General features: G+C 70.1%; 204 protein-coding genes, 3 tRNA genes, 11 pseudogenes and 1 riboswitch (2 of these 219 cut by a window edge). Of the genes and pseudogenes, 101 read left to right on the forward strand and 117 right to left on the reverse strand.

What is annotated here, in order from left to right; genetic code table 11:
* Positions 1 to 200: the final stretch of an LCP family protein gene (locus tag FBY35_RS32415; protein WP_142217484.1), read on the forward strand. 1,006 nt of this gene lie to the left of the window's left edge; 200 of the gene's 1,206 nt are visible here — the last part of the coding sequence; its start codon lies beyond the left edge, outside the window; it ends in the stop codon at positions 198 to 200.
* 138 nt (positions 201 to 338) lie between these two features.
* On the opposite strand, the gene FBY35_RS32420 is transcribed toward FBY35_RS32415, so the two are convergent.
* Complete coding sequence (locus FBY35_RS32420) at positions 339 to 1,496, reverse strand: acyl-CoA dehydrogenase (RefSeq protein ID WP_142217485.1); 1,158 nt, start codon at positions 1,494 to 1,496, stop codon at positions 339 to 341.
* A gap of 189 nt (positions 1,497 to 1,685) precedes the next feature.
* Between FBY35_RS32420 and FBY35_RS32425 the strand changes: the two genes are divergently transcribed.
* Entirely contained in the window at positions 1,686 to 3,029 is a 1,344-nt protein-coding gene (locus tag FBY35_RS32425; RefSeq protein ID WP_142217486.1) for a UDP-glucose/GDP-mannose dehydrogenase family protein, read from the forward strand.
* A gap of 162 nt (positions 3,030 to 3,191) precedes the next feature.
* Here the strand turns inward: FBY35_RS32425 and FBY35_RS32430 are convergent, their stop codons facing one another.
* Entirely contained in the window at positions 3,192 to 3,710 is a 519-nt protein-coding gene (locus tag FBY35_RS32430) for a CGNR zinc finger domain-containing protein (RefSeq protein ID WP_142217487.1), read from the reverse strand.
* Between the two features lie 88 nt (positions 3,711 to 3,798).
* Between FBY35_RS32430 and FBY35_RS32435 the strand changes: the two genes are divergently transcribed.
* The gene (locus FBY35_RS32435; protein ID WP_142217488.1) at positions 3,799 to 4,161 is read left to right on the forward strand and encodes a VOC family protein; all 363 of its coding nucleotides are present in this window, start codon (positions 3,799 to 3,801) and stop codon (positions 4,159 to 4,161) included.
* A 37-nt stretch (positions 4,162 to 4,198) separates the two neighbouring features.
* On the opposite strand, the gene FBY35_RS32440 is transcribed toward FBY35_RS32435, so the two are convergent.
* The 4 genes from FBY35_RS32440 to FBY35_RS32455 all read right to left on the reverse strand — a co-directional run bounded on the left by FBY35_RS32440 (position 4,199) and on the right by FBY35_RS32455 (position 8,307).
* The gene (locus FBY35_RS32440) at positions 4,199 to 5,278 is read right to left on the reverse strand and encodes a dipeptidase (protein ID WP_142217489.1); all 1,080 of its coding nucleotides are present in this window, start codon (positions 5,276 to 5,278) and stop codon (positions 4,199 to 4,201) included.
* 144 nt (positions 5,279 to 5,422) lie between these two features.
* Complete coding sequence (locus FBY35_RS32445) at positions 5,423 to 6,619, reverse strand: dipeptidase (RefSeq protein ID WP_142217490.1); 1,197 nt, start codon at positions 6,617 to 6,619, stop codon at positions 5,423 to 5,425.
* Positions 6,620 to 6,625: 6 nt separating this feature from the next.
* Positions 6,626 to 7,147 carry a 5-(carboxyamino)imidazole ribonucleotide mutase gene (gene purE / locus FBY35_RS32450; RefSeq protein ID WP_142217491.1) on the reverse strand — a complete coding sequence of 174 codons (522 nt, stop codon included), beginning with the start codon at positions 7,145 to 7,147 and terminating at the stop codon, positions 6,626 to 6,628.
* Positions 7,144 to 8,307 (reverse strand): 5-(carboxyamino)imidazole ribonucleotide synthase, encoded by a 1,164-nt coding sequence (locus FBY35_RS32455; RefSeq protein ID WP_142217492.1) that lies wholly within the window; start codon positions 8,305 to 8,307, stop codon positions 7,144 to 7,146. The genes purE and FBY35_RS32455 overlap by 4 nt, the downstream gene beginning before the upstream one ends.
* A gap of 147 nt (positions 8,308 to 8,454) precedes the next feature.
* Between FBY35_RS32455 and FBY35_RS32460 the strand changes: the two genes are divergently transcribed.
* Positions 8,455 to 8,964 (forward strand): GtrA family protein, encoded by a 510-nt coding sequence (locus tag FBY35_RS32460; RefSeq protein ID WP_142217493.1) that lies wholly within the window; start codon positions 8,455 to 8,457, stop codon positions 8,962 to 8,964.
* Between the two features lie 19 nt (positions 8,965 to 8,983).
* Here FBY35_RS32460 and FBY35_RS32465 read toward each other — a convergent pair whose 3' ends face one another.
* Both FBY35_RS32465 and FBY35_RS32470 read right to left on the reverse strand, forming a co-directional pair.
* A complete protein-coding gene (locus FBY35_RS32465) occupies positions 8,984 to 10,249 on the reverse strand; it encodes an ATP-binding protein (RefSeq protein WP_142217494.1) in 1,266 nt (421 codons plus the stop codon).
* A 344-nt stretch (positions 10,250 to 10,593) separates the two neighbouring features.
* On the reverse strand, positions 10,594 to 11,271 hold the full coding sequence (locus FBY35_RS32470) for a response regulator transcription factor (RefSeq protein ID WP_186357118.1): 678 nt from the start codon (positions 11,269 to 11,271) through the stop codon (positions 10,594 to 10,596).
* A 463-nt stretch (positions 11,272 to 11,734) separates the two neighbouring features.
* Here FBY35_RS32470 and FBY35_RS32475 point away from each other — a divergent pair, with 463 nt between their 5' ends.
* Positions 11,735 to 13,246 carry a peptide MFS transporter gene (locus FBY35_RS32475; protein ID WP_142217496.1) on the forward strand — a complete coding sequence of 504 codons (1,512 nt, stop codon included), beginning with the start codon at positions 11,735 to 11,737 and terminating at the stop codon, positions 13,244 to 13,246.
* A 75-nt stretch (positions 13,247 to 13,321) separates the two neighbouring features.
* Here FBY35_RS32475 and FBY35_RS32480 read toward each other — a convergent pair whose 3' ends face one another.
* The 6 genes from FBY35_RS32480 to FBY35_RS32505 all read right to left on the reverse strand — a co-directional run bounded on the left by FBY35_RS32480 (position 13,322) and on the right by FBY35_RS32505 (position 18,543).
* On the reverse strand, positions 13,322 to 14,635 hold the full coding sequence (locus FBY35_RS32480; RefSeq protein ID WP_142218289.1) for a hypothetical protein: 1,314 nt from the start codon (positions 14,633 to 14,635) through the stop codon (positions 13,322 to 13,324).
* 14 nt (positions 14,636 to 14,649) lie between these two features.
* A complete protein-coding gene (locus FBY35_RS32485) occupies positions 14,650 to 15,774 on the reverse strand; it encodes a neocarzinostatin apoprotein domain-containing protein (RefSeq protein WP_142218290.1) in 1,125 nt (374 codons plus the stop codon).
* A 2-nt stretch (positions 15,775 to 15,776) separates the two neighbouring features.
* Positions 15,777 to 16,679: a hypothetical protein gene (locus FBY35_RS32490; protein ID WP_142217497.1), complete on the reverse strand. Its 903-nt coding sequence runs from the start codon at positions 16,677 to 16,679 to the stop codon at positions 15,777 to 15,779.
* A 3-nt stretch (positions 16,680 to 16,682) separates the two neighbouring features.
* Positions 16,683 to 17,348: a peptidase gene (locus tag FBY35_RS32495; RefSeq protein WP_142217498.1), complete on the reverse strand. Its 666-nt coding sequence runs from the start codon at positions 17,346 to 17,348 to the stop codon at positions 16,683 to 16,685.
* A 174-nt stretch (positions 17,349 to 17,522) separates the two neighbouring features.
* Positions 17,523 to 18,017 carry an ATP-binding protein gene (locus tag FBY35_RS32500; RefSeq protein ID WP_142217499.1) on the reverse strand — a complete coding sequence of 165 codons (495 nt, stop codon included), beginning with the start codon at positions 18,015 to 18,017 and terminating at the stop codon, positions 17,523 to 17,525.
* Positions 18,018 to 18,174: 157 nt separating this feature from the next.
* Entirely contained in the window at positions 18,175 to 18,543 is a 369-nt protein-coding gene (locus FBY35_RS32505; RefSeq protein WP_142217500.1) for an STAS domain-containing protein, read from the reverse strand.
* Between the two features lie 329 nt (positions 18,544 to 18,872).
* On the opposite strand from FBY35_RS32505, the gene FBY35_RS32510 reads away from it, so the two are divergent.
* A complete protein-coding gene (locus FBY35_RS32510; protein ID WP_186357171.1) occupies positions 18,873 to 19,769 on the forward strand; it encodes an RNA polymerase sigma factor SigF in 897 nt (298 codons plus the stop codon).
* Between the two features lie 140 nt (positions 19,770 to 19,909).
* Here the strand turns inward: FBY35_RS32510 and FBY35_RS32515 are convergent, their stop codons facing one another.
* The gene (locus FBY35_RS32515; RefSeq protein ID WP_142217502.1) at positions 19,910 to 20,707 is read right to left on the reverse strand and encodes a polysaccharide deacetylase family protein; all 798 of its coding nucleotides are present in this window, start codon (positions 20,705 to 20,707) and stop codon (positions 19,910 to 19,912) included.
* A 64-nt stretch (positions 20,708 to 20,771) separates the two neighbouring features.
* A pseudogene (locus tag FBY35_RS37570) lies at positions 20,772 to 20,962 on the reverse strand (cellulose biosynthesis protein CelD); the annotation flags it as partial.
* 251 nt (positions 20,963 to 21,213) lie between these two features.
* On the opposite strand from FBY35_RS37570, the gene FBY35_RS32525 reads away from it, so the two are divergent.
* Genes FBY35_RS32525 through FBY35_RS32550 form a run of 6 tightly spaced genes read left to right on the forward strand, consistent with a single transcriptional unit; the run spans position 21,214 to position 26,508 of the window.
* Positions 21,214 to 22,551, forward strand: a complete 1,338-nt coding sequence (locus FBY35_RS32525; RefSeq protein WP_142217503.1) for an ATP-binding protein — start codon at positions 21,214 to 21,216, stop codon at positions 22,549 to 22,551.
* A complete protein-coding gene (locus tag FBY35_RS32530) occupies positions 22,548 to 22,994 on the forward strand; it encodes a roadblock/LC7 domain-containing protein (RefSeq protein ID WP_142217504.1) in 447 nt (148 codons plus the stop codon). Before FBY35_RS32525 ends, FBY35_RS32530 begins: the two co-directional genes overlap by 4 nt.
* A complete protein-coding gene (locus FBY35_RS32535; RefSeq protein WP_142217505.1) occupies positions 22,991 to 23,350 on the forward strand; it encodes a DUF742 domain-containing protein in 360 nt (119 codons plus the stop codon). The genes FBY35_RS32530 and FBY35_RS32535 overlap by 4 nt, the downstream gene beginning before the upstream one ends.
* The gene (locus FBY35_RS32540) at positions 23,328 to 23,960 is read left to right on the forward strand and encodes an ATP/GTP-binding protein (protein ID WP_142217506.1); all 633 of its coding nucleotides are present in this window, start codon (positions 23,328 to 23,330) and stop codon (positions 23,958 to 23,960) included. The genes FBY35_RS32535 and FBY35_RS32540 overlap by 23 nt, the downstream gene beginning before the upstream one ends.
* Positions 23,957 to 25,276, forward strand: a complete 1,320-nt coding sequence (locus FBY35_RS32545) for a cytochrome P450 (protein WP_142217507.1) — start codon at positions 23,957 to 23,959, stop codon at positions 25,274 to 25,276. The genes FBY35_RS32540 and FBY35_RS32545 overlap by 4 nt, the downstream gene beginning before the upstream one ends.
* A 26-nt stretch (positions 25,277 to 25,302) precedes the next feature.
* Positions 25,303 to 26,508 carry a cytochrome P450 gene (locus tag FBY35_RS32550; RefSeq protein WP_142218291.1) on the forward strand — a complete coding sequence of 402 codons (1,206 nt, stop codon included), beginning with the start codon at positions 25,303 to 25,305 and terminating at the stop codon, positions 26,506 to 26,508.
* Positions 26,509 to 26,543: 35 nt separating this feature from the next.
* Here the strand turns inward: FBY35_RS32550 and FBY35_RS32555 are convergent, their stop codons facing one another.
* Entirely contained in the window at positions 26,544 to 27,239 is a 696-nt protein-coding gene (locus FBY35_RS32555; RefSeq protein ID WP_142217508.1) for an aspartate/glutamate racemase family protein, read from the reverse strand.
* An 86-nt stretch (positions 27,240 to 27,325) separates the two neighbouring features.
* Between FBY35_RS32555 and FBY35_RS32560 the strand changes: the two genes are divergently transcribed.
* Both FBY35_RS32560 and FBY35_RS32565 read left to right on the forward strand, forming a co-directional pair.
* Positions 27,326 to 28,048 (forward strand): hypothetical protein, encoded by a 723-nt coding sequence (locus FBY35_RS32560; RefSeq protein ID WP_142217509.1) that lies wholly within the window; start codon positions 27,326 to 27,328, stop codon positions 28,046 to 28,048.
* 96 nt (positions 28,049 to 28,144) lie between these two features.
* Positions 28,145 to 29,011 (forward strand): NmrA family NAD(P)-binding protein, encoded by an 867-nt coding sequence (locus FBY35_RS32565; RefSeq protein ID WP_142217510.1) that lies wholly within the window; start codon positions 28,145 to 28,147, stop codon positions 29,009 to 29,011.
* Here FBY35_RS32565 and hutI read toward each other — a convergent pair.
* The 4 genes from hutI to hutU form a co-directional block, all read right to left on the reverse strand.
* On the reverse strand, positions 28,990 to 30,162 hold the full coding sequence (gene hutI / locus FBY35_RS32570; protein WP_142217511.1) for an imidazolonepropionase: 1,173 nt from the start codon (positions 30,160 to 30,162) through the stop codon (positions 28,990 to 28,992). The two genes, FBY35_RS32565 and hutI, sit on opposite strands and share 22 nt — an antisense overlap.
* A gap of 260 nt (positions 30,163 to 30,422) precedes the next feature.
* Positions 30,423 to 31,781 carry a formimidoylglutamate deiminase gene (locus FBY35_RS32575; protein WP_142217512.1) on the reverse strand — a complete coding sequence of 453 codons (1,359 nt, stop codon included), beginning with the start codon at positions 31,779 to 31,781 and terminating at the stop codon, positions 30,423 to 30,425.
* Positions 31,772 to 32,962, reverse strand: coding sequence for an allantoate amidohydrolase (locus FBY35_RS32580; protein WP_142217513.1), 1,191 nt, complete (start codon positions 32,960 to 32,962; stop codon positions 31,772 to 31,774). The genes FBY35_RS32575 and FBY35_RS32580 overlap by 10 nt, the downstream gene beginning before the upstream one ends.
* Positions 32,963 to 33,084: 122 nt before the next feature.
* Positions 33,085 to 34,749: a urocanate hydratase gene (hutU, locus tag FBY35_RS32590; RefSeq protein ID WP_142217515.1), complete on the reverse strand. Its 1,665-nt coding sequence runs from the start codon at positions 34,747 to 34,749 to the stop codon at positions 33,085 to 33,087.
* Between the two features lie 118 nt (positions 34,750 to 34,867).
* Between hutU and FBY35_RS32595 the strand changes: the two genes are divergently transcribed.
* From FBY35_RS32595 to FBY35_RS32615, 5 genes are all read left to right on the forward strand, one after another.
* On the forward strand, positions 34,868 to 36,193 hold the full coding sequence (locus FBY35_RS32595; RefSeq protein WP_142217516.1) for a diaminopimelate decarboxylase: 1,326 nt from the start codon (positions 34,868 to 34,870) through the stop codon (positions 36,191 to 36,193).
* A gap of 161 nt (positions 36,194 to 36,354) precedes the next feature.
* Positions 36,355 to 36,723: a hypothetical protein gene (locus FBY35_RS32600; protein WP_142217517.1), complete on the forward strand. Its 369-nt coding sequence runs from the start codon at positions 36,355 to 36,357 to the stop codon at positions 36,721 to 36,723.
* A 17-nt stretch (positions 36,724 to 36,740) separates the two neighbouring features.
* Positions 36,741 to 37,496, forward strand: coding sequence for a transcriptional regulator (locus FBY35_RS32605; RefSeq protein ID WP_260848977.1), 756 nt, complete (start codon positions 36,741 to 36,743; stop codon positions 37,494 to 37,496).
* A 79-nt stretch (positions 37,497 to 37,575) separates the two neighbouring features.
* On the forward strand, positions 37,576 to 37,962 hold the full coding sequence (locus FBY35_RS32610) for a roadblock/LC7 domain-containing protein (RefSeq protein ID WP_260848888.1): 387 nt from the start codon (positions 37,576 to 37,578) through the stop codon (positions 37,960 to 37,962).
* A gap of 57 nt (positions 37,963 to 38,019) precedes the next feature.
* The gene (locus FBY35_RS32615) at positions 38,020 to 38,394 is read left to right on the forward strand and encodes a hypothetical protein (RefSeq protein ID WP_142217520.1); all 375 of its coding nucleotides are present in this window, start codon (positions 38,020 to 38,022) and stop codon (positions 38,392 to 38,394) included.
* Between the two features lie 50 nt (positions 38,395 to 38,444).
* On the opposite strand, the gene FBY35_RS32620 is transcribed toward FBY35_RS32615, so the two are convergent.
* A complete protein-coding gene (locus FBY35_RS32620) occupies positions 38,445 to 39,281 on the reverse strand; it encodes a MurR/RpiR family transcriptional regulator (RefSeq protein ID WP_142217521.1) in 837 nt (278 codons plus the stop codon).
* A 171-nt stretch (positions 39,282 to 39,452) separates the two neighbouring features.
* On the opposite strand from FBY35_RS32620, the gene FBY35_RS32625 reads away from it, so the two are divergent.
* Complete coding sequence (locus tag FBY35_RS32625; protein WP_142217522.1) at positions 39,453 to 39,875, forward strand: hypothetical protein; 423 nt, start codon at positions 39,453 to 39,455, stop codon at positions 39,873 to 39,875.
* A gap of 299 nt (positions 39,876 to 40,174) precedes the next feature.
* Here the strand turns inward: FBY35_RS32625 and FBY35_RS32630 are convergent, their stop codons facing one another.
* Entirely contained in the window at positions 40,175 to 41,563 is a 1,389-nt protein-coding gene (locus tag FBY35_RS32630) for a cystathionine beta-synthase (protein WP_142217523.1), read from the reverse strand.
* A gap of 140 nt (positions 41,564 to 41,703) precedes the next feature.
* Between FBY35_RS32630 and FBY35_RS32635 the strand changes: the two genes are divergently transcribed.
* From FBY35_RS32635 to FBY35_RS32645, 3 genes are all read left to right on the forward strand, one after another.
* The gene (locus tag FBY35_RS32635; protein WP_142218292.1) at positions 41,704 to 42,699 is read left to right on the forward strand and encodes an SGNH/GDSL hydrolase family protein; all 996 of its coding nucleotides are present in this window, start codon (positions 41,704 to 41,706) and stop codon (positions 42,697 to 42,699) included.
* A gap of 1,054 nt (positions 42,700 to 43,753) precedes the next feature.
* Positions 43,754 to 44,974 carry an acetyl-CoA C-acetyltransferase gene (locus FBY35_RS32640; protein ID WP_142217524.1) on the forward strand — a complete coding sequence of 407 codons (1,221 nt, stop codon included), beginning with the start codon at positions 43,754 to 43,756 and terminating at the stop codon, positions 44,972 to 44,974.
* 240 nt (positions 44,975 to 45,214) lie between these two features.
* The gene (locus FBY35_RS32645; protein WP_186357172.1) at positions 45,215 to 46,033 is read left to right on the forward strand and encodes a hypothetical protein; all 819 of its coding nucleotides are present in this window, start codon (positions 45,215 to 45,217) and stop codon (positions 46,031 to 46,033) included.
* 82 nt (positions 46,034 to 46,115) lie between these two features.
* Here FBY35_RS32645 and FBY35_RS32650 read toward each other — a convergent pair whose 3' ends face one another.
* The gene (locus FBY35_RS32650) at positions 46,116 to 46,442 is read right to left on the reverse strand and encodes a hypothetical protein (RefSeq protein WP_142217526.1); all 327 of its coding nucleotides are present in this window, start codon (positions 46,440 to 46,442) and stop codon (positions 46,116 to 46,118) included.
* Positions 46,443 to 46,541: 99 nt separating this feature from the next.
* Between FBY35_RS32650 and FBY35_RS32655 the strand changes: the two genes are divergently transcribed.
* Positions 46,542 to 46,772, forward strand: a complete 231-nt coding sequence (locus FBY35_RS32655; protein ID WP_142217527.1) for a DUF4287 domain-containing protein — start codon at positions 46,542 to 46,544, stop codon at positions 46,770 to 46,772.
* 65 nt (positions 46,773 to 46,837) lie between these two features.
* Here the strand turns inward: FBY35_RS32655 and FBY35_RS32660 are convergent, their stop codons facing one another.
* Both FBY35_RS32660 and FBY35_RS32665 read right to left on the reverse strand, forming a co-directional pair.
* Positions 46,838 to 47,710 (reverse strand): Bax inhibitor-1/YccA family protein, encoded by an 873-nt coding sequence (locus tag FBY35_RS32660; RefSeq protein ID WP_142217528.1) that lies wholly within the window; start codon positions 47,708 to 47,710, stop codon positions 46,838 to 46,840.
* 153 nt (positions 47,711 to 47,863) lie between these two features.
* A tRNA-Leu gene (locus FBY35_RS32665) sits at positions 47,864 to 47,946 on the reverse strand.
* Between the two features lie 361 nt (positions 47,947 to 48,307).
* Here FBY35_RS32665 and FBY35_RS32670 point away from each other — a divergent pair.
* Together FBY35_RS32670 and FBY35_RS32675 are read left to right on the forward strand one after the other, a co-directional pair.
* On the forward strand, positions 48,308 to 49,078 hold the full coding sequence (locus tag FBY35_RS32670; RefSeq protein ID WP_142217529.1) for an ABC transporter ATP-binding protein: 771 nt from the start codon (positions 48,308 to 48,310) through the stop codon (positions 49,076 to 49,078).
* A gap of 59 nt (positions 49,079 to 49,137) precedes the next feature.
* Positions 49,138 to 51,684, forward strand: a complete 2,547-nt coding sequence (locus FBY35_RS32675; RefSeq protein ID WP_142217530.1) for an ABC transporter permease — start codon at positions 49,138 to 49,140, stop codon at positions 51,682 to 51,684.
* A 56-nt stretch (positions 51,685 to 51,740) separates the two neighbouring features.
* On the opposite strand, the gene FBY35_RS32680 is transcribed toward FBY35_RS32675, so the two are convergent.
* From FBY35_RS32680 to FBY35_RS32740, 13 genes and pseudogenes are all read right to left on the reverse strand, one after another.
* On the reverse strand, positions 51,741 to 53,030 hold the full coding sequence (locus tag FBY35_RS32680) for a class I SAM-dependent methyltransferase (RefSeq protein ID WP_142217531.1): 1,290 nt from the start codon (positions 53,028 to 53,030) through the stop codon (positions 51,741 to 51,743).
* Positions 53,031 to 53,848: 818 nt separating this feature from the next.
* Positions 53,849 to 55,228 (reverse strand): NAD(P)/FAD-dependent oxidoreductase, encoded by a 1,380-nt coding sequence (locus FBY35_RS32685; protein ID WP_142217532.1) that lies wholly within the window; start codon positions 55,226 to 55,228, stop codon positions 53,849 to 53,851.
* A gap of 321 nt (positions 55,229 to 55,549) precedes the next feature.
* Positions 55,550 to 56,479 carry a Ppx/GppA phosphatase family protein gene (locus FBY35_RS32690; RefSeq protein WP_142217533.1) on the reverse strand — a complete coding sequence of 310 codons (930 nt, stop codon included), beginning with the start codon at positions 56,477 to 56,479 and terminating at the stop codon, positions 55,550 to 55,552.
* Entirely contained in the window at positions 56,476 to 57,024 is a 549-nt protein-coding gene (locus tag FBY35_RS32695) for a DUF501 domain-containing protein (RefSeq protein ID WP_142217534.1), read from the reverse strand. The genes FBY35_RS32690 and FBY35_RS32695 overlap by 4 nt, the downstream gene beginning before the upstream one ends.
* 45 nt (positions 57,025 to 57,069) lie before the next feature.
* Entirely contained in the window at positions 57,070 to 57,543 is a 474-nt protein-coding gene (locus tag FBY35_RS32700) for a septum formation initiator family protein (RefSeq protein ID WP_142217535.1), read from the reverse strand.
* 79 nt (positions 57,544 to 57,622) lie between these two features.
* Positions 57,623 to 58,909 carry a phosphopyruvate hydratase gene (gene eno / locus FBY35_RS32705; protein WP_142217536.1) on the reverse strand — a complete coding sequence of 429 codons (1,287 nt, stop codon included), beginning with the start codon at positions 58,907 to 58,909 and terminating at the stop codon, positions 57,623 to 57,625.
* 316 nt (positions 58,910 to 59,225) lie between these two features.
* Positions 59,226 to 59,891, reverse strand: coding sequence for a transglycosylase family protein (locus tag FBY35_RS32710; RefSeq protein ID WP_142217537.1), 666 nt, complete (start codon positions 59,889 to 59,891; stop codon positions 59,226 to 59,228).
* A gap of 3 nt (positions 59,892 to 59,894) precedes the next feature.
* A riboswitch (cyclic di-AMP (ydaO/yuaA leader) is annotated at positions 59,895 to 60,070 on the reverse strand.
* Between the two features lie 259 nt (positions 60,071 to 60,329).
* Positions 60,330 to 61,214 carry a transglycosylase family protein gene (locus FBY35_RS32715; RefSeq protein ID WP_142217538.1) on the reverse strand — a complete coding sequence of 295 codons (885 nt, stop codon included), beginning with the start codon at positions 61,212 to 61,214 and terminating at the stop codon, positions 60,330 to 60,332.
* A 112-nt stretch (positions 61,215 to 61,326) separates the two neighbouring features.
* A complete protein-coding gene (locus tag FBY35_RS32720) occupies positions 61,327 to 62,562 on the reverse strand; it encodes a cytochrome P450 (protein WP_142217539.1) in 1,236 nt (411 codons plus the stop codon).
* A complete protein-coding gene (locus FBY35_RS32725) occupies positions 62,559 to 63,542 on the reverse strand; it encodes a nucleoside triphosphate pyrophosphohydrolase (RefSeq protein ID WP_142217540.1) in 984 nt (327 codons plus the stop codon). Before FBY35_RS32725 ends, FBY35_RS32720 begins: the two co-directional genes overlap by 4 nt.
* 21 nt (positions 63,543 to 63,563) lie before the next feature.
* On the reverse strand, positions 63,564 to 64,214 hold the full coding sequence (locus tag FBY35_RS32730) for a SurA N-terminal domain-containing protein (protein WP_142217541.1): 651 nt from the start codon (positions 64,212 to 64,214) through the stop codon (positions 63,564 to 63,566).
* Positions 64,215 to 64,351: 137 nt separating this feature from the next.
* Positions 64,352 to 64,777 (reverse strand): GtrA family protein, encoded by a 426-nt coding sequence (locus tag FBY35_RS32735; protein ID WP_142217542.1) that lies wholly within the window; start codon positions 64,775 to 64,777, stop codon positions 64,352 to 64,354.
* A pseudogene (locus FBY35_RS32740) lies at positions 64,774 to 65,370 on the reverse strand (glycosyltransferase); the annotation flags it as partial. The pseudogene FBY35_RS32740 and the gene FBY35_RS32735, both read right to left, overlap by 4 nt.
* A gap of 56 nt (positions 65,371 to 65,426) precedes the next feature.
* Between FBY35_RS32740 and FBY35_RS32745 the strand changes: the two are divergent.
* Together FBY35_RS32745 and FBY35_RS32750 are read left to right on the forward strand one after the other, a co-directional pair.
* Entirely contained in the window at positions 65,427 to 65,795 is a 369-nt protein-coding gene (locus tag FBY35_RS32745) for a hypothetical protein (RefSeq protein ID WP_142217543.1), read from the forward strand.
* A 189-nt stretch (positions 65,796 to 65,984) separates the two neighbouring features.
* Entirely contained in the window at positions 65,985 to 66,914 is a 930-nt protein-coding gene (locus FBY35_RS32750; protein ID WP_142217544.1) for a class I SAM-dependent methyltransferase, read from the forward strand.
* 34 nt (positions 66,915 to 66,948) lie between these two features.
* Here the strand turns inward: FBY35_RS32750 and FBY35_RS32755 are convergent, their stop codons facing one another.
* The 3 genes from FBY35_RS32755 to FBY35_RS32765 form a co-directional block, all read right to left on the reverse strand.
* Positions 66,949 to 68,469: a serine/threonine-protein kinase gene (locus FBY35_RS32755; protein WP_142217545.1), complete on the reverse strand. Its 1,521-nt coding sequence runs from the start codon at positions 68,467 to 68,469 to the stop codon at positions 66,949 to 66,951.
* On the reverse strand, positions 68,466 to 69,035 hold the full coding sequence (locus FBY35_RS32760) for a hypothetical protein (RefSeq protein ID WP_142217546.1): 570 nt from the start codon (positions 69,033 to 69,035) through the stop codon (positions 68,466 to 68,468). The genes FBY35_RS32755 and FBY35_RS32760 overlap by 4 nt, the downstream gene beginning before the upstream one ends.
* A 112-nt stretch (positions 69,036 to 69,147) precedes the next feature.
* A complete protein-coding gene (locus tag FBY35_RS32765) occupies positions 69,148 to 71,232 on the reverse strand; it encodes an N-6 DNA methylase (RefSeq protein WP_186357119.1) in 2,085 nt (694 codons plus the stop codon).
* 250 nt (positions 71,233 to 71,482) lie between these two features.
* On the opposite strand from FBY35_RS32765, the gene FBY35_RS32770 reads away from it, so the two are divergent.
* Positions 71,483 to 72,283 (forward strand): hypothetical protein, encoded by an 801-nt coding sequence (locus FBY35_RS32770; RefSeq protein WP_142217547.1) that lies wholly within the window; start codon positions 71,483 to 71,485, stop codon positions 72,281 to 72,283.
* 58 nt (positions 72,284 to 72,341) lie between these two features.
* Here the strand turns inward: FBY35_RS32770 and FBY35_RS32775 are convergent, their stop codons facing one another.
* The gene (locus tag FBY35_RS32775; RefSeq protein WP_142217548.1) at positions 72,342 to 73,073 is read right to left on the reverse strand and encodes a TioE family transcriptional regulator; all 732 of its coding nucleotides are present in this window, start codon (positions 73,071 to 73,073) and stop codon (positions 72,342 to 72,344) included.
* A gap of 58 nt (positions 73,074 to 73,131) precedes the next feature.
* Here FBY35_RS32775 and FBY35_RS32780 point away from each other — a divergent pair, with 58 nt between their 5' ends.
* A complete protein-coding gene (locus FBY35_RS32780; protein WP_142217549.1) occupies positions 73,132 to 74,334 on the forward strand; it encodes an erythromycin esterase family protein in 1,203 nt (400 codons plus the stop codon).
* A 6-nt stretch (positions 74,335 to 74,340) separates the two neighbouring features.
* On the opposite strand, the gene FBY35_RS32785 is transcribed toward FBY35_RS32780, so the two are convergent.
* The 4 genes from FBY35_RS32785 to FBY35_RS32800 all read right to left on the reverse strand — a co-directional run bounded on the left by FBY35_RS32785 (position 74,341) and on the right by FBY35_RS32800 (position 82,782).
* Complete coding sequence (locus tag FBY35_RS32785; RefSeq protein ID WP_260848889.1) at positions 74,341 to 75,123, reverse strand: HNH endonuclease family protein; 783 nt, start codon at positions 75,121 to 75,123, stop codon at positions 74,341 to 74,343.
* 526 nt (positions 75,124 to 75,649) lie between these two features.
* The gene (mfd, locus tag FBY35_RS32790) at positions 75,650 to 79,180 is read right to left on the reverse strand and encodes a transcription-repair coupling factor (RefSeq protein ID WP_142217550.1); all 3,531 of its coding nucleotides are present in this window, start codon (positions 79,178 to 79,180) and stop codon (positions 75,650 to 75,652) included.
* Between the two features lie 246 nt (positions 79,181 to 79,426).
* Complete coding sequence (locus tag FBY35_RS32795) at positions 79,427 to 81,997, reverse strand: ABC transporter permease (RefSeq protein ID WP_142217551.1); 2,571 nt, start codon at positions 81,995 to 81,997, stop codon at positions 79,427 to 79,429.
* Entirely contained in the window at positions 81,994 to 82,782 is a 789-nt protein-coding gene (locus FBY35_RS32800; RefSeq protein ID WP_142217552.1) for an ABC transporter ATP-binding protein, read from the reverse strand. The genes FBY35_RS32795 and FBY35_RS32800 overlap by 4 nt, the downstream gene beginning before the upstream one ends.
* A gap of 400 nt (positions 82,783 to 83,182) precedes the next feature.
* Here FBY35_RS32800 and FBY35_RS32805 point away from each other — a divergent pair, with 400 nt between their 5' ends.
* Positions 83,183 to 84,754 carry an MFS transporter gene (locus FBY35_RS32805; protein WP_142218295.1) on the forward strand — a complete coding sequence of 524 codons (1,572 nt, stop codon included), beginning with the start codon at positions 83,183 to 83,185 and terminating at the stop codon, positions 84,752 to 84,754.
* A gap of 281 nt (positions 84,755 to 85,035) precedes the next feature.
* Here FBY35_RS32805 and FBY35_RS32810 read toward each other — a convergent pair whose 3' ends face one another.
* The 3 genes from FBY35_RS32810 to FBY35_RS32820 all read right to left on the reverse strand — a co-directional run bounded on the left by FBY35_RS32810 (position 85,036) and on the right by FBY35_RS32820 (position 86,997).
* Positions 85,036 to 85,680 carry a helix-turn-helix domain-containing protein gene (locus tag FBY35_RS32810; RefSeq protein WP_260848891.1) on the reverse strand — a complete coding sequence of 215 codons (645 nt, stop codon included), beginning with the start codon at positions 85,678 to 85,680 and terminating at the stop codon, positions 85,036 to 85,038.
* A gap of 277 nt (positions 85,681 to 85,957) precedes the next feature.
* A complete protein-coding gene (locus FBY35_RS32815) occupies positions 85,958 to 86,173 on the reverse strand; it encodes a DUF397 domain-containing protein (protein ID WP_142217553.1) in 216 nt (71 codons plus the stop codon).
* On the reverse strand, positions 86,149 to 86,997 hold the full coding sequence (locus FBY35_RS32820) for a helix-turn-helix transcriptional regulator (RefSeq protein WP_142217554.1): 849 nt from the start codon (positions 86,995 to 86,997) through the stop codon (positions 86,149 to 86,151). The genes FBY35_RS32815 and FBY35_RS32820 overlap by 25 nt, the downstream gene beginning before the upstream one ends.
* Positions 86,998 to 87,111: 114 nt before the next feature.
* Between FBY35_RS32820 and FBY35_RS32825 the strand changes: the two genes are divergently transcribed.
* The 3 genes from FBY35_RS32825 to FBY35_RS32830 are packed head-to-tail and all read left to right on the forward strand — an operon-like array spanning position 87,112 to position 87,663.
* Positions 87,112 to 87,339: a hypothetical protein gene (locus tag FBY35_RS32825; protein ID WP_142217555.1), complete on the forward strand. Its 228-nt coding sequence runs from the start codon at positions 87,112 to 87,114 to the stop codon at positions 87,337 to 87,339.
* Positions 87,336 to 87,461: a hypothetical protein gene (locus tag FBY35_RS37575; protein ID WP_260848892.1), complete on the forward strand. Its 126-nt coding sequence runs from the start codon at positions 87,336 to 87,338 to the stop codon at positions 87,459 to 87,461. The genes FBY35_RS32825 and FBY35_RS37575 overlap by 4 nt, the downstream gene beginning before the upstream one ends.
* 19 nt (positions 87,462 to 87,480) lie before the next feature.
* Positions 87,481 to 87,663: a hypothetical protein gene (locus FBY35_RS32830; protein ID WP_142217556.1), complete on the forward strand. Its 183-nt coding sequence runs from the start codon at positions 87,481 to 87,483 to the stop codon at positions 87,661 to 87,663.
* A gap of 93 nt (positions 87,664 to 87,756) precedes the next feature.
* Here the strand turns inward: FBY35_RS32830 and FBY35_RS36535 are convergent, their stop codons facing one another.
* The 6 genes from FBY35_RS36535 to FBY35_RS32860 all read right to left on the reverse strand — a co-directional run bounded on the left by FBY35_RS36535 (position 87,757) and on the right by FBY35_RS32860 (position 93,652).
* Positions 87,757 to 88,203: a hypothetical protein gene (locus FBY35_RS36535; protein WP_186357120.1), complete on the reverse strand. Its 447-nt coding sequence runs from the start codon at positions 88,201 to 88,203 to the stop codon at positions 87,757 to 87,759.
* Complete coding sequence (locus FBY35_RS32840; RefSeq protein ID WP_142217557.1) at positions 88,200 to 88,640, reverse strand: hypothetical protein; 441 nt, start codon at positions 88,638 to 88,640, stop codon at positions 88,200 to 88,202. The genes FBY35_RS36535 and FBY35_RS32840 overlap by 4 nt, the downstream gene beginning before the upstream one ends.
* Positions 88,641 to 88,877 (reverse strand): hypothetical protein, encoded by a 237-nt coding sequence (locus tag FBY35_RS32845; protein WP_260848893.1) that lies wholly within the window; start codon positions 88,875 to 88,877, stop codon positions 88,641 to 88,643.
* Between the two features lie 137 nt (positions 88,878 to 89,014).
* Positions 89,015 to 89,905, reverse strand: a complete 891-nt coding sequence (locus FBY35_RS32850; RefSeq protein ID WP_142217558.1) for a cellulose-binding protein — start codon at positions 89,903 to 89,905, stop codon at positions 89,015 to 89,017.
* Positions 89,906 to 90,090: 185 nt separating this feature from the next.
* Complete coding sequence (locus tag FBY35_RS32855) at positions 90,091 to 92,661, reverse strand: SUKH-4 family immunity protein (RefSeq protein ID WP_142217559.1); 2,571 nt, start codon at positions 92,659 to 92,661, stop codon at positions 90,091 to 90,093.
* A gap of 7 nt (positions 92,662 to 92,668) precedes the next feature.
* Positions 92,669 to 93,652, reverse strand: a complete 984-nt coding sequence (locus FBY35_RS32860; RefSeq protein WP_142217560.1) for an SMI1/KNR4 family protein — start codon at positions 93,650 to 93,652, stop codon at positions 92,669 to 92,671.
* Positions 93,653 to 93,870: 218 nt separating this feature from the next.
* On the opposite strand from FBY35_RS32860, the gene FBY35_RS32865 reads away from it, so the two are divergent.
* Together FBY35_RS32865 and FBY35_RS32870 are read left to right on the forward strand one after the other, a co-directional pair.
* A complete protein-coding gene (locus FBY35_RS32865) occupies positions 93,871 to 94,377 on the forward strand; it encodes a YwqJ-related putative deaminase (protein ID WP_142217561.1) in 507 nt (168 codons plus the stop codon).
* Between the two features lie 10 nt (positions 94,378 to 94,387).
* On the forward strand, positions 94,388 to 94,879 hold the full coding sequence (locus tag FBY35_RS32870; RefSeq protein ID WP_142217562.1) for an SUKH-3 domain-containing protein: 492 nt from the start codon (positions 94,388 to 94,390) through the stop codon (positions 94,877 to 94,879).
* An 8-nt stretch (positions 94,880 to 94,887) separates the two neighbouring features.
* On the opposite strand, the gene FBY35_RS32875 is transcribed toward FBY35_RS32870, so the two are convergent.
* Positions 94,888 to 96,219, reverse strand: coding sequence for a sensor histidine kinase (locus tag FBY35_RS32875; RefSeq protein ID WP_142217563.1), 1,332 nt, complete (start codon positions 96,217 to 96,219; stop codon positions 94,888 to 94,890).
* Between the two features lie 152 nt (positions 96,220 to 96,371).
* Here FBY35_RS32875 and FBY35_RS32880 point away from each other — a divergent pair.
* The 7 genes from FBY35_RS32880 to FBY35_RS32910 all read left to right on the forward strand — a co-directional run bounded on the left by FBY35_RS32880 (position 96,372) and on the right by FBY35_RS32910 (position 102,206).
* Positions 96,372 to 96,443, forward strand: a tRNA-Gln gene (locus FBY35_RS32880).
* A 108-nt stretch (positions 96,444 to 96,551) separates the two neighbouring features.
* On the forward strand, positions 96,552 to 98,000 hold the full coding sequence (glmU, locus tag FBY35_RS32885; protein ID WP_142217564.1) for a bifunctional UDP-N-acetylglucosamine diphosphorylase/glucosamine-1-phosphate N-acetyltransferase GlmU: 1,449 nt from the start codon (positions 96,552 to 96,554) through the stop codon (positions 97,998 to 98,000).
* 109 nt (positions 98,001 to 98,109) lie between these two features.
* A complete protein-coding gene (locus tag FBY35_RS32890; RefSeq protein ID WP_142217565.1) occupies positions 98,110 to 99,087 on the forward strand; it encodes a ribose-phosphate diphosphokinase in 978 nt (325 codons plus the stop codon).
* Positions 99,088 to 99,307: 220 nt separating this feature from the next.
* Positions 99,308 to 99,901: a 50S ribosomal protein L25/general stress protein Ctc gene (locus FBY35_RS32895; protein WP_142217566.1), complete on the forward strand. Its 594-nt coding sequence runs from the start codon at positions 99,308 to 99,310 to the stop codon at positions 99,899 to 99,901.
* Between the two features lie 294 nt (positions 99,902 to 100,195).
* Complete coding sequence (gene pth, locus FBY35_RS32900; protein ID WP_142217567.1) at positions 100,196 to 100,789, forward strand: aminoacyl-tRNA hydrolase; 594 nt, start codon at positions 100,196 to 100,198, stop codon at positions 100,787 to 100,789.
* A 54-nt stretch (positions 100,790 to 100,843) separates the two neighbouring features.
* Positions 100,844 to 101,335: a hypothetical protein gene (locus tag FBY35_RS32905; protein ID WP_142217568.1), complete on the forward strand. Its 492-nt coding sequence runs from the start codon at positions 100,844 to 100,846 to the stop codon at positions 101,333 to 101,335.
* Positions 101,336 to 101,534: 199 nt separating this feature from the next.
* Positions 101,535 to 102,206, forward strand: a complete 672-nt coding sequence (locus FBY35_RS32910) for a PT domain-containing protein (protein ID WP_142217569.1) — start codon at positions 101,535 to 101,537, stop codon at positions 102,204 to 102,206.
* A 79-nt stretch (positions 102,207 to 102,285) separates the two neighbouring features.
* Here FBY35_RS32910 and ppc read toward each other — a convergent pair whose 3' ends face one another.
* Entirely contained in the window at positions 102,286 to 105,015 is a 2,730-nt protein-coding gene (ppc, locus tag FBY35_RS32915) for a phosphoenolpyruvate carboxylase (protein ID WP_142217570.1), read from the reverse strand.
* Between the two features lie 222 nt (positions 105,016 to 105,237).
* On the opposite strand from ppc, the gene FBY35_RS32920 reads away from it, so the two are divergent.
* Together FBY35_RS32920 and FBY35_RS32925 are read left to right on the forward strand one after the other, a co-directional pair.
* A complete protein-coding gene (locus tag FBY35_RS32920; RefSeq protein WP_186357121.1) occupies positions 105,238 to 106,218 on the forward strand; it encodes a fatty acid desaturase in 981 nt (326 codons plus the stop codon).
* Complete coding sequence (locus FBY35_RS32925) at positions 106,215 to 106,907, forward strand: TetR/AcrR family transcriptional regulator (protein ID WP_142217571.1); 693 nt, start codon at positions 106,215 to 106,217, stop codon at positions 106,905 to 106,907. The genes FBY35_RS32920 and FBY35_RS32925 overlap by 4 nt, the downstream gene beginning before the upstream one ends.
* A gap of 168 nt (positions 106,908 to 107,075) precedes the next feature.
* Here the strand turns inward: FBY35_RS32925 and FBY35_RS32930 are convergent, their stop codons facing one another.
* Complete coding sequence (locus tag FBY35_RS32930; RefSeq protein ID WP_142217572.1) at positions 107,076 to 107,897, reverse strand: trans-aconitate 2-methyltransferase; 822 nt, start codon at positions 107,895 to 107,897, stop codon at positions 107,076 to 107,078.
* Positions 107,898 to 108,030: 133 nt separating this feature from the next.
* On the opposite strand from FBY35_RS32930, the gene tamR reads away from it, so the two are divergent.
* On the forward strand, positions 108,031 to 108,528 hold the full coding sequence (gene tamR, locus FBY35_RS32935; protein WP_142217573.1) for a MarR family transcriptional regulator TamR: 498 nt from the start codon (positions 108,031 to 108,033) through the stop codon (positions 108,526 to 108,528).
* On the opposite strand, the gene FBY35_RS32940 is transcribed toward tamR, so the two are convergent.
* The 8 genes from FBY35_RS32940 to FBY35_RS32975 all read right to left on the reverse strand — a co-directional run bounded on the left by FBY35_RS32940 (position 108,487) and on the right by FBY35_RS32975 (position 119,902).
* A complete protein-coding gene (locus tag FBY35_RS32940) occupies positions 108,487 to 109,263 on the reverse strand; it encodes a response regulator transcription factor (protein ID WP_142218297.1) in 777 nt (258 codons plus the stop codon). The two genes, tamR and FBY35_RS32940, sit on opposite strands and share 42 nt — an antisense overlap.
* Before the next feature lie 304 nt (positions 109,264 to 109,567).
* Positions 109,568 to 110,674, reverse strand: coding sequence for a galactokinase (gene galK, locus FBY35_RS32945; RefSeq protein WP_142217574.1), 1,107 nt, complete (start codon positions 110,672 to 110,674; stop codon positions 109,568 to 109,570).
* On the reverse strand, positions 110,671 to 111,678 hold the full coding sequence (gene galE, locus FBY35_RS32950; protein WP_142218298.1) for a UDP-glucose 4-epimerase GalE: 1,008 nt from the start codon (positions 111,676 to 111,678) through the stop codon (positions 110,671 to 110,673). The genes galK and galE overlap by 4 nt, the downstream gene beginning before the upstream one ends.
* A 5-nt stretch (positions 111,679 to 111,683) precedes the next feature.
* A complete protein-coding gene (galT, locus tag FBY35_RS32955) occupies positions 111,684 to 112,727 on the reverse strand; it encodes a galactose-1-phosphate uridylyltransferase (RefSeq protein WP_142217575.1) in 1,044 nt (347 codons plus the stop codon).
* A gap of 225 nt (positions 112,728 to 112,952) precedes the next feature.
* On the reverse strand, positions 112,953 to 113,654 hold the full coding sequence (locus FBY35_RS32960; protein WP_142217576.1) for a LuxR C-terminal-related transcriptional regulator: 702 nt from the start codon (positions 113,652 to 113,654) through the stop codon (positions 112,953 to 112,955).
* A gap of 206 nt (positions 113,655 to 113,860) precedes the next feature.
* The gene (locus FBY35_RS32965; protein WP_142217577.1) at positions 113,861 to 115,642 is read right to left on the reverse strand and encodes a proline-rich domain-containing protein; all 1,782 of its coding nucleotides are present in this window, start codon (positions 115,640 to 115,642) and stop codon (positions 113,861 to 113,863) included.
* Between the two features lie 61 nt (positions 115,643 to 115,703).
* On the reverse strand, positions 115,704 to 117,488 hold the full coding sequence (locus FBY35_RS32970; protein ID WP_142217578.1) for a PQQ-binding-like beta-propeller repeat protein: 1,785 nt from the start codon (positions 117,486 to 117,488) through the stop codon (positions 115,704 to 115,706).
* A gap of 608 nt (positions 117,489 to 118,096) precedes the next feature.
* The gene (locus tag FBY35_RS32975; protein WP_142217579.1) at positions 118,097 to 119,902 is read right to left on the reverse strand and encodes an ABC-F family ATP-binding cassette domain-containing protein; all 1,806 of its coding nucleotides are present in this window, start codon (positions 119,900 to 119,902) and stop codon (positions 118,097 to 118,099) included.
* Between the two features lie 175 nt (positions 119,903 to 120,077).
* Here FBY35_RS32975 and FBY35_RS32980 point away from each other — a divergent pair, with 175 nt between their 5' ends.
* Positions 120,078 to 121,541: a recombinase family protein gene (locus FBY35_RS32980; protein ID WP_160159360.1), complete on the forward strand. Its 1,464-nt coding sequence runs from the start codon at positions 120,078 to 120,080 to the stop codon at positions 121,539 to 121,541.
* A 6-nt stretch (positions 121,542 to 121,547) separates the two neighbouring features.
* Here the strand turns inward: FBY35_RS32980 and FBY35_RS32985 are convergent, their stop codons facing one another.
* From FBY35_RS32985 to rsmI, 6 genes are all read right to left on the reverse strand, one after another.
* Entirely contained in the window at positions 121,548 to 122,444 is an 897-nt protein-coding gene (locus FBY35_RS32985) for a 4-(cytidine 5'-diphospho)-2-C-methyl-D-erythritol kinase (RefSeq protein WP_142217581.1), read from the reverse strand.
* Complete coding sequence (gene rsmA, locus FBY35_RS32990; protein ID WP_142217582.1) at positions 122,441 to 123,301, reverse strand: 16S rRNA (adenine(1518)-N(6)/adenine(1519)-N(6))-dimethyltransferase RsmA; 861 nt, start codon at positions 123,299 to 123,301, stop codon at positions 122,441 to 122,443. Before rsmA ends, FBY35_RS32985 begins: the two co-directional genes overlap by 4 nt.
* Positions 123,298 to 124,506 carry a resuscitation-promoting factor gene (locus tag FBY35_RS32995; protein WP_142218299.1) on the reverse strand — a complete coding sequence of 403 codons (1,209 nt, stop codon included), beginning with the start codon at positions 124,504 to 124,506 and terminating at the stop codon, positions 123,298 to 123,300. The genes rsmA and FBY35_RS32995 overlap by 4 nt, the downstream gene beginning before the upstream one ends.
* 263 nt (positions 124,507 to 124,769) lie before the next feature.
* Complete coding sequence (locus tag FBY35_RS33000; RefSeq protein ID WP_142217583.1) at positions 124,770 to 125,639, reverse strand: TatD family hydrolase; 870 nt, start codon at positions 125,637 to 125,639, stop codon at positions 124,770 to 124,772.
* A 33-nt stretch (positions 125,640 to 125,672) separates the two neighbouring features.
* Positions 125,673 to 126,158 carry a hypothetical protein gene (locus tag FBY35_RS33005; RefSeq protein ID WP_142217584.1) on the reverse strand — a complete coding sequence of 162 codons (486 nt, stop codon included), beginning with the start codon at positions 126,156 to 126,158 and terminating at the stop codon, positions 125,673 to 125,675.
* 128 nt (positions 126,159 to 126,286) lie between these two features.
* A complete protein-coding gene (rsmI, locus tag FBY35_RS33010) occupies positions 126,287 to 127,174 on the reverse strand; it encodes a 16S rRNA (cytidine(1402)-2'-O)-methyltransferase (RefSeq protein WP_186357122.1) in 888 nt (295 codons plus the stop codon).
* Positions 127,175 to 127,227: 53 nt separating this feature from the next.
* Between rsmI and FBY35_RS33015 the strand changes: the two genes are divergently transcribed.
* Positions 127,228 to 128,949 (forward strand): dolichyl-phosphate-mannose--protein mannosyltransferase, encoded by a 1,722-nt coding sequence (locus FBY35_RS33015; RefSeq protein WP_142217586.1) that lies wholly within the window; start codon positions 127,228 to 127,230, stop codon positions 128,947 to 128,949.
* A 20-nt stretch (positions 128,950 to 128,969) separates the two neighbouring features.
* On the opposite strand, the pseudogene FBY35_RS37580 reads toward FBY35_RS33015, so the two are convergent.
* Positions 128,970 to 129,080 (reverse strand): annotated as a pseudogene (locus FBY35_RS37580) (DNA alkylation repair protein); the annotation flags it as partial.
* A gap of 175 nt (positions 129,081 to 129,255) precedes the next feature.
* On the opposite strand from FBY35_RS37580, the gene FBY35_RS33025 reads away from it, so the two are divergent.
* From FBY35_RS33025 to FBY35_RS33035, 4 genes are read left to right on the forward strand one after another with little or no spacing between them, the layout of a single operon-like run.
* Positions 129,256 to 130,902 (forward strand): penicillin-binding transpeptidase domain-containing protein, encoded by a 1,647-nt coding sequence (locus FBY35_RS33025; protein ID WP_142217587.1) that lies wholly within the window; start codon positions 129,256 to 129,258, stop codon positions 130,900 to 130,902.
* Positions 130,903 to 130,959: 57 nt separating this feature from the next.
* Positions 130,960 to 131,085: a hypothetical protein gene (locus FBY35_RS37585; protein WP_260848894.1), complete on the forward strand. Its 126-nt coding sequence runs from the start codon at positions 130,960 to 130,962 to the stop codon at positions 131,083 to 131,085.
* Positions 131,082 to 131,933, forward strand: coding sequence for a DMT family transporter (locus tag FBY35_RS33030; protein WP_142217588.1), 852 nt, complete (start codon positions 131,082 to 131,084; stop codon positions 131,931 to 131,933). The genes FBY35_RS37585 and FBY35_RS33030 overlap by 4 nt, the downstream gene beginning before the upstream one ends.
* Before the next feature lie 43 nt (positions 131,934 to 131,976).
* Positions 131,977 to 132,753, forward strand: coding sequence for a DUF817 domain-containing protein (locus FBY35_RS33035; RefSeq protein WP_142217589.1), 777 nt, complete (start codon positions 131,977 to 131,979; stop codon positions 132,751 to 132,753).
* On the opposite strand, the gene FBY35_RS37590 is transcribed toward FBY35_RS33035, so the two are convergent.
* Genes FBY35_RS37590 through FBY35_RS33060 form a run of 5 tightly spaced genes read right to left on the reverse strand, consistent with a single transcriptional unit; the run spans position 132,695 to position 136,865 of the window.
* The gene (locus FBY35_RS37590) at positions 132,695 to 132,967 is read right to left on the reverse strand and encodes an SDR family NAD(P)-dependent oxidoreductase (RefSeq protein ID WP_142217590.1); all 273 of its coding nucleotides are present in this window, start codon (positions 132,965 to 132,967) and stop codon (positions 132,695 to 132,697) included. The genes FBY35_RS33035 and FBY35_RS37590 overlap by 59 nt on opposite strands.
* A complete protein-coding gene (locus tag FBY35_RS33045; protein WP_142217591.1) occupies positions 132,964 to 134,157 on the reverse strand; it encodes a serine hydrolase domain-containing protein in 1,194 nt (397 codons plus the stop codon). The genes FBY35_RS37590 and FBY35_RS33045 overlap by 4 nt, the downstream gene beginning before the upstream one ends.
* Positions 134,158 to 134,204: 47 nt before the next feature.
* Entirely contained in the window at positions 134,205 to 134,993 is a 789-nt protein-coding gene (locus FBY35_RS33050) for an energy-coupling factor ABC transporter ATP-binding protein (protein WP_142217592.1), read from the reverse strand.
* A complete protein-coding gene (cbiQ, locus tag FBY35_RS33055) occupies positions 134,990 to 135,751 on the reverse strand; it encodes a cobalt ECF transporter T component CbiQ (RefSeq protein WP_142218300.1) in 762 nt (253 codons plus the stop codon). Before cbiQ ends, FBY35_RS33050 begins: the two co-directional genes overlap by 4 nt.
* 1 nt (position 135,752) lies before the next feature.
* Positions 135,753 to 136,865, reverse strand: a complete 1,113-nt coding sequence (locus FBY35_RS33060) for an energy-coupling factor ABC transporter permease (protein ID WP_142217593.1) — start codon at positions 136,863 to 136,865, stop codon at positions 135,753 to 135,755.
* A gap of 156 nt (positions 136,866 to 137,021) precedes the next feature.
* Here FBY35_RS33060 and FBY35_RS33065 point away from each other — a divergent pair, with 156 nt between their 5' ends.
* Positions 137,022 to 137,369: an SsgA family sporulation/cell division regulator gene (locus FBY35_RS33065; protein ID WP_142217594.1), complete on the forward strand. Its 348-nt coding sequence runs from the start codon at positions 137,022 to 137,024 to the stop codon at positions 137,367 to 137,369.
* 125 nt (positions 137,370 to 137,494) lie between these two features.
* Here FBY35_RS33065 and FBY35_RS33070 read toward each other — a convergent pair whose 3' ends face one another.
* Together FBY35_RS33070 and FBY35_RS33075 are read right to left on the reverse strand one after the other, a co-directional pair.
* Positions 137,495 to 139,660: an MMPL family transporter gene (locus FBY35_RS33070; protein ID WP_142217595.1), complete on the reverse strand. Its 2,166-nt coding sequence runs from the start codon at positions 139,658 to 139,660 to the stop codon at positions 137,495 to 137,497.
* Between the two features lie 107 nt (positions 139,661 to 139,767).
* On the reverse strand, positions 139,768 to 140,343 hold the full coding sequence (locus FBY35_RS33075) for a TetR/AcrR family transcriptional regulator (protein ID WP_142217596.1): 576 nt from the start codon (positions 140,341 to 140,343) through the stop codon (positions 139,768 to 139,770).
* Positions 140,344 to 140,504: 161 nt separating this feature from the next.
* Here FBY35_RS33075 and FBY35_RS33080 point away from each other — a divergent pair, with 161 nt between their 5' ends.
* The gene (locus tag FBY35_RS33080; protein WP_142217597.1) at positions 140,505 to 143,798 is read left to right on the forward strand and encodes a S41 family peptidase; all 3,294 of its coding nucleotides are present in this window, start codon (positions 140,505 to 140,507) and stop codon (positions 143,796 to 143,798) included.
* A 100-nt stretch (positions 143,799 to 143,898) separates the two neighbouring features.
* Here FBY35_RS33080 and FBY35_RS33085 read toward each other — a convergent pair whose 3' ends face one another.
* On the reverse strand, positions 143,899 to 144,513 hold the full coding sequence (locus FBY35_RS33085) for a MerR family transcriptional regulator (protein ID WP_142218301.1): 615 nt from the start codon (positions 144,511 to 144,513) through the stop codon (positions 143,899 to 143,901).
* Positions 144,514 to 144,670: 157 nt separating this feature from the next.
* On the opposite strand from FBY35_RS33085, the gene FBY35_RS33090 reads away from it, so the two are divergent.
* The 4 genes from FBY35_RS33090 (at position 144,671) to FBY35_RS33105 (ending at position 148,273) form a co-directional block, all read left to right on the forward strand.
* Entirely contained in the window at positions 144,671 to 146,203 is a 1,533-nt protein-coding gene (locus FBY35_RS33090; RefSeq protein WP_142217598.1) for an NAD(P)/FAD-dependent oxidoreductase, read from the forward strand.
* Positions 146,200 to 147,069: an alpha/beta fold hydrolase gene (locus FBY35_RS33095; RefSeq protein WP_142217599.1), complete on the forward strand. Its 870-nt coding sequence runs from the start codon at positions 146,200 to 146,202 to the stop codon at positions 147,067 to 147,069. The genes FBY35_RS33090 and FBY35_RS33095 overlap by 4 nt, the downstream gene beginning before the upstream one ends.
* Entirely contained in the window at positions 147,066 to 147,947 is an 882-nt protein-coding gene (locus tag FBY35_RS33100) for an SDR family oxidoreductase (RefSeq protein WP_142217600.1), read from the forward strand. Before FBY35_RS33095 ends, FBY35_RS33100 begins: the two co-directional genes overlap by 4 nt.
* A 131-nt stretch (positions 147,948 to 148,078) precedes the next feature.
* The gene (locus FBY35_RS33105; protein ID WP_142217601.1) at positions 148,079 to 148,273 is read left to right on the forward strand and encodes a hypothetical protein; all 195 of its coding nucleotides are present in this window, start codon (positions 148,079 to 148,081) and stop codon (positions 148,271 to 148,273) included.
* A 79-nt stretch (positions 148,274 to 148,352) separates the two neighbouring features.
* On the opposite strand, the gene FBY35_RS33110 is transcribed toward FBY35_RS33105, so the two are convergent.
* On the reverse strand, positions 148,353 to 149,144 hold the full coding sequence (locus FBY35_RS33110) for an exodeoxyribonuclease III (RefSeq protein ID WP_142217602.1): 792 nt from the start codon (positions 149,142 to 149,144) through the stop codon (positions 148,353 to 148,355).
* Between the two features lie 55 nt (positions 149,145 to 149,199).
* Here FBY35_RS33110 and FBY35_RS33115 point away from each other — a divergent pair, with 55 nt between their 5' ends.
* Both FBY35_RS33115 and FBY35_RS33120 read left to right on the forward strand, forming a co-directional pair.
* Entirely contained in the window at positions 149,200 to 149,688 is a 489-nt protein-coding gene (locus FBY35_RS33115; protein WP_142217603.1) for a GNAT family N-acetyltransferase, read from the forward strand.
* 116 nt (positions 149,689 to 149,804) lie between these two features.
* Positions 149,805 to 150,773 carry a serine protease gene (locus FBY35_RS33120; RefSeq protein ID WP_142217604.1) on the forward strand — a complete coding sequence of 323 codons (969 nt, stop codon included), beginning with the start codon at positions 149,805 to 149,807 and terminating at the stop codon, positions 150,771 to 150,773.
* Between the two features lie 21 nt (positions 150,774 to 150,794).
* On the opposite strand, the gene FBY35_RS33125 is transcribed toward FBY35_RS33120, so the two are convergent.
* The 8 genes from FBY35_RS33125 to galU all read right to left on the reverse strand — a co-directional run bounded on the left by FBY35_RS33125 (position 150,795) and on the right by galU (position 158,545).
* Complete coding sequence (locus FBY35_RS33125) at positions 150,795 to 153,089, reverse strand: MMPL family transporter (RefSeq protein ID WP_142217605.1); 2,295 nt, start codon at positions 153,087 to 153,089, stop codon at positions 150,795 to 150,797.
* Between the two features lie 127 nt (positions 153,090 to 153,216).
* Positions 153,217 to 153,290 (reverse strand) — tRNA-Ala (locus FBY35_RS33130).
* A gap of 80 nt (positions 153,291 to 153,370) precedes the next feature.
* Positions 153,371 to 154,471: a gephyrin-like molybdotransferase receptor GlpR gene (glpR, locus tag FBY35_RS33135; RefSeq protein ID WP_142217606.1), complete on the reverse strand. Its 1,101-nt coding sequence runs from the start codon at positions 154,469 to 154,471 to the stop codon at positions 153,371 to 153,373.
* Positions 154,472 to 154,607: 136 nt separating this feature from the next.
* Entirely contained in the window at positions 154,608 to 155,219 is a 612-nt protein-coding gene (locus tag FBY35_RS33140) for a GNAT family N-acetyltransferase (protein ID WP_142217607.1), read from the reverse strand.
* A gap of 17 nt (positions 155,220 to 155,236) precedes the next feature.
* Entirely contained in the window at positions 155,237 to 155,719 is a 483-nt protein-coding gene (locus FBY35_RS33145) for a molybdenum cofactor biosynthesis protein B (protein ID WP_260848979.1), read from the reverse strand.
* 65 nt (positions 155,720 to 155,784) lie between these two features.
* Positions 155,785 to 156,264, reverse strand: coding sequence for a cyclic pyranopterin monophosphate synthase MoaC (gene moaC, locus FBY35_RS33150; RefSeq protein ID WP_142217609.1), 480 nt, complete (start codon positions 156,262 to 156,264; stop codon positions 155,785 to 155,787).
* Positions 156,265 to 156,336: 72 nt separating this feature from the next.
* Positions 156,337 to 157,638: a gephyrin-like molybdotransferase Glp gene (glp, locus tag FBY35_RS33155; protein WP_142217610.1), complete on the reverse strand. Its 1,302-nt coding sequence runs from the start codon at positions 157,636 to 157,638 to the stop codon at positions 156,337 to 156,339.
* A gap of 4 nt (positions 157,639 to 157,642) precedes the next feature.
* Positions 157,643 to 158,545 (reverse strand): UTP--glucose-1-phosphate uridylyltransferase GalU, encoded by a 903-nt coding sequence (gene galU / locus FBY35_RS33160; RefSeq protein WP_142217611.1) that lies wholly within the window; start codon positions 158,543 to 158,545, stop codon positions 157,643 to 157,645.
* Positions 158,546 to 158,639: 94 nt separating this feature from the next.
* On the opposite strand from galU, the gene FBY35_RS33165 reads away from it, so the two are divergent.
* Entirely contained in the window at positions 158,640 to 159,242 is a 603-nt protein-coding gene (locus tag FBY35_RS33165; protein ID WP_142217612.1) for a 5-formyltetrahydrofolate cyclo-ligase, read from the forward strand.
* Between the two features lie 23 nt (positions 159,243 to 159,265).
* On the opposite strand, the gene FBY35_RS33170 is transcribed toward FBY35_RS33165, so the two are convergent.
* Entirely contained in the window at positions 159,266 to 161,989 is a 2,724-nt protein-coding gene (locus FBY35_RS33170) for a penicillin acylase family protein (protein ID WP_142217613.1), read from the reverse strand.
* Between the two features lie 214 nt (positions 161,990 to 162,203).
* Between FBY35_RS33170 and FBY35_RS33175 the strand changes: the two genes are divergently transcribed.
* The 6 genes from FBY35_RS33175 (at position 162,204) to mscL (ending at position 167,892) form a co-directional block, all read left to right on the forward strand.
* Positions 162,204 to 163,715, forward strand: coding sequence for a potassium/proton antiporter (locus FBY35_RS33175; protein WP_142217614.1), 1,512 nt, complete (start codon positions 162,204 to 162,206; stop codon positions 163,713 to 163,715).
* A 261-nt stretch (positions 163,716 to 163,976) separates the two neighbouring features.
* Positions 163,977 to 165,275 carry an MFS transporter gene (locus FBY35_RS33185; RefSeq protein ID WP_142217615.1) on the forward strand — a complete coding sequence of 433 codons (1,299 nt, stop codon included), beginning with the start codon at positions 163,977 to 163,979 and terminating at the stop codon, positions 165,273 to 165,275.
* A 68-nt stretch (positions 165,276 to 165,343) separates the two neighbouring features.
* Positions 165,344 to 165,676: an FmdB family zinc ribbon protein gene (locus FBY35_RS33190; RefSeq protein WP_142217616.1), complete on the forward strand. Its 333-nt coding sequence runs from the start codon at positions 165,344 to 165,346 to the stop codon at positions 165,674 to 165,676.
* A 120-nt stretch (positions 165,677 to 165,796) separates the two neighbouring features.
* Positions 165,797 to 166,660 (forward strand): S-methyl-5'-thioadenosine phosphorylase, encoded by an 864-nt coding sequence (locus FBY35_RS33195; RefSeq protein WP_142217617.1) that lies wholly within the window; start codon positions 165,797 to 165,799, stop codon positions 166,658 to 166,660.
* 191 nt (positions 166,661 to 166,851) lie between these two features.
* On the forward strand, positions 166,852 to 167,340 hold the full coding sequence (locus FBY35_RS33200) for a hypothetical protein (protein ID WP_399209296.1): 489 nt from the start codon (positions 166,852 to 166,854) through the stop codon (positions 167,338 to 167,340).
* 84 nt (positions 167,341 to 167,424) lie between these two features.
* Positions 167,425 to 167,892, forward strand: a complete 468-nt coding sequence (gene mscL, locus FBY35_RS33205) for a large conductance mechanosensitive channel protein MscL (RefSeq protein WP_142217619.1) — start codon at positions 167,425 to 167,427, stop codon at positions 167,890 to 167,892.
* Between the two features lie 10 nt (positions 167,893 to 167,902).
* Here the strand turns inward: mscL and FBY35_RS33210 are convergent, their stop codons facing one another.
* Positions 167,903 to 168,109, reverse strand: a complete 207-nt coding sequence (locus FBY35_RS33210) for a hypothetical protein (RefSeq protein WP_142217620.1) — start codon at positions 168,107 to 168,109, stop codon at positions 167,903 to 167,905.
* Between the two features lie 105 nt (positions 168,110 to 168,214).
* Here FBY35_RS33210 and FBY35_RS33215 point away from each other — a divergent pair, with 105 nt between their 5' ends.
* The 3 genes from FBY35_RS33215 (at position 168,215) to FBY35_RS33225 (ending at position 171,535) form a co-directional block, all read left to right on the forward strand.
* Positions 168,215 to 169,420 carry a low temperature requirement protein A gene (locus FBY35_RS33215; protein ID WP_142217621.1) on the forward strand — a complete coding sequence of 402 codons (1,206 nt, stop codon included), beginning with the start codon at positions 168,215 to 168,217 and terminating at the stop codon, positions 169,418 to 169,420.
* A gap of 81 nt (positions 169,421 to 169,501) precedes the next feature.
* Positions 169,502 to 170,617 (forward strand): P1 family peptidase, encoded by a 1,116-nt coding sequence (locus tag FBY35_RS33220; protein ID WP_142217622.1) that lies wholly within the window; start codon positions 169,502 to 169,504, stop codon positions 170,615 to 170,617.
* Positions 170,618 to 170,761: 144 nt separating this feature from the next.
* Positions 170,762 to 171,535 carry a DUF6227 family protein gene (locus FBY35_RS33225; RefSeq protein WP_142217623.1) on the forward strand — a complete coding sequence of 258 codons (774 nt, stop codon included), beginning with the start codon at positions 170,762 to 170,764 and terminating at the stop codon, positions 171,533 to 171,535.
* Between the two features lie 245 nt (positions 171,536 to 171,780).
* Here the strand turns inward: FBY35_RS33225 and FBY35_RS33230 are convergent, their stop codons facing one another.
* A complete protein-coding gene (locus FBY35_RS33230) occupies positions 171,781 to 173,289 on the reverse strand; it encodes an MFS transporter (RefSeq protein WP_142217624.1) in 1,509 nt (502 codons plus the stop codon).
* A gap of 62 nt (positions 173,290 to 173,351) precedes the next feature.
* Between FBY35_RS33230 and FBY35_RS33235 the strand changes: the two genes are divergently transcribed.
* Entirely contained in the window at positions 173,352 to 174,329 is a 978-nt protein-coding gene (locus tag FBY35_RS33235; protein WP_142217625.1) for a YafY family protein, read from the forward strand.
* Positions 174,330 to 174,427: 98 nt separating this feature from the next.
* Here FBY35_RS33235 and FBY35_RS33240 read toward each other — a convergent pair whose 3' ends face one another.
* A complete protein-coding gene (locus tag FBY35_RS33240) occupies positions 174,428 to 175,426 on the reverse strand; it encodes an RNA polymerase sigma factor RpoD/SigA (protein ID WP_142217626.1) in 999 nt (332 codons plus the stop codon).
* 147 nt (positions 175,427 to 175,573) lie between these two features.
* On the opposite strand from FBY35_RS33240, the gene FBY35_RS33245 reads away from it, so the two are divergent.
* Complete coding sequence (locus FBY35_RS33245) at positions 175,574 to 176,101, forward strand: GNAT family N-acetyltransferase (protein ID WP_142217627.1); 528 nt, start codon at positions 175,574 to 175,576, stop codon at positions 176,099 to 176,101.
* 67 nt (positions 176,102 to 176,168) lie between these two features.
* Here FBY35_RS33245 and FBY35_RS33250 read toward each other — a convergent pair whose 3' ends face one another.
* Positions 176,169 to 176,951, reverse strand: coding sequence for a dioxygenase (locus FBY35_RS33250; protein WP_260848895.1), 783 nt, complete (start codon positions 176,949 to 176,951; stop codon positions 176,169 to 176,171).
* A 104-nt stretch (positions 176,952 to 177,055) separates the two neighbouring features.
* Between FBY35_RS33250 and FBY35_RS33255 the strand changes: the two genes are divergently transcribed.
* On the forward strand, positions 177,056 to 177,580 hold the full coding sequence (locus tag FBY35_RS33255; protein WP_399209302.1) for a MarR family winged helix-turn-helix transcriptional regulator: 525 nt from the start codon (positions 177,056 to 177,058) through the stop codon (positions 177,578 to 177,580).
* Between the two features lie 153 nt (positions 177,581 to 177,733).
* Here the strand turns inward: FBY35_RS33255 and FBY35_RS33260 are convergent, their stop codons facing one another.
* Together FBY35_RS33260 and FBY35_RS33265 are read right to left on the reverse strand one after the other, a co-directional pair.
* Positions 177,734 to 179,260, reverse strand: a complete 1,527-nt coding sequence (locus FBY35_RS33260) for an MFS transporter (protein WP_142217629.1) — start codon at positions 179,258 to 179,260, stop codon at positions 177,734 to 177,736.
* A gap of 108 nt (positions 179,261 to 179,368) precedes the next feature.
* Positions 179,369 to 180,016, reverse strand: a complete 648-nt coding sequence (locus tag FBY35_RS33265; protein WP_142217630.1) for a TetR/AcrR family transcriptional regulator — start codon at positions 180,014 to 180,016, stop codon at positions 179,369 to 179,371.
* Between the two features lie 260 nt (positions 180,017 to 180,276).
* Here FBY35_RS33265 and FBY35_RS33270 point away from each other — a divergent pair, with 260 nt between their 5' ends.
* On the forward strand, positions 180,277 to 181,533 hold the full coding sequence (locus tag FBY35_RS33270) for a M6 family metalloprotease domain-containing protein (RefSeq protein WP_142217631.1): 1,257 nt from the start codon (positions 180,277 to 180,279) through the stop codon (positions 181,531 to 181,533).
* Here FBY35_RS33270 and FBY35_RS33275 read toward each other — a convergent pair.
* The 5 genes from FBY35_RS33275 to FBY35_RS33295 form a co-directional block, all read right to left on the reverse strand.
* Positions 181,520 to 183,193, reverse strand: coding sequence for a class I adenylate-forming enzyme family protein (locus FBY35_RS33275; RefSeq protein ID WP_142217632.1), 1,674 nt, complete (start codon positions 183,191 to 183,193; stop codon positions 181,520 to 181,522). The genes FBY35_RS33270 and FBY35_RS33275 overlap by 14 nt on opposite strands.
* Positions 183,194 to 183,492: 299 nt before the next feature.
* Positions 183,493 to 183,915 carry an SRPBCC family protein gene (locus FBY35_RS33280; protein WP_142217633.1) on the reverse strand — a complete coding sequence of 141 codons (423 nt, stop codon included), beginning with the start codon at positions 183,913 to 183,915 and terminating at the stop codon, positions 183,493 to 183,495.
* Positions 183,912 to 185,339: a carotenoid oxygenase family protein gene (locus FBY35_RS33285; RefSeq protein WP_142217634.1), complete on the reverse strand. Its 1,428-nt coding sequence runs from the start codon at positions 185,337 to 185,339 to the stop codon at positions 183,912 to 183,914. The genes FBY35_RS33280 and FBY35_RS33285 overlap by 4 nt, the downstream gene beginning before the upstream one ends.
* A complete protein-coding gene (locus FBY35_RS33290; RefSeq protein WP_260848896.1) occupies positions 185,336 to 186,649 on the reverse strand; it encodes an MFS transporter in 1,314 nt (437 codons plus the stop codon). Before FBY35_RS33290 ends, FBY35_RS33285 begins: the two co-directional genes overlap by 4 nt.
* A 94-nt stretch (positions 186,650 to 186,743) precedes the next feature.
* Positions 186,744 to 187,310, reverse strand: a complete 567-nt coding sequence (locus FBY35_RS33295; RefSeq protein ID WP_142217636.1) for a TetR/AcrR family transcriptional regulator — start codon at positions 187,308 to 187,310, stop codon at positions 186,744 to 186,746.
* A gap of 320 nt (positions 187,311 to 187,630) precedes the next feature.
* Here FBY35_RS33295 and FBY35_RS33300 point away from each other — a divergent pair, with 320 nt between their 5' ends.
* Both FBY35_RS33300 and FBY35_RS33305 read left to right on the forward strand, forming a co-directional pair.
* The gene (locus tag FBY35_RS33300; protein WP_142217637.1) at positions 187,631 to 188,143 is read left to right on the forward strand and encodes a hypothetical protein; all 513 of its coding nucleotides are present in this window, start codon (positions 187,631 to 187,633) and stop codon (positions 188,141 to 188,143) included.
* A 21-nt stretch (positions 188,144 to 188,164) separates the two neighbouring features.
* Positions 188,165 to 188,569 carry a hypothetical protein gene (locus FBY35_RS33305; protein ID WP_142217638.1) on the forward strand — a complete coding sequence of 135 codons (405 nt, stop codon included), beginning with the start codon at positions 188,165 to 188,167 and terminating at the stop codon, positions 188,567 to 188,569.
* 70 nt (positions 188,570 to 188,639) lie between these two features.
* On the opposite strand, the pseudogene FBY35_RS37595 reads toward FBY35_RS33305, so the two are convergent.
* Together FBY35_RS37595 and FBY35_RS33315 are read right to left on the reverse strand one after the other, a co-directional pair.
* Positions 188,640 to 188,820 (reverse strand): annotated as a pseudogene (locus tag FBY35_RS37595) (pyridoxal-5'-phosphate-dependent protein subunit beta); the annotation flags it as partial.
* Between the two features lie 123 nt (positions 188,821 to 188,943).
* Positions 188,944 to 191,763, reverse strand: a complete 2,820-nt coding sequence (locus FBY35_RS33315) for a heavy metal translocating P-type ATPase (RefSeq protein WP_142217639.1) — start codon at positions 191,761 to 191,763, stop codon at positions 188,944 to 188,946.
* A gap of 195 nt (positions 191,764 to 191,958) precedes the next feature.
* On the opposite strand from FBY35_RS33315, the gene FBY35_RS33320 reads away from it, so the two are divergent.
* The 12 genes from FBY35_RS33320 to FBY35_RS33375 all read left to right on the forward strand — a co-directional run bounded on the left by FBY35_RS33320 (position 191,959) and on the right by FBY35_RS33375 (position 199,462).
* Positions 191,959 to 192,228 (forward strand): SHOCT domain-containing protein, encoded by a 270-nt coding sequence (locus FBY35_RS33320; RefSeq protein ID WP_186357124.1) that lies wholly within the window; start codon positions 191,959 to 191,961, stop codon positions 192,226 to 192,228.
* A gap of 31 nt (positions 192,229 to 192,259) precedes the next feature.
* A complete protein-coding gene (locus tag FBY35_RS33325; RefSeq protein WP_222123168.1) occupies positions 192,260 to 192,517 on the forward strand; it encodes a DUF2933 domain-containing protein in 258 nt (85 codons plus the stop codon).
* Positions 192,518 to 192,548: 31 nt separating this feature from the next.
* Complete coding sequence (locus FBY35_RS33330) at positions 192,549 to 192,761, forward strand: hypothetical protein (protein ID WP_260848897.1); 213 nt, start codon at positions 192,549 to 192,551, stop codon at positions 192,759 to 192,761.
* A 63-nt stretch (positions 192,762 to 192,824) separates the two neighbouring features.
* The gene (locus tag FBY35_RS33335; RefSeq protein ID WP_142217640.1) at positions 192,825 to 193,517 is read left to right on the forward strand and encodes an isoprenylcysteine carboxylmethyltransferase family protein; all 693 of its coding nucleotides are present in this window, start codon (positions 192,825 to 192,827) and stop codon (positions 193,515 to 193,517) included.
* 5 nt (positions 193,518 to 193,522) lie between these two features.
* Positions 193,523 to 193,804, forward strand: coding sequence for a hypothetical protein (locus FBY35_RS33340; protein ID WP_142217641.1), 282 nt, complete (start codon positions 193,523 to 193,525; stop codon positions 193,802 to 193,804).
* On the forward strand, positions 193,801 to 194,514 hold the full coding sequence (locus tag FBY35_RS33345) for an ABC transporter ATP-binding protein (protein ID WP_186357125.1): 714 nt from the start codon (positions 193,801 to 193,803) through the stop codon (positions 194,512 to 194,514). Before FBY35_RS33340 ends, FBY35_RS33345 begins: the two co-directional genes overlap by 4 nt.
* On the forward strand, positions 194,511 to 196,091 hold the full coding sequence (locus tag FBY35_RS33350; protein WP_222123169.1) for an ABC transporter permease: 1,581 nt from the start codon (positions 194,511 to 194,513) through the stop codon (positions 196,089 to 196,091). Before FBY35_RS33345 ends, FBY35_RS33350 begins: the two co-directional genes overlap by 4 nt.
* A gap of 86 nt (positions 196,092 to 196,177) precedes the next feature.
* A complete protein-coding gene (locus FBY35_RS33355; RefSeq protein WP_142217642.1) occupies positions 196,178 to 196,780 on the forward strand; it encodes a hypothetical protein in 603 nt (200 codons plus the stop codon).
* Entirely contained in the window at positions 196,777 to 197,856 is a 1,080-nt protein-coding gene (locus tag FBY35_RS33360) for a cytochrome b N-terminal domain-containing protein (RefSeq protein WP_142217643.1), read from the forward strand. Before FBY35_RS33355 ends, FBY35_RS33360 begins: the two co-directional genes overlap by 4 nt.
* Positions 197,856 to 198,179, forward strand: a complete 324-nt coding sequence (locus FBY35_RS33365; protein WP_142217644.1) for a hypothetical protein — start codon at positions 197,856 to 197,858, stop codon at positions 198,177 to 198,179. The genes FBY35_RS33360 and FBY35_RS33365 overlap by 1 nt, the downstream gene beginning before the upstream one ends.
* A 66-nt stretch (positions 198,180 to 198,245) precedes the next feature.
* A complete protein-coding gene (locus FBY35_RS33370) occupies positions 198,246 to 198,719 on the forward strand; it encodes a DUF6153 family protein (RefSeq protein WP_142217645.1) in 474 nt (157 codons plus the stop codon).
* Between the two features lie 92 nt (positions 198,720 to 198,811).
* Positions 198,812 to 199,462: a DUF305 domain-containing protein gene (locus FBY35_RS33375; RefSeq protein ID WP_142217646.1), complete on the forward strand. Its 651-nt coding sequence runs from the start codon at positions 198,812 to 198,814 to the stop codon at positions 199,460 to 199,462.
* An 82-nt stretch (positions 199,463 to 199,544) separates the two neighbouring features.
* On the opposite strand, the pseudogene FBY35_RS33380 reads toward FBY35_RS33375, so the two are convergent.
* The 8 genes and pseudogenes from FBY35_RS33380 to FBY35_RS33410 form a co-directional block, all read right to left on the reverse strand.
* A pseudogene (locus FBY35_RS33380) lies at positions 199,545 to 199,875 on the reverse strand (permease); the annotation flags it as partial.
* 173 nt (positions 199,876 to 200,048) lie between these two features.
* Positions 200,049 to 200,786 (reverse strand): hypothetical protein, encoded by a 738-nt coding sequence (locus FBY35_RS33385; protein ID WP_142217647.1) that lies wholly within the window; start codon positions 200,784 to 200,786, stop codon positions 200,049 to 200,051.
* Between the two features lie 105 nt (positions 200,787 to 200,891).
* Positions 200,892 to 201,659, reverse strand: coding sequence for an MBL fold metallo-hydrolase (locus tag FBY35_RS33390; protein WP_142217648.1), 768 nt, complete (start codon positions 201,657 to 201,659; stop codon positions 200,892 to 200,894).
* Positions 201,660 to 201,742: 83 nt separating this feature from the next.
* Positions 201,743 to 202,750, reverse strand: a complete 1,008-nt coding sequence (locus FBY35_RS33395; protein WP_142217649.1) for a GlxA family transcriptional regulator — start codon at positions 202,748 to 202,750, stop codon at positions 201,743 to 201,745.
* A gap of 238 nt (positions 202,751 to 202,988) precedes the next feature.
* The gene (locus FBY35_RS36295; protein ID WP_160159361.1) at positions 202,989 to 203,135 is read right to left on the reverse strand and encodes a hypothetical protein; all 147 of its coding nucleotides are present in this window, start codon (positions 203,133 to 203,135) and stop codon (positions 202,989 to 202,991) included.
* Positions 203,136 to 203,740: 605 nt separating this feature from the next.
* Positions 203,741 to 208,605 (reverse strand): annotated as a pseudogene (locus FBY35_RS33400) (DNA repair ATPase).
* Between the two features lie 83 nt (positions 208,606 to 208,688).
* Positions 208,689 to 210,734, reverse strand: a complete 2,046-nt coding sequence (locus tag FBY35_RS33405; RefSeq protein ID WP_186357126.1) for an SPFH domain-containing protein — start codon at positions 210,732 to 210,734, stop codon at positions 208,689 to 208,691.
* Between the two features lie 38 nt (positions 210,735 to 210,772).
* Positions 210,773 to 211,384: a DUF1449 family protein gene (locus tag FBY35_RS33410; protein ID WP_142217650.1), complete on the reverse strand. Its 612-nt coding sequence runs from the start codon at positions 211,382 to 211,384 to the stop codon at positions 210,773 to 210,775.
* Positions 211,385 to 211,647: 263 nt separating this feature from the next.
* Here FBY35_RS33410 and FBY35_RS33415 point away from each other — a divergent pair, with 263 nt between their 5' ends.
* Positions 211,648 to 212,709, forward strand: coding sequence for a CdaR family transcriptional regulator (locus tag FBY35_RS33415; RefSeq protein WP_142217651.1), 1,062 nt, complete (start codon positions 211,648 to 211,650; stop codon positions 212,707 to 212,709).
* A gap of 617 nt (positions 212,710 to 213,326) precedes the next feature.
* Here FBY35_RS33415 and FBY35_RS33425 read toward each other — a convergent pair.
* Complete coding sequence (locus tag FBY35_RS33425; protein ID WP_142217652.1) at positions 213,327 to 214,835, reverse strand: SulP family inorganic anion transporter; 1,509 nt, start codon at positions 214,833 to 214,835, stop codon at positions 213,327 to 213,329.
* A gap of 422 nt (positions 214,836 to 215,257) precedes the next feature.
* Here FBY35_RS33425 and FBY35_RS33430 point away from each other — a divergent pair, with 422 nt between their 5' ends.
* The 4 genes and pseudogenes from FBY35_RS33430 to FBY35_RS33445 form a co-directional block, all read left to right on the forward strand.
* The gene (locus FBY35_RS33430) at positions 215,258 to 215,662 is read left to right on the forward strand and encodes a MerR family transcriptional regulator (RefSeq protein WP_186357127.1); all 405 of its coding nucleotides are present in this window, start codon (positions 215,258 to 215,260) and stop codon (positions 215,660 to 215,662) included.
* Between the two features lie 387 nt (positions 215,663 to 216,049).
* Complete coding sequence (locus FBY35_RS33435) at positions 216,050 to 217,492, forward strand: YibE/F family protein (RefSeq protein ID WP_142218308.1); 1,443 nt, start codon at positions 216,050 to 216,052, stop codon at positions 217,490 to 217,492.
* Between the two features lie 563 nt (positions 217,493 to 218,055).
* On the forward strand, positions 218,056 to 219,630 hold the full coding sequence (locus FBY35_RS33440; protein ID WP_142217653.1) for a S8 family peptidase: 1,575 nt from the start codon (positions 218,056 to 218,058) through the stop codon (positions 219,628 to 219,630).
* Between the two features lie 116 nt (positions 219,631 to 219,746).
* Positions 219,747 to 220,310 (forward strand): annotated as a pseudogene (locus tag FBY35_RS33445) (DUF6445 family protein); the annotation flags it as partial.
* On the opposite strand, the gene FBY35_RS38155 reads toward FBY35_RS33445, so the two are convergent.
* Positions 220,259 to 220,633 carry a permease gene (locus FBY35_RS38155; protein ID WP_399209526.1) on the reverse strand — a complete coding sequence of 125 codons (375 nt, stop codon included), beginning with the start codon at positions 220,631 to 220,633 and terminating at the stop codon, positions 220,259 to 220,261. The pseudogene FBY35_RS33445 and the gene FBY35_RS38155 overlap by 52 nt on opposite strands.
* Here FBY35_RS38155 and FBY35_RS33455 point away from each other — a divergent pair.
* A pseudogene (locus FBY35_RS33455) lies at positions 220,526 to 220,999 on the forward strand (permease); the annotation flags it as partial. The gene FBY35_RS38155 and the pseudogene FBY35_RS33455 sit on opposite strands and share 108 nt — an antisense overlap.
* Entirely contained in the window at positions 220,996 to 221,730 is a 735-nt protein-coding gene (locus tag FBY35_RS33460; protein ID WP_142217654.1) for a TIGR03943 family putative permease subunit, read from the forward strand. The pseudogene FBY35_RS33455 and the gene FBY35_RS33460, both read left to right, overlap by 4 nt.
* Positions 221,731 to 221,735: 5 nt before the next feature.
* On the opposite strand, the pseudogene FBY35_RS37605 reads toward FBY35_RS33460, so the two are convergent.
* Positions 221,736 to 221,999, reverse strand: a pseudogene (locus FBY35_RS37605) (ABC transporter ATP-binding protein); the annotation flags it as partial.
* Positions 222,000 to 222,124: 125 nt separating this feature from the next.
* On the opposite strand from FBY35_RS37605, the gene rpmF reads away from it, so the two are divergent.
* The 4 genes and pseudogenes from rpmF to FBY35_RS37610 form a co-directional block, all read left to right on the forward strand.
* Complete coding sequence (rpmF, locus tag FBY35_RS33470; protein ID WP_142217655.1) at positions 222,125 to 222,295, forward strand: 50S ribosomal protein L32; 171 nt, start codon at positions 222,125 to 222,127, stop codon at positions 222,293 to 222,295.
* 234 nt (positions 222,296 to 222,529) lie between these two features.
* Positions 222,530 to 223,573, forward strand: coding sequence for a permease (locus FBY35_RS33475; RefSeq protein WP_399209315.1), 1,044 nt, complete (start codon positions 222,530 to 222,532; stop codon positions 223,571 to 223,573).
* A complete protein-coding gene (locus FBY35_RS33480; protein ID WP_142217657.1) occupies positions 223,570 to 224,331 on the forward strand; it encodes a TIGR03943 family putative permease subunit in 762 nt (253 codons plus the stop codon). Before FBY35_RS33475 ends, FBY35_RS33480 begins: the two co-directional genes overlap by 4 nt.
* Before the next feature lie 28 nt (positions 224,332 to 224,359).
* Positions 224,360 to 224,613 (forward strand): annotated as a pseudogene (locus FBY35_RS37610) (cation transporter); the annotation flags it as partial.
* A 191-nt stretch (positions 224,614 to 224,804) separates the two neighbouring features.
* On the opposite strand, the pseudogene rpsN reads toward FBY35_RS37610, so the two are convergent.
* Positions 224,805 to 224,993: pseudogene (gene rpsN, locus FBY35_RS33490) on the reverse strand (30S ribosomal protein S14); the annotation flags it as partial.
* Here rpsN and FBY35_RS33495 point away from each other — a divergent pair.
* On the forward strand, positions 224,944 to 225,186 hold the full coding sequence (locus FBY35_RS33495; protein ID WP_142218309.1) for a type B 50S ribosomal protein L31: 243 nt from the start codon (positions 224,944 to 224,946) through the stop codon (positions 225,184 to 225,186). The pseudogene rpsN and the gene FBY35_RS33495 overlap by 50 nt on opposite strands.
* Positions 225,186 to 225,644: the beginning of a GTP-binding protein gene (locus FBY35_RS37615; RefSeq protein ID WP_260848898.1), read on the forward strand. The gene runs 564 nt beyond the window's last position; the window shows 459 of its 1,023 coding nt (coding positions 1-459); it begins with the start codon at positions 225,186 to 225,188; its stop codon lies beyond the right edge, outside the window. The genes FBY35_RS33495 and FBY35_RS37615 overlap by 1 nt, the downstream gene beginning before the upstream one ends.

Raw genomic sequence — 225,644 nt, forward strand, 5'->3', positions numbered from 1 at the left:
TGGACAAGGACATGTCCCTGTGGTCGCTCGGCCAGATGTTCTTCGCGATGAAGGGCGTCACGGGCGGCGACGGCACGTCGATGAACATGCCGATCTCGGGCAGCCGGGGCGGCAACCTGGTCTGGGACAAGAGCAAGGTGAAGCAGCTCGTCGAGCAGCTGAAGAACGACGACAAGGTCACGGTCACTTCGGACCGCTGACGCCCTGCCCCGGACGCTCCACTCCGATCTCGGACCTCACGAGGCAGCCCTGGGCTGCCTCGTGAAGCGACCGGCGTGCGAACGGCCCCCGGTGTGCGGCGTTTCTAGGGGCCGTGGCGTGCGTCGTGCGAGAGGGCCTTACGGCAGGTTCCTTGCCATCACGATCCGCTGGACCTGATTCGTGCCTTCATAAATCTGGGTGATCTTGGCGTCGCGCATCATGCGCTCCACGGGGTAGTCACGCGTGTAGCCGTAGCCGCCGAGCAGTTGGACCGCGTCCGTCGTGACCTCCATGGCGACGTCGGAGGCGAAGCACTTGGCCGCGGCGCCGAAGAAGGTCAGGTCCCCGTCGACACGCTCCGACTTGGCGGCCGCGGAATAGGTGAGCTGGCGGGCGGCCTCAAGCTTCATGGCCATGTCGGCGAGCATGAACTGCACGCCCTGGAAGTCCGCGATCGGCTTGCCGAACTGCTTGCGCTCCTGGACGTACCCCTTGGCGTAGTCCAGCGCGCCCTGGGCGATGCCGAGCGCCTGGGCCGCGATGGTGATGCGGGTGTGGTCCAGGGTCTTCATCGCGGTGGCGAAGCCGGTGCCCTCCTCGCCGATCATGCGGTCCGCGGGGATACGGACGTTGTCGAGGTAGACCTCGCGGGTCGGGGAGCCCTTGATGCCGAGCTTCTTCTCCGGGGCGCCGAAGGAGACGCCCTCGTCGGACTTCTCGACGACGAAGGCCGAGATGCCCTTGGAGCGCTTCTCGGGGTCGGTGACGGCCATCACCGTGTAGTACTCCGAGACACCGGCGTTGGTGATCCAGCGCTTCACGCCGTTGAGCACCCAGAAGTCGCCGTCACGGACGGCCTTCGTCTTCATGCCCGCCGCATCCGAGCCGGCGTCCGGCTCGGAGAGGCAGTACGAGAACATCGCGTCCCCCTGGGCGAGCGGGCCCAGGTACTTCTTCTTCAGGTCCTCGGAGCCGGAGAGGATCACCGGGAGCGAGCCGAGCTTGTTCACCGCGGGGATGAGGGAGGAGGAGGCGCAGACGCGCGCGACCTCTTCGATGACTATCACGGTGGCCAGCGCGTCGGCGCCCGCGCCGCCGAACTCCTCGGGGACGTGGACCGCGTGCAGGTCGGCGGAGACGAGCGCGTCCAGCGCCTCCTGCGGGAAGCGGGCCTCTTCGTCGACCTCGGCCGCGAACGGAGCGATCTTCGCCTCGGCAAGCGAGCGGATGGCGTCACGGAGCATGTCGTGCTCTTCGGACGGGCGGTACAGGTCGAAATCAGCCGATCCGGCCACTGTCTCTCACTCCCCAGGGAAACGCTAACTACCGTTAAGTAACTCAATTTTAAAGGGCCTGCCGCGCCCAGGCATACGTGACCTTGGCGACAGCGGAAAGCGCTCCCCCTCGGCAGGCCCGGGACCCCGGTGCGGGGCGCGGCTATGCTCGGGCAGGCATTCCCAGCCCGCGATTCACTGGAGCACCGCATGGCCCTCAAGATCACCGTGATCGGCACCGGATATCTCGGCGCCACCCACGCCGCGGCCATGGCTGAACTGGGCTTCGAGGTCCTCGGACTCGATGTCGTGCCCGAGAAGATCGAGATGCTGTCCGCGGGCCGGGTCCCCATGTACGAGCCCGGGCTGGAAGACCTGCTGGCCAGGCATGTCGCCGGGATCGAGGGATCGAGCGGGCGGCTGCGCTTCACGACCTCCTGGGAGGAGATCGGGGAGTTCGGCGACGTCCACTTCGTCTGCGTGAACACCCCGCAGAAGCACGGCGAGTACGCCTGTGACATGTCGTACGTCGACCGTGCCTTCGCCTCGCTCGCGCCCCAGCTGAAGCGGCCCGCCCTGGTCGTCGGCAAGTCGACCGTACCGGTCGGCAGCGCGGCCCGGCTGGCGACGCTGCTCACCGATCTTGCCCCGGTGGGCGCGGACGCCGAGCTGGCATGGAACCCCGAATTCCTGCGGGAGGGTTTCGCCGTACAGGACACGCTGCACCCCGACCGGATCGTGGTGGGCGTGGAGAGCGAGCGTGCGGAGAAGCTGCTGCGCGAGGTGTACGCGACGCCGGTGGGCGAGGGTTCGCCGTTCGTGGTGACGGACTTCCCGACCGCCGAGTTGGTGAAGACCTCCGCGAATTCGTTCCTCGCGACGAAGATTTCCTTCATCAACGCGATGGCGGAGGTGTGCGAGGCGGCGGACGGCGATGTTGCGAAGCTCGCCGAAGCCATCGGATACGACGAGCGCATCGGCTCCAAGTTCCTGCGCGCGGGCATCGGCTTCGGCGGCGGCTGCCTGCCCAAGGACATCCGCGCGTTCATGGCCCGCGCCGGTGAGCTGGGCGCCGACCAGGCGCTGACCTTCCTGCGCGAGGTCGACTCGATCAACATGCGGCGCCGCGGTCACATGGTGGAGCTGGCGCGGGAGGCCGTGGGCGGCGGGTCGTTCCTGGGCAAGCGGGTGGCCGTGCTGGGGGCGACGTTCAAGCCCGACTCGGACGACGTACGGGACTCGCCCGCGCTGAATGTCGCCGGGCAGATCCACCTGCAGGGCGGTCAGGTCACGGTGTACGACCCCAAGGGCATGGACAACGCGCGACGGCTGTTCCCGACCCTCGGGTACGCGGACACGGCGCTGGACACGGTCCGGGGGGCGGACGTGGTACTGCACCTGACCGAGTGGCGCGAGTTCCGCGAGCTGGACCCGGCGGCGCTGGGCCAGGTCACGTCGAGCCGGATCGTGCTGGACGGGCGGAATGCGCTGGACGCGGTGAAGTGGCGCGAGGCGGGCTGGACGTACCGGGCGATGGGCCGCCCGCGGGCGTAGCGGCAACCACACCGCCGGACGGAGTCCGGCACAGCCGCGCGAAGCCCGTGAGGCGCCCCGGCGCCGAACGGTGCGAGCACGGCGTCAAGAATCGGTCGTACCGGGCGATGGGCCGCCCGCCGGCGTAGGCTCGGCCTCGGCGCACAAACCGCGGACGGGCTTTCAGCCCTGGGAAGACGCCCTGCCCCGAGCCCGGTACGTGCGCATCTTGGCGCGGGCGCCGCAGACCGACATCGAGCACCAGCGGCGCCGGCCGCCCGGGCTGCGGTCGTAGTACACCCACCGGCAGTCCTCCGCCTCGCACGCCTTCAGGCGGGCCCATGTCCCGTCGGCGGCCGCGGCGGCGAGCGCATCGGCGATGCGGGAGACAAGCGCGTCCGGGTCCGCCGGGCGAAGTGCGGCGGTGCCGTCGTCTGCGACGGTGACGTACAGCGGCGCCTCGGCCAGGAGTTCGTCGAGCGCGGCCGGCGAACGCTCCGGCCGGTGACCTGCGTGCGCGAGGCAGGCGGCGCGCAGGGCCTCACGCAGCTCGCGCACGGCGGGCACGTCAGGTTCGGCGAGACCGAAGGCGGCGCGGCCGTCCGCCGTGTCGAGGGAATCGGCGCCGGTCTCGACGTCGAGCGTGTTCACCAGGGCCGCGACGAGCGCGAGGCCTCCGGGCGCGGTTTCCCTCTCATTCATGGTTGCGACGTTACCTCCGATGCGGCAGCATGAAGTAACCGTTACCGGTTGAGCCGTTTCAACAGTAACTCCCACTCGAGGAGGAGCCATGGCCGTCGCCACCCTTCAGACCGTCGTGCTGGACTGTCCCGACCCCGTCGCACTCGCCCGTTTCTACGCAAGCGTGCTCGGCGGTGAGATCGAGGAGGACGGCGACGGCTGGGTGTCTCTCGGGGGTGCTGCCGGAACGCCGCTGTCGTTCCAGGTCTCGCCCGGTTTTGTACCGCCGAAGTGGCCCGCGCCGGACGCCTCGCAGCAGTTCCATCTCGACCTGACAGTGGACGACCTGGACACGGCGGAGAAGGAAGTACTGGCGCTGGGCGCGAAGACGCTGGACGCGGATGACCGGGCGCGGTCGTGGCGGGTGTACGCCGACCCGGCCGGGCACCCGTTCTGCCTCTGCGCCTGCTGAGAGGGCACGCACACCACAGCACAGCGCGCCTCGCGGCTCACCCGTCGTGCGGTGTCGGCTTCGCCGTCGACGGGGGCCGCCGTGCCTGGATCGCGCGGGAGACGAATTCCGCGTCTCTGAGCACCCTGGACACGTTCGTCCAGGTCAGGGCCTCGATATCGGCCTGCGGCCAGTCGCGGTCCAGGAGTTCGGCGATCAGACGCGGGAAGCAGGACACGTCCGCCAGGCCGGGCGCGTGCGGGGAGCCCGTGTCGTAGGCGCCGGTCAGGGCCACGGACTGCGGGCCCGCCGTCTCGCGGACATGGTCCAGGCGGTTCGCCGTCTCGCGGATCGAGGCGCCCGTACAGGCGACCATGCACACACCGCGGTTGGCGCGCAGCTGGCGCAGCACGTCGTCCGGGATCTGCTCGGGGTGGTGCGAGATGACGACCGGGGCCTTGGCCACCACGAGCGCCCGGCGCATCGTTTCCAGCGTGCAGCCGGAGAGGTCGACGAGGACGCCGAGACGGTTCATCTCACGGACGACCTCCTGGCCGAAGGGGGTCAGTCCGTCGCGCTGTGTCCAGCGGGTGCCCGCGAGCGTGACGCTGCGAACGCCCAGTGCGTGATACGCGCGCAGCGTGGCGAGCGAGTCGCCGAGGGCCGGGCCCGCCACCGGGCCGAGCAGGGCGGCTATACGGCCGCAGTTGCGTGCGTCGGCCATGTCGCCCGCGCTCAGGGCCAGGCGCAGTCCCTCGGGGCACTCGGCCACCAGGGCGCGGACCAGGTCGATTTGTTCCAGCGTCGCCGTCACCGCACGGTCCCCCGTGGGCTCGCCGCGCACATGCAGGGACCAGAACTGCGCGCCCACCCCGCCGTCCCGCAGCCGCGGTATGTCCGTCTCCAGCAGGCGCTCGCCGTCCTCGATGTCGTACGAGGGGATGTCCCGCAGCGCCAGGCCGAGCCCGCTGCAGCCGTCGGCTATCGGGTGCGCGGCGAGGAGTTCCCGTGCGCGCTCCAGGCTTCCGGCGGCCGGGTCGGCGGGCTCGGACGGCGGCTCTCTGCGCGGCGGCGCCACATCGTCGACGCTCCCGACGGCTACGGTCTCGGCCTGGGGGTCGTTCTGCAGATCTGCCATGGGTGCTCCGAGCGTCGACGGCGGTGCCGTTGGATCAACCGTGGCACGGGAGCGGCGAGGCTTCACGGCAGGTGGTGCGTTCGGGGGTACGGGACCGGGTGCGGGCGAAACCAGCACCCGCCCCGCACCCCCGGCCGGCCCGGGTCAGCCGTCGAGCTGCTCGATCGTCGCGTTCGAGGGACCGCGCTCCGCCTGGAGGCCGCGGGCGACATCCTCCGCCGCACGCAGGGTGCGGACCGCGTTCTGCCAGGTCAGCTTTGCGAGGTCCGAGGCGGACCAGCCCCGGCCGAGCAGTTCCGCTATCAGGTTCGGATAGCCGGCGACATCCTCGAGACCGGCCGGGGTGAAGGCCGTCCCGTCGAAGTCGCCGCCGATGCCGATGTGGTCGACGCCGGCCACCTCGCGCATGTGGTCCAGGTGGTCGGCGACCGTCGCCACGGTCGCCACCGGACGCGGGCTGGCCGCCTCGAACGCGGCGTGGACCTTCATCGCCTCCGGCGAGGTGTCCAGTGGGTGCAGGCCGTGCGCCTCCATGTTCTCGTCCGCGGCGCGGGTCCAGTCGACCGCCTCGGGCAGGATGAACTTGGGCACGAACGTGGCCATCGCGACGCCGCCGTTCGCCGGCATCCGCTCCAGCACGTCGTCCGGGATGTTGCGTACGTGGTCGCAGATCGCCCGGGCCGAGGAGTGCGAGAAGACGACCGGCGCGACCGTGGTGGCGAGCGCGTCGCGCATGGTGGAGGGGGCGACGTGCGAGAGGTCGACGAGCATGCCGATGCGGTTCATCTCCCGCACGACTTCGTGGCCGAAGGCCGACAGGCCGCCCACGCCGACCTCGTCGGTCGCCGAGTCCGCCCAGGCGATGTTGTCGTTGTGGGTGAGGGTCATGTAGCGCACGCCCAGTGCGTACAACGCCCGCAGCGTGCCGAGGGAGTTGTTGATCGAGTGGCCGCCCTCGGCGCCCATGAGGGAGGCGATACGGCCCTCGCCGCGCGCCTTCTCGATGTCGTCCGCGCTCAGCGCGGCGGCGAGGTCTGCCGGATGCCGTTCGAGCAGCTGGCGCACCCCGTCGATCTGCTCCAGGGTCGCGGTGACCGCGTCGTCGCCGTCCATGTCGCTGCGTACGTACACGGACCAGAACTGCGCGCCGACGCCGCCTTTGCGCAGCCGGGGGATGTCGGTGTGCAGCTCGCCGGTCCGGTCACCGGCGATGTCCATGCGGTTCAGGTCGTAGCGGACGCGCTCGCGCAGCGCCCAGGGCAGGTCGTTGTGGCCGTCGACGACCGGGTGGGACGCGAGCAGCTCGCAGGCCTGGCTGAGGTGGTCCGTGGGGGATTCCATTCGCTGTTACTTCCCGAAGCCGAAGGAGTCCGCACCTGCGACCTTGGTGCGCAGCCTCTTGCCCTTCTCGGTCGCCTGGTCGTTCAGCTCCTGCTGGAACTCCCGCATACGGGCGAGGAGTTCATCGTCGTGCGTGGCCAGGATCCGGGCCGCGAGCAGGCCCGCGTTGCGGGCGCCGGCGACCGAGACCGTGGCGACGGGCACACCCGCGGGCATCTGCACGATCGACAGCAGCGAGTCCATGCCGTCGAGGTACTTCAGCGGTACGGGGACGCCGATCACCGGGAGCGGGGTGACGGAGGCGAGCATGCCGGGAAGGTGGGCGGCTCCCCCGGCGCCCGCGATGATCGCCTTGAGGCCGCGGTCGGCTGCCCGCTCTCCGTACGCGATCATTTCGCGCGGCATCCTGTGCGCGGAGACGACGTCGACCTCGTATGCGATCTCGAACTCGTCCAGGGCCTGCGCGGCGGCCTCCATGACGGGCCAGTCGGAGTCGGACCCCATGACAATGCCAACGACAGGGCTCATTCGATGATCGTTCCTCTGAGATAGCCGGCTGCGTGACGGGCGCGCTCGAGCGCGTCGTCCAGATCGTCGCCGTAGGTGTTGACGTGCCCCACCTTGCGGCCGGGCTTGACGTCCTTGCCGTACATGTGGATCTTCAGCTGCGGGTCGCGGGCCATGCAGTGCAGATACGCCTGGTACATGTCCGGGTAGTCGCCGCCGAGGACGTTGGCCATCACCGTCCACCTGGCCCGCGGGCGCGGGTCGCCCAGCGGCAGGTCGAGCACCGCCCGGACATGGTTGGCGAACTGCGAGGTGACCGCGCCGTCCTGGGTCCAGTGGCCGGAGTTGTGCGGGCGCATCGCGAGCTCGTTGACCAGGATGCGGCCGTCGGTCGTCTCGAACAGCTCGACCGCGAGATGGCCGACGACGCCGAGCGCGGCGGCGACGCGCAGGGCGAGCTCCTGAGCCCGGCCCGCGAGCTCAGGGTCCAGGCCGGGCGCGGGTGCGATCACCGTGTCGCAGACGCCGTCGACCTGCCGGGACTCGACCACGGGATAGGCGACGGCCTGGCCGTGCGGGGAGCGGACGATGTTCGCCGCAAGCTCGCGGGTGAAGTCGACCTTCTCCTCGGCGAGGACGGGGACACCCGCCTTGAAGGGGGCCTCGGCGTCGGCCTGCGTACGCACGAACCAGACGCCCTTGCCGTCGTAGCCGCCGCGCACGGTCTTGAGGATGACGGGGAAGCCGTCGCCCTCCTCCGCGAACGCCGTCACATCGGCGGGGTCCGTGACGATGCGGTGGCGCGGGCAGGGCGCGCCGAGCTCGTCGAGCTTCGCGCGCATCACGCCCTTGTCCTGCGCGTGCACCAGGGCGCCGGGTCCGGGACGGACGGGGATGCCGTCCGCCTCCAGGGCCCACAGGTGCTCGATCGGGACATGCTCATGATCGAACGTGAGCACGTCGCACCCCCGCGCGAACTCACGCAGCGTGTCCAGGTCGCGATAGTCGCCGATGACGACATCGCCGACCACCTGGGCCGCGGAATCCTGCGGGGTGTCACTGAGGAGCTTGAATCTGATGCCGAGGGGGATGCCCGCCTCGTGGGTCATACGGGCGAGCTGGCCGCCGCCGACCATGCCGACTACCGGGAACGTCACCCTCCTAGGGTATCCGCCGCCCAGACTCTCCCTGCCGCCCGCGGTGCCCGGCCGGGGTCGGCCGTGTCACAGCCTCGCCACATGGTTGTGGACGTCCAGGGGCGGGGGCGAGGGCGGGTGGTTAGCATGGCTGCGTTGACGCTGCCGAAACGATGGGGCTGAACTCTCACTATGAGTGAACGAGGCGGTGCGCTGCGCGGGCAGCTCGATCAGCTGTTCCGCGAAGTCGCCAAGTTCGGAGCGGTGGGCGGTGCGGGGCTGCTCGTCAACCTCGCGGTCTTCAACCTCGTACGTCACACCACCCAGATCCCCGTGGTGCGGGCGTCGATATTGGCCACCGTCATCGCGATCGCCTTCAACTACGTGGGCTTTCGCTACTTCACCTACCGCGACCGCGACAAGAGCGGGCGCACCAAGGAACTCACGCTCTTTCTGCTGTTCAGCGTGGTCGGCCTGGTGATCGAGAACGGCATTCTGTACGCGGCGACCTACGGCTTCGGCTGGGACAGCCCGCTGCAGAGCAACGTGTTCAAGTTCCTCGGCATCGGCATCGCGACGCTGTTCCGCTTCTGGTCCTACCGCACCTGGGTCTTCCGGGCGCTGCCCGCGCGCGAAGCCGTGCACACGGCGGAATCGTTCCTGGGGCCGCGGCGGCCTGAGCCGGACCGCGTCGGGCGCTGACCCCCCTGCGCCGTCCGCTTCAGCGGACCGTGGGCGGGCTGTCGTTGCGGCGGCGCGCCACCCGGCTCAGGAACAGCGCAAAGACCGGCGGATGCTGCTGGAGCAGCTCCAGCCGGCCACCGTCCGCCTCGGCCAGATCACGGGCCACGGCCAGTCCGATGCCGGTGGAATTGCGGCCGCTGATGGTCCGCTCGAAGATCCGCGCGCCGAGGTCGGCAGGGACACCCGGGCCCTCGTCGGTCACCTCGACCACGGCCTGGTTTCCGGTGACACGGGTCCGTAGCGCGACCGTTCCCCCACCGTGCATGAGCGAGTTCTCGATCAGTGCGGCGAGCACCTGGGCGACCGCGCCCGGGGTGCCGACGGCCCGCATGCCCTGCTTTCCCGAGCAGACGATGGCGCGGCCCGCGCTGCGGTAGGCCGGGCGCCACTCCTCCAGCTGCTGTTTGACCACCTCGTCGAGGTCGAAGACGACGGCGGAGCCGGTACGGGGGTCGCGGGAGTTCGTGAGCAGCCGCTCCACCACGTCGGTGAGCCGCTCCACCTGCGCGAGCGCGATGCTCGCCTCCTCCTTCACCGTGTCCGGGTCGTCGGTGAGGGTGATCTCCTCCAGCCGCATGGAGAGCGCGGTCAGCGGCGTACGGAGCTGATGGGAGGCGTCGGCGGCGAGCCGGCGCTCGGCGGTGAGCATGCGCGCGATGCGCTCGGCGCTGGAGTCGAGGACGTCCGCTACGCGGTCGAGCTCGGGGACGCCGTAGCGCTTGTGGCGGGGGCGCGGGTCGCCGGAGCCGAGACGCTCGGCGGTCTCGGCGAGATCGGTGAGCGGGGAGCCGAGACGGTTCGCCTGGCGTACGGCGAGCAGCACGGCGGCGACGACCGCGAGCAGCGCGACCGCGGCGATGATCAACAGGGTCCGCCCGACCTCGCGCGTCACGGAGGAGCGGGACTCCTCGACGGTGACGCTCTCCTTGCGCTCACCGTGTGCGGTCCCCCGGATGACGCTGCCGGTGGGGCGCTCGCCGATCTCGATCGGCTCGCGGCCGGGGATCTCGATGAGCGCGTACCGCTTGGCGCCGCTCTGCTCGGAGAGAATGTCGGGGTTGACGGGCTCACCGCCGATGAGCCGGCTGTCGACGATGCTGACGAGCCGCAGCGCCTCGGAGTCGACGCTTTCCTGGGCGCTGGAGGAGATGGTGCGGGTCTCGACGAGGACGAGGGAGACACCGAAGACGGCGATGACGACGAGGACGACGGCGAGAGTTGAGGTGATGAGTCGTCGTCTCATGGTCGCCTCCGGCTGCGGTTCTGTTGCGGGTCAGCGGTGCGCGGGCTGAGTCGCGCTTGGGCTGCGGGATTCTCCCTTGCCGCCCGGGCTGCGGTGCGCGGGGGTTCGCCCGCGAGACCCACCACCGGAGAGTAACCACCAACGCCCCCGGCCCACAGCGCCCACGAACCCGGCACAAGCCCCGTCGGGCTCGACTCCTCGGCGTCGGCGGCGAACAGGCCATCCGATTGATCACCCGGTGCTGGCCGCCAATCGCCTGCGGGGACGGCCCTGCACGGCCCCTCCCTGCCGGAACGGTACGGGCTCGGCCCCGCCGGGGTGTGGGAGACAGCCCCACACCTGCTTCAGCTCTTCTCGAAGCGGAAACCCACACCCCGCACCGTCGCGATGTACCTCGGGTTCGCCGCGTCGTCGCCGAGTTTCTTGCGCAGCCAGGAGATGTGCATGTCCAGCGTCTTCGTCGAGGACCACCACGTCGTGTCCCAGACCTCGCGCATCAGCTGATCGCGCGTGACCACCCGGCCCGCGTCCCGGACCAGGACGCGCAGCAGGTCGAACTCCTTTGCCGTGAGCTGCAGTTCCTCGTCGCCCATCCAGGCGCGGTGCGACTCGACGTCGATCCGTACGCCGTGCGTCGCCGGGGCGGGCGAGGGTTCCGAGGCGCCGCGGCGCAGAAGGGCCCGGACCCGGGCGAGCAGTTCGGCGAGGCGGAACGGCTTGGTGACGTAGTCGTCCGCGCCGGCGTCCAGGCCGACGACGGTGTCCACCTCGTCCGCGCGGGCCGTCAGCACGAGGATCGGCACCGTATGGCCTTCGGCGCGCAGGCGTCTCGCGACTTCCAGGCCGTCCATGCCGGGCAGCCCCAGGTCGAGCACGACGAGGTCGACACCGCCCGCAAGTCCGGCGTCCAGCGCGGTCGGGCCGTCCTCGCGGACCTCGACCTCGTAACCCTCCCGGCGCAGGGCGCGGGCCAGCGGCTCCGAGATGGAAGCGTCGTCCTCGGCGAGCAGTACACGGGTCATGGGGTGATGGTAGTCCGCGTGGCGTACGCGTCGTTGCGTGATCGGCAAGGCCTGCGGGTCAATGATGTAATCATGAATACGACCTTCGATTCAGGGCACCTGGTTCCGCGGACGCCTGTGATTCATCTCTCAAGTCCTTCCATATCCGGCACTGTCGTGTCGTATGGTGGCGAGACGCCTGTAGCACGACACGGGACCTTTGGCCTGCACAACCGGCCAAGGGTCTCTTTGCTGCGCGAGGTTGGGTTGCCCGCCTCGATGCAGTGAATGACCTGTGGGCCGGGCCCCGAGCGCGACACAGCGCACGGGCGTGGATCCCGGTGCGGACTGTCCCCCGTCTCCGCCTGCGCGGAGTGAGCCCCGAGGCGTGGGGTGGGACACCTCACCTACCGGTGCCGGCCACCCCCCACCGGGCGCGTACCGCCTACGAAGCAGCGCGTCCCGAGCTAGCAAGGATCGACCCATGGCGTCCAGCCTGACGAAGGACTCGGTTGTCCCCGAGAAGACCTTCCTCGGCCACCCCCGCGGCCTGGCCACACTCTTCATGACCGAGATGTGGGAGCGCTTCTCCTACTACGGAATGCGCGCCCTTCTCGTGCTCTACCTGGTCTCCGGGGGTGCCGACGCGGCAACCGGCAGCCAGGGCGGCGGCCTGGCGATGACCGCGGCCACGGCGTCGGCCATCTACGCCGTCTATGTCTCGATGGTCTACCTCATGGCCATGCCCGGCGGCTGGTTCGGTGACCGCGTCTGGGGCGCTCGCAAGACCGTCACCGTCGCCGGTTTCGTGATCATGGCCGGTCACCTCTCGCTGGCCGTCCCGGGCCAGGCGATGTTCTTCGTCGGCCTGATCCTCGTCGCGGTCGGCTCCGGTCTGCTGAAGGCCAACATCTCCACGATGGTCGGTCACCTCTACGACGGACCGGACGACCCGCGCCGTGACGGTGGCTTCACGATCTTCTACATGGGCATCAACCTCGGTGCGTTCGCGGCACCGCTGGTGATCGGCACCGTCGGCGAGAAGCACAACTGGCACCTCGGCTTCGCGCTCGCCGCGGTCGGCATGGCGCTGGGTCTGGCCCAGTTCCTGATCGGCACCCGGCACCTGAGCGAGAAGAGCAGCGTCGTCCCGAACCCGCTCGACGCCGCGGAGCGCAAGGCCATCCTGCTCAAGGTCGCCTCGGCCGCTGTCGTAATCGCCGGCTTCTACGGCGCCGTGGTCGTGGCGGGCATGTACACCCTGAACTGGGCGCTGGTCCCGCTCACTCTGGCCGGTCTGATCATCCCGATCGCCGTGCTGGTCCGCATCAAGCGTGACAGGAGCCTGAGCACCGTCGAGCAGTCGAAGATGAGCGCCTACATCTGGTTCTTCGTGGCCGCCGCCGTCTTCTGGATGATCTACGACCAGGGCGGCTCCACCCTGTCCCTGTTCGCGGACGGCAAGACCGGTGACAGCCTCTTCGGATTCGACTTCCCGGCCACCTGGTTCCAGTCGCTGAACCCGCTGTTCGTCATGGCGCTGGCCCCGGTCTTCGCCTGGATGTGGCTGTGGCTGGCCCGTAAGAACCAGGAGCCGAGCACCATTGTGAAGTTCGCGATGGCCCTGGTCCTCGTCGGCGGCTCGTTCTTCGTCTTCATCGTGCCGATGGGCATGGCCGGTGACAGCACGAAGGTCAGCCCGATGTGGCTGGTCTCGATCTACATGATCCAGACCATCGCGGAGCTGTGCCTGTCTCCGGTCGGCCTGTCGGTCACCACGAAGATGGCGCCGCAGAAGTACGCGAGCCAGATGATGGGCGTCTGGTTCCTCGCCGTCACGGCCGGTGACTGCGCCACGGGTCTGCTCGCGCTGGCGGGTGTCGACCTGAACGGCACCTCGATCATCGCCATGCAGGCGCTGCTGGCCTCGGCGGCCGGTGTCGCGATCTACATGTACCGCAAGAAGGTCGAGACGCTGATGGGCGACGTCCACTGACGTAGCCCGTACACGTAGGGCAAGGGCCGCCGCACCGGCTTCTTCGGTGCGGCGGCCCTTCGCCGTTTCGATGTCCTAGCGAGTACCGCGCAGCCGGCGCCACGGGGTGAACGTGAAGACCGCGCCGCCCAGCAGGATGACCGTGCCCGCGACCAGGGCCAGGGCACGCAGGGCGCCGTCGTTGTCGGAGCCCGTCTGGGCCAGGCCGCCGCTTGTGCTCGTGCCCCCGTTCGATGCCCCGCCGCCGCCGGTGCCTCCCGACGCGCCGCCGGGCTGGGCCGTTGTGTCGAGTACCAGCGAGGCTTCCGCCGTGCCCTTGACCGTGCACGGGATGCTGATCTTCTGGCCGCCCAGGGTGACGTCGATCGTCAGGGTGCCGGGGCTGAGCGTGGACTTGCCGCCGGCGCCCGGCTTGTAGGTGCCGGTCATGTCGGGCAGGTCTACCGGTTTGCCCTGCTCCAGTGGGTCGGGGTTGGCGGGGCCCGTGACCGGGACGGTGCCCTTGTCGGCGCCGCCGAGAAGGACCGCCATGGAGGGCTTGAGGGCGCCCGCGGGCAGCGCGGCCGGGCTGTTCATGACGCCCTTGGCCGTCTTGACCACGAGGTCGTAACTGCCGCCGTTCTTCTTGGCGTTGATCGTCACCTTGGAGTTGATGCTCGCCGGTCCCGGTGACTTGCACGCGAAGGCGACGGTGACTTCCTTGCCGGGGAAGTCGGTCTGGCCGCCGCCCCCGCCGGAGGTGGAGCCGCCGGAACTCGTCGTGCCGCCGGAGGTCGTTCCGCCGGAAGTGGTCCCGCCGGAAGTGGTCCCGCCCGAGGTGGTTCCTCCCGACGTCGACCCGCCGCTCGTCGTGCCGCCCCCGCCGTCCGTGACCTTGATCGTCGCTGCCGGCTTGACCGTCTCCTTGGGCGTGCACTTGGTGTCGGTCGACATCGGCTTGGAGACGTTGATGTTGTACGCGTCCGGCGTCAGCGTGACCTCGCCCGCCGTGGTCAGCTTGATCTTCCCCTTCATGTCGGACAGCTTCATCGGGCTGTTCTTGGGTATCGGCGGGTTCGAACGCGGCCCCTCCATCGAGATGTTCACGGTCTGCGCCCCGGCCGCCTTCAGCGTGCCGGTCGGCTTCACCGTGTCCTTGTCCAGGTCGAGGATGTCGGGGTTCTTCGAGGCCGCCTCGACGAACTTCCACACCACTTCGACCTCGTCGCCGACCTTCGCCTCCGCGGGCGCGGTGATCTGCACCTTCGTGGTGCCCTGCACGGGTGGCAGCCCCGAGATGGGCGGTGGGATGCACTCCGTCTTGTATGCGACCTCGGCTGCCTGGGCGGGGCTTGCGGCCAGCAGGATCCCCGCACCGCCGAGCATCAGCGCGACTCCGGCCGCGCTCATCCTCCGTTGCGTGCTCACGAATGTCCCTTCGTCGTGGACCGGTTCTCTGACGGTGCGGAGTCAGGTGTGAACCACGGCAGAGCCGCCGTGGTGGTCGTGGTGCTCCTCGGCCCGGGGTTTGGTGGCCTGCGCAGCGATACGGTGCGGTGGCGGCCGCCTCCTCGGGGGCGGGCGCCGGGGCGGACGCGGTCGACGACGGCCATGCCGATACGGAAGACGGCGGCGGGCACGACCACGGCGAGCAGGATCCAGAAGACCGTCACGCCCCAGGGACGGCCGACACCCCACGGCTGTTCGGCGAGCACCTTCGAGCCGTACTTGACCGAGATCTCGTAGTCACCGTGCGCCCCGGCGGAGAGCTGTAGGGGCAGCTTGACCAGGACCTTCTCGCCGGGCGCGATGGTGCCGCGCCACTGCTGCTCCTCCCACTGCGGGGCGAAGACGCCGTGCGCGGTGCCGATCTGGAAGACGGGGTCCTTCACCGGCTCGGACCCCAGGTTGCCGACGGTGAATTCGAGCCTGCGGGACGGCGGGGCTCCGAAGAAGACGAGGATGCCGGAGTCGCCTTCGAGCCGGGTGGCGGCGAGTACCGCGAGCTTTCCGCCGACGGTGGGCTCGGGCAGCGGGGCGGTGGGGTGGCCCGCGACGACGAACGGAGCGTCCACGACGGCCTGTTCACCGGTGACGATGGCCACGTGCACCACGCAGGGGCAGGGTTTGGGCGGCTCGGCGACCGGCATCTTCTTGCTGAAGGCACCCTTGGCGTCGGTGGTGACGGCGCGGCCGTCGGCGTTGGCACAGGCGTTGGTGCCGCCGATGACGCCTTTGCCGGGCGCGGCCTGCCCGCAGATGAGCATCATCAGCAGGGTGTTCGGCCGCCATCCGCTGCCGCTGACGGTGATGTCCCCGCCCTTGCCGGCCTGTGTCTGTGAGAGCTTGACGTCGGGTTTCGCGTCCGCCGCGGCGGCGCGGGGGGCCAGTGGGAGCAGCAGGAAAGGGAGCAGGGCGAGCAGCACGGCCCAGGTCCGCGCGGGGCGGGGCCTGGAGTCTCCCCCACCCCGCCCCTTTCCCGAACCGTGGGCATGCCCCCGGACCCCCGCGGCGTCAGCTTTGTGACGCGGCACGTCGGCTTCGTACATCGTCATGCTCCTGACCTCCCCAAGTGCCGTTCGCTGCCGGTCTGTTCAGGGGCCGGGCCAGGATCCGCAGAGCGTCGGCGGCGCAGAAACCACACCGTGCCGCCCGCCGCCGCGAGCAGCCCGGCCGCGGAGCCCGCCACCGTCCCCCAGGGCACGAACGCCGCCGAGGCCGACCCCTTCGCGTGGGCGTCGCCGGGCGCCGTCGCCTCGATGCGGACCGTCACCGAGTCCAGGGACGGATGATCGCGCCATGTCTCGGTGAGGGTGACGCGCTGGGCGGGGAGGAGTTCCACCGGGAGCGTGCGCGGTGCGCGGCGCAGCACCTCGCCGAAGAGGCCGTCCGCGCGGATCGTCAGGCGCGGGGTCAGGGCGGTGTTGCCGCGGTTGACCAGGGTGTAGTGGATCGCGCCGCCGGAGACCTTCACCTGCTCGACCGTGAGTGCCGCCAGCGTCGGACCGCTGACGCGCAGATGGATCCGTACACCCGCCTCCCGCCCGCCGAAGGCCGCCATGACCGCGCCCGGGTGGTCGCCGGGCAGGGCGCCCGGGGGGACCGTGACCGAGAAGGGGATCTCCGCGCGCGTGCGCGGCGGAACGGTCACGCGCTTCGAGGCCAGCGTGATCCAGGTGCCTGCTCCGTGGGACCCGCGGGCGCCGCGCACGGCGAGCGCCCCGGTCTCGGTGTTGTACGCGTCCGCCGCGCGCAGCCGTACGGTGAGCGGCTTCGTGCCCGGGTTGGTCACGGCCAGCGTGTCCTCCAGCACCGTTCCGGGCACGCCCTCCAGATAGACGTACGGCCGGGCGCCGCCCGGCTGCACCGTCCATGCCGCGTCCGCCGCCCGCGCCGCGGGGGCGCACAGCGCACACAGCAGCGCGGCGAGGCCGACGACGAGGCGCGGCAGCACGGGTCAGCTCGCGGTCCGCTGACCGCGCCTGGTCAGCCAGAGCACTCCCGCGGCCCCGGACAGCAGCACGGTGCCGCCGAGTGTGCCGAGGGCGAGCGCCGAGTCGAGCGGGCCGGTCCTGGGCAGTTCGCCGCCGCCGGACGGTGCGGACTGGGAGCCGGTCGCCGCGGTGACATCGAGGTCCAGGGAGGGCTTCGGGTTGTTCTTGGGTGTGCATGTCGTCGTCGTACCGAGGGCCTTGATGGTCAGCACCCCGGCGGTGAAGGTGACCTTGCCGCTCTTCCTGGGCGTGTAGGTGCCCGACAAGTCACTGATTTTGATGGGGGTGTTGGCGGGGATGGCGGCCGCGTTCGGCGGCCCGGACACCGGGATCGTGCCCGCGTCGGCCCCGCCCAGCTCGATGAGCGCGCTCGGCTTCATCGCGCCCTTGCCGAGTTCCACCGGGCTGGAGGAGACACCCTTCTGGAAGGACATGGTCAGCTGGTAGCCGCTGCCGCCCTTGACGGCCTTGATGTCGATCGGTGAGACCGCGCCTTTCGGCCCGATCGGCGTCTGGCACTGGTAGTCGACGTCCTGGACGCCGGCATGGGCGACGGGGGCGGCCATCAGCACCACCGAGCCCGCCACCGCTGCTGCCAGCGAGAGAGCTGTCCGCTTCTGGTACGACACCTCGAGTTCCCCTCATGCCGGAAGTTACTGCCGGGTGTCGCCGAAGTTACTGACGACACATCAGATCGGGCGCTCAAGGTACGCCTGGGACCTTGGGGAGGGAAGACAAAGAGCACGCCGTATTGACGTGCTCTACAAGAGCTTCAAAACCTGTCGTACACCAACGCGAAAGCGCTACGAAGGAGCGGCGAGGTCCGCCCAGACCGTCTTGCCCGAGGCGCCGGCGACGCGGACAACCCCCCAGTCCAGACAGAGCCGTTGGACGATGAACATCCCGTGTCCGCCCGGCCGGCCCGCCCGGTGGGGGGTGCGCGGCGCGGGCTGGCCCGTGCCGCGGTCCGTGACCTCGAGGCGCAGCACCTTGCCGTCGCAGCCGACCCGCAGTTCCTCCGGGCCCTCAGCGTGCAGGCAGGCGTTGGTGACCAGTTCGGAGACGACGAGCAGCACGTCCTCGGCTGCGGCCCGGCGGTCGGCCGTGGCGGCGGGCAGCCAGCCCCAGTCGTACAGCGCCTGGCGCGTGAAGTCGCGCGCGAGCGGCACTATGCCGCTCGCGCTGCCCAGGGCAAGGATGCGCACCGCATGGCCGGGCACCCCGGAGGAGTCGGCGGCGCCGGCGCCGTTCGGCTCGGGACCGAGGTCGCCCGGCGGTTGCTGCCGGGTGGTGCTCATCAGCGCTTCACCTCACCGATTCACCGATTCGCCATTACTTCAGTACTCAGAGTGCTGGGCCATCAACGTTCTGCGGGGTTCTCCTGCCCTGCCGGATCGTGACAACACCCACGACGCCTGCGCTGTGCGCGTGACGCGGACTACAGGGGGTGGCAACTCAGCCGGAGAGGGCATCTTCGAGCGAGTCGTGCACGGTGAAGACCGCCTCCGCCCCGGTGATCTCGAAAACCCTCGCCACCACGGGCAGCATCCCGGCCAAATGGACCCCTCCCCCGGCCGCTTCCGCCTTCAGCCTGGCACCGAGCAGCACATTGAGTCCGGTGGAATCGCAGAATTCGAGCTGTGAGCAGTCGATGACAAGGCGTGCGCGCCCCTGATCGAGTGCTTCGTCCAAGGGCGCGCGGAGCAAATCGGCGGTGTGGTGATCCAACTCACCCGCCGGTTTCACAACCTCGCTGTGGCCCTCGGTCCGAACCTCGACCTGAAGCCGGCCCCGGTTCGCGCTGCCGACCGTCCCGCGGTCCATGCCCGTCCCTCTTCGCCGTGTCGTTCGCTGCGTCATCACTGCGTTCCCGCCGATGGTGCGCCGGTAAGTCCACCCTGCCGCTCTGTCCGCACAGCACCGTCGAATGACGGCGCCGACGTCGGTCGAACATTACGCCTTCCGTACGTCGCGGGGCCAGCCGAACTCCCTATCAAAACGGGCATATGGCACATATGACACTTGCACCGGTCCACCCGGAGCGGGTAGGGCTAGTAGGGACACAAACAACCACGACCGGCTTTGGAGGCGCCGCTCACCGCAGCGCATGTATTGGCATCGGCAGCCATATGCCGAGAACGATGGAGGAGACCATGTCACCCCGGCTCGACGAAACGCGCATCCCCACCGCGCCGTCGGCACGCCCCACCCCCGCTCCGTCCGCGAGCCCGGACGGCCTCGAACTCGTCGAGGCGCTCCCGGAGATCCCGCCCTACGACGGGATGGGAGCGCTGGACGCGCGAGCCCTGTCCAAGACGCTCTTCGGACGGCTCGAGTCCCTCGAAGAGGGCACCCACGAGCACGCGTACGTGCGCAACACGCTCGTCGAACTCAACCTGGCGCTCGTGAAGTTCGCCGCCTCCCGCTTCCGCTCCCGCAGCGAGCCCATGGAGGACATCATCCAGGTCGGCACGATCGGCCTGATCAAGGCGATCGACCGCTTCGAGCTCAGCCGCGGCGTGGAGTTCCCGACCTTCGCGATGCCGACCATCATCGGTGAGATCAAGCGTTTCTTCCGTGACACCTCGTGGTCGGTGCGGGTACCGCGCCGCCTCCAGGAGCTGCGCCTCGACCTGGCCAAGGCGGGCGACGAGCTCTCCCAGCAGCTCGACCGCTCGCCCACCGTGGGCGAGCTGGCCGAACAGCTGGGCATCAGCGACAGCCAGGTCGTCGAGGGCATGGCGGCGAGCAACGCGTACACCGCGAGCTCGCTCGACGCCCAGCCCGAGGAGGACGACAGTGAGGGCGCGCTGGCCGACCGCATCGGCTACGAGGACCACGGTCTCGAAGGCATCGAGTACGTCGAGTCGCTGAAGCCGTTGATTGCAGGCCTTCCGCCACGGGACCGCAAGATTCTCTCCCTGCGCTTCGTCGCGAACATGACACAGTCGGAGATCGGCGAGGAACTGGGCATCTCACAGATGCATGTGTCCCGGCTGCTGTCGCGCACTCTGGTCAAGCTCAGGGACGCCCTGACGCTGGAGGAGTAGCCGCACGCACCGCCAGGACGCATCGCGGGGACGCTTGCCACAGACGCAGGAAGGGTCCGTTCCCTCGCGGAATGGCCCCTTCCCCGTTATTCACGGGGCAGTCCCGATCGGTAACCGGGCCAGCCCCCTGAACCGGGGCGTCAGCCCGCGAAGACCGGGCCCTTGATGCGGGCGCGGGCGCGCCGGTAGATCCGCCACCCCACCGTCGGCAGCGAGTCGGGGAACGGCGCGACGGGCGCGCCCCGCCCGTCCATCCACGCCTCGATGTCCGCCACCGTGTGGCTGCGGCGCAGGATGAGGCGGGCGATGCGGTAGGACTCGTCGGTCTCGGAGCTCAGCGCATGGCGGACGGCGACCGCGGAGGCGTAGCCCGCGCGGAGGGCGGACCTGCGGACGGCCGGGCTGTTGTAGCCGTGCGGATAGGCGAGATGCGCCACCTCGTGGCCGAGGACGTCCTCGAGCACCGCCTTGGGCTCGCGCAGTTCACGGTGCAGCGCCTTCGCCGGAAGTGTGTCCAGCTGCGGGTGCGTGATGGTGTGGGCGCCGACCTCCATGCCGTACTCCTCCAGGAGCGGTGCCTGGGAAAGCTTCATCATCGGCGCGGGCGGCAGCAGACTGCGCCGCCCCGGAGTGACGGCGCCGGTGGTGAGATACGCGGTCGCGGGCAGGGCGCGGGCGGCCAGCGCCTCGGCAGTGGGGCCCGGCAGATCGGCGAAACCGTCGTCGAAGGTCAGGACCACGGGCCGGTCCGGCAGCGGGGAGCGGCCCGCGAGGTGGTTGGCCAGCGCGCTGATGGCTACGGGCGTGCGGCCGCTGGCCACGACGGCGTCCAGCTGCGTGCCGAAGTCCCGTGGTGTGACGGTGAATTCGGCGATCCAGTCGGGCGGGTCGTCCATCACGGCGTGGTAGAGCAGTACGGGAATCGGGGGCGTCGTCATGTGTCCCCCCGGGGCTTGTGCCGCTGGTCCCACGGCAGCGGTACGCCGCGGACCCGCGGCGTTACTTCCACTCCATGAGCGTACGCAGCGCGGCCGGGTCTCGCTCGTCGAAGACGAACCGCACCTCGCGCGTCCTTCCGCCCCCAGCCTGCGCTCCTTGGCCGGGGTGTTCTCGAGGAACGTGGGCGACCGGGCGCGCAGCAGCTGTTCGTACGCGGCGCACCCCGCGCCGACGTCGATGACCGGGGAGGCGAACCCGTCGTGCCGCCTCCGGCTGGACAACGCCGTTCTTGTGGCGGATCCGTGAAGGAACGGGATTGGGGCGGCATCGGCAAAGTGACGGGAGTTGCACAACTGGCGTTCGGGCATGACCTGTTGCTCATAGGATCTGACTGCTCCCGATCTCCCAGGGGAGTTCTGCGTGTCCGGGTGTCCGGGAAGGGCTCAGTCTCCGTGGTGGTGGTCAAGGTCGTGGTCTGCACACGCGTCGTGTCGAGGTCGTCGTGGTGAGCCGGCAGATACTGGCGGGCGGCTGCGTGGCCGCGGCGGTGCTGCTGCTCGCCTGGGCTCTCCTGCTGCTGCGGCAGCTGCGGGCCGAGCGGGCGCTACGGGTCCGCGAGCAGGCGCTCGCCGCCGCCCGGGGCGCCGAAGTGGCCCATCTCGCGTCCGTACGCTTGCCTGCCATCACCGAACGGGTGCGGGCGGGACAGCGACTCGACGGCGTTCCGGGGCCGCTGGTCCCCGAGGACGACACCGGCCCGGAATTCGCCCGGGCGCTGGCCGCGGTGGTCGTGGCCCTCGGCTCCGACGAGGCGGTACGCCGCGAACGGGCACTGCGGGACTCCGTGCAGGCGGCCTTCGAGTCGGTGGCCCGCACCATGCACGCGATGGCCACGGTGCAGCAGCAGGTCCTCGACCACGTCGAGCGGTCCATCGACGACTCCCGGCTCATGGCCGAGGTGATGAAGGCCGACCACGCGGCCTCGCAGATGACCCGCAAGGCCCAGACCCTGCTGGTGATGTGCGGTATCTGGCCCGCCCGCCGGGAGACCCGTCCGGTCTCCCTCTACGACTGTGTACGCGGCGCCCAGTCCCGGATCGTGGAGTTCGGGCGGATCGAGGTGCACGGCGGGCAGACGCTCTATGTGGTGCCGCCCGCGGTGGAGGGCCTGATGCACGCCATCGCCGAACTGCTGGAGAACGCCACGGTGTTCTCCCCCTCCCGCACACAGGTCGTCGTCACCATCCGGGAGGTGGGCGCGGGCGCGGTCGTCGAGATCGACGACGCGGGTCTGGGCATGCCCCCGGACGTACTCCAGCAGGCGACCGGACAGCTGCGTCAGGAACTGGACCTGGCCAAACTGGGCGCGGTGCCGCGGCTCGGACTCGCCTGCGTCGGGCGCTGGAGCCGGGAGCTCGGCTTCAATGTGGAGCTGACGGGCGCATCGGCGTACGGGGGCACGCGGGCGGTGACGTTCGTGCCGTACCGGCTGCTGACCGAGCCGCTGTCGCACTTCACGGCCTCGCCCCAGGCGCCCGCGGCGACAGCACCCGCGGAGGCGGCCGCCGAGTCCGGCGCCGAGCCCTCCCCCGACGTGCTCACGCCCGGTGCCCTGCCCCGGCGCCGCAGCCGTCGCGGCGCCGCCGTGGAGGCCGCGGCCCAGAGCGCCCTTCAGTCGGCGCCATCGGCCCCGGTTCCCGAACCCGCTTCGCCCTGGACGCCGGAGGCCGCGCGCGCGTCCATCGCCAGCGTGGTGTCCGGCTCCCGCCGCGGGCGCGCCGCCCTGGAGAACGACGAGGACGACACCGACGTATCCCACGAGCACGATGGAGGCCGGCCGTGACCGGGACCATAACCAGACTTCCCGACCTGGGCTGGATGCTGCGCCCGCTGACCGAGATCCCGGGCGTCCGCCATGCCGTCGTCGTCACCGAGGACGGGCTGCGCCTCGGGCACGCCTCGGCCGAGAACCTCTCGGGACCGGTCGCGTCGTTGAGCGTCGCCGAGGCCGAATCGCTCTCCGCGGCCTGTGCCGCGATGACCATGACCGGCCGCTCCACCGCCACGCTCCTGTTCGGCGGCGGCGCCGGGGTGCGCCAGCTGATGCTGGAGTCCGAGCACGGCTTCGTGCTGTTCACGCACGCCGGAGTCGGTGCCCATCTGGGCGTGGCCACCGACACTGAGGCCGATGTGGGCCTGGTCGCCCAGCAGATGCAGCTGCTGGTCGCCAAGATCGGCGCGCACCTGAGCAGTCAGCCACGTGATCCGGTGACTCCTTCGTCATGACGGACCGCCCGGAGGTACGGACCACATCGGCGGTCCGCCCGTATGTCATCACCGGCGGACGCTCGGACACCGGCGGCGAGCCCTTGTCCTGGGAGACGCTGGTGATGGCCACGGACGCCGCCTTTCCCGCGTCCCTCCAGCCGGAACACCACACGATCCTGTCGCACTGTCAGGGTCTGCTGTCGGTCGCCGAGGTGGCCGCCCACCTGGGTCAGCCGCCCTCGGTGGTGCAGGTGCTGCTGTCCGACCTCCTCGACTGGGGCCTGATCGTGACCCGCCCGCCCATACCGCCGGCCGAACGCGCCGATGTGACCATGCTCAGAAAGGTCCTCCATGGCCTCGAAAGCCGCCTCTGACGCCCTCGGCCGGGCATCGGGCGCCGAGACGGGACAGTCGGGAAAGTACGTCATGTCCAGCGTCGCGGGCGCGGCGAAGATCCTGGTCGTCGGCCCGCTCGGAGTCGGCAAGACCACGCTCATCGGAACGGTCTCGGAGATCAAGCCGCTCTCCACCGAGGCGGTGATGACGCAGGCGGGCGCCCGCGTCGACACCGGCGGCGAGCGGTCCAAGAAGACGACCACCGTCGCCCTGGACTTCGGCCGGATGACGCTCGACGGCGATCTGGTGCTCTATCTCTTCGGCACCCCCGGCCAGCAGCGGTTCCTGCCCGCCTGGCGGGATCTGGCCAAGGGGGCGCTGGGGGCGCTGGCCCTGATCGACACCCGCGACCTGTCGGCGTCCTTCGACGCCCTGGGCAATCTGGAGGATCTCGATCTGCCCTTCGCGGTTGCCGTGAACGTCTTCCCGGGCAGCCCCCTGCACCGTGAGGAGGAGCTGCGCACCGCACTCGACCTTCTCCCCAGCACCCCGCTGGTCTCCTGCGACGCGCGCGACGCCCGCTCCTCGGTACGGGCGCTCATCGCCCTCGTCAGCCATCTCATCCACGCAGCCACGGAGTCCTCATGAGCACGGCGCCTGCCGTTCCCCCGCGCCCGCCCGCCGCTCCCCCACACTCGCCCGCGGGCCGATGCCCGGTCGCGACCCCGCTCTACGGACCCGATCTCGACGGCGACGCCATGCCCGCGCTGTACGAGGAACTGCGCCGCGAACACGGCCCGGTGGCCCCCGTGACCATCGCGCCCGGCATCGAGGCATGGCTCGTACTCGGCCACCGCGAACTGCTCCGGCTGACCCGCGAGGAGCAGGACTTCTCGCACGACCCGCGGCGCTGGACCCTGCTGCGCGAGGGCCGGGTCCCCGCCGACTCGCCGATCCTGCCGATGGTCGGCTGGCGGCCCGCGCTGCTGTTCACCGACGGTCAGCAGCACCGCCGTATGCGGGCCGCCGTGTCCGACGCGCTCGCCAGGATCAACGGGCACGAGCTGCGCCGCAGCGTACGAGCCACGGCCGAGCGGCTGATCGCGTCCTTCGCCGGACGGCACGAGGCCGATCTGGTGCCGCACTACGCACGCAAGCTTCCGATGATGGTCATCACCGGGCTGCTCGGTCTGGACGAGCGGACCGGCCAGCAGCTGGTGCAGGCGATCGCGGGCATGGTCGCCGCCAACGCCGACTCGGTCAACGCGGCCCGGCGCATGGGCGTGATCCTCGGGGCGCTGATCGAGGAGAAGCGCCGGACACCGGGCAATGACGTCACATCGGCGCTGCTGCACCATCCGGCAGCGCTCACCGACGAGGAAGTGCTGCACAACCTGGTGGTGATGTTCGTGGCGGGGAACCAGACCACCGTGAACTGGATCGCCACCACCCTGCGGATCCTGCTCTGCGACCCGGCGTTCCGGTCCTCGCTGACCGGCGGGCACCTCAGCGTGGACGACGCGCTCGATCTCGTACTGTGGCGCTTCCCGCCCACGCAGAACTTCCCGGCGCGCTACGCCACCCGCGATCTGACCTTCGCCGGACAGGAGATCCGCGCCGGGGACATGCTGCTCCTGGGCCTGGCGGGGGCCAACCAGGACCCCGGGATCCTGCCCCCGGACGGGGTTCCGGTGACCGGCAACCGCTCGCATCTGGCCTTCGGCGCGGGCCCGCACACCTGCCCGGCGCAGGACCCGGCCCGGCTGATCACCCGTACCGCCGTGGACACCATCCGGCACCGGCTGCCCGATCTGGAACTCGCGGTGCCGGAGAGCGAGCTCGCCTGGGTCAAGTCGCCCTGGAGCAAGGGACTCGCGGCGCTTCCGGTGCGTTTCACGGATCCGCAGCTGCGGCCCGTACCGCCGGGCCCATCGTCCATCTCGCAGTCAGGAGAGCCCAGTTGACCACCTCGAACGAGACCCCGCACCGGATGGACCCGGCCGGCGGCTGCCCGCACGCGGACAATGCCCGCCTCCTCGCCCGGGGCGCGGTCGCGTCCGTCGTGCTCCCCGGTGATGTACCGGGCATGGCGGTGCTCGGCCACGACGCGCTCAAGGAGTTCCTCGCCCACCCCGATGTCGCCAAGGGGGCGGGGCACTTCACCGCGCTGTGCGAGGGCGAGATACCCGACGGCTGGCCGCTGAAGACCTTCGCGACCGTGCAGGGCATGACGACCGCCGACGACGCGGACCACCGGCGGCTGCGTTCGCTGGTGAGCAAGGCGTTCACGGCGCGCCGGGTCGAGGAACTGCGCCCCCGGATCGAGACGGTGACGGCGCAACTTCTCGACGGCCTGGACGAGGCGGCACGGGCGGGTGACGGCGTCGCCGACCTGCGCAGGCACTTCGCGATGCCGCTGCCGATGGGCGTGATCTGCGAACTCCTGGGGGTCGACGCCGAGCACCAGGACCGGCTGCACCATCTGTCGAACCAGGTGGTGAGCACTTCCATCGGGCCCGAGGAGGCGGTGGCCGCGAACCGCGAGCTGGTGGCCGTGCTCGGGACGGTCGCCGCGACCCGTATGCAGAGCCCCGGCGACGATCTGACCAGCGCGCTGATCGCGGCCCGCGACGAGGACGGAGACCGGCTCAGCCAGCACGAGCTCATCGGCACCCTGCTGCTGATGATCATCGCCGGGCACGAGACGACGCTGAACCTCATCACCAACGCGGTGCGCGCCCTGTGCGCGCACCGGGACCAGTTGGAGCTCGTGCAGTCCGGCAAGGCAACCTGGTCGGACGTGGTCGAGGAGACACTGCGCTGGGACAGCCCGGTCAGCTTCTTCCCGTTCCGCTACCCGACACGGGACCTCACGCTGGACGGCACGGTGATCCCCAAGGGCACGCCGGTGCTTGCCGGTTACTCCGCCGCCGGCCGCGACACCTCGGCGCACGGCCCGGACGCGGACCGCTTCGACATCACCAGAAGCGGCGGCGCCCGGCATCTGTCGCTGGGCCACGGGCCGCACTACTGCCTGGGCTCACCGCTGGCGCGGATGGAGGCGACGATCGCGCTGGAGCGGCTGTTCACGCGCTTCCCCGGGCTGGGCCTGGCGGTCCCGGAGCCGGAACTGCCGCGGCACGCGAGCTTTGTGGGCAACAGCGTGCAGGAACTGCCGGTACGCCCGCGGGTTTGACCCGGCTGTTCTGCGACTGTTCTGGGCGGGCAGCGTCAGCGCCCGCCCAGGGCGGCGTCCACCGCCGCCTCGACATGCAGGCGGGTCGTCGGGAAGACCGGCACGGGGCTGTCCTTCTGCCCGATCAGCAACTCGATCTCGGTGCACCCGAGCACGACGCCTTCCGCCCCGGCCGCGACGAGCTGTGCGATGACGTCCTGGTAGGCGGCGCGGGACTCCTCCCGTACGACACCGAGACACAGCTCGTCGTAAATCACCCGGTGCACCAGCGCACGCCCCTCGGCGTCCGGCGTGAGCACATCGAGCCCGTGTGAGGCGAGCCGGTCGCGGTAGAAGTCCTGCTCCATGGTGAACGCGGTCCCGAGCAGCCCCACGCGCCCGATCCCCTGCGCCCGTACGGCATCCGCGGTGGCGTCCGCGAGATGCAGCAGCGGTACGGAGACGGCGGCCTCCACCTGGCCCGCCACCTTGTGCATGGTGTTCGTGCAGATCAGCAGCAGATCCGCGCCGGCGGCCCGGAGCCCGCGGGCGGCTTCCGCGAGGATTTCACCGGCGCGGTCCCAGTCACCCGCGACCTGGAGCTCCTCGATCTCGGCGAAGTCGACGGAATGGAGGACACATTTGGCCGAGTGCAGCCCGCCGAGACGCTCGCGTACGAGCTCATTGAGCAGCCGGTAGTACTCCGCGCTGGATTCCCAGCTCATGCCGCCGATCAGCCCGATGGTCTTCATCGGTCCACTGTGCCACGCCGTGCCGACTCGGCCATGAGTGAGAAAATGAGGCAAATAACCCTTCTCGGGCTCCCCTGGGAGGCAACATGATGGCGTCGTCGCAGATCGCAGAACCCGTCCAGCCCGCCCAGCACAGAGACCTGTGGCCCGGGATCGCCGGTCTGGGGGCGGGAGCCCTGCTGATCGCCGGGTATGTGCTGTGGTCGATGACCCCCGACGTCACGGGGACGGGCGCACTCAGGAGAGTTGTGCTCTGGTATCTGAACGAGGACAACCAGGACCAGTCGGAAGCCCTGGCACTGATCCTGCTCGCGGCAGGCCTGCTGTTCCTGTTCTTCCTGGTCGCGCTGTCGAGGCTGGCCGGGAACCGCTCGCATCTGGTGATGGTGGGCGGCACGGTCTTCACGGCGTTCCTGCTGGTCGGCGCCCTCGCCGGAAATATTTTCGCGATCACGGTGCGCAACACCGACGTGTTCCCCGTGCTGCCGGAGACCTCGCTCATCGCGATCCTGCTCCTGAATACGGCCTACGGCGCGATCATCGCGTCGATGGTGGGTGCGGCGGTGATGCTGTTCGCGGTCTGGCGCGCTGCCCAGGAGACCCACGCGATCCCGGCATGGCTCGGCTGGGCCGGCCTCGTGGTGGCGGTGCTGTCGCTGGCGGGCCCGTGGAGCGCGTGGCTGACACCGATTCTGCTGGCGGCGTGGGTGCTGGCGGCGAGCGTGGTCCTGATCCTCAACGCCCGGGCGGCGAGGGAGGAAGGCGCGGCGCTGAACCCGCAGCCACTGCCGCCGCAGCCCGAGCGTTAGCCTCGGTCCCGGGGACGGATCCCGGGTAACAACCGCGGGCGCGGCGGTATCCACGACTCGGGCCTGCCCGGCCGGGCAGTACGAGAGGACGCTCGCATGCCTCCAGTCATCGCGGTCACCGGCGCCAGCGGCCACCTCGGCAGCCGGGTCGCCCACCGGCTCGCCGAGCAGGGAGCGGCGCCCCGGCTGCTCGTACGGGATCCGGCGCGGGTGCCGCCGATCGTCGGGACCACCGTCGCACCGCACGCCGCGTACGGGGACAGTGAGGCGATGCGGCAGGCCTGCGACGGCTCCCAGACGCTGTTCCTCGTCTCTGCGCGCGAGAGCGCCGACCGCGTGCGGGAGCACACCACCGCCGTCGACGCGGCCGTGGCAGCGGGTGTCGAGCGGATCGTGTACGTGTCCTTCACCGGGGCCGCCGCGGACGCGACGTTCACCTTCGCCCGCGACCACTGGCACACGGAGGAGCACATCCGCGCGACCGGACTCGCGTACACCTTCCTGCGCGACAGCCTCTACTGCGCCGCCCTGCCCGCGCTGGCCGGAGCCGACGGGGTGATCCGCGGACCGGCGGGCAACGGGCAGGTCTCGGCCGTCGCACACGACGACGTCGCGGACGCGGCCGCCGCCGTGCTGCTTGGCCACGGCCACGACGGGGCGACGTACGACATCACCGGGCCCCACGCACTCTCGCTCGACGAGGTCGCCGCCGAGCTGAGCAGATTCAGCGGACGCACGGTCACCTATGTGCCCGAGACGCGCGAGGAGGCCTACGCGTCACGGGCCGGGTACGGCGCCGAGCCGTGGGAAGTGGCGGGCTGGGTCTCCTCCTACGAGGCGATCGCGACGGGCGAGATGTCCGCGGTCTCCAACGCGGTACGGAGGCTGACCGGCCACCCGGCGCGCTCCTTCGCCGACTTCCTCCAGGAGCACCCGGGCACCTACAGGCACCTCTTGCCCTGACGCCACACGTCCGAGACGAGCGGCACGCCCGGCCGGTAGGCCAGATGCACATGGCTCGGCGCGTTCAGGAACACGAGGTCCGCGCGGGCCCCGGGCGTGATGCGGCCGACGTCCGTACGCCGCAGGGCAGCCGCGCCGCCCGCCGTCGCCGACCAGACCGCCTCGTCCGGGGTCATCCCCATGTCCCGTACGGCCAGGGCGATACAGAACGGGACGGAGGAGGTGAAGGACGAGCCCGGGTTGCAGTCCGTCGACAGCGCCACCGTCACACCCGCGTCCAGAAGACGGCGGGCGTCGGGCCACTCGGCGCGCGTCGAGAACTCCGCGCCGGGCAGGAGCGTGGCGACGGTCGCGCTGTTGGCGAGAGCGTCGACGTCCGCGTCCGTGAGGTGGGTGCAGTGGTCGGCGCTGGCGGCGTCCAACTCGACAGCGAGCTGGACACCGGGGCCGTAACCCAGCTGGTTGGCGTGGACGCGCGGGTGCAGGCCCTTCGCCCTGCCCGCCGTGAGGATCGCGCGGGCCTGGTCGCCGTCGAAGGCGCCCTTCTCGCAGAAGACATCGACCCAACGGGCGTACGGGGCACAGGCGTCGAGCATCTCGCCGGTGACCAGGGCGACGTAGGCCGCCGGGTCGTCGGCGTAGTCGGGCGGGACGATATGCGCGCCGAGATAGGTGACCTCGTCGGTGTGCTGCGCGGCGATCCGCAGGGAGCGGGCCTCGTCCTCGACGGTGAGCCCGTAACCGGACTTGGTCTCGAACGTGGTCGTGCCCTGCCGGAGGGCCTCCGCCAGGTACTTCGCGACGTTGGCGCTCAGCTCCTCGTCACTGGCGGCGCGCGTCGCGGCGACGGTGGTACGGATGCCGCCGGCGGAGTAGGCACGGCCGGACATCCGGGCGTTGAACTCCTGGGTCCGGTCACCCGCGAAAACGAGATGCGAGTGCGAGTCGACGAACCCGGGAATCACGGCGCGTCCGTGGGCGTCGACGGCCTGATCGGCGGCGGGCGCGTCCGCGGCGGGCCCCACCCAGGCGATGCGGGTGCCGTCGATGACGAGGGCGGCGTCGGGGAGGAGGCCGAGGGGGGTGTGGTCGCCGATCGCGGGGTCGTTGGTGACGAGGGAGGCGATGTTGGTGACGAGGGTGGTGGTCATGGGGTCACTCCGAGGGGGGCGGGGGCGGTGGGTGCGGGGCGCCTGCGGCGGGCTTCCCCCTACCCGCCCCTTCCCGTAACTGGGGGCAAGCCCCCAGACCCCGTACGGCCTTCGGCCGTGTCCTCAATCGCCGGACGGGCTTGATTTTCCGCCGGTCGGCCTGAACCCTCAGGCCGACCGGCGGAAAATCAGCCCCGCCTGCGTTTGAGGCGCGGGGTCTGGGGCGGAGCCCCAGTTACGGGAAGGGGCGGGGTGGGGGCTCAGCCGCGCAGCGCCGCTATCGACGAAGCCAGGGCCCCCGGGACGTCCGGGACAAGGGCATGCGCGCCGTCCCGGACCACATGACGGCCACCCACAACCGTATGCCTCACATCCGCCGCCGTCCCCGCGAACACCACCGCCTCCGCCGCGAGCCGCGGAACCGGACCCGTCGTGCGGACCGTGTCCAGCGCCACCGTCGTGAAGTCCGCGAGCGCGCCGGGCTCGATGCGGCCCGCGTCCGGGCGGCCGAGCGCGGTGTGGCCGTCCGAGGTGGCCGCGCGGAGCAGGGCCGCCGCCGTCCAGTGGCCGCGGGTCCGCGTGCGCAGGCGTTCGTCGAGTTCCATCGCGCGGGCCTCTTCGAGGAGGTCGATGACCGCGTGGCTGTCGCTGCCCAGCGAGAGCGGCGAACCCGCCCGCTGAAGCGCGGCCGCGGGGCCGATGCCGTCCGCGAGGTCGCGTTCCGTCGTCGGGCACATGCACGTGCCCGTCGTCGTACCGCCGAGGAGCGCGATGTCCTCGTCCGTCAGGTGCGTGTTGTGGACGCCGGTCGTACGCGGGCCCAGTACGCCGTGGTCCGCGAGCAGGCGCGTGGGCGTGCGGCCGTGGGCCGCCCGGCACGCGTCGTTCTCGGCCGTCTGCTCGGAGAGGTGGACGTGAAGGGGCGCGTTCCTGGACGACGCCCATTGCGCGACGGTCGACAGCTGGTCCGCGGGGACGGCCCGTACGGAGTGGATCGCCGCCCCGATCAGCGCGTGTTCGCTGTCCTTGAGGGCTGAGGCACGCTCGGCCCACGCATCCGCCGTGCCGTCACTGAAGCGCAGCTGGTGCTGGTTGGGTGCCTCGCCGAAGCCGGCTGACAGATACGCCGTGTCCAGCAGCGTGATCCGGATGCCCGCGTCCGCCGCCGCCGCGATCAGCGCCTCGCCCATCGCGTTGGGGTCGGCGTACGCGGCTCCCCCGGGCGCGTGGTGCAGGTAGTGGAACTCCCCCACCGCCGTGATCCCCGCCAGCGCCATCTCCGCGTACACGGCTCTGGCGAGCGAGAAGTACGACTCGGGTGTCAGCCGGGACGCCACCTGGTACATGACCTCGCGCCAGGTCCAGAAGGTCCCGGAGCCCACCTGCACGGTCCCCCGCAGGGCCCGGTGGAAGGCGTGCGAGTGCGCGTTCGCCAGGCCGGGGATCGTCAGTCCCCGCAGCACCGTCGCGCCCTGCGGGGGCGCGTCGACGCCCGTACGTACGGCCGCGATCCGGCCGTCCGACCCCGCGGCGGAGCCGCTCACGGACACAGTCAGCGCGACTCCCGGCTCGACACCCGTCTCCAGCCGGGCGTGTTCCGCCCAGTACGTCACCTGCACGCCAGGCCCTCCAGTACGTCGGCGAGTGCGAGCACACCGGCCACGCAGTCGTCCTCGGCGGCGAACTCCGCCGGGGAGTGCGAGACGCCGGTGGGGTTGCGTACGAACAGCATGGCCGTCGGGATCGATCCGGACAAAATACCCGCATCATGGCCCGCGCCGGTGCCGAGCACGGGGATCGCACCGCCGAGGATCTTGTTCATCTCGTCGCGCAGGGCGTGCTCGAACTCGATCACGGGGGTGAAGGACTCCCGTACGACCGTCAGGTCGACGCCGTCCCGCTCGGCCCGTTCCCTTGCGGCCTGTTCGATCACGGCGACGACCGTGTCCAGCGTGGACTGGTCGGCGGCGCGCGAGTCCAGCCAGCCGCGGACGAGGGAGGGGATCGCGTTGACGCCGTTCGGCTCGACCGAGATCTTGCCGAAGGTGGCGACCGCGCCCGCGAGTTCGGCCTCGCGGCGGGCGGCGAGCACGGTCTCCGCGTACGTCAGCATCGGGTCGCGGCGGTCGACGAGGCGCGTCGTCCCGGCATGGTTGGCCTCGCCGTGGAAGTCGAACCGCCAGCGGCCGTGCGGCCAGATCGCGGACGCGATGCCGACCCGGTCGCCGGACAGGTCGAGCGCCCGGCCCTGCTCGACGTGGAGCTCGACGAACGCGCCGATGCGGGAGAGGCGTTCGGGGTCGGGACCGATGGCGGAGGGGTCATAGCCGGCCGCCTCCATGGCCTGCGGCAGGGTGATGCCCTCGCCGTCCCGCAGTCGGTGGGCGGCCTCGGGTGTCAGCTGCCCGGAGGCGAGCCGGGAGCCGACGCAGGCGAGCCCGAAGCGGGCGCCCTCTTCGTCACCGAAGTTCGTGATGGCGAGGGGGCGCGTGAACTCCGCGCCCCTGCCACGCAGTTCGTCGAGCGCGGCGAAGGAGGAGACAACGCCGAGGGGACCGTCGAAGGCGCCGCCGTCGGGAACGGAGTCGAGGTGCGACCCGGTGACGACGGCGTCGCCGGCGGTGGGATCGCCCAGCCAGGCCCACTGGTTGCCGTTGCGGTCGACTTCGTGGGCGAGACCGCGGGATTCGGCCTGCGCCCGGAACCAGGCACGGCAGTCGGTGTCGGCGGCGGTCCAGGCGTAGCGGCGGTAGCCGCGGGTGGTGGCGTCGCGCCCGATGCCCGCGAGGTCGCGCCACATCTCGTGGAACGAGCTTTCCCCCGGCGAAAGGTCCGCCCCCGCCGGGGCGTCGCCGCCCGGCGCGGACGGGCTGTTCGGACCGGGCTTCGGGGCGGAGCCACGGTCACGGGACGTCTCCTCGGTCACGCCGGCCCGCCCTCCCGCATCGGCACGCGGACCCCACGCTCGTCGGCGACGTTCTCCGCGATGTCGTACCCCGCGTCGACATGCCGGATGACACCCATCCCCGGGTCGTTCGTCAGAACCCGGCGGATCTTCTCGCCCGCCAGCTTCGTGCCGTCCGCCACCGAGACCTGGCCCGCGTGGATCGAGCGGCCCATACCGACGCCGCCGCCGTGGTGGATGGAGACCCACGACGCACCGGACGCCACGTTCACCATGGCGTTCAGCAGCGGCCAGTCCGCGATCGCGTCGGATCCGTCCAGCATCGCCTCGGTCTCGCGGTACGGGGACGCCACCGAGCCGCAGTCCAGGTGGTCGCGGCCGATCGCCAGCGGGGCCGCCAGTTCGCCGGACGCCACCATGTCGTTGAAGCGCTCACCGGCGCGGTCCCGCTCGCCGTAGCCGAGCCAGCAGATTCGCGCCGGAAGGCCCTGGAAGTGGACCCTTTCGCCGGCCATCTTGATCCAGCGGTGCAGGGACTCGTTCTCGGGGAACAGCTCCAGCATGGCCTTGTCGGTCTTGTGGATGTCCGAGGCCTCACCCGAGAGCGCCGCCCAGCGGAACGGGCCCTTGCCCTCGCAGAACAGCGGCCGGATGTAGGCGGGCACAAAGCCGGGGAAGGCGAACGCCCGGTCATAACCGGCCAGTTGTGCCTCGCCACGGATCGAGTTCCCGTAGTCGAAGACCTCCGCGCCCGCGTCCATGAAGCCGACCATCGCCTCCACGTGGCGCGCCATCGACTCTCGTGCGCGCTGCGTGAAGTCCGCGGGCTTCTCCGCCGCATAGGAGGCCATGTCGTCGAAGTCGACGCCGACCGGCAGGTACGAGAGCGGGTCGTGGGCCGAGGTCTGGTCGGTCACGATGTCGATCGGCGCGCCTTCGGCGAGCATCCGCGGCAGCAGCTCCGCCGCATTGCCGAGGAGGCCGATGGAGAGCGGCTTGCGGGCGTCACGCGCCTCGACGGCCAGCTGGAGCGCGTGCTCCAGGGAGCCCGCGCGCACGTCCAGGTAGCGGTGCTCGATACGGCGCTCGATCGCGCGCGGGTCGACGTCGATGCAGATCGCGACGCCGTCGTTCATGGTCACGGCGAGCGGCTGCGCGCCGCCCATGCCGCCGAGGCCGGCGGTCAGCGTGATCGTCCCGGCGAGGGTGCCGCCGAACTTCTTCGCGGCGACGGCGGCGAAGGTCTCGTAGGTGCCCTGGAGGATGCCCTGCGTGCCGATGTAGATCCAGGACCCGGCTGTCATCTGGCCGTACATGGTGAGGCCGAGGGCCTCCAGGCGCCGGAACTCCTCCCAGTTCGCCCAGTCGCCGACCAGGTTGGAGTTGGCGATGAGCACGCGCGGCGCCCACTCGTGGGTCTGCATCACGCCGACGGGACGGCCGGACTGGACGAGCATCGTCTCGTCCTGCTTCAGCGTCCGCAGCGTGCGCACCATCGCGTCGAAGGAGCGCCAGTCACGGGCGGCCTTGCCCGTGCCGCCGTAGACGACGAGCTTGTCGGGGTGCTCGGCGACCTCGGGGTCGAGGTTGTTCTGGAGCATGCGGAGGGCGGCTTCCTGCTGCCATCCCAGGGCGCTCAGTTCCGTACCGCGCGGTGCCCGTACGGGGCGGGGTCCTGACATGGCAATGCCTCCTCGCGAGTGCGACCATCACTGTTGGCTATTCTATTCACATCCTGCTGGTCTGAATAGTCTTAGTCAACAGCTGCGGCGCCGCCTCCCGGATGATTGGCTTGCAAACATGGCTTTCGACCGGCGGGATCAGGCCGTACGAGCAGCGGTGGAGCAGGGTCTTCTGTGCGAGGAGCAGCCCGTCGCGGCCCTTCTCGACGTGACCGGCATCCGAGCGTCCGCCACCGCACTGCGGGACGCCTTCGCCGCGGTCACCGATGCGCCCGTGCTGCACGCCTTCGCCGTGAAGGCCGCGCCTCTCGTCCCCGTCCTGGCCCTGCTGCGCGACGAGGGCATCGGCGCGGAGGTCGCGAGCCCGGGCGAGCTGGCGCTGGCCGGGGCGGCAGGCGTACGCCCCGACCGCACCGTCCTCGACTCCCCCGCCAAGACCCCCGCCGAACTGCGCGAGGCGCTGGAGCTGGGCATCGCCGTCAACGCCGACAATCCGCAGGAGCTGGCGCGGATCGACGCCCTCGTCGGGGCATCGCCGACCCGCTCCCCGCTCGGACTGCGGGTGAATCCTCAGATCGGCGGCGGTGCGATCGAGGCCCTGTCCACGGCCACGGCGACCTCGAAATTCGGTGTCGCGCTGCGCGACGAGGGCGCCCGTGACTGGGTCGTGCGTGCGTATCTCGACCGCCCCTGGCTGACCCGGCTGCACACCCACTCCGGCTCGCAGGGCATGCCCACGGCCCTCATGACCCGGGCCATCGGCACGGTGTACGAGCTCGCCGAGGAGATCAACACCGCGGCCGGGCGGCAGCAGATCGACACCGTCGACATCGGCGGCGGCCTGCCCGTCAACTTCGCGTCCGACGAGCAGACGCCGACCTTCGCCGCGTACGCCCGGCTGCTGAAGGAGCAGGTGCCGGGCCTGCTGGACGGCCGCTACGGCCTGGTCACCGAGTTCGGCCGCTCCCTGCTCGCCAAGCACGGCACACTCCTCGCCCGCGTCGAGTACGCCAAGACGGCGGGCGGGCGCCCCATCGCGGTGACCCACGCGGGCGTCCAGGTCGCCACCCGTACCGTCTACGACCCGGCCTCCTGGCCGCTGCGCATCGCCGCGTACGACGCCAAGGGCCGGCCCAAGACCGGTGCCGCCGTCGTGCAGAACATCGCGGGGCCCGCCTGCTTCGCGGGAGACCTGCTCGCCGAGGCCCGTCCGGTGCCGCTGCTGGAGCCGGGCGATGTGATCGCGACGCTGGACACGGGCGCGTACTACTTCTCGAACCACTACGGCTACAACAGCCTCCCGAGGCCCGGGATCTACGGCTTCACCAGCGGCGCGGAGGGCGAGGGGCCGACGCGGTTCGCGACCGTTCGGGCGCCGCAGAGCCCGGCCGAGATCGTCACCGAGTCGGGCGGCGGGCAGCCGGACGCACTGCTCAGCTCCTGAGCCGCAGGCAAGCACGCACCTGAGCACCGGACCCTACCGGGACAGGGGCATGTTCCAACGGATAATGCCCCAACTCCCCTCTGCCGTGGCCACGTTGCGTAGTCTCCCCGTCACCGCCGCACAACAGTGCGCGGAACGCCGTGGCGGGAAAGGGAGTCGGCGTGCCCGGAATCGACGAGTGTCTGCTGGCGGCCATGACAGTGCCGGGCGCGCGCGGAGCGTCCCTCGTGGACTGGATCAGCGGCCTCGCGCTCGGCGCTGTCGGCGAGGCCGCCGGCGACGACCACGAGGCCACCGCCGCGGAGACCGCCGAACTGGCGAGGATGGCCACCGAATACGCCACGGAGCGGGGCCCCTCGGTCGAGGACCTCATCCTCACCACTCAGAGCGCCTACCACCTGGTGCATTTCGTTGAGACCGGCTTCGACGCCACGGTGTTCCTGCATCTGTGGCTCGACCGGGACCAGGGCAATCTCGCCCTGGCCCGCATACGGCTGCGGAATCTGGCCGAGGGGCTGGTGCTCGTATGAGAGCGGCCGTGTCCCCCATGCTCCTCAGACTCGCCGACGAACGCGCCACGGGCGTGCTGGTCCGCGACCACGGCGCCCTCTATCTCTCCGACGGCCAGGTCGTGCACGCCGAGAGTCCCCGGGCGCCCGGACTCGACGTCCTGCTCACCGCGAGCGGCCTGCTGGAGCCCGACAGCTGGGCGGAAGCGGTCGCGCAGGCGGGCGCACGCTGCGAGGTCGCCCGCTTCCTCGTCGACAGCGGCCAGGTGGCCGGGGGCAAGCTGGAGATCTGCCATCTGGGCGCGCTGTTCGACGCGGCCTTCTTCGCGCTCGCGCCGACCGGCGGGCCGACCCGCTTCCGCTACGGGGTCGTCCACTGGATCGGCAGGGTGCGGCCGGTGCCCACCGAGGTCGTGGAACGCGAGGCCAGGCGGCGAAGCCGGCTGCTGGACTCCGTCTGGCCCCACCCCACGGTCGACACCGCTCCGGTGGAGCGCCGCGCGCACCCCACGGCGCGGGCGGTCAGCCCGCTCAGGCAGGCCCTGCTCGAACTCGCCGACGGCGTACGCACCCCGGCCGCCATCGCCAGAGCACTGGGGCGTCCCGCCTTCAACACCCTCATCGAGGTACGGAGGCTGGCCGCCGACGGGCTCATCGAGACGCCCGACAAGTCGGCGCTGCCCAGTCGGCCCGCTGCCACCGCCGCCATCGCCGCCGAGGCCACCGAGTCCCCGTCGGTCCTGGACTCCGCCCTGCTCCGACGGCTGCGCGACGCACTGGAGGCAACCCTGTGAGGCACCGCTCCGTCCACCTGGTCCTTTTCCCACCGTCATGAGGCGCGCGATGAGGCTGCGCGCCGAGAGGAGAGCACTCATGAGGGCCGAGGCCGACCTGCTCGCCGAACTGAAACGCCTGCGTATACGCGTACCGCAGCTCACCGGCGCACTCGCCTCCAGCTCGGAAGGGCTCGTGCTGGCGGCCGACACCGAGGAGGCGGAGAGCGTCGCCTCGCTGACCGCCGCAGCGCTGCGCGCAGCGCTGCGGCTCACCGAGGCGACCGGACAAGGGGCCTTCCGCGAGCTGCTGGTCCAGGGCGAGCGGGGATACGTCGCGACCTATGCGGCGGGTTCCTCGGCCCTCCTCACCCTCCTGGCCGAGCCGCGTATCAACGTCGGCCGGCTCCACCTCGAGGCCCGACGCTCCGGCGCCCGTATCGGCGAGCTGGTGGACGGCGCCCTCGACCGACCGGAGAACACCTGACCCATGACCGACACACCATCGCGATCAACCAGCAGACGGAAAGGAAGTGCGCATCCCATGGCCAACACCGAACGCGCCCTCAAGGAAGCCACCACTGTCATCGAGGGTGCCCTGGGCGCCGCGCTCGTCGACTACACCAGCGGAATGGCCCTCGGCACCATCGGCGGCGGAAAGGATCTGGACCTGTCCGTGGCGGCGGCGGGCAACACCGATGTGGTGCGCGCCAAGGTGCGCACCATGGAACAGCTCGGGCTCAAGGACGGCATCGAGGACATCCTGATCACGCTCGGCACGCAGTACCACCTGATCCGGCTGATGAAGGGCCGGAACGCCAGCGGCCTGTTCCTCTACCTGGCACTCGACAAGGACCGGGCGAATCTCGCCATGGCCCGGCACCAGCTGAAGAAGATCGAGGCCGAACTGGAGGTCTGACCGCTCGCCGGACGGAGGAGCCTCCCCTGAAGCTCCTCCGTCCGGTCCCGCTACTCCACGAACAGGCCTCTCGCCGCCGCCTTCGCGTCGAACTCCTCCAGCCGCGCCTGCGCGTCCGACAGGTCGTCGCACATCGCCTCCAGCAGCACCCTCCCCAGCAGCATCGGCGCGCAGGCCGTGTCGAAGGCCAGGCCCGTGCCGACCGCCGCCGGGATCAGCAGGTCGCTGTGGGCGGCGACCGGCGCGAAGGCCGAGTCGGCGACGGTCACCACCTTCAGGCCCGCCGAGCGCGCGTGCGCCAGCGCATCCACGACCTCCCTCGGGTGGCGTGGCAGCGCGAAGCACAGCAGGGCGCTCGCACCCGCCAGGCGGGCCGCGTCGATGCGGTCCGTGAGCATCGTGCCGCCCTCGTCGAGGAGGCGCACGTCGGGGTGCACCTTGGCCGCGAAGTACGCGAAGCCGCGGGCCTGCGAGGACGCGGCGCGCAGGCCGAGCACCGGCAGCGGACGGGAGGCGGCGAGGAGACGGCCGGCACGTTCGACCGGGGAGAGGTCGGCGAGCAGGTGGGCGAGATGGCGCAGGTTCTCGATCTCTGCCTGCACCGCCTGCTGGTACTCGTTGATCCCGTTCGCGCCCGCCTCGCTCTCCGCCGGCGCGACTTCCCGCAGGTGCTTGCGCAGCGCCGGGTAGCCGTCGAAGCCGAGCGCGACGGCGAAGCGGGTGACGGACGGCTGGCTGACCCCGGCGACCTCGGCGAGTTCCACGCTGGACAGGAAGGGGACGTCGGCGGCCCGGCGCACCATGCTGTGGGCGATCCTGCGCTGGGTGGGGGTGAGCCGGTGGCCTTCGAAGAGCTCCTGCAGCCGTGCGGCAGGGCTGTCGCTCATGCCATCCCCTTCGTCAGGTCGTACATCACGTCCTATTCAGACACCGACAACTCTGCATGACGATATGCAGACCCGGCAAGGTATCGCAGGGATCGCTGGAGGTAGCCCAGGGGAAAACAGTGGGGCTGGCCCCACTGACTCGGCAGTCGGCCGGCCGTAGCGTGAAGGGTTATGGAATCCCGCGACCCTGAACTCAAAAAAGAGCTCGACGCCACCCTGCACGCCCGCCGTGAGCTGGGCGAAGAGTACGACGCCGCGCTCGTGGAATCGTTTCTCGAGAAGGTCGAGAAGCGGCTCGACGGCACGGTGGACAAGCGTGTGCGCCGCCAGCTCGCCGAGCAGCAGATGGTGGTCGCCCGCGGCACCCGCTCGCCGCAGTCCGCGGAGTCGAACTTCGGGGAACGCTTCGGCTTCGCGATCGTCGCGCTGATCCTGGCGATCCCGCTGTCGGCGATCGCCGTGGTCAACGCGGGCCTGGAGGGCCTGATCGTGGCCTGGTTCGGAATCGTCGGCGTGAACGCGGTGCACGCGGCGCGGGGTTGGCCGTGGACGAGGGGGGCGCGCGAGCGCGACAAGTCCGACTGGCAGGACTGAAAAATACAGGTCTGAGAAATGAGCGCGGGGACCGCCGCACCCCCGGCGAACCGGGGGGCGGGACGACGGCGGTCCCCGCGTGGGACGCGGTGCCGGGTCAGGGCCGGTCTCCGCGTCCAGGGCGTCCTGGGAGGTCCGGGAGCCGCTCCGGAAGTCCTTGACGCCGCTGTGGGTGCCGGCCGGGACACCTGCCCGGTCTCCCTTGCCGACATCCACCACTGTGCAGGACGCGCGTTAAGCGGGTGCTGCGCCTACATGTCGCGCGCGTACCGATTGTGCGAAACCGCGTTCGTAGAGTGCTACTTGCCGCTCTTGGCGAGGAATGACAGCAGGTCCTGACGGCTCACCACACCCGTCGGCTTGCCCTCCACCAGCACAATCGCCGCGTCCGCAACACCGAGCACCGACATCAGGTCCCCGACCGGCTCGCCCGACCCGACCTGCGGGAGCGGAGCGCTCATGTGCTTCTCCAGGGGGTCCCCGAGCGAGGCGCGCTGGGTGAACAGCGCGTCCAGGAGCTCGCGTTCGACGACGGAGCCGATGACCTCGGCGGCCATCACGTCCGGGTGACCCGCGCCCGGCTTCACGATCGGCATCTGGGAGACGCCGTACTCGCGAAGCACCTCGATCGCCTCGCCGACCGTCTCCTCCGGGTGCATGTGCACCAGGCTGGGGATCTTGCCGCCCTCCTTGTCGCGCAGCACATCGGCGACGCTCGCGGACGGACCGGAGTCCTCCAGGAAGCCGTAGTCCGCCATCCACTCGTCGTTGAAGATCTTGGAGAGGTAGCCGCGGCCGCTGTCCGGGAGCAGTACGACGACCACGTCGTCGGGGCCGAGCCCCTCGGCCACCCGCAGCGCCGCCACCACGGCCATGCCGCAGGAGCCGCCGACGAGCAGGCCCTCCTCCTTGGCGAGACGGCGCGTCATCTGGAAGGAGTCCTTGTCGGACACGGCGACGATGTCGTCGGTCACGTTGGGGTCGTACGCCGTCGGCCAGAAGTCCTCGCCGACGCCCTCGACGAGGTAGGGACGGCCGGAACCGCCGGAGTACACGGAGCCCTCCGGGTCAGCGCCGATGATCTTGACCTTGCCGCCGCTGACCTCCTTGAGGTACTTGCCGGTCCCAGAGATCGTGCCGCCGGTGCCGACACCCGCGACGAAATGGGTGATCTTCCCGTCCGTCTGCTCCCACAGCTCGGGACCGGTGGTCTCGTAGTGCGAGCGCGGGTTGTTCGGGTTGGAGTACTGGTCGGGCTTCCAGGCGCCGGGCGTCTCGCGCACCAGACGGTCGGAGACGTTGTAGTACGAGTCGGGGTGCTCGGGGTCGACGGCCGTGGGGCACACGACGACCTCGGCACCGTACGCACGGAGCACATTGATCTTGTCCGTGGACACCTTGTCCGGGCAGACGAAGATGCACTTGTAGCCCTTCTGCTGGGCCACGATCGCAAGGCCGACACCGGTGTTGCCGCTGGTCGGTTCCACGATCGTGCCGCCGGGCTGGAGCGCCCCGCTCTCCTCTGCCGCCTCGATCATGCGCAGCGCGATCCGGTCCTTCACCGACCCGCCGGGGTTGAAGTACTCGACCTTGGCCAGGACGGTCGCCTGAATGCCTGCGGTCACGCTGTTCAGCTTCAGCAGCGGGGTATTGCCGACAAGACTGATCATCGAGTGGTGGATACGCACAATATTCTCCGGGATCTCCGTAGTGATGCGGCCAGCGTAAGCGGATCGGCGTGTGATTGGGCGCCGGTGGCCACGGGGCAGTTAGCTGATGACTGAAGCTGAGCTACGAGGAGGTGGCTGGGACTGTGTCGACGGCGAGGGTGGCACGGCGCATCGCGGCGGGCGCGGCCTACGGGGGCGGCAGCATCGGCCTGCTCGGAGCGGCTGCAGTGGGACTTGTGCTGGCGGAGGTCCAGCTGGCGAAGCGCTCCGTGGGCGGGGGCACGGCCCCTCTTCCACCACGCGGCGACGGGCTGTACGGGCTGGCCTTCGGCCGCAGCAATCCGCTGGTCCTCGGCGTACTGGGGGACTCGACTGCGGCGGGGCAGGGCGTACGGCGGGCGGGCCAGACACCGGGGGCCCTGCTGGCCTCCGGGCTCGCGGCGGTGGCCGAGCGCGCGGTGGAGGTCCGCAACGTGGCACTGCCGGGGGCGCAGTCGGACGACCTGGAGCGACAGGTGACGCTGCTGCTCGCGGACCGGAAGCGGACACCGGACGTCTGCGTGATCATGATCGGCGCGAACGACGTCACCCACCGGATGCCGCCCACGCAGTCCGTCCGCCATCTCGCGGCCGCGGTGCGCAGGCTGCGTACGGCGGGCGCGGAGGTGGTGGTCGGCACGTGCCCTGATCTCGGCACGATCGAGCCGGTGTACCAGCCACTGCGGTTTCTGGCGCGAAGGGTCTCACGGCAGCTGGCGGCGGCGCAGACGATCGTGGTCGTCGAACAGGGCGGCCGCACGGTGTCGCTCGGCGACCTGCTGGGCCCGGAGTTCGCGGCGAACCCCCGGGAGATGTTCGGCGCGGACAACTACCACCCGTCGGCGGAGGGCTACGCGACGGCGGCGATGGCGATGCTGCCGACGCTGTGCGCGGTGCTCGGCGTCTGGCCGGAGTCGGACCGCCTGGAGCCGGAGCGCCACGAGGACATGCTCCCGGTGGCGAAGGCGGCGGCGACGGCGGCGAAGGAGGCGGGTACGGAGGTCACGGCGGCGAGGGCGCCCTGGGCCCTGCTGAAGCACCGCCGACGCCGCCGCCTCCCGACCCCGGCGCCGACCCCGGAACCGTCGCCCGCGTCGGAGGCGGGGCGGTCGTAGGCGCCCGGGCAGGGGCGGCGCGGGCGTTCATGGCGCGGTCCGGGGTGCGCCGGTGCCGTGTGACGCAGGCGTTCATGGCGCGGCCCGGGGTCCGCCGGTGCCGCGCGGGGTCCGCCGGTGCCGCGCGGCGCGGGCTCCGGGCCCCTACGGGCTCGACTCCTCGGCGTCGGCGGCGATGAGGGGTTCGTAAGGGCACCCGGTGTTGGCCGCCAATCGCCTGCGGGGACGACCCTTCACGCCCCTCCCCACCCGACCGGCTTGCGGTTCGCCCGCGAAGCCACCCACCGGGCAGCAACCACCAACGGCCCCGACCCACGTTGACCACGGACCCTGGAAACGCGGTGCGCGGAGGTTCGCCCGCGAAGCCATCCACCGGGCAGCAACCCCAACGCCCCCGGCCCACGTTGACCACACGCCCTGGAAACGCGGGGACGACGCTTCAACGGCCCCTGCCCACCACCACGGCGTGGATGGGGACCCAGTCCGGCCGTGCCCACCCGCACGGTTCCAGCTGCCGTGGTGAACCGGCCGCGCCTCCTGGTCCGCCGCGAAACCGCAGGAGCCCCGGGGCCCCGCACCCCGGGGGCGGGGGGAACCCGCCACGTTCTCCTGCTCCACGGCGAAGCCGCAGGAACATGGGGTGTGGGGCGTCGGCCCCACCGCTCGGGGCGGCGCGAAGCTGCCGCAGGCGGGCCTGGGGGCGCCAGCCCCACGGCGCGGGCGGCGCAGAGGGGTGCCGGGAACCGGCCTCGCTCTCTTGCTCCGCGGCGAAGCCGCAGGAACATGGGGGTGTGGGACGCCGGCCCCCGCTCGGGGCGGCGCGAGGCTGCCGCAGCGGGGCCGCCGGGGCCCCTACGATCCGGCCGGGGCCTGGGGGACGCAGGGGATGGGGGCCAGGCCGTAGGGGGAGGGCGGGGGAAACCCCCCGCCACCAACTGAGCGCTCGCTTAGAAAAGAGGCCCGCATCACACGCCCCGCCCCGTGACCACAGCCATACGTACCGGTAACTTCCCAGACAGCGCCCCCTAACCGCCCCGCACACCATGGAGCCGTGATGCCCGAAGCCGTGATCGTCTCTGCCGCCCGCTCCCCCATCGGCCGGGCCTTCAAGGGCTCCCTGAAGGACCTGCGCGCCGACGATCTGACCGCCACCATCATTCAGACCGCCCTCGCCAAGGTCCCCGAGCTCGACCCCCGGGACATCGACGACCTGATGCTCGGCTGCGGCCTGCCCGGTGGCGAGCAGGGGCACAATCTCGGTCGTATCGTCGCCGTGCAGATGGGGATGGACCACCTCCCCGGCTGTACGGTCACGCGCTACTGCTCCTCCTCGCTGCAGACCAGCCGCATGGCGCTGCACGCCATCAAGGCCGGCGAGGGCGACGTCTTCATCTCCGCCGGTGTCGAGATGGTTTCCCGGTTCGTGAAGGGCAACTCCGACAGCCTTCCGGACACGCACAACCCCCTCTTCGCCGAGGCCGAAGCCCGCACCGCCTCCGTCGCCGAGAACGGCGCCGCCGACTGGCACGACCCCCGCGAGGACGGCCTGGTCCCCGACGCGTACATCGCCATGGGCCAGACCGCCGAGAACCTGGCCCGCCTCAAGGGCGTGACCCGCCAGGACATGGACGAGTTCGGCGTACGGTCGCAGAACCTGGCGGAGGAGGCCCTCAAGAACGGCTTCTGGGAGCGCGAGATCACCCCCGTGACGACCCCGGACGGCACGGTCGTCTCCAGGGACGACGGCCCCCGCGCGGGCGTCACCCTGGACGCCGTGCAGGGCCTGAAGCCGGTCTTCCGCCCCGACGGCTTCGTCACCGCCGGCAACTGCTGCCCGCTCAACGACGGCGCCGCCGCCCTGGTGATCATGTCCGACACCAAGGCGCGCGAGCTGGGCCTGACCCCACTCGCCCGGATCGTGTCCACCGGCGTCTCCGGCCTGTCCCCCGAGATCATGGGGTACGGCCCGGTCGAGGCCTCCAAGCAGGCTCTGAAGCGAGCGGGCCTGACGGCCGGCGACATCGACCTGGCCGAGATCAACGAGGCCTTCGCCGCCCAGGTCATCCCCTCGTACCGGGACCTCGGCCTGGACCTGGAGAAGGTCAACGTCAACGGTGGCGCCATCGCCGTCGGCCACCCCTTCGGCATGACGGGCGCGCGGATCACCGGCACGCTGATCAACAGCCTGCAGTTCCACGACAAGCAGTTCGGTCTGGAGACCATGTGCGTCGGTGGCGGCCAGGGCATGGCGATGGTCATCGAGCGGCTGAGCTGAGCGGCCGGGCCGTTTCGGCCCCGCGTGGAACTCAGTTCGTGACTGAATCTCCCCCAGGATGTGACCTATCTCCTGGGGGAGAGTCATTCCCCCAGGTCAGGACGGCTTCGGGCTTAAACGCCGGGCACAAAGTCCTGTCCAATTCGTGACGTAATGCACTGACAGGGGGCGCGGGCTCCCCGCAAGCTGAGGTAGGAAGTCGGGGGATCGATTGAAACCAGGAGTACGTCAGTGAGCGCCATGTCTATTGCCCTGCTGCTGACCACGGCCGCCGCCACCGCCGTGGGCGCCGCTGCCCTGCACGCCGCACATGGGCTCCGCAAGCAGGTCACGGCCCTGCGCACCGAGCTGGCCACAGCGCACGGCACCGGCCGTCTCGCGACCGTGCCGCAGGCCCGCCCCACCCCCGCCGCCGAGATACGCGCCGCGGTCGCCGAGGCGCTGGCCGAGGAGCGCGAGCGCGAGCTGGCCGAGGCGCGCGCCTTCTGGGCCGCGCAGGAGTCGCGCGACGCTGCTGACGCGCCGTCCCTGCTGGGAGGGTCGGCCACGCCGGGCGACGAGCTGCCCCCGTTCTACGTTCCGCGCCAGACCGATTTCGTTGGCCTTGAGGCGATGGACTTCGAGGCGGTCGAGGCTCTGGACGACCTGGCGGATCTGCCCGAGGTGACAGAGTTCGCCGAGGACTCCCCCGAACTCGCCGCGGCCCGCCGCCGCCACCCCTCGCACCCCGACTTCGTCCCGCTCCAGACGCCGGTCGTCACCGACCACGAGCGCACCGTGGCCCGCCTCGAGGAGCTCGCCGAGTCGCGCACGGAACTCACGGACGTACGCCCTGGGCCACTGGGCACGCTGGACGTGTATGTCTTCGCGGACGGCACGACGCTGTGCATGACCCCCGGCCACCGCGAAACCGCCGAGAAGCTCGCCGAGGCACTGCGCGAGGGCGACACCCCGGTGCTGCTGGGCGGCTCCGGCGTCTCGGGCGCGTACGCCCTCACGTTCGCGTGCGGCGAGGAGAGCGTCTACATCCTCGCGGACCGCGTCATCGCCTCGCTGTAACGCCGTCCCTGCCCGCGGCGGCCCATCCCCGCGGGCCGGGCCTCCACCGCCCCTCACAGAGCCCCCCACGGGCCCGTCGGCCCTAGAGCCCCGCCCGGCCCGCCGCCTCGCGCACCAGACTCACGGCCTCGTCAACCTCCGTCATGGAACCGGACGGGGCCATTCTCAGTGCCTCGGCCAAATCTCGCCCGGCCACCATCAGCTGATCCGCAACCGCAAACAGGCCCGCATCCGGCATGATCCTCGGCTCGCTTCCGGGGGCCTCGATGCGCTGTGCACGCACTGCCAACTCCCTGGCCAGCGCCAGCCCTTGGGCCGCCGCACCACGCCGCAGCCGGCTCTGCGGAGCGGCCCTCAAACGGTCGGCGAAGCGGTCGACCGCGGCCGTCAGCTCACTCGTATCAAGCACCCCGCGACCCTATGCGCCGAGACCGCACTGTTGCCAATACGCGAACGCTCAGGCACGGTGGCGTGAAGGAGCACACGCGCAACGCGTCCGGAGGCGCCGATGTCCCAAGTCTTCTCCGAAGAGACCCATCGAAATCTGCTCTCCCGAATCCCTCACTGCACCGGTCGTGAAATCTCCGACTGGCTTCGCACCGTCGAGGAGGGCCCCTCCCTCTTCCGCTTCGAGGAGAAGGTCAGCTGGCTCCGGAGCGAGCACAATCTCGCTTACGGACATGCCAAAGCGATCATCCATGAGTACGACCTGAGGCGCGCCGCGCGCAAACTGCTCTAGGTCTCGAGACGCCGAAGGGCCCGCCCGGCTCACGCCGTACGGGCCCTTCGTCACGCCTGTGACGACTAGTCGTCGCCGCTGAAGATCGCGACCAGCCGCAGCATCTCCAGGTAGATCCAGACGAGCGACATCGTCAGACCGAAGGCCGCCAGCCAGGACTCCTCGCGGGGAGCGCCGTACGCGATGCCGTCCTCGATCTGCTTGAAGTCCAGCGTCAGGAAGAAGCAGCCGATCAGGATCGCGAGGATGCCCACGATCGCGCCGAGCGGGCCGAAGCTGCGCAGACCGCCGTCCCCGGCGACGCCGAAGACCACCAGCAGGAGGTTCACCAGCATCACTGCGACGAAGGCGATCGCGATGGTCATGCCGATACGGGCATAACGGGCGGTGACCCGGATCCAGCGCTGCTTGTACATGAAGAGCGTGGCGCCACTGACCGCCAAGGTGCCCAGCACGGCCTGGAAGGGCGCACCCGACCAGACGCTGTTGTACATCTCGCTGATCACGCCCAGGAAAATGCCCTCGAACGCGGCATAGCCGATGATCAGCGCGGGCGACGGTGTCCGCTTGAAGGACTGGATGATCGCGAGAACGAACGCCACCAGCGCGGCGCCGATGGCAAGCCCGTAGCTGGTGGACGAGACGGGCAGCACGACCCAGGCGAGGATCGCGCCGACGGTGACGGTGCCCAGGGTCATGGCGGTGCGCGAGACGACGTCGTCCATCGTCATGGCGTTGGTGCGCGCGGGCGCCGGGGCGCCGTATCGCGTGTCCGCCGGAGCGTAGGGGTTGGTGGCGTACGGGTTGCCCGCGCCCTGTACGTAGGGGTTGGTTCCTACGGCGGGGCCCCCGGCCTGCGGCTGCTGCGCGTTGAACCCCGCGTAGCCGTTGTCGCGGCTGAACCCCCGTCGCGAGAAGACCGGGTTACTGCTCCTCATCTCACTCCTCCATGGCCACCCTGCGCGGCCTTGGAGTCAGAGTAATGGGGAAGCAAAAGGAACGCCCTAGTGCTCGGGGAGGATCTTTCCGCGATCGAGACCGAACCAAGATCGCTACCAGCGCCGCCCGGGCGGTTCGACCGGGCGGCGAAGTGCCCGGAGCCGGACTTGAACCGGCACGCCCCCGAGGGGCAGCGAGGTTTAAGCTCGCCGTGTCTGCATTCCACCATCCGGGCATGGCGAGCGGTCCGCGTTGGCACCCGAGCCTATCCGGGTAGATCGCCCGGCCAGCGGGCCCGTGGCCCGATGTTGTCTTATTCTATTGGCTTCTGAGGGTGCGTCAGTGCAGGTGACCGGGCGTTCGGACCCGCCCTGCACGGCCTACGACCGCCGTCTCACGTACGCCGGAATGACGGAAAGTCGCCGCCCTTCCCCTCATCGCGTCTCAGGGACGCCGTCATACCAAAGGAGGACGACCGGGCTTCACGGTCCGACCCAAGTGGGCCCCGGGAACGGGCACCGGGACTGACGATCCGGCGCGCGGCAGCGGACACGATGGGGTGGTCCCCATGACGCACCTCGACAGGAGCACTCCTCGTGACCACCACTCCCATCGCTCACCGCGCCACCGCAGTGGCCGCCCGCGCCACGGATCTGTCCAAGGTGTACGGACAGGGCGAGACCCAGGTGGTCGCGCTGGACCGGGTGACCGTCGACTTCCGGCAGGCGGAGTTCACCGCGATCATGGGGCCCTCGGGCTCCGGCAAGTCCACGCTGATGCACTGCGTGGCCGGCCTCGACAGCTTCAGCTCCGGATCGGTACGGATCGGTGAGACCGAGCTCGGCTCGCTCAAGGACAAGCAGCTGACCCAGCTGCGCAGGGACAAAATCGGCTTCATCTTCCAGGCGTTCAACCTGCTGCCGACGCTCAGCGCCCTGGAGAACATCACGCTCCCGATGGACATCGCGGGCCGCAAGCCCAACAAGCAGTGGCTGGAGCAGGTCATCGAGATGGTGGGCCTGCGGGACCGGCTCAGCCACCGCCCCACCGAGCTCTCCGGCGGCCAGCAGCAGCGCGTCGCCGTCGCCCGCGCGCTGGCCTCGCAGCCGGACATCATCTTCGGCGACGAGCCGACCGGAAACCTGGACTCGCGCTCGGGCGCCGAGGTGCTGGGCTTCCTGCGCAACTCGGTACGGGAGCTGGGCCAGACCGTCGTCATGGTCACCCACGACCCGGTGGCCGCCTCCTACGCCGACCGGGTGATCTTCCTGGCGGACGGCCGGATCGTCGACGAGATGCTCAGCCCCACCGCCGACGGCGTTCTCGACCGGATGAAGGAGTTCGACGCCAAGGGCCGGACCAGCTGAACGGCCAGTGCTGCTCCGCTTCGTAGAACTCCGGCTCTCACCTCAGGACTGACACAGACATGTTCCGTACCGCCCTGCGCAATGTGCTCGCGCACAAAGCCAGGCTGCTGATGACCGTCCTCGCCGTGATGCTCGGCGTGGCCTTCGTCTCCGGCACCCTGGTCTTCACCGACACCCTCGGCAACGCCTACCGCAAGCAGTCGGCCAAGAGCTACGACAACGTCGCCGTCGCCGTCACCACGCACGCCGACCAGAGCGACATGGAGAAGAACCCCGGGATCGACACCAGGACGCTGGAGAAGATCCGCGGCCTGGACGGGGTCGCCGGTGCCACCGGGCGGGTCTCCGGCTTCGCCGGGGTCGCCGACCAGGACGGCAAGCTGATCGGCAACGGCTGGTCCAACACCGGCGCGAACTTCGCCCCCGGCAAGGACGGCAAGGATTCCGCGTACACCTTCACCGACGGTTCGGGGCCGGTGCAGAACTCGCAGATCGCCCTCGACGAGGACTCCGCCGACAAGGGCAAGTACCGGGTCGGGGACACCGTGCGGGTGGCGACCAACGGCCCGGCGAAGGACTACACCCTCTCCGGTGTCTTCACCACCGAGGACGGCGCCGTCAACGCGGGCGGCAGCCTCGTCCTGTTCGACACCGCCGTCGCGCAGAAGCTCTATCTGAAGCCCGGCCACTTCAAGGACGTCACGATCGCCGCGGCGGCCGGCGCCTCCGACACGAAGATCCTGGACGCGGTCAAGCCGCTGCTGCCCAAGGACGCCGAGGCGCAGACCGGCGAGAAGCTCGCCGCCGATCAGGCCAGGCAGATCGAGCAGGGCCTGTCCAACCTCAACACGATGCTGCTCGCCTTCGCGGCCATCGCCCTCTTCGTCGGCATCTTCCTGATCGCCAACACCTTCACCATGCTGGTCGCCCAGCGCACCAGGGAGCTGGCGCTGATGCGCGCCGTCGGTGCGTCGCGCCGGCAGGTCAAGCGTTCCGTGATGCTTGAGGCGGTCGTCGTCGGGGCCCTCGCCTCCGCGATCGGCTTCGTCCTCGGGATCGGGCTCGCCACCGGGCTGCGCTCGGCGATGACCTCCTTCGGCGCGAAGGTGCCGGCCGGCCCGCTGGTCATCTCCCCCACCGCGGTCATAGCCGCGCTCACGGTCGGCGTCTTCGTCACCGTGCTCGCCGCGTGGCTGCCGGCCCGCCGGGCCGCGAAGATCCCGCCGGTGGCGGCGATGGGCAGCGCCCACCTGCCCGCGACCACCAAGTCCCTGGTCGTGCGCAACAGCATCGGCAGCGTCATCATGCTCGCCGGCACCGCGGCGATCTTCGCCGGTGCGGCGACGGGCAAGGACGACGGCCGGATGATGATCGGCGGCGGCGCGTTCCTGGCGCTGATCGGCATCATCGTGGTGATCCCGCTGCTGTCCCGTCCGGTCATCGCGCTGGTGCGCCCGCTGCTGCACCGGGTCTTCGGGGTCTCGGGCAAGCTGGCCGGGCAGAACGCGGTCCGCAACCCCCGCCGTACCGGAGCCACCGCATCGGCGCTGTCGATCGGCCTCACCCTGGTCACCGGTCTCACGGTCATCGGCGTCACACTGGGCCAGGCGATCGACAGGACGACCACGGACAACATCCGCGCGGACTACCTGGTCACCATGGCGGGCGGCGGCCGCGGACTCGACAAGTCGGCGCTGACCGCGCTGGAGAAGGCGAACGGCGTCAGCGCGATCTCACCGACCCAGAACACCTCGCTGGAGATCAAGGGCGAATACCAGAGCGCCTCCGCGGTCACGCCCGGGGACGTGGAGAAGGTCTTCAACATGAAGACGGTCTCGGGCTCCATGGCAACCCTCGGCAAGGGCGAGATCGCGGTCGACGAGAAAACCGCCACGTCGAAGGGCTGGAAGGCCGGCGACAAACTACCGGTGAAGTTCGCCATCGACGGCGGCAAGACGGAGACCAAGACCCTGACGGTCGGCGCGCTCTACGAGGACAACGATTTCCTCGAGCCCGTCATGGTGTCGACGTCCCTGGTCGCTGCCTACGAGCCGAAGCCGTACATCCCCGAGGTCTGGGTGAAGATGGACGGCGGCGCGAGCGAGGCGAACGAGAAGGCGCTGGTGGACGCGCTGGGCGACAACCCGGCGATGAGCATCATGGACCGCCAGGACATCCGGAACATGTTCGGCGGCATGATCAACACGATGCTGAACATCATGTACGGACTGCTGGCGATGGCCCTGATCATCGCGGTGCTCGGCGTCATCAACACGCTCGCGATGTCCGTCTTCGAGCGTCAGCAGGAGATCGGCATGCTGCGGGCGATCGGCCTCGAACGCCGCAAGGTCAAGCGCATGATCCGCCTGGAGGCGGTGGTGATCTCGCTGTTCGGCGCGGTGATCGGCATCGGGCTCGGGTCCTTCCTGGCCTGGGCGCTGGGCGAGACGCTCAAGTCGGACATACCCGACTACGCGCTGGTCGTGCCGTGGGACCGGATCGGGATCTTCCTGCTGCTGGCCGGGGTGGTCGGCGTGCTGGCAGCGCTGTGGCCGGCGCGCAGCGCCGCGAAGCTGAACATGCTGACGGCGATCAAGACGGAGTAGCAGTACTGATGTCGAGGCCCCGCGACCGTGCCGGTCGCGGGGCCTCTTGCCTTTCCTCAGTTCCAGGTGCGGGTGCGCAGCGGCAGACCGGAGGCACCGCTCGGGGGCGTCTTCACGGCGAGGATCTGGTTGACGCCGATCTTGTTGCGCTCGAAGGAGATCGCGCAGGCGGCCATGTAGAGCCGCCAGACGCGGGCGCGTCCGGGGGAGCTGTGGCGAACGGCCCGGTGCCAGCCGGCTTCGAGGTTGGCGACCCAGCGGCGCAGGGTGAGGGCGTAGTGCTCGCGGATCGACTCGACGTCGCGCACCTCGAAGCCTGCCGCCTCAATGCTGGTGACGGTACGGCCGAGGGGCGCGAGCTCGCCGTCGGGAAAGACGTAGCGGTCGATGAACTCGTCCACGTGGTAGGCGGATTCGTTCTCCTCCGGGGGGCGGGCGATCTGGTGGTTGAGGAGCCGGCCGCCGGGCTCCAGCAGGGAGAAGAGCTGTTCGGCGTACTGGTGGTAGCGGACCTGGCCGACGTGTTCGGCCATCCCGATCGAGGAAATGGCGTCGTACGGACCGTCCTTGACGTCCCGGTAGTCCTGGACGCGGATCTCGATCCGGTCGGTCAGTCCTTCCTCGGCGATGCGCTTACGGGCGTAGGCGGCCTGCTCGCGGGAGAGGGTGATGCCGGTGACCTGGACGCCGTACTCGCGGGCGGCGTGCACGGCCATGGAGCCCCAGCCGCAGCCGACGTCGAGCAGCCGGTCGCCCTTGGTGAGTGCGAGCTTGCGGCAGACGAGGTCGAGCTTGTCGCGCTGGGCGTCCTCGAGAGTGCCTCCGTCCTGCCAGTACGCGCAGGAGTAGACCATGGACGGCCCGAGGACGAGTTCGTAGAAAGCGTTGCCGACGTCGTAGTGGTGGCTGATGGCCCTCCTGTCGCGACGCTTGGTGTGCAACGGCCCGGCGCGGCGGTGGACCTCCTCGGCGGGCGGGGGCGGGGGCGGCAGTACTCCTCCGATCTTCAGCAGGCCGCGGGCGGCGGCGCGCAGACGGGGGTCGAGCAGGAAGTGGCCGGATGCGGGTCTGTCGTCGCCGCGCTCCCAGATGATCCCGGACAGCAGATCAAGCGCGGCGTACAGATCGCCTTCGACGTCGATCTCCCCGGCCACCCAGGCCCGCGCGAGCCCGAGTTCACCGGGCCGCCACAGCAGCCGGCGCAGGGCACGGCGGTGCCGGACGACGAGTACGGGAGCGCGGGGAGGCCCGGCCTCGCTGCCGTCCCAGGCCCGGACACGAACCGGGAGCGGGGCCCCCAGCAATTCCTCGGCAAGAGTGGTCAGCCGCATCGCGGCGTCGCCCATGGCGCACACCTCCGTGACGATGGATCCCAGAAATGCTCGGCACCGCGCGCCGCGGACCTGGCGACGCTGTGCACTCCTGAGAACAAGTCGACCACCCTGCGTGCTTCCCGGGCACGCGCAATGCCCAAGCAATTTATCTGCACCCCACACCTACCCCCGCTGTCGCGCGCCAGGCGCGTTGCCGGGGGCATGGGGGTGGTCCCGCGCACGGGAGCGAGCCGGGGCCACCCAGCGCAGGCGCCGGGGTACGCGGTACCAAGTCGGGCGCGGGCGGGAAAATACCCGCGGCGCGGGAGCCGCACGCGCGGGGGGCGGGTGCCCCGCATCCCTGCAACTCCAGGGCGGGCGGGACAGCGCCAGCCGCGGGCCAGGCTCCCGCGCGGGCGGGTGCCCGCATCCCGCAACTCCAGGGCGGGCGGGACAGCAAGAGCGAACGACAGCTGCCCCGCAGCCCGTGCCGTGCCCCGGGGGTGCCCAGGGTGCCCCCCACATCCCCCGCGAGCGAACCGAGCGAACCACCGCCGCCCCGCGGCACGAGGCCGCCGCCCTCGCCGGGGCGCAGGGGTACGCAACACCCGCATCCACCGCGCCCGCCGCGCTGCCAGGCACCGCGCCCGCGCGAAGCACCGAAACGCCCACCACCACGGCACGCCACAGCCACCGCGGCGCGAAGCCGCCGCCCCCGCCGGGGCGCGGTGGGACCACGTACCCCCCCCGCCAATCAAGGGCGGGCGGGTGGGGCAAGGTCCCCGGGCACAGCGAAGGGGCCGCCCGCACCACGGATGGCGGGCGGCCCCTCGCTGAAGAAGCGCCGGAGGTTAGGAGGCCTTCGCCTTCTCCGGGGCCGGCACGGACGCCGTCGGCGCCGGCTTGGCCGCCTCGTAGAACTCCTCGCGCGGCGTCTCCATCGCGCCGAGCGAGACCACCTCGCGCTTGAGGAACATCGCCAGCGTCCAGTCCGCGAAGACCCGGATCTTACGGTTCCACGTCGGCATCGCCAGACCGTGGTAGCTGCGGTGCATGTACCACGCGAGACGGCCCTTGAGCTTGATCTTCATCTTGCCCATGACGATCATCGCGACGCCCTTGTGCAGGCCGAGCCCGGCCACCGCACCCTTGTTGGCGTGGCTGTACTCCTTCTGCGGGAAGCCCCGCATGCCGGAGATGACGTTGTCGCCGAGGAGCTTCGCCTGCCGCAGCGCGTGCTGCGCGTTCGGCGGGCACCAGGCGTTCTCGACGCCGGCCTTGCGCGCCGCGACGTCCGGGACCTGCGCGTTGTCGCCCGCGGCCCAGATGTAGTCGGTGCCCTGGACCTGCAGCGTGGTCTGCGTGTCGACGTGGCCGCGCGGGCCGAGCGGCAGGCCGTAGCGGGCCAGCGCCGGGTTCGGCTTGACGCCGGCCGTCCAGACGATGGTGTTGGAGTCGGCCTCCAGGCCGTTCTTCAGCACCACGTGACCGTCCACGCAGGAGTCCATCGAGGTCGACAGGTAGATCTCGATGCCGCGGCCCTCGAGGTGCTCCTTGCCGTACTGGCCCAGCTTCGGGCCCACCTCGGGAAGGATCTTGTCGGCCGCGTCGACCAGGATGAAGCGCATGTCCTCGCGCTTGACGCTGGTGTAGTACTTGGCCGCGTCGCGCGCCAGGTCCTCCACCTCGCCGATGGTCTCCGCACCGGCGAAGCCGCCACCCACGAAGACGAAGGTCAGCGCCTTGCGGCGGACGTCCTCGTCCGTCGTCGAGTCAGCCTTGTCGAGCTGCTCGAGTACGTGGTTGCGCAGCCCGATGGCCTCCTCGATGCCCTTCATGCCGATGCCCTGCTCGGCGAGGCCGGGGATCGGGAAGGTGCGGGAGACCGCGCCGAGCGCGACGACCAGATAGTCGAAGGGCAGCTCGTACGCCTCGCCGACCAGCGGCGAGATCGTCGCGACCTTGCGGTCCTGATCGATGGTGGTGACTCGGCCGGTGAGCACCTCAGCCTTGGGCAGCACGCGTCGCAGCGGGACGACGACATGCCGAGGCGAGATGCTGCCGGCGGCAGCTTCGGGGAGGAACGGCTGGTACGTCATGTACGAGCGCGGGTCGACGACCGTGACGGTCGCCTCGCCGTAGCGCATCTTCTTCAGAATGCGTCGAGCTGCGTACAGGCCTACGTACCCACCGCCTACAACGAGGATCCTGGGACGCTCCGTGGTGCTCATGCCATCGAGTATCCACCCCCCTTGGAGGGGTGGCTCGTGAGCCCCTTCACAAGGTGTGGACCCACCTCTGCTACACTGCGCGGCCCACGTGATCGACGTCATGTCACGGCGGTGGAACCACGCTGCAGGGGCGAACGTCGTTCACCCCTCGTGAGCTGGCCCTGGGCGGCCATTTCCGGGTGGACCACGACCCCCGGCTCACATCCCGGCAATGCGCCCTGCCGCACCGGGAATCCACGGCCCCGCGCCCGTCGGACGGAGCGGAGGGGCCTTTCGACCCCCCCACAGCGCTCATCAGGGGACTTTTCCTTGTGAAGAACTTCACGAAGTTCCTTGGCCGACGAGCGACCAGGCGATCCCGTCCAGGATGTCGTGCTCGCTGACGACCACTTCCCGCGCCCCGATCCGCTCCATGATCGTGAGCAGGACGAGCGCTCCGGCACCGATGACGTCCACCCGCCCGGGGTGCATCACGGGGATCGCCATGCGCTCGTCGTGGGTGGACTCCAGCAGCGACGAAGTGATGTCGCGGACCCGCTCGTAGGAGATCACCGAGTGGTGGATCGCCTCCGACTCGTACGCCTCCAGGCCCAGCGCGATCCCCGCCACCGTGGTGACGGAACCGGCGAGACCGACCAGCGAACGGGCCTCGCGCAGCGGGACGGTCTCTTCCGCCAGGTCGAGCGCCGCCTCGATGTCGGCGCGGACGGCGGCGATCTCTTCCGGCGTTGCCGGGTCGCTCAGCGCGTGCCGCTCGGTCAGCCGTACGCAGCCGATGTCGACCGAGCGCGCCGCGCGCACATGGCGGGCGCCGACGACGAACTCCGTCGAGCCGCCGCCGATGTCCACGACCAGCCGCTCCTCATGGCCGGGAAGGCCGCCGGTGGCGCCGGTGAAGGAGAACTCCGCCTCCTGGTCGCCGGTGATCACCTCGGGCTCCACACCCAGGATGTCGAGCACCCCACGTACGAAGTCGTCACGGTTCTCGGCGTCCCGCGATGCGGACGTGGCCACGAAGCGGATCTTCTCGGCGCCGTACTCCTTGATCAGCGTGGCGTACTCGCGGCACGCGGCGAAGGTGCGCTGCAGCGCATCCGGCGCGAGCCGGCCGGTCCTGTCGACTCCCTGCCCGAGCCGGACGATGATCATCCGCCGGTCCAGGTCGACGAGTTCGCCGGTCCCGGGGTCGAGGTCGGCGACGAGCAGGCGGATGGAGTTGGTACCGCAGTCGATGGCCGCGACCCGGGTCACTGCTTGTCCCCCTCTTGCTTGTCCCCCTCTTCACAAGGGGTGACGCAAGGACCCTTGCGCCACCACTCGGGCAGCATCGCGATCGCCTCGTCGCCGAGCGGATTGACGCCCGGCCCGGCCGCGAGCGAGTGGCCGACCAGCACGTGCAGGCACTTCACCCGGTCCGGCATCCCGCCGGCGCTCGGGAAGCCCTTCAGCTCCTCGATCGCGTCACGGCGCGCGATGTAGTCCTCGTGCGCCGCCCGGTACGCGGCCGCCAGCTCCGGATCGGTCGCCAGGCGCTCGGTCATCTCCTTCATCACGCCGTTGGCCTCCAGCGTGCCGATCGCCGAAGCGGCTCGCGGGCAGGTGAGGTAGTACAGCGTCGGGAAGGGGGTGCCGTCGGGGAGCCGGGGCGCGGTCTCGACGACGTCCGGCTGTCCGCAGGGGCAGCGGTGCGCGATCGCGCGCAGCCCGCGCGGCGGCCGGCCGAGCTGCTCCTTGAACGCGGCGATGTCTGCGTCGGTCGGCTCGGTGGGTGCGGTGGTGGGAGGAGGGGTTTCCATGCCTGCCTTGGCTCTAACAGTTCTACGGTTCTACTTGCGGCGGTTCTACTTGCGGCGGTCGGCGCTGTCGACGCCGTCCCAGACATTGGAGTACCAGGGGCGGTCGGCCGCCCCCTCCTCCGTACGGCGCTGCTCCGCCGCCTCGGGGTCGATCATGGTGTAGCCGGTCTCGCCGGGAAGCACGAGATGCAGGTGCTCGCGGGCCAGGCGCTTGACGTACTGGTCGTCCTGGAGGCGTGCCTTCTCGTCCCGCAGCCGTTCCACCTGCTCGCGGGCGTCCGCCAGCCGGCGCTGCTCCTCGGAGATGTCCGCGCGCTGCGACACGTACTGCCGCATCGGATAGGCGAGCGCGACGACCAGCGAGCAGACCACCAGCGCCAGAAAGGCCGCGCGTCCGGTCAGCCGGGAGCGGCGGGCCTGCCGGCGGCTCTGGGAGCGGTAGACGCGTGCGGCGGTCTGCTCGCCGAGCAGCCGAATCCTGGTCGCGGTGGAGAACCGATCGCGGTCCTTCCCGGCCATGTCCCGCCTCCCCATTACGTACGTACGTCCCCGGACACGGTACGGGACCGCGGCCGGGGACGTACGGACGACGGGCTGGTCAGCCCTTGAAGCGCGGGAACGCCGAGCGGCCCGCGTACACCGCCGCGTCGTCGAGGATCTCCTCGATGCGCAGCAGCTGGTTGTACTTGGCGACGCGCTCGGAACGGGCCGGGGCGCCGGTCTTGATCTGGCCGCAGTTGGTGGCGACGGCCAGGTCGGCGATGGTGACGTCCTCGGTCTCGCCGGAGCGGTGGGACATCATGCACTTGAAGCCGCTGCGCTGGGCGAGCTCCACGGCGTCCAGGGTCTCGGTCAGCGAACCGATCTGGTTGACCTTGACCAGCAGGGCGTTGGCCGCGCCGTCCTCGATGCCGCGGGCCAGGCGCTCCGGGTTGGTGACGAAGAGGTCGTCGCCGACGATCTGGACCTTGGTGCCCAGCTTGTCGGTGAGGACCTTCCAGCCGGCCCAGTCGTCCTCGAACAGCGGGTCCTCGATGGAGACCAGCGGGTAGGAGGCGACGAGCTCCGCGTAGTACTCGGTCATCTCGGCGGCCGAGCGGGACTTGCCCTCGAACTGGTACGTGCCGTCCTTGTAGAACTCGGAGGCGGCGACGTCGAGCGCGAGCGCGATGTCCTTGCCGGGGACGTAACCGGCTTCCTTGATGGCCTCGAGGATCAGGTCCAGCGCGGCGCGGTTCGACTCCAGGTTCGGCGCGAAGCCGCCCTCGTCGCCGAGGCCGGTGGACAGGCCCTTGGTCTTCAGGACCTTCTTCAGCGTGTGGTAGACCTCGGCGCCCCAGCGCAGGGCCTCGGAGAAGGACTCCGCGCCGATCGGGGCGATCATGAACTCCTGGATGTCCACGTTGGAGTCGGCGTGCGAGCCGCCGTTCAGGATGTTCATCATCGGAACGGGCAGCAGGTGCGCGTTCGGGCCGCCGAGGTAACGGAAGAGCGGCAGGTCGGAGGCCTCGGAAGCGGCGTGAGCCACGGCGAGCGAGACACCGAGGATGGCGTTGGCGCCGAGCGACGACTTGTCCGGGGTGGCGTCCAGGTCGAACATCGCCTGGTCGATCAGGCGCTGCTCGGTGGCGTCGTAGCCGACGAGCTCCGGGCCGATCTGCTCGATGACGGCGAGGACGGCCTTCTCGACGCCCTTGCCCTGGTAGCGGTTCTGGTCACCGTCGCGGAGCTCAAGAGCCTCGAACGCACCGGTGGAGGCGCCGGACGGAACAGCAGCACGGCCCGTGCTGCCGTCGTCGAGGCCAACCTCGACCTCGACCGTGGGGTTGCCTCGGGAGTCCAGGATTTCCCGGGCTACGACGACGTCGATGGACGGCACGAGCATCTCCTTCTGGGATGTGACGCTGAAAGTGCAGGGTCTCTTTGGCCTTGCGGCAAGAGCCTAACCGGCGCGGCGGCATCGGTCGGCCGCTGCCCGCCCGCTGGGACGAAAAACGGCATGAAGAGACTCGACGCAGGACAAACAGCGCGTGAACTACCCGGAAGTAACAGCGGTAGCGGCGTGCGGGGCACAGAAAGAACCCCGCTCCGGCGCGCAGGGGGGAATGCGCGCCGGACCGGGGTGGCTGTGGGGGACGGGGCTCCGCAGGTTTCGGTGGTCCGCCGGGCCCACCGAATCCTGGGGCTCCGCCCTGCCCGGGTCAGCTCAGGTGGAGCAGCTGGCCCGGGAAGATGACATCGGCGTCGCTGATGATGTTCTTGTTCAGGTCGAACAGCTTCTTCCAGCCGCCCTTGACCTTCTCGGCCTTCGCGATCTTGCCGAGGGTGTCACCGGCCTTGACCTTGTACTCGCCGTCGCCCTTCTTCACAGCCTTCTTCGGGGCTGCGGGACGCGCGGAGCGGGTGGTGGGGGCCTCGGCGCGCTTCTGGGCCGGCTTCGCGGCGGGCTTCGCCGGCTGCACGGCGGCGGAGCCGCCGTCGTACGGGGCGTTGGACAGGTTCACGCCACAGTTCGGCCAGGCACCCTTGCCCTGGCCCGCGAGGACCTTCTCGGCCACGGTTATCTGCTGGGCCTTGGAGGCCAGGTCGGCGCGGGAGGCGTAGGCGGTGCCGCCGTAGGCGGCCCAGGTGGAGTTGGTGAACTGCAGGCCACCGTAGAAACCGTTGCCCGTGTTGATGGACCAGTTGCCGCCGGACTCGCACTGGGCGACGGCGTCCCACTCGGACGCGGTCGCGGCGGAGGACGAGGTGGCACCCATCAGCGGGAGGGCGACAGCGGCACCGGCGACGCCGGCGAACGTGGCGATACGGGTAGCGCGGTTGAAAGCGGTCGGGCGGCGGTGCTTGGTTTTGCCGGAAAGCAGCATGGAGCTTCTCCTCACCGACGCCTACGAGGTGAGCTGTCGGGTTCGGGCCAAGTGAGTTGCCCGGTCGCACGTCCTTGCATGCGACTTCACCCCAAGCCGGTCTCAGCCGTCGATCTCTCAACAGCCGGGCCCGGCACTTACCTTGGGTCCCCCGCTCCTGCCTTCGGCGCTCTGCGCGACGACTACTCCCCCCGACCGACGGCAGGATTCGGCGTGACGGTCAGTGGTGCCCGCGGTGGCGAGCGGTTCCGACCGTAAACACACGACTCCCCGATGTTCAAAGACGAACATCGGGGAGAAATCGCCCATTCTGCCAAGTGGGACATTTACGTTTCCGCAGGTGACGGGCGGAATGGGTGATTCCGCCGGGTCAGATGCGTCAGTTGGGACAAAGAGACCCTTGTCTCACTTGCGCAGACTCGGACATAGAGGTGCGAACTACCCCTGCCCCAGGTCCAGATCGAGGCTCTGGCCAGGACGGATGAGGTCGGGGTTGTCGCCGACGGTCTCGCGGTTCTTCTCGTAGAGCGCGGTCCAGCCGCCGGAGAGCTTCTCCTTGTCGACGATCGCGGAGAGGCTGTCACCCGGGACGACGGTGTACTCACCCGGAGCCGCGTCCGCACTGTCGGCCTTGTCCGACTCGTCTGCCCCTTCTGTCCCCTCATGCGCCGAACCGTCACCTCGCGAGGCATGACGCCCCGTTTCGCGCTCACTGTCCGCACTGCCCGGCTCGGTCTCCTCGGGGGCCGCCTCGCCGCGGTGCCTGCCATCGCCCTGTGGCGCTTCGGGAGCCGGCGTCGCCGACTTGGTCACATCAGAGGTCGGCTTGGCCGACGGCTCGGCGGAAGGCTCGGCGGACGGGCCGGTCGACTCCTCGGGCGCAGTCGGCGCCGGGGCCTTGATCGCCGGCGAGGGTGCGGTGCCGGGGTCGACGCCGGTCGCCGTGCCGTCGTCCTGCAGCCCCGCGATCGCCGCACAGCTGGACCACGCGGCGGGGCCCTGTGCGTCGAGCACCTTCTCGGCGACCGCGATCTGCTGCGAGCGGCTGGCGAGGTCGGCCGTGGGCGCGTACGCCGCGCCACCGAAGGCCTGCCAGGTCTCCTCGGACATCTGGAGTCCGCCGTAGTACCCGTTGTCGAGATCGGCGCTCCACATGCCCCCGCTCTCGCACTCGGCGACGCGGTCCCACGTGGAGGAATCGGCGGCGGAGGCGGAACCGGCTCCGAGCAGGGGGATCGCGATGGCCGAACCCGTCACCCCTGCCGCGAGAACGATGGCCGGAGCCTGGCGGGGTCGGCGGTGTCGGCCATGGCCGGAGAGCATGCGGTTGCCTTTCGCGTGACTGCTGAGACGGCAGTGAAAGTAACCGCAATCGAGCGCACATCACAAGTCGATGCAGCGGAGATCACGTGAAAGTCACAGTCTTGACGGGCTGTCAGATCTGCCGAGGGGTGAACTCAACGGGCAGAGTGCGCAATCCACGCATAATCAGCCCTCCGCGCCATCGCAAATCGGCTGGATCGCCCGCAAGGCGCAAGTCCGGCATTCTCCTGAGCAGCGTCGCGAGCGCGGTCTGCCCCTCCAGCCGGGCGAGCGGAGCGCCCAGGCAGTAGTGGATGCCGTGCCCGTACCCGAGATGCTGGTTGTCACGCCGGGAGAGATCGAGGGTGTCCGGAGCGTCGAAGCGCTCCGGGTCCCGGTCGGCGGCCGCGAGTACGACGAGTACGGGATCGCCCGCCGCGATCCGCTGCCCGCCGATGGTCAGCGACTCGGTGGCGAACCGCCAGGTCGCGAGCTCCACGGGGCCGTCGTAGCGCAGCAGTTCTTCCACTCCGGTCTCCAGGAGCGCGGTTTCCCCCGCAGCCAGCGAGTGCTGCAGACGCCGGCGCTGTTCCGGGTTGCGCAGCAGCGCGTACACGCCGTTGCCGATGAGATTGACCGTCGTCTCGAAGCCCGCGAAGAGCAGGATGAAGGCCATCGCCGCGGCCTCGTTCTCGGTGAGGTGCTCGCCGTGGTCGCTGGCGCGGATCAGCCCGGAGATCAGGTCCTCGCCGGGTTCTTCCCTTTTACGGTGGATGAGTTCGGCGAGATAGCTCCGCATCTTCTTCACCGAGCGGGCGACTCCGCCGCGTGGCCCGCCGCCGTGACGGATCATCATGCCCGCCCAGTCGCGGAAGTCGTCCTGGTCCTCGCGCGGGACGCCGAGCATGTCGCAGATGGCATAAATGGGCAGCGGGAACGCGAACTCGTGGATCAGGTCCGCCTCCCCCTTCTCCACGAAGCCGTCGATGAGCCGGTCGGTCAACTCCTGTACCCGCGGGGCGAATTCGGCGACGACCCGCGGAGTGAAGGCCTTCGACACCAGCCGCCGCAGCCGGGTGTGGTCCGGCGGGTCGATGTTCAACAGATGCGTCATCAGCTCTGCCTTGCGTTCGCCCGGAATGCCCGTCTTGCCCTTGGCGTGCGCGGGCTCGTCGTGATGCGCGGGATTCTTCGACAACCGCTGGTCGGCCAGGGCCTGACGTGCATCGGCGTACCGCGTCACCAGCCATGCCTCGACGCCACTGGGGAGCCGGGTGCGGTGCACGGGCGCGTGCTCGCGCAGCCAGGCGTAGGCGGGATACGGATCGGTGGCGAACTCCCAGGTGAAGAGTTCGGGCCGGGTGCTCACACCTGGCCCTCGACAGCACGGATCGCGTCCCGGTAGGCGCGGGCGGCGGCGCGAAGCGCGGCCTCCGGGTCGGCGCCCTCGGCCTCCGCGCGGATGGCGAGGGCGAGCAGTTCGTACCCGATGCCGTCGCCCGCGGGCAGCCGCACGTCCAGTCCGGCGGTGCGGACCCGGCTCGCGAGCTTCGCCGCCAGCGCGAGCCCGGGCTGACCCAGCGGAACGCCGTCCGTGACGGAGTCGCGCTGCTTCTCTATCGCCTTCGTGCGCAGCCAGTGCGCCTTGACCTCCTCCGGAGTCTCGGCACTCTCGTCGCCGAAGACATGCGGGTGGCGGTGGATCAGCTTCTCGACGATCGTCGCGGCGACATCGTCGATGGAGAACGGCTCGGCGCCGTCCTCCTCACGGCCTTCCTGCGCGATACGCGCGTGGAAAACCACCTGGAGCAGTACGTCACCGAGCTCCTCGCGCAGCTCGTCGCGGTCGCCGTCCTCGATCGCCTCGACGAGTTCGTACGCCTCCTCGATGCCGTACTTGGCCAGGCCCTTGTGGGTCTGCCGCGAGGACCACGGGCATTCGAGCCGGATCCGGTCCATGACCTGGACGAGATCGAGCAGGCGGGCGCCGGGCAGATCGTACGAGCCGGGGAGCAGCTCCAGATCCGGCATCTGCACCCGGCCCGAACCGGCGAGCCGGGCAAGGCCGTCGGTCAGGGCCTGGTCGCCCTCGCCGGAGGGCAGCACCACGACCGTGCGGGCCCCGGCGCAGGCCTCCACCAGCTCCTGCGCGCTGGGCGCGGCGATCTCGACCCCGATGCCCGCCTCGCGCAGATACGGCAGCTGCGGATGTCCATCATCAGAGCACAGCACCTGGTCAGCGGCGTGCAGCGTCTGCCACGCGGGCCAGGACAGCAGCCCGGGCGCGACGCGGTGGCTCGCTGTGAGAAGGACGATACGGCCGGGAGCGACGGGTGCTTCTGTGGTCACCCGTCGAACCTACCTCTCCGGCTAGGCGCCGGTCGCCACGGTCTCCGGCTCCTTGGTGACCTGGGTGATCCAGGGGGCCTTGTAGGTGCCGAGCTCCAGCTTCTGGTTGTCCCAGGCGCCGAAGCGGGGGTTCACATCGATGTGCAGCGACTTGGCGGCGGCCGTGAATGCCTGGTTCAGCTTCTGCTGGCCCTCGGGGGTGTTGGTCGCGCCGAGGGCGGTGGCCAGCTTGCTGACCAGGATGTCGCGGCGTACGACATCGTCGAGCTGGTCGGGAGCGACACCGCGCTGCTGGAGATACATGGCGGCGAGCTGCTCCTCGCCCCCGGACTGCATCACCAGCTGGGCCCGCCCGTCCTGGATCTCCTTGCGGCTGACCTTGACCCCGGCGTCGTCTGCGGCGCGCTGGACGACCTGGTCGACGATGAGGTCGTAGAGCTTGGCCCGGCTGAGCTGACCGCTGTCCTTGATGAGCTGCGCGGACTGGGGCGAGCGCTGCTGGGCGGCGCGGACGTCCTTCACCTTCTCCTGAACGGTCGCCACCTCGATCCGCTCCCCACCGACGACGGCGGCGGCCCCCGGGTGAGCGTCATTGCCGCAGGCGGCGAGGAGGGGCGCGGCGATCAGAAGCGCGGCGGAGACGGTGAGCGCGGTGCGACGGCGGCGGTGCAAAGGAGCCTCCCGGCGTGATTGTGCTTCGGTGCACAAGACCCTGCGGTGATCGATGGTAGGCAGTCCCAGGGGTCTGGGCCACTGATTCGCCGAACGATTCCCCCGCAGTTGCGGATGCGCGGGCGAAGTAGCCGCACTCATACCTGAGCGACCGGCTCCGGCTCCTTGTGAGCCGGAGCCGGATCCGGAGCCGGATCCGGCCGCAGCATGATCATCCGGGAGACCACGAACGTGATGGGGATCGCCGACGCCTGCGCGATCAGCGGCGAGTAGCGACTGCTGAGGTTCAGCACGTCCACCAGCAGATAGACGCCGCAGGTCGTGACCACGAAGTTCGCGGCGTTGGTGAGCGGGAAGAGGAGGAACTTACGCCAGGTCGGCCGGGTCTTGTACGTGAAGTACGAGGTCAGGAAGAAGGATCCGACCATGCTGAGCAGAAAGGCGACGACATGCGCCGCGACATACGGCAGCCAGGTCAGCAGGGCCAGATAAAGACCGAAGTACGTCCCGGTGTTCACCGCTCCCACCAGGGCGAATCTGACCATCTGGACCTGGACTGTCATCGTCTTACGAGCTCCCCCGTGCGTGTACGCCGCTCTCCTTCCCGCCGCTGCGGAAGGCCGGCGTTGGTGGCCTTCACCAGGAAGTGCGGTCGCCGCTTCACCTCGTAGTAGATACGGCCGACGTACTCGCCGACCACCCCCAGCATCAGCATCTGCACGCCGGCGAGTGCGGTGACCGCCACCAGAAGGGTGACATACCCGGGGGTGTCCACGCCGTTCACCAGGGCGACACCGACAATCCAGGCCGCATACGCCATGGCAATCGTGACCAGGAGAAGGCCCAGATAGACGGCGGCCCGCAGCGGCTTGTTGTTGAAGGAGAGCAGTCCGTCGAGTCCGTAGTTGAGCAGTTTCCCGAAACTCCACTTGGAGCGGCCCTGCTCGCGTACCGCATTCTCGTACTCGAAGGTCGTGGTGCGGAATCCGACCCAGGCGAAGAGGCCTTTGGAGAAGCGGTTGTACTCGGTGAGTTCGAGGATCGCGTCCACGGTACGGCGCGAGAGCAGCCGGAAATCGCCCACACCGTCGACGAGTTCCACGTCGACGAGGCGGTTGATCAGCCAGTAGTAGGCGCGGGCCGTCATCCCTCGGCTGCCTGGACCGGACGAAGCTCACCGCCGCCGTCGAGAAGCTGAAGACGACCGGCGCGGTGTCGATCGAGGTCACGGACAGCGGTGTACGGGCCGAACTGCCGCCCGGCACCAAGGGGACGGCGGTTCTCGCCGCGCCCCGGATCGCGGGCTGGAGCTGCAACGGCAAACCGGCGGGCTCCTACCTCGGGCTCGTCGCCGTGGAGCTGGACGGCACATCGACGACCGTGGACTGTTCCTTCCGCCCGCCCGGCCTGAAGACCGGGGCGGCGATCGGGGGCGCCGGGCTGCTGACGCTGGTCGTGATGGCCCTGCTGCCCCGGATCCGGCGGCGCCCCCGGCGACCTGATGAGCCGGCACCGACGACTGCGGACGCCGACAGCATCGGCATCATGAGCAACTCCCGACCACAGCAAACGCGCCGGTGACCTGCAAAGCACCGGCCCGACGTACACGCTCGGACGGGCGGGCGGATCCGGCCCGTCCGGCGCCTCAAGGGGTACGCGGCATTCCGTCGCGACTCCTTCATGGTTCAGCCGTCGCGCGGACATCAGGACTTCATCTGCAAAGCATCCGGCCTTGGCCCGCGCGGTCGGGTTGCGGCGTAGCGTCCCCGCATGCCCCCTCTCCTTGACAACCGGCTGGCGAAGCGCGTCCTGAGCCCGGCGCTCACCTTGATCGACCGGCGCATCGAGCAGCAGGTGAAACGTGCCACGCACGCTCTGCAGACCGATGTGAACGCGCTCACCGCACAAGTGGCCGCCCTGAAGAGTCCGCAGTACGGACTCGGTCTGCTCGTCGACGGAACGGGGCGAAGCGGCCACCGGATGCCCACCGCCGCCCAGATCTACACCCTCACGCGTCAGATCCAGGGCGTGGCGGACGGCAGCCGGCACGCTCTCCGCAATGTGACCGTCGCCTATCGCACGGTGATCGCCCTGGAGTCACTCGGTGTGGGCAGGCTGGCCGGGTCCACCTCCAACGTGTGCGGAAAGCTCGCCACGGTGCCGCTGCTCTCCCCGCCCAACGGCAATGTCCTCGAAATCGGCACCCTGTACGGCATGTTCGCCGCGGGCCTGATGCGGATGCTGCACCGGTCCGGGGCCGAGCCGCATCTGACGATCGTCGATCCGCTCGCGGGCGCGCAGCTCCAGCCCGGCGCCGCCCCGCAGGGCGCGGATCCGACCGGCACGCCGGTGCGCGAGGACGTCGTCCGGGCCAACCTGGCGCTCGGCGGCGTCGGTTCGGTGATCGACGCGCGGATCCAGCAGGGCTTCTCGGGCGACCCGGATGTGCGGGCCGCCGTCTCCGACCGGGAGTACGGGGTGATCGTGGTGGACGGCGATCACTCGATGGACGGGGTGCGGGCCGATCTGGAATGGGTCGAGCAGATCGTGGCCCCGGGCGGGATCGTGGTGCTCGACGACTACGGCGACAAGGCCTGGCCCGGGGTCCAGGACGCGCTGGACAAGCATCTGGCGAGCGGGACGTCGCGTTTGAAGCTGCTGGGGCGGGTGTCCACCTCGGCGTATCTGCGCGCGAGCTGACCGCCCGGCGGCCCTCCCGGCGACCGTCGCGGGATCACCCCCGGTGGAACTGCCCCTGCCGGTCGAGCGCACGACGCAGTTCCACCGGCAGGGCGTGGTACGGGCCGTACGCACGCTCCGTGTCGTAGAGCAGTGCCTGCAACTGCACCCGCGCCGCCGTGTGGTCGCCCACCGCGAGCAGGAGATTCCCGATGCGGTGGCGCACGTCGTAGGCGCGGGCCGCGTTGGCGCCTCCCGACTGGTGGTTCTCGTAATACGGCAGCACGGCGCGGTACTCCGTGAGGGCGGCTGCCGCATCGCCCAGCTGCTCCAGGCACTGCGCCGCCTCGTGGCGGAACTGCAGCGTCTGCGGATCGGCCGGGCCCGCCTCGGCGGCCCGGTCGTCCGCGAGTCGGCGCAGCTCCGGCAGCGCACGGCGGTACTGGCCGTCGTCCATCAGCGTGCTGGCGTACTGCTTGCGCAGGATCCGGACGACCGGGGAGTGCTCGCCGTGCTCGGCGGCGGCTGCCGGGAGTATCCCGCCGAGGATGTCGACGGCCCGGGTGATGCTGCCCTCGCCGAGCAGCCGCTTGGCCTCGTCGACGGCGGCGGCGACATCCGGCCGGGGCCCCGGCGGCACCGGTGGTGCGGCCGGCGGCGGGGACGCGACGCGGTCGGGCCAGGGGGCGTGCGGGCGCAGAAAGGGGCGGGTCGGATCGAGCGGGCCCTGGGGCGTGCCCCGGCCGGGCAGCAGCGGCATCAGCGCCTCGTACACGTCGTGCGCGCCGGCCGGCCTGTGCTGCGGGTCCTTGGCGAGCAGCCGCAGCACCAGCGCTTCGAGCGGCTCGGGTATCTCGGGGCGGAGCCGGCGGACCGGGAGCGGCGGCTCGTAGAGGTGGCGGTGCAGTACGCCCAGGGCGGTGGAGCCCGCGAACGGGACGTTCCCGCTGAGGAGTTCGTGGAGCAGCACACCGAGGGCATACAGATCGGTGTACGGGCCGACCGCGCCGCCCATCGCCTGCTCGGGCGCCATATAGGCGGGGCTGCCGATGGGCGAACCGGTGTGGGTCAGGCGCGTGGTGTCCATGTCGATGACGGAAGCGACGCCGAGGTCGAGCACGGTGACGGTGCCGTCGGGCTTCACCATCACATTGCGCGGCTTGAGGTCGCGGTGGACGATCGGCACGGCGTGTACGGCGGCGAGCACGGCGCACAGCTGCACGGCGACCGAGACGGCCCAGGGCCAGGGGTAGGGCTCGTGCTCGGCGAGATGGTCGGCGAGGTCCGCGCCCTCGACGTACTGCATGACGAGAAAGAGGTCGTCCTCGTCGCTGCCCGCGTCATGGACTGTCACCAGGCCCGGGTGCGAGACCTGGGCGGTGACACGGCACTCTCGTACGAAGCGCCGGCGCATCTCGTCGGCGGCGGTGGCGGCGGCCATCCTGTCGGGGCGCAGCAGCTTGACGGCGACGCGGCGGTCCAGACGTTGGTCGTACGCCGTCCAGACCTGGCCCATGCCGCCCTGGCCGATGACGATCAAGAGCTCGTAACGGCTCGCGATGACACGTCCGTTCACCGACCGGGCTCCTTGCGGTCCTTACGGAGGTAGTCGCTGAGCTCGTCCAGTTCGGCACGGACCTGGTCGATGCGGTGCGGCTTCGGCTTCGGCTTCGGTACAGGGGTGGGTGCCGGCTGCGGGGCCGCTGGGGGCTGGTAGCCGTAGGCCGGATGCGGCGGGGGGGTCTGCTGCGGGACGGTCTGCTGCGCCGACGGCGGAACCGGCGGCACGTACGGGCCGGGTGTCGACGGGTCCGGCCACCGCCGCTGGTGGTGGCGCAGGTCGAAGACCAGGAAGTACACGGAACTGGCGATGCCGAGGCAGAGCAGGATGAGCAGGGCGACATCGCCCCTGGGGTCCGACGTCGGCAGCGCACCGACCACGGCGAACGCGGTGACAGCCAGCGGGATGCTCAGGGCGCCCAGTGTCCAGTCGAACCGCCGGCGGCTCAGAAAGGCGATCCGGAACAGCGGCAGAAAGGACAGCAGCCCGCACGACACGAATCCGCAGACGGCGAACAGGACGCGCAGGGCGATGACCGTGCCCTCACCGCGGGAGGGCGGCGCGGCGCCGTGGCCGTACATGGCTGCTCCTGAAGACCTGGGGACGAGGCGGGTAGGGGACGAGCGTATACACCGACACGGACATCGGGTCCTGGGTTGTTCGGACCGTTGTGAGGACTCGTTGTCCGATGTGTCACTCCGGTCCCACTGTTCCGTCCGTCAACCCGTCGTACAGCCCCTGGACGAGCTGCTCTCCGAGGCGGCCGGCCGTGCGCAGCGCGTCCTCGAACGCGGCCAGTGCGCGGAAGCGTGCCCCGTAGCGCTGCTGGTCGGCGAGGCGCAGCCGGGGCAGCTGGAGACGGCGGACGTCGAGCCGGGTCGCGGTGGAGGCGAAGCTGCTGGCCTGTCGGTTGTTGGCGGTGCCCCGCAGGAAGCCGGCGAGGAACCACGGGTCGAGCGCGGCCGGATCGGGGTGCAGCAGCTGGAGGTTGCGGCCGAGGGCCGCGCCCGCCGTGGCCCGGTCGACGACGCGCACGACGGTCCCGCCGCCGAGCACGGGCACGACGACATCGCCCTCCTCGACGCGTACGGGCTCCTCGTCGGGACCCTCCGGGAGGGTGCCGGACGGCGCGGTCCCGGCGAGGACGTCGTGTTCGGTGAGCACGGGCACGGGGGCATGGCCCGCCGGAGCGGTGCCGGAGCCCCCCGCGCTCAGGACGAGCGCACCCGCGCGGGCCAGTTCGCCGACGGTGGTGACGGGCCAGGGCGCGGGCTCCGTGGCCGCGGCGGGCGCCGGGGTGAGCTCGCCCGTCAGCCGGAGGGTGTCGGTGAGCCGGTCCCGTACACGCAGCAGCTCTTCCGCGCCGCCGCCCGCGGCCGGGGGCGGCAGATGCCGGGCAGGGGCCAGATCCACGTCGTCGTCGAGGAGTTCGATGACCGGCATCGAGCGGCTGACGCCGGGCTGCTCCTCGGCCGTGCCGCGCCGGTCGAACGGCCCCCAAACCCGAAGCACCGCGCTCTGGAGGGCCTGCCAGTCGAGCTTGTCGCGGCCGCCGCCCGCCCCGGCCGGCTCGGCGGTGTCGACGAACAGCAGCTCCTGCGCGGGGGCCTGGCCCGCGACGGGCTTGCGCAGCACCCACAGGTGGAGCGGGATGCCGTACGGGGGCGCGGCACCCGCGGGCAGCGCGACGACGGCACGCAGGGCGCCGCGGCGCAGCAGCCCGGCGCGGATCCGGCGGCCCGAGCGGCGGGACGCGGCCGCGGGCGGCATCAGCAGGACGGCCGTGCCGCCGGGGCGCAGCCGGGCCAGCGCATGCTGGACCCAGGCCAGTTCGGACTCCGTGCGGGCCGGGAAGCCGTACTCCCAGCGCGGGTCGTAGGCGAGTTCCTCGTGGCCCCAGTTGCGCTCGTTGAAAGGGGGATGGCACAGCACCGCTTCGGCGGTGAGCTCGGGGTACGCGTCGGCGCGCAGGGCGTCGCCGGCCGCGGCCCGCACATCGGCGTCGGTGTGCAGGGCCAGCCGGAGCGCGGTCAGCGCGGCCAGGCCGGGGTCTGCCTCCTGCGCGTACAGCGCGGCCGGGCGGTCGACGGCACGCAGCAGACTGCCGGTGCCGGATGCGGGGTCGAGCACGGTTTCGGCCGGTCCGGCGAGGGCCGCCATCAGTGCGGCGGGCCCGGGCGGCGTGAGGGTGTACTGGCGCGGGTTGGCGTCGAGGTGACGGCCCAGCAGAAACTCGAACGCCTGACGGGCCCCGAGTTCACCGGCGAGCTCGCCGGTGGAGCGGAGGAGGCGCAGGTCGGCCCCGCCGCCGTGTGAGTCGCGGAGCCCCGGCGGGGCTTGGGGCGAGGCCTGCGGCAGGGTGGGGAACAGGCTCACCCGGGCGTCCCCGAAGCGCGCCGCCAGCACCTGCTCCAGCGCCGTCGGCAGCAGCTCGGCCATCCGCTCGTCCGCGGCGGCGGTCAGCTCCTGCCACGTCGTCGGCCGCTCCTGTACGAGCAGCAGCGCGCACCCCACGTGGACCAGCGCGCCCACCGCGCCCGCCGGATGGTCGGCGACCTGCTGCCATACCCTTTCACGCAGCGGGACTTCGGCCAGTTTGCCCTGGTCGCGGAGCCAGCGTTCGACGTCGGCGAGGGCGAAGGACGGACTGGTCTCACTGCCGCCGACGGGCTTGGGGAAGTCGGCGTGCCTGCGCCGCCAGTTGCTGACGGCGGCTCGGCCGACCCCGGCCAGCCGTGCGATTCCGGCGGCGGTCAGCTCGCTTGCGTTCTCCGACACCCGGCCGTCTCCCCTCGTCCTCACCGCTCCTGCGGCGCCGATTCTACCGGGCGAACGGAAGAACCCACTTCACACCGGGCCATCGACCTGTTCACAGAATGCTGGTTGACTCGGTTCACAGGCTCTGATCTGATGTGACCTGTCGCCACACGGAGCTCTCGACGAGCCCGTCACGCACTCTCGGGGGGTGCGGGCGCCCCTCACCCCCTCCCTCCTGTCCCCAACGTCTCTTCCTCCCCGGAGAACCCACATGTCTGTCATCGCTCCCCGCCGCCTCGGGCGCATCGCTCTGTCCACCCTGTGCGCCACCCTCGCGCTCGCCGCCGCGGCCTGTAGTCCCTCGGACGGCGCCGGCCGGGACACCAAGGGCGCGCCGGCCACCAGCACGAAGGCCAAGGAAGGCGCGTTCCCCGGGCTGTCCGGCCCGCAGATCGCCAACAAGGCTTTCAAGGCGACCAAGACGGCCACCTCGCTGACGGTCGACTTCGCCGCCCGGACGACGGACGGCAACATGAAGGCGTACATGTCCATCGATTCCAAGGGCGACTGCAAGGGGACGCTCTCCCCGGGCGGCACCGGCACGGCCGAGCTCATCAGGGTCGGCGACAACGCCTACATGCGCTTCGACGAGGCATTCCTGCGCAGCCAGGACGAGGGCGGCTCGGCCGAGGAGACCGCAGCGGTTCTGAAGATACTCAAGGGGCGCTGGGTGAAGTCGGACGCGTCGTCGCCGGACGACAAGGAGCAGCTGGAGTTCTGTGAACTGAAGACGTTCCTGGGGCAGTTCAAGGAAGGCTTCAACCTGATGCGCCGGGGCGAGGAGACAACGGTGAACGGCCGGAAGGTGCTGACCCTGACGGAGAAGGACGGCGACACGAGCTACAAGGTGTACGTCGCGACAGAGGGCGAGCCCTATGTACTGAAGGTGGAGCAGAAGGGCGGCGAGGAGCCGGGCACGATCACCTTCTCGGCGTTCAACAAGCCGGTGGGCGCGGCGAAGCCCGCGGCCAAGGACATCGTGGACCTCGACGAGGAGGGCGCGGCCCAGTGAGCCGCCCGCGCCGCCCCCCGCCGCCGTTCGGGAAGCCGCTGCGCGCCCCGCGTGATCCTCATCCGCGCTTGCGTAGGTACGCCTCCAGCTCTGCGGCTCCGGTCAGCATCGCCCGCCCGCGGGCGGACAGCCGCCCGTGCCAGTCGCACAGTGCGGCCTCCAGCGGCTCAAGCCCGCCGGCCGCCCGCACCTGGGCGATCAGCGGGGCGATCTGCTCCAGCAAGTAGCCGCCCCGCCTGAGCTGGTGGGCCAGCCGGGCGTCCCGTACGTCGGCCTCGTCATAGACGCGGTAACCGGTCCGCGGGTCGCGACGCGGGCGCACCAGCCCGGCGCGCTCCCATGTGCGAAGCGTCGCGGACCGGATGCCGAGCTTCCCTGCCAATGGCCCGATGAACGTGCCGCCGGGCCCGGACACCACGGATGGCTCGGAGGGCGCGGTGGGCTCCAGGTCACGCAGTGCGCTCTCCACGGCCTGGAGGGTCCGGCGGTCGTCGAGGAGCTGGGCGTGGCTCTCGTCGACAAGGCGGAGTGCCTCCTCGACCGCGTCCTCGTTCACCGCCCGCATGATCGACAATGCCGTCCGGTGACCGTGGCCGGGCACCAGGGCGAGGAACGCGCGCAGGGCCGCCGCGTGCAGCGAGGTGTAGGTGCGGTAGCCGTGGGGTGTGCGACCGGCGGCCGGAAGGATGCCGGCCTCCTCGTAGTTCCTGATCGCCTGCGTGGAAAGACCGTGCCCGCGCGCCAGATCAATCGGCCTGAGCCGTTCGCCGGTTTGAAGGTTTCGCCCCATGAGGCGGACGATATCGCGGCAATGTTTCAACCGAAGGTTCAACGATAGCGTTGAAGGCATGGCTACTGACATCAAGGACGCCGCACATGCCGTCGAGGCTGCCGCCGTCATGAGGCTGCTCCCGGCCCGTCCCCGGCTGCTCGCCCTGGGCGAGCCCACCCACGGCGAGGACACTCTGCTCGACCTGCGCAACGAGCTCTTCGAGCAGCTCGTCGAACAGGAGGGCTACCGGACGATCGCGATCGAGAGCGACTGCCTGATGAGCATGGTCGTGGACGACTACGTCACCTCCGGCACGGGCACGCTCGACGAGGTCATGGAGCGCGGACTCAGCCACGGCTGGGGCGCCTTCGCGGGCAACCGCGAGCTCGTGGCCTGGATGCACGCCTACAACGCCGACCGGCCCGCGTCCGATCGGCTCCGCTTCGCCGGTTTCGACGGCCCGTTGGAGATCACCCACGCCGCGAGTCCCCGGCAAGCCCTCACCGCACTCCACGGCTACCTCTCGGCCCGGGTCGACGCGGACCTGCTCCCCTGCACCGCGGACACACTCGACCGCCTGCTCGGCACCGACGACGGGTGGACCAATCCCGCCGCGATGATGGACCCGGCCCAGTCAGTGGGGCAGTCGGCCGAGGCCAGGGAGCTACGGCTGCTCGCCGACGATCTGGTGGCACTGCTCGACGCGCAGACGCCGCACCTGATCACGGCGAGCTCGCAGGACGACCGGGAACGGGCGCGCCTGTACGGGCGTACCGTAACCGGCCTGCTGCGCTACCACTACTGGATGGCCGACACCTCGCCGGCTCGCATGACCCGGCTGTGCGCGCTGCGGGACTTGATGATGGCCCACAACCTCATCGCCCTCGCCGAACGGGGCCCGGCACTCGTCCACGCCCACAACTCCCATCTTCAGCGGGCAAAGAGCACGATGCGGATGTGGGAGGGGCAGGTGGAGTGGTGGAGCGCCGGGGCACTGGTGAGCGCCAGGTTCGGTGAGGAGTACGCCTTCGTTGCCACGGCCCTCGGCACGATCCGACACCAGGGAGTGGACACCCCGCCCCCGGACACCGTCGAAGGACTCCTGTACGCGCTTCCGCAGGACCGCTACGTCTTCGGCGCCCCGCAACTGGCCACCGCCCTCGGCGGCACGCGGCCCGCGGCCCGTACATCACCCTGGTTCGGGTACTCACCGCTTGACCCGGCCCAGCTGGCGGACAGCGACGGCATCGTGTTCGTCAAGGACGTCCCGCAGCGCTAGGTCCTGTCAGCCGCGGCACTGCTCCAGCATCATCTCCTTGTCCGCCGCCGTCACTGGAAGGTCGTACTTCAGCGACACCTGCGCGAAGCGCACCACGTAGGAGCAGCGGATCTGCTTGTTCGGGGGCAGCCAGGCCGCGGGCCCGGAGTCGCTCTTGGCGCCGTTGGTGGGACCGTCCACGGGAATCAGGTTGAGCGGGTCGTTGGCGATGTCCTCCCGCTTGCCCTTCGTCCAGCGGGACGCACCCATCTGCCAGTCGTACGACAGCGGCATGACGTGGTCTATCTGCACCGTCGTGGCACGGGACTTGGTCCACTCGATGGTCTTGCCGGTGTAGGGGTCCTGCAAGGTCATGGAGGTGACGACGCAGTCGGAGCCGGCCCGGAAGCGGACTTTCTCACCGTCGCGCTTCAAGAGATCGTTTCGCGAGTCACAGCCATTGTGAGCAAAGGGGATGCCGCCTGGAGCCGAGTCCATCCAGGCGTAGCCGAAGCGGTCGCGGGCGTACCCGGTCTTGGGGCCGCGGCCCTTGGTGGCCACCTTCCCGATCAGGGCGCGGGCGGCGGCCCGGTCCTGTTCTGAGGTGAGCGGGGCGAGGCCCGGCTTGGTGCCGTCGGGGTTGGCGAGAGGGCTGGTACCGGCGCCGGTGGCCGGGGCGGCCGTGGAGCCGGTGGCTTTGGCGTCGCCGGGCAGCCCGGTCCCGTCGCAGGAGGAGAGCAGCGCGGTGGCGGCGGCGGCCGCCAGGCCGCCGGTGAGTGCGCGCGATATTCGGACCCCGAGTCTGTTCACGTCCGTAGGTTACTGACACCGGCCCCAAGTCACGTACGGAATAGTCGCTTTCGTTCCGCTATCGTCCGCGCCAGGGCGTCGCCTGGCGCTATGCGGAGTGGGCGCGTAGCGTCGAAAGCACCCTGGTCCTCTGAGGAAGGACGTACATATGGGGACGCCTGCACAGCGATAGATCAAAGACACATACAACACGCACCGCCCGCGGAGCCGAGCCGGCCCCCGTGGGCGGTGTGGCGTGTCCGGGCCCGCCCCACCTGCCCGACCTCTACCACCGCGACGACCCGGAACTGCTGACCGCGAAGGCCCGCACGGCAGCCGACTGCACGCGGGCGTCGAGTCCCGCAGCCCGTCCGAGGAGGCGGACCTGATGGGCGTCGCCGCCTGGTCGATCGCCCATGGCTTCGCGAAACGCTGCTGCTGAGCCACAACCTGGAACGCACGGTGGGCGACGGCGACCCGGAGGAGGCCTTCCGCGCACTGACGGGCCTGACATTCAGAGCGCCCTGACGGCTGGGACGGCGACGGGTTACGAACCGAGGATCGTTGTCAGGAACTCCCCCGTCCACCCCAGCAGTTCCCGCCCCACCACCGGCTTCCCTCCGATCTTGCCCGCCGTCGGGCGGGGCACCAGGATCTGGCGGGTCGGGGCCTTGATGACCGTGCGCGGGTAAAGCCGCTTGAGGCGGAGTTCCTGCGACTCCCTCAACTCCACCGGGGCGAAGCGGATGTTCGCTCCCTGGAGCACGATCTCGCCGACCCCGCAGGCCCGTGCCAGCATGCGCAGGCCCGCCACCAGGAGGAGGTTCTCGACCGGCTCGGGGAGTTTGCCGTAGCGGTCGGTGAGTTCTTCGCGGACGGCCTTGATGTCCTCCTCGGTGTTCGCCGAGGCGATCGCCCGGTAGGCCTGGAGCCGCAGCCGCTCGCCCGGCGCGTAGTCGTGCGGGACATGCGCGTCGACCGGGAGCTCGATCTTGACCTCCAGCGGGGGCTCCTCCTCGACGCCGCCCTCCAGCGAGGCGCGGTAGTCCGCCACCGCCTCGCCCACCATGCGTACGTACAGGTCGAAGCCGACGCCGGCGATATGGCCGGACTGTTCCCCGCCGAGGAGATTGCCCGCGCCGCGGATCTCCAGGTCCTTCATCGCCACGTACATGCCCGCGCCCATTTCGGTGTGCTGGGCGATGGTGGCGAGACGCTCGTGCGCCGTCTCCGTCAAGGGCTTCTCCGGCGGGTACAGGAAGTACGCGTAGCCCCGCTCGCGGCCGCGGCCCACCCGGCCCCGCAGCTGATGCAGCTGCGACAGACCGAAGTTGTCGCCGCGCTCCACGATGAGCGTGTTCGCGTTGGAGATGTCGATGCCGGACTCGACGATCGTCGTGGAGACCAGCACGTCGAACTTCTTCTCCCAGAAGTCGACCACGACCTGCTCCAGCACCGACTCCGGCATCTGGCCGTGGGCCGTGGCGATGCGCGCCTCGGGGACGATGTCCCGCAGGCGGGCCGCCGCGCGGTCGATGGACTCGACGCGGTTGTGGATGTAGAAGACCTGGCCCTCGCGCAGCAGTTCACGGCGGATCGCCGCGCCGATCTGCTTTTCCTCGAACGGGCCGACGAAGGTCAGCACCGGGTGCCGCTCCTCCGGCGGGGTGGTGATCGTCGACATCTCACGGATGCCGGTGACCGCCATTTCGAGCGTACGGGGGATGGGGGTGGCCGACATCGTCAGGACGTCGACGTTGGCGCGGAGCTTCTTCAGCTGCTCCTTGTGCTCGACGCCGAAGCGCTGCTCCTCGTCGACGACGACCAGTCCCAGGTCCTTGAACTTCGTCTCCGACGAGAACAGCCGATGCGTGCCGATCACGAGGTCCACCGCGCCGTCCCGCAGACCCTCCAGCGTCGCCTTGGCCTCCGTGTCTGACTGGAAGCGGCTCAACGCCCGTACGTTCACGGGGAATTGGGAGTAGCGCTCGGAGAAGGTGCCGAAGTGCTGCTGTACGAGCAGGGTCGTCGGGACCAGGACCGCGACCTGCTTGCCGTCCTGGACGGCCTTGAAAGCGGCCCGTACCGCGATCTCCGTCTTGCCGTAGCCGACGTCGCCGCAGATCAGCCGGTCCATCGGGACCGTCTTCTCCATGTCCTCCTTGACCTCGGCGATGGTGCTCAGCTGGTCGGGGGTCTCCACATAGGGGAAAGCGTCCTCCAGCTCGCGCTGCCAGGGGGTGTCCGCGCCGAAGGCGTGGCCGGGGGCCGCCATGCGGGCGGAGTAGAGCTTGATGAGGTCGGCCGCGATCTCCTTCACGGCCTTCTTGGCGCGCGCCTTCGTCTTCGTCCAGTCCGCACCGCCGAGCCGGTGCAGGGTCGGAGCCTCGCCACCGACGTACTTGGTGACCTGCTCCAGCTGATCGGTGGGGATGTACAGCCGGTCGCCGGGCTGGCCGCGCTTGGCGGGGGCGTACTCGACGAGCAGATACTCGCGGGTCGCGTTCTGCACCGTACGCTGCACCATCTCGACGTACCGGCCCACGCCGTGCTGCTCGTGGACGATGTAGTCGCCCGCCTCCAGGGTGAGCGGGTCGATCGTCTTGCGGCGCTTGGCGGGCATCCGCTGGCCGTCCTTGCCCGCCGCCTTCTGGCCGGAGAGGTCGGTCTCGGTGAGGACGGCGAGCCTGAGGGCCGGGTCGACGAAGCCGTAGTCGATCGAGCCGCACGCCACATGCACCAGGGACGGGGAGATCTCGGCGAGGTCGGCGTCGAGGCGGGCTGCGATGCCCTCCCCGCCCAGCACCTCGACAGTGCGGGCCGCGGGGCCGTGGGCCTCGGTCACGAACACCGTGCGCCAGCCGTCCGCCAGCCAGCCCTTGGTGTCGGCGAGCGCGCGGGCCGTGTCGCCCCGGTAGCTCTCCGGGGCGTGCATGCCCAGCTTGAAAGTGTCTTCCGACAACTCTTCGTCGGCGGCGAAGGGGGATACGGACCACCACATCAGCCCGAGTTCGCGTGCCCTCTCCCGTACGTCCGCGATCCCCCACAGAGAGGCCGCGTCGACGTCGATCGGCGCCTCGCCCCCGCCCGCGGTCGCCGCCCAGGACGCCTGCAGGAACTCCTGGCTGGTCGCCACCAGGTCCGCGGCCCGGGTGCGCACCCGCTCGGGATCGCAGACCACGGCCATCGAGCCCTGCGGCAGCACGTCGAGCAGCAGTTCCATGTCGTCGACCAGAACCGGGGCCAGGGACTCCATGCCCTCGACCGCAATGCCCTCGGCGATCTTGCCGAGCAGTTCCCCCAGCTCGGGATGTTCCTCGGCGAGGGCCGCCGCCCGCTGCCGTACGTCGTCCGTCAGCAGCAGTTCACGGCAGGGCGGCGCCCAGAGCCCGTGCTCCGCCACCTCCAGCGAGCGCTGGTCGGCGATCTTGAAGTAACGGATCTCCTCGACGTCGTCGCCCCAGAACTCCACCCGCAGGGGGTGCTCCTCGGTCGGCGGGAAAACATCGAGGATTCCGCCGCGCACGGCGAACTCGCCGCGCTTCTCGACCAGTTCGACCCGGGAGTACGCGGCTGCCGCGAGGCCGTCCACGATCTCGTTCAGGTCGGCCTGCTGCCCGGTGCGCAGAGCCACAGGCTCCAGGTCGCCGAGCCCCTTGACCTGCGGCTGCAGTACGGAACGGATCGGCGCGACCACGACGGAGACCGGCCCGGCGCTCGGGTCGTCCTTCGAGGGATGGGCCAGCCTGCGCAGCACCGCGAGCCTGCGCCCCACGGTGTCCGAGCGGGGCGAGAGCCGCTCGTGCGGGAGGGTCTCCCAGGACGGGTACTCGGCGATGCCCGCCTCGGGCAGCAGCGAACGCAGCGCCGCGGCAAGATCCTCGGCCTCCCGCCCGGTCGCGGTGACGGCCAGCACCGTCCGCCCGGTCTCCCGGGCGAGCGCGGCCACGGCAAAGGGGCGGACGGCGGGCGGTCCCACCAGGTCGACATGCATACGGTGACCGTCGCCGGCAGCCTTCACCGCTTCGGCGAGCGCCGGGTCACGTACGACGGCATCGAGCAGACCGTGCAGGCTCATGAAGGGCTTCCATCCGGGGCGGGGGTGGGCAACGCGAACCGCCCGACACGTGGAACGGGCCGGGGGTCTTAAGCCTACGACGACCGCGCGCCCCCCGCCGTCCGGTTCCGTTACGGGGCAAAGGGCCCACGGCAGAGCAAAGGCCCGGCCCGGGGTGTTTGGAGGAACACCCCGGGGCCGGGCCCCCTTACCGTAGCGCCCCCGTCGCTACTCCCCCGTTGTCCCCCGCTTCCCCCGTTGCCCCCGCTACTCCGTGGCGATGGCGTTCAGCACATTCATCCGGCCCGCCCGGAAGGCCGGGACCAGGGCCGCGAACAGGCCGACGAACGCTGATGCCACGAAGACTGTGATGATCGTCGGCCACGGAATCTCCAGGACTCCCAGGCCCTCCAGAGCCAGCAGCTTCTGGGCCGCCGTGCCCCAGCCCATGCCCAGGCCGAGGCCCAGCAGGGCACCGAAGAGGGCGATGACCACCGATTCCAGGCGGATCATGCGGCGCAGCTGGCGGCGGGAGAGACCGATGGCGCGCATCAGGCCGATCTCCCGGGTCCGCTCGACCACCGACAGGGCCAGCGTGTTCACCACACCCAGCACCGCGACGATGATCGCGAGCGCCAGCAGGCCGTAGACGATGTTCAGCAGCTGACCGATCTGGTCCTTCAGGTCCTGCTTGAAGTCGGTCTGGTTCTGCACCTTGTACTGCGGGTACTTGGCCATCGACGCCTTCAGGGCCGCGTAGGCCTCCTTCTCCTTGCCGTCCTGGGCCGTCGCGAACATGATCACGTTCTGCGGCATCTTGGCGGCAGGGACGTACTGAGCCGCTGTCGTGATGTTGGTGTACATCACGCCCTTGTCGATGTTCGAGTCGTCGGAGGTGATCGCCGCGATCTTCAGCCCGGCGGTCCGCCCGTTCTTGAAAGCGACCTTGATCGTGTCGCCGACCTTGATGCCGTGGCGCTTGGCATAGCGGTCGCCCACCGACATCGCGTCCTTGCCGTACGCCGCTGAGAGCTCGCCCGCGACGGTCTCGCGGCGCAGATCCTGTGCGTACGTCGGATCGGCGGCGACGAGCTCCTCGTCCTCCGTCCTGCCGTCGGGGGCGGTCAGCTTCGCCTCCACACCCTTGTAGTCGGTGACGTGATCGATGTGCGGGGCCTTCTTCAGGGCCTGCTCGACCTGCGGAATGATCAGCTGGCCCTTGCCTGACTGGATGATGAAGTCCGCGCCGACCGACTTGTCGAGCTCGCTCGTGGCCGAGGCGACCATCGAGGACCCGACCACCGAGAGGCACGCCACCAGCGCGAGGCCGATCATCAGGGCGGCGCCCGTCGCTCCGGTGCGGCGCGGGTTGCGCAGCGCGTTGCGCTCCGCGAGGCGGCCGACCGGACCGAACATCCGCAGGACGAGCGCGCTGATCACGCGCACCACGACTCCCGCGAGCAGCGGGCCGATGACCACGAAGCCGATGAGCGAGAGAACCACGCCCAGGCCGAGGAACATCGAGCCCTCGCTCGCCTTGTCGGCGCGGGTGGCGACCAGGAGCGCGGCCGCGCCGCCGCCGGTGAGCAGCAGGCCGATCGCGGCCCGGATGCGGCCCGCCTTGCCGTCGGCCGGCGTACCGGCGTCGCGCAGGGCGGCCATCGGGGAGACCTTGCCCGCCCGCCGCGCCGGAACATAGGCGGCGACGACGGTCACAACGATGCCGAGGACGAGCCCGACGACCGGGGTCGTCCACTTCACCGTCAGGTCGCGGGTGGACAGCTCCATACCCATGGAGCCCATCAGTTTCATCAGCCCGACGGCCAGGCCGACACCGGCGGCGACGCCCGCGACGGAGCCAACGACTCCGAGCAGCAGTGCCTCGACCAGCACGGAGCGGTTGACCTGCTTGCGGCTGGAGCCGATGGCCCGCATCAGGCCGATCTCACGGGTGCGCTGGGCGACCAGCATCGAGAAGGTGTTGACGATCAGGAAGATGCCGACGAGGAGAGCGATCCCGGCGAAGCCGAGCATCGCGTACTTCATCACGTCGAGGAACGAGCCGACGTCCGCGCGGCCGGCATCCGCGGCTTCCTTGGCGGTCTGCAGCTTGAAGGGGGCGTGCAGCGTCTTCGCGACGTTCTGCTTGAGCTGTTCGTCGCTGACGCCGTCGGCGCCGGTGACGGAGATCCGGGTGAACCGGCCTTCCGCGCCGAGCAGTTCACGCTGGGCGGTGGGGGTGTCGAAGTAGACGACGGCCGCACCGGGGTTGGTGACCTTGAAGGAGGCGATGCCGGAGATCTTGGCCGTGAAGTCGCCGGTGACGGCTATGGTGCGCAGTTCGTCGCCGATCCCCAGGTGGTGCTTGTCGGCGGTGTCGGCGTCGACCATCACCTCGGTGGGGCCGCGCGGCGCGTGGCCGGAGGTGATCTCCATCGCCTTGAGGTCGTTCGAGGTCCAGTTGGCGGCGATCGTGGGAGCGCCGTTGCTGGAACCCATGTCCTTGTTCTCGGAGTTGACGACGGTCACGTTCATGGAGGAGACGCCGCCTTCGGCGGACTTCACTCCGTCCGCCTTCGCCACCGTCCCGACGAGCGAGGCGGGCAACGACTCGGGCTTGCCGGTCTTCGGGTTCTCGTCGTCGCCGGAGCCCTTGGGGGTGACGGTGACATCGGACGCGGTCGCGGCGAAGAGCTTGTCGAAGGTGGTGTTCATCGTGTCGGTGAACACGAGCGTGCCCGAGACGAAGGCCACCGACAGCAGCACGGCCACCGCCGAGAGCGCCATTCGCCCCTTGTGCGCGAAGAAGTTGCGCAGGGAGGTCTTGAGTACGGTCACGACGTCCGCCCCCGAGCGTCGAAATCCTTCATGCGGTCGAGTACGGCGTCGGCGGTGGGCCGGAACATCTCGTCCACGATCCGGCCGTCGGCGAGGTACAGGACACGGTCCGCGTATGAGGCGGCAACCGGGTCGTGCGTGACCATCACGATGGTCTGGCCGAGTTCGTCCACGGACCTCCGCAGGAAGCCCAGCACCTCTGCTCCCGCACGGGAGTCGAGGTTTCCGGTCGGCTCGTCGCCGAAGATGATCTCGGGTCGGGCGGCGAGCGCGCGGGCCACGGCGACGCGCTGCTGCTGACCGCCGGAGAGCTGGGTCGGCCGGTGCTTCAGCCGGTCGGACAGGCCCACCGTCTCGACGACCCGGTTCAGCCAGCCCGCGTCCGGCTTACGGCCGGCGATATCCATGGGGAGCGTGATGTTCTCCAGGGCGTTGAGCGTGGGCAGCAGGTTGAATGCCTGGAAGATGAAGCCGATGCGGTCCCGGCGCAGCTGCGTGAGCTTCTTGTCCTTGAGCTTGGTGATCTCGGTGGCGTCGAGGTAGATCTCGCCCGAGGTGACGGTGTCGAGACCGGCCAGGCAGTGCATGAGCGTCGACTTGCCGGACCCCGAGGGGCCCATGATCGCGGTGAACTGCCCGCGGGCTATGTCGACGTCGACATGGTCGAGCGCGACGACGCGGGTCTCCCCGGAGCCGTAGGCCTTGACGACCTGCCGCCCTCGCGCGGCGACGGCCGTTCGCCCTCCGGTGTCCCCGTGCAGGGAAGTGGTCACAGCCGTTGTCACTGTATTTCTCCTATGTCGGTGATCAGTTGGTGTCGCCGCGTACGGATACGAGTCTGTCGGCGGAAGCGGTCCGGCGCGCTGGTGCGCAGCGCAGTCTTGGGCCGGGGGTTTTCCCCACCCCCCGGTGGCGCGGGCCCCAGCTGCGGCCGTAAGACCAAGTTAAGGAGTCGAACGCCGCCTCCTCGTCGTCCCCCGGGACGAACGTCTCCCTGGCATCAGTAAGGAGGAGCCCTTAGGGGGACTCCACCTCCGGGTGGACCCGCACGGACCGAGCCTGCACCCTCCCGCTGCGTGAGGCTCAAGTGAGAAGGTGTTCCGGGAAATAGATGCAGGGGGAAAGGATTCTGGGATGAGCGCGGAAAGTTGTGACGATCCGGAGGGGATACGGGCGGCGGGGGCCATGGGGTCCGCGGGGCGGGCCGCCGGGTCCGTAGGGCGGGCCGCCACCCCCGGAACGGCCATTCGGGTCAACGGGACCGGGACCGGGGCCGGGGCGGCCGAGGCACGCGGGCGCGGGCCGGTCGTGGCCGCGCTCATGCTCGGGATGGCGCTCGCCGCGCTCGACGGCACCATCGTCTCCACCGCCGTGCCCCAGATCGTCGGCGACCTCGGCGGCTTCTCCGTCTTCTCCTGGCTCTTCTCCGGCTATCTGCTCGCCGTCACCGTCACCCTCCCCGTGTACGGGAAGCTCTCCGACACCTTCGGACGCAAGCCGGTCCTGCTCGCCGGCATCGTCCTCTTCCTCATCGGCTCACTGCTGTGCGCGGGCGCCTGGAACATGGCCGCGCTGATCGCGTTCCGCGTGGTGCAGGGCCTGGGCGGCGGAGCGCTCCAGGGCACCGTGCAGACCATCGCCGCCGACCTCTACCCGCTGGGGGAACGCCCCAGGATCCAGGCCCGGTTGTCGACGGTGTGGGCGGTCTCGGCGGTGGCCGGGCCCGCGATCGGCGGGCTGCTCGCCTCGTACGCACACTGGCGCTGGATCTTCCTGATCAACCTGCCGGTCGGCGCGGTCGCCCTCTGGCTGATCGCCCGCCATCTGCGCGAACCGTCGCGTACGCGACCGGCCGCCCGGCCCCGGATCGACTGGCCCGGCGCCCTGGCCGTCTTCGCCGCGGGCACGCTCCTGCTCACCGCGCTCGTCCAGGGAGGCATCGCCTGGCCCTGGCTCTCCGTGCCCTCGCTCGCCCTGCTCGGCGGAAGCGCGGTCCTTGTCGCCGTGGTGGTGGTCGTCGAACGGCGGGCCGCCGAGCCGATCATCCCCGGCTGGGTCTGGCGCCGCCGCACCATCGCCGCGGTCAATCTGGCACTCGGCGCGCTGGGCCTGCTGATGGTCGCCCCGACCGTCTTCCTCCCCACCTACGCCCAGTCGGTCCTCGGCCTCGGCCCGATCGCCGCGGGCTTCGTGCTCTCCGTCATGACCCTGAGCTGGCCGGTCAGCGCCGCCCTGTCGAACCGGGTCTACACCCGGATCGGCTTCCGGCAGACCGCGATCATCGGCATCACGCTCGCGGGTCTGATCCTGCTCGCCTTCCCCCTCCTCCCGTACCCCGGCGAACCCTGGCAGCCGGCCCTGATCATGCTGCTGCTCGGCGGGGCGCTCGGCCTCTTCCAACTCCCGTTGATCGTCGGCGTCCAGTCGACGGTCGGCTGGTCGGAGCGGGGCACGACGACGGCGTCCGTACTCTTCTGCCGCCAGGTGGGCCAGAGCATCGGCGCGGCCCTGTTCGGCGCGATTGCGAACGGCGTCCTGTCAGCACGCCTCGGCGGCGGCGACCTCGATTCGGTGGCCCGTGCCGTGACGAGGGACGAATCGTCGGACGAACTGCGCCGAGCGGTCGCGGCGGCGGTCGACTACGTGTACGTGGGCGCGGCAACGGCTGCGGCGTTGTCCCTGCTCGTCCTCCTCTTCGTCGCCCCGCGCCGCTTTCCCGTACTCGACGAACCGAACGCGGACGCCCCTGCGCAGTAGGAGGTTGTGCGATCTCCGTGAAGCTTTCCCGCTGAGGCTTACCCTCTCGGCGATCGCACATCACGCCGGTGAAGTAGCGCCTCACGACGGCTGAAGGGCCACCTCGCCCCTCCGCCGCGGGAGCACCGCTCATGCCGCTGCCGGGGCCGCCGCGCGGCAGTCGCGACAGCGGTCCTCCGGCTCCTGGGACCGGAAAGCCCGCTCGCAGCCGTCACAGGTACGGAGCGGGACGACAGGTTCGGGCGGAGCGAGGACCGGGAGCGGCGGCGGCAGGAGCGCAGTCAGGCGGTGTTCCAGGAAGCGCGCCGGGTGGTGGATGGGGACGGCCGGGAGGTTCGCGGTGAGGGTGCGGGTGATCTGAGCGGGGGTGGCGTTACGCGTGAGCCAGTCGTCCACGGCGGGCGCGAGGCGGTGTACGTCGCGTACGGAGAGCAGCAGGCGCGGGTCGATGCCGCGCAGCCCGGCAAGCAGCTCGAAGGCGAGGCCGGACGCCTCCTCAACGGGTGGAGCGGGGGCGGGGGCGTGGGAGCCCGGTCCTCCGTTACGGGGATTGCCGGGGCTACGGGCACACAGCCCGGCTTCTCGTACGAGATGGTCCGCGTGGCGATGCGCCCGCCACCGAGGGGGACGAGGCGGCGCTCCAAGTACCCGGCTTCCTCAAGCTCGTTGAGCGCCCTGCGGATGGTCGTCTCGCCCTCCGGGAAGCGCAGGGTCAGCGCCTTGGCGGTGACGGACGCCCCGTCGGGCAGTGACTGGATGTGCACGGCGAGCCCGATCGCGGTCGCGGAGAGCGACTTGTGCTGGGCGAGGTGGTTGCCGACGACCGTGAACCGGTCGGTGTGGCGGTGGCGTACGTGGAGGACTCCGGCGCGCGGGGCGTCCTCGGGGAGCGCGGGCAGGGCCGCGTTAGACTGCGGGTCAGCCATGGGGAAGGTCTTCAGCTTCCTTGATGGTCAGGCCCTCGGTGTGGATTGCAGTCCTGCCGGGGGCCGACGTCTGTGTGAGGTTGTTGCGGCCGACCGTACCTCACCGCTCCGATATCCGGACACTCCGTCACCCGATCGTGTATCGACGGGAGTTGGCCGTTGGGGTTGGCTGGTTCCTTCTCCCGTTCCTTTGGGGAAGAGCGCGCCGAGCCGGGGCGCGGGAAATCGGGTCCCGGTGCGGACCTGCGGGAACGCGGTTCCGCGGAGGTGGAGTCGATCAGCCGGAGTACCCGGCGCTCTTCACCTCGGCGACGAAAGCGGCCCAGGCGCCGGCCGGGAAGACCAGAACAGGGCCGCGGGGGTTCTTGCTGTCGCGGACGGGGGCGAGGCCTGGGAATCCATCGGCGACCTCAACGCAGTCGCCACCGCCCCCGTCGCTGTGACTGCTCTTGCGCCAGGCAGCGGATGTCACGTCAGGTCGTATGGCGTGCATGCTCTCAAGGCCTCCATTGCCTGCTCGATCAAGGCAGTTGACGCATCAGGCGGCAGCGCCCGGGCGTGCACAAGATCGTACCGATAGGAGTGCCGGGCCACCGCTGCCCTGTCTTCCACCAGTTCCCCGGAGTGTCCCGCCTCAAGGTAGGCCACATCCGGCGCGTTTTCGAATGACAACAGAGTCACCGAGCCGCCCATGGCCGAATGCCCGCCGGCCGCAAAGGGCAGGACCTGCACCTCAACGCCGGGCGCCTTCGCCGCTTCGACGACGCGGGCCAACTGATCGCACATGATCGCCGACCCGCCTACGGGACGCCGGATCACCGCCTCGTCGAGCACTACCCAAAGCAATGGAGGCCGCTCTGTCCGCAGAAGGTCCTGTCGGAGCATCCGGGCAGCCACCTTCTCTTCGATCTCCCCTTCTGTGCACCAGGGCTGGCCGAGGCGCAGCACCTCACGGGCGTACTCCTCGGTCTGGAGCAGACCGGGCACGCTGTGCGCCATGTACTTGTGCAAGGCGCTCGCCTTGGCCTCGTACGTCATGAACGTCCGCGCCCAGTCCGGGAACGGCGTTCGCCTGACATGACCCCACAAGTCGGTCAGATCGCCATCCGCACCCAGAAGCGTGTCCAGCTTCCTGTCGATGTCCTTGGGAGGCGTCTCGTTGCCCAGCTCGAACTGGGCAATCCTGCTGTGCGCGATGGGGACCTTGCCGCCCAGCTCGCGCTGCGTCCACCCCGCGCGGACACGGAGCTTGCGCAGCTTCGTGCCGTAGAGCGCGGCCAAAGACGCCGTCGGATCAAGCTCCTTCGGTGCAGGCATCGCCGCCCCCGTTTTCGTTCGCGCGCCCCGAAAATCGCTACCCCTAGTGATCGTAGCCCTACGTACCGATGCTCATCAGTGGAAGGTGTGAGCAACCACGGAAGGCACGCAGACATGGAAAGGGCTGAACGCAGAGCGGCGATTGAACGGATCAAGGACGCCGAGGCGGCGCGGGACGAGCTACGCGACACACTCGCGGCGGTCGGCGTGGTGCTGCCCTCGCTCGGACTGGACAACGCATCCCTCGCCCGCGACGTACCGCAGCCGCTCGTGGACCTCGATCGCTGCAACCCGGGCATCGTCCGTCAACTGGCGGCAGCCCTGCGGGGATCCACGCCATGAGCGACGACGAACCCGAGCCGGACGAGCAACCGGCGCAGGACGACCCGGAGGCCGCACGCCGCGAAGAGCTGCTGGCCAAGGTGCGGGAAGCCAACAAGCAAAGCCTTGCCCGCCCCCGGTAGGACGAGAGGAGCGTGAGTCATGCGGATCGTCAGCGTCACCGCCGACGGGGTGCGCAGAGGCGATGTGATCGACGTGGGCGGCATCCCGCACACCGTCTGCGACGTACGAGAGGTGAGCGGGCGGCGCAAGCGGCTGGAGTTCGCGGACGGCAACGCGTACGTCCTCGGCGCGCGGGTCGCGATCCGCGTTACCCGCGCATAGGGAGCGCGGCTACGGGCAACTCAGCCCCGCTGCTCACCGGGCAGCGGGGCGGCCATGCTCCCGCAGGAAGCGCGGCCGGCGCGAGGGACCCCGTCAGCCGAACCAGAGCGCGCCACCGCCGAGCAGCATCACCAGGCCCGCGAAGGCCATGAACGCCCCCATCAGCCGTTGGTACCACGCCTGAGCCCACATCGTGGGCGGCCGGTCCAGCTGCCCCAGCTGCGCCCCGCCCAGCAGGTAGCGCTGCCTGATGTTCTCGGCCCGCCGTGTAGCTATCCCCCGCACATTGAACGCACATTGATTGGGCGCGAACTCGAGAGTCAGGACACCGTTCTTATCCGTCGCTACGTGGATCCCGGCCAGCTCCAGGTCCTTAACACACCGGTTGCTGCGCATGCTGTAGTGCCCAGCATCGAAAGCGAACTCCCGAGCGCCGGCAGGCAGCGCTTCCCTTATTTTCGGGAGTTCCGCCAAATAGGCGCTCGGGTCCAGGTTGAACCCGCCCGGATTTGGGTCCCAATCGGCTTTCACAAATTTCATGCAGTCAGGCTCGTGAAGCTCACGACGGGGCCATCAACCGTGTCGGTCGCCTGAACATCAAAGCTTCGGCCAGGAAACGATCGCTCAAGGCAGCCACGCCAGGATGCGGCGATCTCTCGAGCCAACTCGAAGGCGCGGCGCTGGGATTCATCATCGTCGATTTCGATGTACTGCCACAGTCTGAATTGATTCAGGGTCGCCTCGATGGAAGAAACATCCCCCTTCAACTCTTCTCGCCAGATTCGAAGATTGTCGGGGTCATACACCCGGTCCCACAGAACACAGCCATCGACTTCCACAAACTGCGGAAAGAAGACACGCGATACGGCAGCCCATTCGGCCAGCCCCACATTCTGAGACAAGTACTCCAGGTAGTCGGCGGCACCGTCGATTGATTCCGCCCACGCTCCGCTTTGCGGATCGTCCATGGGGTTCATTCAGCACCCCTCACCGCGGCAGTACATCAGGCGTGGCTGCTGGGGGTGGTAGGCGTCGTAGAAGCTCTTGCCCTGCTCGTCGTCCCCCCAGGGAGCGCCGAGCCCGTCCAAGGTGGTCACCAGCGTCGTCAGCGCCGTGCTCAGGTTCTGGGCCTGCGTTTGGAAGACCGGCGCCGTCAACTTGATGTCGGTGGTATGGATTTCAAGGACCTTGCCGTCACCCTTGCCTTCGCCCATGCGACGCCTCCCCCGTTGTGTTCACGCATTGCAAATCCCGACCTTAGAAGAGCTTGATCAAGATTTACCCATGTGACGACCACGCCAGGGCAATGGATGGCGCAGATGTACGAACGCTCCTTCCGTGGCGGACCGACTCAACCCTCCGCCGCCGCCCGCCCCGTGAGCGTCGTCAGACTGTTGCGGATGTGCGCCATGTGCGCCTGGATCTCCTCGCGGGACGCCTCGTGCTCCCGCAGCATCCGCTCCGTCTCCTGCGCGATCCGTTCCGCGCGAGCCCAGGCCTCGGCGATCACTTCCGCGGCCCGTGCCTGGACGTCCTCCTGGCCGTGGCGGGAGTAGTGGTCCGCCTCCGCGAAGGTGCGCTCGGCCTCCGCGAGGCCGGACTCGGCGCGGGAGGCCCGCTCGGCAAGGCAGGCATCCAACTCGTCCTGCCGGTCGGCGAGTTCACGTTCCATCGCCTCCCAGCGCTCGGCCTGTTCCCGATCCAGGTCGGCCAGCATGGACTCGCCCCTTTGGCGCATCTCCTTCCACGCGGCCACGGCCTCCCCTCGCTGCTCCTTGACCTCGCGGCGGGCCTCGATGCGCAGCTCGTCGGCCTCCGCCCGCGCGGCGAGCAGGATCTGCTGGGCGCGCGCGTCGGCGTCCGCCCGTACGGAATCGGCCTGCTCGCGTGCCGAGTCACGGGTCTGCCGGGCCGCCTCTTCGGCCGCGTCGACCTCGGCCTGCGCCTCGTTCCGGGCCGCCGTCACCAGCTCTTCGGACTCCTCGGCGGCGAGGGCGAACAGGTACTGGGCGCGGCGCCCAAGCGTCTCGTACGTCTGCTGGGCAAGCCCCGACACCACCTCGCGCAAGTCGGCCGCGTCCGCCTCCATCTCCTTGGCGAGGACAGTGAGCCGGGCGGCGCGTTCCCAGGCGTCGTCGCGGTCCTGGGAGAGGGCGGTGACATAGGCGTCGGTCTCCGCCGCCGGGTAGCCACGGCCGCGTACGGCGACGAAGCCGTGAGGTGACAGCGATGCAGCACTCATCCTTCAAGCCCTCTCCGACATACAACGCGATTGGCGCATATCTTCCTGGATCGGAGGGAAGCGCTCATACTGCGACACTCCACCCGGACATATCGGTCAGGATTGAGCAGAGAAGCGTGAGCAAAGACAAGGGCGCCCGGTCTGCCTCAGCAGACCGGGCGCCCCGGTGATCTGTTACCGCAGCCTTACAGCAGGCCGTCCCACATCTGCTCAAGCAGCACCGACCACCAGCTCTCCGGTGACGCGAGCGCCGCCGGGTCGAGTGCGGCGAGCTGGGCCTGGAAGTCGACCGTCCAGCGGCCGGCCTGCTCCGGGTTGAGGTTGAAGCGCAGCCGCCACATCCGGCCGAGCAGGGCCAGGCACCGTACGAACTCCGGAAGGCCGCTGTTCACGAACTGCGGCGCCACCGGCTGACCGCCCGGGCCCGCCTCCACCGGGACCGCGACAATGTGCGCGGTCCCGTACTGGACGCAGATCGCGCGGCCGAAGTCGCTGCCCACCACCAGATACGAACCCGCGTCGGCCGCGGGCTGCACCTGCCGCTGGGCCGCGAGCTCGGCCAGCGTCGGGACGACCGGCTGCGCGGGCTGGGCCCAGAAGAAGGGATTGAAGTCGCCCGGCAGACCTGCCCACACCAGCGTGGCGGCCACGATCTCCGGCACACCCTGACGCGAGACGCCCCGCTGGTCGAACCGGCAGATGCCCTGCGGCCCGAACGCGGCAAGCAGCTCCTGCGCGATGCCCTCCGGAGGGATCGGCGGGGCAGGCGGCATCTGCGGCAGCGGGGCACGCACGGGCGCGGGGCGCGCCGGGCCGTCGGCGACCTGGTGCAACTCCCCCTGGTGCGCCAGCAGTTGCTGCATGCCCTGCTGGCGGGACGCGTGGTCCTTGCCGTACGGGGCGATCGAGGTGATACGTGCCTGCGGCCAGCTCTCCCGGATCATCCGCGCGCAGTACGCACCGGGAAGCTCGCACGATTCCAGCTCGGTGTGCAGCTCCAGCACCTGCTGCGGCGGCACGTTCATGGCGCGCAGCTCGTGCAGGATCTGCCACTCCGGGTGCGGAGTGCCGGGTGCCGATCGGCGGATCAGCTGGGCCTCGGAGCCGTCGGGCGCGCGGTAGCGCAGCACGGCCTGGTAGCCGGGGCCGACGGTGGGCATGCCGGTCGGCTGCTGCGGATAGCCGTACGCGGGCGGCTGAACGCCGTGCGGCGGCTGGGGCGCAGGCGGAACGGCACCGGGCGGCGGGCCGGGAGGAGCACCGGGCGGGCCGGGCGGCTGGGGCACGCCGGGGCCCGCCTGGGCGGGACCGGCGAGCATCGTCGCGGCATGGTGCACGCCACCACCGGGCGGACCAGGAGGCGTCGGTGCGCCGGGCGGACCGGGAGGCTGGGGCGCACCAGGGGCTCCGGGCGCGCCGGGAGGGCCCGGGGGCCGCGGAGCACCGGGAGGCTGCGGGGCACCGGGACCCATCCGGCTCGGGTCCGCCAGCATCGTCGCAGCGTGGTGCACGCCACCCGGCGGCGGGGTGGAACCGGGAGGAGCGGGCGAACCGGGAGGCTGCGGCCCCTCCGGGCCGAGCTGCGGGACAAGCTGCGTCGGCAGGTAGCCGCCCGCCGGAGCGCCGGGAGCACCCGGCCCCGACGGCGGCGGCGTCGCGCCGGGCCGCGCGCCCGGAGTGCCGGGCGCCCCGGGCGGCGGCGGAGTCGTAGAACCGCTGCCACGCGAAGCGCCGCGGGCGGCACGGGGCGGCAGGACCGCCTTGCTCGTCGCCGCGTCCGCGATGTCGGCGGCGCCGGGGCTCACGGGTCCGGCAGGTCCCGCAGGTCCGGCGGGCGCACCGGTTCCCGGCCGGTCGAGTGCCGGGGCGACCGCGGTCCGTGGCAGCTGGCTGCCACCGGACATCAGCGCGGTCGGCGCATCGGCGCCGGTGGCCGGCGGCGGGGTGTCGTCGTCGTCCGACCCGGAGATCGGCGGCGCGAAGACGGTGGCGGGCAGCGGTACGGACGCGTCGTCCGGCCCGGCCGCGCTGGTGTCCGTCCACGGGGTGGCCCCGGGCGGCGGGGCGGGCTCGGAGGCCGTGGGCTCGTAGTCACCGCCACGGGCGCCGGGCCAACCGGCCCCGCCCTGCGAGGCGTCGGCACCTGAGCCCCCGCCTGCGGAACCGGCCGAGGACCCGGCTGCGGGCCACGCCGAACCGGAAGCGGACGACGAACTCCCGCCCGCCTGAGAGGCGTTGGGACCCGCGGCGGCCGAAGCCGCGGCAGGCGCCGACCAGTCGGCCCGCGACGACGGCGAAGAATCAGTACCGGAACCGGAACCGGAACCCGCACCGGCAGGCGACGCGCCCGAAGCCGCAGCCGACTCCGGCGACCGCCGGTCGGGGATCCCGATCCTGTCCGCCGCCTCCTGGAGCCACTCCGGCGGGCTCAGCAGGAACGACGTCTGATTCAGGTCGATCCGCTGCGGCGGCTCCGGCGCGGCAGCGGCCGCCTCCTGAACCCCGTACTCCTCCTCGTACCGGCGGATCACCTCACCCACCGGCAGTCCCGGCCACAGCGTTGCCTCCCCGCTGTCCCGCGCGATCACCAGCCGCTGCTCACCGCCGTCCGAGCGCGCACCGCCCTCGCGGTCCTCCGCCCACACCACGAAGCCCAGCTCGAACTCCCTCACCCGCACTTCGCGGTGCTGGTACGCGGGCACGTCGCCGTTGACCCACTCTTCCGCGCGCTCCTGCGCCTGCGCGAAGGTCACCATCGGGCCGTCACCCCTCGTCCGAGATCGGGACGGCGCGCGCGAAGCCGCCGTCCACCATCAGGTTCGCCACGGTCTCCAGCTCCGGCGGGTTGCCCGCCAGCCGTCGCAGAAAACCGTCGAAGTCGTCGCCGCACGGCAGCAGCAGCCGTTCCACGCGCTGCTGCGCGGTCCAGCCGTCCTGGTCGCGGGCGTCGTCGTACGCGCAGAACCACACCGTGCCGGTCGCGGAGCCCTTCACCTTCACGGCCAGGATGCCGCCCTGGACGAACGCGACGCCCAGATAGTCCTTCGTCAGGTGGTCCCGCAGGCACTTGTTGACGTACAGCAGGTCATTGACCGCGGCCTCGTCCCGCACCGTGAAGAACGGCTGGTCGATCAGCAGTCCCAGCTCGGCGTCGAGCGCCGCTCCGACCGGGGCGCAGCCGCCCGCCGCCTTCAGGAAGGTGCGGTACGCGCCGGGGAGCCGGTAACCCAGGTCCTCCTCGACGCCCAGCAGTTGCTGCTCGGTCACCGAGACCACGCCCTTGGGGAGCCCGAAGTGCGCGGGCCGGGTCTCCTGGAGCGGCCGCGTGCCCCGCTTGCTCTGGTCCACGGGCGCCGTCGCCAGACCGCCGTGGTGCCGCAGCAGCGCCTTCACCTCGACGGGGACCAGCTCCAGGCGGCGCGTGCCCGGCACGTGATGCCAGGTCCAGCCGTGCGGCGTCGCGACCGCCGGGAGCGTGTCCCACAGCGCATGGCCGTCGGCGTGCAGCGCCGCGTTCGCCGATACGTAGTCGGTGAGCCGCAGTTCGTCGACGCCGAAGCCCTCCGGCGGCTCGGCGATCTCCGCGGCGGCGCGCGCGTACGGCGAAAAGTCCGGATAGCCGTTCTCGTCCACACGCACACCTCTGGGGTGGCGCGAGGCCCGGACCGGATCCGGGAAGTTCACGAGCTGCCCGGCATAGGCGGCGTTCGGTGGCGCGGCCGTGTGCCCGAGCCGACCTGTCGTCATGGCGGTTGCCCCCTGCTGCGTTCCGGCTGGTTCAGGACAGCCTATGCGGTGGTGCAACAGGGAGGTTCGACGCTCCACTTCCATCACCAACAGTCACAATCGTGTGACCGAATGCCGACGGGTCGACACGTTTCAGTGCCCCCGCTTCCGCACCACACACCCCGTTTGGCAGGCTGTCCCAGCAACTCGGGGGAGTGCAGGGAGGGGACGAGCACACCATGCACACAGCGCAACCGAATACTTCGGGTGATCCACGCCTCAGCTGGAGCAGCGCCGAGGCCCACCAGCCGCCCGCCCTGGGTCACCGTCGCGACGGCATCCTGCCGGCCGTCGCCGCCGCACTCTCCGTACGCGGCGAGACCCTCACCAGCACCGCGGGAAAGGCAGACCAGCCACCCGCACTTCACCCGCTCGTACAGGATTTCCTCGACACCCTCACCAGCGGCCAGCGCGAACGCTTCACCGGCCGCTGCCCGGAGGCGATCCTGCTCTCGCGCCATCTCACGGCGGCCGAGTCGCAGCGCTCGAAACGGGCGCAGCGCAGGCCACTGACCCACAGCGAAGCCAAACGGTCCTTGAAGCAGGCCAAGTTGACGGCACGTAGGATCCGAGAGGACGGCGACCCGCTGCACGGCAGTTACGCACCACCCTGCCGGTCCTGTACGGCCATGCTCGACCACTTCGGGGTACGCCCCGTCGATCCGACCCCACCCGAGAACGGCTGATCCCGCACCGATGCCCGACCACCTGAGCACCACCCGCTTCCCCGTCTCCGTGGACGCGGCCCTGCGCGAGGCCGGATGGCAGCCCGGTCGCTGGGACATCAAGCTGGCCGAGCACTGGGCGGACACGCTGCGCGCGCATGTCTCGCCGGGCGGCCACCGGCACTCGGTCTTTCCGGCGGCCGTCGAGGCATGGGCGGAGTTCGGCGGGCTGCGGGTGACGGCACCGGGCCCGGGACGGCAGACGGCTCCGAATCCTGTGCGCTTCGACCCGCTGGCCGGGCTGCATCTGGCGCGTACGCTCGCCGATCTGGGGCGGGCGCTGGACACCGAGGTCTGCCCGCTCGGGGAGGAAGGCGAGGGCCAGGCCGTGCTCGCCATCGACAGCGAGGGCCGCGTATACAGCCTGGACCACACCGGCGACTGGTATCTCGGCCCGGACATCGACCAGGCGCTCGCCACCCTGGTCACCGGCACCCAGCCGGCCCGTCTGACCCTGGGCTGAAGCACCCCTCAGGCCGTTTGGGGACATCCGTTCCGGTTCGGCAGCACCGCCGAGACCCGGAAGCCGCCCGCGTCCGTCGGCCCCGACACAAAGACCCCGCCGAGCGCCAGCACCCGCTCCCGCATTCCCACCAGGCCGTTTCCGCCGCTGGGCAGCCCCGCGTCCGCGGCCGCGCCGCTGGCGTCCGGGGCGCCGTTCTCCACCTGCATGGCGACCTCGGCGTCGCGATGCGCGAGCCGCACCATGACCTTGGCTCCGGCCGCATGCTTGTGGACGTTCGTCAGGGCTTCCTGGACGACGCGGTAGGCGGTCTGCTCGACCTCCGGCGCGTAGTCCCGCACCTCGCCGTGGACGGCGAGCTCGACCACCATCCCCGCCTGCCGGGACTCGCCCACCAGGCCCTCCAGATCGGCGAGGCCCGGCCCGTCGTCGGCCGCCGCGGCAGCTGCGGCGGCAGCGGCAGCCGCGACGGCGGCCAGCGGCACCGGTGCCACCGCGCGCTCCTTCTCCCCCGCCCGCAGTACCCCGAGCATCTCGCGCAGCTCGGTCAGCGCCTGGCGGCCCATGTCTCCCACCAGCGCGGCGTTCTTCACGGCTTTCTGCGGGTCCTTGAGCGCGACCGCCTGGAGTGCGGCGGCATGCACCACCATCAGGCTCACCCGGTGTGCCACGACGTCGTGCATCTCGCGCGCGATCCGGGTCCGCTCCTCCGTGCGCGCCCACTGGGCCCGCTGCTCGGCCCGGTCGGCCAGCAGCGACAGCTCCTGTTCCAGCGAGTCCGCGCGCTCGCGAAGGCTCTCCATGAGCCTGCGCCTTGCCCCTATGTAAAGGCCGAAGAGCACCGGCGGCGCGGTCAGGCCGAGCGACATGAAGCCCGCCATCGTCGGTACGTACCAGGCGCCGGGTTCGGGATCGAAGTCCGCGGTCGAGACGTCCTGGCGTACGCGTACGAAGGTGACGATCAGCGTCGCGGTCAGCGACATCCCCGCGAGCGTCGCGGTGATCCTGCGCGGTACGTCGGACGCGGCGAGTGTGTACAGGCCGACGACGCCCATGAGATAGCCCATCTCGGCCGGCGTGGTCGCGATCGACACCAGTACCACGGCGATCGGCCATCGCCGCCGCAGAACCAGTACGGATCCGACGACCAGCCCGAAGAGCACCCCGACGGGCACGGGAATCGCGGCCTGGTCCGCGAAGCCCACACCCTCCAGAGCGCACTCGAAGGCGGAGACGAGCCCGAGCCCCACGTCCAGTGCGGCACTGCGCCGTCGTCCCCACCACAGCCAGGTACGGGCGGGCATGCCCGTGGCGTCCTGCTGTGCCCCCGTTGTGGTCATGTCTTCCAGCCTACGGGCGGGCGCATCTCATTTTCCCGGGAGTGCGGGCGGCCTGCGGACAAGTGCCGTCGCATCAAGGGCGGGTGGTACGGCATAGTGTGGTGTGCCGAGTCGCTGGCCCGGAGATATGTCCGGATTGGCCTCGCCTGCTATCCCCTGTGGTGTAATTGGCAGCACAGTGGCTTTTGGTGCCATTAGTCCGGGTTCGAGTCCTGGCAGGGGAGCCTCTTGCTTCAGTTCTGACTCTCAGGGTCAGGACCCGCTCTTATTTGGCCCCTGAAACCCCCCGGTATCCTTCGGATGTCCACCACCCGAAGCCGAAGGGCATTTCCGTGAGCTCCAACCGCCCGGCAGCCGTCGTCGTCCTCGCAGCGGGTGAGGGCACCCGCATGAAGTCGAAGACCCCCAAGGTCCTGCACGAAATCTGCGGGCGCTCGCTCGTCGGACATGTCGTCTCCGCGGCACGCGAGCTGGACCCCGAGGACCTCGTCGTCGTGGTCGGCCACGCGAGTGAGCAGGTCAAGGAACACCTCGCCGAGCAGTTCGCCGGCACCCGCACCGCCTTCCAGGCCGAGCAGAACGGCACCGGCCACGCCGTGCGGATGGCGCTCGAAGAGCTCGGCCGGACCCCCGAGGGAACCGTCGTCGTCGTGTGCGGCGACACCCCCCTGCTGTCCGGCGAGACACTGAGCGCGCTCGCCGCTACGCACACCGCCGACGGCAACGCCGTGACCGTGCTGACCGCCCAGGTACCCGACTCGACCGGCTACGGCCGGATCGTGCGGGACGGCGTCACCGGCGCCGTCACCGCGATCGTCGAGCACAAGGACGCCACCGACGACCAGCGCGCCATCCTGGAGATCAACTCCGGTGTCTTCGCCTTCGACGGGCAGTTGCTCGCGGACGCGCTCGGCAAGGTGCGTACGGACAACAGCCAGGGCGAGGAGTACCTCACCGACGTCCTCGGCATCCTGCGCGAGGCCGGTCACCGGGTCGGCGCCTCGGTCGCGGGCGACCACCGCGAGATCCTCGGCATCAACAACCGCATCCAGCTCTCCGAGGCGCGCAAGCTGCTCAACGAGCGCCTGCTGGAGCGGGCGATGCTGGCCGGGGTCACGGTCGTCGACCCGGCTTCGGTGTTCGTCGATGTGACGGTGACCTTCGAGCGGGACTCGGTCGTGCACCCGGGCACCCAGCTGCTCGGCACGACGCACCTGGCCGAGGGCGCCGAGGTCGGCCCCAACTCGCGTCTCAAGGACACCGCCGTCGGCGCGGGCGCCCGCGTGGACAACACGGTGGCGGATTCCGCAGTCGTCGGCGCATCGGCCTCGGTCGGTCCGTACGCGTATCTGCGCCCCGGCACCAACCTCGGCTTCAAGGCCAAGGCCGGCACGTACGTGGAGATGAAGAACTCCACGATCGGCGAGGGGACCAAGGTCCCGCATCTCTCCTATGTCGGCGACGCGACGATCGGCGAGTACACCAACATCGGCGCCGCGAGCGTGTTCGTGAACTACGACGGCGAGGCCAAGCACCACACGACGATCGGCTCACACTGCAAGACGGGCTCGGACAACATGTTTGTGGCACCCGTCACGGTCGGGGACGGCGCCTACACGGCGGCCGGTTCGGTCATCACCAAGGACGTGCCCGCCGGTTCACTGGCCGTGGCGCGGGGCCAGCAGCGGAATATCGAGGGCTGGGTGGCCCGCAAGCGCCCCGGCAGCGCGGCCGCACAGGCGGCCCATGCGGCAACGGAAGCGGTCGCCGAGGAGAACTGACCGGAAACAGGTGCGCCCATCTCGGCGTACCGTGATACGTGCACGCAAATTCGGCTGGCTCGCGCTGAGTACACCCGCGGCCAGGGAACACGTCTGAGGAGACAGTGCTGTGACCGGGATCAAGACGACCGGCGAGAAGAAGCTGATGCTCTTCTCCGGCCGCGCCCACCCCGAGCTGGCCGAGGAGGTCGCGCACCAGCTGGGTGTCGGCCTGGTGCCGACGAAGGCTTTCGACTTCGCGAACGGCGAGATCTACGTCCGCTTCCAGGAGTCCGCCCGTGGCGCGGACTGCTTCCTGATCCAGAGCCACACGGCTCCCATCAATAAGTGGATCATGGAACAGCTGATCATGATCGATGCTCTCAAGCGGGCCTCCGCCCGGAGCATCACCGTGATCATCCCTTCGTACGGCTATGCCCGGCAGGACAAGAAGCACCGCGGCCGCGAGCCGATCTCGGCCCGTCTGATCGCCGATCTGCTGAAGACCGCGGGTGCGGACCGCATCCTCACGGTCGATCTGCACACCGACCAGATCCAGGGCTTCTTCGACGGCCCGGTCGATCACCTGTCGGCGCTGCCGGTCCTCGCGGACTATGTGGGCGCGAAGGTCGACCGCAACAAGCTCACCGTCGTCTCCCCCGACGCCGGCCGCGTGCGCGTCGCCGACCGCTGGTGCGACCGCCTGGACGCCCCGCTGGCGATCGTCCACAAGCGCCGCGACAAGGACGTCGCCAACCAGGTGACCGTCCACGAGGTCGTGGGTGAGGTCGAGGGCCGTGTCTGTGTCCTCGTCGACGACATGATCGACACCGGTGGCACCATCTGCGCCGCGGCGGACGCGCTTTTCGCCCACGGTGCGGAGGACGTGATCGTGACGGCGACGCACGGCATCCTGTCCGGCCCGGCCGCGGACCGTCTGAAGAACTCCAAGGTGAGCGAGTTCGTGTTCACGAACACGCTGCCCGACCCGGGCGACCTGGAGCTCGACAAGATCACGGTGCTGTCGATCGCGCCGACGATCGCGCGCGCGGTGCGTGAGGTGTTCGAGGACGGTTCGGTGACGAGCCTCTTCGAGGAGCAGGCGTAAGCGCCGAAGTCGTGTTCGGGCAAGGGCCGCACCCGGTGGGTGCGGCCCTTCTCGTTGATCGATTGGGTCGCTCGGCGGACACCGCGTAGACTGGCGCAGTTGCTCGGCGAGGGAGGCCGTACCCACAGGTACGGCGGTCCGTTATCGACGCGCTCTTCGTAGCAGGCCTGTCGTGGCCGGGTGACCGCCACCAGATGTTTCTGCCATACGAGGAGTGCACATGTCCGAGGTCAAGCTCGCCGCCGAGATCCGTACCGAGTTCGGCAAGGGTGCGGCCCGTCGCGTCCGCCGCGAGAGCCGTGTTCCCGGCGTTCTGTACGGCCACGGTTCCGACCCGGTCCACATCACGCTTCCGGGCCACGAGCTGCTGCTCGCCCTGCGTACCCCCAACGTGCTGCTCGCCGTGGACGTCGAGGGCAAGACCGAGCTGGCCATCCCGAAGGCCGTTCAGCGCGACGCGATCAAGGGCTTCCTGGAGCACGTCGACCTGCTCATCGTGAAGCGCGGCGAGAAGGTCAGCGTCGAGATCCCGGTCCTCACCGAGGGCGAGCTCGCCCCGGGTGCGTACCTGGTCGAGCACGTGCTGAACGCCCTGCCCGTCGAGGCCGAGGCCACGCACATCCCCGAGTCCGTCACGGTCTCCATCGCGGGCCTGGAGGCCGGCGACTCGATCCTCGCCAAGGACGTGCCGCTGCCGTCCGGCACGACCCTGACCGTCGAGGACGACACCGTCGTCCTGCAGGTCCTGGCCGCGCAGGCCGAGGAGCCGGCCGCCGAGGCCGAGGGCGAGGGCGAAGAGGTCGCCGAGGTCTGAGCCGTAGGGGGTGTCTTTGGGATCAGGCCGGATCAGTGAGCGGGGTCTGGTGATGGGGGCACCTCCCGTGCCCGAAGGGCTACGGGGGAGTGCCGTGCCGGGGCACGCGAGCCCGGCAAGATCCGAAAGACGCCCCCTAAGCTCTGCCTGAGCTTGGCTTGACGGGGTGGCGGGCTGCGGCCCGCCACCCCGTTTCCCTGTTCGTACGCAGACTGCCCGTACGCAAACTGCCCGTACGCACACGTCAGTAGCACCTGTCCGTACGCAAACCGCACGCGAGGAGACACAGCGCAGATGTCCGACGCGAACGCCCCTTGGCTCGTCGTGGGCCTCGGCAATCCAGGTCCCGACTACGCCGCGAACCGGCACAACGTCGGGTTCATGGTCGCCGACGTCCTCGCGGAGCGCATCGGCGGCTCGTTCAAGCGCGCCCAGAAGGCGCAGGCGCAGGTCCTCGAGGGCCGGATCGGACCCCCGGGACTCGGCAGCCGCCGGGTGATCCTCGCCAAGCCGATGTCGTACATGAACCTCTCCGGCGGGCCGGTCACCTCGCTGCGCGACTTCTACAGGGTGCCGCTCGCCAACATCGTGGCCGTCCACGACGAACTGGACATCGACTACGGCATGCTGCGGCTGAAGCTGGGCGGCGGCGACAACGGGCACAATGGCCTGAAGTCCTTGACCAAGGCGATGGGCCCCGACTATCACCGGGTGCGGTTCGGGATCGGCCGTCCGCCGGGCCGGATGCAGGTCGCGGACTTCGTACTGAAGGACTTCTCCTCCACGGAGCGCAAGGAACTCGGCTACTTCGTGGACCGGGCGGCGGACGCGGTGGAGTGCCTGGTGATCGACGGCCTGGAGCGGGCGCAAAGTACGTACAACTCCTGATAAGCCCGGGTCCCGAGTTGACCGGGCGCGGGCCATGGCCAAGGATCGCGCCCCATGCACCTCTCTTCCAGGGGACGCCCCCGGACCTCCCGGACGGACATCCTCCTGTACGGAAGCCGGGCAGCCATGGCCGGTGTTGCCCTGCTGCTCATCGTCGCGGGCTTCTGGTCGTCATGGGGCGACGCGCAGCACGTACTGCTCGCCAAGGGCCGCGAGCACGGCACGCTGACGGTCGCCGACTGCGGCGAGAAGACCTGCACGGGCCCGTACGACCCTGAGGGCACGCCCGCGCCCCGCAAGGGAATGACGATAGAGAAGTCGGTCGCCGTGAAGAAGGGCGAAAAGCTCCCTGTGGTCGTCAAGCCGGGCACCGACGAGGTGGTCCGCACCGGTTGGGCGGGCGCGCTGCACGCCTGGCTCCCGATGGGGGGCGCCCTACTGCTCGCGGCTCTGGTCATCGGGGGCGGACTGCGGCTGACCCGGCTCGCCTGGGCGACCGCGGCGGCGGGCGGGGCGCTGCTGGCAGGAGCCTTTTTCGCGCTCTGAGCCCGTACCCGGCGCGCGAACAAACGTCCCAACCGCCCTACCGGAACGCCATATTCACCTGATCGTTATCCAGGACTAATGGGGTAATCGATGACTCATGGTGCGGATGCGACACCAGGTGTCTTGACGGACGCCCTGGTTCACAGGACGCTGAGCCGCCACCCCCACGGCACCCGTCCCTTCTCCCGTTGGATTGCCCATGCGCACCCTCAGGTCCACCGGCGCCCTGGTGGCTGCAGCCGCGCTCTCGCTGCTGGCCGCTCCCGCCGCGCACGCCACCCCTCCCGGCGACAACGGCACCGTGAAGATCCACGACGCCAAGACCGGCGAAGAACTCAAAAAGAACGAGCCGCACGTCTGCTCGTTCTATCTCGACGCGTTCGGCTTCGACGGCGCCCAGCAAGTCGACTGGAAGATCGTCGAGATGCCGCCCACCGGCACCAAGGACAAGCTCGCCGACAGCGGTTCGCTGGCGCTCGACCTCGAGGGTCACGGCCGTACGGCCGACAAGACCCTGCCCGACGGGCACTACAAGCTCATCTGGAACTTCGACGGCGAGCACGGCAAGGCCAAGCACAAGGTCTTCTGGACCGACTGCGAGGACGACAGCGAGCCGAGCGGGCAGCCGTCCGGCAGCCCCTCCGGGGAGCCTTCCGAGGAGCCCTCCGAGCAGCCGACGACGGAGCCCACCTCGTCCTCGTCCGACTCCGCGGCCCCGACGCCCGCCCCGTCCTCGTCCGCCAACGGCGGCGGTGACCTGGCGGAGACCGGTTCGAGCGCCCCGGTCGGCGCCATCTCGGCGGTCGCCGCGGCACTCGTCGGCGCGGGCGGCTACCTTCTCGCGCGCCGCCGCAAGACCCAGCAGCACTGACGCGACAGCGCAAAGCGGCCCCCTCCCCGGTACTTCCGTCCGGGGAGGGGGCCGCTGCCTGTTTCCGTCAGCCCCGCCGTCAGCCGGTGTTGCGCAGGCCCGCGGCCACGCCGTTGACCGTCAGCAGCAGCGCACGCGACAGCAGGGGATCCGCCTCCTCACCCTTCTCGGCCGCCTGGCGCTGGCGCGCCAGCAGCGAGACCTGGAGGTAGGAGATCGGGTCCAGATAGGCGTCACGGATCGCGAAGGTCTGCTGGAGCGCCGGGTTGGAGTCGAGCAGACGCTCGCCGCCCGAGATCCGCAGCACCTCACGCACCGTCAGCTCGTGCTCGGCCTCGATCGCGCCGAAGACGTGCCTCAGATCCCTGGGGACCAGCGTGTCGACGTAGTGACGGGCGATCCGCAGGTCCGTCTTGGCGAGCGTCATCTCGACGTTCGCGATGAAGTTCCGAAAGAAGTGCCACTGTTCGTGCATCTCCTCCAGGACCGTGTCGAGACCCGCCTCGCGCAGCGCCCTGAGGCCCGAGCCGACGCCGAACCAGCCCGGCACGATCTGCCGCGACTGCGTCCAGCCGAACACCCACGGGATGGCCCGCAGACCGTCGAGCCCGGCCCCGCTGTCCGGCCTGCGGGACGGGCGCGAGCCCAGATGGAGGTCCGCCAGCTGGTCCACGGGCGTCGCCGCGAAGAAGTACGCGGGCAGATCCGGGTCCTCGACCAGCTTCCGGTACGCGTCGTGTGCGGCGTCCGAGACCGTGTCCATCGCCGCGTCCCAGCGCGCCAGCGCCTCGTCCGACTGACGCGGCGAGGTGTGCAGCGCCGAGGCCTGGAGTGTCGCCGCGACCGTCAGCTCCAGGTTCTCCCTGGCCAGCGACGGGATCAGATACTTGTCGGAGATGACCTCGCCCTGCTCGGTCACCTTGATCTCGCCCTCCAGCGTGCCCCACGGCTGCGCGAGGATCGCGTCGTGCGAGGGGCCGCCGCCGCGGCCGACGGTCCCGCCGCGGCCGTGGAACAGCCGCAGCCGTACGCCGTGGCGGTGCGCGACGTCACGCAGCCTGCGCTGCGCGCGGTGGATCTCCCACTGCGAGGTGGTGATGCCGCCGAACTTCGACGAGTCGGAGTACCCGAGCATGACTTCCTGGACATCCCCGCGCAGGGAGACCAGACGCCGGTACGAGGGGTCGGCCAGCATGGCGTCGAGGATGACGTCCGCGGCCTTCAGCTCGTCCGTCGTCTCCAGGAGCGGCACGATGCCGATCTTCGCCCAGCCCGCGTGCAGATCGATCAGTCCGGCCTCGCGCGCAAGCACCGCCGCCGCGAAGACGTCGTCCGCACCCTGGCACATCGAGATGATGTACGACTCGATGACCTCCGGCCCGAAGCGCTCGAATGCCTCCTTGACGGTGTGGAAGACGCCCAGGGTCTTCTCCCCCGCCGCGTCCAGCGGGGCGGGCGTCGGCGCCAGCGGACGCCGCGAGCGCAGCTCCTTGGCGAGCAGCTTCTGCCGGTAGTCGCGCGGCATGTCGGCGTAGCGCCAGGACTCCTCGCCGAGCCGGTCGAAGAGCTGGCCGAGCGCGTGGTGGTGGGCGTCCGCGTGCTCCCGTACGTCCATCGTGGCCAGCTGCAGTCCGAAGGCCGCGAGCGTACGGATCGTACGGTCCAGGCGGCCGTCGGCGAAGAGCCCGCCGCGGTGCGCGCGCAGCGAGGTCTGGATCAGCGTGAGATCGTCCAGCAGCTCGGCCGTGCCGAGATAGTCGCGGCCCTGCGCGTGCGCAGTGCCCTTGGCGAGGCGCTCGCGGGTGTTGACGAGCTTCTGCCGGATGCAGGTCGCCTTGAGGCGGTACGGCTCCTCGGCGTTCAGGCGCTTGTAGCGGGGGCTGATCTCGGGCAGCAGCTCCAGGTCCCGCCGGAGCGAGCTCAGCAGTTCCTCGGTCGCGCCGGCGTAGCGGATGGAGTTGGAGAGCAGTCCGCGCAGGCCGTCGATGGCTTCGAGCGCGTCGGTGATGCCGTGCTCGTGCTGGAGGATCAGCACTTCCCAGGTCACCGCGGGGGTGACATTGGGGTTGCCGTCGCGGTCGCCGCCGATCCAGGTGCCGAAGGTCAGCGGCCGGGTGCCCGCGGGCAGTTCGACGCCGACCCGCTCAAGTTCGGCGGCGAGGTCCTCAAGGACGTCGCCGACGGCACCGGCGTGCAGCTCGTCCAGGTAGTAGATCGCGTTGCGTGCTTCATCGGCCGGCTCCGGCCGCACCACCCGCAGCTCGTCGGTCTGCCAGATCAGGTCGATGTTCTCGGCGAGCCGCAGATCGTGCCGGCGCCGGTCGGCGGGGCTGACCGGGGTCTCCAGCAGCTCGGCGATCCGGCGCAGCTTGTTCAGTACCGAACGCCGGGCGGCCTCGGTCGGGTGGGCGGTGAACACGGGCCGGACGTTCAGATTCCTGACCGTCTCGCGCATATGCTCGGGGTCGGCGTCCTTGAGCCGGTCCGCGGTACGGGACAGCAGACCGCCCTCGGCCGCGCGCCGCTCGCGCATCTCGTGGCCACGGTGCACCTGCTCGGTGACATTGGCCAGATGGAAGTAGGTGGAGAAGGCCCGCACCAGCTTCGCTGCGGTCTCCAGGTCGGTGTCGCCCAGCAGCTCGGCGGCGGCCTCGCCGTCGCTGCGTGTCAGGGCCCGGACCCGCTCGACGAGCTCCAGGAGCTCGGGGCCCTCCTGGCGGACGAGGGTCTCGCCCAGAAGGTCGCCCAGTCGGCGGATGTCGGCGCGCAGTTCGGTACTGGCGGTGAGGGTCTGGTCGGCACTGCTCACAGGTGCGGCTCCTTGCAGTGTTTGAGCACGTCTGGAGGGGTCTGGAGGCTGCGGACCGCGCTGTCCGACGACACCCAGGATAGGTGCCCTTTTCTTTGACGTTCGCCGCCGTTCTCCAAGGGTCTCTTGCCGAGAGGCTGCGCACTGCCATACTTACGATGCCGTAGGTTACGCGACCGTAACGCGGTATCTGTAGTGATCTCTCACCCCACAGGGGACCCCATGACGACAAGCCCCGATCTGCTGGACGACGCCCCCGAGACGACGTCGGCCGACCTCCCCTCTGCCACGCTCAGCGGGGACCGCAAGCGGTCGATCGAGCAGATCGCCCTGCTGCTCTTCATCACGGTGCCCTTCTTCGCCCTGCTCGCGGCCGTGCCGCTGGCCTGGGGACGGGGGGTGAGCTGGCTCGATCTGGGCCTGCTCGTTGCCATGTACTACATCGGCTGCCACGGCATCACGATCGGCTTCCACCGCTATTTCACCCACGGCTCCTTCAAGGCGAAGCGCCCGCTGCGGATCGTGCTCGCGGTCATGGGCTCGCTGGCCGTCGAGGGCCCGCTGGTGCGCTGGGTGGCCGACCACCGCAAGCACCACAAGTTCTCCGACGCCGAGGGCGACCCCCACTCGCCATGGCGTTTCGGCGAGAGTGTCCCCGCGCTGATGAAGGGCCTGTGGTGGGCACACATCGGCTGGATGTTCGACGAGGAGCGCACGCCGCAGCACAAGTACGCACCGGACCTGATCAAGGACCCGGCCCTGCGCCGGATCTCTCGTGACTTCATCTGGTGGACGGTGCTCTCGCTCGCGATCCCGCCGCTGGTCGGCGGTCTGGTGACCATGTCGTGGTGGGGGGCCTTCACCGCCTTCTTCTGGGGCTCGCTCGTCCGGGTCGCGCTGCTGCATCACGTCACCTGGTCGATCAACTCGATCTGCCACGCGGTCGGCAAGCGCCCCTTCAAGTCCCGCGACCGCTCGGGCAATGTCTGGTGGCTGGCTGTGCTCTCCTGCGGCGAGTCCTGGCACAACCTCCACCACGCCGAGCCGACGAGCGCGCGCCACGGGGTGCTGCGCGGGCAGATCGACTCCAGCGCCCGGCTGATCCGCTGGTTCGAGCAGCTGGGCTGGGCCTACGACGTGCGCTGGCCCAGCGCGTCCCGTATCGACGCCCGGCGCAAGGGCGAGGCAGCCGACCCGGCATGATTGACGACGTGGCGATCGACGGCGGCACCAGCAGCGGTACGGACAAGAAGCGGCCCCCCGGAAGCAGGCGGGCCCGCCGGGTCCGGATGACCGGGGCCGAGCGCCGGGAGCAGCTGCTGGACATCGGCCGCACCCTGTTCGCCGAGAAGGGCTTCGAGGGCACGTCGGTCGAGGAGATCGCCGCGAAGGCGGGCGTCTCCAAGCCGGTGGTGTACGAGCACTTCGGCGGCAAGGAGGGGCTGTACGCCGTCGTCGTCGACCGCGAGATGCGCCAGCTGCTCGACATGGTGACCAGCGCGCTGACCGCGGGGCACCCTCGGGAGCTGCTCGAACAGGCCGCCTTCGCCCTGCTCGACTACATCGAGACGTATACGGACGGCTTCCGCATCCTCGTCCGTGACTCGCCCGTCGCCCAGTCGACGGGCACCTTCGCCTCGCTGATCAGTGATATCGCGACCCAGGTCGAGGACATCCTCGGCCTGGAGTTCAAGGCCCGCGGCTTCGACCCGAAGCTGGCTCCGCTGTACGCCCAGGCGCTGGTCGGCATGGTGGCGCTCACGGGCCAGTGGTGGGTGGACGCACGCCGTCCCAAGAAGGCCGAGGTCGCGGCGCATCTGGTGAATCTGGCGTGGCACGGCCTGGACGGCCTGGAGCAGAAGCCGCGGCTGATAGGACACCGCAAGAGCTGACCGGACTCACGGGTATCCGTGATCCCCGGTCCCGTACACAGAGCGCCCCGTCGCACCGGACCGCCGGTCGGCGGGGCGCTCCCGCGCTCAGAGGTCCCCCGGCCTCGTCGGCTCCAGGAACTCATCCCGAGGGCGCGGCGAGCTGGACACGGTCAACAGCGGCGAGCATCACGCCCCCTTTCGTGCGACGGCGAAGACGCGGCGGAACGGGAAGACCGTGCCGTGCGGGCCCGGTGGGTAGGCCTTGCGGAGCAGGTCGCGGTACTGGCCGAGGAATTCGTGCTCCGCGTCGGGATCGTCGGCGAGTTCGGTGAGGACCGGGCGCAGGGCCGTGCCCTTGACCCAGTCGAGCACCGGGTCCTCCCCGGTCAGGAGCTGGAGATAGGTGGTTTCCCAGGTGTCCGCCTCGCAGCCGAGATCCACCAGGCGGCCCAGATAGTCGGCGGGCTCCAGGATGTGCACATACCGGCGACCGTGGTCGCCGAGGCGGTCGCGCCACTGCGGGGTGGCGCAGAGCTCGCCGAGCAGGGCGTGGCTGGGGGAGGTGAAGTTGCCGGGTACCTGGAAGGCGAAGCTTCCTCCGGGGTTGAGGCCGTCGATCCAGAGAGAGAAGGACTCGGGATGGTTGGGCACCCATTGCAGTGCGGCATTGGAGACGATCAGGTCGTACGGCGCCTCGGGCGTCCAGTGCGCGGCATCGGCGAGCCTGAAGTCGAGCCGGCCGCCGCCTGCCGTGGTACCCGCGTGCTCCTTCTCCGCCATCGCGAGCATCTCGGGAGAGAGGTCGAAGCCGGTGATGCGGGCGTCGGGCCAGCGGTCGGCGAGCAGCGCGGTGACATTGCCGGGGCCGCAGCCGATGTCCGCGATACGGGCGGGCCGGCCGAGGTCGGGGAGCTGCGGTATTCGGTTGAGCAGATCCAGGAACGGCCGGGTCCTGTGCCCTGCGTGGCGCAGGTACTGATGCGGATCCCAGGTTGGTTCGGAATGCATGTTCGAGCCCCCTTTTGGTGGAACGGCGTGCCGAAGCGGAATGGAGTTCCGGCCCGACCATGCCCAAGGTTGAACCCTAATATATCTTGATGTCAAGAGACTTCACATCGACAGACCCTCTACACTGATCGACATGGAGGACGAGGTCGATCGACTGGTCGCAGCATGGCGCCGTGAGCGCCCCGACCTCGACGTGGAACCGCTCGAGGTGCTCAGCCGCGTCTCCCGGCTCGCCCGCCATCTCGACCGGGCCCGCAGGATCGCCTTCTCCGAGCACAATCTCGAGCCGTGGGAGTTCGACGTGCTCACATCGCTGCGGCGCGCGGGCGCTCCGTATCAGCTCTCGCCCGGCCAGCTGCTGACCCAGACCCTGGTCACCTCCGGCACGATGACCAATCGCATCGACCGGCTCGCCAAGAAGGACCTGGTGGAGCGGTTGCCGGATCCCAGTGACCGGCGCGGGGTACTGGTGCGCCTCACCCCCGAAGGGCGGGATCGTGCGGACCAGGCGCTGGCCGGGCTGCTCGCGCAGGAGCGCGCGATCCTCGCCGAACTGTCGCGGGCTCAGCGGGCGGAACTGGCGGCGTTGCTACGCCAGTTGACCGCCCCGTTCGACAACATCCCCGGCTAGGTCGACCGGGCCGACACCGGCGCGGCGCGCGAGAGCGACCGCGGCGAGGGTGGAGTGGACGCCCAGTTTCCCCAAGACGTTCTGCATATGCGTGCGGACGGTGTGCGGAGACAGAAACAGGCGCTCGGCGACGGCTTTGCGCCCCAGGCCCGCGACCATACAGCGCAGTACCTCCCGCTCGCGCGGGGTGAGCGACTCCACGAGCCGTTCGCTCTCCGTGCGGTGCTTGCGAGCCGCGGTCAACTCCCGCAGGACGCCGGTGAGCAGGGCAGGCGGCAGATGTGTCTCGTCCCGCAGCACCCCCCGTATCACCGCGAGCAGCCGCTGCAGCGAGCAGTCCTTGGCGACCCAGCCGGAGGCACCCGCCTGGAGCGCGAGGGCGGCGCGGCGCGGGTCGTCCTTCTCGGCGAGCACGACGGTGCGGACCGCGGGCTGGCCGGAACGGACGCCGCCGACCAGGGAGATGCCGTCGACGAGGCCCTCCTCGCCGTTGTCCGGCACGGCACGGGCGACCACCGCACCGGCGCCGGGGACCGGCTGGGTCCCGAGGTCGGCGTCGACGAGCATGACATCGAATCTGCGCCCCTCGACGGCCGCACGCTCCAGACACCGCAGCGCGGCCGGGCCGCTGCCGGCCGCGGCGACATCGACGTCGGGCTCGGCCGCGAGGGCGGCAGCGAGCGACTCGGCGAAGATTCGGTGGTCGTCCACCACCAGGACCCGGATACGAACCACAGACACCCCCAGTGTCGGAGGACAGAACGGCGCGGGTACGGCGCCCGGAGAATGGGGAACTACAGCGGTCGCTCGGCCGCCGCCGCGCTGTGACTGATACCCCGCCCCGGGCGTCCTACCCGACTGTCGCGCCCCCTGATCGACACCGGCCCCCACCGGTGCTGAGCATCAGCGTACGGCTGGGTGACCGGAGCGGAAGGCTATTTGCAGAACTGATTGGCCAGGCTGTTCAGGGTGTGCCTGATGTTTCGTATTGAGGCAGAAGTCGACAAAGATCGGCGCAGTGCGGGCCTGGTCTTCCTCCTCAGGACACGCGCCTCGCGCCCGCCGACGGGGTCGCCGTGAAGATCCGCGGCTCCGCGCGGCCCTCTGCGGCGAAGGACTCCAGGAGCGACGTGCGCAACCCCGCCGATGCCGACGCCTCCGTCAGGACGATCGCCGAGCCGCCGAAGCCGCCCCCCGTCATCCGCGCGCCCAGCGCGCCCGACGCGAGGGCGGTGTCCACCACCAGGTCCAGCTCCGCGCAGGAGACACGGAAGTCGTCCCGCAGCGAGGCATGGCCCTCGGTCAGGAGCGGGCCGATCGCGCGGACCTCGCCGGACTCCAGAAGAGCGATCACCCGCTCGACCCGGTGGTTCTCGGTCACGATGTGCCGTACCAGGAGGCGCACTTCGGGGTCCTCCAGCCGGGCCAGTGCCGCCTCCAGACCGGCGTACGGGACGTCCCGCAGCGCCGGGACGCCCAGAGCCGCCGCGGCCGATTCGCAGCCGGCGCGGCGTTTGCCGTACTCGCCCTCGCTGTGGGCGTGCTTCACGCGGGTGTCGACCACCAGGAGTTCGAGGCCGAGCGCCGCCAGGTCCAGGGGGATCTGGCGCTGCGAGAGGTCCCGGGTGTCCAGATGCAGGGCGTGGCCCGCGGTGCAGCAGGCGGAGGCCGTCTGGTCCATGATTCCGGTGGGCGCGCCGACGTAGACGTTCTCGGCGCGCTGGCACAGCCGGGCCGTGCGCCACCGCTCCAGGCCCAGTTCGTACAGGTCGTTCAGGGCCAGCGCCGTGACGACCTCCAGCGCCGCGGACGAGGAGAGGCCCGCGCCGGTGGGGACCGTCGACTCGTAGTGAATGTCCGCACCCCCCACCGCGTGGCCCGCGTCCCGCAGCGCCCAGACCACGCCCGCCGGGTAGTCGGTCCAGCCGCCCGGGCCGTGCCCGGGCGTGAGGTCCGCGACGCGGAGCTCCACCGCGTCGCCCTCGGCGTCCGCCGAGTGCAGCCGCAGCACCCCGTCGTCTCGCCGCGCAACCGTCGCGAGGGTGGTGTGGGGCAGCGCGAAGGGCATGACAAAACCGTCGTTGTAATCGGTGTGTTCACCGATCAGATTCACCCGCCCGGGCGCCGCCCACACACCGTCGCTCATGACCCGTTCTTCCTCCCCCGGGCGAAGTCCCAGGCGTCCGACACGATTCCCGCCAGATCCGCGCGGCTCGGCTGCCAGCCCAGGCGTTCCTGCGCGGTGGCCGCGGAGGCGACGAGTACCGCCGGGTCGCCGCCGCGGCGCGCCGCGGCGACCTCGGGGACGGGGTGCCCGGTCACCTTCCGTACGGTCTCGATGACCTCACGGACCGAGAAGCCGTTGCCGTTGCCGAGGTTGCAGATCAGGTGCTCGCCGGACTTCGCGGCGTCCAGCGCGAGCAGGTGCGCGTCGGCCAGGTCGGCGACATGGATGTAGTCGCGTACGCACGTGCCGTCCGGCGTCGGGTAGTCGTCGCCGAAGACGGAGATCGACTCCCGCTTTCCGAGCGCGACCTGGAGTACGAGCGGAATGAGATGCGACTCGGGATCGTGGCGCTCACCGTAACTGCCGTACGCGCCTGCCACGTTGAAGTACCGGAGCGACACCGCGGCCAGACCGTGCGCCACCGCCTCGCCCGTGATCATGTGATCGACGGCCAGCTTGGACGCGCCGTACGGACTGGTCGGCGCCGTCGGGTCGGTCTCCGTGATGGGTGTGGAGACGGGTTCGCCGTAGGTCGCAGCGGTGGAGGAGAAGACCAGCTTGCGCACTCCTGCGGACCGCATCGCCGCGAGCAGCTCCATCGTCCCGCCGACGTTGTTCGCCCAGTACTTCTCGGGCCTGACCACGGACTCGCCGACCTGCGAGCACGCGGCGAAGTGCAGCACCGCCTCGTACGTGGAGTCCAGCCACCTGGAGGCATCGCGGATGTCGCCCTCGACGAAGGTGGCGCCCGAGGGGACGCCCTCGCGGAAGCCGGTGGCGAGATTGTCGAGGACGGTTACCTCGTGCCCCGCCTCCAGCAGGTGCTGCGCCACCACGCTGCCGACATATCCCGCACCGCCCGTGACCAGGTATTTCGGGGGTCCGGGGGTCGCCCCCCGGGTAGATACAGCCTTCTGCGGCATGCTGCTCACTCGCTCGCTACCTCTCGCAGTCGCTCGGCCGCGGTTTCCGGCGGCACGTCGTTGATGAACACGCTCATACCGGACTCGGAACCCGCGAGGAACTTCAGCTTGCCGGAAGTGCGGCGGATGGTGAAAAGCTCAAGATGCAGCCCGAAGTCACTCCGGTTGACGTGGTGGAAGGGCGCCTGGTGCCACGCCGCGATGTACGGCGTGGGCGGTTCGGCGTCCCCGAAGATCCGGTCGAAGCGCCTCAACAGTTCCAGATAGATCTGTGGGAACTCTGTGCGCGCGGCCTCGTCCAGCGCCCGGAGGTCCGGGACGCGCCGGAGGGGATAGAGATGCACCTCGTACGGCCAGTGCGCCGCGTACGGCACGAAGGCGACCCAGTGCCCGCCCTCCAGCACGATCCGTGCGCCCTGCGCGCGCTCCCGTTCCACGAGGTCGTCGAAGAGATTGCGCCCGGTTGCGGCCCGGTGCTCGGCGGCCGAGCGCAGCATGAGCGAGGTACGGGGCGTGACAAAGGGGTACGCGTAGATCTGCCCGTGCGGATGAGCCAGCGTGACGCCGATCTCCGCGCCCCGGTTCTCGAAGCAGAAGACCTGCTCCACCTGCGGGAGTTCGGCCAGGTCGGCGGTGCGGTCGGTCCATGTTTCGAGGACCAGCGCGGCCCGCTCCTCGCCGAGGTCGGCGAAGGATGCGTCGTGGTCGGAGGTGAAGCAGACGACCTCAGAGCGGCCGGAGCGGCCGGCCAGGGAAGGAAAGCGGTTCTCGAAGACAGCGACGTCGTAGTCGGCGGCGGGGATCTCGCTCAGGCGTCCGTCCCGGGACGGACAGAGGGGGCATTCGTCGGCCGGCGGGTGGTAGGTGCGGCCCTGGCGGTGCGAGGCGATGGCGACGAAGTCGCCGAGGAGCGGGTCGTGGCGGATCTCGGAGGTGGTGGAGATGGGATCGAGCGGCCGCCGGTCGACGGCGTCGCGTACGGCGTCGTCGCGGGAGTCGTAGTAGAGCAGCTCACGACCGTCGGCGAGCCGGGTCGACGTCTTCTTCACCTGGGGCTCCCTCAGCCTCCCAACAAACAGAACCGCACATAACAAATCACAAGCCAACAGGTCGCGTCAATGGGCAGGGCAGGCGACAGAGAGCGCTTGCACTCAAGGTGTGAACACGTTCGGATGACAGCTCATCGACGTGTTTGCGCGGCACAACCGCGCAGAAAGGGGGGCGCCGCGACCGCGCCCAGGTGCCGCGACGGCGCCCGGCGGACACCCGCTGGATCAGCCGTGATCCGTCGCCGGTCCGGACGAGGGCGAGACGACCGCCGCCCGGTCGAGGAGCCCGGTGCGGGCGGCCAGGGCAGCCGCCTCCAGGCGGGAGCCGACCCCCAGTTTCATCAGCACCCGCTGTACGTGTGTACGGGCCGTGCTCGGCGCGATCCCCATGCCCGCCGCGATCACCCGGGTGTCCTCGCCCTCAGCGACCCGCACCAGCACCTCGACCTCGCGCGGGGTGAGCAGCTGGAGCAGCCGTTGCCCCTCGTCGTCCGGCTGGGCGGCCGGGTTGAGCAGTTCGGCGAACGCGCCCTGAAGCAGCTGCGGAGCCACCACGGCCTCGCCCGCCCGCGCCTTGACCATGGCCCGTTCGACACCCTCGATGCGCTCGTCGTGGCGTACGTAACCGGAGGCGCCGGCGGCGAAGGCCGCGGCGATCCCGCGCGGGCTGGGTACCGGGCCGAGCACCACCACGGCCACCTGCGGGCGTTCCCGCTTGATCTTGACGATGGGGTCGAAGGCGCCGGGTTCCGCCGGGGTCGCAGTGCCCAGCAGGCACACCTCGGGCGCCCTGCTGACCACCAGTTCCGCCGCGCCGGCCGCGGGGGCCGCCGCCGCGAGCACTCGGTGCCCGCGCAGCTTCAGGGCCGAGGCGAGTGCCTCGGCGAGCAGTCGATGATCATCGAGCACCATGAGCCGCACGCCCATCGAGCAACCCCCATCCCCGCGAGCTGGCCCCCCGGCCCTCTGCCCCGGCAAGCTACACGCTTGTTCGAGATCGCGCGCCCCCAACGTGGCAGAAGCCACACAGAGTGCCGAATTCTTCGCCAAACAGGGCTACTTATGACCGCGGCCCGGCACATCGGTGATCCAATGTGCCGGGCCGGAGGCCTCATTGCGACGCCTGTGGGGTGTCAGTCCGCCGTACTGAAGGCCACCGTCAGGTACTTCTTCCCGAACGTGGACGGCGTCCGGCTCAACAGAGTCGCCCCGACATACAGCCGCCCGTTCGCATACCGGTACTCGGCGCTGTCCGAGGAGAAGCTGGTCTCCGCCTCCCGCACCGCCTTGTCGGCCGGATTGTCCATCAGCACGGTCTGCTTGAAAGTGGCGCCGTCGATGCTCACGACCTGGCCGCCCTTGTCGTAGGGAGGCCACTTGTACGCCAGGATGTTTCCGCCGTCCATGCGGATCGGGAACATCGTGAACCGGTCGCCCGCGTCGGCGCGGTCGCTGGTCGGCTTCCCGGTGGCAAGGTCGTACGAAACGATCTCGTTGGTGTCGCCGTACTCCCCGCTGCCCTCGTGATCGGCGGTCGGCAGATACAGCCTGCCGTTGCCGGCCACGACCTTCTGGCAGGTCTCCACCTCGGTGGAGCCGCACCTGGCCTGGAACTTGTCGCCCGTCGCCGAGATCTTGGCGCGCAGAGCGCCCTTCTCGTCGATCGAGAAGAAGTCCGAGATACCGCCCGAGCCGGTGTCGCCGACATCGGCGGCGACGACCAGCGGCTTGGTCGAGACGATGCTCGCGTATTCGACGCCGGGCGGCAGCTTGTACGAGAAGGCGGGGGTGCCGTTGTCCGGGTTCAGGCTCTGGATGACGACCTGCGGGTTGTCGTACGTACCGCACTTGCGGGCGGCGACGAGCGCCGGGCCGCCGCCGTAGCCCATGTCGTAACAGCCCTCGGCGTCGACCTTGGGCTTCCAGCGGACGGCGCCGCTTGTGAGGTCGAAGGCCGCGCCGCCGTCGGTGCCGCCCGCGGCGACCGTGCTGCCGCTCTGGGTGACTTCGGAGAACTTGACCTTGCCGTCACCGCTGGAGGTGCCGGTGACGGACTTGCTCCACAGCAGCTTGCCGGTGTTGAGGTCGACGACGCCGACCTCGGTGCACTGCTCGTAGTTCTTCGGCGGGATCCGCTTCTTGGCCTCGAAGACGATCGCGGCCTTGTTGTCCTCGGACAGGTGGCGGGAGGCCGCACAGATCTGCCCGGGGAGCGGAAGCGTCCACAGCGGGGTGCCCTTGGCCGCGTCGTAGCCGACAAGGGAGTTGACGCCGGGCTTGACGTAGGCCTTGTCGGTGACCCAGGAGCCCTTGACGCTCGTGATGTCGGTCCGCGCGGGCTCCGGCAGCTGGAAGGCCACCTTGGAGTGGACGTTGGCGGACGCCTTCTCCTTGCCGGGACCGTCGGCGGCCTTGCCGCCACCGCTGCCGCCGCCGTCGGAACCATTGGTTCCGCCACTGGCGCTGTTCTTGGCCTGGTCGTTCTTGTCCTCGCCCCCGTCGTCCTTGGAGGCGAACCAGATGCCACCCGCGACGATCAGCACGACGGCGACGGACGCCGCGATGATGATCTGCATCTGGGTGCTCAGCTTCTTGCCGCCGCCGCTGCCGCCGGGCTGGGGCGGCATGTACTGCGGCTGCATGGGCTGCGTCGGGTATCCGTAACCGGGCTGGCCCTGCGGCCCTGCCTGCGGGTAGCCGTAGCCCGGTGCCTGCCCGGGCGCCTGCGGGTAGCCGTAGCCGGACTCCCCCGGCGGCGGGGTCTGCGGATAGCCGTAGGAGGGATCCTGCGGGGGCGGCGTCGGAGCTCCGAAGCCTCCCGGCGGAGGGTCCTGGGGCGCGCCGAAGCCTCCCTGCGGGGGCTGGCCCGGAGGTTGACCCGGTGGCTGGTTCGGCGGCGGGGGCGGCTGCGTCATGGCGTACTACCTCGGAAGGGTGCTGGAGAGGGGACGTGGGTCGAAAGGACTCAGGACGCGGTCACTTGCCGAAGGCCATCATGGTCTTCGTCTCCTTCTCCTCCTTGTCGTTGCTGGCGCTGACACGGCCGCTGGCGATGAAGAACCGGCCGTCCGCGTACGCCATCTTCGAGGAGAAGAAAGAGCTCTCGATCTCGGCGGTCGATGCCGGGTGCTGCAGCAGCACCTTCGGCGCGCCACCCGTCGGCGCGATCGTGGCGACCGCGCCGCCCGCGTCGTACGACGCGTCCACGTAGACGAGGACGCTGCCGCTCTCCATGCGCAGCGGGGTCATCTTGTGCTTGCCCCCGGCAGGCGAACGCCACTTCTCCTTGCCGGTGTCGAGGCTGAACGCGACGACCTCGTTGGCGGTGCCGTAGGCGGTCTCGGTCGACATGTAGAAAGTGGAGGCGTCGGCGGCCACGCCGGTACAGCCCTCCAGGTTGTGCCCGAAGACCACGAACGCGCCGCCGCAGCGCGGCGCGAACTTGTCCTTGCCGCCCTGGATCTGCGAGCGCAGCCTGCCGTTGTCGGTCAGCGCGACGATCGACCACTTCTTCGGCTCACGCTGGGTCAGCGAGATGACCGGCGGGCTGACCGAGTAGACCTTGTCGATCTCCCAGCCGACCGGGGCGTTGTACGTCCACCTGGCCTTGCCGGTCGCCGGATCGACCTCCGACAGCTGCTGCTTGGGCTTGTCGTAGTCCGACGTGGGGCAGCTCGCGACGGTGAGCAGCTTGGGTCCGCCCGCGAAGGCCCCCGGCTTGCAGCCCTCGCTCGGGCCCTTGAAGAGCTGCTTGCCGTCCGCCAGAGAGAAGCCGTACGAGTTGCCGCTGCCGCCCGCGGCAAGGGTGTTGCCGCTGATCGACAGGGTGAAGTCGGAGAGCGAACCGAACGGGCCGCCGGCCTTGGGGATCGGCTTCGTCCAGCCCGCCTTGCCGGTGTTGATGTCGATCATCTGCAGTTTGAGGCACTTGGCCTTCTCGGTGAGGCCGTCCTTGACGCCCACGACGATCTTGCCGTCGGCGGAGGTCTGCGGCGCGGCGGAGCACACCTCGGCGCTGAGCGGGACGGTCCACTTCTTCTTGCCGTCGGTCACCGAGTAGCCGACGACCTCCTTGTACATGGCCTTGACGACGGTGTCGCCGGCCACCCAGGGGCCGAAGACCTCGGCACCGTTGCGCGGCAGGTCGACATCGTTCTTCGACAGGAAGAGGACCTTCGCCTCGCCCGGCTTGCGTCCGGCGTTGAGGTCGTCGTCGCCGTCGCGCCCGTCGCCGCTGCCGTCGCCCTGGTCGACGGACGCCGAGCCGGTGGGCTTGGGGTCGTCGCTCTTGCTGACGTTCTTCTCGTCCTTCTTGTCGTCACCGCCGCTGAGGGCGAGGTAGGTTCCGCCGCCGATCACCAGCAGTCCGGCCACGGCCGCGCCGATGATGACGCCCGGCCTGCCCTTGAAGAAGTTGCCGCCGCCGCTGCCGCCGCCGGGCGGGGTGGGCGCGCCCGGGTACTGCGGCTGCGTGGGGTAACTGCCGTAGGGACCAGCCTGCTGGCCGTACGGCCCGGGCTGGTTGTACGGACCCGGCTGGCCGGGGGCCTGCTGCGGGTAGCCGTAGCCGGCCTGCGCGGGCGGCTGCTGCGGATAGCCGTAACCGGGAGCGCCGGGGGGTGCCGCGGGCGGCGGGCCCTGCGGGGCGGGCGGCGCCTGCGGCGGCTGCGCGGGCGGCTGAGGAGCGCCGAATCCGCCCTGCGAAGGCTGGTTCGGGGGCTGACTCGGCGGCTGCGGGGGCTGGTTCGGCGGCTGCGTCATGGGTGATTACCTCTGGAAATGGGGAGATGGGAGAAGGCCGTTGATACGGGTGGGCAGTGAGGCCGACGGCGGGCTTGTCGTCCTTGCCGTCACCGCCGAGCGCGAACCAGGTACCGCCGCCGATGACCGGCAGGCCCGCGGCCGCGGCGCCGATGACCGCTCCGGGCCTGCGGTTGAAGCACCCGCCGCCACTGCTGCCGGGCGGGATTTGCCCAGCGGGAGACTGCGGCTGGGCCGGGTAACTGTACGGCCCGGGGGGCTGGTTGGACGGCCCGGCTGCCGACCGCACGGACCTGGCGGCTGCGAACCCCGAGAAACGCCGAAGCCACCCCACGGCTGCTGCTCGCCGGGCCGCTGAGTCATCGGCACTTCCCCCTTGGTGCGGCCCGCTGTCCTGGCCGGTCTCCCCCGCTGATCCGCCGTGCGTTCGCTCCGGCAGGGAGCGATTCGGACACGGAACCCGCTGTTTCATATGAGTCGAGCGGTGCTTCTTTCTATCACCCGGGAACGCATGAACGAGGGTCCGGTCCGCCCCTGTTCCCAAGGGAGGACCGGCCCGTAATGGGGTTGTTACTCGCTCTCCACGGCTTCTCTACGCAGCAAGCCGGCTACGCGTCCTCGGCCAGTTCGAGCCAGCGCATTTCCAACTCGTCCCGCTCACCGATCAGTTCGCGAAGCTCCGCGTCCAGTTTCGCCACCTTCTCGAAGTCCGTGGCATTGTCGGCGATTTGGGCGTGCAAGCTGGTCTCCCGGTCGGAGATCTTGTTCAGCTGCCGCTCGATCCTCTGGAGTTCCTTCTTCGCCGCCCGCACGTCCGCCGCCGACTTCTCGGTCGTCGGGGCGGCGGGCGCCGCGGCCACCGCCGGAGCGGCGGTCTCGATCATCCGCTGCCTGCGCTCCAGGTACTCGTCGATGCCGCGCGGCAGCATCCGCAGGGCCGCGTCGCCCAGCAGCGCATATGTCTTGTCCGTCGTCCGCTCGATGAAGAAGCGGTCGTGGGAGATGACGACCATCGAGCCCGGCCAGCCGTCGAGCACGTCCTCCAGCTGGGTCAGCGTCTCGATGTCGAGGTCGTTGGTGGGCTCGTCGAGGAAGAGGACGTTCGGCTCGTCCATCAGCAGACGCAACAACTGCAGCCGGCGGCGCTCACCGCCGGACAGGTCGCCGACCGGAGTCCACTGCTTCTCCTTGGTGAAGCCGAACTGCTCGCACAGCTGGCCCGCGGTCATCTCCCGGCCCTTGCCGAGGTCGACCCGGTCCCGCACCCGCTGGACGGCCTCGAGCACCCGCAGGTTCGGGTCGAGCTCGGCGACCTCCTGCGAGAGGTAGGCCAGCTTCACGGTCTTGCCCACGACGATCTTCCCGGCGGCGGGCTGCTGCTCGCCCTGCGTACGCGCGGCCTCGGTGAGCGCGCGCAGCAGCGAGGTCTTGCCTGCGCCGTTCACGCCGACCAGGCCGACACGGTCGCCGGGACCGAGCTGCCAGGTCAGATGCTTCAGCAGCACCTTCGGTCCGGCGGTGACGGTCACGTTCTCCAGGTCGAAGACGGTTTTCCCGAGGCGGGCGTTGGCGAACCTCATCAGCTCGCTGGTGTCGCGCGGCGGCGGCACATCGGCGATCAGTTCGTTGGCGGCCTCGATGCGGTAGCGCGGCTTGGACGTACGGGCGGGGGCGCCGCGCCGCAGCCAGGCCAGCTCCTTGCGCATCAGGTTCTGCCGCTTGACCTCTTCGGTGGCCGCGATGCGCTCGCGTTCGGCGCGCGCGAAGACGTAGTCGCTGTAGCCGCCCTCGTACTCGAAGACCGAGCCGCGCTGCACGTCCCACATCCGGGTGCAGACCTGGTCGAGGAACCAGCGGTCGTGGGTGACACAGACCAGCGCCGAGCGGCGGGCCTGCAGATGCTTCGCCAGCCAGGCGATGCCCTCCACGTCGAGGTGGTTGGTGGGCTCGTCGAGAACGATCAGGTCCTGCTCGGCGATGAGCAGCTTGGCGAGCGCGATCCGGCGGCGCTCACCGCCGGAGAGCGGGCCGATGACGGTGTCCAGGCCCTGCTCGAAGCCCGGGAGATGCAGATCGCCGAAGAGCCCGGTGAGGATGTCACGGATCCGCGCGTTCCCGGCCCACTCGTGGTCGGCCATGTCGCCGATGACCTCGTGCCGGACGGTCGCCTCGGGATCGAGCGAATCGTGCTGTGTGAGCACGCCGAGCCGCAGACCACCGCTCTGGGTGACCCGCCCGGTGTCGGGCTCCTCCAGCTTGGCAAGCATGCGGATGAGGGTCGTCTTGCCGTCGCCGTTGCGGCCGACCACGCCGATGCGGTCCCCTTCGGAGACGCCGAGGGAGACTCCGTCGAGCAGGGCACGGGTTCCGTACACCTTGCTGACTGCCTCGACATTGACCAGGTTGACGGCCATCAACACTCCAGGTGAGGGGATCAATCGGCCTCTCAGCCTAGTCCCCGGCGGTGGCTCGCCGTCCTGCCGCCCCGTAGACCACACACCATATGGTTACTTATTGCGATTTCAGCATCACTTTCTGTGCGACCATTGCAGAATCCTCCAACAAACGAAAGTTGAGTCAAGGAGCATCATGGAAGAGCGCCCTATTCGAGCTGCGATATACCTCCGGCTCAGTCGCGACAACCGCGGCAGCACGTCGATCGCCTCACAGCGCGAAGACTGCAGGGCTGTGTGCAAGTCTCGCGGCTGGGACGTCGTTACAGAGGTGGAGGACGTAGACATATCCGGGTCGCTCCCGGTCGACGCACGCCCGGCACTGCGGTCTATCTTCGCCGAATTGGATCGGTTTGACGTCCTCCTTGTGGCCCAACCCGACCGGCTCGCGCGGTCGACCGCCGTGGCGCTGAGTCTGCTTCAGAACCTGGACGCGGCAGGAAAGTCGCTCGCCACCGCGCGGGATCTGCTGGATTCGGCAACTCCCGATGGGAGACGGAAGATCCTTTCCGCCGTCGCCGACGCCGAGGGAGAGAGCAGTCTCATCCAGGCGAGGATCCGCCGTTCCAGAGCATCCCTCCGAGAAGCGGAGCGCTGGATCGGCGGGAACGCCCCTTATGGTTACCGAATTATTGGGGACACCAATGGCGGGAAGCGTCTCGCGCTACATGAGAAAGCTGCAGACCGCATGCGCTGGATCGTGGGGCAGATCCTCGAAGGTGAGACCGTCACCGCCGTGTGCCACGCCCTCAACTCTGCTGGAGTGCCGTCGCCCGGGACTGTCAGTTCCAGAACCGGCAAGGTCTCCCCCTGGTCCCCGACCGTCTTGCGACGCATGCTCCAGTCCCCGGCCCTGCTCGGTCGCCGCACGATCGGCAGCGGCCGTGATAGACGCGCGGTCGTGGATGCGGCCGGTCGGCCTGTATCTGTGGGGCCGCCCTTGATCGATGTGGAGACGTGGGACAGTTTACAAACAACCCTGGCAGCCCGGCGTACGACGGCCCAGCGCCCCCGCCTACATTCGTCCCTGCTATTGCACATCGCGCACCGCGCGGAGTGTGGCTCGCCACTGCACTACAACAGCCGTCGGCTCCTGCACGGCGGCGGAGCGAACGACGTGTATCGATGCGCAACCGGCTGCAAGGTGCTGATCTCTGCCGTGCGGCTGGAAGAAGCGGTCCAGCGACGGGTTCTTGGGGAGTTCGGCGAACTGCCCTTCATCGCACGGATTCCCGTTGCCCTTGGCCAACCAGACGAGCACGTTGACCAGTTGCGAGCGGAAGTCGAGGAATTGGCCGGTCGGCTGGCGAATCTGCGTGGACTGGCTGCCGATGCCGTACAGAGACAACTCGAATCTCGGGCTTCCCTTCTGGAGAAGCTGCAGTCAGCAGCTCCTATCCCTTGGGATTGGACATCAACCGGGATATCCGTGAGTGAGGAGTGGGAAGTCCGCGGCGTCGGCGGCCGTCGTCAGATCCTCGTCGATCTGGGTGTACGCGTCGCTGTCAGTCCGGCGAACAACCAGCGCCGGTGGACTCCTGATCGTCTGCATATTTCAGCCACCGGCCCCGGCCCTCTCCTAGCCCGGGCAGTCGGATGACCACCCCTACCGAACAACCCTCGCGCCGCGTGCCGGCGACGAGGCCACCCTCGCGTCGCGGCACGTCCCCGACGCGAGCAGCGCCTCCGCTACCGAGTGCGCCGATTCCTCGTCCTTCGTCAGGAACGCCGTCGTCGGGCCCGAGCCCGAGACCAGCGCCGCCAGCGCGCCCGCCGATGTGCCCGTCTGCAGGGTGTCCGCCAGGGACGGCCGCAGGGACAGGGCAGCGGGCTGCAGGTCGTTGGCGAGGGCGCCCGCGAGCGCCGGCGCGTCGCCCGTGCGCAGCGCGTCGAGCAGTGCCGTGGACGCCGCTGGTGCCGGGACCGCGACCCCCTCGGTCAGGCGGTCGAACTCGCCGTAGACCGCCGGTGTCGACAGGCCGCCGTCCGCCACCGCGAACACCCAGTGGAACGCGCCGCCCACCTCCAGCTCGGTCAGCAGCTCGCCGCGGCCCGTGCCCAGCGCCGCCCCGCCCACCAGGCTGAAGGGGACGTCGCTGCCCAACTCGGCGCAGATGGTGAGCAGTTCGGCGCGGGTGGAGCCGAGGCCCCACAGGGTGTCGCAGGCCAGCAGGGCCGCCGCGCCGTCCGCGCTGCCGCCCGCCATGCCTCCCGCGACCGGGATGTCCTTCGCGATGTGGATGTGGACGTCGGGGGCCAGCCCGTGCCGCGCGGCGAGCAGTTCGGCCGCCCGCGCCGCCAGGTTCGTACGGTCCAGGGGGACCTGGCCCGCGTCCGGACCCGAGCAGGTGATCGTCAGGGAGGGCGCCGGGCTCACCGTCACCTCGTCGTACAGCGAGACGGCGAGGAAGACATTGGCGAGGTCGTGGAAGCCGTCGGCCCGCGCGCTGCCCACCGCCAGCTGGACGTTGACCTTGGCAGGGACCCGTACCGTGACGCTCACGCCTTCGCCTCCGCGATCCGTGCGAACTCCTCGACCGTCAGGGCCTCTCCGCGGGCCTGCGGGGAGACACCGGCGGCCACCAGGGCCTTCTCCGCCGCCGCGGGCGATCCGGCCCAGCCCGCGAGCGCCGCCCGCAGCGTCTTGCGCCGCTGCGCGAAGGCCGCGTCGACCACCGCGAAGACCTCCGCCTTGGTGGCGGTGGTGTCCACCGGCTCGGCCCGGCGCACCAGCGAGACCAGGCCGCTGTCCACGTTCGGCGCGGGCCAGAACACGTTCCGGCCGATCGACCCCGCCCGCTTCACCTCTGCGTACCAGTTCGCCTTGACCGAGGGGACGCCGTAGACCTTGTTGCCGGGCGATGCCGCCAGCCGGTCCGCGACCTCTGCCTGCACCATCACCAGCGTCCGTTCGATCGTCGGGAAACGGTCCAGCATGTGCAGGAGGACGGGTACGGCGACGTTGTACGGGAGGTTCGCGACCAGCGCCGTCGGCTCCACCCCCGGCAGTTCCTCGACGAGCATCGCGTCGGAGTGGACCAGCGAGAAGCGCGTCGCGCGCTCCGGCATCCGGGCCAGGATCGTCGAGGGCAGGGCGCCCGCGAGCACATCGTCGATCTCGACGGCGACGACCCGGTCCGCCGCCTCCAGCAGCGCGAGGGTCAGAGATCCCAGCCCCGGGCCGACCTCGACGACCACGTCGTCCTCGCGCACCTCGGCGGTGCGGACGATCCTGCGGACCGTATTGGCGTCGATGACGAAGTTCTGGCCGCGCTGCTTGGTGGGGCGTACGCCCAGCGCTGCGGCCAGTTCACGGATGTCGGCGGGGCCGAGGAGTGCGTCGGGCTCAGTGGTGCTCACCGATACAGCCTACGGCCGCAGTGCGGCCACGGACTCGCCCCCCGCTGCACGTAGAGCTTCTTGGCCCGGTACGTCTGTTCCTCCGCCGGCGCGTCCTGCGGGAGCCCAGTACCGCCCAGATCGTGCCAGGTTCCCATGTCGAACTGGTACAGCCCGCCGTAGTTCCCCGACGGATCCACCGCGCGAGCCCGTCCGCCCGACTCGCACAGCGCGAGGGCGCCCCAGTCCAGGCCGTCCGCGCCGCGCACGGAATCCGGCAGCGGCCTGGTGCCCACCTTCACCTGCTGGGTGACCGGCTCCCGCACGACCTCCTCGGCGACCTTTCTCGGCTTCTGCCGCACCCCGTTGACCGTCCGCAGGGCGTAGGTGACGCGCCGGGCGCCCTGCCTGCCCTGCCGTACGACGACCTCCGTGCCCGCGAAGAGCGAGGAGTCGCGGGTCCTCTCGGTGTCGTACGCGATGGGCTCCTCGCGCACCTCCCGGGTGGCGGTGATCCGCATGACGGTGACGGTCTGGCCGTCGCGCGGGAAGCTGCCGGGCGGCACGGAGGTGGTGTCCTGGCCGTGCAGTGCGATCCCGGCCTCGCCCAGTGCCTCGCTGACAGTCGCCGCGTTCGTACGGATGGTCCGCTCGCGCCCGTCGGCCATGAAGGTCACGGTCCGCTCGGTCCGCACGTCCAGGACGAGGCCGTGGCGGGAGATCGCCTGGGAGCGGGACGCGGACAGATACGCGCCCTCGGCCCGCACCCCGAGCTGGCGCAGCGCGCCGTCGACCGTGCGGGCGGTGGTCCACACACGGCGGGGCTGCCCGTCGAGGGTGAGCATGACGGGCCGGCCGTAGCGGACGACGATGTCGTCACCGCTGGCGAGAGCCGCGCCGGGGGCCGGGGCGACGATGTCGTGCGCCCCGACGGCGACCCCCTCGTCCTCAAGGAGTTCGTCCACGTCGTCGGCGAAGGTGTGCATGGTGCGGGGGGCGCCGTCGACGGTGAGGCGGACGGCCTTGTCGTTGGCGACGAAGGCGGAGGTGCCTCCCGCCAGGAAGGCGACGACGAGGGCCTGCGGGACGAAGCGGCGCAGGGTGTCGGGCTTCTCGGCGGTTCTGCGGCGGTGTGCTGCCCGCCGGGCCTCGGCGCGTCCGACCGGCCCCGCCGGGTCGGGGACGGGGCTCTGCCGGGGCAGTGACGGGAACGGCGGAGGGGCCATCGAGGGGGGCGGCGGCGGAACCACCGCATACGTCGGCGTGCGGCCCTCCGCGCCGCCGACGCTCTGGCTCTCGTACGACGGGACGGCGCGGCGGCCGCCACGCGCGGCACGGTGACTGCCCTGCGAATTGCTCACGACGCTCCGTAAGGTCCGGTCCGGTCCGCCCGATGGCGTTGCGGGCCGGGACGATAGCGGAGTCCGGTCACTCTCCCAAGCGATTCGACTACGCAGTGTCGCGACGCTACCCTGTGGGCCGTTATCCCTCAGTAATCAAAGGCGCGGGCCGTGTTGGCCGCGATCGCCCCGGCCAGCGTGTCCTCGTCGAGCCCCTTCACGGCCGCCATGGCACGCAGCGTGACCGGAATGAGATACGGCGCATTGGGCCGTCCGCGGTACGGCGCGGGCGTGAGGAAAGGCGCGTCCGTCTCGACGAGTACGAGTTCGAGCGGGGCGACGGCGAGCGCGTCGCGCAGCGGCTGGGCGTTCTTGAAGGTCACATTGCCCGCGAAGGACATGAAATAGCCTGCGGCGGCGCAGACTTCGGCCATTTCGGCGTCACCGGAGTAGCAGTGGAAGACGGTCCGCTCGGGAGCGCCCTCCTCGGCGAGGATCCGTAGCACATCGGCGTGCGCGTCGCGATCGTGGATGACGAGTGCTTTGCCGTGCCGCTTCGCGATCTCGACATGGGCGCGGAACGAGCGCTCCTGGGCGGCGATTCCGTCGGCTCCCGTACGGAAGTAGTCCAGGCCGGTCTCGCCGACTGCCTTCACCTGGTCCAGGGCGGCGAGCCGGTCGATCTCGGCGAGCGCGTCGTCGAGGGCGCTGTCGCCGCCGCCCTCACGGGCGCGCTGGCGGGACCATCCCTCCGGATCGCCGAGGACGATCCGCGGGGCCTCGTTGGGGTGCAGCGCGACCGCGGCGTGCACGCCGTCGTGCGCCGCAGCCGTCTCCGCCGCCCATCGCGAGCCCTTGATGTCGCAGCCCACCTGCACGACGGTCGTCACACCGACCGCCGCGGCCCTGGCGAGGGCCTCTTCGACCGTGCCCTCCTGCATGTCCAGGTGGGTGTGCGAATCGGCGACCGGTACCCCAAGGGGTTCGGGCAGCGGCGGTGGGGCTGACTTCGAGCTCATGGGCGCGATCCTACGAGGCTCGCGCCCGGGACCTCACTTGCGGTGGAAGGGGTGCAGGAGATCGGAGAGATGCCAGTGGTGGGGCTCGCCCGCCTGGGGCTTCGCGGCCTCGGCCATCGGAGCCTCGGACTGCCCGGCCTCGGACTTCGCGGTCTCGGCGGCCTGCTCGGCCTTCGCGGCCCTCTCGGCCTTCTTGGGCTTTTTGACCCGCTGGGGCTCTCCGTGCGGCGCACTCGGCAGCGGTCCTGTTATCGCGACGGACTGTCCGACCAGGTTGTGCATCGACGAGACCTGTCCCGCCCGCATGATCCGTACGACATGCCCGCCGCAGTTCATGCAACTCGGGCTCGAGAGCGGAGACGGCACCCGCAGACCGTTGGCCTTGTACACGACGTGTTCCAGGCCCGCGCCGTCGATGTGATGCTCTATCTCGTACTCCTGCTCCCAGCCGTGCCCGCAGCGCATACAGGCAAAGGCGTATGCCTCGTGGACCTTGGCGCCACCCGTGATCTCACTCATGCCAGCTCCTCTCCACCGATCCAGTGGACGCCCATTACGGCGGGAGCGCATCAGCGCCTGTCGATTAATGGTGTGGTCTTTGGTATTCCCATGCAGAAAGGGTCAGGACGCGGCTTGCGCTTTGCCTTTTACGATAGTCCTTTACCGTCCGCGGGCACCTTCCGATCCGCATTCTTTGCCGCGACCACGGCATCGAAGACCTCCCGTTTGGGCAGTCCTGCTTCGGCGGCGACGGCGGCGATGGCCTCCTTGCGCCGCTCCCCCGCCTCCTCGCGCACCTGCACCCTGCGTACCAGCTCTGCGGGGTCGAGCTCACCGGGCACGGCCTGTGGCGCCCCCTCGACGACAACGGTGATCTCTCCGCGTACGCCTTCCGCCGCCCAGGCCGCGAGCTCGCCGAGACCGCCGCGCTTGACCTCCTCGTAGGTCTTGGTCAGCTCCCGGCACACGGCTGCCCGCCGCTCGGCGCCGAATACATCGGCCATCGCGGCAAGGGTGTCGTCGAGCCGGTGCGGGGCCTCGAAATAGACAAGGGTGCGCCGCTCGTCCGCGACCTCGCGCAGCTTGCCGAGCCGTTCCCCGGCCTTGCGCGGCAGAAAACCCTCGAAGCAGAAACGGTCCACGGGCAGCCCCGACAGGGCTAGCGCGGTCAGCACGGCGGACGGCCCCGGCACGGCGGTGACCTTGATGTCCTTCTCGACGGCGGCCGCCACGAGCCGGTAGCCGGGGTCCGAGACGGACGGCATTCCGGCGTCGGTGACGAGCAGCACCCGGGCCCCGCCGGCAAGCGCCTCGACGAGCTCCGGCGTACGCGCGGACTCATTGCCCTCGAAGTACGAAACGACCCGCCCGGTGGTGTGCACACCGAGCGCCTGGGTCAGCCTGCGCAGCCGCCTGGTGTCCTCGGCCGCGACGATGTCGGCGCCCTCCAGCTCGGCGGCGAGCCGGGGCGGCGCGTCCGCGACATCACCGATGGGGGTCCCTGCGAGTACCAGCGTTCCTGTCACATACGCCATCCTCGCAGGACCGGACGCACGACTCGCACAGTCGCGTTCCCTACGATGGCGCGGTGACCAGTACCGCGCCACGGACCCTTCAGGGCAAGGACGCCGATCAGCAGCCCTCAGGCTGGCAGCAACGGCTGCGCAGATTCGGCTACACGCCCAGGCCGGTGATCGGGCTGCACGAGCGCCTGGTGCCGCCGTACACCCGCCCCTCCGAGCGCGTGTGGCAGGTGTTCGGCATCCCGCCGGCGTTCGCGGACAGGCTGCTGCGCTGGGCGGCCTGGGGCGGACCGCTGCTGGTGGCGATCGTCGCGGGCGTGCTGCGGCTGTGGAACCTCGGCAAGCCGGATGCGGTGATATTCGACGAGACGTACTACGCCAAGGACGCCTGGGCCCTGATCAACCAGGGGTACGAGGGCAGCTGGCCGAAGGACATCGACAAACAGATCCTGGCCGACCCGTCCAGCGTCCCGGTCCCCACCGCCCCCGGGTATGTGGTGCATCCGCCGGTCGGCAAATGGGTCATCGGCCTCGGCGAGCACTTCTTCGGGTTCAACCCGTTCGGCTGGCGGTTCATGGTCTTCCTGCTCGGCACGCTGTCGGTGCTGATGCTCTGCCGCATCGGCAGGAGGCTGTTCCGCTCGACGCTCCTGGGCTGCGTGGCCGGAACGCTGCTCGCCTTCGACGGCCTGCACTTCGTGATGAGCCGCACGGCGCTGCTCGACCAGGTGCTGATGTTCTTCGTGCTCGCGGCCTTCGGGTGTCTGGTCATCGACCGCGACTGGGCCCGCAGGAGACTCGCGGCGGCGCTGCCGACGGACGAGGAGGGGATCCTGCGGCCGGACGCCACGATCGCGGAGACCCTGCGCCTCGGCTGGCGCCCCTGGCGCCTGGCGGCGGGCCTGATGCTGGGACTTGCCGCGGGCACCAAGTGGAACGGCCTGTATGTGATGGTCGCGTTCTGCCTGATGACGGTCCTGTGGGACGTCGGCGCCCGCCGGACGGCGGGCGCGGTGCAGCCGTACCGGGCGGTGCTCAGGAAGGACGTCGTACCGGCGTTCGTCTCGACGGTGCCGGTCGCGATCGTGACGTACATCGCGACCTGGACCGGCTGGATCGTCACCGACAAGGGCTACTTCAGGGACTGGGCCCAGAAGGACGGCAGGGGCGGCAACTGGACATGGCTGCCGGACTGGCTGCGCAGCCTGTGGCACTACGAGAACGAGGTCTACGAGTTCCACGTCAACCTGACCTCCGGCCACACCTACCAGTCCAACCCGTGGAGCTGGATCGTCCTGGGCCGCCCGGTCTCGTACTACTACGAGGACCCGAAGGCGGGCACGCAGGGCTGCCCGGCGGACGCGGCGGACAAGTGCGCGGCGGAGGTCCTGGCGCTGGGCACACCGCTGTTGTGGTGGGCGGCCTGTTTCGCGGTCTGCTACATCCTGTGGCGCTGGTTCTTCCGCCGCGACTGGCGCGCGGGCGCCATCGCCTGCGGGATCGCGGCGGGCTGGGTGCCGTGGTTCTTCTACCAGGAGCGCACGATCTTCCTGTTCTACGCGGTCGTGTTCGTGCCGTTCCTGTGCCTGGCGGTGGCGATGATGATCGGCGCGATGCTGGGCCCACCGGGATCGGACGAACGCAGACGGGCGATCGGGGCGATCGGCGCGGGTGTGCTGGTGCTGCTGATCATCTGGAACTTCATCTACTTCTACCCGCTGTACACGGGGACGCCGATCCCGGTGGAGGACTGGCGGAACCGGATGTGGCTGGACAGCTGGGTCTAGCAGGGACGACGGCCGCCCCCTCCTGCCAGGTCGAGGCCTTCGGGCTTCTTCGTCACGCGTTCGGTGGTCAGCGCCCGGCCGGCACTCGCGACCACCGGATCCGGATCGGCTGACCGGGCAAGGCGCAGCTCCGGTTCGCGCCGAGCCTGAGGGCGCGGAGCGCTGGGTGCGGGCGCCCCGCACCCCCCGAAGGTGCGGGGCCGCGGTGTTGCCGCCCGCGCCCGAGCGTCGCGGTCCGATAACGGCCGGCGCTGCTGTCACTCCTGTCCCGTAGAGTGCTTGGACTCCTGGGGAGGGGACTGCAGCATGCGCAGTGGAGCGAAAGTCGCCGTCGTCGGCGGCGTATTCCTGGTCGTCGCCGGTGGCGTGGGCTACGGGGGCTACAACCTGTTCAACGGGCTGACCGACCACGGCGGTGGCGGGAACGACACCAAGTCCGCCTCCGCGCCCAAGAAGAGCGGGCCGCTCAGTGCCGAGGAGATCGACAAGACCGCCAAGGACTTCCTCGCGGCCTGGGCGGGCGGGAATGCTCCGGAGGCCGCGCAGCTCACCAACAACGCCGCCGAGGCGGGGCCGTCGCTTGCCGGGTATCGCGATCAGGCACATGTGTCCGCGGCCGTGATCACACCGGGTGCGGCGGTCGGCGCGAAGGTGCCGTTCACCGTCAAGGCGACGGTGACGTACGACGGGCAGAGCAAGCCCTGGTCGTACGCCTCCGAGCTTACCGTCGTGCGCGGGCTGACCACCGGGCGGGCGCTGGTCGACTGGGTGCCCGCCGTCGTGCATCCCAAGCTGACAAAGGGCACCACGCTCAAGACGGACCAGGCCGCGGCCCCGCCGATCAAGGCCCTGGACCGCAAGGGGCGGGAGCTGACGAAGGAGAAGTACCCCTCGCTCGGGCCCGTCCTTGACTCGCTCCGCAAGAAGTACGGCGAGACCGCGGGCGGGACGGCCGGTGTCGAGCTGGTCATCTCGTCCGGCGATCCGGCCACGCCCGACCAGACCCTGCTGACCCTGACCAAGGGCAAGGAGGGCAGGCTGCCCACCACGCTGGACGCGGATGTGCAGGCCGCCGCGGAGAAGGCCGTGAAGCAGTACGGGCATGCGTCGGTCGTCGCCGTCAAGCCCAGTACGGGCGAGATCCGGGCCGTCGCCAACAGCCCCGCCGACGGCTACAACACGGCGATGATGGGCGCCCAGGCACCCGGCTCCACGCTGAAGATCGTGAGCTCGACGATGATGATGGACAACGGCGTCGTCGACGGGCCGAGTACGAAGGTGCAGTGTCCGCCGACCGTCACGTGGGAAGGCGTCACCTTCCACAATCTCGACGACTTCAAGATTCCCGGCGGCACGTTCAAGGACAGCTTCAGCCGGTCCTGCAACACCGCCTTCATCAAGGCGGTCAAGCCGCTGAACAAGCGCGGCATCGCCGGCCGCGCACTGGGCGAGACCGCACGCAAGTACTTCGGGATCGGCCTCGACTGGCAGACGGGCGTCGTCTCCGTCGACGGCAGCGTGCCGGAGTCCTCGGGCGCGGAGACCGCCGCCTCGTACATCGGGCAGGGCAAGGTCGCCATGAACGCGCTCAACATGGCCTCCATCACCGCCACCGCCAAGAACGGCGCCTTCCACCAGCCGGTGATCGTCCCGCAGTCCCTCGACAACCGCGAACTGGCAACGGCGCAGCCGCTTCCGGACTCCATCGCGCGGGCGCTGCGCGAGATGATGCGCGCCACCGCGCAGTACGGCACGGGCGCGGCCGCCCTGTCCGGCGTCGGCGGCGACAAGGGCGCGAAGACCGGCTCGGCGGAGGTGGACGGCCAGGGCAAGTCCAACAGCTGGTTCACCGGGTACGCCGACGATCTGGCGGCCGCGGCGGTCGTGCAGTCGGGCGGGCACGGCGGCGACGCGGCAGGGCCGGTGGTCGCGCAGGTGTTGCGCGCCCGCTGAGCAGATCGGTCGAAAGCCGCTCGCATGGCCCGTACAACTACCGCTAGCGTGCGGGCCATGAGAACTCACGACACCGACGCCTCTCTCTGTTACGCGGAGGTGCTTCGCGAGCTGCGGATCGCCGGGACACTGATCGCGCACGCGGGCGGCACGCAGGTGGATGTACGCGAGCGCACGGCGTGACTCTTCTCGTCGCCCTCGCGGTCCTCGTGGCCGCCGTCACGCACGCCAGTTGGAACGCCATCGCGCACACCATCAAGGACCAGATGGTCGCGTTCACACTGATCGCCGGCGGCGGCACCGTGATCGGGGCCGTGCTCGCCTGCTTCACGCCGCTGCCCGCCGCGGCCGCCTGGCCCTGCCTCATCGCCTCCGCGTTGCTCCACATCGGCTATCAGGCGCTGCTGATGCGCTCGTTCAGCCTGGGCGACTTCGGCCAGATGTATCCGATCGCACGCGGTACTGCGCCGCTGGTCGTGACCGTGCTCGCGGTGCTGTTCGTCGGCGAGAGCCTCAGCGCCTGGCAGCTGGCCGGTGTCGTCATCGCATCGGCCGGCCTGGTGGGCGTGGCCCTGTGGGGCATGAAGGGCTCGGGCGCCCGTCCGCACTGGCCCGCGCTGCTGGCCGCGCTGGCGACCGGTCTGTCCATCGCCGCGTACACGGTCGTGGACGGTGTCGGCGTACGCGCCTCGGGGACGCCGCTCGGCTATATCGCCTGGCTGATGATCCTGGAGGGGACGGCGATCCCGGCGTACACGTTCTATGTCCACCGGGGCGCGCTGTCGGCCCGGTTGCGCCCGTACGCGGCCCGCGGGCTGCTCGGCGCGGCGCTCTCGGTCGCGGCGTACGGGCTGGTTCTGTGGGCGCAGACCCGCGCGCCGCTGGCGCCGGTGGCGGCGCTGCGCGAGTCGTCGATCATCGTGGGAGCGGCGATCGGAGCGCTGTTCTTCAAGGAACGCTTCGGCGGCCCGAGAATCGCGGCGGCCGGCCTGATGGTGGTGGGGATCGGACTGATGCTGCGGGCGAGCTGACGCTCGTCGAACCACGCGGGGCGTTCCAGGCGTCCCTTCCGGCATGGGGATGATCTCGCACCGGGCACATCAGCTGCTCCGCTTCGGCTGGCTGCAGGCCCGCTGCTGCGTGTTCGCGTTCGCGCTCGTCGGCGGCATAGCGGTCTCGCGCCTGCTGCCCGACGACCTGCCGATTGCCCGCTACGACCTGGTGCTGGTGTACGGGGTCCTGCTCGCGGCTCTCGCCAGGAAGGTGGGGTGGGACAGCGCCCGCGACACCGCTGTGATCGCCGGGTGCCATCTGATCGGGCTGATCTTCGAGCTGGTCAAGGTACGGATGGGCTCCTGGAGCTACCCGGAACAGGCACTGACGAAGGTCGCGGGCGTGCCGCTGTACGGCGGATTTCTGTATGCGGCCGTGGGCAGCTACGTCTGCCGGGCCTGGCACCTGTTCGACCTGCGCCTGGACGGCTACCGGCCCCGGATGATGGCGGCGATCGCCGGTGCGGTCTATGTGAACTTCTTCAGCCACCACTGGCTGCCCGACCTCCGCTGGGCGCTGGCCGCTCTGCTCGTGTGCGCCACCGCCGGGACCTGGGTGCGGTACCGGGTGGGAGCGCGGCACCACCGCATGCCGCTCGCCCTGTCGTTCGTGCTCATCGGGTTCTTCCTCTGGATCGCGGAGAACATCGCGACGTACGCGGGCGCATGGAGCTATCCGGACCAGCTCGGCGGCTGGCAGCCGGTGTCCGTGGCGAAGTTCGGGGCATGGGCGCTGCTGATCACCGTGACCTTCGTCCTGGCGGCCGGGCAGCGCCGCCGGACACCCCAACTGTCCTAGGGCGTGGGTTCACTCGCCCTCGACGACCTGCATGAACGCCGAGTTCACCGCCAGCAGTCCCCCGTCCACCCGCAGCGTCGTCCGCGTCCACGTCGGTGACCAGAACGCGGGCGCCTTCGGCCGCGAGCCGTCGCGCGGTCGCCTCGCCGATGCCGCGCCCCGCGCCCGTGATCAGTACGCCGTACCCCTCGAAACGGCTCGTCGCGCCGCTCATAGCGCCGAACGTACCGCCCTGATCAGTGCCTGGGCGCGGGGATCGGCCGTAACCCCCTTGCGCAGCCCGTTGGTTACATAACCGAGCGCGACGCCCGACTCGGGGTCGGCGAAGCCGAGCGAGCCGCCGCGGCCGGGGTGGCCGAAGGAGCCGGGGCCGAGCAGGGGGCAGGCGGGGCCGTGGAGCATGAAGCCGAGGCCGAGGCGGGTGGGGACGATCAGGACGCGGTCGGGGCCGACGGATTCCTCGGTGCGGGCGAGGGTGAGGGTGGCCGGGGCGAAGAGGCGGGGGACGCCGCCTTCGACCTCGCCGATCGTGGCGGCGTAGAAGCGGGCGAGGGCGCGGGCGGTGGATATGCCGTTGGAGGCGGGAAGTTCGGCGGCGCGGTAGGCGGGGTCGTTCTCGTCGGGCAGCGGGTCGATCGCCCCGAAGGCGCGCCGGGTGAGGGATTCGGGGTTGCGGTAGGCCTCGGCGACGGCGGGCTTGGGGCGCAGGGTGAGCCCGCCGCCGGCCGCCGTGGCGGGCTCGGCGACCGGGCCGATCCGGCCGACCCGGTGCGCCTCGTCCTGCGGCAGGCCGATCCAGAAGTCCAGGCCGAGCGGGCGGGCGATCTCCTCGGCGACCCAGCGGCCGATGGTGCGGCCGGTGACGCGGCGGACCAGTTCGCCGAGCAGCCAGCTGTAGCTCTGGGCGTGGTAGCCGTGGTCGGTGCCCGGCTCCCAGGCGGGGCGCTGCGCGGCGATCGCGGCCGGTCCGCTCACCGCGTCGGCCGCCCGGGCCGGGATGAGCGGGCGGTCGAGGGCGGGCAGCCCGGCGCGGTGCGAGAGCAACTGGCGTACGAGGACGCGTTCCTTGCCCGCCGCCTTGAACTCGGGCCAGTACGTGCCGACCGGGGCATCCAGGTCGATCTGCCCGCGCTGGTGGAGCAGGAGGACGACGGCCGCGGCGACGCCCTTGGTCACGGAGCGGACGATCTGGGCGGTGTCCAGGGCCCAGGGGTCCTCGCCGTCCACGTCGCGGGACCCGGCCCACAGGTCGACGACCTTGCGCCCGTCCCGGTAGACGGCGACGGCCGCACCGCGCTCGCCCCGCTGTTCGAAGTTGCGCACGAAGGCGTCCATGACCGGCTCGAAGCCTTCCGCCACCGTGCCCCGGACGTCCACCGCGCCTGTTCTGCCGCTCCCGCTCATGCCCCCATGGTGCAACGTGGTACCGACAAGGTGACTGGCAGGTCAGCTCAAGACAATCGCGAGGGCGCCGAGCCGTGACGGGGTGGCGTCACGGGGACCACGGACTGCGGGTTGAAGCCGAACGGCAGCTCCAGACGGTGCGCGCGCATCAGCTCTTCGTCGCTCAGCAGTTCCTGCGTGGGACCGTCCGCCGCGATCACGCCCTCGCTGAGGATCACCGCGCGCGGGCACAGCTCCAGCGCGTACGGGAGATCGTGCGTGACCATCAGCACCGTGACGTCCAACGACCTCAGGATGTCGGCCAGTTCGCGCCTGGATGCCGGGTCGAGGTTGGACGAGGGCTCGTCCAGTACGAGGATCTCGGGCTCCATCGCGAGCACCGTGGCGACTGCGACCCGGCGCCGCTGCCCGAAGGAGAGATGGTGCGGCGGCCGGTCCGCGAACTCCGCCATGCCGACCTGGGTCAGCGCGGAGACGACCCGTGCCTCCAGCTCCGGTCCGCGGATGCCCGCCGCCGCGGGGCCGAAGGCCACGTCCTCGCGGACCGTCGGCATGAACAGCTGGTCGTCCGGGTCCTGGAAGACGATGCCGACCCGCCGGCGGATCTCCGCGAGGTTCGCCCTGGCGACCGGGAGGCCGGCGACCGTCACCGAGCCCACGCCGCCGGTCAGGATGCCGTTGAGGTGCAGGACGAGCGTGGTCTTGCCCGCGCCGTTGGGCCCGAGCAGGGCCACCCGCTCGCCGCGGTCCACGGTCAGGTCGACCCCGAACAGGGCCTGGTGGCCGTCGGGGTAGGCGTAGGCGAGGCCGCTGACCTCGAGAGATGCGGTGGTCATAGGGTCCAGCCAAGCAGACAGACCGCGAGGGCGGTGAGCGGGAGTGCGGCGGCGTACGTCCACTGCGCGCGGCTCGCGGTCACCTCGTCGATGACCGGCATGGTGCCCGTGTACCCCCGGCTCACCATCGCCAGATGCACGCGCTCCCCGCGCTCGTAGGAGCGGATGAACAGGGCACCCGCGGATTTGCCGAGGACGCCCCAGTGACGGATGCCGCGCGCCTCGAAGCCGCGCGACCTGCGGGCGATCGACATCCGGCGCATCTCGTCCGTGATGACATCGCCGTAACGGATCATGAAGGACGCGATCTGGACGAGCATCGGCGGCAGTCTGAGCCGTTGCAGACCGAGCAAAAGGGCGCGCAGCTCGGTAGTCGAGGCGAGGATCACGGAGGCGGCGACGCCGAGCGTGCCCTTGGCCAGGACGTTCCAGGCGCCCCAGAGTCCGGGGACGCTCACCGACAGGCCCAGCACCTGCACCTGCTCGCCCGGGACGACGAAGGGCATCAGGACCGCGAACGCCACGAACGGGATCTCGATCAGCAGGCGTCGCAGCAGAAACCCGGCGGGGATACGGGCCAGGGCAGCGACCGCGATGAGCAGCACCGCGTACAGGGCGAAGGCCCAGACGGCCTCGCGCGGCGTCAGGACCACGACCAGGACGAAGCAGAGGACGGCGGTGAGCTTGCAGTGCGGGGGCAGGTCATGGACCGGTGAGTGGCCGTGCCGGTAGAGCTTGTGGGTGTGGCCCGCGCCCATGTCAGACGGCTTCCGGTACGCGGGTGGGGTCGGCATGCGTCGTACGGCGGCGGCGGACCGACCAGACGATGCCCGTGCCAGCGACGACGGTGACACCGACGCCGATCACGCCCGCCAGGCCTCCCGAGAGCCGGGCGTCGGAGATGTCCTTGACGCCGTAGTCGGCGAGCGGGGAGTCCTTGGCGGCGTGTTCCTCGACGTGTCTGTCGATGCCCTTGTCCGCGGCGACCTTCTCCAGGCCGTCGGGGCTTGAGGAGGCGTAGAAGGAGCCGAAGCCCGCAAGGACGAGGGCGGTGACCAGGCCCGTCGCCCAGACCGCGCGGGGGTGGGGGTACCTCCCACGCCGAAGGCTGTGGGGGAGGGCGGCGACGGGCACGGGCCGGGCGGCGACCGGGGCGTCCACCAGCTCGCCGCCGACGCGCAGCTTGAGAGGGGCGGCCAGGCCCCGGGCCCCGTGGACGAGGTCCGGCCGGACGGCGACGACCGCGCCGACCGTGAGCATCGTGATCAGGGCCTCGCCGATGCCGATCAGGACATGGACGCCGACCATCGCGGTCAGCACCTTGCCGACGGGGACGTCGGTGGTCCCTCCGATTGCGTAGATGACGGTGAAGACGGTGGCCGCGGCGGGCACGGAGATCAGCGCCGCGGCGAAGGAGGCGGCGGCGATCGCACGGCGCCCGCGAGGCAGCACCCTGACCAGGCCGCGGAAGAGCGCGTAGGCGACGACGACGGTGACCACACCCATGACGGTGATGTTCACGCCGAGCGCGGTGAGACCGCCGTCCGCGAAGAGGATGCCCTGCATCAGGAGCACGACGGACAGGCAGAGCACGCCGGTGTACGGACCGACGAGGATCGCGGCGAGCGCCCCGCCCAGCAGATGACCGCTGGTGCCGACGGCGACGGGGAAGTTCAGCATCTGCACGGCAAAGATGAACGCGGCGACCAGACCGGCCAGCGGCGCCGTGCGCTCTCCCCCATGGCCTTCGGCATGGGAGGTACCCCCGAGCTCACGGCGGGCGCCACGCAGGCTGACGGCGACCGCACCGGCGGCCACGACTCCGGCCCCCACCGAGACCGGGGCGTTGATGAATCCGTCGGGGACATGCATGTCGGACTCCGCTTCGGACAGATGAATAACTGTTCAATGATAGAGCCTTGTTGCAAACGACTTGCAAGAGCGGGTCTGTCACAAATGAAGGTCGAGTTTCAGGCCCAAAATATGGGACATTAGATGACAAAGAGGGCGAGTGTGAGGAGTCGTTCGATGTCCGCAGTCGTCGAAGATCATGCATCGGCCCGGATCGTCACTGACGCTCCGCAGAACCGCACCGTCCAGGTCGTACTGGGCTACGACCCCGACGAGGACCCGCAAGCCGTGTGCTTCGCGTTCCCCAGCGGCCGCGCCTGGAGCTTCCCGCGCGAGCTGCTGGAAACGGGGCTGCGCGCCCCCACTCGCAAGGGCGACATCGAGGTCTGGCCGTGCGGCCGCGTCCAGACGGTGGTGGAGTTCCATACCCCGGACGGCGTAGCGGTGGTTCAGTTCGATTCGAAGGTGCTGGCCCGCTTCCTTCGGCACACATACGCGATGGCCGCACCCACCACCACCGGGTGATGACTGCGGCCATCGACTGCCGCGACGTGGCTCCGTCCCAGGAGCTTCGTCGCCAGGCAGCGTCGTCAACCCGCCTGCGCCCGGTCTTCAGGCGGACGACGCTACTTTGATGCCATCTCCGGCACCTAGACGCGCGCCAGCTCGCGCTCCTCGTCCGGGTCCTCGCGGCTGCCCGCGAGTTCCTTGTGCAGCTTCTCGCCCTCGACATCCACATTGGGCAGCACCCGGTCCAGCCAGCGCGGCAGCCACCACGCCTTGTGGCCGAGCAGCGCGAGGACCGCGGGCACGATCGCCATCCGGACCACGAAAGCGTCGAAGAAGACCGCGATCGCGAGGCCGAAGCCGATCATCTTGATCATCTGGTCACTGGAGCCGATGAAGCCGGAGAAGACCGCGATCATGATCACGGCCGCAGCCGTGACCACACGCGCCCCGTGCTTGAAACCGGTGACGATCGCCTCGCCGGGCCGCTGACCGTGGACGTACGCCTCACGCATGCGGGTGACCAGGAAGACCTCGTAGTCCATGGCCAGACCGAAGACGACGCCCACCATGAAGATCGGCATCATCGACATGATCGGGCCGGTCTGCTCCACGCCGAACAGCGAGCCGAGCCGGCCCCACTGGAAGACGGCGACGACCGCGCCGAGCGCCGCGACGACCGAGAGCAGGAAGCCGAGGGCCGCCTTCAGCGGGACCAGGACCGAGCGGAAGACCACCATCAGCAGCAGGAAGGCGAGTCCGACCACGAGCGCGAGATAGGGCAGCAGCGCGTCGTTCATCCTCTGCGAGAAGTCGATGTTCATCGCCGTCGCGCCGGTGACCAGCACGTCGTCGCCGCTGCCGTCCCTGATGGAGTGGACGAGGTCCTCGGTCTCGAGCGAGGACGGCCTGTCCTTCGGTACGACCGTGATCATCGCGGTGTCGCCGGACTTGTTGAGGGTCGGCGGGGTCACGGCCACGACGCCGTCGAGACCCTTGATGTGCTTGACCGTGCGGTCGGCCGTGCCCTTGTCGCCGTCGACGACGACCAGCAGCGGGCCGTTGAAGCCTGGGCCGAAGCCGTCGGACAGCAGGTCGTACGCCTTGCGCTGCGTGGTGCTGACCGGCTGGGAGCCGTCGTCGGGCAGGCCCAGCTCGAGCGAGGCTGCCGGTATCGCCATCGCGCCGAGGCCCACCACACCGGCGAGCAGCACGGTGATCGGGCGGCGCAGGACGAAACGGGACCAGCGGGTGCCCATGTTCGGCTTGTCGCTCGTCTCCTTGCCCTTGCGGACCTTGCGGCCGAGCACCCGCTTGCCGGCGAAGCCGAGCAGCGCGGGTATCAGGGTAAGAGCGATCAGGACCGCGATCACGACCGTGCCGGCGGCCGCGAAGCCCATCTTGGTGAGCATCGGGATGTTGACGACGGCGAGGCCGACGAGCGCGATCACCACGGTCAGGCCCGCGAAGACGACCGCGGAACCGGCGGTCCCCACAGCCCGGCCTGCGGCTTCCTCACGTTCGCGGCCCTCGGCGAGTTCGGCGCGGTAGCGGGAGACGATGAAGAGCGCGTAGTCGATGCCGACCGCGAGGCCGATCATCGTCGCGAGCGTCGACGTGGTGGAGCCCAGGTCGAGGACGTTCGCCAGCGCGGTGATCGTCGAGATCCCGATGCCGACGCCGATGATCGCGGTGAGCAGCGGAAGTCCGGCGGCGACCAGCGAGCCGAAGGTGATGACGAGGACGACCGCGGCGATGGAGACACCGATGATCTCGCCCGACCCGGTCTCCGGGGCGGCCTGCAGCGCGTCGCCGCCGATCTCGACGGTCAGCCCGCTCTCGCGCGCATGGTCGCCGGTCTCCTTCAGCGCCTCACGCGTCTTGTCGGTCAGCTCCATCCCGCTGACCTTGTACGTGACCGATATGTACGCCGTGCCGCCATCCTGGGAGACGGCCTTGGCGGCGAACGGGTCGTTGACGGAAGCCACCTGGTCGGAGCCGGCCTTCAGCGCGGTGACCGCCTTGTTCACCTCGGCCTTGTTGGCCGGTTCGGTCATCTTGCGGCCGTCGGGCGCCTTGAAGACGACCCGCGCGGTCGCCCCGTCGGGGCTGGCTCCGGGGAAGCGCTCTTCCAGCAGGTCGAAGGCCTTCTGCGCCTCCGTTCCCGGCATCGAGAACGACGACGAGGCGGCGGTGGACGCGGAGGCCGCGCCGACTCCGGCGAGCACCAGCAGCGCCACCCACAGCAGGGCGACGAGTCGGCGGCGCCGGAAGGCGGACCGCCCGAGTTTGTAGAGGAACGTGGCCACGAGGGCGTACTCCCGTTTGTGAGGTGAACAGGGCATGGGGAGCCGGCCCGACGACGAGAGCGGTTGCGCGTCAGGGTGGTGCTGGGTGGTGCGGGGAGGTCTGTGCGTCAGAGGCCGAGGGCGGGGAGGACCACGGCGTCCAGGTAGTCGGTGAGGAAGATCCGGTCGGGGTCCCGGTCCTCGATCAGCTGCCGGGCGACGAAGGCGCCGACCAGCATGTGCGGGACGAAGTCGAGTGCGCGGTTGTCCACGCTGACCTCACCCCTTTCCACGGCCCGCCGCAGCAGCGTGTCGAGTCCGGTGATCTCGGGCTCGATCAGCAGCTCGCGCAGGGCGCGGTGGAGATCGGGGTTGCCATGAATGGCCTGGGCCAGACCCCGCATCAGCGCGGAGTCCTTCTCCATCTGACAGTCGTCGGTGCGCTCCACCATGGCGTGAAAGTCGCCACGCAGAGTGCCGGTGTCGATGTCGGCGACGTTCACCGGCTGGTTGTGCCGCATCGCCGTGACGACCAGTTCCGGCTTGCTCCGCCACTGGCGGTAGAGCGTGGCCTTGCTGGACCGGGTCCGGGCGGCGACGGCGTCCATCGTCAGGGCGTCGTAGCCGACCTCGCGCAGCAGGTCGAGCACGGCTTCGTACAGCTCTGCCTCGCGCTCGGGCGTGAGCCGGCTGCGTACTGTCATGGTCGACCTCCTCCCATCCGAACGAAACGGTTTCGTACACCTCGACGGTAGCCCAGACCGTCCGCGAAACGAAACCGTTTCGCTTGTGTCCTGGGTCACGACTCGAACGCACCCCGGCCCCACAAGTTGCCGCGCCCCCTGGGCGCGGAAAGCATTGGGGGGTGAGTGACGACGTCGCGTATCTCCGTTTCCCGCATCTGCACGACGACTTGCTGTGCTTCGCCGCCGAGGACGATCTCTGGATCGCACCCCTGGTACCGGCCGGGCACCCACCGGGACGCGGCTGGCGCCTCACCGTCGACCGCACGCGGGTCGGCCACCCGCGCTTCTCCCCCGACGGCAGCCAGATCGCCTACACGACCTGGCGCAGCCTCGACCCGGAGATCCATCTGGCACCGGTCTCCGGCGGGCCGTCGCAGCGCCTCAGCTACTGGGGCTCCACCGACACCCGGGTCTGCGGCTGGGACCCCGACGGCAACGTCCTCGCCGTCTCCTCCCACGGCCAGCCCTTCTCCTACTTCTCCTGGGGCTACAAGGTGGCCACCGACGGCTCCCCCGGCAAGCGGCTGCCCTGGGGCCCGGTCTCCGACATCCAGGTCGCCGACATCGACGGAGAACACCGCACCCTGCTGCTCACCGGCAAGCCTCCCCACGAACCGGCCGGGTGGAAGCGCTACCGGGGCGGGGCCACCGGACGGCTCTGGCTGCACGGGGAGCGGCTGCTGGCCGATGTGCAAGGGCATCTGGACTGCCCGATGTTCGTCTCGGGACGTATCGCGTTCCTCTCCGACCACGAGGGCGTGGGCAATCTCTACTCCTGCCTGCCCGACGGGACCGGCCTCGCGCGCCATACCGACCATGACGCCTTCTATGCCAGGCACGCATCGAGCGACGGTCGCAGGGTGGTCTACCAGTGCGCGGGCGACCTGTGGATCGTCGACGATCTGACCGTGCCCGGCGCCCGGCCGCGCAAGCTGGAGGTACGGCTCGGCGGGCCGCGTGCCGGACGGCGGACCTATCAGGTCCCGGCCGCCAGCCACGTGGACTCGATCTCGGTGGACACGACGGGCCGGGCGAGCGCGGTCACCGTGCGCGGCAGTCTGTACTGGCTCACGCACCGCGACGGGCCCGCCCGCGCGATCGCGGACATCGTGGGCGTACGGGTCCGGATGCCGGAGATGCTCGGCACCGGCGGCCAGGTCGCGTATGTCACGGACGCGGAGGGCGAGGACGCCGTCGAGATCGCGTACCTGCCGAGGGCGAGCGGCGACCGGGAGCCGCGGCGGCTGGCCGCCGGGGAACTGGGCCGCGTCCAGGAGCTTGTCTCGGACCCGGAAGGGCAGCGGCTCGCGATCGCCTCGCACGACGGGCGCCTGCTGCTGATCGACGCGGCCGAGGAGTCCGGGGGCACCTCCCCGGCCGACAGCTCCGGTGGAGGGGAAGTGACCGAACTGATCCGCTCCGTCAACGGGCCGGTCCGCGATCTCGCCTTCTCCCCCGACGGTGACTGGCTCACCTGGTCCCAGCCGGGCATCGGCCGCTCGCTGCGGCAGATCAAGATGGCCCGGATCAAGGACCGCACGATCGTCGATGTCACCAACGGCCGCTTCGAGGACGAGAATCCGGTCTTCACGCGGGACGGCCGCTATCTCGCCTTCCTCTCCTGGCGGGGCTTCGACCCGGTGTACGACGTGCACACCGGGGACCTGTCCTTCCCGCTGGGCTGCCGCCCCTATCTCGTACCGCTGTCGTCGGCGACACCCTCGCCGTTCGCCCTGCTGCCGGACGGGCGGCCCGCGGCGGGCGGGCTCGATCCGCTGGACGAGCCGGCGGAAGGGGTCGCGGAAGGGACGGTGACCGTCGAGGTGGAGGGCCTTGAGAGCCGGGTGACGCCCTTCCCCGTGGCGGCGTCCAAGTACTCGGCGCTGCGGCCCGTCAGCGGTGGCGGCCTTGTCTGGCTGCGCTGGCCGATCTCCGGGGCGCTCGGCGAGACCTTCGCCAATCCGGCGGACCCCTCGCACCGCCCCACGCTGGAGCACTTCGACATCACCAAGGCCCGCAAGACCGAACTGGTCGGACATCTCGACTGGTTCGCGGTCAGCGGGGACGGCAGCCGGCTGGTGGTCATGGACGACGGGGAGCTGCGCGCCGTCCCGGCGACCGAGTCCGGGGACAGCGACTCGACGGTCTATCTGGACCTGCGCCGGATCATGCACGAGGTGGATCCGGCGTCGGAGTGGCGCCAGGCCTACGGGGAGGCGGGCCGCATCGTCCGCGCGTTCTTCTGGGAGCCGGGGATGTGCGGCATCGACTGGGAGGCGGTGCTCGACCAGTACCGCCCGCTGGTCGAACGGGTCGCGTCGCCGGACGAGTTCGCCGACCTGCTGCGCGAGGTACTGGGCGAGCTGGGCACCTCGCACGCGTACGTGACCGGAGCGCGGCGCAACGAAGGGCCGCCGCACTACCAGCGGGCCATGGGGCTGCTGGGCGCGAACCTGGTCTGCCGGGACGGCAGTTGGCTGGTGAGCCGGATTCTTCCCGGCGAGTCCTCGGACTCCAAGGCCCGCTCACCCCTGGCCGGTACGGGCATCCGCGAAGGCGCGGTCCTCACCCATGTCGACGGCCGCCCCGTCGATCCGGTGACCGGCCCCTACCCCATGCTCTCGGCGGCGGGCGGCACGACGGTCGAGCTGACCTTCCGGCCCCCCGAGGGCGAGGGTCCCGCGCGGCGGGTGGCGATCGTCCCGCTGGTGGACGAGCGGCCGCTGCGCTACCAGGACTGGGTGGCCAAACGCCGTGAGGTGGTACTGGAGTTGAGCGGCGGGAAATGCGGCTACCTCCACATCCCGGACATGGGCGGCTCGGGCTGGGCGCAGTTCAACCGCGATCTGCGCAGGGAGATGTCACGCCCGGCGCTGATCGTCGACGTCCGGGGCAACGCCGGCGGCCACATCAGTGAGCTGGTGGTGGAGAAGCTGACCCGGAAGATCATCGGCTGGGACCTGACACGGGACGCCCAGCCCGTCTCGTACGCCTCGAACGCGCCACGCGGTCCGGTGGTCGCGCTGGCGGACGAGGCGACGTCCTCGGACGGCGACATGATCACGGCGGCGTTCAAACTGCTGGGCCTGGGTCCGGTGGTGGGCAGCCGGACCTGGGGCGGCGTGGTGGGCATGACGGGCCGCCACCGCCTCGGCGACGGCACGGTGATCACGGTCCCGATGAACGCGGCCTGGTTTGACGCATACGGCTGGGGAATCGAAAACCACGGCGTGGACCCGGACCTGGACGTACTGCGCACCCCCCTGGACTGGGCGGAGGGCCGCCACGTGCAACTGGACGACGCGATCCAACTGGCCCTGGATCTGCTGAAAACGCACCCGATGGCGATGCCCCCGGACTACTCCGGCGCCCCGGACCTGCGCAGGCCGAAGCTGCCGCCGCGGGGGGCCTGAGGGGCGCGGGCTTTCGCGAGGGCGCGGGCTTTCGCGAGGGCGCGGGCTTTCGTGGAGCCGCGGGCTTGAGTGGCCTGAAGGGGCTTGAAGGACGCCTGGCTCATTTACGCAGACGCCGGTCCATCGCCATCGACAGCTCCGCCTCGACGACGCTCTTCGCCAGCGGGCGCAGCCTGTCCACCTCGCCCTGCGGGGTGTGGGCGCTCAGCACGTCGACGAACAGGTCCGCCAGCGCCTCCGCGTGGACGCGGACCCGGCGGGCGGCGTCCAGGACCGCCGACAGCGGAACTCCCTCGCGTACGAGCGCGGCAGAGACGTCCAGCAGACGGCGGCTGATGTGAACGATCTCGTCGCCGTCGGTCGCCAGGTACCCGAGGTCCAGCGCGGCGGCGAGATTCTCGGGAGTGACCTCGCCCTCGAAGTAGTCGGCCAGGTCCTCCGGGCTGAGCCGGACCGGGGTCTCCTCGGTGGGCTCGCCCAGGCCGAGCACCTCGCCGACGTCCCGGCCGCTCTCGAACGCGGTGGCCAGATCGGCGATGCCGTTCAGCGTGTGGCCCCGCTCCAGCAGCGCCGCGATCGTACGGAGCCTGGCCAGGTGGTGCTCGTCGTACCAGGCGATGCGGCCCTCGCGGCGTGGCGGCTGTATCAGCCCACGCTCGCGGTAGAAGCGCAAGGTGCGCACCGTGATGCCGGCCTCCTTGGCCAGCTCCTCCATGCGGTACTCGCGTACGTCTGCCACAGGGGAAGCCTATGTTGTACCGCCGGTAACTTGTCGCGCCCTACCCCTACCGCGAGATATGCCGCTGCCTTACCCTCCCAACTGTGCCAGTAATTGCTGGCAGGGTTGTGACCTTCACCGGGGAGGCGGCGGCATGGGCCGGCACGAGCACGTACGGGTCGCGGTGATCGGATCCGGATTCGGTGGCCTGGGGGCCGCGGTCCGGCTGCGCCGCGAAGGGATCACCGACTTCGTCGTACTGGAACGCGCCGGCTCGGTCGGCGGGACATGGCGGGACAACAGCTATCCCGGGTGCGCCTGCGACGTGCCCTCGCACCTCTACTCCTTCTCCTTCGCGCCCAACCCCGACTGGCCGCGCACCTTCTCGGGGCAGGAGCACATCCGCGCCTACCTGGAGCATGTCGCCGACACCTTCCGGCTGCGCTCCCACATGCGCCTCGACCACGAAGTGCTGATGATGCGCTGGGACGGCGACCGGCTGCGCTGGGAGATCCAGACCTCCAAAGGGACGCTGACCGCCGACGTGGTCGTCTCCGCGACCGGGCCGCTCTCCGACCCGAAGGTCCCTGGCATTGCGGGTCTGGCCGACTTCCCCGGCAAGGTCTTCCACTCCTCCCGCTGGGACCACGACTACGACCTGCGCGGCAAGCGCGTCGCGATGATCGGGACCGGGGCGTCCGCGATCCAGATCGTGCCCGCGATCCAGCCGCAGGCAGGCAGGCTGACGCTGTTCCAGCGGACGCCGCCGTGGGTGCTGCCGCGGATGGACCGAAAGATCAGCGGGATCGAGCGCTGGCTGCACCGGCAGCTGCCGTTCACCGGGACCGCGCGCCGCGGGCTGCTCTGGGGAATCAGGGAGCTGCAGGTCAGCGCCTTCACCAAACGGCCGAACGAGCTCGGGCTCATCGAATCGCTCGCCAAGGCGAATATGGCCAAGTCCATCAAGGACCCCGCAATGCGGGCCCGGTTGACGCCCTCGTACCGCATCGGCTGCAAGCGGATCCTGCTGTCGAGCGACTACTACCCGGCGCTGGCACAGCCGAATGTGGACGTCGTCGCCTCGGAGCTGAGCGAGGTGCGCGGATCGACGGTCGTGGCGGCCGACGGCACGGAGGCCGAGGTCGACGCGATCATCTTCGGTACGGGATTCCATGTGACCGACCTGCCGATCGCCGAGCGCGTCGTCGGCGCCGACGGGATCACGCTGGCCGAGTCCTGGAAGGACGGAATGCAGTCGCTGCGCGGTGCCACCGCCGCCGGTTTCCCCAACTGGATGACGATCATCGGCGCCAACACGGGCCTCGGGAACTCCTCGATGATCCTGATGATCGAGTCGCAGCTCAGCTACATGGCCGACTACATGCGCCTGCTCACGGTGCTCGGGGGGCGCGCGGCGCTGGCCGCCCGGCCGTCCGCGGTGGCCGCGTGGAACCGGCGGGTGCAGGAGCGGATGGAGCGGACGGTGTGGAAGACCGGCGGCTGCAACAGCTGGTACCTGGACGCGAACGGGCGCAACACCACGCTGTGGCCGGGGACGACGGGAGAGTTCCGGCGGGAGACGCGGCATGTGGACCTCGCGGAGTACGAGGTCGTTCGGGTGCCCGCCACGTCCGCGGCGGTCGAGGCGACCGCGGAGGCCACCGAGTCCGTGGAGGTCCCGCGATGAGCCGGACGCTGACCGCCGTCTCCGCCGACGGTTCCCCGGTCCATGTCGAGGTCCACGGCCCGGACGGTGCGCCGGCCGTCGTGCTGGCGCACGGCTGGACCTGCTCGACCGAGTTCTGGGCCGCGCAGATAAGGGAGTTGGCGGCCGGTCACCGCGTCGTCGTCTACGACCAGCGCGGTCACGGGCGCACCGCGGCCGCCGCGGTGGGTACCGACGCACTCGCCGACGACCTGGAGGCCGTGCTCGGGGCGGTACTGGCTCCGGGCGAGAAGGCCGTGCTCGCCGGGCACTCCATGGGCGGGATGACACTCATGGCCGCCTCCGGGCGGGCCGCGTTCGCCGAGCACGCGGCCGCGGTACTGCTGTGCAGCACGGGCAGTTCGCGGCTGACCGACGAGTCGCTGGTGCTGCCGGTGCGCGCCGGACGGCTGCGGACCCGGATCACCCGGGCGGTGCTGGGGGCCCGGGCGCCGCTCGGGCCGGTGACGCCGGTCTCCAGGCGGATCCTCAAGTACGCGACGATGGGCCCCGGTTCGGCGCCGGAACGGGTCGCCGAGTGCGCCCGTATCGTGCACGCCTGCCCGAGGGCGTCACGGGTTGCCTGGGCGCGTGTGCTAGCCGGACTCGATCTCGACGCGGGCGTACGGGAGTTGAGGGTGCCCGCGATCGTGCTGGCGGGCACGGCCGACCGGCTCACTCCCATGGTGCACGCCCGGCGACTCGCCGACGCCCTGCCGCGGTGCCTGGAGCTCGTGGAGCTTGCCGGGATGGGCCATATGACGCCGGTGGAGGCTCCGGAGGCCGTCACTGCGAAGATCCGTGAACTGGTGGACACGTACCTGAACGCGAAGGAGGAGGCTGCATGAGCAGGACCAGCCTGGAGGGACAGGTCGCGGTCGTCACCGGCGCGGCGCGGGGCGTGGGCGAGCTGCTGGCCCGCAAACTGTCCGCGCGCGGCGCGAAGGTGGCGCTCGTGGGCCTGGAGCCGGACGAGCTGAAGAAGGTCTCGGAGCGGCTGCACGCCGAGAGCGACCACTGGTACGCGGACGTCACCGACCACGAGGCGATGGCGCGGGTCGCGCAGGAGGTCAAGGAGCGTTTCGGCAAGGTCGACATCGTCGTCGCGAACGCGGGCGTGGCGGCGGGCGGTCCACTCATGGACTCGGATCCGGTGTCGTGGCGCCGGGTGATCGAGGTCAACCTGATCGGCAGCGCGGTGACGGGGCGGGCGTTCCTGCCGGTCCTGGTGGAGAGCCGGGGGTATTTCCTGCAGATAGCGTCGCTGGCCGCGATCACCCCGGCGCCGATGATGACGGCGTACTGCGCGTCCAAGTCGGGCGTCGAGGCCTTCGCCCACAGCCTGCGCGCGGAGGCCGGCTACCGCGGCGTGGGGGTCGGTGTCGGCTACCTGTCCTGGACGGACACGGATCTGGTCCGGGGCGCGGACCAGGACGACGTGATGCGCGAGCTGCGGCAGCGGCTGCCGTGGCCGGCGAACAAGACGTATCCGCTCGGCCCGGCGGTGGACCGCATCGTGGCCGGGATCGAACGGCGGTCCTCGCATGTGTACGGGCAGTGGTGGCTGCGCGGGATGCAGTCGGTGCGGGGGTACCTGCCATCGCTCATCGGGATCGTGGGACAGCGCGAGATGCGGCGCTTCGCACCGCGCCTCGAGGGAGTCACGAAGGGGCTTGTGGGGGCGGGCGGCGCGGCGGACGAGGCTGCGCGTACGGAGCGTCATTGATCGAAATGCGCAGTGTGCCGGTGCGTGCCAGTCTGGTCGAGGTCCAAATCCCCGCACCTTGCTAGGGCCTGCCGTTCGGATCAGGCACGCGAGCCCGGCAAGATCCAAACGACAGGCCCCAGGGAGACGACATGGGCATCAGGGACCAGTTCGCGGCCAAGGCTCAGCAGCTCGAGGAGCGGGCGCAGCAGGCCGCCCGCAGCGCTCAGGACGAGGCGCCGGAGCGGGCCTCGAAGGCGCGGACGCCCGTCCGGGAGCAGGACAGGTCCGGCGACGAAGCCATGCAGGAAGCGCAGGACAGGTTCGACCTGGACTACGACGCGTGACGAACGCTCCGCGTGAACGTGAACGTGAACGAGGCGCACCCGGGACGCCGGGTGCGCCTTTCGCGTGGGGAGCCGTCGGTTACAGGTCGTAGACCGCCGTCACCGGCGCATGGTCGCTCCAGCGCTCCCCGTGCGTCGCCGCCCGCTCCACCCACGCCTTGACCGCGCGCCGCGCCAGACCCGCCGTCGCGACCTGGTAGTCGATGCGCCATCCACTGTCGTTGTCGAAGGCCCGCCCGCGGTACGACCACCACGAGTAGGGCCCCTCCGCGTCCGGGTGCAGGGCCCGCACCACATCCACGTACTCCTCGAAGACCTTCCCGAGCCACTCCCGCTCCTCGGGCAGGAAGCCCGAGTTCTTCCTGTTGCCCTTCCAGTTCTTGAGGTCCGCCTCGCGGTGCGCGATGTTCCAGTCGCCGCACACCACCACCTCGCGCCCGTCCGCCGCGGACTTCTCCTTGAGTTCGCTCAGATACGGCAGGAACTCGCCCATGAACCGCATCTTCTCGTCCTGCTTGTCCGTGCCCACTTCGCCCGACGGCAGATACAGGCTCGCGACCGTGACACCCGGCAGGTCCGCCTCGACGTACCGCCCGCTCGCGTCGAACTCGTCCGACCCGAAGCCGATCCGTACCCGGTCGGGTTCACGCCGCGTGTAGAGGGAGACGCCCGCACGGCCCTTCGCCAGAGCGGGGGCGTGCACCGTGTGCCAGCCGTCGGGCTCGCGGACCTCGTCCGGGAGCTGGTGCGCCTCGGCCCGTACCTCCTGGAGGCAGATGACGTCGGCGGCGGTTGTGGCCAGCCACGGAACGAAGCCCTTCTTGGCGGCGGCGCGCAGCCCGTTCACATTCACGCTTGTCACGGTGAGCATCCCGGCACCCTACCCAGGCCGCATCCCGGTGCGGCCCACACGTACGCTCGTGGGCATGGATCTGAGACCCATGCCGTTCGACCACCCCGACGCCGTCAAGCTCAATGACCAGGTGCAGCTCGAATACGCCGAGCGGTACAGCGACGACGGCGATGTCACACCGCTCGACGCGTCGATGTTCGAGCCGCCGAACGGTCTCTACCTCCTCGCGTACGACGACGACTCTCACCCCGTCGCGTCCGGCGGCTGGCGTTCGCACGAGGAGAACGACGAGGGCTACAGCGACGGAGACGCCGAGCTCAAGCGCATGTACGTGGTCCGCGAGGCGCGTGGCCAGGGTCTCGCCCGGCGCATCCTCGCCGCTCTGGAGGACGACGCCCGCGCGGCCGGCCGGACCCGGATGGTCCTGGAGACCGGAACGAAGCAGCCCGAGGCGATCGCCCTCTATCTGTCCAGCGGCTATGAGCTGTGTGCGCAGAAATTCGGCCACTACCGCGAGTTCGAGGACAGCCGCTGCTTCGCCAAGCTCTTGTCGCGCCCCTGACATAACCAAGATTCCCGTGGCACTCTGCCTCACGCACGTGCAAGCCGATCCGCACCGCCTCATCCCCCACCCTGCCCGCGCGACACCACGCGCGGGCACGGCAGAAGGAGACATGCGTGAGACGCCATCGCACCGCCGCAGGAATCCTGTTGGCCGCCGGCACCCTGCTCGCCGGCGCACTGTCGGCCACCGCCGCAAGCGCCGCCCCCGCCCCGTCCCCCACCCCTACGGTCTTCAAGCAGCAGCAGACGAAGGGCTTCTGGACCGCTGAACGGATGCGCAGCGCCACTCCGCTCGATGTGCTCCGGGTCTCCCCCGGTTCCGTCAAGGCACCGGGGCCGGGCGGCGCGCAGACGGTCATCGCCCCGACCGCGGCATCCTCAACTGCCGTAGGACCGACGGCCTTTCCGCAGGCGGGCGGCCCCTGGACGGGCAGCGGCGCCGTGGTCAAGACCTCCGGCCGGGTGTTCTTCACCTTCCAGGGACGTACGGCGTCCTGCTCCGGCGACTCGGTCACCAGCCAGAACGGCAGCACGGTGATCACCGCGGGCCACTGCGTGAAGTACCAGGGCAGCTGGCACACCAACTGGGTCTTCGTGCCCGGCTACAACAACGGCCAGGCCCCGTACGGGCAGTGGTCCGCCACCAAGACCTTCTCGACCACCCAGTGGGTGGCGAGTGAGGACATCAACTACGACGTCGGCGCCGCGGTCGTCGCCCCGCTGGGCGGCAAGACGCTCGCCGCGACAGTCGGCGGGCAGGGCCTGAGCTTCAACGGCGGCTACAACAAGCCGATGTACGCCTTCGGCTTCCCCGCGGCCTCTCCGTACGACGGCACCAAGCTCGTCTACTGCAGCGGGAACTCCTCCAAGGACTTCCTCTTCTCGCAGGACCACAGCCTGGGCTGCAATATGACGGGCGGCTCCAGCGGCGGCCCCTGGTTCACCTCGTTCAGCGAGGCCACCGGCACCGGTCTGCAGGCTTCCGTGAACAGCTTCGGCTACATCTTCCTGCCCAACCGGATGTTCGGCCCCTACTTCGGCAATGACGCCAAGTCGGTGTACGACAAGGCGCAGGTGTCCTGAGCCGAGAGCCGGCGGGGGCGCTCAGCTCCCGCCGGTCCTGCCGCCCGCCAGAGCGGCCTCCTCCTCGTGTTCGCCCTCCGCGTCCACATGCGGCAGGATCCGGTCCAGCCACCGCGGCATCCACCACGCCGCGGGCCCGAACAGGGTCATCACCGCCGGGACCAGGAGCAGCCGCACCACGGTCGCGTCGATCAGCACACTCACCGCGAGGCCCAGACCGAGCATCTTCACCACGATGTTGTCACTGACGATGAAGGCGGCGAAGACGCTGACCATGATCAGCGCGGCGCAGGTGATGACCCGCGCGGTGATCTCCAGCGCGTGCGCCACGCTCGCCTTGGAGTCGCCCGTGCGCAGCCACGCCTCACGGACGCGGGTGAGCAGGAAGATCTCGTAGTCCATGCTCAGACCGAAGACGATCGCGAACATCATCATCGGCACATAGCTCTCGATCGGCACGTCGCCGGACACCCCGAGGGCGGGACCTCCCCAGCCCCACTGGAAGACGGCCACCACGACTCCGTACGAGGCCGCGATGGAAAGGACGTTCAGCACGGCCGCCTTGACCGCGACGAGCACTCCGCGGAAGACGATCAGGATGATGATGAAGGCGAGGGCGACCACGGCCAGAATGATCAGGGGCAGCCGCTCGGAGACGATGTCCAGGAAGTCGACCTGCGCGGCCGTCGCACCCGTGACATAGCCCTTCGCGGCGGTGCCCGATACGGCGTCCGGCAGGGTGGTGTCCACCAGCCGGTTCACCAGCTGCGTTGTGTCATTGTCCTGCGGCGCCTGTTTCGAGTACGCGGTCCCGACCAGGACATCGCCGTCCTGGGTCGGCTTCAGCGGAGTGATGACCGCGGCCCCCGGCACATTGGTGAGCGCCTTCTGAGCCTGCGAGGCGAGCGCCGCCCGGTCGGCCGACGGCACCGATGTCTGGTCGATGACAAGGGTCAACGGGCCGTTGGATCCGGGCCCGAAGGCCGCGGACATCAGGTCGAAGGCACGCCGGTCCGTGAAGGACTTCGGGTCCGCACCGTCCCCGATGTGCCCGAGCTGGATGGAGAAGAGCGGAATGGCCAGCACCACCAGGACCACCACCCCGCTGGTCAGGAACCACCACGGGCGGCGCTCGACGCGCTGCGCGTACCGGTGCCAGGTTCCGTGCGCTTCTTCGCCGGGCTCCGCGTCCGTCTCGGCGATCGGCTTGCGCACGTGGTATTTGTCGATCGTCCTGCCGCACAGCCCCAGCATGGCGGGCACCAGGGTGAGGGCGCCCGTGACTGCCGTGACCACGGTGATGGCAGCGGCCACGCCGAGCTTGCCGATGAAACTGAGGCCGGAGACCCAGAGGCCGCACAGGGCGATGATGACCGTGCAGCCGGAGACGAGCACCGCCCGGCCGCTGGTGGCCACCGCCCGGCCGGCCCCGCTCACCGGGTCCGCGCCGTCCATGAGGTTCTGCCGGTGCCGGGTGATCAGGAACAGCGCGTAGTCGATGCCCACACCGAGGCCGATCATGGTGGCCAGCGTCGGCGAGACCGTGGCGAAGGTGAAAGCGGCGGCGATCAGCCCGAGGACGGCGAGTCCGCAGATCACGCTGATCAGCGCGGTCACCAGCGGCAGACCGGCGGCGATCAGACTGCCGAAGCCGATCAGCAGCACCACGATCGCAACCGCGAAACCGATCAGCTCGCTGACTCGGTCGTCCGGCTCGGGACGGGCCAGCTCACCCAGCGAACCGCCGTACTCCACGTCCACTCCGGCGGACCGCAGCGGCTGGACGGCCTGGTCCACCCCGTCGAGATACGAATCCTTCAGGAGGGAGGGCTGCTTGTCGAAAGTGATGGTGACGTACGCGGTCTGGCCGTCCGTTGAGAGCGGACCGATGTTCTGTCCGGACGGCTGCGCCGGTGGCTTGGTTCCGGGGGGAGGCAGCGGATTCTGCACCGAGATCACGTCGGGGAGCTTCTGCAGATTCGCGACCACCGTGGACACCTGTGAGCTGAGGTCGGTGAGCGGCTTGGCGGTGTCGTTCAGCACGATCAGGCTGCTGTAGCCGCCCGCGGACGGCTCGTGCTCCTTCAGTACGTCAAGACCCTTCGTCGACTGCGCGTCGGACAGCGAGAAGTTGTCGGAGTACTCGCCGCCATATGTGCGATGCAGCACCTGAAGACCGGCAAGGGCGACCAGCCAGAGGACGATGACAATCACGAAGTGGTGGGCGCACCATTCACCGAGCCTGCGCAGCAGCCCCTTGCGGGGCACGGGTTCGGACGGACGGGAGGTCTGCGGGGGCGGCTCGACCATCGACATGCGTCTCTCCCGAAGGGATCACGAATCGGACATTCGGCATTAAAAGCCCGGCCGGTCGCAACGGCATACGCAAAACGACGAAGTCCCGCCCGGTCGTGATGACCGGGCGGGACTTCGTCAGTTGTTGTGGACCTGTGGGGATTTGAACCCCAGACCCCCTCGATGCGAACGAGGTGCGCTACCAGACTGCGCCACAGGCCCTTGCAACGAGTGAAACTCTAGCATCCCCGTCGGGGTGCTTGGAAATCCGTTCCCGCACGGCAAACGCGCCGGTCACAGGCTCACTCGTTGGCGGCGCGGGGCCGGTCCTCGTCCGCATACTGATCGAAGAGCGGGGTGCGGCCTCGCTCTCGCGCACGCCGGGGCTGCGGTGTACGCCGACCTGGCGACCGCTCGGCCTCCTCCTCGGGCCGCGCCGGGGTCGGCTCGGCCGTCGAGGAGCGGGCTGCGCTCCAGGTCTCCGGATCGCTGACGTCGACACCGCTCGTGGCCCGCGGGGCCACCGGAGCGGTGACATACGTCGGCAGGGGGACCGGGACCGGCTCCCAGCTGTCGCCGCCGACCGGACCGCGCTCGCGTTGCTGGTCGACCCACTCGGCGTGGTCGGTCTGCTCGACGAGCGCCCGCCGGCCCGCCTCCTGCGGGGAGACCGTGGCAGCGGACGTGGGTTCGAGGCCGGCCTCGGGCTCCTCGTCCGGCTCGGCGGCGGACGCCACCGCGGCCTGGTGGCGGCGCGGACGGTTCTCGCGCAGCCGCTGCGCCGCGGCCTCGGCCCGGCGCCGGTCCATGGTGAACGCGAAGCGGCGCCGCTCCCGGTTGCGCAGATGCACGATGTATGCACTGAGGAGTACGGCCGGGACTGCCGGGGCCCACAGGAAGCCGAGCCCGCCGACCGCCGCGACGACCGCGCCGAGCGTGAAGGCGAGGAAGAGGACGACGGTAGTCCGTCTGCGGCGGGCCAGCACCCTGGTGCGGCGGGCGCGCTCGGCCGCGGATCCGTTCACCCGCGAACGCCGTGCCGCCGGGGCGGGGGCCGGGACCTTGGCCGACTGCTCGGACGCCTTGCGGGACGCCGGGACGTCCAGCCGGGCTTCGGTGCGGGCCGGCGGCGCGGCGAAGGCCCGGACGTCCACGGAACTCAAGCGGTCCGTGGCGGCATCCGGGTCCACGTCGGGAACGGCCTGCTCCGCGTCGCGCTCCCGCAGCTCCCTGGCATACCGGCGCTCCATCGCCCCGCGTCCGGACAGCAGCCGGATGGCGGTGGAGAAGCGTTCCGTCGGACGGGCTTCGTTGAGCTCGTCCTGCCTGCGGAGCCACATCGGCACCAAGTAGGCGGCCCAGGCCCCGACAATGACTGCGTAGATGAGGCCGCTGCTGCTCACGCATCACACCGTAGAGGGGTTTGCGCAAGGGCATCCGCCAATTGGCCCGGTGTGTCGCACGATCTGGCTGATATCACGGACTTTTTTTGTGATTGTTCGGATCGCATCATGGTCGACGGCGATCAATTTCGAACGTTTATTTTATTCCCCGGGGCCTTCCAGGTCGTGCCCGGTGCCAGCGGCGGAGCAGTCCTTCGGGCACCTCGTCGGCCGTCAGCGCGAACACCAGATGGTCGCGCCACGCACCGTCGATGTGGAGATACTGCGGGCGCAGGCCCTCTTCGCGGAATCCGAGTTTCTCCACCACCCGCCGGCTGGGGCCGTTCTCGGGCCGAATGCAGACTTCGATGCGGTGCAGTCCCACCGAACGGAAACAGTGGTCGACGGCGAGCGCGACAGCGGTCGGCATCACCCCGCGGCCGGCCACGTCCCGGTCCACCCAGTAGCCGACATGGCCCGAGCACATCGAGCCCCAGGTGATCCCTGCGACCGTCAACTGGCCCACCAGAATGCCCTGGTACTCGATGACGAAGGGCAGCATCCGCCCCGCGTTGGCCTCGGCGCGCAGATGACGGACCATCTGCCGGTAGGTGGGGCGCTGGGCGTGCGGGCCGCCGGGGGCAGGCGGCGGAATGGTCGCTTCCCAGGGCCTGAGCCAGTCGCGGTTGCGGCGGTTGACCTCGCGCCAGTTCCGCTGGTCACGCAGCCTTATCGGGCGGAGGACCACATCGCCGTCCGCCAGGATCACCGGCCAGGAGGGGGCGTTCAGCTTGAGCTCCCGGCAGGTCTTGGGTGGTCGCCGCCGCGGATCTGGTCGACGGCGTGGATCAGCAGCGGCTCCAGTACGGCCATTCCGTCCCGCACACCGCCGGTCGAGCCGGGCAGGTTGACGATCAGGGTGTGGCCGGCGACGCCGGCGAGCCCTCGGGACAGCGCGGCTGTGGGCACCTTCTCGCGGCCGTACGCACGGATCGCCTCGGGGATGCCCGGGATCTCGTGGTCGAGGACGCGGCGGGTGACCTCGGGGGTCTTGTCGGTCGGCGAGATGCCGGTGCCGCCAGTGGTGAGGATGACGTCGTACTCGGCGGCCACCCCCTCCCGCAGGGCCTGCTCGACCGGGTCGCCGTCCGGGACGACCCGGGGGCCGTCGACCGCGAAGCCCAGGTTCGTCAGCCCCTCGGCGAGGACCGGGCCGCCCTTGTCCTCGTACACACCGGCCGCGGCGCGGTTGGAGGCGGTGACGACCAGGGCCCGCCGGACCGCCCCCGCGTCCGGGCCGTGGCTGTGGCTGTAGACCTCTCCGGCGCGCGGGCTCACGACCGGCTCCAGTCGCCGGACTTGCCGCCCGTCTTCTCCTCGACGCGGACATCGGTGATCACCGCGGCCTTGTCGACGGCCTTGACCATGTCGATGACCGTCAGCGCGGCGACCGAGACCGCCGTCAGGGCCTCCATCTCGACACCCGTACGGTCGGTCGTCTTCACCGTGGCGGTGATCTCGACCGCGTCGTCGGCGACCGACAGATCCAGCTTCACCCCGGAGACGGACAGCGGATGGCACAGCGGAATCAGATCGGGGGTGCGCTTGGCGCCCATGATGCCCGCGATCCGGGCCGTGGCCAGGGCATCTCCCTTGGGAACGCCCTCCCCCCGCAGCAGCTCCACCACCTGGGGTGAGACCAGAACCCGGCCACTGGCGCGGGCGGTGCGTGCGGTGACGTCCTTTCCGGAGACGTCGACCATACGGGCCGCCCCCGCCTCGTCGATGTGCGTCAGCCTGCCTTGCGTACTCATCTGGTGCGGCGCTCCCGGTCAGGGCCCTGCGGGGCCTGTGTGGGCAGACACGGTACCGCCACCGTAAGCAGGTCAGCCGATGAGGACCACTTCCACATCCGCGCCGGGCTCCACCGAAGTGTCCGTCTCCGGGACGACGATCAGGCAGTCGGCATGGGCGAGTGCCGCGATGAGGTGGGAGCCGGAACCGCCCACCGGGGACACGGTGCCCGAACCGGCGTCGTACGTGCCCCGCAGGAACTGCCGCTTGCCGTCCGGCGAGGTGAGCGCCTTATCGGTCTTCAGTACGGCACGAGCCTTCGGGCGCTGCACGTCCTTGAGCCCCATCAACGCCCGGATCGCGGGTCGTACGAACAGCTCGAAGGAGACGTACGAGGAGACGGGATTGCCCGGCAGCGCCAGCAGCGGAGTGTGCTCGGGGCCGATCGAGCCGAAGCCCTGGGGCTTGCCGGGCTGCATGGCGAGCTTGCGGAAGTCGATGCCACTGCCCGGCACGTCCTCGTCGCCCACCGAGGAGAGGGCTTCCTTCACCACGTCGTACGCGCCGACGCTCACGCCGCCCGTGGTGACCAGCAGATCGGCGCGGATCAGCTGGTCCTCGATGGTGGCGCGCAGCGTCTCGGCGTCGTCGGTGACCGCGCCGACCCGGTAGGAGAGAGCGCCCGCGTCGCGAGCGGCGGCGCACAAGGCGTAGCTGTTCGAGTCGTAGATCTGGCCCTCGCCCAACGCCTCACCCGGCTGGACCAGTTCGCTGCCGGTGGAGAGCACGACCACGCGCGGGCGGGGCCGCACGCGCACCGTGCCGCGGCCGATCGCGGCGAGCAGGCCGATCTGCGGCGGCCCCAGGACCGTGCCCGCCTCCAGGGCCATGTCGCCGGCCTGGACATCGCTGCCGCGCGAGCGGACATGGGCACCGGCCTCGGCCGGACGGTGGACACGGACCTCGCCGCTCGCGCCCTCGGGGGTCTGGCCCGCCGGGCGCATCGTGGTGGCCGCTCCCCCGCCCGTACCGCCGTCGGTCCACTCGACCGGGACGACCGCCTCCGCGCCGGGCGGCAGCGGGGCGCCGGTCATGATCCGCGCGGCCTCGCCGGGCCCGACGGTGGGCAGTGGACCGCTGCCCGCCGCCACATCGCCGATGACCGTGAGGACCGCGGGGAACTCCTCGCTCGCGCCCGCGACATCGGCGGTGCGGACCGCGTAGCCGTCCATGGAGCTGTTGTCGAAGGGCGGCAGCGCGACCGGCACGGTGATGTCCTCCACCAGGACGCAGCCCTGGGCGTCCGGCAGCTGAAGCTCGATCGGGTCGAGTGGCCGGATCGCGCCGAGGATGTCCTCCAGGTGGTCGTCCACCGACCAGATCGTGCTGCTCACGGTGCTACATCTCCTCGGTCACATACCTGCGAAGCCAGGTCCGGAACTCCGGGCCCAGGTCTTCACGTTCGCACGCGAGTCTGACAATCGCGCGCAGGTAGTCGCCGCGATCGCCGGTGTCGTAACGGCGACCCTTGAAGATCACGCCGTGGACCGGCCCGCCGACCTTCTCGTCCTCGACGAGCTTCTCCAGGGCGTCGGTGAGCTGGATCTCGTTGCCGCGGCCCGGCTCGGTCTCCCGGAGTATGCCGAAGACTGCGGGGGTGAGGACGTAGCGGCCGATGATGGCGAGGTTGCTCGGCGCCTCGGAGGGGGCGGGCTTCTCGACCAGCTTGGTGACCTTGACGACGTCGCCCTCGGCGGTCGGCTCGACGGCCGCGCAGCCGTACTGGTGGATCTGCGCGGGGTCGACCTCCATCAGCGCGATGACGCTGCCGCCCTCACGCTCCTGGATCTCGACCATGCGGGCGAGCAGCGGGTCGCGCGGGTCGATCAGGTCGTCGCCGAGGAGCACCGCGAAGGGCTGGTCCCCGATGTGCGGCGCCGCGCACAGGACGGCGTGGCCGAGGCCGCGCGGATCGCCCTGGCGAACATAGTGCATGGTGGCGAGGTCGCTCGACTCCTGGACCTTGGCGAGCCGGCCGGCGTCGCCCTTGCTCTTGAGCGCCTCCTCCAGCTCGTAATTGCGGTCGAAGTGGTCCTCGAGCGGGCGCTTGTTGCGACCCGTGATCATGAGCACGTCGGAAAGGCCGGCCGAGACCGCCTCCTCGACGACGTACTGGATCGCGGGCTTGTCGACGACAGGCAGCATCTCTTTGGGAGTGGCCTTCGTGGCAGGAAGGAACCGGGTGCCGAGGCCTGCGGCTGGGATGACAGCCTTGCTGATCCTGGGGTGCGACTGAGTCATGAGGATCACCCTATCCGGTGACTATGGGCCGAAGATGAGCCTCCGGTTAACTTCCTTCTCATAAAGGCATATACGAGAGGTTTGTGAAGTACCGATGAGCGGTGACTTGTCCGGAAAGAGTGCGGTACGGCGTGAACTCCTGGACGCCCGGGGCCTTCTGCCCAGCAAGGACGTCGAGTGGGCCGCCGCGGTTCTCGCGCGACTGGCCCTGGGTCTCCCGGAATTGACCGAAGCACACACCGTCGCCGCATATGTCTCCGTCGGGCGCGAGCCCGGCACGCGCACGCTGCTCGACGCGCTTCGCGCCCGGGGCGTACGCGTCCTGCTCCCGGTCCTCAGGGCGGACAACGATCTGGACTGGGGAGTGTACGAGGGCGCGGACCATCTGGTGCGCGCGAAGCGCGGACTGCTGGAGCCGGACGGGGAGCGGCTCGGCGTGGACGCCGTCCTCGACGCGGATGCGGTGCTCCTCCCCGGGCTCGCGGTGGACGCCCGCGGCATGCGGCTCGGCCGCGGCGGCGGCTCGTACGACCGGGTCCTCGCCCGCCTCTCGGCGGCCGGCGCGGACCCGGCGCTGGTGGTGCTGCTGTACGCGAACGAGGTGGTCGCGCGGGTCCCGGAGGAGCCGCACGACCACCCCGTGCACGCGGTGGTCACACCCGAGGCCGTCATCCGCTTCAGGGACCCCGGCCAGTGAGGGCCAGTGAGGGCTAGGGAGGGCTAGGGAGTGAGCTTGAGGGTGTCGACGGTCTTGTTCTCGACCGCTTGCTTGCCGTATGCCCAGTCGAGCAGCTCACCGTCCGCCCACTTGTCGGTCTGGTCGGTGTAGTGCGCGCTGTACGCGTGCCCGGACGCTCCGGTCAGATTGATCCAGCGGGACTTGTCCCAGTCGCCGACGTTGACGACCATCCGCATCGAGGGCACCCAGATCACGCTGTAGCCGCCCGCCGCGTTCCAGCCGGTGGCGTTGACCGCCGCCTCGCCGCCGCCCAGGTTCCACGGGCCGCGGTTCAGCACGAACTGCAGGAAGCCGGGACCCTCGGTGCCGAGCGTCTGGTTCTTCAGCGTCAGCTGGTGCAGCCTGCCCCAGCTCCAGCTGGTGGCGTCCTTGCCGAGCTTCGCGGTCAGCTCCCAGCGGGCGTCCTCCATGGCCCGGGCCAGCAGCTGGTCGCGGGTGACGGTGGCGGCATCCGTACGGCTGGCCGGGGAGTGCCACCACTCGTTCTTCTCGTCGTTGAGGATCCTGCGTACGACCTCGGACCAGCGGTCGCCGCCGTCCGGCTGCGCCGAATCCGTGTCGCGCTGGCCGCACTCGCGCACCCGCTTGCTGAGCTCGTCGTCCGGCGCCGTGCTGTCGGCGGGACGGACATTGAGGCACTCGTCCTCGACCCGCAGCTCCTTCGGCAGCTTGTTGCCGAAGGCGAGCTTGAGGACATTGCGCCAGACAGCGTTGAAGTAGGCGGCGGCACCGGAGTCCGGCTCCTGGGTGTAGCGCCAGCCCTCCAGCAGCTTCTGCGCCTCACGGACATACGGGTCCGAGATGTCGATCTTCAGCAGTATGGGAGTCAGCAGCTTGGCGATCTCGCTGCTGTTGTCCATCTGCATGGTGCGCATGTCTTCGGTCGAGATCTTCCCGCCGCCCCGGATCTTCAACTCGATGAGGTCGTTGATCCGCTGGCTGCGGGTGCCGTAGCCGTAGTCCTTGGTGATCAGGTACGGATACTTCTTGGCGTCGATCACCGCCTGGTTGGCGGTGGCGATGTAGCCGCGCTTGGGGTTCAGCTCGTACGGCAGCTCATCGAAGGGGATGTAGCCCTTCCACCTGTACTTGGGGTTCCAGCCGGGCGCGGGCGTCGTGCCGTCACCCTCCGCGCGGACAGGGATCGTGCCGGGTGCCTGGTAGCCGATATTGCCCTTGGCGTCGGCGTAGACGAGGTTCTGCGAGGGGACCTCGAAGTTCTTGGCCGCCGCGCGGAAGGCGGCGAAGTCCTTGGCGCGGTCGAGCGCGAAGACCGCGTCCATGGACTTGCCGGCCTGCAGCGCGGTCCACTGCAGCGCCACCCCGTAACCGGCACCGCGGTCCGGGGCGAAGGAGACGGGGGCCTTCTGGCCGACCTTCTCCAGCTCGTCGCTGCGGTCGGAGACCAGCGGGCCGTGCCCGGTCGAGCGGACCGTGATCTTCCTGTCGGAGCCGCCCGCGACCTTGATGACCTCCTCGCGGGTGGTCAGCTGCCGCTCCTCGCGGCCCACCTGGTAGCGGTCGCCACTGAGCTTTTCCAGGTAGAGGTCGGTGACGTCCGCGCCGAGGTTGGTGAAGCCCCAGGCGATGTCCTGGTTGTGACCGATGATCACGCCGGGCATGCCGGAGAAGGTGTAACCGGCGACGTCGTACTGGCAGGAGGCCGAGACGCTGCGGCAGTGCAGGCCCATCTGGTACCAGAGGGAGGGCAGCTGAGGCGCGAGATGCGGGTCGTTGGCCAGCATCGGCTTGTTGGTCGTCGTGTACCGGCCCGAGACGACCCAGGAGTTGGAGCCGATGCCGTTGCCGCTGGGACCCAGCAGGGCCGGGATCGCGTCCAGGGTCTTGGAGAGGGCGGCCAGCTGGGAGTTGAGGCCCTGCGCGGCGCCCCGCGCACTGTTGCCGCCATTGCCGGAAATGTCCGTGGATGTGGAGCCCGGGTCGAATTTGCCGGTGGCGGCGCTGATTCCGCCGCCGCCGACAATCGGCTTGTTCCTGTCGTACGGATAGGGCGGATACAGGTCCTTGATCTGCTTCTCGCTGAGCCTGCTGGTCAGCAGCGAGCGGTCGATCTCCTCCTGCATGTTGCCGCGCAGGTCCCAGGCCATCGCCTTGAGCCAGGCCACCGAGTCGACGGGGGTCCACTTCTCGGGCTTGTAGTCGTTCTCGAACTCGAGCGCGGCGTACTCGACGGAAAGCTCCCTGCCCTCGCGGCCCTTGAGATAGGCGTTGACGCCGTCCGCGTACGCCTGGAGGTACTTCTTGGTGTCCGGCGAGAGCTTGGTGTCGTACTCCTGCTGGGCCACCCGGCGCCAGCCGAGCGTACGCAGGAACGAATCGGTCTCGACCTGGCCGGAGCCGAACATCTCGGAGAGCCGGCCGGCCGTCATATGACGGCGTACGTCCATCTCCCAGAAGCGGTCCTGCGCCTGGACGAACCCCTGGGCGCGGAACAGGTCTTCGTCGCTGTCCGCGTAGATCTGCGGGATTCCGTAGTCGTCGCGCTTGACCTCGACCTGGCCCTTGAGGCCTTCGAGCTTGATGGTCCCCGTGGTCTGCGGGAACGAGGCGCGCACCGTGCTGATGCTCCACCACGTGCCGTATCCGACACCCGCGACGAGCGCCAGCACCAGGACGATCACGAGCAGGCGGGCGCGTCGCCCCTTCTTCTTCTTGGGGGAAGAGGCGGTTGTGTTGGCGGGCATCGCTGTCCTTCGAGGCGCAGGCTGGTCCTGGAGTGCTGGAGCAACCATAGGCGCAGCGTCCGGCGGGACCGGACGCGGTATCCGAAAGGGAGCACCCGGTCCCCGAACAAATGATCTCCCGAGTAAAGGAAACGTTAAAGATTAGGTAAGGTAACGAAGTGTCGCCCGCCGGTGGAACGATCCGGCGTGTACGCGCGAGGGGAAGGATCGGCCACTGACTGTCCACCAGCTCAACGAGCTCCTGCTCATCTGCTCGCTCGTCCTGCTCATCGCCGTAGCGGCGGTACGCATCTCCTCACGCAGCGGGCTCCCCAGCCTGCTCCTGTATCTCGGGATAGGGATTGCGATAGGCCAGGACGGCATCTTCGACGTCAAGTTCGACGACGCCCGACTGACGCAGGTGATCGGCTATGCCGCGCTTGTGGTGATCCTGGCCGAAGGTGGCCTGGGCACCAAGTGGAAGGAGATCAGACCCGCGTTGCCGGAGGCGGTCGTGCTGTCGACCGTCGGCGTCGCGGTGAGCGTGGGCGTCACGGCCACGGGAGCGCACTACCTGGTCGGGCTCGAGTGGCGGCAGGCGCTCATCATCGGTGCGGTCGTGTCATCGACGGATGCCGCTGCGGTGTTCTCCGTACTGCGCAGGGTGCCGCTGCCATCCAGGGTGACCGGTGTGCTGGAGGCCGAGTCCGGCTTCAACGACGCCCCTGTGGTGATCCTGGTGTTGGCCTTCTCCACGGCCGGACCGGTCGACGAGTGGTACAGCCTCGTCGGCGAGATCACGCTGGAGCTGGCGATCGGCGCGAGCATCGGACTCGCCGCGGGCTGGCTGGGCGCCTTCGGGCTGCGGCATGTGGCGCTCCCCGCGTCGGGCCTCTACCCGATCGCCGTGATGGCGATCGCGGTGGTGGCGTACGCCGCCGGCGCCATGGCCCACGGCAGTGGCTTCCTCGCCGTATACCTCGCCTCCATGGTGCTCGGGAACTCACGGCTGCCGCACGCGCCCGCCAACCGCGGCTTCGCCGAGGGCCTCGGCTGGATTGCCCAGATCGGCATGTTCGTCCTGCTCGGCCTGCTGGTGACCCCTCACGAGCTGACTGACGACTTCTGGACCGCGGTGGTCGTGGGCCTGGTCCTGACCATGGTGGCGCGGCCGATGTCGGTCTTCCTCAGCCTGGTGCCCTTCCCCGTTTCATGGCGGGAGCAGGTACTGATGTCCTGGGCGGGGCTGCGCGGAGCCGTGCCGATTATTCTCGCGACCATCCCGACTGTGGCCGGGATCAGTGGCAGCGACCGGATCTTCAACATCGTCTTCGTCCTGGTCGTCGTCTACACCCTGGTCCAGGGGCCGACGCTGCCGTGGCTGGCGAAGGCCCTGCACCTCGGCCGCCCCTCCGACGCCTCCGACCTGGGCATCGAGTCCGCGCCCCTGGAGCGGCTGCGCGGGCATCTGCTCTCGGTGGCGATCCCGGACGAATCGAAGATGCACGGCGTGGAGGTCGCGGAGCTGCGGCTGCCCGCCGGGGCGGCGGTCACCCTGGTCGTACGCGACGGGAAGAGCTTCGTACCACTGCCGTCCACCGTGCTCAGGCGGGGCGACGAGCTGCTGGTGGTGGCGACCGATCCGGTGCGGGACGCGGCCGAGCGGCGGCTGCGGGCGGTCGGACAGGGCGGAAAGCTGGCCGACTGGCTGGGGACGGGCGGAAACGCCGAAGGAAGATCCGGTTAATCGCAGGCGGTCCTCTGAGAATGTGAGCCATTTCCCAGGAACGATCCAGAGATCCCCTGTACGATGAAGGCACACTGATCGACCAACTCTGCCTGACGCAGAGCTGGCGCGACCGTATGGCGGCCGCGGAGCCCTCGTAGCGCCCCGGTATCTACCGCAGTTCAGCGCAAGAGGACAGCTCTCGGCGGCTCGGGTGCGTCTCGTACCACAAGTACGACGCGTACTTCAGGAGCGCTACCAGGCGGCAGAAAGGCACGGACCGTGGCATCCACGGTCAAGAACCGTCCTGGATACGGGCAGCTTCTGCGCACCCCCGGCGCCTGGACCTTCCTGCTCCCCGGCTTTCTGGCACGCCAGCCGTTCGCGATGCTGACCATCGGCATCGTCCTGCTGGTGCAGCACACCACCGACTCGTACGGCAGCGCCGGCGCGGTGGCGGCCGTCACCGGGGTCTCCATGGCACTGTTCGCACCGCAGAGCGGCAAGCTCGCGGACCGGTTCGGGCAGCGCGCGGTCCTGGTGCCCGGTGTCCTGCTGCACACCACGTCCGTCTCCGCGCTCACCGCGCTCGCCCTGTCGGGCGCTCCCCTGTGGGCATTGTTCGCGGCAGCCGTCCCGACCGGTGCCTCAGTACCCCAGATCGGCCCGATGGTGCGGGCCCGCTGGGCCGCCAGGCTTGGTGGGGGTACCTCCCAGGCCGAAGGCTCTGGGGGAGGCTCGCCGCTGATGACGACCGCGGCCGCCTTCGAGTCCGTGACGGACGAGTTCACCTTCGTCGTCGGACCGGTGCTGGCGACCGCGCTCAGCACGGGTGTGCACCCGGCCGGCGGACTGATCGCGGAGGCGACGCTGACGCTCGCCGGCGGCCTCTTCTTCGCGGCCCAGAGCCGTACGCAGCCCCAGCCGAGCCGGGCCGTCGGCCACGCGCGCGTGGAGCACGCATCGGCCCTCTCCATCCCCGGCGTACGCGTCCTGATCGTGGCCTTCCTCGGCATCGGCTCGGTCTTCGGCGGAATGCAGGTCTCGCTGACCGCCTTCTCAGAGGAGATCGGCAACCCCGGGGCCAACGGCCTGCTCTACGGGATCTTCGCGGCCGGCAACATGCTCGCGGGCATCGCGTGCGGCGCGATCGCCTGGAAGAGCGGACCGCGGCGCCGGATGGTGCTCGGTTACGCCGGGCTGACGCTGGCCGCCTCCGCGCTGTGGGCCGTGCACTCCGTGGCGCTGCTGGCCGGGCTCGGGCTGCTGGTGGGCCTCTGCATCGCTCCGGCCCTGATCGGCGGCTACACACTGGTCGAGTCACTGGTGCCCTCATCGGCCCGAACGGAGGCCTTCACCTGGCTGACCGGCGCCGTCGCGCTCGGTCAGGCGGCGGCCGTGACGGTGGCCGGACGGCTGGCCGACGGATACGGCGCGAGCGCCGGATTCGTGGTCCCGCTGGTGGGCAGCGCACTGGCTCTGGTCACCCTCCTGGTCCTTCGCTCGCGGCTCTCGCCGAGGGCTTCCGGGCGGATCGCGGCGCGTGGGATGGGTCACCGAGTGCCCGTGGCGGTGGACTGATCCAGCGGAATACGTCACTATGGACCGTCGTTAGCACTCATTGAGTGAGAGTGCCAGGAGGAAGACAAGTGCCGACCTACCAGTACCAGTGCACCGAATGCGGCGAGGGCCTCGAGGCGGTGCAGAAGTTCACCGATGATGCCCTGACCGTGTGCCCGACCTGCGACGGACGCCTGAAGAAGGTGTTCTCGGCGGTCGGCATTGTCTTCAAGGGCTCCGGCTTCTACCGCAACGACAGCCGTGGCTCGTCGTCGAGCAGCTCGCCCGCGTCGTCGACGCCGTCCACGGGTGCGAAGTCCTCCGACGCGAAGCCCGCGGCTTCGACGTCGACGAACGGCTCCGGCCCCTCCTCGGGCTCCGCCTCCTCCTCGTCGAGCACCAGCGGCAGCTCCGCCGCCTGACCCAAGCTCTCCCAGGATCCTGCCGTTGTGTACGGCGGGGTCCTTGGCGTGTGCGGCGGCGCTCGGCGGCGTCCGCGGGCGGCATCCCGCGCGTTTTCGCGTACGGATAATGTGGCGGCCATGGCGACCAACGCGAGCGAACTCTCCGGCATCCCTTCGGCGGAGATTGGTGTCATTGGCGGCTCGGGGTTCTACTCCTTCCTGGAGGATGTGACGGAGGTCCAGGTGGACACTCCGTACGGCAGCCCGAGCGACTCCTTGTTCTTCGGCGAGATCGCGGGGCTGAAGGTCGTTTTCTTGCCCCGTCACGGACGCGGCCACCATCTGCCGCCGAACCGCATCAACTACCGCGCCAACCTGTGGGCCCTGCGCTCGGTCGGCGTACGACAGGTGCTCGGGCCCTGCGCGGTCGGCGGACTGCGGCCGGAGTACGGGCCGGGGACGCTGCTCGTACCGGATCAGTTCGTGGACCGTACGCAGGCGCGCGTGCAGACCTTCTACGACGGCTACCCGCTGCCGGACGGCTCCGTGCCCAACGTGGTGCATGTGTCGACGGCCGACCCGTACTGCCCCGAGGGGCGCAAGGCCGCGCTCGCCGCGGCGCGCGGTCAGGACTGGGAGCCGGTGGACGGCGGGGCGCTGGTGGTGGTCGAGGGGCCGCGCTTCTCCACCCGGGCCGAGTCGGTGTGGTACCGGTCGATGGGCTGGTCGGTGGTCGGCATGACCGGGCACCCGGAGGCGGTGCTCGCCCGTGAGCTGGCGCTCTGCTACACGTCGATAACCCTGGTGACGGACCTGGACGCGGGGGCCGAGTCGGGCGAGGGCGTCACCCACGGGGACGTGCTGAAGGTCTTCGCCGCCAACGTGGAGCGGCTTCGGGCGGTGCTGTTCGACGCGGTGGCGGGGCTGCCGGTGGACGGGGAGCGGAACTGTCCGTGCATGCGGGCGCTGGACGGCCTCGATCCGGGGATCCAGCTGCCGTAAGCGCGCGGGGGTGAGGGAGTTGTCCACAGCGTCGGCGTCGTCCACAGGCTTCTGCGGGATGCGGGCGGACGGTGGATCGTGTGGAGCGGTCGGTCCAACTCCCTTCTCACGGCAGGCGGTGTGTCATGTCTTTCCTTCCTCCCGCGTCCTCTTCGCCCCTCCCTCTGCCCTCGGCCCCGGAACCTGTCGGTGTGCCGCCTTTCGCACCGCTGCGGGTGCGCGGTGGGGCTCACCGGCTGCGGCGGGCCATGCGGCGGCGACGGCGCGCGCTGGCGGCCGGGCTCGCCATGACGGCGGCGGCACTTGCCGCTTCGGGCGCGCGTGGTGCGGACGCTCCGGGGCCGGACAGTCCGGTGGCCGGCGCGCCGACGGCCGCTCATCGTGAACGACGGCCCGCCGCCGAGATGGTGTCGGCTCCGGTGCGTATCGCCGATGCCGCGACGGTGCGGCTCCTGCGCCCGGGAGACCGGGTCGATGTGATCGCTGCCGCCAACTCCCCTGCGGGGGAGGCCGCTGAGGCACGGGTGGTGGCATCGGGGGCCCGGGTGACCGGCGTTCCGCGGGCGACGGGTGCCGCCGGGGACGGCGGCGCGCTGGTGGTGCTGACCGTTCCGCGCGCCACGGCGGCCGCGCTGGCGGGCGCGAGCGCGACATCGAGGCTGGCGGTGACGGTGTGCTGACCCGTTGAACTGTGCGGTCAGGCTGTGCCGTAGGTTGCGGAACGGTTGGCTCCATGACGTGCACCTGCGAAGAAAGGCTCAGCGGTGAGCGAGAAGAAGGTCAGTGTCCTGGAGGGCTTCAAAGCCTTCCTGATGCGCGGCAATGTGATCGACCTGGCCGTCGCCGTCGTCATCGGCGCGGCGTTCACGCAGATCGTGAATTCCCTGGTGAAGGGCGTCATCAATCCGGTGGTCGGAGCGTTCGGCACCCAGGAGCTGAATGCGTACAGCTCCTGCCTGAAGGGCACCTGCAAGGAGGTGAACGGCGAGGTCCAGGGCATCAAGATCCTTTGGGGCTCGGTGCTCAGCGCCACGCTGACCTTCGTGATCACAGCAGCCGTCGTTTACTTCCTGATGGTGCTGCCCATGTCGAAGTATCTGGCCAGGCGGGCCGCCCGTGACGCGGCCAGGGAAGGCGCGAAGGAAGTGGTCGAGCTGACCGAGCTCGAGGTTCTCAAGGAGATCCGGGACGCCGTGGTGGCCCAGCGGGGCTCGGGGAACGACCAGCGGTAGCGAAGGCTGCTCAGATGTGGTGGGGCGGCTTCTCGTCGAGGAAACGCGCCAGGTCGGCGGGACTGTCGCCGCCCGCGGCGGGCCGCTCGCCCCACCCGCGGTCCGTATCGTCCGAGGACTGCTGGTCCAGCGGATCGTCAAAGATCAGTTGCGGTCGTGGGGACTGCTGCCGCGGCTGCTCCGCATCACGCGGTCCGGGGGCGGGGGCGGTGCTCATACGTCCAGGGTACGGCGGCGCTCGCCCACGCGGTGCCGCCCGGCCCTCCTCGGTTCCACGCGCGTCTGCGGTGTGCGCTCGCTCGCCCTCTGCTGTGCTGGGCGCATGACGCAACCGCCCTTCGCAGACCAGCCGGCGACGCCGTCGGACCCGTCGAGGCCCGTGCGGCCGCTCGTCGCCCGGCGGCGTGACGAGGAGCACCGGGCAGCCACTCCTCTTGAGCTGTTCTTCGATCTCTGTTTCGTCGTCGCGATCGCCCAGGCCGGTGCGCAGCTGGTGCACGCCCTCGCCGAGGACCACGTGGGGGACGGCGTTCTCAGTTACCTGACGGTGTTCTTCGCCATCTGGTGGGCGTGGATGAACTTCACCTGGTTCGCGTCGGCGTACGACAACGACGACGCCCTCTACCGTGTGGTCACCCTCGTCCAGATCGCCGGAGTCCTGATCCTCGCCGCCGGAGTCACCCGCGCCTTCGAGGACCATGACTTCCTCGTCGTGTGGCTGGGCTACGTCGTGATGCGCATTGCGCTGACCTCGCAGTGGCTCAGGGCGGCGCGAGACGCGTCAGGCGCCGAGCGGACCATGGCCCTGCGGTACGCGGGAGGCGTGATCCTCTGCCAGTTCGGCTGGAGCGCCGTGGTGTTCGCGCCCGAGTCGGCCCGGGGCTGGATCTTCCTGGTGATGGTGATCGCCGAGATGTGCGTACCGGCGTACGCCGAGAGGGACTTCCACACCAATTGGCACCCGCGCCATATCGCCGAGCGCTATGGCCTGTTCACCATCATCGTGCTCGGCGAGACGATCGCCGCGGCCACCGTGGCCGTGAAGTCCGGCCTCGACGAGAACGACGCGCTGGGCGATCTGCTGCCGATCGCCGCGGGCGGGCTCCTCATCGTCTTTGCCGCCTGGTGGATCTACTTCGTCGTTCCGGCCCACGACCGTCTCGCATCCAGCAAGGAGGGATTCCTGTGGGGTTACGGTCACTACGGGATCTTCGCGTCGGCGGCGGCGATCGGCGCGGGCATCGAGGTGGCGGTGGAGCAGGCAGTGGGCTCGGCGCACATCTCCACCACCGCCGCCTCGGCTGCCGTGACCGTCCCGTCCGCCCTGTTCATGGTGCTCGTGTGGGCCCTGCACGCGCGTTACTTCAAGGTGGGCATCGCCCAGCAGCTGATCCTTCCCGTCACCGGGGCGGTGATCCTCGCCTGTACGTTCGCGGGTGAGTTCTCGGTCCTGGCCGCCGGGCTCGTTTCGGCCGCGGCGGTCGCGGTGGGCGTCACGCTCACCGCCCGGTCGGCGGACAGGGCATGACGGACGCGACGGGCAGCTGCGTCCGGGACCGTCGGCGATGACCCGGGCGTCGCGCCAAGTCCCGTGGTACGCATGGGACTCATGGCAGCACATGACACACCGGCGGACGGCCGGACAGGCGCCCCGGAGCACGGCCGGAGAGACAGCCCGGAGGATGGTCCGCCGAAGGGCCCGGCGGGCGGACTGACCGACGTGGCCGGACTCCGCGTCGGCCACGCGCGCGTGCCCGGCCAGCGCGCACTCAGCGGCACCACCGTCGTCCTCGCCCCCGCCGGCGGCGCGATCGCCGCCGTGGATGTACGGGGCGGCGGCCCCGGCACCCGTGAGACCGACGCCCTCGACCCGCGCAATCTTGTCCAGCGCGTCGAGGCGGTCGTCCTGACCGGCGGCAGCGCGTACGGCCTCGAATCCGCCGCCGGTGTGATGGCGTGGCTGGAGGAGCAGGGCCGCGGCGTCCCCGTCGGCCCCGACCCTTCACAGGTGGTGCCGGTCGTCCCCGCCGCCTGCGTTTTCGACCTGGGACGCGGCGGTGACTGGCGGGCCAGGCCGGATGCCGCGACGGGACGGGCCGCTGTCGAGGCGGCAGCCCGTACGGACGAGGGCGCGCCGGTCGAGGAGGGCGGCGTCGGCGCGGGCACCGGTGCCGTGGTCGGGCAGTTCAAGGGCGGAGTCGGCACGGCGAGCGCGGTCCTGGACTCCGGGATCACCGTGGCCGCGCTGGTCGTGGCCAACGCCGCGGGCTCGGCGGTCGATCCGCTGACGGGTGCGCTGTACGGGTCGTACTTCGCGGGCCGCGTCGACTACCCGTCCCCCGATGTGCACGCGGCGGCCCAGCTCCGCCTCACGGAGGCACGCGAGCAGAACGCCCCTCCCCCGCTCAACACGACCCTCGCCGTGGTCGCCACCGACGCCGCCCTCACCCGCGCGCAGGCGCAGAAGCTTGCGGGCACGGCACACGACGGCATCGCGCGCGCCGTTCGCCCGGTCCATCTCCTCAACGACGGGGACACGGTCTTCGCCCTCGCGACCGGCGCCGCAGCGCTCGACGAGGCCAGTCCGCTCGCCCTCAACGAGGTACTGGCCGCGGGCGCCGACGTGGTGACCCGGGCGATCGTCCGCGCGGTCCTCACGGCCCGGGGTGTGGCGGGTCCGGGCGGAGTCTTCCCCTCGTACCGGGACCTGTACGACATCGACTGACGTAGAGGACAACCAAGTTGCTCAAAAGCAGGGGAACTTCGCCCAGTTCCCCTTCGTTTTCCTGAATCCCGGACGCGTTGTCAGACCCAGGGACTACGTTTAGCAACCACCAAGTGACTTGCGGCGACGGCCTGGAGACCCATCTTGAACGATCCGTACGAGACAACCGAGACGCACCTCGAGCGACTCCTGGGGCGGGCGCTCAACTCGTTCGACCTGCCCGACTCGACGGTCGAACGGCTCGATTCGGTGCTGGCGCACGCCAGTTCGCTGCACTCCTCTCATCACAGCGCCGCGCTGCACCGCGCGACCTACCGGCACGCCTATCTCCTCAGCGACGGCAGTTCCCTCGTTCTGTGGGAGCTGGTGCACAACACCGGACGCGACGGCTCCGAGCAGCACGAGCTGTACACAGAGGAGTCGGAGGCCCGTCTCGCCGCCTCCCGGCTGCCCGCCGGTTTCCCGGGCTTCGCCGGGCACGGGAGCGGCCACGCGGGCGGCGCGGACGCGGGGCTCGACGGGGATCTGGACGCCGACTGGGAGCTCCTGTCCAGCCTGATGGCGCCGCCCGCGACCCCGCTCCCGAGGATGTACGTCCCCGAGGACTCCGCGGACCACGCTCGCCGCGTGCTGCGCCGCGCGGAGAACGCGGACCGGCCGGGCCAGGAGACCGCGAACCTGCTGCGGGCCGCGTTCGCCCACCACATCACACAGGTCTTCGGCCGCCAGTGCCAGGTCGCGGGCAAGGACGCGGGCTTCACGCTCTACGAGCACGCGTTCTTGCTGCTCGACGGCACCGAGACGAGCCTGTGGGAGGTGGAGCACACTGCGACGCCGGACGGCCGCCACATGTGCGAGGTCTACAACGCGGAGCGCACCGCCCGCGAAGCGATGGAGCTGCGCGCGGGGGTTCGCTGACCTCGCCGCGATCCGGCGCCGGGTTCACGCGCGTACGACGCCTGTTCCCGCGGCCTCGATTTCCCCGGCGTCCTCGGCGCCGAGCCCGCTGTCACACGCCGGACGAGCCCGGCCCGGTCCAGCGTCTTGCGGTCGCGCCGGATAACGGCGAGGCCCGGCCCGGGGCGTATCCACGCCTCCGGGGCCGGGCCCCGTATCCGAGTACTGAGTACCGAGTACCAGAGCTTCCGGGTTCTGCGGCCGCCTCAGTGAGCGAGCGCAGGCTCCGCCTCCCGCTCCTCCGGAAGCTCCGCGCCGGCCCCCTCCACGTGCGGCTTCGGCCGCGTCGGCAGCGCGAACATCACCACGAAGATCACGGCCAGTACCCCCACGACCCACCACAGCGAGTTCTGGAACGCCTCCCCGAACGCCTTCCCGACCGTGCTCGGCGCCATCCGGTCGTCGATCGACCCGAAGAAGACGACCGACACCAGAGCGAGCCCGAGTGCGTTGCCCGTCTGCATCGTCGTGTTGATCAGCCCGGACGCCGAACCCGAGTGCTCGCGCGGTACGTCCGAGAGGACCGCGTCCGTCAGCGGCGCCACGATCAGCCCCATCCCGGCGCCCATGACCACCAGCGGCAGCGCCATCTGCCAGGAGTGGATCGCCGTGCCGTACCGCCCGGCCTCCCAGATGTAGAGGACCAGACCCGTGGCCATCGTCAGCGCGCCCGCCTGGAGAACCTTGCGGCCGAACCGCGGCACCAGCTTCTGGACGGACAGCCCCGCCGCCGTGGACACGGCGATGGAGAACGGCACCCCGGTCAGCCCCGCGCGCAGCGGCGACCAGCCAAGACCTATCTGCATGTACAGCGTCCAGACCAGGAAGAAGATCCCGCAGGCGATGCCGAACGTGAGCTGCACGGCGATGCCCGCGGCGAAGCTCTTCACCTTGAACAGCGACAGCTCGACCAGCGGCGAGCCGTCCTTGCGGGTCTTCCTCTTCTCGTACGCCACGAAGACGGCGAAGACGACCAGGCTGCCGGCCATGCACAGATGACCCCAAAGCGGCCAGCCCAGCTCACGGCCGCGCGTCAGCGGATAGATCAGCATCAGCAGTCCGGAGGTGACCAGCGCGACGCCGACCAGGTCGAGCTTGAGCGCCTTCGGCGCGCGGGACTCAATGATGAACTTGCGGCCCAGGATGACGCCCGCGATACCGACGGGCAGGTTGATCAGGAAGATCGGCCGCCACTCCAGGCCGAAGAGGTTCCACTGGGTCAGAAGCGCGCCGAGCAGCGGACCGGACACGGCGCCGAGTCCGATGACCGCACCGAACATCCCGAAGACCTTGCCCCGTTCGTGCGCCGGGAAGGTGACATGGATGATCGCGAGCACCTGAGGCACCATCATCGCGGCCGTCGCGCCCTGGAGCAGGCGGGAGGCGACCAGCATGTTCTCGTCCGCCGCGAATCCGCAGAGCGCGGAGGCGAGCGTAAAGCCGGTTATGCCGATCAGGAAGAGCCGCTTGCGGCCGTAGATGTCGCCGAGCCGTCCACCCGTGATCAGACCGGCGGCGAAAGCGAGCGCGTATCCGGCAGTGATCCACTGGATCGCGCCGAACGACGCTTCGAGGTCCCGCTCGATGCTCGGGATCGCGATATTGACGATGGTGACGTCGACCAGGTCCATGAAGGCCGCGGTCATCACGATCGCGAGAGCGATCCAGCGACGACGGTCTGAAGCCGTATCCGGTACGGCGGGCTGTGAACTCATGGGAAGAACATAGAGTGGATATAGGTCAAGTGATGTCCTAGATAAGAGGCATCCTGGAAAACATGACGGATACTCCGGCACGACTCCTCAATCTGCTCTCCCTCCTCCAGACCCCGCGCGAGTGGCCGGGCAGCGAGCTGGCCGAGCGGCTCGAAGTGAGCCCGCGCACCATCCGCCGCGACATCGACCGGCTGCGCGACCTGGGCTACCCGGTCGAGGCGACCATGGGGGCGATCGGCGGCTACCGCCTGGTCGCGGGCGCCGCGATGCCGCCACTGCTCCTCGACGACGAGGAGGCCGTCGCGATCGCGGTCGGCCTGCGGGCGGGCGCCGGCCATGCCATCGAAGGTATCGAGGAAGCCTCCGTGCGGGCCCTCGCCAAACTGGAACAGGTGCTGCCGTCCCGGCTGCGGCACCGGGTCACCACCCTGCAGGCGGCGACGATTCCGCTCACCCGCGGCGACGGCGCGACGATCGACCCGCACACGCTGACGGTCATCGCGGGGGCGGCGACAGGGCGCGAACGCCTGCGCTTCGGCTACCGCGCGGGCGACGGGACGGAGACCAAACGGCAGACCGAGCCGTATCGCCTCGTGTCGACGGGCCGCCGGTGGTATCTCGTCGCGTACGACGTCGGGCGCGAGGACTGGCGTACGTTCCGTGTCGACCGGATCTCGGAGCCATGCGCCACGGGGGCCCGCTTCGTGCCGCGGGAGTTGCCGACCGGCAGCGCGGCGGAACTCCTGGGGCACACCATGTCCCGGCAGCCCGAGCTCGACATCGACGTGAGCTTCGAGGCGCCTGCGTCGTTCGTCGCAGCACGCCTGCCGGACACGCTGGGCGCGCCCGTGGCGACGGGCGAGGAGACCTGCCGCCTGCGGACGAGGGCGGCGGACTCGCTGGAGTGGCTGGCGCTCCGACTGGCGCTGGTGGACTGCGAGTTCACGGTGCACGGCCCGCGCCCTCTGGCGGAGTACATGACGGACCTGGGCGCGCGCCTGACCCGGTCGGCCGGGGGCTCGGTTCCGGCAGCCCACTGACAGCCGGTCCGGGCCGGCAGTCGGTCCGGACAGGGAAGGACCCCAGCACCGGGGGGGGAGGGTACTGGGGTCCGCTTCAGGGGGCCTCTCGCGGGGCGTTACGCCGCCGCGTCGAAGCCCGTGTCCCGCGCCATCCGCTTGAGCTCCAGCAGCGCGTGCTTCTCGATCTGCCGGATCCGCTCACGCGTCAGGCCGTGCTGCTTGCCGACCTCCGTCAGCGTGCGCTCCCGGCCGTCCTCGATGCCGTACCGCATGCGGATGATCGAAGCCGTACGGTTGTCGAGCTTGCCGATCAGGTCCTCGAGCCCCTCGCTGCGCAGCAGCGACAGCACCGACTGCTCGGGCGAGATGGCCGACGTGTCTTCGAGCAGATCGCCGAACTGCGTCTCGCCCGCGTCGTCCACCGACATGTTCAGACTGACGGGGTCGCGCGCCCAGTCGAGCACGTCAATGACGCGCTCGGGCGTCGAGCCAAGCTCCTTGGCGACCTCCTCAGGCTCCGGCTCGCGGCCGTTTTCCCTGTTGAACTCGCGCTGGACACGTCGGATGCGTCCGAGTTCCTCCACCAGGTGGACAGGGAGCCGGATGGTCCGGGACTGGTCGGCTATGGAGCGGGTGATCGCCTGGCGGATCCACCACGTGGCATACGTGGAGAACTTGAAGCCCTTGGCGTAGTCGAACTTCTCGACCGCGCGCACCAGGCCCGCATTGCCTTCCTGGATCAGGTCGAGGAGGGGCAGCCCGCTGCGCGGATAGCGCCGCGCCACGGCCACCACGAGCCGGAGGTTGGAGCGGATGAAGACGTCCTTGGCGCGTTCGCCCTGGGTGACCAGCGCCTCGAGCTCCTCACGCGTGGCACCGCCCGCATCGCTCTCGACCTCTTTGTCGAGGATCTGCCGGGCGTACACACCCGCCTCGATGGTCTGGGACAGCTCGACTTCCTTGGCGGCATCGAGTAGCGGCGTACGCGCGATCTCATCGAGGTACATGCCGACCAGGTCGCGGTCGGCGATCTCCCCGCCCACGGCGCGAACGCTGCTTGCCCTGCCGGTCCCACTGGAATCGGACTGACGACGGGCAACGGCACGGGTTGCCATGCGAGCTCCCTTGCTGAGTAGGTCGCGACACCCTTGCGGGTGCCCTGCATCCGATGGAAACAACGACTGGAAACCGGACAGAATTCCCATGGCGTGAATCGATTTTCGTGATCTTGCAGTACCCTGTCCGGCCACGAGGGAGGACGCGTGCCGCAGGATCACTCAGAGGTGCAGGTCAGGGCGGGCGCCGAGGAAGATCTCGAAGCCCTCACAGAGCTCTACAACCACTACGTGCGTGAAACGGCCGTCACCTTCGACACGTCCGCCTTCACGGCCGAGCAGCGCCGCCCGTGGCTGCGCTCCCACCCTGAAGACGGCCCCCACCGCCTTTTGGTTGCTCGGGATGTCCGTTCTGCCCTACTTCTTGGATACGCGACCAGCAGCGCCTTCCGCCCCAAGCCCGCGTACTCCACTTCCGTCGAGGTCAGCGTCTACTGCGCCCCCGAGGCCGCGGGCCGGGGCATCGGCACCCTCCTCTACAAGGCGCTGTTCGAGGCGCTGGAGGATGAGGACATCCACCGCGCATACGCGGGGATCGCCCAGCCGAACGAGGCGTCGGCCCGGCTGCACGCACGCTTCGGATTCCGGCACATCGGCACGTACGAAGAGGTCGGCAGGAAGTTCGGCCGGTACTGGGACGTGGCCTGGTACGAGAAGAGGCTGGGCGAGGGCTGATCAGGGGCCCGGAGAGCCCAGCCGACCGAACGGGCCGTGCTGCCCCAGCCGAACGGCCCGGGCGGCCTCAGCCGAACTGGACGGACCGCTTCGCCAGGCCCATCCAGAAGCCGTCGATCACGCTCCGCCCGCCCGTGAGCTCACCCTCGGACACCCCGAGGGTGACGAACAGCGGCGCGAAGTGCTCCGTCCGCGGGTGGGCCAGCCGCCCGGCCGGCGCCTTGTTCTCGAAGTCCAGCAGCGCGTCCACGTCCGCCGCCGCGAGTGCCCGCTGCCCCCAGTCGTCGAACTCCACCGACCAGCCGGGGATCCCACCGTGGCGAAGGGCCGCCAGATTGTGCGTGAAGAATCCGCTGCCGACGATCAGCACGCCCTCGTCCCTCAGCGGCGCGAGCCTTCGGCCGATCTCCATCAGCTTCTGCGGATCGAGTGTCGGCATGGAGATCTGCAGTACGGGAATGTCGGCGTCCGGGAACATCTCCACCAGCGGGACGTACGCGCCGTGGTCGAGCCCACGGTCCGGGATGTCCTGTACCGGAGTACCGGCACCGCGCAGCAACTTCCGTACCGAGTCGGCGAGTCCGGGCGCGCCGGGCGCGGCGTAGCGCACCCGGTAGTAGTGCTCGGGAAAACCCCAGAAGTCGTAGACCAGCGGTACGGACTCGACCGCGCCGAGCGCGAGCGGGGCCTCCTCCCAGTGGGCGGAGACGATCAGGATCGCCCTGGGGCGCGGCAGCGACGCCGACCAGGCGGCGAGCTGGCCGGGCCAGAGGGCGTCGTCGGCGAGCGGCGGGGCGCCGTGGGAGAGATAGAGGGCGGGCATGCGCTCGGCGACTGGGGTGGCACTCATGGCAGCGGCTCCCGGATTGCTTCCGGCCTGATGGACCTACTTGAACTTTCAAGCTAGCCCACCGTAACTCCAGTTAGTTAAACTTTCAAGAATGTGGTCGTAGAGTGGGATGTATGAACACGGCATCCACTGGCGGGGGCGGCCTCGAACCGCGTTGGCTCACCGAGGACGAACAGCGCGTCTGGCGCGCCTATCTGCATGCCACCACCCTCTTCGAGGACCACCTCGACCGCCAGTTGCAGCGGGATGCGGGTATGCCGCACATCTACTACGGCCTGCTCGTCCAGCTCTCCCAGGCCCCGCGCCGCCGCAAGCGGATGACCGACCTGGCCATCGACGCCAAGATCACCCGATCCCGGCTCTCGCACGCGATCGCACGCCTGGAGAAAAACGGCTGGGTCTGCCGCGAGGACTGTCCCTCCGACAAGCGCGGGCAGAACGCAGTCCTGACGGACGAGGGCTTCAAGATCCTTCGCAAGACCGCGCCCGGACATGTCGAGGCCGTACGGCAGGCGATGTTCGACCGGCTCACGCCCGAACAGGTGGATCAGCTGGGCGAGATCATGCGGATCCTGGCCGAGGGGCTACAGCCGCCGGACTCGGGCGCCGACCTGCCCTGGCTGCGCTGACCCCTCACCCGCACCGGCATCCGCACCGGCACGGGCACCCGAACCCGAACCCGCACAACTGCCGTACACACAACGACAGACGGCATGCGAAGGGCCCTGCCCGGGTTCGTCCCCGGGCAGGGCCCTGTCCGCTCAATGACCTCTCAGTACCGCTCAGTGCGCGATGACGGGAACCTTGGTCTCGTCCTCGACACCGTCACCCGACGCCGCGGTGACCGAACCGGCCCCTGGGCGCCCGGTGTTGATCAGCGTGAACGCGATCGCGGCGGACGCCACGAGGATGCCGACGGCCCACCAGATCGCGGACGAGAAGCCGTGCACCATGCCCTGGAGCTGGAGGAGCTTCGGGTCGGCCGCGCCCGCCGCGTGCGAGGTGATGTACGCGGTCGTGGCGGAGGCCGCGATCGTGTTCAGCAGCGCCGTACCGATGGCGCCGCCGACCTGCTGCGAGGTGTTCACCATCGCGGAGGCGACACCGGCGTCCTCCGGGCGCACGCCGTGCGTGGCCAGAGACATCGCCGGCATGAACGCCGTACCCATGCCCAGACCCAGCAGCACCTGCGCCGGCAGGATCAGCCCCGCGTACGAGCTGCCGATCTCCAGCTGGGTCAGCATCAGCATGCCGACCGAGGCGACCAGGAAGCCGGGGCCCATCAGCAGCCGCGGCGGAACCCGGGTCATCAGACGGGCGCCGATCTGGGTCGAGCCCGTGATCATGCCCGCGATCATCGGCAGGAAGGCGAAGCCGGTCTTGACCGGGGAGTAGCCCTTCACGACCTGGAGGTAGAAGGTCAGGAAGAGGAAGAGCCCGAACATCGCGATGATGGCGAGGCCCAGCGAGAGGTAGACACCGCCGCGATTGCGCTCGGTGATGACGCGCAGCGGCAGCAGCGGCGCCTTGACCCTCGACTCGGTGACGATGAACCCGGCGAGCAGCACCGCGGACGCGATGAACATGCCGACCGTCAGGCCGTCGGACCAGCCGGCCGACTCGGCGCGGGTGAAGCCGTAGACGAGCGCCACCAGGCCGAGGGTGGACAGGACGACACCGGGGATGTCGAGCGAGGAGCGGTTGCGCGCGCCCTCCGGCTCACGGATCACGAAGTACGCGCCCGCGGCGGCGACGATCGCGAAGGGGATGTTGACGAAGAAGGTCCAGCGCCAGTTGAGGTACTCGGTGAGGAAGCCGCCCAGGATCAGGCCGACGGCGCCGCCACCACCGGCGATCGCACCGTAGATGCCGAAGGCCTTGGCGCGCTCCTTGGCGTCGGTGAACATCACGGCGAGCAGGGAGAGCGCGGCGGGCGCCAGCAGTGCGCCGAACGCACCCTGCAGGGCACGCGAGCCGAGCAGCATGGCCTCGCCGGTGGCCGCGCCACCGAGCGCGGATGCCGCGGCGAAGCCGAGCAGGCCGGTCACAAAGGTCCGCTTACGGCCCCAGAGGTCGGCGATGCGCCCGCCGAAGAGCAGCAGTCCACCGAAGGCGAGGGCGTAAGCGGTGATGACCCACTGCCGGTTGCCGTCGGAAATGCCGAGGTCCTGCTGGGCGGTAGGGAGCGCGATGTTCACGATCGTCGCGTCGAGCACCACCATCAGCTGGGCCAGGGCGATGAACACCAGCGCTTTCCAGCGACTGGGATCCGGAAGCGATATATCGGGTATACCGGCTGTTTTTGACATGGGTGTAGCCACCTAGGGGTACGGAGGGGTCACAACGGACGTGGTCAGAGAGGCGTAGTCAGGAGTCTTGGTCAACAGTTGTACGGAGGACCTGGGAAGCCAACTGAATTAATCGGTACGCAAGTCCTCCAAAGTCACCGCCGTGCCCGGCAGTTCGGAGCGGGCCGGCGCTTCGAGCCCGTCCAGGAACAGCGCCAGATGGCGATGGACGAACCGGTCGAAGTCCAGGCACGCGGTGCCCGGCAGCGGCCGGGTGAGCTGGGGGAGGGCGACGAGCAGATCCCCGACGGCCACGTCGGGGCGGAGACGGCCCTGCTCATGGGCGCGGGCGAAGAGACCCTCGACGGCCTCCTCAAGGCGTGCGCGCTCACGGGTGAGATCGGGAAAGGAATCGTCGAAGGCGCCCGAGAGCAGCGGGCACAGCGCCCCGATCCGTTCGTCGGCGGCCGCATGGGTGAAGCGCCGCAGCGCCTCGAACGCGTCCGTCTCCTCGGCGGCGGCCTCGTGCGCCCGCTGCGCCGTGCGCGCGAGGACGAACAGGACCACCTCGTGGATGAGGGTTTCCCGGTCCGGGAAGTGGCGGTAGAGCGTGGCGTTGCCGACGCCGGCGCGGCGGGCGATCTCGTCGAGCGGGACGTCCGGTCCGAACTCCACGAAGGTCTCGCGCGCCGCCGTCACGATCCGCTCCCGGTTCCGCAGGGCGTCGGCCCGCGGCCGGGTCGTGCGGCGCGCTTCGGTGTCGGCGGCGGGGCTCACGGCTCCACTCCCTTTCGCGTCTGCTCGGTATCTCTACGTAAGCGGGGATCGTTTCCCCGTTTCGTGGGGACGCAATGTCAAACGGGGAAGCGGTCCCCGGTTATTTCCGGCTTCCAATGTGACCTGCGTCACACATTCCTCGCGGGAAATACCCACGATCGGACCAGCCCGGCGCGCGTCCCGCCACCACCCGTCACAGGCTGATCGCACCGAGTGCAGTGAGGGTCCGGCCTGCTGCCGCGGAGCCGAAGGGCGTTTGCATGAAGCCGACGCGCCACCGGATACGTGCCCTCGGCGCCCTCGCCTCCCTCGCACTCGCAGCCCTCACCACGGCGAGCGCCACGCTCCCCGCCCCCTCCCGCGCCTCCGCGGGCCCGGTGGCCACGGCCGAGGAATCGGCGCTCGGACCGTGCCGCATTCCCTCCTCGCTGGGCGTCCAGATGTCGGAGGGCATGCCGACCCCGCCCGGCTACTCACACTCGACCGGCGAGGTCCGCGCCCTCAACCTGATGATCGACTTCCCGGACGCGCAGGGTTCCGGGCGGGCGCTGGACCGGCTCGCTGAGTTCTTCCCGCAGACCACGAAGTGGTTCCGGACCAGTTCGTACGGACGCCTCACCTACCGTCCGCATGCCCCCATCACCGACTGGCTGCGGATGCCGATGCCGTTCGCCGCGTACGGGATAGACCGCGGCTCCCCCTATGAACCGGGCTATCGCCAGCTGGTCCAGGACATCGTGGCCGCGGCCGACCCGGACGTGGATTTCAGCACGTACGACCTGGTCAACATACTGGTCACCCCGAATGCCGGGCCCTCGGCGCTGGACACCGTGCTGTCCGTCACCTTCTCCGGCAACACCGACGCACCGATGGCGGACGGCGTGCCGCTGGCCAACACGTCCTTCGTCTACAGCCGTCAGGACGACGGCTCCGGCTCGTACGCCGAGACGGGCTATCGCGTTCTGCCCCATGAGAACGGCCATGTCTTCGGACTTCCCGACCTCTACACCGCCGACGGCGGGGGCGCCGTCGGCCACTGGGACATCATGTCCGAGGACTGGGGGGCCAATAACGACCTGCTCGGCTGGCACAAGTGGAAACTGGGCTGGCTGGACGCCGACCAGATTCGCTGCGCGTCCGCGGCCGGCACGACGGAGTACGCGCTGACGCCGCTGGCCACCTCCGGCGGCTCCAAGATGGCGATCGTGCCGCTGGGCGAGGACACGGGGTACGCGGTGGAGGTGCGCACCCGGGCGGGCAACGACGAGGCCGTGTGCGAGCCGGGCGTACTGATCTACAGCGTGAAGTCCGACATAGACACCGGGCAGGGACCGGTGACGGTCCTGGACAGCAATCAGGACAGCGGCGGCTGTACGCGCCGCCCCAATGTGCACGCGGAGCTGTCGGACGCGACGTACCAGCCGGGCCAGACCTTCACCGACCGCAAGAACCGCGTCCGCATCGCCGTGCTCGGCGAGAAGGGCGGCACCTACCGGGTGCGCATCACCCGTTCCTGACCCGCTGCTCACCCAGGAACCCGCGCAGCTCCCGCTTGAGGATCTTCCCGGTCGGATTCCGGGGCATCGGCTCGTCCCGTACGAAGACATGCGCCGGCACCTTGAAGGCGGCGAGCGTCCGGCCGACATGCGCCCGCAGCCCGTCCACGGTGACCGCGGCCCCGGGACGCAGCTGAACGACGGCCGCGACCTCCTCGCCCAGCTCGGGGTGCGGTACGCCGAGCACGGCCGCGTCGGCGACCTCGGGGTGGTCGTGCAGGACCGCCTCGACCTCGACGCAGTACACGTTCTCGCCGCCCCGGACGACCATGTCCTTGAGCCGGTCGACGATGCTGACCCGCCCGTCGCGGACGGTCGCCAGGTCGCCGGTTCTGAACCAGCCGTCCTGGAAGGCGGCGGCGGTCGCGGCCGGGTCGTTCCAGTACCCGCGCACCAACGCCTGTCCCCGCAGCCACAGTTCGCCGACCTCGCCCTCGGGCAGCGGCTGCCCGCCCGGCCCGGCGACGCGCACCTCGGTGGCGGGCGTCGGCCGTCCCACGCTGCCCGGGTTCTCGCGGTATCCGGTACCGAAGTTGGCGAGCACGCCGCCGCTGGTCTCGGTGAGTCCGTAGCCGTTGCGCGGCTCGATCCGGTGTCCGTAGCGGGCCGTCAGCCGGGCCACGAGACCGGGCGGGGCCGCGGCACCCCCGGTATTGAGATGCGTGAGCGTCTCCAGCTCCGACCCGGCCCGCTCGGCCGCGTCCAGCAGCTGGAGCGCGGTGGTCGGCACCCCGGAATAGTGCGTGACGCGGTGCCGCTCGATGAGCGCGAGGGCCTGCTCGGCGTCCCACTTCCGCATCAGTACGAGGGTCCCGCCGACCGCCATCGTCGAATACAGCGTGGTGAACGCGGCCACATGGAAGAACGGGAATGTCATCAGCGTCACCGGCGCGGGACCCTGCCCGGGCATCACCCCGCGCGCGAGGGACGCGGCGGCGGCGTGGTACCGCGGATTGAGCGCGGCCCCGGCCTGTGCGAGCTGGGTGGCGACGGCGCCCTTGGGCCGACCGGTCGTCCCGGACGTATAGATGATGGTGGCGTCGTCCTCGGCCCGCACCTCGACCTCGGGCGGCGCGAGGGTGGGGTCGGCCACCGGCGCGTATGCCTCGAAGCCTTCTGCCGCCGCGCCATGGAAGACGACCCCGGGGACCCGGTGGCGCAGCGCCCAGGCACGGACGCGCGGCAGCCGCTCCCCGTCCACGAGGAGCACCGCGGGCATGCAGTCGTCGAGCGCGTACGTGAACTCGGCGTCGGTCCACCAGGCATTGAGCGGCACAGCCACGAGTCCCGCCAGCTGGGCGGCCCAGAAGGCGACTTGCCACTCGGGGTGATTGCGCATGGCGACGACGGCCCGGTCGCCGGGTTGCAGCCCGTACCCGTGGACGAGCCGCCGCGCGAGCGCGCATGCCTCGGCGAAGAACTCTCCGTAGGTCAGGCTCCGGCTCTCGGCCACGAGAAAGGGCCGGTCGCCGAACGCCCAGGTGGCCTCGACGAACTCCCGCAGGGTGCGCGGCCCGTCGACGTAGGCAAGCCCGCCGTCCTCACCGCGGACGACGGCGAAGGGCGCGCCGGGGGCGGTCAGTACCGCTTCGGGGCGGGCGGGGGAATCGGAGTGCGGCACGGGCGAGACGCTATGCCGCTGTGCGGGCGGCGTCAAGGTCGGTGTATTGGCCAACGAGCTGGGCACCGGCCACCGGCCGCGGGGGCGCGAGCGGCGACGTGCCCGGTCAGCCCGAGCACCTCCAGCAGCGGGCGGCACTGCCCGGTGACGGCGCGGAAGCCGCGTACAGGGCGAAACACAGCTGGTCGTCCAGGAGCAGTCGTCCAGGAGCAGGGGGCCTGGGCGGCGAAGGCCACTTCGGGCTGACCCGTACGTCCGTCGGCCGGCACCGGTCCCCCGGTGCCGGCCGGCACGTGTGTCTACCGCTCCTGCTCCGCCGTTCGTTTGAGCTCCTCCAGCCAGGCGACCAGGGACTGCTCAAGGGCCGCGAGCATCCCGGCCGGGTCCGCGTCGACCGGCGCCCCCGCCCAGGACTCCTCGGTGACGACCCGCGTCTCCGTCCCCCCGCCGCACGGCTGAAACGTCCAGCGGTGGGTTCCGTCGATGCCCGCTGCGGGTCCGCCCCAGGCAATGGACAGGCACGGTTCCAACTCCGTCACCGTCGAGGTGATGTCCAGGCCGTGGGTGAGCCAGCGGAAGCTCGCGCCCACCTTCAGCTCGCCTTCGAGCGCGGCAAGGTCGATTCCGGAGTTCCAGCTCGGCCAGGCGGCGATGTCGGTGTGCAGCCGCCAGACGCTCTCGACGGGGGCCGCGATCGTGATCTCGTGACGCGTGTTGATCATGCCGCACCGTCCTCTGTGTTGATGTCGGTGTTGATGTCGGTGTTGATGTCGGTGTGGTTGTCGGTGTCGTTGGTGGCCTCGATGTCGGCGTCGGCAATCCAGGAGCCATGGATCCCGGCCGGCACCCGGCGCGGCAGCTCGACCGTGGCCACGGGCCGTCCGGCGGGAGCCGAGGCGTCGAGGATCAGCAGCTGCGAGGCGTCCCGGTCCAGATCGCTGACGACGGTGAGCAGATAGCCGTCGTCCTCGCGGGTGCCGCCTTCGGCAGCCACGAACACGGCCTCGCCGGGCATCCGGCCGCGGCCCATGGGCACCAGCTCCCGTACGCCGGTCGTGTGGTCGTGCTTGGCGATGGCGTACTCGTTCAGGTCCGGCCCGGGGAAGGCGACGGAGTAGCTGAACCGGTTCGGCAGACCCGTCATGTCTTCGTTGATGGTGGGGAATTCGGTCACCAGGTCGTCGACAGCCTCCTCGCTCGCGGTACCGGTCGCCGGGTCGAGGACCCAGCGGTGGCCGGTCGCGCCGACCATCGGCTGGGGCGCGTAACCGGGCGCACCGATCCACCACTTCCAGGTCTGCTCCCAGGCCCCGCGGTCGTAGCGCGGCCCGCTCAGCACGATCCGGCCGCGCTCGTCCTCGTACGCGTTGGCCACATGCAGCAGGGCACCGGGCTCGACCTCGAACCACCGCACCCTGGCGGGCCCCGTGCGCGGCATGACGCCGATGCGCGGGGTGTAGGTGTCGCTCCATCGGTACGGGATCCCGGACTGCTCGGCCGGGTTGAAGACGACCGGGAGGTCGAGCCAGATCACATGCCCGGCCGTGATGCCGAAGTCGTGCATCAGGGAGGGGCCCGCGCCGTCGACGACCTCCGAGCGGACGATGTCGCCCTTGGCGTCGGCGACGTAGTACGTCAGATACGGCGGGAAGGGCCCGTAGCCGAAGAAGTGCAGCTCGCCGGTGACCGGGTCGGTCTTGGGGTGCGCGGTCATCGCGGTCTTCAGCCTGCCGCCGAAGTCGTACGCGCCGACGGTGTCCAGCTCGGGCGTCATCTCGTAGGGCAGGTTCACCTCCTGGAGCGCCAGGATCCGGCCCGCGTGCTCGATGACATGCGTGGCGGCGTCGCTGGCCTTGAGATTCGGTATCCCGTCGGCGCCCATATAGGGGACACCGGCGAGCGCGGGGGTGTGGACCCAGCGGTTGCGGTACCACTCGGCGCGGCCGCCCCGCAGCCGCAGCCCGTGGATCATGCCGCTGCCCTTGAACCAGTGGGTGGGTGTGTGGCCGGGCTTGGGGTTGTGACCATTGCGGAAGTAGCGGCCGCTCAGCTCGGGCGGGATGGTTCCGTGGACGGTCAGCTCGTGCGCGGTGATCTCGTCGACGACGGGCGTGTAGTGCCCGGAGACGTACGGCTTGGTGGTCATGACTGCTTCCTCCTGGTGATGGTGAAGGTGGTGCAGGTGGTGAGCGCGGCGAGGACCGCGGCGGTGACGAATGCGGCGCTGTGGCCGGCCGCTGTCGGGGCGATGGCCGTCATCAGGGCAAGGCCGAGTGCTCCGCCGAGCTGGCGGGTGGTGTTGATCAGGCCCCCGGCCAGACCGGAGTCGGCGGGCGGCACGTCGTGGGTGGACAGGGCGGTGAGCCGTACGAACGCGGCTCCGAGCCCCGCGCCGATGAGGAGCGAGGGGCCGAGCAGATCGACGGCGAACGCTCCGTCGTCGGGCGCGCGGGAGAGCCATACGAGTCCGAGGGTGAGGACGGCGAGGGCCGCGGGCGTCCCGGCACGGGCGGACAGCCTGGGGGCGAGCATCGACCCGGCCACGACGCTCAGCGCGAGCGGGAGTTGGGTGAGCCCCGCCTCCAACGGCCCGTAACCGAGAACCTGTTGCTGGTAGAGCGGCAGGAAGTAGAACAGCCCGACCCAGACCGCGCCGAGCAGCGTCATGGCGGCATTGGCGACGGTGACCTTGCCCGTACGCAGCAGCCGCGGCGGTACGAGGGGAGTCCTGGCCCGCTTCTGCCGTACGGCGAACGCGGCGAGGAGCACCAGGCCCACGGCTCCCGCGAGGGGATTCTTGGCGGTGACGGCGTAGACGAGCGCGGTCAGCCCGGCGGTCGACGTGATGGCACCCAGGGTGTCGACCTCGCCTCCCGCGGGCTTGTCGGCGGGGACAAGAACGAGCGTCGCGGCGAGGGAAAGGGCGGCAACGGGCACGGGGAGAAGAAACACCGCGGGCCAGCCGTACAGCTCGGTGAGCACCCCACTGAGCAGCACCCCGGCCGCCCCGCCCGCCCCGGAGACCGCACCCCACACACCGAGCGCCCTGCCCCGGCCGGGTCCGGGCGGGAAGACGCCGAGCACGAGCGCGAGCGCGGCGGGCGCGAGGAGTGCCGCGCCCGCGCCCTGGACGGCGCGGGCCGCGATGAGGACGGGGGCGGACGGGGCGAGACCTGCGGCGAGCGAGGCGAGCGCGAAGACGGCCGTGCCGACGGTGAACACCCGGCGCCTGCCGAGCAGGTCGGCCAGTCGTCCGCCGAGCAGGAGGAGTGCGCCGAAGGCGAGAACGTAGGCGTTGACGACCCAGGACAGCGCGGCGGGTGACATGGTCAGGCCGTCCGCGAGGGCGGGGAGCGCGACATTCACGATCGAGGTGCTGAGCACGACCAGGAACTGCGCGGTCGCGAGGGCCGCGAGGGCGGGGCCCTGTCGTATGCCCGACGGTGCTTCCGTCACGGGTGCCATGCCTCCTCCGAGAGAAAGAGTGATCGATCACTCACTGATTGACCGAAAGGAAAAGCCGCTCGCGGGGCACGCGGCTTCGTTCTGCTCAGTAGTGGCGGACACCCGCAAGCAGGGTCCTGGTCCAGGGCGCATCGACGTCCGTCGCCCCGATGGAGACAACGACATTGCACAGGAACCCGGTGGCGAAGAACCGCTGAATGAGCTCGTCGGGCGCACCGGACGCCGACCGCACGTACTCGACGAGCCGTGCGTACATCCCCTGCACGGCCACCTTGATCGCGGGCTCGCTCGCCGCACAGTTCGCATGCATCAGCACCCTGAGCAGGTCGTCCCGGTCCGCGATGAGATGTGCGTACGCATCCCCCATCGCATACAGCACATCCGCCGGCTCGGCACTGCCCACCTCGACGACCGCCTCGGCGAGGCGCTCCCGGATCAGCCGCCCGCAGTCCTCAACGACGGCGACGAACAACGCCTCCTTGTCGGGGAAGAGCCGGTACAGATACGACTGCGAGATCCCCGCGCCCTTGGCGACCTCGGTGGTGGAGGTGCCGTAGTAGCCCCGCGCCGCGAAGACCCGGGAGGCGGTGGCCAGAACCTCCGCGCGACGGGCATCGGCGGTGGAGAGTTGTCGCGTACTTGTCCTACCCATGTGAGTAATAGACCACTCACACTTTCCCTGTGTCAACCCTCAAGCCCCACACGCTCCGGCAGGACCCGCGCCCCGACCGCACCCGCTCACGCCGCCCCAGGCCGCACGAAGGCCAACCCCTCTGCGTCCACGGCACCACCGACGACGTCACCGTCCATCCGACGAGGGCCACCGCGGCCCGACGCGGCCGGCGCACCCCACGCACAGGGGCCGTTCGGAGCCACGGCAGTGGGCCGTTCGGCCCCTGCCGAGCAACACTGCCGCTCCCTACCTTTTCGGCCAGTCGAAGTAATTCACGGCCAATCACAGGGTGGTGAGCGATGAGCTTCACGGACCGCGAGATGTGGGGACTGATCCACGGCATGGTGCTGGGAGCGGTGTTCCTGCTGGGGTTCGCCGGCGGGCTGGCCGACCTGTACGGGTTGCGAACGGCGCTGGTCACCGGCACAGGCGTCGTCGAGCGAATGCGGCGGCTGAAGATCGGGGTCACGACGATGGCGGTGGCCGCCTGGGGGACGGTGATCACCGGCACCTGGGTCGTCTACCCCTGGTACCGGGAGAAGGGCCCGGACAGCCCCAAGTCGCAACTGCTGGCCGATCCGGAGACCGCCGACTGGCACGAGTTCGCCATGGAGTGGAAGGAACACATCGCCTGGATCAGTCCGATCCTGGCCACCGCTGTCGCCTTCATCGTCCTCTACTACGGCAGCACCCTCATCCGTCACGAGCGGGTACGGCGCACCACCATCCTGCTGTTCGTGCTCGCCTTCGCCTTCGCCGCCATCGCCGGGGCGTTCGGCGCCTTCATCACCAAGGTCGCACCGGTCGAGTAGACCGGAGAGGAAGTGAATGCGATGAACCAGCACGAGGAACATCCGCAACACGCCGACGAGCAACAGCCCGCACCGGCCCCGGCAACGGGAGTCGGCACGACGGGCGGCGATCGGCCGGAAGGGCCGATCTCGGCCGCCATCATCGCCGCCGGCGTCGGTGCCGTGGCCCTGGGTCTGTTCACCACCCTGGCCGAGGCCATCAAGGACGTGGCGGACTGGCTGCAGTGGAACGACCGGGTCGGTCCGCTGTCCGGCAAGACCCTCATGGCGGTGGCCGTCTGGCTGGTGTCCTGGGTGATTCTCCACCTGGTGCTCAGGAACAAGGAGCACGAGACCAGCCGCGCCCTGACGGTGGCACTGGCGCTGATCGGGCTCGGCGTCCTCGGCACCTTCCCGACGTTCTTCCAACTCTTCGCGCCCGAATAGCACGCGCGGCCAGGCGATACCCGGCCGCCGACTACCGTCACATCCTTCATGGCCGGAGCGCCGACCGTCGGGTGGACTCGATGACGGGCGCGCCCGCCGCGAGGGCACCGCGGCTGCGTGCCGCGGCGACCATGCGGAGCGCCGGACGGTCCTTGGTCCCGCCGGGGTTGGCGTCTTCGAGCTTGGCCCAGAAGCCGCGCCCGACGGGGTGAACGGTTCGCCGACCACAGGAAGGGCGTATTGCCGACCATGCTGGCTGGTGACCGCGCACGTCATCTTGTGCAGGCGTGCGAGGTGATCGGCCTTGTGGTCGGCGTATCCCGGTGCCTGGATATGCAGTCCGTGGACGTGGCGGTGAGGGGCGGGGGTGGTGGTCACCGCTGTTCGCCTCCTTCGTGCGTGCGGCCTGACGAGGGAGCGGTGTAGCGGCCGGGGTCGGCGTCGAATGCGGCGGCGCAGTGGGTGGAGCAGAAGTAGTAGGTGCCTGTGGCGGTGTTCCGCGTCTCCGCTGCGGACGCCTTCTCGATGCTCATGCCGCAGACGGGGTCCGTGGCCGCGTCGCCGTCAGCGTGCTGCTTGTGGGCATGGTCGTGCGGTGCTGGGTGGTGGTGTTCGGTGGCCGCCGTGCGGCCGGCCGGGGAACGGTCGGTAGCGGATTCGACGCTGGGCCGGACGTTGGCTGGAGGGGCGTCCGGCAGCGGGGACGTGTGCCAGCGACGGAGCCGGGAGGCGTTGGTGACGACGGACAGGGAGCTGAGTGCCATGGCTGCGGCGGCGATGATCGGGCTGAGGCGGATGCCCCAAAGGGGGTAGAGGGCGCCTGCGGCGAGGGGAACGCCGACGGCGTTGTAGACCAGGGCGAAGAACAGGTTCTGCCGGATGTTTCGCATGGTGGCGCGCGACAGCCGGATCGCGGTGACGACCCCGCTCAGCGAGCCGGAGATGAGGGTGATGTCGGCGGCTTCGATGGCTACGTCGGTGCCGGTGCCGATGGCCAGGCCGACGTCGGCGGCGGCCAGGGCGGGGGCGTCGTTGATGCCGTCGCCGACCATGCCGACGGTGCGGCCTTCGCCCTGCAGGCGGCGGATCTCGTCGGCCTTGTGTTCGGGCAGTACCTCGGCCAGGACTCGGGTGATGCCGACCTGGGCGGCGATGGCGGCGGCGGTGCGGGCGTTGTCGCCGGTGAGCATGACGACGTCGACGCCGAGGCGTTGCAGCGCGGCGATGGCGGCGGCGGAGTCGGCCTTGACGGTGTCCGCAACGGCGAGCACGCCGGCGGGCCGGCCGTCGACCGCAGCGAGGACGGGTGTCTTGCCTGCGGCCGAGAAGCCGGCCGCCACGGGGGCCAGGGTGGTGGTGTCGATACCGACGTCGCCCAGCAGCCGGGCGGTGCCGACCAGGACGGCGTGCCCGTCGACGGTGGCCTGGACGCCCTTGCCGGTGACCGAGTCGAAGCCGGTCGCGGCCTGCCACGCCAGTCCGCGCTCGCGGACGCCGGTGACAATGGCCTGCGCGAGCGGGTGTTCACTGTCGGCCTCGGCCGCCGCCACCAGCCGCAGCAGTTGTCCCTCGTCGAGGCCGTCGGCTGTGTGGACGTCGGTCAGAACCGGTTTGCCCTCGGTGACGGTGCCGGTCTTGTCCAGCACTACGGTGTCCAGCTTGTGCGCGGTCTCCAGGGCCTCGGCGGAGCGGATGAGGATGCCGGCCTGGGCGCCCTTGCCGGTACCGACCATGACGGACAAAGGGGTGGCCAGTCCCAGCGCGCACGGGCAGGCGATGATCAGTACGGCGACTGCGGAGACCAGGGACAGGGTCAGTGCGGGCGACGGCCCGAGGGTGAACCACAGTGCGAAGGTGCCGATCGCGATGGCGATGACCGCGGGCACGAAGTACGCCGACACCGCGTCGGCGAGCCGCTGGATGGGGGCCTTGGACGCCTGCGCCTGCTGAACCATGCGGATGATCTGGGCGAGCATCGTGTCCGAGCCGACCTTGGCTGCCCGTACCCGCAGGGAGCCGGTGCCGTTGACGGTGGCGCCGATGACCGTGTCCCCGGTGTGCTTGGTGACCGGCATCGGCTCACCGGTGACCATCGACTCGTCCACCGCGGACGAGCCGGAGAGAACGTCCGCATCGACGGGGATCTTCTCCCCGGGCCGGATGACGATCTCGTCCCCGACGGCCACGTCCTCTATTGGGATCTCTGTTTCGGTGCCGTCCCGTATGACACGGGCGGTGCGGGCCTGCAGGCCGAGCAAGGCCCGGATCGCCTCGCCGGTGCCGGCCTTCGCGCGGGCCTCCAGCAGACGGCCGAGCAGGATCAGGGTGAGGATGACGCCGACGGCTTCGAAGTAGACCTCGCGTACGTCTTCCGGCAGCAGGCCGGGGGCGAGGGTGACCAGCAGGCTGTAGCCGTAGGCGGCACTCGTGCCCAGCGTGATCAGGGAGTTCATGTCGGCGGCGCGGTGGCGCAGGGTCAGCCAGCCCGTCACATGGATCGGCCAGCCGGTGTAGAACATCACCGGGGTGATCAGAGCCAGCTGTAGCCAGGGGTTGAGCATCCAGCCCGGGACCCAGTCGGCGCCGAAGAGTTCGTGCGCCATCACAGCGAACAGCACCGGTGCGGTCAGCACCGCACCGAGCAGCACCCTGTGGGTGAGGTCCTTGATCTCGCCCTGCCGCTCGGCGGCGTCCGCCGCCTCCGCCTCGGCCGCCGTCCGTCCCTCACCTGTCGGCGGCCCGCCGGCCGAAGCAACAGGGGCGGCTGGAGTTGCGGACGTGGTGCCGTGGGCGTTCGGAGTGGGCGGTGCGGTGCCTTCCGCGGGTTCGACGAGCAGCGTGCCGTGGATCATGTTCATGCCGCAGGCGAAGCCGAAGGAACCCGGCCGGTCCGGGCTGAGCCGCACGGTGGTTCGCGTGTGGGCGGGCAGGCCCGCGCCGATCTTGAGGTCGGGGAAAACCACGCGGGACGTGCACTCGCCGGCCTCCTGCCGGTCGAAGACCAGCTCCACCGGCGTGCCCTGACGGACCTTGATCAGGTCGGGGCTGTAGCCGCCCCGCACCGTCACCTCCACCCGCTGCACCCCGCCCTCAATCCGGGCGGAACCGGCCCGGCGCGGCCCGAAGAAGAACCAGCCCAGACCCGCAATGAGCATCGCGGCGGCCAGGATCACAACGACGTCGAGGGCACTCATGAGCTGCTGCCTCCCTAGGCGGGTTCGCAATCTCCAGCCTGCGCGCGTCTACCCCTGCCGGGTAGGGGCTGAAGGCCCAGGGTCCTGGACCATCCGGCCCCTGACCGCGGCACACTCCCGGAGGCACGATGCAGGTGGAAAGCAAGAACCACCCGGGTGCCCCGCTGGGTACCCCGCCAAGGCAGGAGAGTGGCGATGATGTTCTGGTACGACCACGACGTCGGCGGGTGGGGCTGGTTCGCAATGTCGGCCGGCATGATCCTTTTCTGGGCGCTGATCATCACCGTCGCGGTGCTGCTGTTCCGCGCTCTGAACCACCCGCACCAACACGAACACACGCACACCCCCACCACGCCCACACCGGAAGACATCCTCCGTGACCGGCTGGCCCGTGGGGAGATCGACGAAGAGGAGTTCCGGCGCCGCCTGACTGTGCTGCACGCCGGCCCGCTCACCAAATCCTGAACACCGCCGCGCTCCGTTGAAGGAGGTCCGTATGAACGACAACAAGCGCAACTACGGCATGTACGCCCTTGCCGCTGCGATCGTCGTGGTCGGCGCCCTGATCGTCGGCGCGTCGCTGCAAAGCCTTCTCTGGCTCGCCCTCGTGGCGGCCTGCCCGCTGATGATGTTCTTCATGATGCGCGGCAGGCACGGCCAGGACATGCACGGCGGCCACGATCAGCACCGCGGCGACCGGGATGAGGACTCGCTGCAGAAGCACGACCACCCCACCGGGCCGGGACGGCCCTGACCGCCGAGGCCCGGGCAGGGGGGTGAGTGCCATGGCTGTTGTGTCCCTCGCTGGTCGGGTCGGGGAGCTGCGCCTGGCGGGCATCGTCTACGGCATCACCCGCCTGATCACCCCCGACGAGCCGCCCCACCACCGCCGGCCCGCCCGCGCGGACGGCGCGCCGCACTGGAGGAAGCGGAACGGCGGCTGGTGGGCCTGCGCCTTCACCACCGGGTCGACGCCGCCGCCTACCAGCGCCGCATGAGCAGCATTGCCCGGGGACAGCGCATAACCGCTGCAGACCCGACCAGTCCCGTGGGAGGACGTCATGACTGACGCCGCATACGGCCTGTGGCCCCTGGTGGTCCTCAACACCCTGCTCTTCGTGGTGTTCGCGGCCAGCTTCTTCCACCCCAAGTCCAAGCGGGACTGGCGCGCGATGGGCGCCTACAGCGCGTTCCTGGTCGCGCTGTTCACCGAGATGTACGGCATCCCGCTGACCGTCTACCTACTGGGCAGCTGGCTCGGCTCCAGCTTCCCGCTGCTGAAGGACACCCACGCCGGCGGCCACCTGTGGAACGACCTGACCAACTGGCAGGGCGACCCGCACCTCAGCCCCTTCCACCTGGCCAGCTACGTCGCCATCGGCACCGGGTTCTGGCTGATCGCCACCGCCTGGAAGCACCTCCATGCCGCCGCCCAGCACGACGAACTCGCCACCACCGGCCCGTACGCCTGGGTGCGTCACCCGCAGTACGACGGCTTTCTGCTCATCATGATCGGGTTCCTGCTGCAGTGGCCGACCATCCCGACCTTGATCATGTTCCCGGTGCTGGTGTACGTGTATCTGCGCCTGGCCCGTAGCGAAGAACGCGAGGTCGCCGCCCGCTTCGGTGAGCAGTGGACCGCCTACGCCGCACTCACACCGGCGTTCTGGCCGAAGCTGAGCCACCGGACACGCCCGCACGGCCAGGCCCCCGGCCGAGCCAGCGGGCCGGAGCAGCCCTCGACGCGGAGGTGAGCGCGATGACGGCGCTGACCTGGCTTCTGATCGCCGTCGGCCTTGTGACCGTCGCGGTCTGCGCCGCCCAAGTGCACCGTCGGCACGGACCTTCCCGGGGGGCCGCCCAGACTTTGCCGATTGCCGGTGTGCTCTCCCTGCCCGCGCTCCTGGTCGACGACGCCCCGGCGGCGGCCTGGGGCCTGTGGGGCGCCACCGCCATCGCCGCTGCCCTGACCTGGGCCGTCGCCGACACCCTGCGCAACGCACCCGGCCGGGTGCGGCATACGGCCCGGAGGACACGATGACCAGCAACGTGGCCAAGCCACCGCAGGCCAAGGCCAGTTCCGCCACCGTCGGCCCGGTCGCTCCGGCGACCGCCCCAAACGTGGTGCTTCAGGCGTCCGGGGTCACCAAGGAGTACCGGCGCGGCATATGGCCGGCCCAGCGCCGCACGCCGGTGCTGCGCGGTGTGGACCTGGAACTGGCGGCGGGCGAGGTGGTCGGCCTGGTCGGGGAGAACGGCTCCGGCAAGAGCACCCTGATGAAGATCCTGGTCGGGGACCTGGCCGCCGACACCGGCACCATCACGCGCGACGGGCGGATCGGCTACTGCCCGCAGGAGCCCGTCGTCTACGAACGCCTCACCTGCGACGAGCACTTCGAGCTGTTCGGCCGCGCCTACGGCCTGACCGACGACACCGAGCGCGCCTCCCGCGGCCGCATCTACACCCAGCTCGGCTTCGACCGCTACGCCACCACCCGCGCCGACCGGCTCTCCGGCGGGACGCTGTCCAAGCTGAACCTGGGCCTGGCGCTGCTTGCCGACCCCGAGGTACTGCTGCTGGACGAGCCCTACGCCGGCTTCGACTTCGATACGTACCTGAAGTTCTGGGACCTGGTCGCCGAGCGCCGCCAGGCGGGACGGTCAGTGCTGATCATCAGTCACTTCGTCACCGACGAGGAGCGCTTCGACCGCATCGTCCAGCTCCGCGACGGACGGGCGGTGCCGCGATGACCGTGCTGCTGACCCGGCGCTTTCTCACCGACGCCGTACGCACCCCGGTGAATCTGCTGGTGCTCGTGCTGGTGCCGGTGGCGTTCGTCGTGGTGGCCTCCCGCCCCTTGGCCGACACCGCCGAGCTACTGGGAGGACCGGGCGGGCCCGCGGTGCAGACCGCCACCGCCGGCTGGGCCGCCGGTTTCATCGCCGCCATCGCCATGTACTTCCAGCTGCGCGCCGCCCGCGCCGCCGACCGCCGCCTCGTCCTGGCCGGGCTCGCCCCAGCCCGGCTCGTGGCCGCCCGCATGGCAACCGGCCTGACCCTGGCGCTGCTCGCCGCCGTCGCGGCCCTGGTCGCGCTCGCCGCACGCACAGGACTGGGCGATGCACCGGGGCGGGTGGCGGCCGGAACGGTGATGTACGCGGTGATCTACCTGGCAATCGGCGCCGTTATCGGTGCCCTCGTCGCCAACCCGGTCAACGGCACCGTTCTGGTGCTGTTCATATGGATCCTGGATGTCTTCTTCGGCCCGGTCCTCGGCGCCACCGACCGAGCCCTGACCCGCGTGCTGCCCACCCACTTCGTCACGCTGTGGATGGTGGACCTGCCCTCCGGCCACAGCGGGCGCCTCGGCGATCTCGGCTGGGCCCTGGCCTGGAGTGCAGTCGCCCTCATCGCGGCCTGGTATGTGATCACTGTTATCAGCCGCACCCGTCACGCACGCCGAGGTGCCCGGCCCGGCTCGCTGCGGGCCCAGCTGGCCGCCGGGGTACGGATGGGACTGCGCGAAGCCGGCCGCAACCGGGTGCTGTGGGCCCTGCTGGTCGCGGTCCCCGTCGTCTTCGTCCTCCTGGCGGTGGCCACCACACCTCAGGAGAACACGACCCTCACCGTACGCGAGAACAGCCGCACGCTGGACCAGCAGGCGTGGCTGCCCGACATCCACGGCGGCACCATGGCCCCCATCGCCATCGGCTCGCTGGCCGCCCTCGTCGGCCTGTTCACCGTCCTCGACGCCCGCAGCGGCGACCGGCGCCTTTCCCTGGCCGGCTTCCGCCCCGCCACCCTGCTCGCCTCCCGCCTGAGCATCGTCGCCCTGGGCGCGCTGGTGGCCACCGCGGCCTCGCTCGCGGTCACGGCCACCGTCTTCGACGCCAGCAACTGGCCCCGCTACATCGCCGCCAGCATCCTCATCGCCCTCACCTACGGCCTCATCGGCGTCCTGCTCGGCCCCCTCTTCGGACGCGTCGGCGGCATCCTGATCGCCTTCCTCGTCCCCTTCCTCGACCTGGGCATCGAGCAGAGCCCCATGCTCCGCTCCGCCCCACCCGACTGGGCCCACGCGCTGCCCGGATACGGCTCCGGCCGCGTCCTCATCGACGCCGCCCTCACCCCCGGCTTCGACGAAACCGGCCCCCTGCTCATCGCCCTCGCCTGGCTGGCCGGCCTGACCCTGGCCGCCGCGGCGCTCTTCCATCGCGCGGTGGCTCCAGCCTCAGGCCCGAGCACCGTTGTGACCGGGGGTGGGAGCGCCGGTATCCGTGGCACGTCCATCGGGGTGAACGAACCCAAGAGCTCGGCGGGTCAATAACCGGGAATCCTTGTCAGTCGTCCCACACTCGGCACGTGCCGGTCACAACGGCGCAGCGTCCTCGAGGGCCGTGGAAGGCGATCACCATGCGCAGGAACTCGTCCGGGTCGTGTGTGCGTTTCCGTGCCACCGCTGCCAGGAGCCTTGGGACGCTGCTGGTCGCGGTTCTCGTCCTGGCGCTCCTGCCGGGCGTGGCCCAGGCGCATGGCGAGGAGAGCGATGAGGCAGCGGTGTTGGTCGAGCAGGCCATCGCCCTGATCGCCAACGACGCCGGCGAGTCACGCGTGGCCGAGCGCATCGAAGACGCCCTGATGGCGCCGCACAAGGAGGGCGTCGACCTGAAACTCGTCAACGACGCCCTCAAGGCCGTTGAACGTCCGGGTGCCGAAGAAGCCGCCCTCCGAGAAACCCGCAAGCTGCTTCTGGCGTCGCTGGGCGGCAAGCTGCCGTCCGCTCCGAAAGCCGGACAGCTCGTCACGGGCACCGAGACCGGGACGAGTGTGGTGCTGGATGAATTCCGGCCGGCACGCGGTGTCGCCGATGCGGCCGACGCGGCCCTGTTCGCGCTGTCCCTCGTCGCCATCGCGGCCGGCTTGTGGCTGTCGGTGCGGCTGCGCCCCCGCCACAGCATCCGCGAACTGCGCCGCCGCGCCGCCGCGGAAGAACACGGAGAGGGCAGGAAACAATGACCTCGACCTCACCGACCCCCACGCCCCCGGCCGGGGCGCAACCGGGTCGCCGCGGGTGGTTCCATCGCGCCGTCGACGCGATCGACGAACGGATGGGCATCAAGGCGCTCACCTATCCGGTGCCCGAGCACGCGAACAACCTGGCATGGAGCCTGGGCGGCATCACCGCGGTGGCGTTCGTCATCCTGCTCGTCACCGGGATCTACATCACGCAGTTCTACGCACCCATCCCGGAGGACGCGAACCAGTCCGTACGCGACCTGGTGACCGACGTGTGGCTGGGCAGCTTCGCCCGCGGCCTGCACTACTGGGCGGCGCAGGCGATGTTCGTCCTGGCGCTGCTCCACCTGCTGCGCGTGTTCTTCCACGCCTCCTACAAGAAGCCGCGCGAGGGCAACTGGGTCGTCGGTGCGGCGATGTTCCTGCTGACGTTCCTGGCGGTGTTCACCGGCACCGTCCTGAAGTGGGACCAGGAGGGCTACGAGGCCATGATCCACAACCTGGACGTGGCCGAACTGCTCGGCGGGGCCGGCATCTGGTTCACCGACGAGCTGACCGACCGCGTGTCCATCCTGCTGCGCCTGTTCAACGCCCATGTGGTGATCGTCCCCGGCCTGATCCTGCTGCTGTTCGTATGGCACGCCCTGCTGATCAAGCGACACAAGATCTCCTCCCACCCCGAGATCCCGGTGGCCGGCGTCGAGTCGGCCGAGCCGTTCACCACCCACCTGCAGCGTGTGGCCGCGTTCGGGCTCGTCCTGCTCGGCGCGCTGTCGCTGTTGGGTGTGCTGGTGCCGCCCGTGGTCGGCCCGACCCCCGTCGACGGGATCGAGATCACCCGCCCGCTGTGGATGTTCTGGTGGTTCTTCCCGATGGAGGAATGGTTCGGGGTCGCCTCCATCGGATGGGTCATCCTGGGCGTCTTCGGACTGACCTTCCTCGTGCCGTTCCTGGACCGCAGTCCCAGGCGGAGGTGGCGCGAGCGCAAGGTCACCGTCGGCGTGGCCGTCGTACTGCTGCTCGCGCTCGCCGCCATCACGATCCAGGTCTGGATCGCCAACCCCAAAGGGCACTGATGTCCGCTGCTGTCGTGCGGCGCGCACGACGCTGGTTCTGGGGCCTCGCCGTGACCGCGGTATGCGCGGCGGGTGCCCTCTACGAGGCACTGCGCGGCGCCCCTGGACCCGGTACGGCCATGCTCGTCCTGATCAGCGCCTTGGTCCTGGCCGCTTCCGCCTTCCAGGCAGCCCGGATCCTGAACGTGCTCGCCGGTCCGCCCCGCAATCCACTGCGGCCGCGCCCCCAGGCGGCTGCCGTTGCCGGCCAGCTGCGCGACAGCGCGAATGACAATCGCGTCGCGAGGACCGGGTCGCGCCCTACGGCCACGCCCACTGACTGAACCGGATCAGTTCGCGGGGCGTACTACACATCGCTTCAACTATCGTCGGCAGCGGAGGTATGGAGCATGGTGCACCGGTACACACGAGCAGTCGGCGTCGCAGCGCGCCTCCTGCTCGTCGTCGTGCTGGCACTCGGCGTGTTCATCATGCATACGGTCGGTCACCCGAGCAGGGGCTCCGGCCCGGACATGTCCGCCACTCACGCGGCAGCCGCTCACGCTGGTGGCACGGCATCAATGCAGGGTGAGCGAGACAGTGACGCCCATCGGGGATCGCTCAGCACAGCAGGCAGCCCTGCCCACGGCCCCGAGCTGGCCGACGATGTGTCGGCGCCACACGACCCGGGTCTGGCTATGGACATGGCGTCGCTGTGCATGGCGGTGCTCGGCACCTGGGCGCTGGCCTCTCTGCTGTACGCGGCGCTCACCGCGCGGCGCGATTGGCCGGCCGATCTCGCCGCCCGGGTCTTCACGCTCGTACGCCCCGATCCTCCGCCCAGACCACCTGACCTCGCGCAACTGTCGATCCTGCGGATATAGGCCGATCCTCCCGTGCGGGCTGGCCCGTGAGGGCTGCCCGCCGAGACGACGACGCATCCATCCGCAGAATCGACCAAAGAGGTACACAGCACATGACCGTCTACAAGCGTTCCTTCCGCATGCCCCTGCACCGCGGTGTCGCGGTGGTGGGAGCCATCACTGCCGCGTCCCTGCTGCTCGCCGCCTGCGGCGGCAGCGACACCTCCGGCGCCGGGAATGAGGGCCACAACTCCGCCGCCACTCAGGAGTCGACGAAGTCACCTGCCGCGGGCGCGTCCAACGACGCGGACGTGGCGTTCGCCCAGTCGATGATCGTCCACCACCAGCAGGCCCTGGAGATGTCCGAGCTGGCTGACGGCCGGGCGTCAGACCAGGAGATCAAGACTCTGGCGGGGCAGATCGAGAAGGCTCAGGATCCCGAGATCAAGACCATGCAGTCCTGGCTCACGTCGTGGGGCAAGCCGGTTTCGTCCGGCATGGACCACGGCGGCATGAACCACGGCGGCTCCATGCCCGGGATGATGTCCGAGAAGGACATGTCGGATCTCATGGCCGCCAAGGGGACGGACTTCGACCGCAAGTTCGCCGAGTTGATGATCGCCCACCACAACGGGGCCATCGACATGGCGAAGGACGAGCAGAAAAACGGCGGCGACGCCGCGGCGAGGAAGCTCGCCGACGACGTCATCAAGAACCAGTCCACCGAGGTGAAGCAGATGCAGGCCATCCTCGACCGGCTCTGATCCGCACAGTGCCAACGCTGTTCCGGGCCTTCCGCACGAAGGCCCGGAACGGTGGCGCATACCTCCACTCCCGACTGCGTCGAAGTCGGGCGCGCGAAGGAGCCTCGCGCTGCACGGACATGTCCATTGCGGCATGGCCTTCCATCGATCCTGCCACTCCGCGTTCGGCCTGCTCGCGCGCCTGGCGTAGGAGTGCGTCGCGCAAGCACAGCCAGGACGATGATCATGATGAGGCCGCCGAAGAACTCGGCCGCGGTGAACTGCCAGCCCATCAGCAGCGCCAGGATGACGCCGAGTTCGACGACGAGGTTGGTGGAAGCGATCTCGAAGGCCATCGCGGCGGTGAAGCCCTTGCGCAACAGCGATCGGGCCAGCGCCACCGCGGCATAGGAGCAGGACGACGAAGCGGCACCGCTTCGACCAGAGCTACCCGCACAAGAGTGTTCCCGCCTACGGGGCCGACGCTGCGCTCCTGATCGCTAGACGGTGGGCCTCCGGGCGCCGGGCAGGGCTGAGCGATGTCCGGGCGATCTCGTCGGGCCCGAGACGCTGGGGGGAATCTGCTCTCTCCGTCTCGGCTGCGGGCTCAACCGCTCGCGCTGAGGCTGCTCATGACGTCCTTCATGTCCTCGATCAGGAGTGGTTCGAGTTCCTTGGGGGTGGGAGGCGGGGAAACGTCTCCCCTGGCCATGGTGGTCAACGCCAGCGTGAACTCGGCTCCGCCGTCGAGCACATTCAGTTGCATCCAGTGGGAGCCGCTCCCGAATTCGTTGGTCACCAGATAGGCATGGTCCGCGAGGCCGGGCACACGGTGCACATCGGACTTTCCCCCACCCCCGCCCGCCGCGAACCGCTTGCGGGTGCCAGCCCTCATGGCCTCGAACTCGGCTGTCAGGTCGGTCTGTTTGTGCAGGACGACCGAGAGCTGAAGCCGGCCGCGGTGCAGGCCCTTTCCGCTGGCCTGCAGCTCACCGAAGCAGTCCGCCGTGTCCATGGCGGTGTGCCTCGTCACCGAGGACGTCCAGTCCGTGTCCTTGGCGAACCGGGTGCTCAGCCCCGGCAGGAGGGCCTTGTCGCACAGCTGGTCTGCGACGCGATAGTCGACCGTGTCGGGTGTGCCGGGAAGCCCCAATGCGTAGAGCCCCGAACCCCACACGACCGACGCCGCCACGACGCCTCCCAGCCCGCCCAATATCCAGGCCTTGACCCGGGGTGTGCGGGGCACTGATGGGGCTTCGTCGTCCGCGGTGTCCGGAGCGGGCGATTCCGGGAAGCCTCCGATGACCTCGGGCTCGCTGATTGCGTTCTGCTGTGGGCTGTCCATGGTCGTGAACCTATGTTGACCAGCGGCTTCCCAGGAGAGATCGCTGATAACGATGTGAATCGCCGAACATGATCGCCCGGACAAGTCCTAGCCGCGGGGCAGCACTCAGCATGCGTGCGGGTCGGAGCTCTGCTCCCGCACGCGCAGACGGCCGGCGGCTTCCAGCGCGTCCAGGCGACGCTGCTCGGCCGCGGCCCAGGTGCCGACGCGCGCGGGATCAAGGGGGATGCCGTGCCCGACGTGAAGCCTGGTCGGGTTGAGTGCGAGCATCTCGCGCAGGCTGGCCAGGTTGCGCTGAGGGTCATCATGGAAGGGAGGGTTGGCGGGGCGGCCGGGGATCAGGCCCATGAAGGAGTTGGCGACGAGGTCGCCGGCCACCAGGTCGCCGTCGTCGGTGAGGACGGAAATCGAGCCGGCAGTGTGGCCGGGAGTGGGCATGATGCGGGCGTCGACGCCGAAGTCGTGCAGGCTCGTCTCCACGCGGACCAGGACGTCGGGCTCGAAGGGTTCGGCGGTGGCATGCAGTTTGGGGTTACGGTCCATCAGACGGCCCATTGGGCCGGTCGGCAGGTACGGCTCGCGGACCCGGCCGGTGCGGAACGGCTGGAGGTCGGCGATGTGGCCGGCAACGGGGGCGCCGGTGAGGCGGTGGAGTTCGGCGGCGGACCCGAAGTGGTCGATGTGCCCGTGGGTGATGACGATCAACCTGACATCGGTGGGGTCGATGCCGTAGCGGGCGACGGCGTCGCGGATCAGGGGTCCGCTGCCCGGGGTGACGGCGTCGACGACGATCGGGCGGCGGCCCAGCAGCAGGTAAGCGTTGATGGCGTGCTTGCCCAGGACCGGGATTGCGACGACCTTGGTGCGTGACATGAGGGCTCCGTTGCGGTGTGGGCAGGGCGGGATGGACAAGCGGCGCCGCGCGGGCGCCGTCCTGCCGTAGTGGTGAGGATGATTCAGGCGGTCCGGGGTGCGGTCGCGTCGGGCGAGCGGAAGCGGCGTCGGTACTCGGCCGGAGTGGTGCCCAACCGGTTCCTGAAGACGCGGTGCAGGGTCTCGACGGAGCCGAGGCCGGTGTCGGCGGCGATGCCCGGCAGGCTGCGGTCGCTCTCCTCCAGCAGGCGCCGCGCGGCCTCAAGCCGGACGGCTTCCAGGTAGTCGGAGGGGGTGCGGCCGGTGCGACGGCGGAACAGCCGTGAGAAGTGCCGCACGCTCAGGTGCAGCCGGTCGGCGAGGACCTGGACCGGCAGGTCCTCGGCCAGATGCTCCTGGATCCACAGGCGCAGGCCGTCGACCCGGTCGTCCGCCGGGGCCTGGAGAGACAGGGGAACGCTGAACTGGCTCTGCCCGCCGGGGCGTTTGAGGTACATGACCATCGCACGGGCCGTGTCCAGCGCCAGCGCCTGGCCGTGGTCCTCCGCGACCATCGCCAGCGCCAGGTCCAGGACCGCGGTGACACCTGCGCACGTCCACACCCTCCCGGCCCGGACGAAGATCGGATCCGGGTCGACAGCAACCGACGGGTGGTCGGCGGCGAGCTGCTCGGCGGTGAGCCAGTGCGTAGTGGCCGGAAGACCGTCAAGTATTCCGGCGGCTGCGAGCAGGTGGGCGCCCGCGCACAGCCCTGCCACCCGGCGTGCCCCCGGGGCAGCCCGAGTGAGCCAATCAGCCACGACCAGGTCCACCACCGGCTCGACGCGGCCCGCCGACAGGTCCATCGCACCCGCTACCAGCAGAGTGTCCACCCCGTCGCCCACCGCCTCCAGAGCCACGTCGGCCACCAGCCGGATCCCGCCGGAGGTCCCAAGCTCCCCGGCAGCTGCGGCCGCGACCTCCACCCGGTAGCCGGGCTTGTCGGGGCCCAGCAGACGCGAAGCGATGGAGAACACCTCCGCCGGCCCGGTGACGTCCAACAGCTCGACGCCCGGGAAAGCGGCGATGACAACTCTGCGTGGTGCGGTCATGCCACGATCCTCACGTCCGGCAGGTCCGTCTGCAATGACCAGGTTCTGTCAGAAACAGCCATGCCCCGCCGCTCCGGTTCCGCACCGGGAACTGCCTGGCAGTTGGAAGGATGTGCCCCGCCGGGGGTTCGACGTGAGGTGACATCGCCAGTGAACCGCAGCGCGGTTCTTGGTCACACGCCGCGGTCATCTCGCCCCGAGCATGGTTGTTCGCCGCAACACAGTCGAAGAATCTGCGTCAGTGGAACCCGGCCTCGTCAAAACGCACGAAAGGAATCTCTTCACCGGCTTTCCGATAGCTGTCCGGGCTGCCGTCGACCTGGAACCCCAGGTACGAGCAGAGGCGGCGGGCGACCCTCGGGTGCGCGGTGGCGTAGCGGACCATGATCCAGCCCCCCTCGCCGGCCGGGTCGGGGCGCTGACGGCGTTCAGCGAGGCGGGCGGTGAACCGCTGGTTCCTGATGAGGGAGCAGGTTTGTATCCGCTCGGCTGGACGGATGCTTCGCCGCTCGGGGCTAGATCAGCGTGCCACCGCGCGGCTCGACCCGAAATGCATGTCGCCGATCGGCGGCCGCCTTCACACTCCACAAACAGGGGAGGCCGGTGACGGTCAGTCACGTGGACTCAAGCTGCGTCACCGTGCCAGTGCCCGCTCCCGTCCAGGGGCCGACCCTCAACCAGCCCCCCGCACGCATCATTGCACAATGCAAAGGTCCATTGCCAGGGCTCAACAGCCCCGGGATCCGCTCGTCTCTCACGTGCCGGACTGGGCCCTGGAACGGGTGCGGGCTCCGTTGACGGTGCGCGAGTCGATCTGGCCTCGCAGCCGTACGACGACAGTGCCCGGTGCGGGGGAGCCTCTGCGGAGGAACCTGGTCCACCGGTGATGTGTCCTGCGTGGGGGCGGCGAATGCGGCATCGGGCGGCTCCAGTGCATGAAAAGTCCTGTTGCCGACCAGACTTCCCGGCGCACCTACGGCAGGCTACGGGTCATTGGTCCGGGTCGTCTTCCGGGCAGGCCCGCGTTTCGGTCGCGATCGGCTCAGCAGGGGCGGGCTTTCGTGCCCGCGTGATGGCGGTTTCGACGGCTGCGACCCGATCAGCCAGCAGGCCGAGCGCGGCCACCGCCCGGCCGAGGGCGTCGTCGCCGGAGCCACCGATGGCCTGGGCCCGGTTGTATGCCGAGGTGATGGTGGCCCAGCGGGCAGCCTGTTCCTCGGTGATCGTCCCGCGCAGCGCGGCCAGCTTGAGCAGATTGGCCTCGGCTCCGGCGGCGAGGGTCTGCGCCTCGCCCGTGTAGTGGTCGTCGATCACTGCCGCCAGCTCGGTGTCGTTCATGACCGGGGATACGCGCGCCGCGATCTTGTTCATGTTGCGGTACGAGCCCTGGAGCCGGAAAGGCGGTTCGGTGCGGGTGGCGTCGAACTGGGCGGCGGAGGCGATGTACGCCTCGTTGACCGAGAGGACCGTCTCGCGCGCGGTGAGCAGATGGCGTAGTACAGCGAGGATCCGGTCGAGCTCGGCGGGTGCGTACGGGTGCGCGAGCAGGTCGCGGCGGGCGGTGGGGTCTTCGGCCGCGAGACGGACGAGCACGTCGAGGTCGGCGCGGTCCCGTCCGGCGAGAGGAGCGAGGACCGGGTGGGAGGTCAGGGCGTTCTCGATGAAGCTGAGCGCGAAGACGTCCTCCTTGCCGGTCAGGACGTCGCCGAGGTTCCACACGTCGGCGCGGTTGGCGAGCATGTCGGGGATGCGGAAGCGCTGCCCGGACTCGGTGTAGGGGTTGCCCGCCATGCAGACAGCGAAGCGCTTGCCGCGCAGGTCGTGGCCGCCCAGGGTGCGGGTGGCATCGCACAGTGGGATGAACTTCTGCAGCAGCTGCGGCGAGGTGTGCTGGATGTCGTCCAGGTACAGCAGGACGTTGTTGCCTGCCGCCAGCGCGAAGTTGATCTTCTCGATCTCCTGGCGGGCGGTGGTGTCCGGTGCATCGGCCGGATCCAGGGAGGTGACGCCGTGGCCGAGGGCCGGTCCGTCGACCTTCACCAGGAGCAGGCCGAGGCGGTCGGCGACGTACTCCATGAGCGTCGTCTTGCCGTAGCCGGGCGGCGAGACGAGCAGCAGCAGTCCACTGTTGTCGGTCCGCTTGCCGTCCCCGGCGGCACCGATTTGCTTGGCCAGGTTGTCGCCGACGAGCGGCAGATAGACCTCGTCGACGAGCCGGTTGCGTACGAACGAGGACATGACGCGCGGACGGTATTCGTCCAGGCGCAGTCGGGTCCGCTCGGTGGCGATGAGGTTGCTTCTCCGGTGCTGGTAGGCGCGGAAGCCGGGGACCACCCGCTGGGCGAAATCGCCTGTCCTGGCGAGGAATTCGTCCAGCCGCACGGTCAGGGTGCGCCGGTCGATACTCGGGTGCGTGCCCAGCAGGCCGTCGGCCGGGGCGCTGAGCGCCTGGTCCACGTCGTATCGGGCAAGGTCCGGGCAGATCTCGATCGCGACGGCCTCGGCCAGGTCACCGGAGTCGACGGCCTCTCCGCAGGAGGCGGCGTACGAGACGAGCCAGCCCTCGACCAGCCGGTGCGCGGCTGCCGAGTCGCCTACCGCGAGACGAGCGTGTACGTCTTCGGCGTACGGTGACGAGCCCGCCGCCCGGTGGAACTTGTCGAGCAGCGTGCGGGCCGCTCGGCTTGTCGCGAAAGATTCGCCCAAGGCCAGTTCCTCGACCAGGTACTCGGCGCCAAGGCCGGTCAGTGCTCCCGCACCGGCAATCTCGGTGTGCAGCGCTTCCAGCGCCGGTGCTGTCCCGAACATCTCCCGCGCCCGCACCAGCGACGCGGCCTCGCCCGCCCACGCCTCACGTGCCTCAGCCGTCGTCCCGTGGGCCCAGAACAGCTGGGCAGCGGCCCGGGCAGCGGCCGGGTAGCGCAGCAGCCCGGCCGTCTCGCGCAGCCTCAGCACCACGTTCAGAATGGCCGCTGCGTCCTGGTCGTGGACGCCGCGCTCGTATCCCTCGTCGTAGGCGGCCTCGGCCGCCTCCCGGGCGAGAGCTGGAAGGTCGGCACCTGTCAGAGCCTCGGCGCCGTGCTCGACCAGCAACCGCGCGGCGAGGTACTCCGCCCGGTAGACATCGGCGTTCTCGGACGGGAGCAGCTGGTCCCAGTACGGGTGTGTGGCAGCGAAGTCTGGGTCGGTGACAGGCGAGCGGTAGTCGGTGCCGGTCAGTGCGAACGCCATTCCCCCGGCCGCGTGCGGCACGAGCGTGAGCTCTGGAGGCTGGGTGTTCACGGCGAACCGGTGCGCGCCCAGACGGATCGTGTCGCCGCCGTCCGTGAACAGTTCGGCACGGTCCTGCAGCGCGCGCCCGGCCTCCTGGCGGGCGGCCTTCAGCCGTCCCTCCAGCTCTTCGGCCCGTACTTGGTCACCCAGGTCGCGCAGAGCGTCGGCGCTACGGCGGACCTTGGCGGCCATGGGGTCGGAGACGAAGTAGGTGTTGACCGCGTCGAGGCTGTCCAGGGTGGACGCCCGGCGGGCGATCGTCCCCAGGAAGCGTCCCGCTGATTCGGCCAGGCGCTCGGCGCGGCGGGCGAGAGCGTCCCGCAGCGTCTGCTTGCGGCCCGAGAAGGCGTCGTTGATCTCGGCGCGCTTGTCCGCGATCTCGGCGAGGAAGCCGTCGTGGTCGGCGAAGCGCGACTCCAGGTTGTCCAGATGCAGGAGCAGCCGGACGAGCTGAGTTTCGCAGGTCTCGGGGGTGTCGGCCGCAGCCAGCGCGCCGATGACCGACTGGCCGAGCAGCGCGAACTCGGCCACGAACGCCGCCTGCCCCTCCCGGTCGAGGAACTCGCGTCGCCGGGCGGCGAGCAACGCGCGTATCCGGTTCAGGCCGCCCAGCACCTCAGCGACCCGCTCCAAAATTGCGGTACGCACGGTGGCGTTCCCGATGTCGAGGCCGGCGACGACCTCGGTGAGTGCCTGTAGCCCGAAGGTCCGCTCGTCCAGCCGCTCGGTGAGGGTGTCGGCCTCGGCAACCGTGGTGATGGCCTCGGCATTGGTCGCGAGGCTTTCGACCTCGCCCTGGTAGTCGGCGAAGGCACCCTCGCGCCGGAGGAAGGCGACCGCGCGCTGCGCGGTGGCGGCAATGTGGGCCCCGGCCTGTTCGACGAGTGCTTCGACGGCCTCCGTGTCCGCGTACCGCATATCCTTCAGAGTCACCAGACCCCCCTGGGCCCGGCGCAGTTGGGTAATGCGCGCGATCCACTCCTCGGCGCTGGTGGGCACCTCGCCGCGGATGCGCCGCACCAGTCGCTGAAGGCTCTCGGTGGACTCCGTGAGCGCCTCGGCGGCCCGATGAGGGCCTGTACGGTCTCGAACTCCTGCAGCACCTGCTCCGCGGTTGCCCGTACCTCCTCCAGCGGGCTGCGCAGGTCTCCGGTGTCCGCGTCACCCAGCCAGTGGAAGCGGTCGGCAGCCCGCACGCAGGCAGCGGCGAGCGTCTCGTACATCTCGCCCGTGGGGGCGGTGTCGGCGACTTGGCGGGCGATGGCCAGGCAGTCGGAGATGCCGCGTACGAGGTCGGCGTTGCCGATGCGGACGAGCGGCCCTGTGCTGCTGTCGGCCTGGACGGCGGCCGCGTGCGTGTCGGAGACGTACGGGGTCCGCCACACCTGCACGGAGTGGACGCGTGCCGGCTCCTGGAACTCGGCGCGCAGCGCGATGAGCGTGCCGTCGTCGAAGAGCGCGTAGCCATGGCAGGCAAGTGGGGCGGCAACCTCCTCGCGGATCACGTTGTACGGCAGCAGGAGCGTGCGGCCCTCGGCCCGAGCGTGGAAGGCGAACAGCACATCCTCGCCGTTGGGCGACCGGACGGCCCGCTCGAACTCCAGGTCAGTCGTGTCCGCGTCGAAGGTCCTCACCGCGCCCGTGGCGAGGCAGTAGCCACCGGAAAAGACGATGCCCTGGTCGTCCGGCAGCCGACGGCAGGACCGGCCGATGCTGTCCAGCCGGACCACGGTTTTCGTGACCGCGTTGAAGACCAGAGTCCGCCAGGTCTCCTCCTTGTAGGGGCGGACACGCAGCAGGACGAGGACGCCGACCCTCGCGTACGCCACCTCTGCGTCGGCGAGGGACTGGAGCGGCTCTTCGACCGGCTCGCTGTGGACGATGTCCTCACCGCTCTTCACGGTGAGGGTGCCGCCGACCGTCGAGACGAGGAGGCCGCCGTCGGCGATGGAGATGTGCGGGTGCCGGCCCGGTACATGATCCTCGCGTGTCGTATCCACCCACGCGAAGTCGTGCGAAGCCGGGGAGACGTGGTCGCGCTCGCCCCGGGCGTCGAGGAACCGCGCCTCGCCGGACGGGGAGAGGGACCAGCGCAGGACGCGGATGTCGTCGGCCTCAGCGCCGATTTGGAAGACGGCCAGCAGCTTGCCCTCGACATGGCGCAGCTGGAGGAGCCGTGCGCCCTGGAAATAGCGGTGCAGTGCGGCGAACTCCCTTACGAACTCCGGGTCGTCGAGGAGACCGGGCGCCGCGTCGTGGGGAAGACGGTTCAAGTCGCGGTCGTACAGGAAGAACACGTCATCGATCGCGGTCTCCTGCCGCACGCCGGCGGTGTGGCAGGCGACGAGCAGCGTGTCGCCGACGGCAACGAGGTCACGGGGTACGCAGGTCTGCTCCGTACGCATGTGCTCGGTGCCGGTGAGGGCGAGCTCGGTGGAGCCGAACTCCGAGATGCGCGTCGAATTGAGGGTCTCGGCGCGCCGCGCCAGCTCGGTGGCGTGCGCACCGAGCCGGGCGCGCAGCACCTCGTACGTACCGGCGTCCATGCCGGTCACCGTCGGCATCGTTGTCGCCGTCACCATGGGAATCCTTTCCTGGCCCTCAAGGGTGGGCCTGCGGCCGCCGACCCCCGTTCGGCAGCCGCAGGCCCGGTCGGTACCCGCACTCAGGCCGTGACAGACCCGTTGAGCGCGGTGAGCGGGGTGTCGGCGAGGCCGAGTTCGCCTGCCTTGTCGAGCAGTTGGCTCAGCTGGGCCGTGGGCGCGTTGCCGGTGTTCATCAGCTTCATCAGCAGCGCGGACACGGTCAGGTTCTGCACATCAGCCGTGGAGACGGAGCCCAGCACCTTCGTCAGGTCGTCGGTGAAAGACGACGAGCCGTCCAGCCACGGGCCGGCCAGCGTCTGCGCGGTGTGCGAGTGCTGGACGAAGCCGTCGACGGCCTTGCCGAATGAGATGGACTGGACGAGCCGGTCGAAGAAGACGGAATCTCCGCCGACGATGTTGATGTCGGCGTTCTCAAGACCGGTGGCGAGGACCGTGGCCTGTGCTTCGGCCACCTGCCGCTGCACATCGAGGCCGGCCAGGCGGATGTCCTTCTCCGCCTCCAGGCGCAGCCGGTACTCCTCGTGCCCGCGCGAGGCGTCGTCGAGGGCGGCCATCGCCGCGGCCTTCTCGGTCAGACCCTCCGCCTCCGCCTTGAGCTTGTCCCCGATCGCCGCCGCGCCGGCCGCGCCCTTCGCCCGTACGCCTTCGGCTTCAGCCAGCAGCAGGGCCTGGGTAGCTCCGGCCTCCGCGCGGCCGGTCTTCTCGATCGCGCCGGCTTCCTTCTCCCGGACCTGCACGGCCGCCAGTCCGGCCGCCGCGGCCTCCGCCTGGATGCCCTCCGCCAGACGGATCTTGGCGCGGGCGTCCATGTCGGCGGCCTTGCTGCGGGCCTCGGCGAGGGTGAGCTCCTCCGCCGCCCGGTGCACCGCGGCCTGCTCGGCGGCCTCGGCCGCCTTGATGTCCTTGACCAGCTTCTCCTGCGCCTCGGCCTCGGCTGCGATGATCACGGTCTGGCGCTCGCGCTCGGCCTCCTCGACTGCGCGCAGCTTCTTGATGGACTCCTCCTGCTCGGCGACCGTACGGTCCACCGCCACCCGCTCCCGGATGACCTCGGCGATCTCCCGGCGCTCCGCCTCCACCTCCTTCTCGGCGGAGATACGGGTCAGTTCGGTCTCCCGGTCCCGCGCGATGACTTCGAGCAGACGGTCCTTCTCGATGCGCTCGCTCTCGACGGCTATGACCCGCTCGCGGTTCTTCTGGGCGACCGCGACCTCGCGGGCCTGGTTCTCCCTCTGTACGCCCAGCTGCTCCTCGGTCTTCAGGAAGGCGCTCTGCGCGCGCAGCCGCTCCTCCTCCACCACCCGCGCCGTCTCGGCTTCCTCACGGGCCCGTACGGTCTCGATCTCCCGCTTCTGCTTGATCTCGGCATCGGCCTGGCGGCGCTCCAGCTCCAAGATCGCCTCGCGGGCGTCCACGTTCTGGCGGGTGAGCTCTTTTTCCTCGTGCCGCTGGTACTCGTTGGTGCGGACGTGCTCAACGGCGGTCAGCTCGGTGATCTTCCGGATGCCCTGGGCGTCCAGGATGTTGGAGGCATCCAACTGCGCCAGCGGGGTCTGCTCGAGGTAGTCGATCGCCGCATCCTCCAGGCTGTAGCCGTTCAGATCGGTGCCGATGACCTGGATGATCCGGTCCCGGAACTCGTCACGCTTGGTGTAGAGGTCGGTGAAGTCGAGCTGCTTGCCGACCGTCTTGAGGGCCTCGGAGAACTTGGCGTTGAACAGGTCCTGGAGGGTGGTCTGGTCGCTGGCGCGTGCCGTGCCGATCGCCTGGGCGACCTTGATGACGTCCTCGACGGTCTTGTTGACCCGGACAAAGAAGGAAATCCGGATGTCGGCGCGGATGTTGTCCTTGCAGATCAGCCCGTCGCGGCCGGTGCGGGTGATGTCGATGGTCTTCACCGAGATGTCCATGACCTCGGCCTTGTGCAGCACGGGCAGGACGACCTGTCCGGTGAAGGTGACGTCCACCTTCCGCATCTTCGACACGATCAGTGCCTTGCCCTGCTCCACCTTCCGGAACAGGCGGCTGATCACGAAGAGCATGGCGATGGCGATGATCAGGGCAACGGCGACGAGCAGGCCGATGCCCATGGTGATGGCATCCATGAGAAGTCCTCGGTTGAGAGGGGAGAAAGTGCGAAGGCTCAAGCGGCGGAAGGGGGTTCGAGCGCCGTGTCGTAGGGAGCGACCCAGAAGAATTCGCCGGTGTCGTCGTATGCGTACAGCAACCCCGTGCTGCCCCATGCCAGTGCGTCCGTGCCGCTCTGGCGGACCTGTATGACGGCCGTGGAGCCGTCCCGCGCTCTGACTTCTGCCTGGCCGAAGTCAGCGTCCACCCACCCTGTACGGATGGTGCAGGTCAGCCCGACGAAGTCCTGGCGGGACGGCCCGGGATCATGGGGGAACAGCTTCGCCAGCGGCCGCACGACCAGCCGTGTCACGCACCACGCGAAAAGCAGGGATGCGAAGAGCAAAGCCGCGCCGAACAGATGGAGCAGGGCACCGGACATGCCCGAACGGGCGAGAAGTACGGAGCCGGTGAAGCTGGCGAACCAGGCCAGGGCAATCACCAGCGAGGCCGACACCGAGACAGGCACTCCACCGAGACTCAGCGCGTCGGTGTCCACATCGGTGTCGAAGCTGTCGGACTCGGCGGCGCCAAGCAGCACAAGCAGCCAGAAGCCGACGACGACCACGAGCGCCGAGGTGAACAGCACCGTAGGGAACCCGACAGCCGCATCAAGAAACTCAGTCATCGGTCATCCCCCTTCATGCGTCGACTCTCACGTCACGTCCGCTGGATCCCGGAGCAGTGCGCTTCTTCCCGCTTCCGGCAGACGATCTGTCCCTCCGCCCGGCCCAGCTCATGCTGACAGTGCGGCACGCCTGTTCGCATTGCCGTACACCGGCAATCTTTATGGCTCCCTGATGCCGGTCACCGCCCCCGGGAACGGGCATGCCACCCTTGAGCTCCGCGCGAAGGAAGTCGCCATCCGCGCGTCAAGAACGGGGAGGGGCCATGGCCGAGCAAGGGAGACCCGAGGAGTATCTGACGGGGTACACCCAGGTCCTGGCACGTGCCAGCGCCACCGGCCGGAAACTGACCCGCCACGAACTGGAATCGCTCCGGACCCGGGGCGAGCAGGCCGCAGAAGCAGGCATCGGGCTGCGTGCCCTGGTCCGAGCCCACCTCTGTGCCGCCCAGGCCGTCCGTCCCGAGCTGCCCCATTCCGCCGCCGACCATCTCCTCGCCGCCGTCGAGCAGGCCGTGGACGCCTTCGCGGAGGGCCATGAACGGGCACAGCGTCTCGCGGTACGCCAGGAGGAGGCGGCCCGCCGCGAGTTCATCGACGACCTGCTGTACGGGCGCAGCGACCTCGGCCGCCTCGCCGAGCGCGCCGAGCGATTCGGGCTGCTCCTCTCCCACGCCCACGCGGTCGCCGTGGCGCAGGGCGCCGAGCAGTACGACGACGGCTATCCCGTCACCCGGCGGATCGAGTCGTCCCTCGTCGCCCGTTTCGGAGACCGCCGCATCCTCCTCACCACGAAGGACGGACGGCTGATCTGTATCGCGCCCGGCGATCAGCCGGATGTGCTCAGCTTCTTCGCCAAGCAGGCCTACGCCGGGACGGACGGCGGCCGGGTGGCCATCGGCCGTGCCCACCCCGGCGCCGGAGGAGTTGTCCACTCCTACGAGGAGGCACTCAACGCCCTCGAGCTGGCCGGACGCATGGACCTCGAAGGTCCGCTTCTGCACGCGGCCGATCTGCTGGTCTACCCGGTGCTCACCCGGGACCGGCAAGCAATGGCCGACCTTGTGCGGAGCGTTCTCGGTCCGCTCCAGGAGGCCCGCGGCGGCGCCCAGCCGCTGATCGACACGCTCACCGCCTACTTCGACACGGGCTGCGTGACCGCCGCGGCGGCCCGGCGCCTCTCCCTGAGCGTCCGGGCCATGACCTACCGGCTCGACCGCATCCACAAACTGACAGGAGCCGACCCCGGCGACCCCGTCCACCGCTACACCCTCCAGACAGCGGTCATCGGCGCCCGGCTCCTGGACTGGCCCGCCACGGCCATCTGAGCGCTCAGGCCGTCCGTGAGCCCGGGTGAGGCCCGATCGGCGCTCCGCGGGCTCTGGGGTGTCCAGGGCGATCACCCGTCAGGCACCTCTCGGGAGTCCTGGCAGCCCCGGCCGCCATCGCCGCCGCCCTGGCGCCCTTCGCCGGAGCTGCTCTGGCGGGCCGTTGGGCGGCTATCCGGGGTTGTTCGTCCTGCTCGCTGCCGTATCAGCCCTCGCCGCTCTCCCGGCGACGGGCAGCGAGCCTGGCTGACTGGACGTCAGCATATGCGGCTCCCGAGGTGGAGCTCGCGACCCCGAGCTGGGGGTGCCAGAAGAGCAACCACCCACCTTGGCACCGGTACGGACAGGCGCTGCTCGGGCCGGAGGAGTGCCGTCAGAGCGGAAACGGTGACGACCCACCAGCGTGCGCGGCATGAACCTCCACTCGCTCCGCGACGTAAACACACGCAAGATTCATCACCAGGCCGCCCACGACGCCGCACCGGCCCGTGCGTCTGCGGCAGATGCGGAGTGAGCACTCACTCCGTCAGTGGATTTCGTGCGGACGAGCCACTGGCAAGGGGAGAGGGCCGGGGGAAGTCGTGCTTCCCCCCGGCCCTCGGTTGCGCCTACGGCGGTCAGTGGCTGCCGGCGAGTTCGCCGCTGAGCGTCTTGTGGATTCGGGCGCTGGGCTCGTTCAGCCCGATGATTTCCACGTTCTTGCCGCGTTGGGCGTACTTGGCCTCGATGGCGTCCAGGGCGGCGACGGAGGAGGCGTCCCAGATGTGGGCGGCGGAGAGGTCGATGACGACCTTGTCGGGGTCGGTGACGTAGTTGAACTGGCCGACGAGGTCGTCGGAGGAGGCGAAGAAGAGTTCGCCGGTGACCCGGTAGACGACGGTGGCGCTGTCGGGGCCGGTGACGGTGGTGACTTCCGCGAGGTGGGCGACGCGCTTGGCGAAGATGACCATGGCGGTCAGGGAGCCGGCGACGACGCCGATGGCGAGGTTGTGGGTGGCGACCACACACGCGACGGTGACCACCATGACGGTGAGCTCCCCGGCCGGCATTCGCTTGAGCGTCTTCGGCGCGATGGAGTGCCAGTCGAAGGTGGCCACCGAGACCATGACCATCACCGCGACGAGTGCGGCCATGGGGATGTCGGAGACGACCGGCCCGAACACGATGCACAGCACCATCAGCAACGCGCCCGCCAGGAACGTCGACAGCCGGGTGCGGGCGCCGGAGACCCGCACGTTGATCATCGTCTGGCCGATCATGGCGCAGCCGCCCATGCCGCCGAAGAAGCCGGTGACGATGTTGGCGATGCCCTGGCCGACGGATTCGCGGGTCTTGGAGGAGTGGGTGTCGGTGATGTCGTCGACCAGCTTGGCCGTCATCAGCGACTCCATCAGGCCGACCAGCGCCATGGCGAGCGCGTAAGGTGCGACGGTCGTCAGGGTGTCCAGGGTGAACGGCACGTCCGGCAGGCCGGGCACGGGGAGGGAGGACGGCAGGGCGCCCTTGTCGCCCACCGTCGGCACCGCGATCCCGGCCGCGACCGTGATGACGGCGAGGATCACGATCGACACCAGCGGCGCCGGGACCACCGTGGTGACCCTCGGGAAGAACACCATCAGCGCCAGCCCGGCCGCGATCAGCGGATAGACGGCCCAGGGCACGTCCGTCATCTCCGGCACCTGTGCCATGAAGATGAGGATGGCGAGGGAGTTGACGAAGCCGACCATCACGCTGCGCGGCACGAACCTCATCAGCTTGGCGACGCCGAGCGCGCCGAGGACGATCTGGAAGACGCCGGCCAAGATGACCGCGGCGACGAGGTAGCCGAAGCCGTGCTCGCGGTTGAGCGGGGCGATGACCAGAGCAACCGCGCCGGTGGCCGCGGAGATCATGGCCGGACGGCCGCCGACGACCGCGATGGTCACGGCCATCGTGAACGAGGCGAACAGGCCGATGGCCGGATCGACCCCGGCGATGATCGAGAAGGAGATCGCCTCCGGGATCAGCGCCAGGGCGACCACGAGTCCGGCCAGCACCTCGGTGCGCAGCACCTTCGGGTCGGACAGCCAGGACGGACGCCGGGAGCCACGCAGCCACGCGGCCGGGGACAGTGCGGAGGAGGACAAGATGAAGGGAACCTGTCGTGCTCGGGCACACCCGGCATCACGGCGGGCGCGCAGGAGGGCATGGAGCCGGAGCGGCCGGCCACGAAGTCCGCGAGCGGCGGACCGAAGTCAGTGGGCAGCAGCCGGGTGACCTGCTAGGGAACCGGTCGCTGCTCGGGGCGAAGGGTCAGGGTGGGCAGGCAGCGGCGCCGGGCATGACGGACATGCGCACGCTCTCTCCTGCTGTCGTGGACATCGGTCTTCGCCGGGGGCTTCGTCGGCCCCGACACGCCTGACGGTCACGGGAAGGCATCCCGCACCAGCGGAAACGGGCGCGGCAGGCAGCCGACGCAACGCTTCAGGCAACTCTACCCTAACGTTAGAGTAGAGAGATCGGCGGCAGCCGTCCGCGGCCGTGGCGAGTGACGAGGAAGGCATTCCGCGTGAGCAGCGAGCACATGCAGATCGGCGAGGTCGCAGCACGGACCGAGCTGTCGCTGCGCACCATCCGGCACTACGAGGAAACCGGCCTCGTCATCCCCTCCGCCCGCTCCCAGGGCGGCTTCCGCCTCTACACCGAGGCCGACGTCGCCCGCCTGATGGTCATCCGCCGCATGAAGCCGCTCGGCTTCACCCTCGAGGAGATGCGCGCCCTGCTGGAGGCCACCGAGCGCCTCGACTCGGGAGAGGAGCTGCCGCCCGAGGAGCGCGAATCACTGCTGGAGCGGATCCGCGGCTTCGAGCAGGCCGCCCAGCAACGGGTCGAGGATCTGCGCACCCAGCTGTCCCGGGCGCAGGAGTTCGCGGCCACACTGGCAAAGCGCCTCACCCGGACTCCCACGCCCTGACCCACCCAGCAGCCGCAGGGATCCCCGGACGGCACGACGATGAGCTCACCACCCGCCGGATCGCCGCGAAGTCGCGCGGTGATCGGGCTGAGTCCACGACACAGCCGTTCCCGTACCCTTCCTCAGAGCCGCCGCGCAGGCCCGGCTCCGGAGGGGGGCACGGACAATCGCGAGGGAGACGGCATGGGAGCCGCAGACCGGCAGAGTGCCGAAGACTGGAACGGCGTCGGCAACCGGCCCCGATCCACAGGTGACCGCACAGGCGAGTACGGCCACGACCACGCGTACGGGCATCCTCCTGAGTCTGTGCCTCCCCCCGGCTACGGCCCCGATGTCGGCGTGGGCCGTAGCCCCTCTCCGGCCATAGGCCACGGGCACAGCGCCGTGATGGGCGACGGGCACGCCAGAGTCACTGGCGCCGGACTTGGGCACGGTCCCGGCGGCGGGCACGACCACGATCATGGCGGCGACCATGGACACGGTCTCGATCCCGGCTCTGGTTCTGGTGGGGGGCACGGTCACACGCACAGCCATGGTCCGGCGGCCCCGGTCTCCAAGCATCTGCGCAAGGTCATCGCGGCGATCCTCATACCGTTCACAGCGGCCGTGGTGGTCGGGCTCGCGGTGCTGTGGCCCGGCGGTGCCCCGCCGCACGCGCGCACCGGCGTGGGATTCGACCGGCAGACCCAGCAGGCGACGGTCACCAAGGTCGCGAGCGTGAGCTGCAAGGCGGTGAACGCCTCGGGCGAGACCCCGACCGGCGACACGTCCACCGCTGAGGGCTCTTCCGCCCAGCAAGAGGCGAGCGGCACCTGCAAGAAGGCGACGATCCGCGTCGACACCGGCAAGGACAAGGGCCGTACGTTCACCGAGATCGTTCAGCCGGACCAGTCGCGGCAGTTGCACGAGGGTGAGAAGGTCGTGGCCGCCTACGAGCCCTCCGCGCCGAAGGACCTGCAGTACTCGGTCACCGACGTGAACCGGAAGTTCCCGATGGTGCTGCTCGCCGGCATCTTTGCTATCGCCGTCGTGGTGGTGGGCCGGATGCGTGGCGTGATGGCCCTGGTCGCGCTGGCCGTCAGTTTCATGGTGCTGACCTTCTTCATCCTGCCCGCGATCCTGCAGGGCTCGAACCCGCTGCTGGTGGCAGTCGTCGGGGCCAGCGCCATCATGCTGATCGCCCTCTACATGTGCCATGGCCTCTCGGCCCGCACGTCGGTCGCGGTGCTCGGCACACTGCTCTCGCTGGTGCTGATCGGCCTGCTCGGCTCCGGGTTCATCGACTGGGCAGCGCTGACCGGCAACACCGACGACAGCACCGGCCTGATCCACGGCCTGTATCCGAGCATTGACATGAGCGGTCTGCTGCTCGCGGGCGTCATCATCGGTTCGCTCGGTGTCCTCGACGACGTGACGGTCACGCAGACGTCGGCGGTCTGGGAGCTGCACGAGGCCAATCCGTCGATGGGCTGGCGCGGGTTGTACCGGGCGGGCATCCGCATCGGCCGCGACCACATCGCATCGGTCGTCAACACCCTTGTCCTCGCCTACGCCGGCGCCGCCCTGCCGCTGCTGCTGCTCTTCTCCATCGCGCAGAGCAGTGTGGGGACGGTCGCCAACAGCGAGCTGGTGGCCGAGGAGATCGTGCGCACGCTGGTGGGCTCGATCGGCCTGGTCGCCTCGGTGCCGGTCACCACGGCGCTGGCTGCCCTGGTGGTCTCGGCCGACCGATCCGGTCCCCAGGCGGCAACGGCGACAGCGGGCGCGGAGGCGGCGTCCGGCGGACCGGCTGCGGGCCGGAGTGGGAGAGGGCGTCGGCGGAAGCGGTAGCAGTGATCTTTCCAAGGTGGGCCCGGCCCGCGTGGCCCCTTGCCTGGTCCACCGCGGCATGGGAAAGCTGCCGATAACTGCCCAGGCCACTTCATATGGCGGAAGAGCGTGGGTTCACCTGTGGGAGTGGACTCGGGCGAGACCGCGCCCGCGCTCGAAGTCATCCTGTCTCATCCGACGGCGTGGTGCTCATGATGGTCGGCCTTGCCAAAGTTGCACACAGCGTCCAGGTGAGCCGTTGACGTGATACGGCAGTTGCGTCGCCCGCTACAAAGAGGCGGCGTTGATCGCATTTATCAACGGGTGGCTCTGACCGGCACTTTCCCAGCAGGGCACCCGACGGCATGTCATGTCAGCTGTGTGGCACGTCTGTTACGTCTATGCAGGACCCTTGTGCAATTCCTTTAGAAGGCTCAATCTTTCGGCTGACACACAGGAGATGCGCAGGACGTATCCGGGAGAGGTTCACCCAGCCTTGGCATGCTCACGCCATTCCCGTCGTGCCTCTTCGTGTGTGCACCACCCCCCCACCAGCGCACCACCGATTGAGGAGGATCCCTCAGATGGCAGTGATGCGTCATTCCCGCCGAAGACTGGCCGCGATCAGCGCCACGGCCACCGCGGTGCTCGCCGCGGGCCTCGTCTCCGCCCTCCCCGCCGGCGCCGCTCCGGCCGCTCCCGAAGGCCGCATCCAGTACGAGGGGGCGGCGAACTCCGTCGCCGGCAGCTACATCGTGACCCTGAAGTCGAACGCGGCGAAGGCCGGCTCCGCCGAGGGCCGGGCCCTGGCCAAGCACTACGGCGCCACGATCGAGCGCACGTACCGCAAGGCCCTGAACGGCTATGCGATCGAGGCGTCCGAGGCGGAGGCAAAGCGATTCGCCGCCGACCCGGCCGTCGCGTCCGTCGTCCAGAACCGCACCTTCCACATTGACGCGACCCAGACCAACCCGCCCTCTTGGGGCCTGGACCGCATCGACCAGAAGAACCTCCCGCTGGACAGCAAGTACACCTACCCGGACTCCGCCGGGCAGGGCGTGACGGCGTACATCGTCGACACCGGTGTCCGCATCACGCACACCGACTTCGGCGGTCGCGCCTCCTACGGCTACGACGCTGTCGACAACGACAACACAGCCCAGGACGGCAACGGCCACGGCACACACGTCGCCGGCACCGTCGCCGGGAACGCCTACGGCGTCGCCAAGAAGGCGAAGATCGTCGCCGTCCGCGTGCTCAACAACTCAGGCTCCGGCACCACCGCCCAAGTTGTCGCCGGCATCGACTGGGTCGCCCAGAACCACTCCGGCCCGTCCGTCGCCAACATGTCTCTCGGCGGCGGCGCCGACAGCGCCCTCGACACCGCCGTACGCAACGCCATCGCCTCCGGAGTCACCTTCGCCGTCGCTGCCGGCAATGACAGCTCCAACGCCTCCAACTACTCGCCCGCGCGCGTGAGCGAGGCCATTACGGTCGGCTCGACCACCTCCAGCGACGCCCGCTCCAGTTTCTCCAACTACGGCTCCATCCTGGACATCTTCGCACCGGGCTCGTCCATCACCTCGTCCTGGAACTCCAGCGACACCGCGACGAACACGATCTCTGGCACGTCGATGGCGACACCGCACGTGACAGGCGCGGCAGCGGTCTATTTGGCGGACCATCCCGGCTCCACGCCCGCGCAGGTCGCCTCCGGCCTCGTCGCCGCCGCCTCCACCGGCGTCGTCGGCAACCCGGGCACCGGCTCGCCCAACCGCCTCCTGAACGTCGGCGGTGGAACGACCACGCCTCCCGGCCCGCGCTTCGAGAACGCCGCCGACTACGCGATCAACGACAACTCCACGGTCGAGTCGCCCGTCACCGTCAGCGGCGTCTCGGGCAACGCGCCCTCGGCCCTGGCCGTCGAGGTCCACATCGTCCACACCTACATCGGCGACCTCCAGGTCCAGCTGATCGCCCCCGACGGCACCGCGTACACGCTCAAGTCGTACGGCACCGGCGGCAGTTCGGACAACATCAACACCACGTACTCCGTCAACGCCTCCTCCGAGATCGCGAACGGCACATGGAAACTGAGGGTCAGCGACAACGCCGACCTGGACACGGGGAAGATCGACTCCTGGGCGCTCCAGTTCTGACGCTCACCGGCTGACGGCCCTCGTCCTCGCGTCGTACGGCACCGGGTCCGTGACCCAGCCCGCCGCGAGGACGAGGCGCGTGCCCCGGTAGAGGGCGAGGAAGCCGAAGTGACAGTGAGCGCTGCCTGGCCAGGGACGACTGGACAGAGGGCTATCCGCACAAACCCGAGCCGTGGCCGGGGCTGCGCACCATGCCAGGGCTTGAGCCCGATGAACTGGCCCAGGTGGAGCGGCTGGTGAGGAAGGCGACCGGCGCCCGGAGGATCTGGGCCGAACAGCCGTCGGGCGGCGGCACGTTCAACCACAACTGCGTTCAGGTCGTCGGCGAGGGCGAATGCGAGCCACGGCCCCACACCGATTCGCGGACACTGTGCCGCTACGCGGCGGTTCTCTATCTCAACCCGCGGGTTCCCAAGAACTGCGGGACCAGCTTCTACCGCCAGAGCCTGCCCGGCGGATCCCTGGGCGGCAATCACGTAGCTGCCCCGCACAACAACCTCGTCGACGCGCTGGGCACACGTTTCGTCTCACCGGACTCTTTCGTCGAGGATGTGAGGGTCCCCCATCGCGCCAACCGGCTGCTGCTGTACTCCGCCAACCTGATCCACACTGCCACCGGCTACTGGGGTCAGACCCTGGAGGAGAAGCGCATGACAGCCGTCTTCTTCTGGAAGGCCTGAACCACGGGAGCCGGAGCGAGTGCCAGGGGTGTGCACACATCCCTGGCCGAGCATCCAGCGAGCCCCCGCCGGCCTGTGCTGTCGTCACGCACCAGGAACGCCAACGCCGCCGCGGGGGTGATGCCCCGGCGCACCAGCGCCCCGGCCACCGGCACGGAGGCGCACTCGCATCCGGGCAGGACCGCCCCGGCCATCCCGGCGACCGGCACCGCCAGGGCTGGTTGTGGCAGCGGCTGGGCCGCACCGACTGGCTGCGCCCACCGGATCGCCCGTCGTCCGACGGCCTCAGCAAAGGGGCGGCGTTCTGGGGTTCCGTACGGCATGACGTGATGCACGCCGGCGGCTTCCTCGTCGTCGGCGCGATGGCCGCGGCCACTCTCAAAGCGGTGGTGCCGGCAGGCTGGCTGCACGCCGCGGCGGGAAACCCTGTGGTGTCGATCCTCGCCCTGGCGGTCCTCGCGGTGCTGTTGTCGATCTGCTCCGAGGCCGACGCGTTCGTGGCCGCGTCCCTGTCCCAGTTCTCGCTCACCGCCCGGCTGGTATTCCTCGTCGTCGGGCCGATGATCGACCTGAAGCTGTTCGCCATGCAGGCGGCCACGTTCGGCCGCGGGTTCGCGCTACGGTTCGCCCCTGCCACCTTCGCCCTGGCCGTCCTCATGTCGGTCCTGGTCGGGGCGGTGCTGCTGTGAACCGGCAGGCGCAAGCAGTCGTGCTGTTCCTCGTCGGCGGGGCGGCGCTGCGCGCCGGTTTCACCGACCTCTACCTGCGTTACGTCAAGGCCGGGTTGCGACCGTTGCTGCTGGTGGCCGGCATCGTCCTGATCGTCGCCGCCATCGCCACCGTCTGGTACGAACTGCGTCGGCCGCGCGTAACCGAGGAGAACCAGCCTGAGCGTGAGCACCACGACCTGCGCGGCCACGCCCACCGCGAACCGCGCATCGCCTGGCTCCTGGCCCTGCCCCTGCTCGCTCTCGTCTTGGTTGCCCCACCCGCACTGGGCTCCTACAGCGCCATGCGCACCGGAACGGGCCTGCAAAAGCCCTGGGGTTTCCCCGCCCTCCCCGTCGGCGACCCCATCCAGCTCAGCGTCGTCGACTACGCCGGGCGAGCCGTTTACGACCACGGACGCTCACTCAACGACCGGCAGATCAAAGTCACCGGCTTCATCACCTTCGACGGCAGCGGCGCACCCTACCTGACCCGCATGATCCTCAACTGCTGCGCTGCCGACGCCCTGCCCGTCAAGATCGGCCTGTCGGGACAGATTCCTCCCGTCCTCAAGCCCGACGCGTGGCTCGAAGTCACCGGCACCTACACCAGCAAGCAGACCAAAGACCCCGTCAACGACGGCGCCATCCCATTCCTCAACATCAGCCATGCCAGACCGGTCCCTGCCCCACACGACCAGTACGAAGAGTGAAGTAGTCAGGTACGCATATCCGCTTCGAGACGGGCCGAGCTTGCCACGAGTGAAGCGGTGACCCCGTGCCGCGGCGCTGTGAGCACCTGCTGTGCGGGTCCCTGCTCGATGAGCTCACCGGCGTCCAGTACGGCGATCCGGGCGGCAGTCGCTGCGGTGTCGAGGTCGTGGGTGATGAGGAACAGGGCCAGTTCGGGTCGGTCTCGCAGCAGGCCGGCGAGCGTGTCCAGGAGGCCGCGTCGGGTGACCGTGTCGAGGCCGGAGGTGATCGGTCGCGCAGAGCAGGCGACTTCGCCACAACGAACGGCCAGCTACGACAGCATCAGCCCGATTTGATAATGGAATCCATTATCAAATAACCTCGGCGGCGCCACCCAGAGAGGACCCCGAACCCATGGCCGTACCCAAGCGGAAGATGTCCCGCAGCAACACCCGCCACCGCCGCGCCCAGTGGAAGGCCAGCACACCGCAGCTCGTGCCGATCACGGTCGACGGCGTCGCCCATCTGGTGCCCCAGCGGCTGGCCAAGGCGTACGAGCGCGGTCTGCTGCGCCCCGAAGGCTGACGCGCGACGCCTGCGAGCACGAGCACCCGGAACTCGTACCGCAGATGTGAGGACTCCGGGTTGGGCGGTGGTCGCAGCCATGGCACTGCCCAACCCGGTACGCCCACCCGCCCCGCGAGGGCGGTGGACTATGCCGGTTCGACCGTGTGTCCGACGATGGTGGGCATCAGCCAATCTCCGGGATGAGCGCATCCCGCGGTTATCGTGATGCTCTCTCAGACAACCGGAGCCGACGTGAACGAAGCGGACGGGTTGGTGAAAGACCTGCGGGTCGACACCCCAGGGCAGCCCGGGACAATCACTGCGTCGGGTCGCCCCGCCCCGGCGTCCGTCCTTGCAACAGGCGCTGTCTCGGCACTGGCCGTTGTCGGGCTCGCCTGGGCCGCAGGCGCAGCCGACTGGCTGACCCATCCCGGCTTCCGTGCCTGGCAGACCGTCTGCGTGGCCGTCACCGTTCAAGCCCTTCCGTTCCTCATCCTGGGGACGCTGATCTCCGGAGCAGTCAACGCCTTCGTACCGGCGCAGGCGTTCAGTAAGGTGCTGCCGCGCAATCCGGTGCTCGCGGTGCCTGTGGCAAGCGCGGCCGGGATCGTGCTGCCGGGCTGCGAGTGCGCCTCGGTACCCGTGGCCGGGAGCCTGATCCGGCGGGGAGTGACACCGGCCGCCGCCTTCGCGTTCCTCCTGTCGGCACCGGCCGTCAACCCGATCGTCCTCACCGCAACCGCCGTTGCGTTCCCCGGCAAGCCGGAGATGGTTGCCGCCCGGCTCATCGCTTCATTGGCCACCTCCGCGGCGATGGGCTGGCTGTGGCTGAAGCTCGGCCGTTCAAAGTGGTTGCGGATGCCGGCCCGGCACACCGGCCACCAGCACGGGCACAGCCGCTGGGAAGAGTTCCGCCTCGGCTTCCAGCACGACTTCCTGCACGCCGGCGGGTTCCTCGTACTCGGCGCCATGGCCGCGGCCACCTTCAATGTCACCGTGCCACGATCGGTGCTGGACACCTTCTCCGGCTCGCCCTGGACGTCGGTGCTGTTCCTCGCCGGGCTCGCGATCGTCCTCGCCGTCTGCTCGGAGGCCGACGCCTTCGTCGCCGCCTCGCTGACCGGCTTCTCCTCCACCGCCCGCCTGACGTTCATGGTCGTCGGCCCCATGGTCGACCTCAAACTGATCGCCCTGCAGGCCGGAACATTCGGCCGGTCCTTCGCACTCCGGTTCTCGGCGGCCACCGCGGTGGCCGCCATCGTGTGCAGTGTCCTCGTCGGGTGGTGGCTGCTGTGAGGCGCACCTTCCAACCTCTGTTGCTCCTGCTGACCGGAGCCGGGCTCCTGCGCGTGTCCCTGTTCAGCGACATCGGCCTGCGCTACGTGAAAGAAGGGCTGCAGCCCTTCCTCGTCGCATCCGGGATCACCCTGTGCGCACTGGGACTGATCGGCGCTCGACGCGACGGGCTGCCCCTCCTCGGCCGCCGCCAGGAGCACGCCAGCCCGCAAAGCGACGGCGGCACGCAGTCGGAGCATGGACACGACCACTCCCACGGCCCTCGCATCGCCTGGCTTCTGCTACTACCCGCGCTCGCACTGCTCCTCTTCGCCCCGCCGGCCCTGGGCTCCTACACCGCAGCACGTGACAATCCGAAGATCGTCGAGGACTACGAGCGCTTCGAGCCGCTCGCCGCTCACGGCCCCGCTCCGCTCTCTCTGACCGAGTTCATCGCGCGGGCTCAGCAGGACGACAAGCAGAGCCTCAAGGGCCGCACCGTCCTCATGCAGGGGTTTGTCACGCCGGGCCCCGACGGGACCTGGGATCTGACCCGGCTCCTGGTGGCCTGCTGCGCGGCCGATGCACAGTCGCTGACCGTCACGGTGCACGGTGCAAAGGCACCGCCTGCCGACGCCTGGGTGAAAGTGACCGGTACCTGGCATCCGCGCGGCGCTCTGGGTACCTACTCCGCAGCCCTGGCACTCGACGTGGCAACCATCGAGCGAATCCCGGAGCCTCCCGTCCCGTACATCGACAGGGCCCCAGCCGTCGGCTGAAAGCTCGATACCGCCAGGCGACGGCCTTGCCGCCCAGCGCAAGGCCGGCCGCGAACTCGCCTCCGCCTCTGCGGTCGCGGACTCCAAGCAGACCCTGCTGTGCACGTACCTGTCTGCCGTCCTCCTGGTGGGCCTTGTACTCAACGCCACCGGAAGGCCGCGACGCCTGGCAGGGCAAGGGCTGCTGCGCACCCTCCACCCCCCGCCACGGCGGGCCGCGGCCTGGCGATGGCCGAAGAAGACGCGTACGGCTGCCGTCCCGGGTGCGACTGCTGTAAGTGACAGGCCGCTCTGCTGCTTTCGTAACTCGTTCTCACGCACAAAGCCACGCACCCGGACAAGCGATGCGGCGGCCACCTTGCGCGAGAACTGAACCGCGGCCGGACAGGTTCACGTGCGAACCGATGGGCTGCTGGCCGTGACTGCGCCGAATCACGGCCAGCAGCAGCGGATCCGCCGCGAGGGCGGCACCCTCACCAGGACGACTTGGTGACTCCGGGAAGGAATCCGGCGTGGGCCTGCTCGCGCATACGGACGCGCGACAACCCGAACCGCCGCAGGTGTCCCCGCGGCCGGCCGTCCACGCTGTCCCGGTTGCGCACCCGGGTCGCGCTGGCGTCGCGCGGCTGGCGTCGAAGGTCCGCCAGAGCAGCAGCCCGCTCCGCCTTCCTCACCCGTTCCACCGCCACCAGCGACAAGACGATCGAGTGGGAGGACGGCAACACGTACCCCGTCGTCGACGTCGAGATCTCGAACGTGAGCCACCCCTTCTACACAGGCACCGCCCGCGTCCTGGACACCGCCGGCCGCGTGGAGCGATTCGAGCGCCGCTACAGCAAGCGCGAGGCGAACTGATGCAGAACCAGCCCCGGCTGCCCGTCGTGATCGTCGGCGGGCTTCACTCCGACGCCCGCAAGGAGGTTGTGGAGCGTCTCCTGCGCACCGTCCCCGGCAGCGTCGCCCTCCACCATGACCTGGCCTCAGCGGCCGACGGCACCCTGCGGCGCCTGGTGCGCGACTCCTCGCGCCAGCTGTCCTGCGGCGATGCCCCGCTCGTCAACGACTGCGCCTGCTGCGCGCTGCGCGAAGACCTGGTCCCCGAGCTGGAGCGCCTGGCCGCCGACGGTCTGACCCGGCTCGCGATCGTCGAGCTGTGGGACTCCGTCGAACCCAAAGCGATGGCAGAGGTCGTCGTCACGCACGGCGGAGACGCCCTCGATCTCACCAACGTGATGACCGCCGTCGACCCCGCGCTCGTGCTGCCCTACCTCGCCAACGGCGATGACCTGGCCGAGGTCGGTCTCGCTGCTGCC

This window comes from Streptomyces sp. SLBN-118 (assembly GCF_006715635.1).
Lineage (GTDB): Bacteria > Actinomycetota > Actinomycetes > Streptomycetales > Streptomycetaceae > Streptomyces.

Excerpts from the sequence above, each read along its gene's own strand:
- FBY35_RS33365 (WP_142217644.1), top strand. The coding sequence starts at position 197,856 with ATGTCCGCTGCTGTCGTGCGGCGCGCACGACGCTGGTTCTGGGGCCTC.
- FBY35_RS32625 (WP_142217522.1), top strand. The coding sequence starts at position 39,453 with ATGGAATCCCGCGACCCTGAACTCAAAAAAGAGCTCGACGCCACCCTG.
- FBY35_RS32875 (WP_142217563.1), bottom strand. The coding sequence starts at position 96,219 with ATGACCACAACGGGGGCACAGCAGGACGCCACGGGCATGCCCGCCCGT.
- FBY35_RS32840 (WP_142217557.1), bottom strand. The coding sequence starts at position 88,640 with ATGAACCCCATGGACGATCCGCAAAGCGGAGCGTGGGCGGAATCAATC.
- FBY35_RS33405 (WP_186357126.1), bottom strand. The coding sequence starts at position 210,734 with ATGGATGCCATCACCATGGGCATCGGCCTGCTCGTCGCCGTTGCCCTG.
- FBY35_RS33085 (WP_142218301.1), bottom strand. The coding sequence starts at position 144,513 with ATGGAGGAGCTGGCCAAGGAGGCCGGCATCACGGTGCGCACCTTGCGC.
- FBY35_RS32810 (WP_260848891.1), bottom strand. The coding sequence starts at position 85,680 with ATGGCTGACCCGCAGTCTAACGCGGCCCTGCCCGCGCTCCCCGAGGAC.
- FBY35_RS33440 (WP_142217653.1), top strand. The coding sequence starts at position 218,056 with ATGGCAGTGATGCGTCATTCCCGCCGAAGACTGGCCGCGATCAGCGCC.
- FBY35_RS32580 (WP_142217513.1), bottom strand. The coding sequence starts at position 32,962 with ATGTGGCGCGACCTCGCGGGCATCGGGCGCGACGCCACCACCCGCGGC.
- FBY35_RS32430 (WP_142217487.1), bottom strand. The coding sequence starts at position 3,710 with ATGAATGAGAGGGAAACCGCGCCCGGAGGCCTCGCGCTCGTCGCGGCC.
- FBY35_RS33305 (WP_142217638.1), top strand. The coding sequence starts at position 188,165 with ATGAACCAGCACGAGGAACATCCGCAACACGCCGACGAGCAACAGCCC.
- FBY35_RS32845 (WP_260848893.1), bottom strand. The coding sequence starts at position 88,877 with ATGGGCGAAGGCAAGGGTGACGGCAAGGTCCTTGAAATCCATACCACC.
- FBY35_RS32750 (WP_142217544.1), top strand. The coding sequence starts at position 65,985 with ATGCCCCCTCTCCTTGACAACCGGCTGGCGAAGCGCGTCCTGAGCCCG.
- FBY35_RS32655 (WP_142217527.1), top strand. The coding sequence starts at position 46,542 with ATGTCCCAAGTCTTCTCCGAAGAGACCCATCGAAATCTGCTCTCCCGA.
- FBY35_RS32425 (WP_142217486.1), top strand. The coding sequence starts at position 1,686 with ATGGCCCTCAAGATCACCGTGATCGGCACCGGATATCTCGGCGCCACC.
- galU (WP_142217611.1), bottom strand. The coding sequence starts at position 158,545 with ATGACTCAGTCGCACCCCAGGATCAGCAAGGCTGTCATCCCAGCCGCA.
- FBY35_RS32815 (WP_142217553.1), bottom strand. The coding sequence starts at position 86,173 with ATGCACGCCATACGACCTGACGTGACATCCGCTGCCTGGCGCAAGAGC.
- FBY35_RS33170 (WP_142217613.1), bottom strand. The coding sequence starts at position 161,989 with ATGCCCGCCAACACAACCGCCTCTTCCCCCAAGAAGAAGAAGGGGCGA.
- FBY35_RS32905 (WP_142217568.1), top strand. The coding sequence starts at position 100,844 with ATGCACCTCTCTTCCAGGGGACGCCCCCGGACCTCCCGGACGGACATC.
- FBY35_RS33320 (WP_186357124.1), top strand. The coding sequence starts at position 191,959 with ATGATGTTCTGGTACGACCACGACGTCGGCGGGTGGGGCTGGTTCGCA.
- FBY35_RS32825 (WP_142217555.1), top strand. The coding sequence starts at position 87,112 with ATGGAAAGGGCTGAACGCAGAGCGGCGATTGAACGGATCAAGGACGCC.
- FBY35_RS33285 (WP_142217634.1), bottom strand. The coding sequence starts at position 185,339 with ATGACCACCAAGCCGTACGTCTCCGGGCACTACACGCCCGTCGTCGAC.
- FBY35_RS32560 (WP_142217509.1), top strand. The coding sequence starts at position 27,326 with ATGATGGCGTCGTCGCAGATCGCAGAACCCGTCCAGCCCGCCCAGCAC.
- FBY35_RS32605 (WP_260848977.1), top strand. The coding sequence starts at position 36,741 with ATGCTCCTCAGACTCGCCGACGAACGCGCCACGGGCGTGCTGGTCCGC.
- FBY35_RS32565 (WP_142217510.1), top strand. The coding sequence starts at position 28,145 with ATGCCTCCAGTCATCGCGGTCACCGGCGCCAGCGGCCACCTCGGCAGC.
- FBY35_RS33220 (WP_142217622.1), top strand. The coding sequence starts at position 169,502 with ATGGCAGCACATGACACACCGGCGGACGGCCGGACAGGCGCCCCGGAG.
- FBY35_RS32660 (WP_142217528.1), bottom strand. The coding sequence starts at position 47,710 with ATGAGGAGCAGTAACCCGGTCTTCTCGCGACGGGGGTTCAGCCGCGAC.
- FBY35_RS33045 (WP_142217591.1), bottom strand. The coding sequence starts at position 134,157 with ATGAGCGGGAGCGGCAGAACAGGCGCGGTGGACGTCCGGGGCACGGTG.
- FBY35_RS36535 (WP_186357120.1), bottom strand. The coding sequence starts at position 88,203 with ATGAAATTTGTGAAAGCCGATTGGGACCCAAATCCGGGCGGGTTCAAC.
- FBY35_RS32865 (WP_142217561.1), top strand. The coding sequence starts at position 93,871 with ATGCACACAGCGCAACCGAATACTTCGGGTGATCCACGCCTCAGCTGG.
- FBY35_RS32435 (WP_142217488.1), top strand. The coding sequence starts at position 3,799 with ATGGCCGTCGCCACCCTTCAGACCGTCGTGCTGGACTGTCCCGACCCC.
- FBY35_RS33250 (WP_260848895.1), bottom strand. The coding sequence starts at position 176,951 with ATGAGTGCCACCCCAGTCGCCGAGCGCATGCCCGCCCTCTATCTCTCC.
- FBY35_RS32820 (WP_142217554.1), bottom strand. The coding sequence starts at position 86,997 with ATGCCTGCACCGAAGGAGCTTGATCCGACGGCGTCTTTGGCCGCGCTC.
- FBY35_RS33270 (WP_142217631.1), top strand. The coding sequence starts at position 180,277 with ATGAAGCCGACGCGCCACCGGATACGTGCCCTCGGCGCCCTCGCCTCC.
- FBY35_RS32925 (WP_142217571.1), top strand. The coding sequence starts at position 106,215 with ATGATTGACGACGTGGCGATCGACGGCGGCACCAGCAGCGGTACGGAC.
- FBY35_RS32445 (WP_142217490.1), bottom strand. The coding sequence starts at position 6,619 with ATGGAATCCCCCACGGACCACCTCAGCCAGGCCTGCGAGCTGCTCGCG.
- FBY35_RS33115 (WP_142217603.1), top strand. The coding sequence starts at position 149,200 with ATGGATCTGAGACCCATGCCGTTCGACCACCCCGACGCCGTCAAGCTC.
- FBY35_RS33050 (WP_142217592.1), bottom strand. The coding sequence starts at position 134,993 with ATGACCACCGCATCTCTCGAGGTCAGCGGCCTCGCCTACGCCTACCCC.
- tamR (WP_142217573.1), top strand. The coding sequence starts at position 108,031 with ATGGAGGACGAGGTCGATCGACTGGTCGCAGCATGGCGCCGTGAGCGC.
- FBY35_RS32680 (WP_142217531.1), bottom strand. The coding sequence starts at position 53,030 with ATGGGCGACGCCGCGATGCGGCTGACCACTCTTGCCGAGGAATTGCTG.
- FBY35_RS32540 (WP_142217506.1), top strand. The coding sequence starts at position 23,328 with ATGGCCTCGAAAGCCGCCTCTGACGCCCTCGGCCGGGCATCGGGCGCC.
- FBY35_RS32460 (WP_142217493.1), top strand. The coding sequence starts at position 8,455 with ATGAGTGAACGAGGCGGTGCGCTGCGCGGGCAGCTCGATCAGCTGTTC.
- FBY35_RS32805 (WP_142218295.1), top strand. The coding sequence starts at position 83,183 with ATGGGGTCCGCGGGGCGGGCCGCCGGGTCCGTAGGGCGGGCCGCCACC.
- FBY35_RS32535 (WP_142217505.1), top strand. The coding sequence starts at position 22,991 with ATGACGGACCGCCCGGAGGTACGGACCACATCGGCGGTCCGCCCGTAT.
- pth (WP_142217567.1), top strand. The coding sequence starts at position 100,196 with ATGTCCGACGCGAACGCCCCTTGGCTCGTCGTGGGCCTCGGCAATCCA.
- FBY35_RS32855 (WP_142217559.1), bottom strand. The coding sequence starts at position 92,661 with ATGGTGACCTTCGCGCAGGCGCAGGAGCGCGCGGAAGAGTGGGTCAAC.
- galK (WP_142217574.1), bottom strand. The coding sequence starts at position 110,674 with ATGAGCGACGGTGTGTGGGCGGCGCCCGGGCGGGTGAATCTGATCGGT.
- FBY35_RS33385 (WP_142217647.1), bottom strand. The coding sequence starts at position 200,786 with ATGGACAGCCCACAGCAGAACGCAATCAGCGAGCCCGAGGTCATCGGA.
- FBY35_RS33035 (WP_142217589.1), top strand. The coding sequence starts at position 131,977 with ATGGGGATGATCTCGCACCGGGCACATCAGCTGCTCCGCTTCGGCTGG.
- FBY35_RS33395 (WP_142217649.1), bottom strand. The coding sequence starts at position 202,750 with ATGACCGCACCACGCAGAGTTGTCATCGCCGCTTTCCCGGGCGTCGAG.
- FBY35_RS33165 (WP_142217612.1), top strand. The coding sequence starts at position 158,640 with ATGAGCGGTGACTTGTCCGGAAAGAGTGCGGTACGGCGTGAACTCCTG.
- FBY35_RS33105 (WP_142217601.1), top strand. The coding sequence starts at position 148,079 with ATGGGCATCAGGGACCAGTTCGCGGCCAAGGCTCAGCAGCTCGAGGAG.
- hutI (WP_142217511.1), bottom strand. The coding sequence starts at position 30,162 with ATGACCACCACCCTCGTCACCAACATCGCCTCCCTCGTCACCAACGAC.
- FBY35_RS33090 (WP_142217598.1), top strand. The coding sequence starts at position 144,671 with ATGGGCCGGCACGAGCACGTACGGGTCGCGGTGATCGGATCCGGATTC.
- FBY35_RS32710 (WP_142217537.1), bottom strand. The coding sequence starts at position 59,891 with ATGCTGCTTTCCGGCAAAACCAAGCACCGCCGCCCGACCGCTTTCAAC.
- FBY35_RS32555 (WP_142217508.1), bottom strand. The coding sequence starts at position 27,239 with ATGAAGACCATCGGGCTGATCGGCGGCATGAGCTGGGAATCCAGCGCG.
- FBY35_RS33415 (WP_142217651.1), top strand. The coding sequence starts at position 211,648 with ATGGCCGAGCAAGGGAGACCCGAGGAGTATCTGACGGGGTACACCCAG.
- FBY35_RS32595 (WP_142217516.1), top strand. The coding sequence starts at position 34,868 with ATGGCTTTCGACCGGCGGGATCAGGCCGTACGAGCAGCGGTGGAGCAG.
- FBY35_RS33000 (WP_142217583.1), bottom strand. The coding sequence starts at position 125,639 with ATGAGCTCGAAGTCAGCCCCACCGCCGCTGCCCGAACCCCTTGGGGTA.
- FBY35_RS37590 (WP_142217590.1), bottom strand. The coding sequence starts at position 132,967 with ATGAGCGGCGCGACGAGCCGTTTCGAGGGGTACGGCGTACTGATCACG.
- FBY35_RS32675 (WP_142217530.1), top strand. The coding sequence starts at position 49,138 with ATGTTCCGTACCGCCCTGCGCAATGTGCTCGCGCACAAAGCCAGGCTG.
- FBY35_RS33370 (WP_142217645.1), top strand. The coding sequence starts at position 198,246 with ATGGTGCACCGGTACACACGAGCAGTCGGCGTCGCAGCGCGCCTCCTG.
- FBY35_RS33280 (WP_142217633.1), bottom strand. The coding sequence starts at position 183,915 with ATGATCAACACGCGTCACGAGATCACGATCGCGGCCCCCGTCGAGAGC.
- FBY35_RS32545 (WP_142217507.1), top strand. The coding sequence starts at position 23,957 with ATGAGCACGGCGCCTGCCGTTCCCCCGCGCCCGCCCGCCGCTCCCCCA.
- cbiQ (WP_142218300.1), bottom strand. The coding sequence starts at position 135,751 with ATGGGCGCGGGCCACACCCACAAGCTCTACCGGCACGGCCACTCACCG.
- FBY35_RS32475 (WP_142217496.1), top strand. The coding sequence starts at position 11,735 with ATGGCGTCCAGCCTGACGAAGGACTCGGTTGTCCCCGAGAAGACCTTC.
- FBY35_RS32975 (WP_142217579.1), bottom strand. The coding sequence starts at position 119,902 with ATGGCCGTCAACCTGGTCAATGTCGAGGCAGTCAGCAAGGTGTACGGA.
- FBY35_RS33260 (WP_142217629.1), bottom strand. The coding sequence starts at position 179,260 with ATGTCAAAAACAGCCGGTATACCCGATATATCGCTTCCGGATCCCAGT.
- FBY35_RS32480 (WP_142218289.1), bottom strand. The coding sequence starts at position 14,635 with ATGAGCGCGGCCGGAGTCGCGCTGATGCTCGGCGGTGCGGGGATCCTG.
- FBY35_RS32780 (WP_142217549.1), top strand. The coding sequence starts at position 73,132 with ATGGCTACTGACATCAAGGACGCCGCACATGCCGTCGAGGCTGCCGCC.
- FBY35_RS32610 (WP_260848888.1), top strand. The coding sequence starts at position 37,576 with ATGAGGGCCGAGGCCGACCTGCTCGCCGAACTGAAACGCCTGCGTATA.
- rsmI (WP_186357122.1), bottom strand. The coding sequence starts at position 127,174 with ATGGCGTATGTGACAGGAACGCTGGTACTCGCAGGGACCCCCATCGGT.
- FBY35_RS32995 (WP_142218299.1), bottom strand. The coding sequence starts at position 124,506 with ATGGCCCCTCCGCCGTTCCCGTCACTGCCCCGGCAGAGCCCCGTCCCC.
- FBY35_RS32505 (WP_142217500.1), bottom strand. The coding sequence starts at position 18,543 with ATGGACCGCGGGACGGTCGGCAGCGCGAACCGGGGCCGGCTTCAGGTC.
- FBY35_RS32715 (WP_142217538.1), bottom strand. The coding sequence starts at position 61,214 with ATGCTCTCCGGCCATGGCCGACACCGCCGACCCCGCCAGGCTCCGGCC.
- FBY35_RS33075 (WP_142217596.1), bottom strand. The coding sequence starts at position 140,343 with ATGACAGTACGCAGCCGGCTCACGCCCGAGCGCGAGGCAGAGCTGTAC.
- FBY35_RS33360 (WP_142217643.1), top strand. The coding sequence starts at position 196,777 with ATGACCTCGACCTCACCGACCCCCACGCCCCCGGCCGGGGCGCAACCG.
- FBY35_RS33025 (WP_142217587.1), top strand. The coding sequence starts at position 129,256 with ATGCGCAGTGGAGCGAAAGTCGCCGTCGTCGGCGGCGTATTCCTGGTC.
- FBY35_RS33300 (WP_142217637.1), top strand. The coding sequence starts at position 187,631 with ATGAGCTTCACGGACCGCGAGATGTGGGGACTGATCCACGGCATGGTG.
- FBY35_RS32510 (WP_186357171.1), top strand. The coding sequence starts at position 18,873 with ATGTCACCCCGGCTCGACGAAACGCGCATCCCCACCGCGCCGTCGGCA.
- FBY35_RS38155 (WP_399209526.1), bottom strand. The coding sequence starts at position 220,633 with ATGCCGTACGGAACCCCAGAACGCCGCCCCTTTGCTGAGGCCGTCGGA.
- FBY35_RS32970 (WP_142217578.1), bottom strand. The coding sequence starts at position 117,488 with ATGACGCAGCCGCCGAACCAGCCCCCGCAGCCGCCGAGTCAGCCCCCG.
- FBY35_RS32965 (WP_142217577.1), bottom strand. The coding sequence starts at position 115,642 with ATGACGCAGCCGCCCCCGCCGCCGAACCAGCCACCGGGTCAACCTCCG.
- FBY35_RS32735 (WP_142217542.1), bottom strand. The coding sequence starts at position 64,777 with ATGACAGTCCAGGTCCAGATGGTCAGATTCGCCCTGGTGGGAGCGGTG.
- FBY35_RS33100 (WP_142217600.1), top strand. The coding sequence starts at position 147,066 with ATGAGCAGGACCAGCCTGGAGGGACAGGTCGCGGTCGTCACCGGCGCG.
- FBY35_RS32515 (WP_142217502.1), bottom strand. The coding sequence starts at position 20,707 with ATGACGACGCCCCCGATTCCCGTACTGCTCTACCACGCCGTGATGGAC.
- FBY35_RS33330 (WP_260848897.1), top strand. The coding sequence starts at position 192,549 with ATGGCTGTTGTGTCCCTCGCTGGTCGGGTCGGGGAGCTGCGCCTGGCG.
- FBY35_RS33230 (WP_142217624.1), bottom strand. The coding sequence starts at position 173,289 with ATGAGTTCACAGCCCGCCGTACCGGATACGGCTTCAGACCGTCGTCGC.
- FBY35_RS33210 (WP_142217620.1), bottom strand. The coding sequence starts at position 168,109 with ATGAGCACCGCCCCCGCCCCCGGACCGCGTGATGCGGAGCAGCCGCGG.
- FBY35_RS32770 (WP_142217547.1), top strand. The coding sequence starts at position 71,483 with ATGTCTGTCATCGCTCCCCGCCGCCTCGGGCGCATCGCTCTGTCCACC.
- purE (WP_142217491.1), bottom strand. The coding sequence starts at position 7,147 with ATGAGCCCTGTCGTTGGCATTGTCATGGGGTCCGACTCCGACTGGCCC.
- FBY35_RS32775 (WP_142217548.1), bottom strand. The coding sequence starts at position 73,073 with ATGGGGCGAAACCTTCAAACCGGCGAACGGCTCAGGCCGATTGATCTG.
- FBY35_RS32620 (WP_142217521.1), bottom strand. The coding sequence starts at position 39,281 with ATGAGCGACAGCCCTGCCGCACGGCTGCAGGAGCTCTTCGAAGGCCAC.
- FBY35_RS32700 (WP_142217535.1), bottom strand. The coding sequence starts at position 57,543 with ATGGCCGGGAAGGACCGCGATCGGTTCTCCACCGCGACCAGGATTCGG.
- FBY35_RS32920 (WP_186357121.1), top strand. The coding sequence starts at position 105,238 with ATGACGACAAGCCCCGATCTGCTGGACGACGCCCCCGAGACGACGTCG.
- mfd (WP_142217550.1), bottom strand. The coding sequence starts at position 79,180 with ATGAGCCTGCACGGTCTGCTCGATGCCGTCGTACGTGACCCGGCGCTC.
- FBY35_RS33375 (WP_142217646.1), top strand. The coding sequence starts at position 198,812 with ATGACCGTCTACAAGCGTTCCTTCCGCATGCCCCTGCACCGCGGTGTC.
- FBY35_RS33195 (WP_142217617.1), top strand. The coding sequence starts at position 165,797 with ATGGCGACCAACGCGAGCGAACTCTCCGGCATCCCTTCGGCGGAGATT.
- FBY35_RS32615 (WP_142217520.1), top strand. The coding sequence starts at position 38,020 with ATGGCCAACACCGAACGCGCCCTCAAGGAAGCCACCACTGTCATCGAG.
- FBY35_RS32930 (WP_142217572.1), bottom strand. The coding sequence starts at position 107,897 with ATGCATTCCGAACCAACCTGGGATCCGCATCAGTACCTGCGCCACGCA.
- FBY35_RS32895 (WP_142217566.1), top strand. The coding sequence starts at position 99,308 with ATGTCCGAGGTCAAGCTCGCCGCCGAGATCCGTACCGAGTTCGGCAAG.
- FBY35_RS33295 (WP_142217636.1), bottom strand. The coding sequence starts at position 187,310 with ATGGGTAGGACAAGTACGCGACAACTCTCCACCGCCGATGCCCGTCGC.
- FBY35_RS33215 (WP_142217621.1), top strand. The coding sequence starts at position 168,215 with ATGACGCAACCGCCCTTCGCAGACCAGCCGGCGACGCCGTCGGACCCG.
- FBY35_RS33235 (WP_142217625.1), top strand. The coding sequence starts at position 173,352 with ATGACGGATACTCCGGCACGACTCCTCAATCTGCTCTCCCTCCTCCAG.
- FBY35_RS32685 (WP_142217532.1), bottom strand. The coding sequence starts at position 55,228 with ATGAGCACCACGGAGCGTCCCAGGATCCTCGTTGTAGGCGGTGGGTAC.
- FBY35_RS32470 (WP_186357118.1), bottom strand. The coding sequence starts at position 11,271 with ATGACCCGTGTACTGCTCGCCGAGGACGACGCTTCCATCTCGGAGCCG.
- FBY35_RS33060 (WP_142217593.1), bottom strand. The coding sequence starts at position 136,865 with ATGCATGTCCCCGACGGATTCATCAACGCCCCGGTCTCGGTGGGGGCC.
- galE (WP_142218298.1), bottom strand. The coding sequence starts at position 111,678 with ATGCCGCAGAAGGCTGTATCTACCCGGGGGGCGACCCCCGGACCCCCG.
- FBY35_RS32440 (WP_142217489.1), bottom strand. The coding sequence starts at position 5,278 with ATGGCAGATCTGCAGAACGACCCCCAGGCCGAGACCGTAGCCGTCGGG.
- FBY35_RS32850 (WP_142217558.1), bottom strand. The coding sequence starts at position 89,905 with ATGAGTGCTGCATCGCTGTCACCTCACGGCTTCGTCGCCGTACGCGGC.
- FBY35_RS33410 (WP_142217650.1), bottom strand. The coding sequence starts at position 211,384 with ATGACTGAGTTTCTTGATGCGGCTGTCGGGTTCCCTACGGTGCTGTTC.
- hutU (WP_142217515.1), bottom strand. The coding sequence starts at position 34,749 with ATGTCAGGACCCCGCCCCGTACGGGCACCGCGCGGTACGGAACTGAGC.
- moaC (WP_142217609.1), bottom strand. The coding sequence starts at position 156,264 with ATGAGTACGCAAGGCAGGCTGACGCACATCGACGAGGCGGGGGCGGCC.
- FBY35_RS33325 (WP_222123168.1), top strand. The coding sequence starts at position 192,260 with ATGAACGACAACAAGCGCAACTACGGCATGTACGCCCTTGCCGCTGCG.
- FBY35_RS33065 (WP_142217594.1), top strand. The coding sequence starts at position 137,022 with ATGTCCGCAGTCGTCGAAGATCATGCATCGGCCCGGATCGTCACTGAC.
- FBY35_RS32860 (WP_142217560.1), bottom strand. The coding sequence starts at position 93,652 with ATGACGACAGGTCGGCTCGGGCACACGGCCGCGCCACCGAACGCCGCC.
- FBY35_RS33240 (WP_142217626.1), bottom strand. The coding sequence starts at position 175,426 with ATGGCAACCCGTGCCGTTGCCCGTCGTCAGTCCGATTCCAGTGGGACC.
- FBY35_RS32500 (WP_142217499.1), bottom strand. The coding sequence starts at position 18,017 with ATGAGCACCACCCGGCAGCAACCGCCGGGCGACCTCGGTCCCGAGCCG.
- FBY35_RS32550 (WP_142218291.1), top strand. The coding sequence starts at position 25,303 with ATGGACCCGGCCGGCGGCTGCCCGCACGCGGACAATGCCCGCCTCCTC.
- FBY35_RS33125 (WP_142217605.1), bottom strand. The coding sequence starts at position 153,089 with ATGTCGATGGTCGAGCCGCCCCCGCAGACCTCCCGTCCGTCCGAACCC.
- FBY35_RS33335 (WP_142217640.1), top strand. The coding sequence starts at position 192,825 with ATGACTGACGCCGCATACGGCCTGTGGCCCCTGGTGGTCCTCAACACC.
- rpmF (WP_142217655.1), top strand. The coding sequence starts at position 222,125 with ATGGCCGTACCCAAGCGGAAGATGTCCCGCAGCAACACCCGCCACCGC.
- FBY35_RS33345 (WP_186357125.1), top strand. The coding sequence starts at position 193,801 with ATGACCAGCAACGTGGCCAAGCCACCGCAGGCCAAGGCCAGTTCCGCC.
- FBY35_RS33315 (WP_142217639.1), bottom strand. The coding sequence starts at position 191,763 with ATGAGTGCCCTCGACGTCGTTGTGATCCTGGCCGCCGCGATGCTCATT.
- FBY35_RS33435 (WP_142218308.1), top strand. The coding sequence starts at position 216,050 with ATGGGCGACGGGCACGCCAGAGTCACTGGCGCCGGACTTGGGCACGGT.
- FBY35_RS37585 (WP_260848894.1), top strand. The coding sequence starts at position 130,960 with ATGAGAACTCACGACACCGACGCCTCTCTCTGTTACGCGGAGGTGCTT.
- FBY35_RS32960 (WP_142217576.1), bottom strand. The coding sequence starts at position 113,654 with ATGGGCGTGCGGCTCATGGTGCTCGATGATCATCGACTGCTCGCCGAG.
- FBY35_RS32760 (WP_142217546.1), bottom strand. The coding sequence starts at position 69,035 with ATGTACGGCCACGGCGCCGCGCCGCCCTCCCGCGGTGAGGGCACGGTC.
- FBY35_RS33110 (WP_142217602.1), bottom strand. The coding sequence starts at position 149,144 with ATGCTCACCGTGACAAGCGTGAATGTGAACGGGCTGCGCGCCGCCGCC.
- eno (WP_142217536.1), bottom strand. The coding sequence starts at position 58,909 with ATGCTCGTGCCGTCCATCGACGTCGTCGTAGCCCGGGAAATCCTGGAC.
- FBY35_RS33350 (WP_222123169.1), top strand. The coding sequence starts at position 194,511 with ATGACCGTGCTGCTGACCCGGCGCTTTCTCACCGACGCCGTACGCACC.
- FBY35_RS32980 (WP_160159360.1), top strand. The coding sequence starts at position 120,078 with ATGGAAGAGCGCCCTATTCGAGCTGCGATATACCTCCGGCTCAGTCGC.
- FBY35_RS32830 (WP_142217556.1), top strand. The coding sequence starts at position 87,481 with ATGCGGATCGTCAGCGTCACCGCCGACGGGGTGCGCAGAGGCGATGTG.
- FBY35_RS32645 (WP_186357172.1), top strand. The coding sequence starts at position 45,215 with ATGTCTATTGCCCTGCTGCTGACCACGGCCGCCGCCACCGCCGTGGGC.
- FBY35_RS37575 (WP_260848892.1), top strand. The coding sequence starts at position 87,336 with ATGAGCGACGACGAACCCGAGCCGGACGAGCAACCGGCGCAGGACGAC.
- FBY35_RS33390 (WP_142217648.1), bottom strand. The coding sequence starts at position 201,659 with ATGTCACGCACCAAGGTCGTCGCAATCCCGGTCCTGGGCAAGCACGCC.
- FBY35_RS32870 (WP_142217562.1), top strand. The coding sequence starts at position 94,388 with ATGCCCGACCACCTGAGCACCACCCGCTTCCCCGTCTCCGTGGACGCG.
- FBY35_RS33355 (WP_142217642.1), top strand. The coding sequence starts at position 196,178 with ATGCGCAGGAACTCGTCCGGGTCGTGTGTGCGTTTCCGTGCCACCGCT.
- FBY35_RS32640 (WP_142217524.1), top strand. The coding sequence starts at position 43,754 with ATGCCCGAAGCCGTGATCGTCTCTGCCGCCCGCTCCCCCATCGGCCGG.
- FBY35_RS32465 (WP_142217494.1), bottom strand. The coding sequence starts at position 10,249 with ATGAGACGACGACTCATCACCTCAACTCTCGCCGTCGTCCTCGTCGTC.
- FBY35_RS32910 (WP_142217569.1), top strand. The coding sequence starts at position 101,535 with ATGCGCACCCTCAGGTCCACCGGCGCCCTGGTGGCTGCAGCCGCGCTC.
- FBY35_RS32695 (WP_142217534.1), bottom strand. The coding sequence starts at position 57,024 with ATGGAAACCCCTCCTCCCACCACCGCACCCACCGAGCCGACCGACGCA.
- FBY35_RS33095 (WP_142217599.1), top strand. The coding sequence starts at position 146,200 with ATGAGCCGGACGCTGACCGCCGTCTCCGCCGACGGTTCCCCGGTCCAT.
- FBY35_RS33005 (WP_142217584.1), bottom strand. The coding sequence starts at position 126,158 with ATGAGTGAGATCACGGGTGGCGCCAAGGTCCACGAGGCATACGCCTTT.
- FBY35_RS33340 (WP_142217641.1), top strand. The coding sequence starts at position 193,523 with ATGACGGCGCTGACCTGGCTTCTGATCGCCGTCGGCCTTGTGACCGTC.
- FBY35_RS32485 (WP_142218290.1), bottom strand. The coding sequence starts at position 15,774 with ATGTACGAAGCCGACGTGCCGCGTCACAAAGCTGACGCCGCGGGGGTC.
- FBY35_RS36295 (WP_160159361.1), bottom strand. The coding sequence starts at position 203,135 with ATGGTCCGCTACGCCACCGCGCACCCGAGGGTCGCCCGCCGCCTCTGC.